The following is a 230686-nucleotide window of genomic DNA, read 5'->3' as shown; positions in this document are numbered from 1 at the left end:
GAGCGTCTCGTCACTGTTGAAGTAAGCGGAGTTTTCCTTCGGGAAGTACGCCTGGGTTGTCGTGACGCCCCAGCTGTATTCGCCGGAGTCGGCTTCGACTTCGCCCATCAGAATCTGGAACAGGGTCGACTTCGCAATGCCGTTCGGGCCGACCAGTGCGATCTTGTCGCCTTTGTTGACTGTAAACGAAATATTGTTGAGCAGCTTCTCGCCGTCCACCGTCTTCGTCAGTTTGTCTACCGTCAGAATCTGCTTGCCCGCTTCACGCTCCGGCTGGAACTTGATGAACGGGTATTTGCGCGTCGACGGCTTGATGTCCTCGAGCGTAAGCTTCTCGAGCTGCTTCTTCCGGGAGGTCGCCTGCTTCGACTTGGAAGCGTTGGCGCTGAAGCGGCGGATAAACTCCTCGAGCTCCTTGCGCTTCTCCTCGGTCTTCTTGTTGGCCTCGCGCTGCAGCTTCGTAGCGAGCTGGCTGGACTCGTACCAGAAATCGTAGTTGCCCACGTACATCTGGATTTTGCCGAAGTCGATATCCGCGATATGCGTACACACCTGGTTCAGGAAGTGACGGTCATGGGATACGACGATAACGGTGCCTTCGAAGCGGGAGAGGAAGTGCTCGAGCCAGTTGATCGATTCGATGTCCAAGTGGTTCGTCGGCTCGTCAAGCAGAAGAATATTCGGATTGCCGAAAAGCGCCTGCGCCAGGAGGACGCGGACCTTCTGGTTGCCGTCGAGCTCCTTCATCTTAAGATCGTGCAGATCCTTGCCGATGCCAAGACCGATCAGGAGCTCAGCCGCGTCGGATTCCGCCTGCCAGCCGTCGAGCTCCTGGAACTCGCCTTCCAGCTCGGCTGCACGCATGCCGTCTTCTTCGGAAAAGTCCGCTTTGGCGTACAGGGCGTCTTTCTCTTCCATGATTTCAAAAAGGCGCGCATGGCCCTTCACAACCGTCTTCAGCACTTCCATCTCGTCGTATTCGAAATGGTTCTGCTTCAGCACCGCCATCCGCTCGCCCGGCGTAATGCTCACTTCCCCTTTGTTGGCTTCCAGCTCGCCGGACAGGATCTTGAGGAAGGTGGACTTTCCCGCGCCGTTCGCGCCAATAAGACCGTAGCAGTTGCCCGGTGTAAATTTGATATTGACATCCTCAAACAAGGCGCGCTTGCCGTATCTCAGGGTAACACCCGTAACCGTAATCATGAACTATTGATACCCACTTTCTTCCATAGACTGAAGCTTTTCTTCCATCATGTGCTCTCAAACGTATATTATAGCACAGGAGGGGCACCATCCCCAAGCGGAAACGGTGCGGCTCCCCATATTTTTTTGCAGTTCCCGCTTTCTCTGAGGGTCCCCCCATAGCTCGCGTCTGCTTACTTGCCCGAAGCTATGCTCTCGACCAGCTCCGACAGCTCGGTCCAGCGGTCCATCGTCGCCTCGAGCTGGGCGCTCACTTCCTGCTCCTCGCGGAACAGATCCTGGACGCGCCCGTAGTCGCTTCCCGCCTTCTCGATCTCGGACTTGATCTTTGCGAGGCGCTCCTCGAGCCCGGCGATCTTGTCTTCGATCTCGTCCCATTCCTTCTGGTCCTTGAACGAGAGCTTCTTCGGCCGTCCCGCTTCACTTCGGGAAGCTTGAGGCGCCTCGGCCTTCGGGGCCGGCTTCTCCGCCTTCTTGGCTTCGGCCTCAGCCTGGCGCTCGCCTTTCACGGCCTCCATATATTCGGTGTAATTCCCGAAGAACCGGCGTACCCGGCCCTCTCCTTCGAAGACGAAGAGATGGTCCGCCGTCCGGTCGAGGAAGTACCGGTCATGGGATACCGTGATCACGACGCCCGGGTACTCTTCGAGATATTCCTCGAGCACGGTCAGCGTCTGGATATCCAGATCGTTGGTCGGCTCGTCGAGCAGCAGCACATTCGGCTCGCCCATCAGGGTGCGCAGCAGGTAGAGGCGCCGCTTCTCTCCGCCGGAGAGCTTGCCGATCGGCGTCCACTGCTGGGCCGGCGTGAAGAGGAACCGCTCCATCATCTGTGCTGCTGTGATCGCTTCCCCGTCGGAGGTGCGGATCACTTCCGCCGCTTCCTTGATGTAATCGATCGCCCGCTGCTTGTCGTCCATCTCCACGCTCTCCTGCGTGTAGTAGGCAAGCTTCACGGTTGAGCCCGTGTCGATCACACCGCCGTCTGGGCTCAGCCGCCCGGCGAGCAGGTTCAGGAAGGTCGACTTCCCTGTGCCGTTCGGGCCGATGATGCCTATTCGGTTCTCCGGTAGGACAATATAGCTGAAATCCTCGACGATGCGCCGGTCCTCGAATCGCTTCGACAGATGCTCGATCTCCATGATTTTCTTACCCAAACGGGTAGCGCCGAGCGATACCTCGAGCTGAGCCGCAGGGCCTGCCACCTTGCGGTCGCGCAGTTCCACCACGCGGTCGATCCGCGCCTTCTGCTTCGTCGTCCGCGCCTTGGCTCCCCGGCGCAGCCAGGCCAGCTCGCGGCGCAGCAGATTCTGCCGCTTGTCCTCCTCCGCCGCTTCGCGCTCCAGGCGGTCCGCCTTCTTCTCCAGGAACGCGGCATAATTGCCCTCATAACTGTACAGCTTGCCGCGGTCGAGCTCGAAGATCCGGTTCGTCACCCGGTCTAGGAAGTACCGGTCGTGGGTGACGAGCAGCAGGGCGCCCTTCCACTTCGAGAGAAACTCCTCGAGCCATTCGACCGTCTCATGGTCGATATGGTTCGTCGGCTCGTCGAGGATGAGCAGGTCCGCCGGCTGAATCAGCACGCGTGCCATCGCGACGCGCTTGCGCTGGCCGCCGGACAAGGTGCCGACCTTGCGCCCGAAGTCCGTGATGCCGAGCCGCGTAAGCACAGTCTTCGCCGTCGTGGCGGCGTCCCAGGCGCCCGTCGCGTCCATCCGCTGCTGGGCGGCGAACAGCTTCGCCTGACGCTTCTCATCCTCAGGCGCAAGCCCCAGCTCCGTCAATGCCCATTCGTATTCCCGCAGGGCCTGCATCAGCGGCGTATCGCCGTAGAACACCTGCTCGAGCACCGTGGATTCCGCGTCGAAAGCGGGATTTTGCGGCAGATACTCCACATGGAAGTGATTGGAGTGAAGAAGCTTGCCCTGCTCCAGCGGCTCCTCCCCTGCCATGATCTTCAGCAGCGTAGACTTGCCGGTGCCGTTGACCCCGACCAGCCCGATCCGCTCCCGCTCGTTGATCTGAAATTGAATGCCGTCGAACAGCACCTTTTCGCCGTAGCTTTTATATAAACCTTCTACTGTCAGTATGTTCATGAATGTCTTCCTGCTCCTTTCCGTGTCCGGGGAGATCGGGTCCATAGCCCGGCCTCCCCGGTGCGGATTTATATCGTATACGGCTCCGCCGGGTCCGCGGCATAGGCTGCGAGCAGAGAGGCCGTGCCGATGACAGCGTCGATATGCGTGCGCTCCATCGCATGGGATGCATGCACACCCGGCCCGATCAAGGCCGCACGGATATTGCTTCCTCCGCGGAGCGCCGCCGACGCATCCGAGCCGTACTGCGGATAAATATCCACCACATGGCGGATGCCGTCCCGCCGGGCCAGCTCCACAAGCTTCGTGGTCATCGCGTAATCATACGGACCGCTCGAATCCTTCGCACAGATCGATACGTCGAGCTCCGTGCACTGCAGATCCTCGCCCATGGCGCCCATGTCGACGGCGATCATCTCCGTGATGTCCTCCGGAATCCACGCCGCGCCGTGCCCCACTTCTTCATAGGTGGAAATCAGCAGCTTCATCGTATAGGCAGGCACGATCGATACCCGCTTCAGCAGCTCCAGCAGGCCGAACAGCGCTGCCACGCCGGCCTTGTCGTCCAGGTGCCGGGACTTCACGTACCCGCTAGGCATGACACGTGTCCGCGGATCGAACGAGACGAAGTCTCCGACTTCGATACCAAGTCGACGCACATCCTCTGCCGAGGATACCTGCTCATCCAGGCGGATTTCCATCACGGCCTCCTCCCGTTTGAGGTCTTTGGCATCCGGGTAGACATGCACGGACGGTTTGTCCGTCAGGATCGTCCCTTCGTAGACCCGGCCGCCTCGCGTATGCACGCGGCAATACTCGTTCTCCACCGCTCCCAGCATAAATCCGCCCACAAGGGTAAACCGCAGCATCCCGCTGCTCTTGACCGAACGGACCATCGCGCCGAGCGTATCGACATGGCCGGATAGTCCGATTACACGGCCGTCCGCAGCGCCCGGGACCGTAATGATCCCGCAGCCCTTCGGTGTCAGCGTCATCTCGTAACCGAGCCGGCGCGTTTCCTCGGCAAGCTTACGCATAACTTCCCCGCAATAGCCGCTTGGGCTTGGCGTCGCGAGCAGCATGTCCAGAATACGGAGCACGTATTCTTTGTCTATCGTTTGCGTCATAAGGATCCCTCTCTTTCACTCTGATTCTACTTCAGCTGCGTCTCTACTTCCCGGAAGGATACTTCTATTTGATTCTCATTCCCGATTCGTGTAAGCTACATTTGGAACAATATTCTAGGAGGTTGCCCCCCATGTCCGAAGCTTTGCCACCGAAAACATGTAGTATTGAACGTATGATCACCGTAGATGCCGACGTTGCCAAAGTGCTCAGCGGTGAGAAAACCGCTACCCGCCGCAACGGCCGTTACGCCGATATCGGCGAAATTATGGAGCTTCAGGGACGCAAGTTCGAAGTAACGAATGTGTACTCCCAAGCTCTCGGCGAGCTGACGGACGAGAACATCAAAGGCGAAGGCTACTCCTCCGTCGAAGAGTACAAGAACTACATCATGTCGATGCATGCCGGAATGCCATGGATGCCGCAGATGCGCGTTTGGGTTCACGAATTCCGCGAGGTATAATCCGGTCGGCTGCGGCCGGTTCGATATCGAAGCGAGTTACGCTTTCTGATATTTCAAGGAAAAACAGTGTAGCCAAGGCTCCTCTGCCCGCGGCTGCCCCGCCGTAAGACGGGACGCCAGCAGATGAGCCGGCTGCACTGTTTTTGTTTTACTCCAGAAGAAAAGCGGAGGTTCACCGCCCCATGTTTTGGTACGATTTGCTCGTCTTCATTCATGCTGTTTCGGCCATGGTGTCCATCGGTCCGTTCTTCGTCCTCATTCCCATGCTCCGTAAACTTCATACGGCGGAAGGCCCGCTCAAGGAATCGTTCCTGGACTCTTTCCACTTCGTGGTCCGCTTGTCGAAGCACACCGGCCATGTGCTCGTAGGCTCCGGCCTGCTGCTTATGTGGCTCGGCGGCTGGCCGTGGGATACCCCGTGGATCGCCGGCACGTTTGCGGTGCTCGTCGCCTCCCTGGTATTCATGGCCCGGGCATTCTCACCGACCATCCGGAAGCTGCGCCAGGAGGACAGCGACCGGGCCCCTTTGCTGCGCAAGCTGACACGGTCGCTGTATATTTACCTGACGGTGCTCTTCATCATGATGTGGATGATGATCACGAAGCCGCAGTTCGAATTCCTCACATCCTGAGCCAAAGAGAGTCGCCCCCCGAACATCGGAGGGACCGGAACGATTGGTGTGAGGCACCCAAGCGTCCTTTACAGGGCGCTTTTTGTTTTTGGCGCCGGTCGCTGCCGCACTCAGCTTACGATACGAAATCCACGCAAACACTTGTCCCGTCCAGCACCTGCTTCATATGGGCTAAGACTTCCACATGCACCGGGTGGTCAGCGTACACCTGCAGATCCTCGACCGAATCGAACTTCGTAATCAGGGCAATATCGTAGGAACGGTCCAGATGCAGCACGTCGATCCCCACTTCAATGTGGCGCAGCACGTCGATCTTGCCCTCCATATTGCGGAGTACGGCAGCTGTAGCCTCGACGGATTCGGGCTGGCGGTCCTTCAGTTTGAACAATACGATATGAGTCAGCATGGTGGCATTTCTCCTTTACGTGTCGGATATGGGATGGCGGCTGGTCCGCCTCAGGAAAGAGCGGCCTGCCTGGTGCAGGCACTCTTGATCTTCTAGCCATGTATGTATGTACCGGAAATGATCTGCGCTCATCTCCAAGTCCAGCTCCCATCATGATGGATACCGAGGATGGACGCTTCATTATACCATTTCTTCGGTGCCCTTTTCTACAAGAGCGGAAGGAAGTGCTTCCGCTTCTTCCCTTCACAGCCCGGCACGGCGTGGGGGCGAGTTTCGACACATAACCCTTTCTTGCTCCCGGCTCCAGACTGCCGCATAACGGCAAAACCCAGGGAGTCCCTGGGTCATGCGGTCATAAACGTATATTCTGTGGATACAATCCGGATGCGGTCACCTTCCTTCAGCGTGTGAAGCTTGTAGGGGACGAGCGCTTCCCCGTTCACCGTGGTTCCATTGCGCGAGCCAAGGTCCTTGATGCTCACGCTTCCGTCCGCTCCTCGTACGAGCTCGGCATGAAGACGTGAAACCCCAATCTCATCGTGCACCCAATCCGCTTCGCCGCCGGCCCGTCCAATGACGAAAGCCGCCTTCGTCAGACGGATGCGTTCACAGGATCCCGCACGGTCCCACTCGAGGCAGGGAACGGCTGCCTCCGCTTCGGTCGCAGTCTGCTTACCGCCTAGAAAGACCGTGGCATCCGCCGGACGGAGCAGCATGGTTCGTCCGGCAAGGTCATCCGCTCCGCCCTGCACGGGGGGCTGAGACAACGGCGAAGACGAAACGGGGGAACCGGCCGTGGGGGCGGGGCCAAAATAGGTGTCGAGGAGCGGACCGGCTCCTGCACGGCTCCCGCCTCCGGAAGTCGAACGAGGCTCGGACGGCTGCGCCGATCCAGCAAATCCGCCATTCTTCCATGCGGCGGAACGATCCCCGTCTGCCGCACCGGCTGCTGCCTCAGCCTCAGAGGCTTGTCTCTGCGTTTGGCCAAGCCCCAGTCCTTCAAGGAAAGCAGCCCCCGAATCCTTAGCTCTTGGTTGGCTGCCGAAGTCCGGCGGCTCTGGGTAGGGGTCACTGTACTCCCTCTCCGCCTCTTCCGCTTTCTTCATCCGCCCGATGATCAGCAGAGCGGCGGCGGCAATAAGCAGCGTGGCCCCCGTGCATAGATACAGCTTCGGTTCCCCGGGTGAATCCGCATAGAGCTTCCAGACCATGCCGCACGCCAAGACGGTCATCATCGCGACATAGAACGGCTTTTTGCTTCTCGGCTTCCCGTCGGATTCTGCAGCCGCAGCACCGCTGGAGGCCGCAGGGTTGGCGGCATCACCATGCAGACCGAGCCAATCCGGAACGTTGAATGTCCCCTCCTCCCCCCAAGGATGCGGGCCCGGCTCCGGTCCATGTGCTTCCGTGCGATCAGCTGCCGTCTGAGCAGCATAGGGAGTTGACGCCGCCGAATGGAACCCGTGCGACGGGTGGTCCCGATGCAGATCCATTCCCGGTTCGCGTCCCGTCCGGCCGGCTGCTGACCTGCTTGTTGAGGCGCTCCCGTATCCGGTTCCCGAAGCGGGCGCAGCTCCTCCCTGTGCCAAAGCTCCACCGGGTGCGGCCGGACCAAGGGAGGAAGGGGCTCCCTGTGCCAAAGCTCCACCGGGTGCGGCCGGACCAAGGGAGGAAGGGGCTCCCTCCAAATACCCTGCCTGCTGCAGCAGCAGCACCTTCAGCTCCGCCATCGAGAAGGTCTCCTCCCGCTCCAGATAGCGCATGAGCTCCTGGAATCCGCTGCCCTGCAGCTCCGTAACCCGGTGAATCCAGCGAGAGGCCAGCTCCCGGAGATCTCCGGCCACACTGCCCTTGCCCTCCAGCCGCTCCACCGGCACATAGGTAAGGTGGATGTCCTGCAGCCCGCTGCCGCAGTAGATGCAATCCTCCTGCAGCATATATCTGCCCGGCTGCAGCATGTAGACCATCGAATCGCCGAGCACCTCCACAATAGAGAGCAGCAGCTGATAGTATCCCCGGAGCGTCAGCTTTTCGGTACGCAGCCACTGGGTGAGCATGCGCTTGCCTGTTATCGTGTAATAGAGCAGCACGCTGCCGTTCCGGCTCTCCAGCTGAAGCGGGAGCAGCCCCGGAATCCGGTTGGCCGACAGCATGCTGAGCTGGAACGAGGACAACTCTTCCTGCCGCAGCCCCGCCTCCGAGCTCAGCACCATGAAGTGGCCCTGCTCGCTCACGTAATCGACCTGCAGTCCGTACAATACGGCTTTCATAACTTGTTGGCCCCTTTCTGCCTAAGATGTGATTTCATCGTTCTTGAGACCTCCCCCCTCGGGAGATCAGCCCATTCCCAGCAGCTCCGGCCACAGGGTGCAAACCGCCCCAGGCAGAACGGCCCACATGAACGGGAATTTGATCCGGTGCCTGCCGCTCCCCTCACTGCTCCGCAGCACGCCGGGATCCCGGAAGAAGGCGAGCTGGAACAGGCCGAAAAGCATTCCCTTGAGACGCTGCATGCCGTCGGAGCGTACAAGCAGAATCACAAAGCCGATGACGCCCGCACACAGAAGTGACGCCGCCATCACCTGCAGCACGAAGGCCGCTCCGGTAAGAGCGCCGAGCGCACCGAACAGCTTCACGTCGCCGGCTGCTACAGCCCCGATCACATACAGCAGCAGCATCGGGAGGAAGCCGGCGGCAAATCCCGCCAGCGACATGCCAAGTCCCCCTGCCCCGTCTGAAGCCAGGTGCAGCAGCAGTCCTGCCGCCGCTCCGGCGGCCGTCAGTGGATTCGGAATCCGGCTGCGGGTCACATCCGTACAGAAGGCAGCCAGGAGAAACAGGCCTGCAGCGAGCATCTCCATCATACGCCGCCTCCCACCCAGGCACGCTCCGTCGCTTTTTTTTTGAGGATGACCGTTTTCTTGAAGAAAGGCACCTGGAACGTGTAAGGATACTCGGCCTCAATGGTGAGGTAAGCCTCCTCGAGATTTTCCATATCGGGAAAATGCAGTGCCGTCACTTGAATCCGCGTCTTGTCCAGGCGCCCTTCATCGGCGAAGGAAGCGATGATAGGTGAGGCGCCTTCCGCGAACCGGCGCTGGGCGGCCTCCTTGGCTTCGCCTGTCTTTTCGCTGCCCCACGACTGCACCTGCTCCCGTTTCGACTTCTCCCAGGCCACCAGCTGTACGAGGGGCGCCGGGATCCACTGAGCGTAATTCTCCACGAACGCTTCCGTATCGGTAACCGTCTGAGCGGCCGAATTGGCCTGGGTCAGCACACCGTCCAGCCAGGCGCTGGCCGTGGAGTTCTGCCAGGCCGTCTGCCCCTGCAGATAAGCCTGGCGCATCGGGTACATGTTCGCCGCCATAACCTTGGCCGCCTCCGACACCGTCGATTGCAGCGCCATCTCGGCCAAGGAAAGGCGGATGAACCCTACGAGCAGCATGACAAAGGCCAGGAAGAAAGGCAGCGTAAGCGCCGCTTCCAGCACCATGCTCCCCTTGTCTCCCCGAACCAGCTTCCTCCAGCCTTTCATGGTCTCACCCTTTCCATAGCTAATAAGCAAAATCCGCGGTTTGTGTCAGCTCACACCGGCTTCCGCTCGGAACGCAGCCCCCGAACTCAGACCGGCCAAGTGTCCGCATAATGGAAGGCAGAAACCACAGACGAAGCGATGTGGCGGCCCTGCCCGAAATATAAGTGTTCGCCGAGGCGAGATCCAGCTCCGTATTCAGCTGGAGCAGCGCCTGAAGGCGGGACAGCAGTACCGGCTCCCGGCTGTGCATGAGCAGGAAGATGCGGAGATAATCCTTGTAATTCAGCGTAAGCAGGTTGTTCGTAAACTTGCGGGAGAGCGGTACGGCTTCCCCGTGAATCAGCTTCTCCAGATCCTCCTGGGCCCGCAGCGCCCCTTCCGTGACGGCCGCCAGGACGACAAGCATCGGCGAGCCGGCGGCCAGCGCCTCATTGCGCGGCTCGGTCAGCGCTTCGGCTGTCCCTACCGCCAGGCGGAAGGAGAACAGCTCGGCATAGGCCAGCGAGTAGTTGCCGGCACAGGAGCGGGCTCCATAGAGCAGGAACTCGACTTCCTGGTTCGTCAGCGGATGCTGCTCCGGCTGGGACAGCTCCTTGGATACGATCACCCGGCCGTGCGGATCCTTGTGCAGTCCGAGCGTCCGGTAGCTGAACTTGCTCACGGCAAACTCGTCGATGTAAAATTCGTCGCGTACCTCGCCGAGCAGATCGCCAAGCGACGAGACCAGCTTCAATGCACTGAGTCCGGCACCGTCGGCCGAGTCCAAATCCACTGACGGAACGGAGGTGTCCGGGCTGCCTGCCTGGTTGAGAGCCATGTAGGCGCCGTAGAAGCCGGCATCCTCTGCGGCTGCAGGGTTACCCAGCAGAGAGTGGTACAGGGCTTCGTGAGGATCCACGCCGGACATGATGCTGCAGCCGCCGATGCCCCTTTTGACCTTATCCAGCACCACACCGGTCTTCGTGCGCTCCTCCCGCTTCGCGGCATCCACGCGCTGATTGCGGCTGGTCCGCTCCTCCTGGGAAGCCTTATGCTTGGTGTACAGCGCCCCCACCTGCTGGTGGAAGCTGTCCAGCCCTGCCGTTGTGGTCGCATACTTCTGCTGCGTGAACATCAGGCCGTCGCCGATCTGGGCGTTCACACCGGAGAAAAGGGACACCGCAGCGCTGACGCCCGCTTCCCAAGTATCCAGCTCCTGCCGGTCGAACCGCTGCACACTGGCGTACACCGCCTCGCTGCCGGAGGCTGTCCCGCTGCCTGCGACGCTGCCCAGCTCGGCATTGAGCTGGTCGTTGGAGGCTTTGGCCGCTTTCATCGCCGCCAGGAACACATCCTTGCGCCCGGACAAATCCTCATAGTCCTTCTGCGCTTTGACCTTCAGAACGGCGATCAGCTGCGCATACCTGAGAATGTCCTGCATCAGGGCTTCCAGATCGGCCATCATGGCGGTAGCCTCCGTAACTTGGTCCTGCAGAGCCTGCTTTTCCTGGATCAATGCCGAGATGGATTGGGCGGCGGCGGGCCCCGCCATGGCAAGCGACGCAATCGAGCCGTTGATGGAGGAGATCTGGTTCTTCAGCGAGGCAATCTCCGTTTTTACGTTCTGCAGCGACTGGCGCACCTCTTCGATCGTATGGATCCCGATGCGCCCGCTGAGCTCATTGAGATCGCGGAGCTGAGCCGTATAAAACGGATGCGCATCAAGCGACATCTGCCGGATGCGCAGGAACTGGTCCCACGCTTCCCCGAGCTTAGCGTCCCGCTCGTTCAGCAGCTTCTCGATCTTCGCCGCATTCTCCGTGAACTGGGCAGCCTGGCCGAGACTTCCGGCCACACCCGTTTTCTTCAGCTTGTCGCTAAGCTCCAGCGAGTAGATGATCGGCGCCCGGTACTTCATTTCCTCCAAGATCTGACCTTTCAGCTGTTCGTGGTTCGCCAGCGAATACATCGGCGTCACTTTGGCGGAGCCTTCGACCATCTTCTGATCAATGAACCGGAACCCACCGGCTTCCTCCGGCGTGGATAGATTGCCCACCACGGTTTTTGCGAAAATATCCCCTGCCTTGCTCTCCTCAGGAAGACCGTACAAGCCGTACGCCTGCAGAGCCGGAGAGAAGGCCGACATGGAGGAGCGAACGCCCGCCTTGACCGCATTCTCGGCTTCCTTCTGCGCCGTCTTCCAGCGGACTACGTCGATCAGCAGGCCGCAGAGCAGAAAGACCGGGATGAGAATAAGGATCAGGTAGGTCGACACGGCACCGGTCTCTTCCTTCAGATGACCGATGAGGCGATCGGCATTCAACCGAGGGGCAAGCGTCATCGTCGTTACCGGTGCCTTCATCCTGCTCGCTGCCGTGCCCGGTACCCGCATCCTTCTCATGTTCCATTGACCGCCTTCCTTGGGGGCCATCCTGCGGTTTGACGCGGAATGCAGCGTAGGGCCCTCAGCTCCGAACCATGTCCATAATCGCTTCGCATGCCCGTTCAGTAACCGCTTGGACTTCCGATAAAGGCCCTGACGCCGCTGTCCTCTCATTTTCATCCTCCTCATGCCCGTTCTCCTCCTTTCCGGCTGTTCCGCTCCCCAGTCCTACTCATGCAGCACCACCACGATTCCCTGCCGTTCGAGCTCCGCCTTCAGGCCGCCCGACAGCTTCACTTTATCCGCCTTGGACAGCTTGAAAAAATGCCATACCACACCCTGCACCTGAGTGCCCTGCTTCAGCAGCTCGGCATCCTTCGGCATCTGGACCTCCCGCAGGTTCTTCTCGTTGAACGTATAGTAAGCCTGGTGCGCGACACCGCCGGCATCCAGCGCATCCACCGTTCGCTTGGTCTGCGGATCGACCTGGATCACCTGCTCCTGTCCTGTAACAAGCAGCCGCAAATAATTGGCGGCTTGGGCGTGGGACGTAATCCGTACAGGCTCCTTGGGCTCCCCCTTCGGTTCGACCATCGCGGCCAGCGCCGCCTTGGGCTTGATTCTCCCCTGTATCTCGCTGATGAACGTGCGGGTCAGATCCGTCAGCCGGATCGTCTCCACCGGGTCTACGACGTAGGACTGTGCACCGGCCTGGACTTCATCCTTGCCCCAGAGCCTGACCGCAAACGCCGGAAGGTGCGCCGGCTTCTGCAAAGCTGCGCCGACATAACGCAGCAGCCCCTGGTTGCTGTAGGAGAGTTCCCCGCTTACGCTTGACGGCAGCTCTCCCGCCGTCCGCTGCAGCTTGCTCTCGGGGGAGCTTCCGCCGCCCGCTCCCCCGCGTGACGGAAGACCGACCGAAGCGGGGCTGACCGGGAGCATGAAGCTGAACAGATTCGACAGGTGATCATCCGTCAGCCGCCAGTAAAGACTGTCCCGTTCCCCGTTCGTCACAGCGCCGGTCCGGTAGTCCTTCCTCGAGTTGTCCCAGTTATAGGCGGTCCGGTTCGCCGACACCGAGGCGGTCTGGTACAGATTCGCCTGGTGATACACGTACAGGGCCAGGAAAATCAGCAGTACGGTCGCCAGCAGAATGGCCGGCATCGTCAGTGAAGCCTCGATGCTGAACTGGCCGCGGACGTCATTCAAGAACCGCTGCGGCCGAAGCTTGATCCGATTCCGACTCCGCCTCCCCGGGGAGGTTCCGCCTGTGTCCAGCGGACCCGATGCTTCTCCCGGTTTTCTATGGGGCGGATCGTTCTTAGGTATATCCATACCTCACTTCGTCGGCGAGAGTTGGGTTGCATCCGAGCTGATGCTGCCTGTCTCGGCATTGATCTGAGTATCCGCAGCACCAAACAAGGAGGTCATCCATTTGATGATCCACTTTCTGAATGCCAATACTTCATAAGTATGAAAAAAAGACACTCTCTTTTTCAGGAGTGTCTTTTTTCGTAAATTATCGTTAACATGACTTCAATATAATAACTTTAAATTAAATATACTAATTGAAGCTAGATCTTTTGACTGTAATTTTATACTTAATTTATTAATATTCACAATGTTCAACTCTAAATCATCTGGTTCAGCTTCTTTATTTATCTCATAAGTATAAACAAGGTTATCATCGAGAAATAGCTCCATCTTTCCTTCTATTTCATACTTGAGAATTGATCTTGGTATTGCTACACGGCCTGTAAAAGTAATGTAATAGCCGTTGAGTGGATAATCTATCATACACCATCCAGCTCTTGTTTGCATGTTAACATAATTATTGAATGTATTCCCCAATAAATCAGTTTTATCCTCATCATTAATCAATAAAGACTTATTGGATTCAACTATCTCACCATCAACACTGGAATAATAAATTGTATTGAAACCACAATCTCTTAAACCCATGTTTTTTATATCCTTTCCAAGAAACGCAACTAATTCATTAAAATATTGTAAGTATAACCCCTCGGCTTTGACCTGATAATTACTTAGTTCAAATTCATTAACAAAAACATTTTCCCTATATTCTACTGTTGTTTGTAATGAATATACCTTTCTTATTAGTCGATCTAATTTAAGTTTTCCTCCAACTATATATCTATCCATTAAACTAAGTAACATATATGCAGTAATTATATGCATCTCATTAATATGCAGTTGCAGCCTCTTATCTAGCATCATATAATGTATCTCAACTTGTCCTGACAATTTTTTGACACGCTCATCCTCATCAAAAATATAATCGATGTTTTGGGGATTGCTAAGAAATTCTTTGTGAACCGCGAGTTGTTTACTATATCCATCTTTTAAAACACGATATGCTCTTGTGTAATTCAATAAAGGACTGTACAGATTGGCTTGCCATTTGCATTCGATTATCAATAAAACGTTTTTCTCAATATCATACAGTGCTAAATCGATATCACTTCCACTTAAATTTTGCTCATTTGCTACTTTATGATAATTCTTGTCCCACCTACAAACAATGTTGGGGATTTTTTTAACACGCTCTACTATAAGATTTACTATTGACTGGGACATCGTTTTTTTCTGATTCGGAATTGTAACTTTTTTAAAATAATGACCGTTTGGTATAGTAAAATGCCAGTCATTTATCCTAAATGAAGTTGGATTAAAAATAATTTTATCTTGAATTAATACCAGTGGAAATTCATGAAACGATGCACCTTCTAATTCTAATTGAGAAAAAGAAAAATACTCAATAAATTGTTCAATTTGGTTACGGGGAACTTTAATTGTTTTAACTACCTGGTCAATAAATTTCTTTTTTTCATACATTTTTACAAGATCAATATAGTCAATAGGAATTCGGTTATACCATTTTATATAGTTTATACAATATGAAACACTAAAGAGTAACCCAACAAACCTCACTAGATTATCATAATTTTCTATGTACATACTTGTAATGCTTCCACCGATTCTCTGAAAATCAAGATTGACTCTTTTTATACATAATTCTATAAAGTCCTTATTTTTGAACTCTGAAATATTCTTTAAATCTTCGGGCGATAATGAATGCAGATAAAAAATAAGGGTTCCAGCAAAGGCTGTTTCAACTTTTTTTTCTTCACTATCATAGATACCACTTTGATAAATACGCTTATCTAGTATTTCATTCTTTATAGTAGGTAATTTTATAAAAACATTACTTCCATCTATTTCCACCATTAACTTCCCATAAGAATTCATGTCCCTTAGTGCTTTTTTATATTCATAGTCAGACCAAACAACCCTTATAAGTTCATATAAGTTATTTTTGAAATATGTGTATGCTTCTATATCAAAATCATAATTCAAATTTCTTAAATCATATCGGTTCAATACATTTCCAATAAACCAACAAATTGCATTTCGTTCGTTATCTATATCAGGTAGCCTAGACGCTCTTTCAAGTTCAAAATATCTCTCCTCAAGCGCAAGCAACGGGTATATCAGCAAGATACCTATTTCGCCAGAATAAAACCTCTCATAATCAACAAAGAATGAATTAATTCTTTTATCTATTTCACTAATTAGAACTTGCCTAAACTCGTACTCTTCTTGTAATTGATTATGAGTATTTTCCAAAAAATTTCCCCCGTTCATGGAATACTTTTTATAAATATTACCATATGAAACAAGAGTTTTATACAATATTAATTCGCATTTGCTGCGACGTCTATAATAATTTGGTCAAATTACTGGTTATTGAGCATCCTAACAGCTCACGCAACAAAACCGGGTTCAGTTTCCACTTGACCTCAGTCCCCTGTCAGTCGTGAGTACTTCTAACACCTTGTAAATTCCTCTTTAGCCCTCCATCTCGAACTTGATTATTGAAGGCAATCAGCTGGCATCATATCGGTGTAACTTCCTTGTTTATGAGCACTTTCGAAAGGTTCTCTTTTCATTATTTATCATAGAATTTCATACATCACCGGACAAATAACGGACAAAAATAAAAAGCAAAAAAACATATGGCCTGAGTATGAATGCACCCAGGGAGCAGTAGCCGCGCGGTGGTCCGCTGCTCCCTGGGTGCTCAACTAACATTCTCCATTTTGCTCAATAATAAAACACTCCGTCCCCTGAAACATGATTGTTCGATTCACCCTCCTTCTCCGGCACACGCCTAATTGCATCATAAACACACGTTTAAGTAACATACTTTTGGGAACGAGTTTAGACACGATTTGACTACACAAATCAATGGGATACATGGCAGCTTAAAGATTGTCTCTTAAACGGCCGTTTTTGATACTTAAGGAATGACAAAGTGCCCCCACTCACTGGGGGCTCTCTGAAGCAACAACACGATAGGATTAGACGACAAGCTTAGAACAATGCCCAAAAATCGTAAGCTATCATTCGAACAAGTTCCCAGGTATTCGAAGGACCTGAATTGGGACCATCATTATATGGATAGGTATAGAATATCGGTATAGTAGCCAAAACAACAAATGTTAATCCAATAATTAGCGAGAAGAAAGCAACAATTCTCATTTACCGCATCACCCCTACATCCATTGGCATGAAACGAAATACAGCGGCCGCGCCTGAGTTGCAGACTACCTATGCTTTTACGGGCCAAGGGGTCCAAAATCGTTGCTATACATATCAATAATCCATTTCTCGTTCACTTTCTTAAAAAGAAAGGTGTCTATCACTGGTTTGCCCTCGCCAACAGGATATCGCGTTGATACCCTTACAGTAACTTTCTTCTTATTAGCGCTTAAGCCTGATATGTCAATTATTTCGTAATTTGTAATTTCCCCGTACCTCATTCTAAGATCAACAGTCGAGCTAGGCAGGTTGTTCGCGAGCAAACCTTCAACTATGGAATAGTCTCTTGTGATAAAGCCTTTATAGAAATTCTGTATAACCATTTGAACATCTGATTTACCTGATTGTTTCAAAAAATACAGATAACCAGTAAAAATCATCATTGCAAAGAATATAATATATAAAGACTTTCTTTTAAACAGTGGCCTTATTTCTCGATCTCTGGTAAAGTTCGAGATGTTTTTGACAGTTAAATCATTAAACGATGTACCAACAAAGTGATTTAAGGACTCATTCTTAAATTGGTTACGTTCAGTACTAACAATGACCCCACCTTTCATAACCACAACCTATAAATGCGATATCGGCCTTTTACATAATTACCTAATTACCAAACGCTATTAAGAAAGCGTATGTTGCATTTAACTGACCGACGACCTAATAAAGCTGCCCGACCGATAAGTGCGCCGGCAGCTTCATACTGTTTGTTGTTCAGCTAACGTTCTTCTTTACTTTAATGCCGCAGCTCTAACCAAAGCTATTTTCCACCCAATTTAAAACCCTTTCCTCGTTTTCATATGGAGTAGCAAAAGGTCATCTTGCTTAAGGAAGATGATCTTTCTTAGTGAAGATCATCTTCCTTAACGCTTTATTTATACTCTCAGGTATGATATAAGACTGCTCACTGGCTGCTGTATCAACTAGTAAGCCTTTTTGCCCATCTTCGTCTACGATGTTCAATATATATTTCTTCTCTGTACCATTTTCAAATGCTACAGTCATTAGAAACAAGCTAAGATAATCAAGATTTTCCACCACTTCGGTTGGTTGCGTTATAGCCCCTTGAAAAACTTTTATATCGTCAGGGCTATCGAATGTTTTTTCCTTAAATGCCGGCTTCTTCTCTGCTCTTTCCCAAACATCAGTACTTGTTAATTTAATCAATTTTATCTCTTCCTTCGAACCTTTCTCCGTACATCCAGTTAATCCACAAAACAATACGAATAGTAGCACATATATCATTAATTTACTCAAATTTCAACCAACTCCCTACACTTCGTTTAGTTCCGCGTGGCGATGTGTTTCTTAGTAAGTTAATTAGCGTCAATATAGCTGTCAGAGGTATTCACTACGTAAGTTTCCCTGAAGGCTACTGCCTTTTTCTTAAGGAATACAGCTCCATATTTAACGACCGAACCATGCAATTTACTTCATTGTTAATTGAATATCATTTGTTGTTCTAGCCAGGCCTATCTATCCCAGTAATGTCCTGTCGGCTCCATTACCGATAGACATCTGTGCAAGACCGATTAACCTTTTTTTCGATTAAGCATCCCAAATAATAGAATATTGCTCCTACAATTACACTTAGTACTAAATATTTGTTGATAAATGGTTGACAGAAAAAGGGGAGCTCTTCACATAAGAGACGAGTTCCCGCGGTTTGAGAGTCCCACAGCTTGGCAAGTAGACTTGCTATACCAACGTAAATAATTTTTTCTACAATGAAGGTCTCGGCAATTACATGAACAAACAATTTATTCTTATTAGCCCCCTTGAGATTGAACTTAGCCATAAAAAAACCTAACATCAGATAGGGTAAAATGCTGAAGACTAATCCATAATGAATCCAGGATACATTGCCAGACATATCCGCAGGAGTTCTCCATATTAAAGCATAAGTTATTGATGAAACCAGATAGCTTAGAAAATAAAAGAAAGTAAATGTCACTGCAACTCCAATAGTTATTTCCCTTGTAGGGTATTTTTTCAACAGAAATACCTCCCAAAATAATGAGCTTGAGCAACAAAGCCAGGGACATTGTATTTAACTAAATCCCAGCCTAATATAATAATTTATATTACCGCATATTGGATCTGCCCTGCCCGTTAGCGGAACGAAAAAGCAGCCGGTCTTCATGGCCAGCTGCTGCTGTCTGTATTGAGCTATCGTCTCCAGATAGCTTAATCGCTAATTGTACGCCGGGTCAGCTGCCGCGGCATCTGCTCCTTGGTTATGGCGTTAGAAGGAAACTTCTACGATAATTGGCTCTGATTCAATAACATAATGTTTACGTTCATCCTTTTTTGTATCAGTAATGTCGAATATCGATACACCGACAACTTGAAATTCCCTAGTTTATCTTAATGGGCCCAACGATAGAGCCCTTCGGGGCGATATCAGATTCCAACCCAATCAGATTTGTCACAAATGGTTGAAGGTCCACACCATCCATATCCCTTACAACAACAAAGTTTAACCCTGAGTGATAGAGTGTACAGCTACTGCTCTATTTGTCATTTATAGGTTACCTTATAACTTATATTTCCACATCTTCTATCTTGTATTGCTGGAGAATCTCTAACTTCAGTACCTCCGTTTATTGTATAAGTAATATTCTCAGGAGTAGACACTTTCACAATATAATTTCCAGGAGTGATTTCCTTACCATCTGATCCTATTTGATTCCAAGGGATTGTTAATTCATAACCGGAACTTAATGGTACTGCCCCAGATAAAACTGGAAGCTTATATTGATAAACTAGCGCTCCTTGTGTTCCATCCACTGTTTCTTTGTAAACATCAAATGTCAATTCTGTCGGATTGGCATTAAGATTAATCGTTGTACGGTTAATCAGATGGAAAACAAAATTATTCGATTGACTTATTTTTAACTCGGATTTTTGATAGTATTCATCGGGTACATTTAAAACCAGACTTAAAGGGGAGCAAACAGCATTTGCAGGAATAGTGTTTTCAAATTTTTTTAGTTCATATTTATTACTGGATATAGTTATTAAACTCATATTACCAGTTTCAGGTGAAGGATCCACATATTCAACTTTTGCGCCCATTGCTTCAGCAAATGACCGCAATGGAATATAGGTTTTATTGTTATAGTTGAGTACGGCATCCTGAGTTGAATCAAGTTGTGACGATATATTGTTAACTTTAAAGTCAATTTTACTTGGAAACAAGTAGGCTTGAATTGTATTTGCTGCAACAACTGCGGTGGACATAGATATTAAAACACCACAGAGAAGGCCCAATCCAAATTTCTTCAAAAAATCATCTCCTTACATTGATAATTATATTAAGAAACGTTTTGTTTCAGGATACGAAAAAAGAGTTCCAATAACGATAAGACGAGACAGAGATGAAAAGGTAACCTACTGGAGCCAAAATAATCGTAAATCCTACTGCGGGTCCGAGAAACAACCTTTTCATAATACTCCTCCCCGGAATAAAACGATCAGTTTAGAGTAGGTCACAATACAGCGCCATATTTAATGTCCAAACCTGTTAATTGGAGCAGCTGCCGCGCGGCGAACTGCTCCCTGGTTTTGTGCTATCGTCTCCCGATAGTTGAATCACAACCCCCAATGAGTATTCTCATTGAATATTAATTTGCAATTCTGTATTTAATTTTTTTTCAGTCCCATCATTAAAGGAAGCATTTATTCCAATTGTATATTTACCAGGTTTTAAAAATATCGAACTGTTTTCATATTCTTCTCGGCCGTTCCCGTTATTTTTTTGAAAGTTATATTCTCTTATAAGTGCCGGAGGAAGTTCGTATGTAATTTCACTATTTTTGTTTAACAATGATTTTTTTCCAACAGCTGATCTATATACCCCAGTTTCAAAACCGTCTTCATCTCTGATGTAAAAAACCAGTACAGAGCTCGCATGAGTAATCTCTTTGGATTGCTTACCTTTGTATACTAAGTTACCCCATATGTTTAGATGTTTTTTCTCACTGTACATAGAATTTGCTGAGTGCAACACTAATTCGTAGTCCATCTCTTTTTTTACTGAACTAAGGGTTGAGATTTTTTCAGATGAACTATCTGCAGTAAGGACCGAAACAGTTTTTTCTAGTGGGTCATATTCTATAGTCCCTCCCATATTCTCAACCAGAAATCTTGCTGGTAAATACGTATGACCATTGTAATTCAAAGTGCTATACCCCTTATCAAGATCCTTGAGCGTATCGTTAAAAAGTAATTTTACGGGGAACAAAAATACATTTTCTAAATAATTTGATGAATAAGAAATGGATGTTGCAGTTATTAGGGTAGATCCGATTATTAATGCACTGAGCAGGACTTTTTTCACAATATCACCCCTTAATATATCTCAACCAGATATACACGATAATCCAACTATTCTACAAGTCACCACAACGCGGCTAGAGGCGCTCCTGGGAGGAGCCTCTTTCACCCTTTCTTTATTTATTTTGTTGGCAAAGTGATAATAGCCAAATTAGAGTTATTACCTTTGATTTGTTGTTGCCTAACATCCTCAGATCCTAAAAGTGAGTAATCTATTGTTACGGGTTCAGAGAGAACCAAAGAGTAGTTACCAGGATCTACTTTTTGACCAGATGCATTCTTACCGTCCCAAATCACATACGGAGACTGAAGCCCCCAAAATAACTTTGTGTCTGCACCAGGAATTGTTAGTTGCTCGGACTTAATTTCACCACCCCAAATTGTTTCATTGGTGCCACTTTTGGATATAGAGACCTTTAATGTAAAGGGTTTATTGATAGTAATAATATCTTTACCTACATTATAAAGTGCAGCACCTATTTGAATCGATCCATCATCTCCACTGTTGTAATTAAGCTTTAATGATATTGGGGTGTCAACATGATTCCCTGGTGGAGCCAATCCAGTTAATGACCAGTTATTGCTTGCATTATTTAAATCAATTGTAATTTTTGTATCTGTATAGTTTTTTCCTTGTTGGTAACCAATTCTCGCTCCTAACTTTTCAGCAATAAAACGTAAAGGAACATAAGTTTGGTCATTGTAATTAATAATTTCTGAGCCGGTGGGGATATGTTGATCTGCGTCATTAACACTTACTTGTACAGGAAATAACACCGCTTTAACGTAGTTGACTGCGGCTGATACCGTAGTCGAAGCTGAAATTACTACTAAGCCACAGGCCAATCCCAAGAGCACTGCCTTTTTACTCAAAATTATTCCTCCTTACAGATTCAAGGGTAACTCCAACTCCAAGACGTAATTTATTAACTAATTGTTTCTTATTCCTTTCAGACAGGGGGTCCCCCCAGTAAAACGCAGATTTACAACGCTAAGGTAACCTTCTGGCTACCTTAAAGTAAAAAGGGCTGCCGCGGCAGCCTCTTTGCATTCAACTAACGTTTCCCGATAGCTTAAGTATTACTTTTCTACCCCAGACTAACAACTTACTGGGGCATCTTTTCGAGTTTGTCATCAATCTGGTGTTTGTGGCGCTTCCACGTGCTTTCTCTTCTCGACAGTTATTTCGTTCAGCTGATCGACAAGCCCGTTATTTCGTAAGTAGTGGTACTTGGTCCCTGGCTCGTCGTTAAACTCCACAACCACGCTGATTCCATAATCCCCACCGACGGAGTTTATGGCGGTGATCGACGCGATCTCAGCTTCCTTGTATCCCCTCTGACTAATCAAATAGTCCCTTACCTGCTTCTCGAAAATACCGTGCTGATAATTCAAAAACAGATGATAACCACCGTAAAGGAGAGTTACCGTCAAAATTGCATAAATGATCATCTTAACTGGAACTGCGCTCTCAGGTAAAGCAGACATTTCTTTTCTCCTCCCTGCCGGTCCTTGCTTTTCTCGGGGAGCGCACCTACTCAGGCAAAAACAGACTCTTAAGGCAGTTGAAGTATCATCAAAGCAAGGGTCACCACAAAAAAGAATCCTGCAAATGTAGCTGTCATAAGTGCCTTTATAGATAGGTAAGGCTTTAGGTTAAATCCCTTTTCCTCACTTAGCAGCTCATCTATTTGTCTTTTTAAAAATTCCCGAGCAAATGACTCTTCTCTATTTTCGAGTTCCTTCCATATTGACTGGTGCATTTTTTCAAGCTCCTTATGGCTTATGCTCTCCTTTAATAAGGCCAATCTTATTCCTCCTTCAATAACATACCTTTTCGTTAAGACAGATACATACGTAAAGAATGGCTCTCAACGTAGATTACACTAATAGTGAGTTTCCCTTACGACGGTATTCACGCATATCCCAATTTTAACATATTTCCCCACTATACTGCCCGTTACTTCAACGCGACCAGGGGGCAGCTGCCGCGCGGCGAACTGCTCCCTGGTTGTTGTGCTATCGTTCTCCGATAACGTAATCGACTAATAACCATGAAGGGCTAAAGGGCATGCCGGGTCATCTTTTTTCAATCGGTTGGCGTTCATTTTTTAATCGCAACCCGCTCAATAAACCGACGAATTGTTTTTTGGACGCTGCCTCTTTATCATGCTTTGAAAATTCCAGTACGTTAATAATTTTGTCTTGTATCGGGATGACGGCGAAATAGACGTCATGTGTGCCGGTCAGACCGGAGGCGGCTGTACCGTTGTCAGCGTCTAGCGTATATAGCTTACCGCTTCCGATGGGAGTATCGATTAATTCTTCATTTGTAATTTCGCTATGGTTAGGCTTATAAAATTTGAAGTCAAAATCCTCAGCATACGGGTACGTGATAATACTACCGAGATTCATTCCGTTCTCGTCAGTGAGGGATGCGTAAAAGCGGTCTCCGGTACTTAGGTTCCATCCCTTCGGCAGGATAAATCCCAGATTGGAGACGTCGTATTCAGAGTCCGTACTGACAGTGGTTTCAAGAGGCTGCTCAATGCCGGCGTTGGCAGTTTGGTTAACAGAAACGGTTAAAGTGACTGGGTTATTCAGGGCGGCGGGAACCCTATGGTTACCGGAACAACCGCCAAGAACCAGCAGCAAAACAAACAGTAGCACTTGTATTTTCATAGATCGTGCCATTCTTCGTCTCCTATTTGTTTTTGACCTCAAAACTGCATGCGCCCCCGTAGCCATCTGCTCATTTCGCTATCGTTCTCCGTTAGCTTAGTCTACTTAGGCAATTTAGCCTCAATGAAATTACCTAAAGCTTCACTTTCAATATAGAATTGTGTCTCATGATCTATATGCTTCGGACTGAGTTCAAAAATTGAACTGACACCTGCAGTACCTCGATAGTAACTCACAGAAATGCCAATATCCTTAAACTGCAACAATAAACTGCCGTCAGGTGTTGAGCCGTGTTTCATCCTATTACTACTTTCGAATTTGGCATCCCTTAATAACCGAAGCAATTCATTTTGTTCGTTCTTATCAAGTTGAATTTTTTGATCGGGAAGCAGATTAATCGTTAAATCTTTAACCTGATCTTGATTTAAACTTTTACGAAATTCATTCCAAACAAGCACATCTTTAATATTGTCGCTGTTCCATAAGGCCACAGCAGTAACAAGTGCGAGGCCTATAAGTGTAAATATATTTTTTCTTCTTACAATGTACTTCATTGAATGTGCTCCTCTAACCCGTTTGTCCATGTTATAGACGTGAATAGATAAGAGAAGTTCTGCAACCAATCGGATTAAACTAAAATGCCCCGATACTTCCATGAAGAAGGAGCAGCTACCGCGGCAAACTGCTCCTGGATTGTTTAACTAACGTTCCCAGATAGTTCAACGGGTGTTGTTCGCTCTAGATAAGAAAGAAATAAGCGCATTATCGTACTCTGCAGCGTGTTTTCCAATCCAAATAAGGTGTCCCCACGAGTCAAGAATAAATACTTCCGATAGGGGGACTAGCGCTTTTGCGTTTTCCGGATGACTTAAAGATACCGAGTTATCGTTTTTGCTGTGCATGATCAAGGTTGATGCTTGTATCGCTGCCAGTTCCTTAGAATAGTCTCGTTGAGTTTGTTCTAAATCAATAATGAAACCGCAGTATGAACGTTGACGGTTATTCATCTTACGAAATTCTTCAGCGAAATGGTCATCAATCTGCTTTTGTATTTCTGAAAATGGAAGTTTAGAGAAAGAAGATGCCATCATTCTAAATGTTAGTTTTGGCAATAGGTTATTCGTCGTTGCAAGCATCCCCCATGTTCTTTTTTCGGCCCCAGGTTTAAAAATACGTCTTGCCATCCTATACTCTTTATCCTCTTGAGAGAGCCATGGTTTTGTAACCGCACACTGAAGCGTGAAATTAATAACTCGCTCTGGAAACGTTGAGCAAAACACAATTCCTGTAGGCCCTCCTGCGGAAACGGCTATCACATGCACTTTTTCAATGGCTAGATGATCCAGTAACGATTTATAAATACGGCAGGATTGCCCTAAATCGGTAATCGCGGAAGTACGACCGTATCCTGCACGAGAAGGAGTGACGATGGAATATCCTGAAGCTAGCAATGGCTGATAACCGAATTCCTCATGACAGTTTGAATGTCCACCGTGGAAAACCAATATAGGGGTTCCTTTTCCTATTACGGAGTACTCCAACGTAACATCAGCGAAATTGAAAATGCTAATTTCACGATGCATTAGATCACACCTCTCTAATAATTGAAGCCAACAACGGAGGTTATTTTATAAGAAACCATCCACTTGGTACCTATATTATATTAACACATATTGGAAGTATCCTGCCCGTTAACGTAATGAAGCTACCAAATACATACTGGTAGCTTCATTCTGCTGGCTTTACGTGCTAATGTCCTAATAAGACGAGTAATGATAAAACGAGAAGGAATAAAAGAGCAAGCAAAATTATCACCTTACTAATCTTAGTTTGGCTTGCTGTGAATGATTTTCCGTATAAGTTTCGCTTGGGATGATTGATAAGGCCAAACAATAAAATAAACATCAGTATTCCAGTTAATACCCAGTACTCTGATAACATTTTCCTCCCCCCCATATAAATGAATTAACCCGATCAATGGTGTAATCACCACCCACTGTATTTCTCATTAATCTTCTTGAGAGACCTATCTCACCTTGTTGTTCAGTTTTCATAAGCCTGTCGTGTTCCATTTCATTAAGCATAACTGCCCTTTAGTTGAACGACCACGTCTCAAATACCGTCGTTTATGAAATTCCTATTTTGTCGTGTTCGAAACGCAGAGTTCGTAATTTTCATGAAGGGAATATGCGTTACCATGACAGCCTGTTGCGCAACGCAGTCAGAATAACGTAATGGCCGGCCCCCGCTGGTGTAATGTTTCGATCAGTCTCCGGGCATCCCAGTATGGATGGAGGAACTATAGGTTGGCTAAAAAGCGAGATGTGATGACAGTCGGAGTTCGGCAACTGAACTGGATACAGGATATACATTTGTAAATATTTGTAACACCCTTGCCCGGTGCGCTACAATGAGGGTGGGAGGTGGTTCTATTGAACCGAAGAGGAGCCGGCATCGCATTTATTTTCTTCGCAGTTGTTCTGACCGGGATCCGGTATCTGTCTGCTGCCCTGTTTGCAAACGGATTTGGCGCACAAATGTTTTCAACTTCTCTGGAGTACAGCAGCGGCCATCTCAAAGGATACTCCATTATTTGTTTGGTGATCGGGGTGCTGTTCCTCATCGTAGCTGAGATTGATGAGTTTGATAAGCAGTAAAGTGAAGATGCCTAGCTTACAAGCTGCTCTCTTTTCTTTGTGATTGTTAGCTAACAATCCCCCTTATTGCAATGACCTCATTTCTTCGATAACCAAATAAATTCGCTCATCTTTTTGGGAACCATCAGGAACATAATATAATAGTATATTCTCTACTAGATATCTACTATGAGGAACCACCCCTGCCGTAGATATTTTATTTTCAAAATCCTTTGCTCCATCTATAGCTCCTTGACTGGAAGAGTAGATATAAATACTGATTAACTGGCTTTCATTAATAGTAAATGCTTGTGGCGCAACACCATTTAAATTTCTTAGAAACACATTTTCAGGGTGCATTCCTTTTGGTTCTGACAACGGTATTCCATGTTTTTCGAATATTCTCGAAATTTCGGATAAATTAATCATTTTCTTGTTTTGACATCCCACGACAGTTAGGCTGATTGCCAAGATTAATATTATCAGCGATTTGTTCAGCTACTCCACCCCTTTCTTCTTTATTTACGACGATTTAAAATTGGAAATGTTACATTGATCCACTCCGGATATGCCATAGGGGCCGCAGCTACCGGATGCCTCACCATGTCTGTCTGTCAAAAAGCATGTTTTTGACAATCGTAGTTTGGAAAGAAACAAAATGAGGAGTACCCTCACCAATCGAGGTACTCCTACTAACTTCTTCATATTCTACACGAATAAATACTATGGCTGCCCTGTCTTCCGTAAATATTTGATATTCTACGAATCGGGCCTGTAGCTGCTTTTCGCCTTCTTCTTCCTCGTAATGAACCTCAATCCATTCACCTGGCTGAAGTGGATCTCTTGTACCTCCCCTTCGTATCTGCATCTGATATCCCCTCCTTGTCATTCATTACCCAGAGGGATCAAATATAAAGACAAATAACCTCCTGATAACCAGGAGGCTTCTTTATTCGTTAAAATATTTGTTATGTGTTCGTGTAGGCTGCCCCCATGCTTGGTACATATCTTTAAATTACGTCACTCTTCCTCAAAGCATAGTAACTAGCCCTGACACGAAATCCAAAATTTACGTACAAAGTTCTTTTCATTTGCCATTTCGAGTTCGGATACATGCTTATCATTCATTCCTTGTTGTTTCATCCGTTGAAGTAAAGCTATGTTTCTTTGTTCGAGACGCTGTATCACATCTTCGCTCGGTATCACGTTTGACTTACTACTGTTGCAAGATTGATGGGCATATACCAAGTTCCACAAATCATCTGAGTAGAGGTAAGACCAGGGAATAACGTGATCGATTGCAGGTGTCTCACCTTCAATTTTCAAACAACACAAGAAGCAGACACACTCAGGATTCTCAAATTCAAGATAGCTTGAAAACTTGCTTAGTGATTTACGCTGCACTTGATCTTCATCAATAATTCTTACCTTCTTCGAAAGCCTCGGTGAGTGATTAAAGTTCTCTAACATCTGCGTCCAACGATAGTTAATTGCGTCGAGTACGATTAGCTTATTTTGCTTCAGAGCGTTTAGATTTTCGGCTTGAATGTAAAGACTATCGGCTTTTCGCTCATATTGATATACCCCGTCCACTTCTTTACCTTCAATCCGCAAAAAACGATAACTAACATCTGATTTCAACGCTCTTATAGCCGCGCTAACAGCTTTCTTATAGTCCTCTGGACAGATTGATTCAATGTTTGATCTAAACCACTTAACGGGCTTCACAGAGCCTGAACGGGTTCTGTACGAAGCAATTAGTTCTTTAACTATCGTAACCATCATTGGTGGTTTATTTGGATTTGCGCTTTGTTGAAGATCAAAGAATATGGTTTGCTCGAAATAATACCTAAGTACGTTCTTTGCGATTTCTCGCAGTTGAATTTCGATTGTTACATCGGAATCGTAAATAGCTTCATGTTCAATTGCAATTTCAGTGATTGCCTTCGCCCAAGCCGTTTTATATGTATTGTCGAAGCTGCAATTTCTAATGATGTGTAGCCACTTTTCAATGAAGTTCATAATGTACCTCGAGTCATCGTTGATAACTGTCACTAACACAAAACTTTCGACATACGCGTTTCATTTCCTCCAAAAAACGTGGCTATGTTGTTATTGATCGTTATGTTGACTTCCTTAAACCTTTCCCACCTATACAAACGAAACATACAAAGGTCAACGTGCTTCTTTTCCCTGCCCAAGAATTCTTGATTAAGCTTGATATCCTCGATTAACTAGCTGCCGCACTTCATTTTACAATCAGTCAAATAATAAAAATGAATCAATTCGTCAAACAAGGACACGAAGCAATTCAAATGGAACTGCGATCATAATCTCTCTAATACTTCACATCCATTATCTAGCATCTTTTCTATGACCGCTTCATATATCTCATCATCTTCTATTATCAGAGCCATCTTGTCTGCCCTGTTAACTATTGCATATCCACCACCATTCACAATAACAAGAACGTGATCTTCTCTTTCATTTGTCCAAATATACTGATATTCTTCCAAGTTCATTAACTCCACTTCCTAATTTCAGTCTACCCGTCCTATCATGATAAAACCTATACTAAAAGAGATACCCTTCATCACTCTGGAGGTATTCCTTTTTCACGTTATATATTCGTGTATTCTTAAGTGTATCTCCACTATCGGCAAAGGGAGGCGATAAACAATGTACATTCACCCGGTTGCAGTGTAATTCCTCTACCTCCCCCATCGTATCGACTTCTGATTTCTCCTCCTATTCATTCATTACCCAGTGGGACTCAATGCGTTTATCAAAAAGTAGCATCACTACATGAGAAAGGATCCAAGGAAGGTGTTTAAGGGGATTGGTCCTGAAACGACAAGGAGGCCCCTTGATAACCAGGGGGGTCTCTTAGTCGTTAAAATATTGGGTTTGTGTTCGTGTAGGCTGCGCCCATCTAATCGGAGCATCTCTCTCGTATGGATCGATGACGAGCATCACCTGAGGCACCGTAGGCGACCATTCGATGTACTCCTCTTTTGCGAGCACCTCGAGCACCCTGTAAATACCTTTTTTACTGCGTCCTGTCTTAATCATTAGCTCATCGATCGAAGGACAGCGGTGCCGGCCGCTCCAATAATTCGCTATGATCCTAAGCACCTTACGCTCAATATCCTGCAGCATCCGTAAATCACCTCTGTTCGCATTATATGCGAACAGCTTGAGTTTTATCAAGCTGGAATAACATTTTTTACACACTCCAGATTAATACCCATGACACCCTCGTCTATGCCCTCAAGAATTATGAATGCAGACGAACACTCTTCGAGTATGTCGATGCTGATTTCTTTAAAATGCCCTACACTCGTTTCTTCTCCCTCTCCCAAATCGTAGTACACGATTATCAGTCTGCCAGGTTGGAGCGCATTTCGTTCTACTTTTATCATCCAGATCCACCTCCATAATTTATATCGGCAGATGGGTACACTTTCCAAAGTTCATTCGAGCAGAATGGTTGAAGAAGTAAGGTTCGCAATATAAACTAATATGTGTATCAATATTGAGGTATTGCTAGAAAAAAACCGTATCTGGTTCAATAATTAAGAGTTAAAGTAACATTTTGGGGAAGGGAATTAATATGAGTGACTCAATGCTGCGGATTAATCAATTTAGAGATGAGCGAAACTGGCGGCAATTTCATAATGAAAAAGATCTGGCCATTTCCATCTCTTTAGAGGCAAATGAATTATTGGAATTATTTCAATGGAAAACACCAGAGGAATCCAAGAAAAATCTTGAACGACTTAAAGAAGAACTGGCAGATGTGCTGATTTACTCTTATATGATGGCCGATAATCTAGGGTTTGATATTGATGAAATCATCGCTGAAAAATTAATAAAGAATGCCCAAAAATATCCTGTTCCCAATAGCTTTGGTCAAAAAAAGAAATATAATGAATTGGATGAGGTGGATTAGGTAATGGCTAAGTACCACTGTATAACATTGAAAGTGAAAAGTGGTGAATTGGAAGGTTTCGAAAAACTTCGCCAACCTGAACAAAATACACTTAGAACTGGAAATATCGTATATATCTACAAAAGTACGAAATCGAAAAAGATTTACATTGGACAAACAAAACAATTTATTGAGCGGAATAAGCAACACTATAATGGTAAAGAGGAAAAATTTAATGTAGCAGACTTCGACCAAGTAATTATTCTTATTTCATCCTATTTCAACGGTTCAGCCTTAGATGATGTCGAAAGCCAGTTGATAACCTACTTTATGGCCGACAATCCAAAATCTAAAAAGCAGTTGGTTCAATATGATAATGATGAGATAATAAATCGAACCAATGGCAACAGCGTCAATGACTACAGAGATCGAGAAAGGGTTGCTTCAGAAGTCATTTTGCCTTTTTGGGAAAAAGAGTTATACCCTAACGGATGGGTAAGCACACCCACTTTAGAGAAGTTGCGTAATAGAGCACTGGTGAAATATAGCCCAATTAAAGAATTAACAATTCAGCAAATGGACTTTCTTAAGGAGATTGAATCGAATCCTGATCAAAGCTTTGTGATTAATGGCGATGCAGGGACTGGCAAAACCGTATTGCTTACTCATTTGGTCGCTAAGTTATTGAAAGAAAAACCTAATCAACGAATAGCGGTCGTTTTGCAGCCAAATTGGATTGAAACGGCAAAGGATATCTTTAGAGTATATGGAATGAACAACAGTAACCTGACAATTGCTACCTCGACACAGCTGATTAGTGCTAATGAGAACTATGATGTTGTTATTGTTGACGAATCTCATAAACTTTCCAGAAAGTTTTCCAAGCAGATGGCATCTTTCAACAAAGTGTATAAGGGAAGATTTGCCCAGGATGAGAACCACTTGGAGGCTTTAATAAAAATAGGCCGTCAAATCGTGTTAATGTATGACGTATTGCAAGCTATTCGCCCTGCCAATATGACACGAGCGCAATTCAATGAGGCAACCAAAGGATTTGAAAAGAGATACTTAAGTACGCAATTTAGAATCCAAGCTCCAGCAGGAAAGAACTATTCATCAGAAGACTACGTAAATGGCATAAAATATCTTCTATATAAGGATACAGGTCTATTAGAACAAACGAATTTTAACCCGAACTTTGACAGAGCTGTGTTCCAAGATAGAAATGTTGATGCTTATTTTGGATATTTTGAAACAGAACCTTTACGGAATTTGATTGATTGGGTGGAAGAAGACAGAAATTTCAATCCTGAACATATTAATCGCGTGCTAGGTGGATTAGTTGAACCTTGGAAGCAAGCGGATGGTAAAGACCCATTAATCACTCATTGGCATGAAGGAAATATCAAACGAAGATGGAATTCCACGCAAGAAAATTGGGTTCATTCTGAAGATGCTGATGCCGAGGAACAAATTGGCTCCGTCTTTGCAGTTCAGGGAATCGACTTGAATAAAGTAGGCGTCTTAATCGGAAATGACCTTCAAGTCAACACACAGGGCCGGTTATTCGGCAATCCAGAGAATTTTCATAATGTAAACGGCAAGTTCTCCAAGGACGATGAAAGCCCGGAAAATGCACAAGAGTTTACCTTATTTGTGTTGAATATTTACTATATTCTAATGACTAGAGGAATTGATGGAATTCGGCTGGGTTTCTGGAAAAATGATGGATTTAAAGAGTATATGAAGAAAATACTTGAGATTAATTAAGAGACGATTGCTGAAAAAGTAAGAATGTCGCGAAAGCACTTATGTTTGTGTCGCCAGTTCCCTATCTGGAAACTTTAGTTCAATGAAGCATTCGGCTGCCGGTTATGGCAGCCTTTTTTCGCCAAAGGAGGATGAAGAATGGATTTAACGGCCAGAGGGAGAGCTACTGCCTTTTACTCGCCGTTAGGCTTATTTTCTTGACCTTCTGGACTTATTTTTAACTCTAGTTCTTCCGTGTTTCCATTCCATGTTATTTCCATTTTAATCACAGAATCTATTAGAGGAATGGCGCCATTACTTTCTGTGGAACCTAATGAATAAATGTCATCTTTAGGCTTTTCAATCACAAAAGAACCGCTCCCGGAATTACCTACAGTTTCATAAGTATAACTAATTTGACCAGTTGGTTTGGGTTTACCACCAATGTACTTGATAAAGTGTTTAATTTTGTGCTTTTCTTCCCCTTCTATCTTGTAGACTATATGAATGGCAGCCCAGTGATTACCGCTCCCTTTATATTCATGTACAAATTCAATGTTCTTGTTCTTTGATATTTCTTGTATATTATCTTTCTCAATACCAGAATATATATTTTTATCATTACAACCACTCAAAACAAGTAAACACAAAATGATACAAAAGCTTGATAATAACTTTCTCATTGTTTCATGGCCCCCCTTTATTGTATTTTATAGAGCAACAAAGCCATCCCCAATAGATACACTAACACTCTAACATTCTAACCTAAATCTATATCAATCAACAAATAATGGAAGTTATAATGTGTAGCATTAAACCTTTAAACAAAAAAAGAACTCCCACGCTTAGTGCGTGGGAGATTTGCATTATACTACTTTCTGATCACTACTGGTACCCGAATCAATTAGCTTTGTAGGCTTAACCTTCGCATTATGGTCCAACCACGCTTTATGGATCGATGCCTTAATTTCTTCGGACGTAAGTTTGAACCCAAACTCACCGAGTTTTTGGGAAGCGTAATCTAATGCAGCCGAAAGCTTGGCCTCACCGCCCATCCCTTTAAATAGAGTCTCTGCGTGGGCAAAAGCCTCTACACCCACCTTCTTCAATACTTCGCGCTGCTCATTCGTCGTCTGCGCATTGTACAGATCCACGGCCTTCTTCCTAACTTGCCGTAGTCCCGCGAGAACGAGTAAAGTTGCAATAGTCAACACCGTCTGAAAAATATCACTAATGTACGGCTGAATGACTTCAGAGATCATGATTAAATCGCCCCTTTTTCAAATAAATTTTTGAGCACGACAGCGAGTTCAGCGAATTCCACTGGCTCATTGGGGTCATGCGGACTTTCAATGCCACCGCGCTCCGTCAGCCAGGTGATAGCCTTTTGCTTCCACTCTTCATTAGGGGGGGATGCCGGCGGTGTAATCGGATCTGATCCTGCAATCCAAATCAGAAGAGCGTGGTTCACTACTCTCTCTCCCGCGCCTTGATTTTGCCCCAGGCTTCCCTTCCCTTTCTGAGCCAGCACACTGGATCCACCACCATCAAAATTCAGAGCCCAGGTACAACCCTTAGACTGCATGTAAAGCGCTGCCTCCTCCAAAGTCAAACCCTGATCGTACTGCGTCCGGCCATCCGCGACCGCTATATGCAGATCGCCTGAGGCGTCTATACCATACACCGTTCGCTGTGCCCGGCTTGTACCAATGTCATCGGGGACCTGTTGCTGTACTCTGTAGTAATCCCAACATATATTTCCGGCCTCGATAAGCAGAGGCGCCCCTTGCACAAGCACATCCCATTGTACCGTGGGATCGAGCTGGCCAATCTGCGGACGCCCCCCCTTGACTCCAAACTCATGCCAGTTGAGCATCTTGCCATAGGCCTGGGCGATTACCTGCCCTTCGGCTATTGCATCCCCGAGCACTTTGCCGTCCCAGAAATACGGAGCATTCGTCGCAAAGTCGGCGCCATATTCTGTAAGCAACTCCGATACCTTTGCCCCTGCACGAGCCACAAGCTTAAATCGCAGCCTCTTCCCATCCAGTTTCAGGTACCGAACATCAGTCGCCTTGATTTTGTAGTCCCCATCGCAGCGCTTAAGCACGCCGTTCATAGAATAAATCCGTTCCTTCACGACCGCAGGAAGCAATTTTATCCCCATCCTTTCAAACACATCTCTCTTGAATCTGTCATGATCAAATAACGTATGATGTGGGCAATCTTTGCCGTAAACCACTTTGTGGGGCTGCAACTGCTCCCATGATTCGAATCCCTGTTGCAGCATGATCTGGGCAACCACATCAACGGCATTGCGGTATGTTGGCAAGTCAAGCGGCTCACCAGGCTCTACGGCTTCACAAGCAATTTCTACCCCAATCCAGTAAGTGTTATAGACCCCGTTACCATCGCCGGCGTGGTAAGCATTCTCATCAAAGGGAATATGCTGAGTGGCACTGTCCTTATCTACCGTCACATGCCAGCTGACAACCCGGTCCTTAACCGTGGCCATGTACTCCCCATGCATTTCATCGCCCGCACCATCTTTCCAGTTATTTGTAGTATGAAAAAGGACGCCGCGCGCTTGGCGCCGACGTCCTGGACGGTTCGGACTCCCTACTGGGATGAATTTTTGCTTAATGGTTATCATCATGATCTCCTTACGGCTTATAAGTCTTCCACAGTCCCAAGCCACCTAAGATTACGCTGCCCAGGATCGATGTACCGAACCAAAATGCCAGCTTATCGTAGAAATCTAACCGCTTATTTGCTCGATCTGTTTCTTTTTCATTCTGAATTACGAGAGTGCTGACCGGCACCAATTCATCGATTCTTTTATGAGCAGATTTGGTGCTGGCCAGTGCTTCCTTGGCCGTATCATGGACTTCTTCGACTTTTTTGGTTAGGTCCTTTATACCGTCCATCTTGGTGTTCAGCTCCCTAATGTCGAGCCTGACGTTTACAATCTGGTCACTGAGCGCTTTCGTATCGTTGGTCATCCGTATCACCTCCTTTCATAGAGTACCCCGTCAGTCCTTCTGCTCTTTGCTTTCAATTAGTTTTTTTTCTTCTTCGGTAATGTACTTCCTCGTTACAGCAGTTTGAAGCTGAGCTGCTGTAACGGCCTTTTTAATCCAGCAAATCTCAAAATGCGGATAAAGTACACTCGGCATCCAAATTCACCTCCGTTCCGATTAGACTCCCAGGAGATAGTTGACTGTCGTGCGAAGAACAGAAATCTCATTCTTGAGTTCTTCGATTTCCTCTTGGGATGATCTCGGAGGTGTCGGTGTAGGTTCCGATCCTATTTCCTTTGTCTCCCAATTCACGACAAGGCGGTGACCCTGTGGGATTTCAGGAGGCTCACCATCGAACAATACATAGCCCCTCGGAAGCTGTTCTGCCACTTCGTCCGTGACATTGGGCAGGATTCCGTTGGGCCTTCCTCCATCGTTGTAAATGGCGTACATGCTTAGCCCTCCTTATAGAACGTCATAACGGAAGCGAACATTTTGAATCTTGAACGCCCCGAGGCTGTTACTCGCCAATACGTAAATCGGCAATTTTGACGAAACTTTTACCGTTGTCTCCATGGTTGTCCATGAGTTGGCTTGCATAGTACCTCCGCCAGCCGGGCCCGCCCCGGCCACTAAACTCTGGTTCATAAGGTTGTCCGTATCTGTGTCCCAATATGTCCCGTAACCATGCCACCATAACGGGCCGTACCCGGTGTATGCTTCCCGTGCAAAGTATCCGGACGTGTCGCTGCTGTAGTACATGTATTGCAACGGGGAGAATATGCTGATCCCTTGATATCCACCGCTCGAATTCGTGTTGTTGTAGAAGTCAAGGACAATGTTTACCTCACCCACGCCTTTTGGTATGTGCTTCGCTACGAGGTACTTTCGTTGGCCGTAAGTGCCGCCACCTGCAAAGTCGGCCCCTCCTGCATGAACCGTTTCCTGAACCGTACCGCTAACCACGATTGTACTCATGCCCGCCGCCCTCCATCTTTCTCCGTCCCAATATTCCATGACTCCCCCTCTAACTCTTGTAGGGGCCATGAGTTCACCGCGCTGCCACAGGTCTCCATTCTTGTACATTTCAAAACCTGAACCCGGCTCACCTACTGTCAGGGATTGGCTGCGGAACCGAGCTACCGTATCATTGCCAAACCTCAACCGAAAGAAATCCTCGATCCCCGGATCCGACCCTTGAGCATCATCGCCTACTGTTAAGGTGAGGATATCCTTGTTGGCTCCTTCGTCCACAAACTCCAGGCGGGCATAGTCCGAATCCCGATCCCACAACAATCGTGGGTTGTAGAGTGTCGAGTCGTTGATGGTGGAATTCTTGATGGTGGCCGAATCAATACTTCCTCCGGAGTCCGCCAGAATGACTCTCTTCCCATCAATAAAGGCCGTGCCATCACGCCAGATCTGCATCAGCGTTTTGTGGAATTGCCCATTATTCTTGTAGGCCCATACGGTGAAGGCGGATCCGACCTGATCGTCCCCATTTTCGTCGCCATCCAAGCCGATGCCAACCCGAAAAACATCATTTATGCTCCCAAGGTAATGATGCACACGCCCGCCGGAGGCGGATCCTACCGCTGACCGGAGTGCGCCAGTCATGGGCTGACTGCCGTCTTTAGGAAGACTTGCATTGGCTTTGGCTATGGCCTGATCCGCAAGGTTTTGCAGGTCGGTAAAATCGTGACCGACAGCCTTCCCACCTCCGCCACTGTACCGAATGTCGGTGATGTTGCTTGCATCGACCTTTGTCACACCGGCTGCCACATAAACATCAGCCAGGCCGATTTCCCAGTATTCCTCATTTTGCTCCAGCGCAGGAGCGACGGGGGTTGCCGATGGTTCGCCGGCTTTGGCAATGGCAAGGATATTTCGTTGATTCAATGTATCCAATCGAACCACGATACGGTGGATCCGTGGGAACTCCGGATGTGCCGGCGGCAGTTCAATCTCATAGATCTCGTCATTTCGATACCAGTAGCCCCGCAGCCATGCCTGGCCTGTGTTTACCCGGACGGCAAGCCGCTGGGGATCCGTCTCCAAAACCTTGAGCTCCTCACCAACCCGGGGGAAGATGCCTGTCTGGAAAAACCGATCAAAGACCTCGGCAAACTCAAGCTGATTGTATTCCCTCACATCCCCTTCGGTGCTGCCGAAAAAACGATACTGCTCCGTCATGCTACCTCCTCACCTCCGTCTCCAAATTTCTTCGATCTGCTTTCAACACGCTGACCAGGTCCGGCCACTCCTTACCGACAACCAGTCTGACCGCCTCTTTCTTATCCGGCGTGAGCTCTTCGACCACGCCCACAATCCGAGATTCTGTGCTCCCTACGCCCGGATAGCGTGCATGGACGATATCGCCCAGGTCGAAATCAACGCCGTATTTAAAAGGCCCCCAGGGCAGGTGCTGGAACTCCATGACGAGCTCCTCGCCATATTCAGCCAGGCGTTCATTTCCGCGCTGCAGCAGTTGCTCTGCTGTCTCCAGGTCGCGTGCATCGATGAACACTTCCCTTCGCTTCAAACCAATAGGAGAGCCGTTTGCTACCGAGACTACCAGCCGATCCTGCGCCTCCCCTTTACCGCCAACAATCGCCACGTTCTTGGAATCTAGAATGCTGTGGCGGAATGCCATGCTCTCAACATTATCGAACTCGGGGGAGAAGATAACCGGCGGATGCTCCGACTGGCCTGGCGTCAGGTTACGGCCCGAAAGGACGTTAAACGAAAACGAGGTGGACTCCAGGTCAAACAAGGTTTCGTATCCCAGCCCGGATGCAAAGGAAATGTTCTCGAGCAGCGCCGCCACTGTTTGAAACCGGGCACGCATCTCTACCGTTTGCCCCCGGGCATAGTTCAATCCAAGCTGCAGGAAGGGGATAACACGGTCTGGATTACTCGGCTCGATGCAGTTGACCTTCACGTAATGCCTCATGACCTGCTCCGCGATGCCTCGCTGCTCATCGTACCCACTGCCCTCATCCGTCATATGCAGTGCCAGACGTTCAAGAAACACCCCGGAGAAGTCCCGGCCTTTCACCGTCCAGGTTTCGGAGAGTTTCCCCTCCTGTGTGAGCGGCAGCTCCCTGTGCGCAATGATGCCGGCGCGCCACTTGCCCCCACGTTTTACGGCAATGAAGTTGTCAGCCTGCAGGTATTGGGCGTTTGTTTTGTTTCGGTTGATCTGAAGTTCCCAGGTGTGTGGGTTACGCCAGCGGCGTGTCCACTGCAGATATTCGTAATTATCGATCTGGGCAAGGTAGCGAAGCTCCGGATCAAAGATAAGGACAGGATATATGTTCACCCTACACCCCCAAGTAACGTGGCTGGTATTCCAAAGTCACAGCACCAAACTTCGATTCCTCTGTGGCCTGATAGGAAATCTCATTTTCTCCCGGTACCAGACCCCAAAATTCGGACTCCGGCGCCACCCAGTGAAACGCATTGGACCGGGTGCCATCCTCGGCAATCTTGGTCACCGTCTTCTGGCCGAATGCTGTATTGATCTCGAGCCGATGCCCTTCTGGGATCTCCTGCACCAGCTTGATCATCTGGCCCGTGGTCTTGTTCTCAAGCACAGGGTTCTTCAGAGGCCCGAGAAAGGTGATAAACACCGGGGCATCCAGGTCCCCGCGGTTGTTGAGCGTAATGAACTGTCCGACGCGCCCAAAGCTGATCGGGAAACTAAACGGAAAGGAGATGCCGCCAGTAAAGGAGGCCAGGTTTACCTTTTGGACTTTGGGATCATAAAAAGCTGGATCCGGGCACAGGAAGGAAATCAGAAACTTCTGATAGACCCCGTGCTGTTTATCAGGGAATACCGGTGATTCCTCCGCAATCGCCCGGATCTCCTTTGCCCCACCTGCATCTTCATACCGGACGATCCCCAGGCCAAGCTTGGGGTTGAGAACCCGCATCAAAGTCCGACGTCTCTCCTCTAACGTCACTGCTCCGGGCACGATGGAGCCTTCGATCGTTATCTCTCGAACATCCAGTGTATTTCCAAGGTAGGTCTGACCGTCTTGGAACGGTGATTTGTTGAGCTGCACCGTTGTTCGGACTGCAGCCACTCCTTCGAGCTTGGTCAGGAAATATGGTCCGGTACTCAGAAGCTCGATACGCTCTTTGTTCTCGTTGGTAAAGGTGATCTTACGCACCGTCTAACCCCCATCCCATCGCAAGCTGTCGGCTGGCCCGCGCATTCAGCCGAGCTGTTTCAGCCGGAGAGAGTGGCTGCGGAGAGTTGATGGTTAGGTTCTGCACAAAGCTGCTTGGCGCAGCCGCTGGCATTGCCGTTCTGCCCGCCGGCGCCGCCATATTCGGCAGCTCCACCTTAGGAAAAGCCGCGCTGGCGATCGTTCGTGCCGCACTGGCCACACGGCTCAGTCCGCCCTTCATCCCAAGCGCAAACCCCTCCGTTGTGAATCCGCCGTATTCCATCATCACCCGGGAAGGCGACCGGATGCCTAATGCGCCGGTAATGCTGCCCTTCACGGTGCTTGCTACACTGTCCATCGCGGCTTTAACGGACCCGATTGCCGATCGGATGCCTTTAATCAACCCCTCGATGATATCCTTGCCCCACTGCAGGGCCTCCTCCGGCAGCTTCTTAATAAAATCAAAGGCTCCGTCCAAGCCGGTTCTGACGGCGCTCGTTACCTCATTCACCGTGTTATTGAAGCCATCGCGCATGGAACGGAACATGCTTTCAGCGTAGCCTTTGAGCTTCTCGGGAAGCTCTCCAAACCAGGTCAGAAGTTCATCCCACTTCGTCCGGGTACTGCTGATCGTCTCCTCCACCAGCTTGGTTACTGACGTTTTGAAGTCCGTCCAGCCCGTACTCGCCTGGGAAGAGATATTGACCCACAGCGTGGAAAGATAAGCCTCCGCCTCGTTCCAACTCTGTATCAGGTCCGTTTTCATCAGTCCCCAGGAAGCAGTCAAGCCGCCTTTGAGTGTTTCCAGAGCGCCGGTAAAGACCTGCTGGATGCCGTCCCAAATCAGCCGAAAGGCCGTTCTGAGGTTCTCCCAAATCTGCCCGGCATGATTGGCCAGTTCGGTAAAATTGAAGGTGACCAGGTCCAGCAGCAAGAGGATGGAACCGAGTGTCACGTTTTTAATGACGGTCCAGCTACCGGAGATGATCGATTCAATGCCGCTGAACACCGTCGAAATGCAGCCGCTCATTCCCCCGAAAATCGTCATCACGTTACCGACGATCTCGGACACAACCAAATTAATGTGAGCAGAAATATTATTCCAGGTGCCAGTCACGCCCGTATGGATGCTATTGCTCACCGAGGTGGCGACGGACAAAAATGAGTTCCACGAGGATGTGAAGAAGCCGGTGATCCCTGACCACACCTGCTGTGCTTGGCCGGCGATGCCAGCCCATGTTTGTGCAAGATAGCCCGCGATCTGCCCCCACACATTACTTGAGCTGTTCATAACCCCGTTCCATGCCCCGCTTATACCCTCGACCGAGGGGATGAAATTCCCTGTGAGGTCCTGTTGCAGGGTAGTAGTGGTTTGCATGAGCCCCTCAAGCTTGGCCGAGGTGTTGTCCGCGGCCGCACCAAGACCGCCAATATCCCCACCGCCGCTGCCCGCAAAGCCTCCCGATTCAGAGAAGGGCGATTCTTCACCTGCTGCGCCGGCTTCCGCTTTGTCGGCCTGCTGCAGGCTGGCAATCTTCTTCTGCAGCTCGTCGAGCACACCCATCTGCTTCTGAACCATGGGCTGAAGATCGATGGTTTTACCGACTGCATCGGCTATGCTCTGCTTCTCGGAGTTGAGTCCGTTGATCAGGCTATCTGCAAAGGATTGGCCCGCGTTCTGCCAGCTCGGATTGTATTTCAGGAGCAAGTCGACGATTTCCTGATTGTTCTTATCGACCACCAGCTTGCGAGCTTCCATTTGCAGGTTTTCCTGTGTCGTCAGTTCGTCAAAGTGCTTTTTGACCGCATCCTTTTCCGCTTTCAGCGACTCTTCCACCTGCGAGGCTCGCAGCTTTTCCTGCTCCTTCTTGCTGTCCAGATCGGCCTTCAGCATCTCCTTATGCTCGGCGGATGCTTCCTTCAGCCCCTCGATCTGTTTCTTCAGGGATTCCTTCTGGTTGTTCCGCTGCTCGAGCAGCTGCTCCCGTTCATACTTCGCAATGGTGCTGCTCAGCTCTTCCTGCAGGCGAGCCCGTTCATCCGCGGTCTCGGCAGCCGCGATCTTTTTCTGAAGCTCAGCGAGCCGCGTCTGCTGTTCCTGGGCCTTTAAGGCCTTCTCCTCGTTGCTCGTCTGGCTGTCGATGCTGTCGATCTGGTCCTGCACGGCCTTGACCTTGTTATAGGTCTCTTCGTCAATGAGCTTCAGCTTCTCAGCGTACTCCTTGTCGTAGACCTTTTGCCGATCTTCCGAGGCTCTTTTCTCATGCTCGAGCTGCTTGTCCAGCGCCGCCGTTTGGATGCTCTCCATTTCCTCATACTGCTTGCGGAGAGCTCCGACGATCGCCTCACCGAGCTTGTTCAGCATGCCGATGTTCTTCTCCATCGTCTGTTTAATGCCATCGGCAATGCTTTGGGTTTGCTCGAGCACGGAATCCTGACCGGAGGCCATCCCCTGCACTAGCCCCTCATCAATGTACTGGCCGTATTCCTCCATCACCTTTGATGGGGAATGGATGCCCATGATCCGCCGGAAGACGCCCGTGATGCCGTTAGCCACCGCCGTGATCATGTTGATGGCCGGCTGCAGCTTGCTGTTGATGCCCGCCATCAGGCCGGCCATGATGAACTGGCCGTATGTGGTGACCGTGTTGACGAGATTACTGAAATACGATGAAAGCCAGGAGCCGAGACCTGAAAAGAACGATTTAATCTGATCCCAGTTATTCACGACCAGGTAGGCACCCGCGGCCAAGGCAGCTATGGCGGCAATCGTAATGCCGATCGGGCCGGTGAGTAACCCAATTACCCCGCCGGCGGCTGCGATCGCCCCCGAAGCCGCAGAGAAGGCACCGATGAGGGTGGTGACGGCCCCCACCATTTGAGCAACGAGCATCACGACAGGACCCGCTGCCGCTGCGATAGCCCCGAGCACCAGCGTGAGCTTCTGACCGCCTGGCGAAAGGTTGGAGAACCACTGCGTCAGAGACTGCACCGCAGCGCTGACCTGCGGAAGGATTTCCTCGACAAGGCTGATCAGCATCTCCCCGAGGGGCTGCAGGGCCGTCTGGAACTCCCTCCATACCTTGGTTGCCCTGACCCCGAGGTTATCCCTGAGGGCGTCCCCCGCTCGCTGGGTGGCCCCCTGGAACCCCGTTACGGATCCGATCCCTGTAGCCATGGATGTGACGACCTTTGCCTCGAGGTCCTCCCACTGCGCGCCAAATAGCGCAACACCGATCGCGTTGCGCGTTAAGGGGTCCTGTAGGCCGGCCAAAGCTACAGTGACAGCCTGAAATGCGGTCTTCCCTGTCTCCCCGCCTACGGCAAACTTGGCGCTCATTTCATCGGCATTAAATCCTAAGGCGGTGAATGCTTGGGAGGTCAACTCACTTCCATCCTTCGCTCGGATGTTGAATTCTTTGAGCGCGTCACCGACCTTATCGAGATTGAAAGCTCCGGTTTCTGCTCCTTTGATCAGGATACCGAGCATGTCTTCAGCACCGATGCCCATTGCCCTAAACTGCGGAGCATATTCGCGCATCGTATCTAGCAGCTCGTCGCTAAAGTTTCCGCCTTTTTGGAACCCAACAGTGATCAGGTCCATCGCCGTGGAACCATCGATCCCAAAGTTTTTCATCAGTACTGAGGCGGTGCGAGTGGTTTCATTGACCTCGGCGCCAAAGGCGTCCCTTAGGGTGAAGGCATCCCTTGTAACCTTTTGGAGGCTGCCATCATCAAGTCCCTGCATGTTCTGCTTTACGGTGATGAGACCCTGGGTCACATCCTCCATGCTCTCCCCAAAGGCATCCTTCCACAGTTTTTGGGCTGTCACACTGAGCTTATCGGCCTCTTCAGCCGTTAGTCCCAGGCTCGCCTGTATCTTTCCTGCGCTTTTATCTACATCGGACGCTGCGCCGATCGCCCCGATACCTATGCCGGCGAGGGCCATGGTCAGTGTGGCACTGAGCATGCTGCCAATGCTGGACAGTTGATCTCCGACTGTTTGGAACCGCCCCTTGATGTCATTAAGCGTACCCGCCAGCTTATTCCAACGGTTGTTCTGCTTTTCGATCTCCTCATTGACTGATTCGAGCTTTTTCTCGGTCTTAGCCAGTTCTTCCTTGGCCTTGTTGAGCTTGATCTCGAGCTCCTGGGTAGCTTTGGCGTCCTTGCCCTTGCTCTCGGCCGCTTTCTCATAGGCCTTCTGCAAGGCGTCGACCTTTTGCTGCTGCAAGCTCATCTGCTTGGATAATGCATCGGACTGCAGCTTCAGCCCTTCCGCGCTGTTCCCGAAGTCCCCGAGCTTGGCGCTGGCCGCGGCGAACTCACTCTGCACTAGCCTCAGCTGCCGGTTGATGTTGCTTATACCGTTTTGAAAACCTGTGCCGTCCATACCAACCTTGACGACCACACTGCCGGCTTCTTCCTCTGCCATGTTGTTTCCTCACCTCCCCTCGGCTAGAAGATGTGATCGATGTAAACCATCGGGGCTTCTTTCGGCCTCACCCTGTAAGCAAGCAGTTCGAAATAGTAAATGATGTCCATGTTGTCAATCGACTCAAGGGTCCATCCACTATCCAAGAGGGAGATGTAAACCTCTTTGATCGTATCGGTGGGGTCTGTGTCCCCTTCTATGCGTTTGGGTCACTCAGTGGCTCCAGTGCTTTTGCCGCTTGGCCGGTGACTTGATGGATGCAGTCCATCACGGTTTGAAGCAGCTTGCTCGCTTCGATCCCGTCATAGAACTCATCCACCGTGAATTGGTTTTTAAAGAGGTCGACGACGAACAGGACAAGCTCATCGAGCACTTCCACCGTAACGTTACTGAAGTTTGTGTTTTTGGATATTTCAAGTGTTTTCCGGAGCATCCGGCCACTCACAAAAGGGACCGTGAACGTCTTAGTCTCTTCGTCAACTCTCAGCTCAAGCTTCATATATGTGCCCCTCTCAATAAAAATAGGGGCGCCGGCGCGCCCCACTTATCGATGGATTAGTTCGAATATGATTTAAGGTACTCCCATGTAGAGGCGTTTTCACCGCCGGCATAAAGACCGATTCCCTTGTTATCGCCGTATTTCGCTTGTTCAGCCGCTGTCAGGGTATAGTTGATTGCCTGAGTACCATCTACAAACACTTTGACGTTGTTTCCTGCGCAGACAATCTTCACGATATTGGAGCCTGCCGTATTGATCGTCGCCGGACCCGCAGCGATCTGCGTATTGGCTGCCGTCGATTCATGCTTCTTAAACATCTTGATTTCTTCGCCTGCATTACCTGCCGGATCAAACCGGACCCACATATATTCCGTGCCATCATTCGCCCGGAATACAACACCCGCCTTACCGCCTGCAGGGTAGATCTGGGCTTCGGTTGTATAGTCCCCACCGGGGGCTGAAGTGGACATGATAATCCGGTCTCCGGTGGTACCTGAATATTTCATCCGATTGCTTTCGATGACCCAGTTTGCCGCAGTTACTGCGGTTGCGGTGTTGGTGGCCTGTCCGCTTTCTGCAACTTGCCCATTTGCGGATCCATCTGCTCCGGTAAAGGTGTTCTCATAGTAAGTCGTTACCGTTGTACCACCGCCGCCCGTTGGCGCCGCATCAGTGGTTACCGTCAGAGCCTCAGAAGCTGCAGATACATTGCCAGCCGCATCCTTAGCCTTGACGGAAAGCGTATAGTTCATTTCCGGATTCAGCCCTGGTATGGTCGCTGAAGTGCCTGTTACATTCACCGGACTTGGCCCGCCTGTTACGATGTAACCAGTAACACCCACCGTATCCGTAGAAGCTGCCCAAGAGATTGTCACACTGTTATGGGTTTTGCTCGTCAATGTCGGCTTTCCTGGCACTGTCGGCGCCGTTGTGTCAGCCGGCGGTGAAGCTATCGACAAATCGATGGTTTCAAAGAACCCGTACCCACACAACGCAACTTTAGCCGCTCCCTGAGCATTTAAATGAACCCCATCCGACTGCATGTATTTCGGAATGCTCGCATTATTGATGCCGCAGTTGTACAGATCCCAGACTGGAATATCGTGCTTTTGACCAATCGCCAAAATCATATTGTTGTAATCGATCAGGCTTAGCTTTAGATCGTTCAAGGTTGTGCCGGTGATGGGTTTGCCGGTTCCATCATCTCCACCATTGCGCTGAAGGGATGTAATCAGGACAATCTTCGCTCCGGGCATGTTCGTTTTAATATAAACGATACCCAGGTTAATCGCTCCAGCGAATGTAGTGTTTACCATGTCATCCACGTTGCCCCGCGGGATGTTTAACCGGTTGTCGTTGCCACCTCCGTACATCGCGTAGAGCTTTGCTGTTTTCGGAAGCAGCGCCCTGTTCGAGTAGATCGTATCGTCGACACCGGTTCCTTTATACCCCCACGGTTTACCTGGATACCCATAAATTCGATTCATCATGCCGTTCAATTTGGCAAGCTGCGTCTGAAACTTCTGCGGGTCAGTTAAGCCTTGGCCCTCGATGATGGAATTACCCCACCATACTACTTCGATTCCTTCATAACTTCGGGGAAGAGATCCTGTGCCTGTGCCTCCTCCCGGATTCGCGGTTGTCCCTGGCCAAGGCTTAAAGCGCGACATATGAGATCCCCTCTCCGGCTACGGAAGCATCAATCCAAAGCATACTCGCATTGCTCACCGGCAGCGTAATGGCATCTTTCTTATCCAGTTCGGCAGCGAAGGAGCTTGCAGATACAGTTTCGGAGCCGACATAGATGGTCCCCGTATTATTTTTCCGAGCAATGATTGTGATCTCCCGGCATGTAATGTTTGGCAGTTGAACTCTCGCCCCAGGAGCTGTGACCGAAAGAACCCCATCTTTAATCGCCGAGCTGCCTTTCACATTGACGTCCGAGGCTCCATTGGCTCCGTGAAGGGGCTCATACGAATCGGTCACAGGGTTGAAGTACTGCGGCGTAGGCAGCTGCGCCCCGTCACGATACAATGACTTGCTGTGTGCTGGCATGATTATTACACCATCCTTTTTTCTTATTGAAAGACTACCTGGTTGGCAGATACAAATACCGGCAACTCCGTACTGTTGGAATCTCCCGCTTCAAACACTTTATTGAACCAGGTATCGCCCAGCGTAAAGCCAGGCTCATCTTCATCACCGGTCACTTCCCACCACCCATCAAACTCCCGTTTGACGAATACGCCGCTGATCACCGGAGTCTGGAATTCAGGCTTGTCACCTTGCGTCTTATATTCCTCGGCCGGCAGGCTGAAGCGTCCTTTGAACAGCCATTTATATCGAAACTTCCCATTCGATTTGATCGAACGGAACCCGATGGCAACATACGGGGCCGTGTCCGTATCCTTACTTACCATGATGCCATTCACCACGGTCCGCCCAAGAAGATCCGCCAACTGCTGCAGTGTCAGATCCTTCACATTGAGCTCAACAGCGATTTCCCCGAGAGCTGTTGCCGTCTCTGCCGCGCCGTCATCAGCATAGAGTGTCTCGGTTGTGGAGCTCGGGGTGACTTTCGCGCTGATGGCGCCGGCAATCTTCTGCGGTGCCGCGTACATTGCCCCTGAACTGTTGTCACTGAGCAGTTTTGCATAATGCAGGTCCCTTAGACCTATGCGTACTCCAGCCATGGATTAAACCTCCTCCCTTCGTGTTGTGTATCTCATTGCTTTGTGAAAGATTCCTGTGTCATTCTCGTAGAGGTCAGCGGAGCCCGAGCGAGAAAAGCCAATATTCTTCATGACCGCATCTACCCGATCCGCTATGGCTGACGTATTGGTTTTATTCCAGACGTCAACTTGAATGACAATTTGGCTGGAAATGACGGAATCATCTGCATAACCATCATCTACGTTGCTGATCTCAAAAAACGTGATCCGCGGAAACTTGCCAGGCTCCGGTGCAACCATTTGGTATACCCGGGGGCCCCCGAGTAACAAAAGAAGCTCCTCGTCCTCTCGAAGAGCTTCCAATACTTCCGGTTTGACGTTGATCATAAGCCCAGTCCATCCTTGATCGCCTGCTTCATCTTTTCAATCACTTCTCCTTGCTTCTCGGCCGCAACCGGGCCCAAAAACGGACGTGCAGCCATCTTACTGGTTCCCCACTCGAGGAATTTGCCGTAGAAAAACTCGGAGTTATCCCCTTTTTGCGGACCGACCAGCACATATTTCATGCCCTGGCTGGTCTTGATCTTGCTGATCGTGATGTTATCCGCCAAATGGGGAGCATCATTACTCCGCGGAGCCCGCTCGCTTGCAGCACTCCGAATGACTTCGCCGCCAGCCTGCAGTGCTGCTCTTTCGATGGCTGCACCCTTCCGGCCCATCTCCTGCAGCCGTTTCACCAGCTCATCCATGCCCTCCAGCTTCATCTCCGCCATGTTCCTGCACCTCCAAACACATCAAGTGAAGCTCTCTATGGGCTTCATCGGGATCAAGGATCGCGTTGATGTTATAGAGCTTGCCGGCATATTGCACTCGCATCTCACTCGTTATGCCTGTACGGTACCGAATTTCCACCCTTAAGGTGTTCTCCTGGTTGATGGCTGCGGCCTGGAAATACTCCCGTCCTCTAAGGGGCTTTACCGCTGCCCAAAGACTGATATGCGGGCTCCAAGTCAGTACCGGTATCCCTTCGTTGTCTTCTCCCCGTAACGGCTGCAGGATGTGGATGCGCCGGTTATACCTGGCCGGATTCATCGCTCACCGTTGTTCCGGTCTGCCCCTCTGGCTGTGCCGGAGGATTGGGAGCAGCAGCCGGGGCTTCCAGGAATCCAAGCTCAATGAGATATCCCGACCGGTCCAGATCTTTCGTTTTGTATTCAGCATCAACCGGATAATATCGCTGATCACGGTCGATAAACTCCACTAAAACCCTATATACCATCTCCGCAGGTGCCTTCGAGGAGGTCTTCTGGCTTGATCCCGCCATGCTTCGGCTCACCTACCCTCAATTGAGTTATTAAGCTTTCGAGCGATTTTTCCAAAGCTGCATTCCCGTCACGGTCATAGTTCAAGGCCACCTGGATCATGACAGCAAGTTTGTACCTTGCACTTGATGACTCGGGAACCCCAGCATCCTTTAGGTATTCTTTGGCCGAGTGAACCAAAAGAGCGAGAAATCCATCATTCTCGCTCCCGTCTACCCGCAGGTACGTTTTCAGTTCATCAAGGTTCATGCTGAGCATAGAGCATCACCCTTATCTAAGGCGTTGCAACTACTTTAGCAATACGGAAGGCCGATTTCAGCAAGATTTGATGGTCCAGCCAGCCTGTAAGCACAAAGAGATACTCGCCTTTGTCCACATTTTTGTCTGTGTCGTAAACGGGATCTCCGTCATAGTTCAACTGGGCATACGAGAAGTCGCCAACAATCGGCATAGTGGCATCATCACTAAACTCAACCGGCTTCCCAAGAACCTGCTCTGGTGGTGCACTATACAACGTTGCGTTACCGTTAGCCAGCGTCTCCACAATGTCCAGATAATCGGAGTACTTCATGAGTACCTTAGCGTTCTCCCGGTAGTCCTCATGGAGATCAGCAATCGCTGCTTTAATGGCCTTGTACTTGTCCGCACCAGGCACCTGCTTGATTGCATTTTGCGTGGAGTAGAAGCTCATATGCTCCTCACCCGTCTTCGGAGTAGTCGCCAGCGCTACTTTCTTTTCCTTCGCAGCGAGGCCGGACCGCAGTGCGTTCTCTACGTATGTTGTGAGTTCAACGTCGGATCCATGAAGAACAGTGTCCGAGATCCGTGCCTTGACTTTGTACTTGTGACGCCCGAACGCGACCTTATCGCCGGTCAGCTCGATTTCCTTCGCCGTTTCCTCATCGCCAATAAAGCCGTCGTCATCCAGCTCATATGCGATTTTGGGAACTTCCAAACCCTTGATTTTGGTAGTAGGGCTCATGCTGCGCAGAGGATTTTTAGCTAATGGTTCCGTGATCAGCTGGTTGCTCATGTTCGTCGGGAGGAACTTTTCTCCGCCGGTTGCTGTAGGCTGCTTGATCGCTCCCAGCAGGTTACGGGACTCTTCAGATACCTGCCCCCTTAGAATTTCTGCACGGATGAGCTCCGCTTTGGCCGCGATCATCCGTTTTTCATCGTTATCGGCATGTAAAACAGGGTTTGCACGCTTCTGCTGCTCAAGGTTTCGCTGGCTTTCCTGCTCCCGTTCTTCAATGCGTGCTTTAATGGCATCAAAGCGTTTCTTGAGCTCCTTCTGCCGTACCTCCATCTGCTCAATTTCTTCGACTCGAGCCGCCGGATTCGTCAGTGCCTCATCAATTTTATTGGTGATAGAACGAAGCTCCGTTCCCATGTCATTCAAGGTTTCCTTGAGTTGAAAAATCGTTGTTTCTGCTGGCATGTTATGCCCTCCCATACCTTAAAGTGGTCTCAATATCAAGCAAAAGGGCCTCATTTTTGCGTTTAAGGGCCCGAATTTGCTCCTCTGATAAGCCTTTTGGCACCGAAATTCGCTGTGAATCCGGTACCTCAAAGGCAGTTCCATGCCGGCTTTGAAGATTCAAGCTCCGTACTTCCGCGGTAGTGGACGAGTACGCCGGAATAGGCGTAAGGGTGATCTCCTGAAGCTCCACTTTTTTGATGGTTCGAAACCAGTCGTCATCCCGCTGCCCCCACTCCTGGTCGACAATTCGAAACCCGAAGCTGCAGCCCTTGATCAGACCGCTCCGCACATCTTCCTTCATGTCCTGTCCGAGGCTCGAATTGTTCGGTAAGAGCTCAAAATACAGCCCATTTTCATGGCTTTCGAGGGTCAAATTAGCCCCTGAACGGCCCAAAATGAGGTTCCAATCGTGATTTTTCAGTGCGAAAATGTCGTGTCCGTCAGCCAGCGTATCATCAAAAGCTCCTTTGGCGATCCGCTCATAGAAGCGATCTCCCCACCAATCCCTCAGCTCGGTGAACTCTTCATAAACGGCCGCATAGCCTGTGATCTTCGTGCCCGTTCCGGCCTCGTCGCCCATTGCCCTTGTCTCCAGCTTGGTGAGTTTCAGCGTACGGACTTCATTCTGGCTCGGATCCGGTGTTGTTGTCGGCTTCTGATTCATCTTGCTCATTCACCTCCTTTCCAGGTGCGATGAACCGGTCTGGACTGTCTATCGGGGCCAAATCCTTGCTCATATACAGCTTGTCTCCCCCCTTTTCGGGCGGCAGCTCCTCATAAGCACGGACTTCATTAGGTGTAAACCACCCCGAACGGACCCCTTTAAAATAAAAATCTCCGCGCGTCTTAATGTCGCCACGGAGCAGTCCATTCATATTAAATTTGGTTACCGTCCCCGCGGCCCGCTCCTTTGAGGTGAGCAGCTTGCGGCTGAATTCCTGCTCGTACATCCGCACAATCGGGAGCAATGTGTTCTGAACGTATTCGAGGGCCTGCTGCTCCATACTGGAAAAGGAGGTTTGCGAGAAATCCCCGAGCATGTGAGGCGGCATGTTGTAGACCGCGGCTACCCGAGAGCGCGTGATGCGCTCCACTTCGAATACCTTCAGGTCAATGATGTCCTGCTTCAGTTCCTTTAGGTCCTGGCCCGAATCAATGACGATTACGCCGCTGCCGTTTTTGGAGTAAAATTCTGCGAAGTTCTGGAGCATCGCCTTCTTCTTCTCATCGCTCAATGAACCGTTTAGCTTCAGGATGAACGAAGCTTTGATCCCGCTCTCCATTTGACTGAGGCTGAATTGTTTAACCTGCGTGTCATAGTTGATCGTGTTGCGAAGTACATCCAGCGGAGATATTCCTTCATATCCCACGGTATGGAAGTGCTTGACGTGAATGATGTCCAGGTTATGGACGTAGTAGGTACCGTCATCCCCTTGAACCTCATACCAGAGCTCTTTCGTGCTGCTCTCCTGAACCGGCTTCACCTTCCTGGGATTAAGCAACCACAGTGCTTGAACTTGGTAGCTCACGTTTCTCTCGATTAAGGCATATCCGTTGCCGCTCGTGTCCCGGAACGCTTCCAGCGTCCGGATAAAATCAAAACTGGTCATGTTAGGATTCGGTCCATATTCGAGCAGCTGCGCAATTGGCGCTCCCGTAACCTGTTTGTAGCCGCGGTAGACCTTCAGCGGCAGGCTGGCCATGGAATTTGAGAGCCGCGATACCGCCGAAAAGATCGTCTCGTTTGAGGCATCGAGCTGACCGGACCGAGCGAACATGTTGTACGGGTCAAACCATTTTTGAAACCCACCCAGATTGCGATTCGCTCTGGTCTCCAGCTTTGCGCCTAGGCCGAACCATGATACGATCCGTTGAACAATGCCCATCGTTGCTCTCCTTTCCCCTATGGTTGCAATTACGTTGGCTTAGAACGTCCAGACTTCCACGTCCCCGCTTTCCGGAGGAGCTACCCTCGCGCGCACAAAGCCATTGATGACGGCTGCTATGGGGTCAATCCGATTGGTTGATTTTGCTTTGTCCAGCAGAAGATTCTCCTTGTCATCCGACTTGGTCACGGCGTTCCCGAGTGCCCAGGTAAGAACCGGATCATCCTCATGAATAATACGCATTTGCAGTATGAGCTCTCTGAAGTCCTTAATCGGCTCCGAGAGCGTCTGTACCCCCTGCCGGATCTCGACGATTTCATATCCATGTGCGGCCATATTCTGTGCAAACTGTGTTGCCGCATAACGGTCATAGCATATTTCTCTCATCACCCAGCCCCGACGCTCTTCTTCCTCCAGCAAATAGTTTTCGATCACCGACTGGTCCACCACAGCACCCGGGATAACGGTAAGCCAGCCTTTGCGGATCCAGAGATCATACGGGACCCGGTCTGTCTTCTTCTTCTGCTCGAGTGTCTCCTCCGGAATAAAGGAATGCTGGCCAACGTAAAAGCTCCCGGTCATCAGAGGAACCACAAAACCAACCGAGGATAGGTCAATTTTCATGGACATATCCACGCCGGCAAAACAGGTAAGGCCCTTAACGTCAGGCAGCTGCAGCTCGGAATCCGATTTTCTCCGCTTAAGAATACCGCAGGCAGCCCACTTCTCCATGTTCATGTATTGCTTCTTCGGATGACTCATCCAGACGTTCATGTTCTTCGTCATGAAGTCTTCCATCATCTCAGGCTTCTCGAGCGCTTCTTTCAGCCGCGACCGCATCTTCTGAATGCCCTCAGGATAGGAGCACGCAATGGGATTGGCCTTCAACCAAACGGACTCATCCTTGATGTCGTCGATCAGGTTCCCATCATCATCCTTATCCAGCTCGTTCACCATCGCGAAATAGGATTCTACCTCGGTCGGGTCATCAGGATTGAGCAGCCGTGAAACGAATTGGTATTCCGTCCGGTAACATGGGCTGTTGAGGTTCGTGCCGGCTGTGGTAATGATAAAGATCAATGGCTGCGCCCGGGCAATCATACCGGAGTCGATGACGTTCACCATTTCATCGGTCTCATGAGCATGGTACTCGTCGATGATTCCGCATTGCGGGTTAAGGCCGTCGCCTTTCTTCTTATCCTCCTGGCTCAGCGGCTTGATGATGGAGTTACTCTTCAGGTGCCGGATAATACCGTAGGTGGTTTTGAACTTGCCTTTCAGCTCCGGGCACTGCTGGATCATGTAGTCAGCTTCACTCCAGACGATCTTGGCTTGCTCCCGCTTCGTTGCAGCGCAGTAGACCTCGGCCATCGACTCTCCGAATGCAGATGCCTCATATGTGGCAACACAAGAATTGCTCTGGGACTTGGCGTTCTTGCGGGCTACCTGCCAATATCCCTTATTGAACCGCCGGTAACCGGCGTCCATGTGGATCCAACCGTAGATGTTTCCGAATATGAAGTACTGAATTTCATGGGGCTCAATGCGTTGCCCCTTCAATACGCCTTTCGTGTGGCGGAAGAGATTCATCCATAAAAAAAAGCGCATTGCGCGCTCTTCATCAAAGATATAGGGAAACTCCTCCGTGCCCTCTCGCTCGATATCCCGGAGGAATCGCATGCACGCCCACTTGTGCTTCTGGCATGCAATCACTTCGCCATTGATTACATCCTGGCTGTAATCAATTAGAAATTGCTTCAGCATTACACATCACCGAACGTCCTCGTAAACTCGTCTTCTTCATCTGGCTGTCCACGCGGAGGCATGGCAATCTTGGCTCTTGAGGCTGGCGTTAGTCCGAACTCCACAGCCAAGGACCGCATTTGCTCATGCATCTGCTTCTTTTTGGCCAGAAGGGGATGTGCCACTTCGTTAGTCACTCCTGATTTGTTGGTATGCTCGACCATAAACCCATCGTTCTTGATGATCCTCGTGATCTCAATGTAATCCGCATAGGCATCGCAATACAGGGCTAGAGCATTGACGTCCACATTCGTAAGCAGATCAATCTCTTTGAGCTCCTTTGCAATCCGGCGGAACTCCTTTTTGGCTGTGTCACATAACCAGGCCGGCGGATTGGTACGGTTTGTACTCGGCTGCAGCTTCTTCTCCCTCTCCTGCCGCAGCTCGATCTCTTCCTTGGTCAGGTGCTTCTTCCCTTTGATCAGCAGTAAATTAACGGGCATTGCCTTTCTTCCAGCCATACATAACTCACCTCCTTTCCCTACAATTTGGGTATCAGCGATGCGTCGTTCTTACGATTAACTGTTTTCCCCCCTTGTGCTCAAAAAGGGAATTTTTTTCACACGCGAGGTCCCGTCGGTCCCGAATGGCCCTTTGCACAGCTTTTTAGGTGGGGGGGAGTCTTTTGAGCGCTCATTTCCTCTCCAGCTTAATGCGGTCTCGACAAAGTTCCACAATCAAACTCCAAAATTATAAAGAAATCCTTATATTACATCTATTGTTTATTTATCCATATAATGGTAGAGTTGCATTGTAACTTACATATTAAGTCAGAACAAACTATAAAATGGGAAGAAGGAAAAGAAAATGAAATTTAAAAAATCTATCATCACGTTTACAACAGCAACGATGTTAATGTCGAGCGTTCCTTTAGCTGGCTTTGCCGCTGCAAACAACACTCCAGTTAATCAGTCCGTTACTGTAAGCGAGGAAGCAGGTAGCCATCACGTAACTCTTGATCAAAAAACGAAGGATTTTTTGAAAACCTTTACAGAAACAGGAGTTATGAAAGAGATCTCTGAAAAAAATGGCAAAATGATCATTCTAAATGATAATACAAATTACTTAAAATCAACGTATGGTCTGACTGATGAGTATATTTCTTTGTTAAGAAAGATCGTCTTTGATGCGAATCAAAAAAAAATACTTGCAAATTCTTCCACATTGTATCAAAATAAGGTAATCAATAGCGGTTACTCTACAAGTGCCATCACACCGAATCTTCATGTGAGTGACTGGAAGGTTTACTTTAACCAAAGCGATATCGATTTGTACTTGTTCACAGCTGCGTCCATAGGTGTGCCGGCCTTTGCAGCTGCATTGAATGGAATTTCACTAATATTGGGACCTGCTGGCCCAGTAATTAGTACTATCCTAACAATAGCCGGATATAGTGGTATGGCTAACCTTTGTTATTTAGTAATTCAATCTAAATACAGAAGTCAAAACGGCGTTTACTTTGGGATCAACTGGAATGGCCCGTGGCCAAATCTAACGCAAGGGACTTGGTAAAAATGGTAAGAGGTTATAGTGATCTGAATAATACAGAGCGCAAGCTACAACAAATATCTATAATCTCTTTCGGACTACAATATGGCCCATTGTTCGGCTATTCACTCAACAAAGAAATGTACTACATCTGGCTGCTACTTACCTTTATTGGTAGCTTATCCTTAATTGTGAAGTCAAGGTGGATTAGACCGGAGCTTCGGAATAGAACGATCACCTATGAGATAATCTTAACTGCTTTATTCATCTTTTGGTTTTTTTCAGAATCAATCAGTTTGCCGATAATCATTAAACAACTGGCCTTTTTTATTGTAATTGCTATGGCAGGTTATAGATATTTTAAATTGTTATATGAAGGCAAGCTCGCAAAGAACGATTTAAAATAACGTGAATGTTCTTTTGGGATATTAGTACTGACATTATGAAATAGGCTTTGTTCGCATCCATGCGGCAAAGCCTATTTTTATTTCTGTAGTCCAGCAGCAAGTCTTGGTTACTGATTGCTGGTCTTCTCAGCTAAACCCTTACATACCCCATCACTCCTTTTACTTGATCTAGAACCTTAGCCACCTCGTTGCACAGTGAGTTCATATCTTACAATTTCATTAACTTCATGCCTTTCCATTTTCGGAACCACCTTTCACTTTGTAGTGATACTTTTAACCTCTCCTTGTTACTCCTATTTCCTCACCATTCTTAAAAGTTTCTATATAAGCTCGTCTCGCCTCCTCCCATGAAATGCCCCCCATTCGTGCCTCTTTGTGCAGGACTTCCTGAAGCAGGATCAACAAATCTCTAAACCAAGGCTCAAATGTTAATCGCTCCATTAATCATCCACTCCTATGCACTTTATTGTGACAGGCATCGCATAGACTGATTAAGTTGTCGAGCTTCAATCGCATATCCCATGCCTCACGTACCTCTTGTATGTGGTGGACCATAACGGCCGATGTAAGACGCTGCTCCTTCAGGCAGTGTTGGCACAAGTGGTTGTCACGTACCAGGACAGCCCGCCTCGTAGATAACCAAGCCCAAGACTTATAAAAGGATACGAGCTTTGGATCCCTCGCCTGCTTATCGTACTGCCTAACGGTTTGTTTTTGATGGGTCTGGCAGTAACGGCCTTCAGTCAGCTCGGGACACAAAGGGTAACTACAAGGTCTCTTCGGCTTCACTCCTGTTATTCCTTTCTTCCCTATATAATAAAAAAAGCCTTACTTTATTTAGTAAGGCAAAGGGAAATCAGATGGTATGTATGCGTATTTTCTTGGATATTCAGAATCTAGGCCCCCAATTTCCTCAAGAATCTTGATGGGAAATTTGTTTTCAACTAGCTCAACTACAGCATTAAGCACCGGGTATATTAAGTCTCCTTTTTGTCTAGTTACTAACTGAGTCCAGTTAGTTGGGTAATACCTAACAAGAATCCCTAGGAAATAAGAAAGTAGATACAATCTGCTTAATGTAGATAGTTTAATACCATCATCGAACGGAAGTGTAACATAGCCGAGGTGTCCTTCAAAGATAGGAGGAAGGTTGGAACTCAACTCATCTTCACTAAAATGGGAGACTATACAACTAAGATAAAAATGGCCTTCTTCAAAGTTTTCAGTTGCCTTTATTGGCACCCTAAATTTTTCCTTTATGTTGGACGCATTTAGTGAGTCCTTGTCACAATAAATATCCATTACTGTCCCTATACTACCATGAGCTTTAATAGACAGTCCGTAGCAAAAAGTCCTTTCATGAAATGTCTTTTCAAATATCTCCCGAATCTCAGGCGATCTTTTGAGAATTTCTTTTAAATTGAATTTGGTTTTATGCGGATATTCCTTTGTCCCTAACCTTGACCACTGTCTTTGTTCATTTGAGTTGGGTAATAGCACTCTTTCAATATTATGTGTTACCCTTGCTAATTCTGAAAACGTGCCTTGGGTAACTTCTGCAGTTATGTCTCCCAGCCTGCTGTTACCACTGTGAAGTATTTGTCTCCAATCATTTTCCATTAGTCCATGTGAAGGTTTTAAAGAGTTTTCACGAAGTTCATGATTTAAAAATAAGATTAGTCCCCGACTAAGAGAAATCACACCATAATACAGCAATAGTGGCTTAACGAGATAAGAAGCATCTTTAGCACTCCTAAAAAATTCTCTGCCCTGTGCTAATTGTGATATTATTTCTTCTGCCTTCGCTGATTTAAGGCTTTTACTATGCCTTTTCTCATAATGACGGGTAATTGAATCTCTACTTTCATATATTGCCAGCTGATTCCAAACGTCCAATTTTCATCTCTCCCAGAGATAAGCCTTTTCTCCAAGGTTACACATCGGCCTCTTGTTCAGTCAATACCTAGAAATATTAGAGTGTGTTAGATAATTATTTTTCATTTATAAAATTAACTAGGATAAGCCTGTAACCACTTAACTAGCATGAATAGATAAATAAATGAAATTAGGGGCATTTCACCCATCCTCATATCACACCCTCGACGACCGGCGTCTAAGGATCGAAATCCCACAGCATGACCGAGTGCCTACGATAATAAGGGTACAGTAGACATCACCCGAGCCGTTCTTGGCTCTGTGGTTCTACTGTACCCTTGGTTTGCAGTCATCGTCTTGTCAGTGCTAGGACAGGAAATGGACATTCTTTTAAATAATATCTAGAAATTACTTTCCATAACTCGTTGTATCTCAATAAATTCAATATCCTGCAGTCCTCTTCTTATATCATTTCTATGTACGTTCCGATTAAGGGTGATATACAAAGTATTTTTTTCACCGCTCATATAGTTCAAACTTGTATTATCAATCCCCGTAATAATCTCTCGCAGGGAACTCTTATTAATTTCCTGTAGTAACTTTTCCAAATTGAAATCAATTATAGCTACAAATTCAACTTCATATTTATTTCTCACTAACGCAATCTCATATTTGTTATTTATAATATTCTTGAACCACTCTTCTGCGTACATTTTATCATCTATACTTATTGCACTATTTTTTAAAGACTTATAGTGCTTCATATCATGATAACTTATTATTTTATCAAACTCAGATATAGTTAAGTCTGAGGAAATTTGATTTCCAATTTCTTGAGTTTCCTTTATAGATTCTGAACGAACTTCGTGTTGAAACGTTTCCTTAGCAAACTGTAAAAATCTGTAGGTTTTGTACATATAAAACGACTTTTCAGTTTTTCGTCGAAATTCTTCAATTAGTTCAATACGAGGTCCCAACGTAACTCTTCTATTTACTATTTGCCACCAATCTTCTTTTTCATCTTCTGTAACAAATACAACATTTACCGAATCAGTTTTTGCTTTATCAATTATTTGATTCCAAACAACCAAATCACCGTATTCATCAGAAAAAATCAAATTATTCCAATATTTTTTTTTGCCCTTCTTGTCCTCTAAGTCCTTATACCCTGGTGGAATTTTTGCTTTGTATCTTTTATCACCTTCTTGATAGATCTGATCAAGCTTAGATTGGTCATATTGCTCACCAATACTATCTGAAAATAATTCAGATAATTCATTCAGAATTGGATCATTATCTAAGTAATCAGGGTGCTCTGACTCAGCTTGTTTAATTTGATTACTAACTTCCTCAATAGTTTTCGACACTTTACTAAGAAGATCCTCAATAATGATACCAGGATGCCTTTTCTTATACTCTTTCAAGTCTTCATTTAGATCATTAATAAAATCACTTGACTTTCTATTCAATGTAGACAGAATACTTCCATAAGAATCAGATTGATCTTGAATAACATTTGGGCGGTTAAAATGAAATTCCAAAGCAACTTGATGTGGAATCCAGATTTTATTCTGTTGATTCTTAAAGATTGACAGCAGATCTTCTTTGGTTTCTTTTGAATACCTATATAAATTCAAAAGAACATTCGCATCAAAAACAAAAATACACTCATTCCACATATCCTTAATCTCTTCTGGAGACTTTTTATAAAATGCTTCAAACCCTTTCATCTAGTTCTTTCCTTTCTCCTATCATTCTTAATTTTCATAGTACTTTATAAGTAATTGTATATCTACATTATAAAAAATGTTTTAGGTTCTTTCCTCTCACTAAACCATTAAAAGCTATTTAACAAGAGATGGCACAGCATTAACGACATTTGCTTTGTGTGCTGTACCTTCTCATGTTTTTAGTTGTATTTTACTCCATGTATAATAACGTATTTGCCACCGATTCGATCCCTTCATTGATTTTGCGGTCTATGGTTTTGTCAGAACACTCCCACGACTCAAATCGAAGGATTGTAGCAGCTCGGGAATTCCCCTTAAGGAATCGGTATTCGATCACCTTACGGACATCATCGTGGATGATTTGGGCAACTGCTCTTTCCAGAAGCCTGGTGAACTTAATCAGATTAGCTTCGATCTCCCTCAATTCATCTGTCTGAGGTGGATTCCGTTCAAACATTTCAACCCGGCGTTTCTTCTCTTTATATTGGCTGAGGTAAGCTTTTGTGCGTACAATATCAGTTTTAGACGCCTTGGGAAACAATTCCTCCATTTTAAACAATATCGACATCCCCGCACCCCTCACCGTATGGTATACTGTGGTCGTGCGTTATTACTCAGATCCTAGCCCCGCCGATCCTCCCAAGATCGACGGGGCCTTTTGTTAATCTAATCTGCAATGAATCCCAACTGCGACAGATCCTGCTTTTCTACCTCAGTCCAGCCGCTTACTGAATCTGGACTTACACCCGTGATCCTCCGAAATACTTTCTGCAGAACCATGATGGATTGGTTATCGAATTTGGCTATATAGTTACCCGTTGGGTGTTTCAAGTATGAAATGGTGAGCATGGTTGCCTCCTTTATCTCAGTTAACTCAGTTACGTTTTGCAACTTCAAAGCTAAAATTATCCTCGAAGAACTGGCTCATCAGGTATGCGCATCCTGCTTCTTTATGTTCATGTTTCGGGTCAAAGGACCTCAAGCAAGCTGACACATGTCTAAGTGCTTTTTCCCGATCAACGCCTTCCCTAGGGGTTACATCAAGCTGAATCAGACCCTTGAAAAACCATTTTCCTATAAGATCATTCCACTTAGTCAGGTCATCCTAGAACTCATAAGGGATTTCGTTCATAGGAGGCAGCAATTTCTTTCTGTCTCCTCCGAAAGCGAGGTCAAGCTCCGTAACATCTACCGGCATAATTCGATTTCTCATATTACCTCCATGATTTATGGGTACCATTACAAAGGAAGTGGGGGAGTTTAACCCCACTCACAAGCACGGATACTATCAAATCGAAGTCCTTGGAGATATTGTTTTTGAAACTGCACCACATGATGGGTTGGTTTGTATATTGTACCGAGACAAACAAGGTAATCGTTACGCCAAAACTCTCGAGGATTTTGAGTCTTATTATGAGTTGATAAATCCTGACCCATATCTCTAACGATGGGTCTCTTTCTTAACCATTCCCCTTATTTAATCATCATCTTGGCGGGTTATGAATCTGCTTAATGAATGTAAAAATTGGATATAGATGTGCCGGTGATACGGCATTCCCGAGCAGCTTAAGTCGTCCTGTGCGATTCTTTATACCGGAAGCCACCCGGGGCGGCTCCCATTCATATTGTGACTGCCCCATTGCTGCCGGCCATAGGACTTCTAATCCTCCATCCGATCTAAGTCTGATATTTCTTGGTCGATATCGGTCCAACCAATCGGAAATCCCATCAAGCATTCCACCCATTCCGGATTTAACTGCCCTGCGTGCCCTTCTCTCATCACAGCTCCTGCTATTGTATCCCGATATTTCTGGCTCGGAGGAAGAGTCGCGTTCTTGCCGTCTTGAGCCGCTGGAGTCGGCCACATCTTCACTGCAGCCGGCAGTCCGTTCCGTGCTTCCTCTACATTGATTTTCCCTCGCTTCTCCGCATCGTTTGCCCGTGGCGTCGGCCACATTTTGACCGAATCGTTCAAGTTCGAACTCCACCCTTGCTTCATTTTCCGTTGTGCCCGAAACGAGTCCGGTTCGTCTCCACTCCGATAGTCTCTTGATTGAGGAGTCGGCCATAAACCTGCCTTCATAGTCGCGATGTCTGTTCTCAAGCTGCGGCCCTGTCCTCCTCCATGACTCCCAATCGCATCCGCTGCATTCGGTGTGGCCCACAATAAGGACCCTGTATCGCCGGTGCGGGGCGCCGACACCTGCAACTGGAAGCACAATTGTGATGGTTTCATATCCTTCTTCCGCAAAGTCTCGCCGGATTGTTTCGAGTACCATTTCCGTTTCTTCGCATAGAGTTGTTTCGTCCTCCATGACAACATAACTATCGGATTGCTCCATTGAGAGGAGCCCATCAACATTTTCAGCAACGACCCAAGCGGGCCGGACTTCCGATATAATGCGAAACATCTGTGGCCAGAGGTAACGGTCATCTTCCGTGCCTCCTCGCTTCCCGGCGTTACTAAATGGCTGGCAAGGAAATCCTCCGTGAATAACGTCAATTGTTCGTCTTGGGCCAATGATTCCATCCTCCTTTAATCGTGTTGCTGTTAAGGTGCAAACATCATCGTAAATCGGAACATTCGGCCAATGCCTCTGAAGTACAGCTCGCGGGAATGGTTCACGTTCACACATCGCTACCGTACGTATTCCTGCCCATTCTGCTGCGAGATCGAGACCGCCCCCACCTGTAAACAAGCTTATCGCTCTCATGGCTCCCTCCTTTGTTTGAGCAATCAAAATAATCATTTTGTTGTCTCATATACAATTGCTTTTATCCTGCGGAGTTGGTCCAATGTAAGTTTCGGTCTACCGTACGACCCGAAGAGAATTCCAAGCTCGCGTCCAATATCCAACATTTCCTGCTCATCCTTGAGCTCTTGCTCATCAAGATAGACCATCCAATTGGGTCCGCACTCCGAAACCTCCAACTTATTTTCAATAAGGAATTTCAGACGTCCTACTTCGAAATATTTCCGTCCGACCCTTGTGATGACGGCATCCTTAGCGTCCCTAGTGCGTCCACCAATGGGTCTCAAGAAGACCTTCTGACCGACTTGCATAGGTCACCGTCCTATTTATTTTGTTGTGTAGGCTGCTATTTGACTTGGCACAAAGCTAACCCTTTTGAATTCTAAAATCCCTTAATCTCGTATCCGACATATTCGCAGGTCGATGTATCGAAAGAAAAAATGCATTCTTCGCACGAAAAGTTAATTACTTGTCCTGACTTTAAATAAACTGTAACTTTAAGCAAATAAATCGCCTCCAATTTAAGAAGCAGATCCTCTTATGCGGCACCTTTCCGCTTCAATTTCTCAGCCACCCGATTTTTATATTTGGCCCATGCCTTTTGAAGTTGATTGGAGCTAAGCCCATACTTCGAGGCTATATCCATCCAACTGCTTTGCGTCTCGACCTTTTCAACAAATAGAGCTGGGTCAAACTCAACATCATCGTACCGGGGTTGCTCTTTTAGAATGTGTTCTTCGACTTCCTCCTTGCTGGGCTCCGAGCCGGAGTCACCTACACCCTCAGCTTCGTCCTTACCCTCTACCTGACCATCATCCTCAGCAGCTTGTCCACCATCGGTCGGAACATTTCCGTCTTCAAAGCTCACTTCAAGATCAGGATTTGGCGCCGCTTGGTCTTCCTGTGCCCCCTGCTGCTGATCCTGTTGCTGATCAAAGAGTACTCCCTGCTCCTCATCTTCCAACGACTCTTTAACATCCGAACTGTCCACAGGCACCAGTGCTTTTGATGAAGCAGAAGATTCAAGGTAATCCGAGATGCTCATCTGCATGTCACCGAGCACAAAGTCTACCTCTTCCGGATCACTCTCGAAGAATTTAGCGTTCTTGAAGAAGTCACGCTTACTGACCTCAAGAACGATCTTCACGTTCTTAGAACCCACTGTAATCCCACCGATATTCGCTTTCCCCTTAGCAGCAACCATTTGGATCATCCTCTCAGTTTTTGTATGACTTCCTGCTGCACTTTCAGCAGCTTCACCGGCTCATCCATAGCTCGAACGATCTGAGCGAGCACAAAGGCGTCAGTGACGTTGTTGCTTTTGTGCTGGAATCCCCAGCGTTTGTATGTCTCTACGGCAACCACCTCTTTCGCAGCAGTTCCCCCGGCGCCGGTGAATTTCTTCAGCTGCGAAGGTGCTACCTCGATGTATCTGATATCCCTCGCATAAAGGTTCAGCCGGATTCCCCAGCCAATGCCGCCCAGCTCAAAGCCACGTTGACTGGCAAACCCGAAACCCTCTATCGCTACCCTGTCCTCTGGCTGAATTAGCTGGCCTACCTGGCAAATCAGGTCATGCATCCTTTCCGGGTTTTCGCCTATTCGTTCAAGCTCCCGGGCCTCCCAAACCTCGCCATCCTCATCCAGAACAACAAGCCCGGTCTTTGTGCTGGGATCTATCCCTACGTACCTAGGCATCCTCCAGCACCTTCTCAAGCTCCATGCTCGCTTGGAATAAGCCAACAGCCTTGCCTGTCTTAAATCCATCCACGTATTCTGATCCTGCCCCCGGAATGTTAGGCACCTGCAGCTCCCTTGCCTTCGTCTCCAGAACATCGATCACGCGCTTAATGATTGCTCTTGCTATCGGATCCATCAGTATCCCACCACCTTCACGCAGCGCAGGCCGCGGCGCGCTTTCTTCGGAGCAAAGATGAATCGTTCAGATAAGACGTACACTGCACCCAACTGCTCCTTGCCGTCGAAAATCACAAACCGGTGAATTGTCTGAAACAGAGGACCGTCTACATTTCGCATAAACCTGCCTCCTCCGTGCGATGCTCCCGGATAGCCGTGAGGAACTCATCGATTCCTTCCGTCAGCTCCTCCGGATCCACATGGCTTGAGAACTTCTGTTGAGCCTGCCCCATCGTGGGGACCGTTCCAGTAGCCATGTATGTTTGCTTTAGCCACTCGTAAACGTGCCAGCGATTCATGGCCCCTCACCTCACACTGTGATTTTTTGAGTGTCCTTATCGTATTTCAATTTCACGATACCCGTGGGGCCGTTCCGCTGCTTGGCCACGTTGACCTCGAGAATACCTTTGTCCGAAGTTTCCGGGTTATAATACTCATCCCGGTACAGGAGCAGAATGTCATCCGCGACAGCCGCGATCGCCGCACTGCCTGAAAGATCCGAAACCATGGGCCGCTTGTTTGCCCTGCTGTCCACATCTTGTTTTACCTGGGAGAGTCCGATGACTGCACAATCGCAATCTTTGGCTGCAGCGCGCAGTTTCTGGCATACCCGATGAAGTGCTGAGCCGCCGTTATCGTTCTGCTCGGCTGTCTCGTTGATCTCCTGTAGGTAATCAACAACTACAAGGTCGAGCCCCTCTTGCCTTTTCATCCGCCGCATCTCCGAGGTGATGTATTCCGTTGTCACACCCCTGGAGTCGTCGATTGGAATCTTAGCGAACTCGTCCAGCTTGTCTGCGATCAGGCCGATCTGGAAGTCTGTCAGATTTCCGATCCGTATAGCCTGCAAGGGGATGCCACACATCGTCGAGGCCATCCGGTTGTAGATTTGATCGATTGTCATCTCGAGGCTGAAATCGGCCACCTTGTTTCCAAGGGAGGATGCCCTGACCTTAATCTCGTTTGCGAATGCAGACTTCCCCATACTCGTTCTCGCGCCGATGACAATCAGGTTACTCCGTTGAAAACCGAGGGTCATACGGTCAAGCGGATCCCAGCCGGTAAGCACTCCGAACGCCAAGCTCGGGTTCTGTTTACGGAGCAACAGGTTCTCAAACCATGTCCGGATCCGGTCCCCCGATTTGTTTTCCTGGCTCACCTTAGGCCGAATCTCCAACGCCTTCTGCTCGAAGGTATCCAGAATCTCGTCGAACCTGCCGGCGGCCGGATCGTCAATGAGTGCCCTGGTCTGCTCGATCAGTTGGGAGAGCTTCCGGCGGGCATCGAGTTCTGCCAGCAGCTTCATGTTTTCGCGAATTTCACTCACGGAAACGACCGACCCGATGACTTTGAGCAGATACTCAACCCCGCCGATCTTGCCCATGTCTTTAGCGAAATAGGTGGAGATATTCGTGTAATTCACCGGGTGATCGTTTTTCTCCAGCCAGGCCATCATCCGGTACAAGTTGCGGTTCCAGGGCTGCCGGAACATGTCTATCGTCACCGTAGCCATAACTTCCCGGGCGAGGCTCGGATCCTCAAAGACCGATCCAAGGATGACCATTTCAAGAGCTTCCGTTTGCAGCATACGCCTGATACACCTCACGTAATTGCTGAGTTATGGGATCGTCTTCTGCCATTTGGTAAATGGGCTGTCCTCCGACCACCTGCAGCGGCTCCTCTTTCTGCGTGCCGCCCCGAGCCCTGAATCCCTTTAAGACCTTGGTAAGATAAGCAAGTGTGAAAACCTTGTACCTCGCTGCCTCTCGCATCGCCTCGTACACCCACTCGCCCCCATAGTCATCAAACAGGAATCCAAGGTCCTGGACCTCAAACTCGCTGACCTTGCCATCCACTGCGAAGTGCTTCTCGTAAATGGAGTAGATTCGGCCGAAAGAGAAGTCCTGGTGGCGGCCATGCCCTGTAACTTGATTCATCGGTATTACCTTAGTAGTACTACTACTGTCTTTATTACTGTCTTTAATAATGTCTTTACGGAGCTGAGATCCCGCGCCAGGACTGGGTTCATCGGGGGTCCCAGTTCCTGTTTTGGGAACTTTTTCGCCGGAAAAGTTCCTGTTTTGGGAACTCAGAAGTTCCTCTTTTGGGAACTTTTCGTTTTCACCGTCTTTAGAAAGTTCCTGTTTCGGGAACTTTTTTGTTCCTGTTTCAGGAACTTTTTCGTTCCCGTTTTGGGAACTTTCTTTCAGGTTCAGAGCGATTAATTCCTCGAATCGGAACTCATCCCACCCTTTTACCGGGGAGACTTGCCACTCATCGTAGTTCTTGTTGACCTCGAACAATTTAGCTTCTCGGTCCCAAAACAGCACCTTGCAGGACTCGAGATAAAGAAGCTCATCCTTGATATGATTTTTACCAACACCGCAGAGCTCAAAATGGACAAGTTTAGGGATGAATGCTGCTTTCTTGCGGCAGCCATATGAGAGCCGCCATATAAAGTGCATAATGTCTTTCTGCCGTTTGGAGAAGTCACGCCGGATGACTTCGTCCCAGATCTCGTTTGCTATGCGGATATATCCGTTTTCTGTCTGTGGATTCGCCATCCGGCGCACCTCCTAAACGTTATTCACGCGCTCATCTCGTAAATAGATCAGAGGATACTTCGCCCTCACAACAACGAAGCCGGGATATGTACGAGCGAAGTATGATTTGACCTCCTGCTTAAACCGATCCGGCTCGGATTCCATTAGAGTCCATAGGTCTTGGCTGATCATCGATTTCGTCAGCGGAGCACTTTCCATCATTCAAACGCAACCTCGTCTTCAGGCGGCCGGTTACTAGGAAAGCCGGTATCGGGGTCTCGCTGCACATCAGCCTCACCCGTATCATCGGCCTGAGCTTCGCTCCAGTCGGTCACATCGATCACCTCGGACATGTCGTCGGAGACCTCCCGTTTGGTCGTCTCATCCATGGATACGGCCTTCTGGAACTCCACCGAGATCGGCATGTACTTCATCAAGGCTTTGAGGACCGTCTTCTTTGCCATCTCATCAAAGTGATCTACCCAGGGGCCATACGTCTTTGCTTTGGAGAATTTATCGCGATGCAGTTCGATATCTCGTTTGCTCATCACCATGAAGGAATAACCGCCATCCTTGAATTTGGCGTAAGCATAATACTTGGTCACAGGGCCGCGGTCTCCATCAGCGGGTACATGACGGAGCTTCTCATCAATGCCGTATTCGTACTCGAACAGGTCCTTTTCATGTACAGCCTGTGCCACAATGCTGGAGACATGGCCCGTCCGGCGTGCGAGCTCGATATAGCCTTTATAACCGATCTGGAACTGTGCCTCGTCGAACCAGCCCAAGTCCTTGCCGGCTGCATCCTTCTTCTTGTTACGGTAGGGTACCAGGTATGCATGACCTAAAATGGAGGGCTCCAGGCCAAGCTGGGCGCACTGCATAACGGCGCCAAGTAGGGACTCAGGAGTGCAGACTTTCAGCTTGGGGTTGGTTCGGATCGAGGTTGTTGCGATACGGAGTAATCGCTCAGGTGTGAGGTGTTTGGGAATCGCTTGAGCGATTGCGGGCTTCATTTCATCGAAGAGCTGGGCAATGGTCTTTCCTTGGCCGTTGCCAGCCGCGGCCTTGTTGGCTAGTGCCTTACCGAGTTCCTTTTGATCTGTTGCTTTAGCAGGGGCTGCCATGGTTACTCATCACCTCCAACAATTTTGAAGCTTCGGACACCTTTCTTGTTAGACTTCCAGGTGAACACCGGCTCGCCCTGGAACCAAGCTGTCTCATGGTCGCCCATAACGGACTTCATGCGGTTCTTCGCTGTCTCGTGTGTTTCCTCAGCTCGCTTAAGTGCTTTCTTGCTGTCAAAGACCAGCCGCATGAGATCGGAATGCTCCTCGCCAAGTTCCATATTCGCCCCGGGCCGAGATTCCGGAAACCGATCTTTTAGGAGCCCTGTATCCTGGTGTCCATATGCCGGCGGCTGCTTGGTTAAAACGTGGTTATGCCAGAAGTTGTACTCGATTTCGATGAGGTTCCGGATCAAATCCTCATCCCTCTCGATAATGCGCCACTGGAAGTCCCAGCCGCCGATTAGAACGGCAACGTACCAGCGTTCAGCACCGGTGACAGCCATGTAATGATTGCACTGCAACATGTACTCCACCGGCACCTTGTCGCCCGCCCATTCATCACGGTTGTATTCGGAGGTGTTCTTGATCTCCAGGCCCTCGTTCTTCCCGATAACCCACCGGTCAATGTTGGCGAGCATGAAATCGTGCTCCCGATGTTGGAAGATCGAGTGCTGCTGCATGACACGGATCCCGGTCTCTTCGGTGAACCACTTGGCGATTAGCGGCTCGAGCATTCGGCCGGCTTTCATCTTGTCGTTATCCTCTAGCGGTGGCAACTCACCGATCTTATCCAGGTAGACTGCCATGGGCGATTTGTACTTCGAGAGCTCGCAGATGGGGGCGACATCACTGCCGCCGATGCCCTTTCTGCGGTACTCGAGCCAATCTTCCCTTGGCATGTCCTTAACGCTAACCAATTTAAGAGCCTGCATATTTCAGCGCCTCCAGTGCCGATTCAAGCTCATCGATTCGCTGTTGAGCTTCTTCAAGTTTGCTCTCGATCTCATCGGCCTCGTCATCAACACGTTCAAATGCTTCCTCTAACGCTTTCCAAACCGTACTCCCAATGTATTCTTCATTCTCATCGAGCGTGGTTTCGAGGCGATTCAAAAGGTCCGATTTGGATGCTCTTAATGGCACCGTCTTCCCCCCCTTGATGTAAAGTCCGCCAGCATGGTACACTGGCGGCAGATTGGTTTTTTCAGAGCCCGCTGGCAGGCGGGTTCTTTCCTTTTTTCCAAAAGAAATTAGTTGGCAGATGTCTCCGTGGACTTCTTCATGGCTTTGAGCATGTAGTAGACGGATTGGGCTTTGCGAATTGAAGTGTTGTTGTGGAATTTTTCATTCAGCTGCTCTGCAATCTTCGCCGCTGGAACCATTTCCTCATTGAGCTTCTCCACCATTTGCTTTTCTTCCGCAGTAAAACGAACTTGCATCTTACCCTTTGCCATTCACTAATCACTCCCGACAATGTTTTGATGAGGCTTGGCCGCATCTCTGAAGGACCGGCGTACCGGACCCTCACCAGATATGGTCAAGTTACTGTTCGGTTGAGCTTTGCCGCTTTTTCCGCGATTATCTTAATGCAGGTGGTGCAGATCTTCTTACCTGGATACACTGAGGTAATGGGATTATCTACCTGGCCGCAAAGTGAGCAGCCAGGAGAGTATTTCCGGAGAATGATTTCATCACCATCTATGAATATCTCCAATGGATCATGTAAATCGAGATCCATGTTCATTCGAAGTTCCTTTGGAATCACAATCCGTCCCAAACTATCAAGATTTCTCGTCATACCTGTGGCCTTTTTCATCTCACTGCTGCTCCTTCGCTCATTTTTATCTCACGGGAGATCACGTATCGAGCATTCGTTTCAGAGCAACTGGGGCAAGCCGGTTCCTCGAGTTGCTCTGATTCAACTGCGTAACCAAGGCAGCATTCTTGGCATTCGTAGAAGTCGTAAGTAATGGAGTCAGGCATCCGGGGACGCCCCCTTCCCACGAACGTTCGTTCTGTGGTAAAATAACAGCATGAGAAACTTTAACCGGCTTCTCAACGAGGCTCGCCCCGACCGGCGAGTCTTTTCCTTTTTAGCAGTTGCCAGTTCCATTTCGTGCTCGGACTCGGCGATAAGCTTATCGATAATGTCCATACCTTCAATCACCGTCCGGCTCTTCTTCCAGGCCACCAACTGGCCCCGCCATTCACTATCCGTCATCTGCTTACGCATGTTGATTATTCCTCCCGTCCAAATTGATTTCGAACCTTGCTATCGGTGGGTTCTCGCAAAACCAAAGCCACATTTTGTATGTAGCAGCATCGGGTATGCGGCCGCGCTCATACTTGCTGATTGTCGCCTGGGTAACGCCCAGATATCCTGCCATGTCTTCCTGCGAATACCCAGCGGCTCTGCGTTTCTTCCGCAACTCAGCGCTTACTTCTTTCGAGGTAATAATCACATCTCTCACCTCCTTTCAGTCCAGGTTGGAATTTATTCCAAGGTGGATTGGTGCCATTACCGAGTAGAGGTTATGATTGGCTTATCAGATCACATCCCCCTCACCTCCCCCCAACGCCCGTCGCCCTAGGAGACGGGCTTTTCCCCAACAACCTTCTGAAGATCTCTCGGCTTATTCTTGCGAACATCGAGCACAATTTTTACCAATAAATCTTGTGGGAGCTTGTAAAGCGGTAGTTCCCATCTCGCCACTTTCTTCTCATGTTTAGCCACGCTTATCACCTCCTTCCACCCGTGCCATATTCTCGATTCCATCCAAAATTTCCAGCAATTCCTTTAAGTCCATTAATAATTCTTCTTTCGTGTATGGCAACGTTGTTCGCTCAGACAATATAGAAACAATTACTTTAAGAATTAGTGATTTTGCTTCGATTACCGACCATGCAGTTTGAGCATCTCTCATTTGCTAACTCCTTAGAATCAGGCTGTTGCACCTTCATTCGAACACGATTCGTGTTCGAAATGATCAAAAAAAATAGATTGAACTGGAACACCATAATAATTAGCCAGCCTTACCTTGATGTGGTCACGGGGAATTCTATTGCCGTTTTCATACATTTGAAGTGCACTTAGACTTATGCCTATGGCATCTGCGACTTCTGAACGATCTCTTTCACCTCGCAATAAAACAAGTTTATCTCCGACTACTTTTGACATCTTGGTCACCCCTTCCGGATACGAATTGTGTCCACATGCATAATATAAACCACGAAATGTGTTTTGTAAACACTTTTCGTGTTCTTTTTCTTAAATTAGCACATTTTGTGTTATTCTTCTCTTAGGTGATGAATATGACATCGTTTGGTAAGCGAATGAGTGAGTTAAGAAGTGAAAAAAAACTCAGTCAAGACGAGCTCGCAACTAGGTTAAAGATAAGCAAAAGTGCTGTGGGTATGTACGAAAGAGATCAGCGTGAACCATCATTCGAATTAGTACGTGAGATAGCTGATTACTTCGATGTGTCGACTGATTATTTGTTAGGCAGAACCGATTTAAGAAAAGAAGACCCCCTTCTTGATCCACGACTCAATATACACTTTAAAGACTGGGATAAACTGTCCCACGAAGACCAAGAAGAGGTCAAAGCTTTTTTAAGAGCCAAGCTACTAATTCGGCAGGAAAAAGAACGTGGAAACTAGGTATCCTCGGATTAAAACAATCTCCCCCACTAAATGTTTCCACGGTAAACATCCCTCTCTAATCAACTATTCGCTTCCCGTATCGATTGTAATCTTGCATGCAATACTTCTAATCTGACTTGTATCAAAACACATTAGCCCAATTTTTTGGGCTTTTGTTTCACCCTTATCACGAACAAACATTCGTTTTTTTTGAGGTGTATTATGCTTCTTACCAAATATCAAACTACGCATTTAGAGGATTTTGTTGACAGTCTATACCTTAGGCTTAAAATAACTCGCCCCGAACAATTGAATGTTGAAGAAATCTCGGCAGCACTTGGGATACAAATCGAATTGTCCCCTTTTAGTTGCTCTGTGGTTTGTGATAAGTCCGTAACTATACATTTAAATTCCAAATTAACTCCCCTAGAACAATGGTTCGACTTCCTCCATGAACTCTGTCATTTCCTTCGCCATTCGGGAAACCAATTGAATATTCGGGCAGCAATGAGAGCTTGGCAAGAATGGGATGCAAAAAACTTCACACTTTACGCAGCAATGCCATTTATGATGCTTCGTGAATTGTACTTCCCAGTAGAACGCCAAGCAGCAATCGAACTCATTAGCACCACATTTCATGTGTCTTTTGAAATGGCACACTTGCGATATCAACAAATCTTGAGAAGAGTTTATTGTGCGTTATGGGGGTGAAAAGCTCATGAAGGCATGCATATATACAAGAGTTTCCACAGCAGGGCAAGTCGAAGAAGGCTTCTCAATGCAAGCTCAGTATGACAAGTTGATTGATTTCGTTAAACTACAAGGATGGGACCTTGTCCGTGTATATACTGATCCGGGTATTTCTGCTAAAGACCTGAATCGTCCTGGCGTGAAGGAATTGATCAACGATCTTAAGGTTGGCAAATTTGATGCTGTTATCGTACACAAGCTAGACCGGTTGACACGTAACATTTCAGATCTTTACGACCTAGTCGAACTCGTTAATAAATACGAAGTAAAGCTGCTCTCACTCAGCGAGAATATCGACACCTCAACTCCTATGGGTAGGATGTTTGTTTACCTCCTCGGGATCTTTGCTCAGATGTTCCGTGAGAACCTGAGTGAGGAAGTAAAGAAAGGACTTGCAAAGCGAGCTGATCAAGGGTTGCGAAATACATTTGCTCCGTATGGGTATAAGATGAATGAGGATGGGAACTTAGTTATTGTTCCGGAGCGTGCAGAACTGATCCGGGAAATTTTCAGCATTATGATCAACAAAAAATGGGGCTATCACACTATAGCCAAACACCTCAATAAACGTAATATACCGGGACTTCGCGGAGGACTATTTCATGGAAGTACTATAGAAACTATCCTGAAAAATCACACATACACAGGAAAAAACCATTGGAAATTAAAAGGTCGCCCGGAGTCCGAGCGACTGATCCGAGACGCCGAACATGAGCCTATCATTGATCAGGCAACATTCGATAAAGCACAAGAAATCATAAGACGCCGTTCACGTAAAGAAATGTCACGTTCATCATACCAATATCCCTTCTCAGCGATTATTCGGTGTGGTCGATGTGGAGGACCTTACCATGGCATCATGCATCCAACAAATAAGGGAATAAAATATTATTACTATCGTTGTTTCAATGTACTTAAGGGTAAGTGTAAACACAGCAGTATTTCAGAAATGAAGTTTGAGGCAATGTTTTTTGAGTATTTTAATCTGCAGCACCATGGAATCAGTTTCGAAGAAGTGGCAACGGCAAAAACAGACGTCATTGAAGAAAAGAGGAGAATCGAAAAAGAGCTCGAGAGGAGTGAGCAACGCCGAAAAAACTGGCAGTATGCTTTTGGAGATGGAAATCTTCCATATAGCGATTACGTTGCTTTGATTGACGAGGAAATGAAGAAGGTTGAGGAACTCCAACGGCAGCTTGCTGACCTCCCTGTCGATGAGCGTCCAGTTAAGATAACAATCAAAGAGGTAATCGAAACAGTTACCCATCTTAAGGATAATTGGGCCTATCTTGAACGTGAGACTCGGAAGGACTTGATCAACAGTTTATTCAAGTCAATTACTATCACAAAATTTGACTACGGCTGGGTAATCACAGACGTAGATTGGGTCTAACCTTTACTTAATACTTATGGAGTATTTGGTAATGCGATCGCAATAATGAGCAGCACAGCGATAATCATCAAAATTTCCAGCGTACCCAAACCTTCGTCTTCTTTCCAAAACCGATTCCATGCTGTTTTCATTGTCGTTGTCATTTCATTTCCTCCATTAATTATTAATGTTATTAACTTTTCATCATGAATAAGGCCGGAGCAGCTACGAGCACCATCACTACGAAAAAGATCAACACCATGGGAAACACCATCTTCGATGAGGCTTCCTCCCCGAGCGTGCGGGCCTGAGCCTTGCGCTTCTCCCAGAGGGTGACGGACAGCTCTTTGAGCGTCATCACCAGCTCATCGCCGCCGCGCTTGTAGTTGAGCAGAATCGTTGTTGTAAAAAGCGACACTTCCTGCATCCGGCACCGTTTGCTGAAGTCCTCCATCGCTTTGGCAAAAGGAGCGTTCATCTTCAAAGCCTGCACCGTCTGCCCGAGCTCCTCGTAGAGTGGGCTGTTCTTTGTCCGGTTGGCCTCTACCGTTCGGATCAGCGCCTGGGGCACGGTCTCGCCTGCGCCGACCAGGAGCATGATCCGGTTCAGCAGCTCCGGCAGCTCGATCAGCATCTGCCTCCGGCGAGCCTTCAGTTCCCCGGCAGATCCCCGGTACATCAGAAAAGGGACGAAAAGCATCAGCACGATGCCGTAAGCCAGCATCTCGGCATTGCCTCCGGCCGCCCAGCCGGCCAACGTGGAGAGGCACAGCATGCCGTATGAGAGCACGAGGGCTTTGGCGGCAAACCACTTGGTATGGGCGAGCGCCGGCTTTGCGCCGTGCAGCCCCACCATGATCTGAAACACCTTGCCGAGCGGCTCCGACAGCTTGTCGCTAAGACGGGCGCGGTCCATCAGCCACAGGGCGGCGAGGCTCCCCCAATACAGGAGATCCGAGGACTTCAGGGTCTGATGCTCACGGACCCATGCCCCGTACAGCGGGCGGCCTGCCCTGGCGGCCGCTGCGGCACCTCCCAGCAGCGCAAGCAAAAGCACTAACATCCACACGGCGCGTCACACCTTTATGTCCATAATTTTTTGGGTGATGAGATAGCAGGCATACAGAACCAGCAGCGCACCTCCCATAATGACCGTTCCGCCCCCGTGATACAAAGGTTCCATATACTCAGGTGTGGTCCATACCAGAAAGGCAATGAACAGCACCGGGGCGGCAGAAAGAACCCGCGACTCAAAGCGCTTCTGCGCCAGCATGACGCCGATTTCCTGCTCGATATCGAGCTTTTCCTGAATCACCAGCGCCGTTCGCCGGATGACCTGCACCAGATTGCCTCCCGTCCGCTTGCAGGTGACGAATACCTCTGCGAACTGGCTGATCTCGTCGATGTGGGCCCGGGCACTGAAGTTCAGCAGCGAGCTCTCGATCGTCTCCCCGTTCTCGAGACGCCGGAGGATCATCCGTACTTCACGGACGATCATCGTATCCGGGTCGGGATACAGCAGTCCGAGATCCTGCAGCGCTTCGGCGAACGCCGACTCCACCGAGCGTCCTGCGCCCAGCGAGGACGACAGGGCGGCGAGCATCTGCTTGAACTGCAGCTTGAGCTGGGCTTGACGGCCGCGGATCAGCTGCCGGTGCCGCAGCAGCGGGGCATACAAGCCCACCGCTCCCAGCAGGAGTACGGCAATAGGCGATTGAAAGAAGATCCAGCCGACAGCCCCCATGGTCCCTGCTCCAACTATTGCTGAGATCAGCACCTGGGCCATGCTCATGTCGTACTCCGCATAGTCAGGAAGCCTGGGAGTACCGCTGCCGGCAGTCCCCTTCCGAAAGGGGCTCAATACGATATCCGCCCGGCTTCTTAGGACGGGGGATTGAAGAATTTTGATCTGAAGCCGATTCGTTGTTATCACCTCCTTGCCAAGATGTGGCCCCTGCTCGGGGTCAAGTGCCGGTCAAGCCGGCCGCCTCAAGCTTCCATGTGCCCTGAAGCGCGTTCCCTGTTGGCACCAGCGAGCCGATGATCCGGCCTTCCGCCGTCTCCCCCGTCTCCTGGAACCGGTACAGCGGGTTGAGCACTACTTCCCCGTTCTCTACACCAATCACCTCGCAGATCTCGGTCACCCGCCTCGACCGGTCCCGCAGCCGCTGCAGATGGACCATGAGATCCAGCGCCGAAGCGATCTGTTTGCGGACGACCTCGATCGGAAGCGCGGCTCCGCTGAGTACCATCGTCTCCAGGCGGCTCAGCATGTCCGCGACCGAGTTACTGTGGCCCGTGGACAAAGACCCGTCATGACCGGTATTCATCGCCTGCAGCATATCGAGCGCCTCCGCTCCCCGCACCTCGCCGACAATGACCCGGTTCGGCCTCATCCGCAGCGAGGACCGGATCAGATCCCGGATGGTGATCTCGCCTTTGCCCTCGGTGTTCGCATTGCGCGTCTCGAGGCTGACCAAGTTCGGAATGCCGCGGATCTGCAGCTCGGCCGAGTCCTCGATCGTAAGAATCCGCTCGTCCGGCGGGACATACTGGGCCAGGGCATTCAGGAAGGTCGTTTTGCCGGAGCCCGTCCCGCCCGAGATAAAAATGTTGTACTTGGCCTTCACCCAGCTCACGAGCATCCCAGCCGTCTCGTCCGTCAGCGCTCCCCGCTCCACCAGATTTGCCAGAGTCATGGGGCTTTCCGGGAATTTCCGAATCGTCATGGCCGGCCCCTGCAGAGCGATCGGCGGCAGCACGATATTCACACGCGAACCGTCCGGAAGCCGGGCGTCCACGATCGGGCTCGATTCGTTGACGATCCGGTTGACCCGCCCGACAATGGCCTGAATCGCATCTTCAAGCTTTTCCCGGCTTTCAAACCGGATGTCGGTCTCAAGCACCCGGCCGTCCTTCTCGATAAAGATCCGGTCGTGGGCGTTGATCATGATCTCGGTAATGCTCTTATCGTCCACCAGCGGCTGCAGCACATCGAGACCGCGGAAGGAATGGAACAGCTCTTGAACCAGCAGCTGCTTCCGGCCCGAAGTCAAAAAGGTCTGCCGAGACAGAGAGAACACCTCTTCCTCGATCCTCTCCAAAAGCTCGGCAGCACTGAGCGCTTGGCCGTAGTCCAGATTTTCTTGTATGCGGCGCTTCAGCTGCTGTTTCAACTCGGGAAGGGAGATCCCGGCAGGAGAGCCTTCTTCCATGGGATTCATACGCCCGCCCCCGTCCCAACCGGCTCCAGCAGGTGACCTGCCGCATCCTCAAAGGCCGGCGCCTGGTGCAGCTGCCCGATCCGGCTGGCGGCTTTCCATTCAGGCACATAAGGCAGCCGGTGCCGAATCTTCAACCCATAGTCCTCAAAGGAGTTCAGCGCCGCCCCCGTGCTCCGGTTGAGCACGAACCGCACCTTGGACAACCAGGGAGCCTTCGGTGACTCCTGCTCCTGCATACTCCGCATAAGCGCGGAGCATTTGTGAAGGTGAACCAGATCATCCGTGACCAGCCACAGAATGTCATCCGCCTGTCTAAGCAGCGCTGACGAAAGCCCGGCAGCATACGAATCGGTATCGACCACCAGCGTATCGTACAGCCCCGAGGCGCGGATGGCTTCGATCAGCTTGGAGGCCTCCTCCGCCCCCAGCTCCTCTATCTCCCGGGGTTCAGCTGCCGGGGGCACATAATCGAACCGGCCGTAAGGATGACGCCGGACCAGCCCCTCCAGCTTGCCCGCCGCGGCCGCCGGGTTCGTTCTCGCATAGTACAAGAGCTGCGAGAAGCTCTCCCGGTCCCCGCCGGTTTCGTCAGGGAACCAAGGAAGGGACGCGAAGCGCTCGAGGCACAGCATCAGTACCCGCTCGCCGCGAAGGGCGAGCCGGCGTGCCATGTGCACCGCGGTCACCGTCTTGCCGGTCCCCCCGGCAGCCGAATGCAGGAGGGCGACCCGCGTGCCCCGAATCCCCCGAAGCGGCACGGCGGCGTTATATTCATTGTAATGAGAGGCAACCGCGCTCATGAGGCGGTCCAATGGCTGGTATCTGCATAGGACGGGATATTCCAGAATGCCGCCCGTCGCCGCCGATTCGCTTAAAATCACGATCGCGCCTGCCGGATGCACAAACACTTCCTCCGGCAGGGGAAGCCAGGACTCGTGGACGAGCACAATCCGCTCTTCCCTCTCCTCCAGCAGATAGCGGATGCCTTCCTCCCCTGCCGTAAACCGCTTCAGGCGGAACCGTTCGGCGAATGCCGAGCCCCGGATATAAGCGGAGAGCATCTCACCGAAGTAGGCATCCGAATCGAGCAGCGCCAAGGTCATGGGTCCCACGTTGTTTTCGACTCCTTTCGGCCACCCGCCAAACGCAAAAAAAGCACGCGCTGCCGGGACTTCCGTCCCGGACAGCGGTGCTTCCGCTTGTCAGATGGTTCGTTCATTTGCTGCCGTTCGTTAACCAGAACAGCTTTCACAATCCGTATTATAGCATGACTGTTAGATTTTGCAAGAATAAATTTTATGGGGCTGGGAATCTCTTGACTGCGGCGGCCGTCCATACCATTTTCGGTTTGTGATAGCGGTTCATCGGGCCCTCCGTCAGCTCCAGCAGGTCCCATTCCTGCAGCAATTCCTCCAGATGCCTGCGGTCAAAGAACCGCTTGCGCTTGCCTTCCCATTCGTAATACTCCGGCTCAAGGAGAACACCCTGCCCGGCACCGTATTCTGTGTTCCGGACTGAATTCACCCGGCACAGGAGCGCACCTCCCGGACGCAGCACCCGTGCGATCTCACGAACGATATCCACCGTAACCGCCCACGGAAAATAGTGCAGGCTGAGATCGGCGATCACCACCTGAGCCGCCCCCTCTGCAAACGGGAGCGGCTCGGTGAGATCCAGCTGCCTGGCCTCGGCCTCCGGTACCCGCTCCTTCAGCCGCCGCAGCGCTTCCGCGGAGGCATCGCAGGCAATCACATGAAATCCGCGCTCGCTGAGGTAAAGCGTATCATTGCCTGCCCCGCACCCGAGATCAATTACCGGCATATCCCGTGAGGCCTCCAACTGCGGCAGGAAAGCCTCCAGCCAGAGGTCATAGCGGACATCCTCGGGCCTCAAAGCCCCATAGATGTCATCCCAATAGGTTCGATCCGGCACGCGGAGTTCCTGCCTTTCTATTTCTTGATGAAGAACAGTGTAAGCTCTTCCCGGTTGTGGAACAGCTGCTTGGCACGCTGCAGATCAAGCTGCGGCGACAAGTCCTCTACCACTTCCCGGATCGTCTGAAACGCCTTCTTGTGCATGAGCTTCACCGTGATGATCGCCGTACCCCCGCTCTGCAGCGAATACAGCAGCCCGTTCACCAGACGCGCCATCTGGCGGTGGCTCCAGCTCATGTCGCACACGAGCAGGTCGAAGGCGCCTTCCCCGAATTTGACCTGATCGGCCTTCTTCGGCAGATAGGTCAAACGGGGATGGCGCAGCAGCGAAGCATCCAGCTTCGCCGGGTCGACGGCCGTCACCTCCAGGCCGCGTTCCAGAAGCAGCGACGTCCAACCGCCGGGGGCCGCGCCGATATCGAGCGCGCTGCGGTAAGCCGCCAGGTGGAGGCCGAAGGTCGCCTCAGCCTCAAGCAGCTTGAACTTCGCCCGGGAGATCTGCCCGTCCTCCCGGCGGAAGCGCACGGCGCCGCCCGGCCAATCGGACAGGTTCTCCTCGGGACGCGACAGCCCGAGATACAGCGCGTCGTCCGTGCCCAGCACGGAGAGCACAAGCTGCGCTCCGCGGACCACAGGCTCCGCCTGGTATTCACGGGTGAGCAGCTCCTCGGCGGCCGACTTCAGCTCGGGCAGAGAGAAGTCCGGCAGCGCCGAGCCTTCTCCTTTGCGCAGCTGTACCGCGACGGTCCGGCCGGAGATCTTCTCCGCCTGTTCCCCGGCAAGATACGAAGCCAGCTCCCGGACCGCCTCCTCGGTCGAGCCTCCCCAGACAAGGACCCGGTCGACCGGCTGCAGATGCCGCAGGAATACAGGCTCCTGCTCCTGCAGGCGCCCCACCGCCTCTTCGCGGGAGAGCTCCAAGCCGAAGATGAAGATCTCGTTTGGCACCACCCATTTGGTCTTTACGTCCTGCCCGAACAACCGACGGATCTCCTCGGACGCCTGCTGGGCGAAGCCTCTGTTCGCCGTACCCAAAAACTCGCTAGTCATTTCACTCATGGCTGCACCTTAATCCAAGGCCGGTCCCCCGACCACTCGATCGAGAGCGGCACGCGGAACGCCTTTTCCAAATGTGGTTCTGTCAATACTTCCTTCTTCGGTCCTGCTGCCAGCACACGTCCCTCCTCGATAAGAAGAACATGGGTGAACAGCGGGATAATCTCTTCAATATGATGCGTCACATAGATGACGGTCATGTTCTGGGCGGCCAGCTCGTTGATGTTCGCGAGCAAACGCTCTCTCTCGTAGAGATCCAGGCCGGCACACGGCTCGTCCATGATGAGAATCGACGGTCGGGTCATGAGCGCCCGGGCGAGCATGACTTTGCGGCGTTCCCCCTGCGAGAGGGTCGACATCGGCTGCATGTCCAGATGCCTAAGCCCGACGGAATCGAGCATGGCAAGTGCTTTTTCGCGTACGCCTTCGGGGATTTGTTCATAAAATCGGAGATACCCGTACTCGCCTGTGGCGACGATCTCCCACACCGGATCGGCCGGACTCAGCTTCTCGTACAGCGTCTGGGAGATGTAACCGATGCGTTTGCGCACTTCGCGGACGTCGCAATCGCCGTATGTATTGCCCAGCACCTCCACTCCTCCGGAGGTAGGGAATTGATAGCCGTTGATGAGCTCGAACAGGGTCGTCTTGCCCGAGCCGTTGCGCCCGAGGATGACCCAGTGCTCGCCTTCCTTCACTTGAAGGGTTACATTCGAGAGAATATGGCGCTGCTCGCGGATAAAAACAATATCGGATAAGGACATCACTTGTGACATATGAACCACCTATTCTTGTGCGGATTCGGCTGCTGCCTGAAGCAGCTCGGGAGGGACGGGGCCGGACGACAGCTCCACGCTCTCCGGCTTGGAGGCGTACAGTGCCTGGTACATGCTCTGCCGCCCGGCAATGGAGGACGAATGCAAGAAGATCCGCCGCGGGAAAAGCGCATCGTTGATCATCGCATGCACGAGATCGAGCCCGTTCGGCTGCCCCCAACCCAGATCAAAATCGAGAGAAAGGATGTCCACCTCGCACTCCTTGAGGAGCAGCAGGCACTCTTCGCCGCTGCGGGCCAGAACAAAACCCGGCGGGCAGGCGCGCCAATCGTCCATATACACATGGATCATGAATCTCTCAGCTCCTCCAGATAACGGATTTCGGGCGCGTGGGTGAGTCCCCGGGGCACTGGGGTTTCGAGCACCAGGGGCAGCGATTTCCTGCTGCGAAGTGCGGGCGAAGCCAGCAGCTCACGGAACCGTTCCTCCCCCATCTCGCCCCTGCCGATGATGGCATGCCGGTCTTTGCCGGCTCCCCAAGGGTAGACGGAGTCATTGAGATGGAGGGCATGCAGATGAGGCAGATACCCCGTCTGCACCGCATGCGCCTCGAGCCGGGACCATCCCTTCTCACCCGATGGCCATAGGCCTGAGGCAAACGCATGACACGTATCGAGACAAAAGCCGACTTTGTCCGGATAGGCGCACAGCGAACGGATCTGCACGAGCTCCTCGAAGGTCGTCCCCATGCGGGAGCCCTCTCCCGCCTGGTTCTCGATCAGGAACATGGCCTCTCCCTTGTAGCCGTGAAGCACTTCATTCACACATTGTATAATATTTTTGTAGCCTTGTAACGGGTCGGGCCCCTTATATTTACCAAAATGCACAATGATGCCGACAGACCCGCACGTGTCCGCGATCTCCAGGTCGTTGCGCAGAGAGGCCACCGTCGCTTCACGCAGCCCCGGATCGTCTACGGCCATATTGACCGGATACGGGGTATGAGCGATAGCGGACAAGCCGTGTTCCCTGCACAGCCGGGCGCAAGCTTCGGCATCCTGACGGTTGAAGCTCTTGACGGCAAGACTCCGTGGATTCTTCGGAAAATATTGATAGGACTCTGCGCCCAGCTTGAGTGCGGTCCGGGCCGCTTCGGTGTATCCTCCGCGGATACTGATATGACATCCGAGTCTCACGTAAGGTCATCTCCTTCCGCCGGGCGGTCAGTGCTGGCAGTTCTGACAGCAGAACGACTTCTTCGACGAAACCTCCTGCCTGACGATCGGCTGGCCGCACCGCTCGCACGGCTTGCCCTCCGCATCGTAAACCCGGCAGCGGTCATCGAATCCGCCGGTTAACGGATCGCCCGGGTACAGCGGCATTTCCATATAGCCGCCATAGCGGGTCGCTTCCGTCAGCACCTCCCGCATGGAGGTATGCAGCTTCCGGTACTCCTCCGCGGACAGCGTCGCCGGACGCCTTGCCGGCAGCAGCTCCGCGATGAAGCAGATCTCGTCGCTGTAGCAGTTGCCGATGCCGGCCAGCACGCTTTGGTCGACGAGATTGATCTTCAGCGTCCCTTTGCGCGTCCGCAGCCGCTCCTCGAACGCCTCCACGGTCAGCGACGGGTCGAACGGGTCGGGTCCGAGCTTCTTCATCAGCTCGGCGGTCTCCTCGGGCGTATGCAGGTGCAGGTAGCCGAGCCGCAGTCCAATAAAAAACAGATGCTCATCCCCAAACGAGATGCGCACCTGTACCGTACGGTCCGGCTGGTCCTCCAGCCTGCCGTAATATAAAATGCCGCCGATCATGAGGTGCAGCACGAGAACATTCCCTGTCGTCAGGTGAAACAGCAGGTGCTTTGCACGGCGCTCGATGACACGGACGGCCGAGCCGACCACATCTTCGCGGAACCGCTCCGGCGCCGTATTGATGGATTTCTCGCGGCCGATCTCTACGCCGGTGATCGTCCGGCCCGTAATGCGGCCGCTGAGCAGAATGCGGTAATTCTCCATTTCGGGAAGCTCGGGCATGGGGCAGGTCTCCTCTACAGACAGATCTTCCCTTGTATTGCCCAAATCGGGAACATTTATACGCTCCCGGCCTCTCCGGTATCTCCGAACAGGGAAAGCTGCTCGCCGTCTCCAGCTGCGGTTGCCCGCTTGCGCTGACGCCGGGACGTGACCGGACCGACGGCGGTTGAATCCGCTTCGGCCGCCGGGAGGGCCGGCCGCTGCTTCCGTGCGGCAGGTGAGGATCGGCGCACCGTCTCCGCCTGAAGCGCCTTGCGCTCAAGCCGCTCCACCCGCTTGGCCAGCGCAGCCTCTTCCCCCTCCCCTGCTCCCGCCCCACGCGAGGACTTTCGTTTGCTGCTGCGCGTCAGCGAGCCGCGCCGCCAGAGCAGATCCTGCGCCTGACGGGCGTAAGCCAAGGCGAGATCGTACTGCTTGGTCTTGTGCTCATGGTACATGGACAGCTCAATGAATGGTTCAAGAGAAGCGGTCCGGTGGCCCGCCTTCAGCCCGAGGTAGAGCTCCCACAGCGCGCAGGCTTCCCCATAGCGCCCCCGGCGCTTCATATACTGCGCGAGCGGGAGCAGCGGGGACGGAACACCGTCTGCGGCATCCTCTCCCGTAGGCGGCCGGATTGATTCCGGCGCCTCCGAACGGAGGGAGGAGCTGGAATTGCCGGAAGCTAAGGCGGACTCGTCGTCCTGGAGGGCCCCCGACGCTTCCTCTGCAGGGCTATCCGGACTGGCGTCCGTACCTGCCGTAGGGGTGCAGGAGGCAGCCCCTCCAGCCTGGCGGCCTGCCGGCTCCGCCGAGAGGTCTTCCGTTCCTGCGTCCGTACCCGTCACCGGAGCAGAGTCCACCCATTCCTCGGCCTCTGCCGCTGCATCCTCTGCCGAAGGCCCGCACGCCAGCAACTCCTCCGCCAGGGCGAGCAGCGCTTCATCCGCCTGCCCGGCCAGTCCGGCTTTCTCGAGCCACAGGCCGAGCCGGAACCACTCCTCGGTGCCGTAAGCGCGGATGTCCTTCCAGCTTAGACTGCCTTCGAGCAGCCGGGCGAACAGGACAGCCAGCCCGGCGAGGGAGAGCACGTCAAGCTCGTTGTGCAGGAAGACGCCCTGCAGCACGAGCGGGTCCTTCTCGGCGAGGTAGCGAAAATACAGGACGGGCGCCATCGCGCCGGGCACGTCCCCGTCCCGCCGCACGCCAAGCCGCAGCTCTTCGACCAGCCCGAGACGGCACGACGGCAGGGTATGCTTCCACAGCCGCCGCGACGGATACAGGAAGTCGAGATGCGCAGCAGGCTCTTGGTCCATCCGCAGCCGGTTCATGATGTACCGGTTGCGGACGATCGGCCAGTCAAACGACTTGCCGTTGTAGGAGATGAGGATCGGGCGGGCCTGCAGCTTCTCCTGCAGGTAGCCGAGCATCGCCGCCTCCTCGCCCGGATGGCGGATCAGCATCTGCTCCACGATGAAGGAATCCTCTTCGTAGAAGCCGATGCCGATCATGAACGGCACGTTGCCCGCTCCATGGCCGAGCCCCGTCGTCTCCGTATCGAGGAACAGGAACTGCCTGTGCCACCCGTCGGGCGTATTGCCATCCGGGAGACCGGCCGCCAAGAGATCCGACTCCCTTACGGAAGCTTCGCTAAACTTTCCAGGGATCTCTTCCCTTGCCTCTTCCCTTGCCTCTTCAGCTTGTAGTTCAGCCTGTAGTTCAGCCTGAAGTCCCGCCTCCACTACAGCCGGTCCGCTAACCGCCCTGCCGGATAGCCCGCTGCTCCATGGCCCTTCCGTCAGCAGCGCTTGGAGCGCATGCGCCCTTCCGGCCAGCGCCCCGAGCTCGGCCGTACCGTGCATGTCCTCGGCGCTGTACGTGCGCCGCCGGAGCACGAACTCGCCCCACTCGGTTACGGCCATCGCGGCGCCAACAACGTGCCATTCGTCCTGATCGGCAGCCGGCTCGCTGACGCCCATCCCCCCGGCCGTAACTCCGGCGGAAGACGGCGGCTCGCTGGCCCCCGCAGCTGCAGCATCCACGCTCCCTGCAACTGCCGGCTCTGTAGAAACAGCTCCGCCCCGCGGTCCATCGTCTGCCGCCTCGGATTCAGCGGCCGAGCCGGCCGGGCCTGCCCCTTCCTGCGGGTCTGCAGGCTGGGTCCCGCCGGCCAAAGAGCCCGGCTTCTTATGCCGCAGCAGCCTCTCCCGCAGCGAGCTCATCGCGAGCCTCCCAGCCGCTTCAGCAGGCCGAGCGAGAGCTGCTTGCCGGTCAGCCCGACCTCTTCGATCGGGCCGACGCAGGCCGGACAGCCGCTAAGGCAGCCGCACGAGGAGATGATCCGCTCCGCTTCGGCGAGCATCTGACCGTGCACCTCATACAGCCGCTCGCTGAGGCCTACGCCGCCCGGATAGCGGTCGTAGAAGAAGATCGTCGGCTGCTTGTTGTGCACTGCTTTGACCTGCGGTACGACACGGATGTCATGCGGGTCGCACATCAGGTACAGCGGGGCGATATGCACGAGCACGTTCGAGAGGCCGAGCAGCGCGAACTGCATGTCGTTCACCGACATCTGCGCCGCCACTTCCTCGTCGAACGTGAACCAGTAGGAGCTCGTATGCAGCTCCTCCTCCGGCAGGTGGATCGGTCCCGAGCCGATGTTTTCATGCGTGCGGAGTTTGATTTTTTTGAAGATGGTGGCCTTCGCATTCACCGTCACTTCGCCGAACTGGCGCTTCAGCCCGTGATCCACGGCCTCACGCTGCACATGCAGTACCTTAAGCTGGACAGCCAGCGATGCATCAGTGAAGTAATCGACGTCGACCTCGCGGATGTAGGCCTTTTTCTCTTCGTAATCGAGCTTCTCGACCTGATACTGCACACCCTCGTGGATATAGATCGCTTCCTCGTGGATCATCGTCGGCGCGCTGAAGCGGTCGACCTCGCCGATCACCTTGGCGCCGTTTGTCATGTCGATGATAATGAAGTTCTCCTGCGCCGCCGAGCGCAGCGAGATATCATGCGCCGGGAACGATTGCTCCATCCAGTGCCAGCGGTCCTTCACCCGGTGCAGGATGCGCTCCTCGGTAAGGAATTCGAGGATGTCCTTCAGCGACTCCCCACCGAATTTCTCCCCTGCCTCGAACGGCAGCTCATAGGCCGCGCACTTCACATGATCGACGAGAATGATCAGATTGTCCGGCTCGATCAGCGCCCGCTCCGGTGGACGCTCGATAAAGAAGCGCGGATTCTGGATCATGTATTGATCCAGCGGATTGGAGCTCGCCACGAGGAACGTGACGGAGCTCTCCTGCCGTCGCCCGGCCCGGCCGGACTGCTGCCAGGTCGAGGCGATCGTACCCGGATAGCCATTCAGCACACACGCCTGCAGCTGCCCGATATCGATGCCGAGCTCCAGCGCATTGGTCGACACGACCCCGCGGATCTCCCCGCTGCGCAGCCCCCGCTCGATCTCCCGCCGCAGCTTCGGCAGGTAGCCGCCCCGGTAGCCGCGGATCGACTTCGAGCCGAGCTCGTTCACGACAAGCTCCTGCAGATACGTCAGGAGGATCTCGACACGGACGCGGCTGCGTGCGAATACGATCGTCTGGATGCCCTGCTTCAGCAGCAGCCCTGCGATCCGCCGCGTCTCAAGCACGCTGCTCTTGCGGATGCCGAGCTGTTGGTTCACGACCGGCGGGTTATAGAACACAAAATGCTTTTCCCCCGCCGGCGCCCCGTTGTTGTCCACGAGAGAGACACTCTCCCCAATAAGCCGCTCCGCGTGCTCCTTCGGGTTGTCGATCGTCGCGGAGGCGCAGATAAACTGCGGATTCGAGCCATAGAAGCGGCAGATCCGCTTCAGCCGCCGGATGACGTTGGCGACATGGCTTCCGAATACGCCCCGGTAAGTATGCACCTCGTCGATGACGATGTACTTCACGTTCTCGAACAGCTTCACCCACTTCGTATGGTGGGGAAGAATCGCCGAGTGGAGCATGTCCGGGTTCGTCACTACGATGTGCCCCGCGTTGCGGATCGCCGTCCGCACGGCCGGCGGCGTGTCGCCGTCATACGTATGCGTCTTGATGTCCGCTCCCATAACGTTCGCAAGCTCCTGCAGCTCCGCCACCTGGTCCTGCGCGAGGGCTTTGGTCGGAAACAAATAGAGCGCCCGTGCGCTCTCGTCGGTCAGTATGCCCTGCACAACCGGCAGGTTATAGCATAAGGTCTTGCCCGAAGCCGTCGGCGTGACGGTCACGACATGGCGGCCCTTCGCCACCTCGCGGAACGACTGGACCTGGTGGGTGTACAGCTGCGAGACGCCCCGTGCAGCCAGCGCCTCCGCCAGCTGCGGATGCAGCCCGTCCGGGAACGGCTCGTAGGCTCCTTCCCGCGGGGGGATCGTATGCCAGTACGACACCTGGTTCATGATCTCGGGCGTGGCCCGGATGAGATCAAGCATTTCATCTATGGATGACACTTTGCCTGTTAGTGGATTCATGAGAGTTCCGCTCCTTTGCTCATGAGCATTACCTCCCATTATATCGAATGCATGTTCGCCGGACAATCCTTTTTTATATTACGAACCCCATCAAGCCTCGCGTCCCGCTTGCCGGTCGGCCCCTTGCAGGCTCCCCTGCCATTTCAGGCTGCTCCGGTCGATGAACGTTTCCCAAGCCCGGCCGCCCCGGGACCCCTTTCGTGCGTAATTCCTTCTCCTTTGTCCACTTTCTTGATATCCCCGTATCATTTGTCCACTTCCCTTATATACATAGAAGGAGAGCCCGGACAGCAGACGGCCGAACGGGCCCCATCACCGGCTTCCCATGAATCCGAACCATGCTGCGGCACAGGCTCTATATGGGTAGGGCTTGCCCCGGGGAGGCATACGAGCATCTTCCGGGTACTAGCATTAACGCGATGCAGGCGGGTTCTCCCGGCCGGCGGTCTCCGTCCCATCGACGGGCGCCGGTCTTGGAGCGTGCAGGTCTCATGTTCAGGTTCGATCCATCCTGATGACGCGATCGGCGGCGGGGGAAGTGTACGCAGAGAAGCAGTTGTATCGAAAAAGAAACAGGCAAGTATCATGCTCTCCCTGCCTGCCCGGTATGCCGGTGCAGACGCAGGGCAGCAGTGGCAGGTGAACGCCGGCTCACATGGTAAACCAATGGGTAATGCGGTTAACATTGCTCTACATGGTCTGGTTTTTATGCGGTTATCTTCTGATCAGCGCGAACCTCATCCCCGCCTGGTTCGAGTGGGCGAACAGCCTGTATCTCATTCTCGGCGGAACTACGGCGCTGCTCTGGTATGTCCGGCGGTATGGAGCCCGGCAGGCGCTCATGCTCTTCGTGATCTGCGGAAGCGTCTCTTATGCCGCGGAGTGGATCGGGGTGCATACCTTCAGGTGGTTCGGCGCCTACCCCTACGGGCTCTCGTTCGCCCCGCTGGTGCTGGGCGTGCCGCTGGCGATTCCGTTCGCGTGGTGCATGCTGCTCATCATCGCAAAAGCATTCGCGCCCGTACCGCCGTCGGCAGGCGCATGGAAGGGGCTGACGCTCGAGCAGTCGCTCTCCTCCGGCAAAAGGGCGTTGAAGCAGGCCCGGAAGGCGGCCAAGCGGCGCAGCTTCTGGCTCCCCGCGGTCTGGGCCGCCTCCATGGTAACCGCCATCGACCTGCTCCTCGGCCCCTTGGCGGCACAGCAGCGGTACTGGACCTGGGAGAGCGCGAAGAACGCCGCTTGGAACATCTCCTTTTACTCCGTACCGATCAGTAATTTTATCTGCTGGTGGATTACTTCGATGCTCATTCTGAATACGGTGAATTACCTGCACGACGAATATTTTGAAGAGAACCGCGGTGCGGAGCGCACCGGTACCTTCATCCCCATGCTGCTGCTGCTGACTCTCGAATCGCTCTTCCTGACGCTCGCCGTCAAGACCGGCCTCTGGTGGGCGGCCAGTCTCAATGTGGGGCTCCTTCTGCTCCTCTTCCTCTGGAGATCGAAGGAGGTGCCGGTGCGCCCTTGATATTTTGGCGGGATCAGTCCTCATGTAGAAAAGACCTGAATCGGCGGAATCCGCACGGTTCAGGTCTTTGTTATCAGGGCTGTTGGGGGCGCGGCTGCTGTGCCGGATATGGATCAACGGAGCTGCGTCGAAGCCCGGAAAAACCGATATCACACCTATTGTCGATTCCTGCGCTTTCCCGGGAAAAGATCCGGGCGCCGCAGCTTCAGCTCAAATCGGAAGAATCATCATAATCATAACGGAAACCGTCCATGGCCGCCGCTGGGGACGCACCCGCAGACATCGCCGCTTCGGCATTCATCCTCAGCTTGGCGAGCACCTCCTGAAAGTGCCTGGCTTTCGAGCTTTCCGAAGACCGCTGCGCAATCTGCAGCGCCTGTTCGATCACCGCAATATCCTGACTAGTGAAATCCATGCCGCACTCCCTCCCGTGGGTTGCAATTTTTTTACCCATCTATTCTATCCCAGAGGAGGAAGCTTCATACCGCCTGCATTCACAAAAGTACCGCTAGACAAATGGCGGGTCCCATGCTTTCTTGCGCCAACCGAGCGACTGGCTGACGACGTTCAGGTCGCGGTCCAGCCGGACATCCACCCCAAAGGGGAGCTGGTGATTATGCCAGAACCGGACGTCGCGCCACTGCACGAGGTAGCCGTCCCCGAGAGCCGCCGCCTGTACATGCACCCGCTGGGCAAAGCCCAGGAACGCACGAACGCCGTCCGTCGTCAGCGTCGCCTGGATGACCGGACCCTCGGCACCGATTCCCTTCGGATACACGTCCAGCACGCTGACCTTGGCGCCGCGCACGAGCCCCGTATAAAATTGGTCCTCCGTCTCCTTCACGAACTGCCAGCACAGCGGATGCAGCCCGGGGATCACATGCGTAGTTCCGGAAAGCCGCAGCCCGCTCTCCACAAGCCGCACCACTCGCCTCCGATACAGCAGTCTTCCTACGATATAAAGAAGGGTAAGCCCGTAAATCCACGCGAACACCCGGGCGGCTTCGCTCCCCCCCAGAATCCAGAACAGCAGTCCGGCACTGTGCAGAGCAAACAGGAACGGATCGAAGAGCGGCAGCGCATCCAGATGCCGCCATCTGCGGCAGAGCGGCCGGAAGCACTGCACCCCATACGCATTCATCCAGTCCAGGAAAACATGGAAGCTTACCGCAGCCAGCCCCACTCCATACAGAAATGCGAGATGGGGCCACAAACCGAACCCCCATGCGGCGGGAACAGCAAGCAGAAGCGGCCAGAGCAGCAGAGCCGGCAGGGAATGGCTCACCCCGCGGTGAATTCGGATATAGGCGGCATAGCCTTTGAGCCTGGCGAACGTATCTAGATCCGGCGCATGGGAACCGACCAGGCTTACCGTAAGCACGGCGGCGAACAGCGCACCGTCCTGGGCCGCAGGGGGATAGAGCGCCGCCAAGCCCGCAAGCGTCGCGCCGAACAGCAGATGGCTTCCCGTATCCATACTCTCGCTTCCTCTCTCAGTCATCTTTAAGCGCTGAACGTACTGCCCTGCGGCGGTCCGGCCGCCGGTGCTCCTTCCGCGGCCTCGACACCGGTCTTGACCCCGTTCTCTCCCACCGCACCTTCCCACCGTTCTTCCGCATTGAACCAGTAGAACCACTCCGCCGGCCTTTCCCGGATGACCCGTTCCATATAGGCATGGAGAACATTCGCCGCCTCTTCTCGGGTGCTTCGATTGTACGTGGAGGCGAGATGGAGCGGCGGTTCAAACCGCAGGCGGTGGACGAATCCCTTCTCCCGCCAGCCGCAGAAGGGAATCACGGGTACGTTTCCTTCGATCGAAAGCGCAGCCGCTCCGGCGGGAATACGCGTCATCCTTCCGAAGAAGCGTGCTGGAGGGAACGACGGCCGCCAGAAGTCACCCAGAAGGAACACTACCCCGCCCCGCTGCAGATGGCCGCGCAGCTTCCGGAACTGCTCGAGCGGAGGCGTGCTGTCATAATCCAACCCGGGACAGCCGAGCTCCGCGAACCGGAGATACAAGGGGCGCAGCTCCGGACTTCCGGCTGTAGCCACGGTCAGGCAGTCGTACCTTTGACACAGATACCAATAGTAATAAAAGAAATTACCGGTATGCGGCGTATAGACGATGGCCCCTCTGCCCAGCTTCAGGACATCCGTCAGATGCTCCTCGCCTTCCGAACGAAACCTCCAGCGCCCGGTGTCCGTCAGCCGCCTTGAATCCACAAGAATCTCATACAGCGCCATGAGCACATGGAACAAATATTGTCTGGCATGCACCCTAAGCTCCCCTTCCGGGCGGGGGCCGAGCAGATCGTCCATGTTGCGCTTCACTTTGACCGACAAGCCGGCGGCCGGCAGCGCAGTGAGAACCCAGGCCGTTATAACGCACAGCATCCGTACAACCGGCCTAGGGATCAGGGCGAACATCCGCAGCCAGCCGCTCTCGCCGGAGGTGATTTTCCGAATCCAATCGTACACGTGGACCTCCTCCCTCATCTCCCTCAGCTCATTCAGCCCGCTGCGGCGACCGGTTTATCCTTTTAGAAAGTGCTTCCGGTAGCGCCGCGTTACCCGGTCTTTCTGCAGCACAATGAAGAAATCAACCGTTCCGAATATCGAATCGTAAGCCGGATCCCCGCCGATCTCCGCACCGAGCCATTGGTAGCCCTTCATGAGCGGTGGGAGCATGCGGAAGATCTCCTTTTCTTCGAGGTCGGTTTCCACGCTTCGCAGACCGTCAATCCGGTGCGTCTCCAGCGGGCGGACCCCGAAGCGGTCCGTCAGGATGCCTCTGCGCTTCAGCATCGTGCAGATCAGATTGGTCTCTTCGATGGTGCGCAGATGCACACTGGCGCAGCCAATCAGATATTGAAGCTCATGTCTGGTAATATAGTCCGCGATGCCTTCCCAGAGGAGGCCGATCGTTCGTCCGCCGCGGTAATCGGGATGAATGCAGCTGCGTCCAAGCTCGAGGGTATGCAGCCGGTCTACCGTAAAGGCACTCAGATCAAATTCCGACTCGGAATAAAATCCGATCCCTCCGCTTGCCCGCCGGCCTGGGAGCAGGCGGTACGTTCCGACTACACGCTGCGCCTCTTCATCCACCACCACCAGATGATCGCAGTAATCGTCATAGTCATCCGTCTCCAGTCCCTGCTCCGAGCGCAGCTTCATGTTCTTTTCTTCTTCCACGAACACGCTGTACCGTAGCCGGTGCGCCTGCTCGATCTCCTGCTCCCCCTGCGCAAGCCTAACTGTGAGGGCTGCCGGCTCTCGGGCGGCCCCGCCTTCCGTTAAGATCATCGTCAACACACCTTTCCCGGGGTTTGTGATGATGCTTTGTACTCTTTCTCAAGGGTAGCAGAGGTTTATTAAGCGAAGGTTCGGCGGGTGTAAAGCTTTTGTAAGAAGTTGGTAAGCTTGTCCAGCCGTAGAGAGCATTGGAGCAGCATTTTTATTAAGGCAATGAAATGAATGAACCGGTTAGAAACGGGGCGGATGCCGGAAACGGGCATATGCGAGTCATCCCTTCGGCGCAGGACAAAAAAGCCGGCAATATGCCGGCTTGCTTCATGTTATGCTTCTCATCGCAAACTTGATCTGTGTACGGATAGCGTACTCACTGCAGCCACCCATACAGCGGAATGAACAGCAGCGACGTGATGATCGCCGCGGCCCCCATCGCGAAGCCGCTGACGCTTCCCGCCAGCTCCGAATCACGGATGATGCGGGCGGTGCCGATGCCATGGGCCGAAGTACCGATCGCGGTGCCGACGGCGATGTCGTCCCTTACGCCGCTGAGCCGCAAAAATGCCGGCCCGAATAGGGAGCCGGTTAATCCTGTCAGCACGGTGAGCACCGCCGTCAGTTCGTGAAAGCCTCCCGCCTGCCGCGAAATCTCGATCGCCACCGGAGAGGTGACGGACTTCGGCATCATCGACAGCAGCAGTTCGCGGCTGCCGCCCAGCGCCCAGACGAGCCCTGCTGCAAGGAGCAGGGCGGCTACCGAGCCGGCCGTCACGCCTGAGAGGATCGGCAGCATGCTCCGGCCGATGCGCTGGGCATTTTTATAGAGCGGCACTCCCAGAGCAACCGTTGCAGGTCCCAGCAGGAACACGATGTAATCTCCGCCCTTGCGGTATGCCTCATAGGGCAGCTGCAGCAGGTACAGCACCAGCATGATCATAACGGAGCAGCTCAGCAGCGGATGCAGCGCCTTCCATTTTCGCTGTAACCCGAGCGCAGCGGTATAGGACAAAATCGTTAGTGCGATCCCGAACAGCGGCTGATCGGCAAATTCACGGATGTTCATGCTTCTCCCCCCTTCCGTGCGGTACCGGTGCGTTACCGGCTTCCTCCTTCACGCCCGGCTTCAACAGACGTACCGTCCAACCGGTGATCCACAGGACGCCGAACGTGCTGCCGAATAAGGATAAAAGCAGCGGCAGTGCTTCCTGGCCGATCCGGTCGAAGAATACCATGGTTCCTACGACAAAGGGAGCGAACAGCAGGAGCATATGCTTGACCAGAAATCCGCTCGCCTCCTCCACCCACTCCAGCCGGATCCACCCGAAAAACAGGGAGGCCGTGAATAGGATCAATCCGGTTACATTCGCCGGGAGCGGAAGATGAAGCAGCTCGTGGAGCAGCGCGCCGATCAAATAAAAACCTAGCAGAATGGCAAAACCGCGCATCTTGCCCTCACTCCCCTCAGTATGGTGGTGAAGCCCCACGTATGTATAAACCTTTCTCCCCCGTGGCATCGTAAAGGAGGCGCTGCAGGATGATTGGCGCCAACCAACCTAAGCGAGGGAGCGATGACTTATGGCGAAACCGGATAATCGCGCGGATAATGTAGAAAGAATCCAATTCAACATCAACCACACGATCTCCAACTTCAATGAAGCGGAAGAATATCTCGCCGAGCATGCCGATGAGATCACTCCGCAGGACCGTCAGGCCATTGAAGCCAAAAACGAACGCCGCCTCCAGTCCCTGCAATCTTTCCGTGAAGAAATTCGCGACGAAGCGAAGCATCGGGAGCAATCGTAATCTCTCCTTAGGACCTTAGAATGAAACCTCCTCCCCAGCCGGGAAGGAGGTTTTTCTTTTCTTAATACCCTGAATCCTGGAAGTCCCTCTCCCGGCTCGGTGAAGCAGGAGCGATACCTTCTCCACCTGCTTGGCCCGGGTGTTATCTCGCCCGTCTGCTGCTGACTTCGAAGCGGAAATGGTCGTGGGCCAGCTGGGTGTCCTCATGAACCGTGCGGGCTTCATCCCGCAGCATATCCGCCTCTTCCCCTTGGTAGCGGGAAGAGATATGCGTCAAGATCAGCGTGCCTGCGCCTGCCTCTTGGGCCGTCTTCGCCGCGTCGATGGCCGTGGAGTGATCATACATGACGGCCAGCTCCTTGCGGTGCTCGGCGAATGTCGCCTCATGAACGAGTACATCGGCGTCCTTGGCGAGCGTTACCGCGTGAACACAGGGCTGCGTATCGCCGAGAATGGTGACAATACGTCCCGGGATCATCGGCCCGATGAACTCTTCCGCCTTGAGCTTCGTGCCGTCCGGCAGCTCGACGTCTTCGCCGTTCTTGATTTTGCCGAAGATCGGCCCCGAAGTAAGACCAAGCGACTTTAAGCGCTCGGCATCGAGACGACCCTTCTGCGGCTTCTCGACTATCCGGTAGCCGAAGCTCTCAACGCGGTGCACGAGCGGCGCCGCGGTGACCACGAACTGGTCATCTTCGAAGACGACCTGCTCTTCCGGCTCCAGCTCGATAATCGTCGTCTGGTAGCCCAGGTGCGAATCGCTGACCCGCAGCGACGTTTCGACGAACTCGCGGATGCCTTTCGGTCCGTATATCGTAAAGGGCGTGTCCCCGCCTTGGTAAGATCGGCTCGACATCAATCCCGGCAGACCGTATAAGTGATCGCCATGCAGATGTGTGATGAACAGCTTCTCCAGCTTGCCGATCTTGACCGGTGCGCGGAGCACCTGATGCTGAGTGCCTTCGCCGCAGTCGAACATCCAGTATACGCCGCGCTCGGCCAAGAGCCCCAGCATGATGGAGGTCACATTGCGCTCCTTGGAAGGCATGCCGGCCCCCGTTCCCAGAAAATACAGCTCCACCTTCATCTCTCCCGTTCCTATACATGCTTGGTCAGAGCGGCTCTTCCCGTCAAAGGAAAAGAGTGGGGCCGCTTAGCCCCACCCTACCATAGCATACCCCAAACCGGATCTATCTTAGGCGTTAAAATAGCGCGCCTGCGGGTGAGCGAACACGATGGCGGATACCGAAGCCTCCGGCTCCATCATGCTGCCTTCCGTCAGCGTGACCCCGATGTCTTCCGGCTGCATCAGCTCGAACAGCTGCTGCTGATCATCGAGGTTCGGACACGCCGGATAACCGAAGGAGAAGCGCTGTCCGCGGTACTTCGCGCCGAAGCGTTCGGCCATCGTCATCTCCGCCGGATCCGGGAAGCCCCACTGATCCCGCATCATCTGATGGACCCGCTCCGCGAAGCCTTCCGCCATCTCGAGCGCGGCGGCCTGCAGGGCGTGGGAGCGTAGGTAATCGCCCTTCTCGCGCCACTGGGCCGACAACTCGCTGACGCCGTGTCCGGCCGTCACGACCAGGAAGCCCACATAATCCATCTCGCCGCTGCTTACCGGCTTGAGATAATCGGCAAGGCAGAGATATGGTTCCTTCTCCTGCCGCGGGAACGTGAATTTCTGCAGCACGCGGCTCGGATCCTGCGGATCGTAGACCAGCACGTCGTTGCCGTCGGACTGGGCCGGGAAGAAGCGGTACATCCCCTGCGCCTTGATGATGCCCGCCTGCTGGGCTTCCGCCAGAATGCCATCCACCGTCTCCTTGAGCTGCAGCGCCTTCGGATCCTTCTCGGCAATCAGGTTCTCGACCTTGCCCTTCAGTCCAAGATGGTGTCCGAGCAGCATCTGCATGTTGACGTACGGCACCAGGTGCGAGATCGGATAGTCGCGCAGCACGCGGCGCTCGAGATCCGGCGGCACCTGAACCGGTACGGTACGGTCTACCGTGGACGTCATGACGCGGGTCAGTGCCGGCATGCTCTCATCCTTGCGGCCGGCTTCCTTAACATCCGACTCCATGCTCTCCCGCAGTTCGCGGATAAGAACCTGGCGCTGCTCGGGATCGCTAAGCTTGTTGGCGATGTCAAGGCCGTCCATCGCATCCTTGGCGTACAGCACCATACCGTCGTATTCCGGTGCGATTCGCGTCTTCGTGAACTTGCGGGTGAGCGCCGCGCCTCCTACGAGAATCGGCACGTCGATGCCGGCATTCTTCATATCCTGCGCCGTGACGACCATTTGCTGCGCCGATTTGACGAGCAGGCCGGAAAGGCCGATCGCATCAGGCTTCTCTTTGCGGTACGCTTCGATGAGCTGCTCCGGCGGGACCTTAATGCCGAGGTTCACGATCTTGTATCCGTTGTTGGAAAGGATGATCTCGACCAGGTTTTTGCCGATATCGTGAACATCGCCCTTCACAGTAGCGAGGATAATCTTGCCTTTGACGGCGCTGTCCGCCTTCTCCATGTACTGCTCCAGATGGGCAACGGAGGCTTTCATGACCTCGGCGCTCTGGAGCACCTCGGCGACGATCAGCTCGTTGTTGTTGAAGAGCCGGCCGACCTCTTCCATCCCCTTCATCAGCGGTCCGTTGATGATGTCGAGCGGCGCATACTTCTTCAGCGCTTCCTCCAGGTCCGGGATCAGGCCTTCCTTCGTTCCCTCGACAACATAGGAAGCAAGCCGCTCTTCCAGTGTCAGGTTCGAGATCTTCTCCTTCTTCTCGACCTTCTTCACACGGAAGTAGGCGACGAATTTCGCCAGCGTCTCGTCCGTCGTATTGAAAATGAGCTCTTCCGCGAGCGCGCGCTCTTCTTCCGGTATGGAAGCGTAGCGCTCCAGCTTCTCGGTGTTGACGATCGCATAATCGAGCCCGGCTTTGGTACAGTGGTAGAGGTACACCGAGTTCAGTACCTCACGGCCGGCATCCGGCAGACCGAAGGAGATATTGCTGAGGCCGAGAATCGTCATCGTCTCCGGATACTTCTCCTTGATCATCCGGATGCCCTCGATCGTCTCCACGGCGGAGCCGATGTACTGCGGATCTCCGGAACCGACAGGGAACATGTTCGGGTCAAAAATGATATCCTGCGGCTTCATGCCGTACTTCTTCGTGAGCAGCTCATACGCACGGTCGGCAACTTCCATCTTCGCCTGCCGGGAAACCGCCTGCCCGCGCTCGTCGATGAGAATCATGACGACCGCCGCACCGTACTTATGGAGCAGCGGCACAATCGCTTCGAACTTCGACTCGCCGTCCTCGAGGTTGATCGAGTTGACGATCGCCTTGCCCTGGGAGTATTTGAGCCCCAGCTCGATGATGTGGTCATAAGTGGAGTCGATCATCAGCGGCACTTTGACCTTCTTGACAACCTGAGGAAGGAATTGATTGATGGCATAAGCCTCGTCAATATCCGTGTCCTGCAGATTGATGTCGATGATATGGGCGCCGTTCTTCACCTGCGTCCGCGCAACCTCCGAGGCTTCTTCGAACTTCTCTTCCTTGATCAGCCGTTTGAACTTCCGCGAGCCGGAGATGTTCGTCCGCTCCCCGACCATAATCGGCCGGTTGTCCGGCTCTACATAGACGGTTTCGATCCCCGAGATGGCCGGCGGGTGAACCCCGTCCTGCTTGCGCGGCTCGTACTTGCCCAGTGTCTCCGCCATGGCCCGGATGTGATCCGGCGTCGTACCGCAGCAGCCGCCGGCAATGTTCAGCCAGCCCTGCTCGGCGAAGCCCGCGAGCTTCATGGCCAGCGATTCCGGTGACTCATGGTACTTGCCGTTCTCATCCGGCAATCCGGCGTTCGGGTAACAGGACACGGCAGTACCTGCAATCTCCGAGAGGGTACGGATATGATCGCGCATGAACTCCGGGCCGGTGGCACAGTTGAGACCGAACGAGATCGGGTTCAGGTGCTCCAGCGAGACATAGAACGATTCGATGTTCTGCCCCGCGAGCGTCGTTCCCATCGGTTCGATCGTGCCAGAGATCATGAGCGGGAGCTTCACGCCCAGCTTGTCGAACGCATTGCGGATCCCGATGGAGCCCGCCTTCACGTTCAGCGTATCCTGCGAGGTCTCGAGCAGCAGGGCATCCACGCCGGCTTCAATCAGGGCCTCGGCCTGTTCCTGGTACGATTCGACGAGCTCGTCGAATGTCACGCCTCCCGTAACGGACAGCGTCTTGGTCGTTGGGCCCATGGCTCCGACGACGTAGCGCGGCCACTCCGGCGTGCTGTATTTATGGGCTGCTTCGATCGCCAGCTTGGCCGCGGCCAAGTTCAGCTCCCGGGCGCGATCCTGCAGATCGTACTCCGCCAGAACAACGCTTGTGGCGCCGAACGTATTTGTTTCGACCATATCCGCACCGGCGGCAAAGTACGCTTCATGGATTTTCTGGATGACATCCGGACGGGTAACAACGAGAATTTCATTACAGCCGTCAAGGTCCTCGCTGCCGAAATCGGCCTCCGTCAGATTCTCCTGCTGGATCATGGTGCCCATCGCACCATCCAGGATCATAATTTTTTTCTTCAGCTGCTCCTGCAGTGATGGCTTGTTCATTACCGCTTGATCCCCTTCCCCTGCCGTCCTCTTCCTTCACGACTCGGAAGGACAGTCCTGCATTTCTCTGTAGTAATGCACCCGCTGAGGCCGCTTGTACGGCCTTCACGCATAGTTTAACCCATAGTTTATCAGAAAGCGTCCTTAATGAAAAGGAAGGAATGAACCGATTTCACGAACTTTTCATCATATCCTATCGGATTTATGCGGTTTTATCATCGACAGAAGCCCCCTATTCCACTATAATACAGGGAGAGAAGATTTCCTGATCTATACTTACATTAACTGAAGAAAGAGGGATGGACATGGCAGAAATCCGCATCCGCAACACGAACGAGCGCATCTCCGGCGAAGAGAATGTGAGAGCGTTCTTAGATAAGCAAGAGGTACTGTACGAACATTGGAATGCAGCGAAGCTTCCGGCCGAGCTCCAGGAGAAGTTCATTCTGAGCGACGAAGAAAAAGCACAGATTCTCTCCACCTTCGACGAAGAAATCCGTGATCTTGCAGGCCGCCGCGGTTACAAAACCTGGGATGTCATTGCACTCTCGGACGCCACACCCAACCTGGACGAACTGCTGAAGAAGTTTGAGTCCGTCCACACCCACACGGAAGATGAAGTACGTGCCATTACGGCTGGCCGGGGCATCTTCATCATCAAGGGCACCGACGATGTAGGCTACTTCGATGTGGAACTCGAAGCCGGCGACGTCATCTCCGTACCGGAGCATAAAGCCCATTTCTTCACTTTGATGGAGAACCGCAAGATCGTAGCCGTACGCCTCTTCATCGAGACGGAAGGCTGGATTGCTCATCCTTACGACGATCCTTCGTTCCAAAAGGCTTAATAAGCCGATTTTGCACCACTGAGTAACAGATCAGCCTCTGCTTCGGCAGAGGCTTTTTGATTTGCTCTGCAGCCGAACGACAGGAAAAAAGCCTCGCCCGAGTGGACGAAGCTTTGGATAGGACGATGAATAAGTGCACTGCTACTCGATCGAATCGATAATCGGCTGGATGTCTCGCAGGGAACGGATCTCATGCACAGGAATAATCTCGTCGGTGCGTGTAAGTTCATGGCGGTTGATCCACAAGCTGCGCATGCCGATCGCATTCGAGCCCATGATATCGGTCGTAAGCTTATCGCCCACCATCAGTCCTTCATCCGGTTTAATCCCAAGCAAGCTGACCGCATGCTCAAAGATCGCCGGATTCGGCTTGCCCCGGCCGAACTCGCCGGAGATGATGATATGATCGAAATAAGGAGCCAGCTGCGGCACCCCGGCCAGCTTCTCCTTCTGGAGATCGGGCGATCCGTTGGTCAGCAGCAGAAGCTGGTAGCGGCCCTTGAGGGAATCGAGCACCTCGAAGGTTTCTTCGTAGACGATCGGACGGCTGCGCCGTTCCGCAGGGAACAGCTCGCCAAGACGGTATCCGAGCTCCGCGTCATCGATCCCGAGTGCGAGAAGTCCACGGGTCCAGGAAGCTGTCCGGTAGCCGGGGGCAAGAGCCTCGAGCTTACGGAACTCTTCCTGCTCCCCGCTCGTGAAGTTTGCCCAGAGTCCCTCGAACGGATTGATCCCGATCATCTTGGTGAACGGGAAGGTCTCGTACGACTCATATAAAGCTCTGGCTTCTTTGCGTACCGCTTCCTCGAGCTTCACCGGATCGACACCGGTCACTCGCGCTGCTTCTTCGCAGGTAGCCCGGAAGGCCTCCTGCACGCTGCGATCATCCCACAGCAGCGTATCGTCCAAGTCAAACAGAACAGCCTTGATTCCCATGTCTACAGTCCTCTTTCCCCCATAAAGTTAACTCTTCTGTATCCAATCAATTTATCGTTGCCTCTATTGAAAAAGGCACAAAACGCTAAGCCTGGAAGACAAATGCGTCATCCCGGACTTAGGCTTCCTGCTGCAGAGCAATGCCATGACGCTGGGCAAATGCAACCAAGTGCGGCCGGGTCTCCTCAACAGGGAATTGATGGTAGATCCGTGAGAATGCCCAGCGGGCGGATTTGCCCTTCATGGAGATGACGATCGAATCCTTGTTCACGGCAATCTCTTGAATATCATCCGCCTTCAGGCTGCGGTCTCCCCCAAAGCGGCGGGATGTGATCGCATGTTCTCCGATGCGCAGGAACGGTCTCCGTGCCCAAAACATCAGGAAGGCAAGAAAGATATAGCTCGCCCCGGTTACCCAATACAAGTTATCCGTGGCTGCCTGGCCCCGGAACGCAATAAAGCAAAAAACACCGGTAGCCACAAGCAGCATAGGCAGTACCCAGCTGCGGCCCCGGAATGTCTTAGCTTGATCGGCGGATGAACTGTCCGACGAGATAAGCCCCTGTCCGCTCTTCTTACGCTGAACATTTGTTACCTTGGTGTTCTTTCGAACCATTCGTGACCACTTACGCGACATATCCGAACCCCTTATCTCTCATCTATACTCTTCCGGCGGAACTTCTCGATAAAGCGCTGCGGATACTCTTCATCCAAGGCACTGACCTCGTCCAGCCGTGTCCACTGTTCCGAAGACAGCTGCCAGCCAAATGCTCCCATATTGTCCTCGAACTGCTCAAGAGTACTCGCTCCGAAGATCGGAGAAGTAATGCCCGGCTTATGGATCAGCCAGTTCAAGGCAACCTGAGCGGGTGTCTTCTCCGCTTCTCCGGCTACGGAAACCACCTCGTCAAGAATGCGGAAGTTCTTCTCGGTATTCCGAAGCTCCCAGCGGCTCTCCCCCGCCTTGGCCGACAGCCTTCCTTCCGTTGGTTCTTGACCGCGGACATACCGGCCGGTCAGGAATCCGCCCCCCAGCGGCGCCCAAGGGATGATCCCGACGTTCTCTTCCAGGCATAAAGGAATCATCTCTCTGTCCATGGTCCTGCAGACCAGGCTGTACTGCGGCTGAATGGAAATAAACCGCGCATACCGGTTAAAGTCACTGATCGACAGAGACTTCATCAGCTGATAAGCCAAGAAATTGGAGCAGCCGATATACCGTACCTTACCTGCGGACACGAGGTCGTCGAGGGTACGAAGCGTCTCCTCGATCGGCGTGACCTGATCCCACACATGCAGCTGGTACAGATCGATATAGTCCGTATTCAACCGGCGTAGACTTGCTTCCACTCCATCGAGAATATGCTTACGGGAGAGGCCTACGTGGTTAATGTTCTGACTGGTCGGGAAACGAACCTTGGTTGCCAGAATCACTTCGCTGCGCTTCTCGCGGATCGCCTTGCCGACAATCTCTTCGGACTTCCCGCCAACGTAAACGTTCGCCGTATCGATGAAGTTCCCCCCACGTTCCAAGAACCGATGGATCATTTCGATCGAATCCTGCTCATTCGTGGCATTCCCGAACGTCATCGTACCCAGACAAAGTTCGGATACCAGGATGCCGCTTCTGCCAAGCACACGATATTCCATGAACGAGCTTCCCCCTCTCAGTTCTTTCCTTCGCCTTCTTCTTCGTCGACAAACTTGATATTCTCAAGCTGCGTACGCAGGTTGGATTTGAAAGAGTCGATATACTTACGGCGAAGCTCGTTGCGTTCGTCCATCTCTTCATCCGTGAGACCTTCCGCTTTCGCTTTGCGGGCCAGTTCGTTAATGCGCTTCACCCTTACATCATGTTCCGATTCGCTCATGCCGTTCCTCCCGAAATTGGTAAGCCGAGGCACCACTTGCAGCTCCGGATCCCGACTGCAGCGGGCAGGCTTGTATCATTAATACTTTGACATTCCAAGTAGGGATTGTCAAGAGTTCGGAAGGAAACCAAAGGGCTCCAGGAGCCGGTTAGGGAAGCAGCAGCTTCTGCCCTGTCTGGAGGGAAGAAGACTTCAATCCGTTAAGCTTCTTCATCTTATCTATGTAATCGCGGATATCGTCATCCGGTGCAAATTCAGACGCAATCGCCCAAAGTGTATCTCCCTGGTGCACATACACGAATTCGTGCTCTTCCGGAGAGGTGCCGGCTGCGTGAGCATCCTGACCGGACAGGGAGGCTGAAAGCCCCCCAAGAAGGGCGAGCAGCATAACCAGAATGAATCCCATCGTTGCATAGCGTACGTATGTTCGCTTATTATTATGTTGAGACCGGGCTGCATGCTCCCGTCTGCGATATGTACTCTCATTAGAAGCCCGTCCGATCAGTGCAGTGTTCTGTACCATAACCGACATCCTCTCCCAAACATTTGTTCTCTTTTCGTTCTGGATTCAATTTATCACGAACAAACGTTTGTGTCAACGGGTTTTCTCGAACTAATGTTTGTACGAACTCCGGTTCTGTGTTATAATTCTACTAATCGATTACCAACAATTGGAGTGATATGGCATGAGCAAGATCTCCTCCCGGCAGCAGGCAATCTTGGAGTTTATTAAGAATGAAGTCAAAGATAAGGGCTATCCCCCTTCCGTCAGGGAGATCGGAGAAGCGGTCGGACTCGCCTCCAGCTCTACTGTACACGGCCATCTGGAACGCCTTGAGAAGAAGGGACTGATCCGCCGCGACCCGACCAAGCCCCGCGCCATCGAGATTCTCGACGGTTCTCTCGGTGACGGCGCCTATGCCGTATCGGTCGCCCATGTACCTCTGATCGGGCGGGTTACCGCTGGCGTACCGATCACAGCAACGGAGAACATTGAGGATTACTTCCCTCTACCGAGCCATTATGTCGGCGACAACAACGTGTTCATGCTCAGTGTTATCGGTGAGAGTATGATCGAAGCGGGCATTCACAACGGCGATTTCGTAATCGTCCGCCAGCAGCAGACTGCATCGAACGGCGAGATTGTCGTGGCCATGACTGAGGATGACGAAGCCACGGTGAAGACATTCTATAAGGAGCGCGATCACATCCGTCTCCAGCCCGAGAATCCCACCATGGAGCCTCTCCGGCTTAAGAATGTAACGATCCTCGGCAAAGTTATCGGCGTATTCCGCAACATTCACTGATCGCCCCCCTTCCGGAACGGCACCCTGCCGTGTCCGGATTTTTTTTGCCCTGTGTTCGAACGCAGCGGCCCTCAACATCTTACCTGCTAAGAAATCCAATAGGGGACCCTTTCCTCAAAACAACAACAAAAAGGCCGTTCATCCTTCGGGAATTCCCGGAGGACAAACGGCCTGTCTTAGTTCTAGTACAGTGTCAGATACTGCTCGCGCTCCCAAGCGTGAACTTGGGTGCGGTAGATGTCCCACTCGATCTCTTTGAGCTCGTAGAAGTGAGCCAGCGCGTGATCGCCGAGCGCATCGCAGATGACATCATCACGAAGCATTTCATCAAGCGCCTGCTTCAGGTTCAGCGGCAGGCTTGGAATGCCCTGCTCTTCGCGCTCATCTTCGGTCATCACATAGATGTTGCGGTCTGTCGGAGGCGGCAGCTGCATCTTGTGCTTGATGCCGTCGAGGCCCGCTTTGAGCATGACCGCCAGCGCGAGATAAGGGTTCGCAGCCGGATCGGGGTTGCGCACTTCAACACGCGTACTGAGGCCGCGGGAAGCCGGTATACGGATCATCGGGGAGCGGTTGCTCGCCGACCAGGCCACATAACAAGGTGCCTCGTAACCAGGTACCAAACGCTTATACGAGTTCACGGTCGGGTTCGTGATCGCCGCGAAGGAGCGCGCATGCTTCAGAATGCCGGCCATGTACTGGCGGGCCACCGTGCTCAGACCGAGCTTGTCGCTCTCGTCGTAGAACGCGTTCTCATTACCGCGGAACAGCGACTGGTGGCAGTGCATGCCGGATCCGTTCACGCCGAACAGCGGCTTCGGCATGAACGTCGCATGCAGCCCATGCTGGCGGGCCACCGTCTTGACCACGAGCTTGAAGGTCTGGATCTGGTCGGCCGCTTTGATCGCATCGGCGTATTTGAAGTCGATCTCATGCTGGCCCGGAGCCACTTCGTGGTGGGACGCTTCGATCTCGAAGCCCATCTCCTCGAGCGTCAGCACGATCTCGCGTCGGCAGTTCTCGCCGAGGTCCGTAGGCGCCAGGTCGAAGTAACCGCCCTGGTCGTTAAGTTCCATCGTCGGGTTGCCCTTCTCGTCGGTCTTGAACAGGAAGAACTCCGGCTCAGGCCCTACGTTCATGGACGTGTAACCCATCTCTTCGGCTTCCTTCAGCGCCGCTTTCAGAATGCCGCGCGGGTCACCCGGGAACGGGCGGCCGTCCGGCAGGTAGATATCACAGATCAAACGGGCTACACGGTCTGTCGTAACCCATGGGAACACGACCCAAGTACTAAGATCGGGATATAAGTACATATCGGATTCTTCAATCCGCACATAACCTTCGATGGACGAACCGTCGAACATCATTTTGTTGTCCAGCGCCTTCTCCAGTTGGCTTACAGGAATCTCCACGTTCTTGATCGTACCGAGCAAATCCGTGAATTGGAGACGAATAAAGCGGACGTTCTGTTCCTTGGCGATGCGCAGAATGTCTTCTTTGGTAAAGTTCTTGTCCGACACTGTGTAATCTCCTCCTTAGACTTATGTATCAGGGAATGCATATTAACGGAGTAACCGGGCACCCCTTGCGGCCGAAGCCGAAAAAGAAAGCGGTACCGCGGCTGCCCCGGCCGAACGTTTTACTTGCGGAAAAAGCGCGAGAGTTCGCCTTGAATCAATGATACCTGGTTCGGACGCTTGCCCCCGCCGAGCAGCTGCTGCTTCAGCATTTTGTGAAGCTGAGAGTCGGTGAGCTCCCGACGCTTGACTTCCGTTTGCTCATTGAGAATGGTTGCATCCTCCGAATCCTTGTCAACCGGAAGGAGAACCTGCTTGATCCCGGCAATGTTGACGCCTTTCTCGATCAAGTCTTTAATTTCCAGCAAACGCTCGACGTCATTGAAGGAATAAAGCCGCTGGTTGCCGCCGGTGCGTGCCGGGATAATCAATTCGTGCTGCTCATAATAGCGAATCTGTCTGGCGGTGAGATCGGTCAGCTTCATTACAATGCCAATCGGAAAAAGCGCCATATTTCTGCGTATTTCATCAGTCATGCCTATCACTCCTAAACGCTGAAGGAACCTTACCGCTATTGTAACCTTAGGAGTGAAACGTGTCAAGTTGTGTTAGGTTTATGCCATATGTCAGCATAAATTACAGAAAACGCTTTTTTGACCGATTGTCAAATTTCCGGCAGTAAGCCCCGGTCGATCATGTTCTGCAGGGCCGTCAGCACGCCCATCTTGCAGTGGGAATAGGTAAGCCCGCCCTGCATATAGGCGATATACGGCTCACGAATCGGCGCATCCGCCGAAAGCTCCAGCGAACCGCCCGAGATAAAGGTGCCTGCGGCCATGATTACCGGGTGTTCATAACCCGGCATGTCCCACGGCTCCGGCACTACGTGCGAATCCACCGCAGCGGCCTGCTGGATGCCTTGCACGAAAGCGATCAGGTGCTCAGGACCGGAGAAACGGATGGCCTGAATGAGATCCGTGCGCGGGTCCTGCCAGCGGGGATGCGTGACAAAGCCAAGCTGTTCGAAGACCGAAGCGGCGAACACCGAACCCTTAACGGCTTGTCCGACAAGATGCGGTGCCAGGAACAGCCCCTGGTAGATCGAGCGGGTGGTCCCCAGCATCGCCCCCACTTCCCCGCCAATGCCTGGAGCGGTCAGGCGGTAGGAAGCAAGCTCGACATACTTGGACTTCCCTGCTATGTATCCGCCGGATGCCGCAAGACCCCCACCGGGGTTCTTGATCAGCGAGCCTGCAATAAGGTCCGCACCCACCTGGGTCGGCTCCTGCAGCTCAGTAAACTCACCGTAACAGTTGTCCACAAACACGATAAGGTCCGAACGGATTTCCTTCACGAAATGGACCATCTCGCCAATTTGTTCCACCGTGAATGAGGGTCTCCAGGAGTAACCGCGCGAGCGCTGGATACCGATCACCTTCGTTTGCGGTGTAATGCGGCGGGCAATCTCGCTGTAGTCCGGCCTCCCGCCCTCCAGCAGGGGCACCTCATCATACCCGATGCCGAAATCCTGCAGCGAGCCAAGCCCATCACCCGGCTTGCCAATAACTTTGTGCAGGGTGTCATACGGCCGTCCCGTAATCATGAGCAGCCCGTCAGCCGGCCTCAGCACCCCGAAGAGCGCCGTTGAGATGGTGTGTGTGCCCGAAACGAAGTGCGGCCGCACCAGTGCCGCCTCGGCGCCGAACACGTCAGCATACACGAGATCCAGCACTTCGCGGCCCCTGTCATTATAACCGTACCCTGTCGACCCGGCAAAATGAAAATCACTGACCTTGTGTTTTTGAAAAGCGGAGATCACCTTCCACTGGTTGCGGTCGATGATCCCGTCAATCTCTTTCAGCTTCCCCTGTATCTGCTCCTCCGCCCGGTCCATCAGGCGGAGCACCTGCTCCTTAAACATGCTCCGTATTCTCTCCTCTGTCTCCCTGCGCCTGCTGCGACTGGTCGTATGCAGCAAGCATGTAGCCAATTTTGTCGTATTCCTTACTGTTCACACGGACGGTCATCAGCATATCATCACCGTCCACGTCGTTCTCAAGCACCTCGCCGACACGGTAGACCAGCGAGATCATCTCCCCTTTGTCCGCCGGAATGCGGTAGGTCTTGCTGTCCCCGGCCAAATGGGCTTCCAGCGTATCCACCAGCCGCTTCAAATCCCCTTCATTGTAGGCCGAAACCCGCAGGAACTCCCCTTCCGTCGTCAGCATGTCCGCTTGGGACGGGGACAGGAGATCGATTTTGTTGAATATCGTTACGCGGTCCTTGCCGTGCGCTCCGAGCTCCTCGAGCACCTGATCCACGACCCGCATCTGGATCGGCATCATTTCGGTCGAGCTGTCCACCACGTGCAGGATGAGATCCGCTTCGTTCGCTTCCTCAAGGGTCGCGCGGAAAGCTGCAACGAGATCATGCGGCAGATTCTGGATAAAACCGACCGTGTCCGTCAGCACAATCTCTACACCGTTTGGCAGCTTGAGCTGGCGGGAAGTCGGGTCCAGCGTGGCGAACAGCTGGTTCTCGACGTAGACGTCCGCCGCGGTCAGCTGGCGGAGAAGCGTCGATTTGCCGGCGTTCGTGTAGCCGACCAGCGCGACCTGGAACACGCCGGACTTCTTGCGGCGCTCGCGGTGCAGCGTGCGGTGGCGTACGGTCTCGGCCAGCTGGCGCTTCAGCTCCGCAATGCGGTCGCGGATATGCCGGCGGTCCGTCTCGAGCTTCGTCTCACCCGGACCCCGGGTACCGATTCCGCCCCCGAGACGGGACAGGTTCTTGCCGTGGCCGGAGAGCCGCGGCAGCAGGTAGCTCAGCTGGGCGAGCTCGACCTGGATAATCCCCTCGCGCGTGCGTGCGCGCTGTGCAAAGATATCCAGAATAAGCTGTGTGCGGTCGATGATTTTGACGTCGAGATACGTCTCCAGGTTGCGCACCTGTGCGCCGGAGAGCTCCTGATCGAAGATCGCCGTATTGGCGCCGGTCTCCAGAAGCATCTCCTTCAGCTCTTCCGCCTTACCTTTGCCGATAAACCACTTGGAGTCGGCATACTCCTTATTTTGCGTCAGCGTGCCGAGCACCTCCACCTGAGCCGTTTCGGCCAGGGCGATGAGCTCTGCAAGCGAGTATTCCGGATCGTAGGCATCCTGCCTTTTTTGCTCCTGCGTGACAAGGGAAACGAGGATCGCACGATCATCCAATTCCGTTGTTACTTCATGCGTCGTTTGTCTCATGGAAATCTCATACTCTCCTTTGCTGTCCTGCGCTCCGTTTTCACATCTTCCGGGCGGATGACCATCAGATCCTGCTTCGACGGCTGCATGTTCGTCTGGTTGAGCAGCCGCACGGCATGGCTGCGCAGCGCCTTCTCGATCAGGTTGCGGACGTAGCGCGCATTGCTGAAGGCGATGTCCATCTGCCCCTTCTCGAACATGATCTGCTGCCGGATCCGCGCCTCCGTGGCCGGGGTCAGCGAATATTCCCGTTCCTTGATCATCCCTTCGGCGATCTCCATCAGCTGGTCCACCGTATAATCCGGAAAATCGAGCTGGATCGGAAACCGGGAAGGCAGTCCGGGATTGGTTTGCAGGAAAAGTTCCATCTCTTCTGAATACCCGGCTAAGATTAGGATAAATCCGTTTTTGTGATCTTCCATCGCCTTGACGAGCGTATCGATGGCTTCTTTGCCGAAATCTTTCTCACCGCCGCGGGCCAGGCTGTACGCTTCGTCGATGAACAGGATGCCGCCCATCGCCTTCTTGACGAGCTCCCTCGTCTTCAGTGCCGTATGGCCGATATATTCGCCCACAAGGTCCGCCCTTTCCACTTCAATCAGGTGTCCCTTGGTGAGCACCCCCATCGTCTGCATCAGCTTGGCAATCAGGCGGGCGACCGTCGTCTTGCCCGTCCCCGGGTTCCCGCGGAATACCATATGATAGACCTGCGTGTTTGCCGTCAAGCCTGCTTCCGCCCGCATGCTGGCCACACGTAACAGCGCATAAATTTCGAATACCAGCTCTTTGACGTGGTCGAGGCCCACCATCTTGTCGAGCTCCTTCATAATCTCGCCGAACTGGCCCTGCTGGGTCAGCGGCTTGCCTTGAAACCTCGGCGCGGCGGCCGCCAGCGCGGCAGCCGGCTCCGGGCTGCGCAGAACGACCGAGATCTGCCGCGCATTCTTCGTAATCTGAATTCCGTCCGATCCTGGCTGCGTTGGGCCGCTCATGTGCTTCACTCTCCATTCTCGTCATGGTTCAAGTGTTAATGTATACGCACATGAGGGACGGATTGTGACTTAATTCTTTGTGTCCATTGTAATCGGCCCCGCCGCCAAAATCAAAAAGCGCCTCAACCCGTTCATCTCAGCCAATCTTCGTACTGCCGCCCTGTCCGCTCTGAGCCTCCAGTCGCGCGATAACCTCCATTAGAGACATATCCGCCATCGAAGTGAGACGAAGGTCATGCGCGCCGAATGGCAGCGCCCTTGTAGTCTCATTCGGAACCGTGACGCAGAACAAGCCGGCCCGCTTAGCCGCAAGCGCCCCATTGGGCGAGTCCTCAAAAGCAACGGCAGCGCCTGCAGGCACACCGAGTCCCTCAAGAGCCAGCAGGTACAGCGCCGGATCCGGCTTTACCTTCGCCACGTCCTCGGCCGTGCGGATCACCTCGAAGGCATCCAGTATGCCATGAGCAGCCAGATGGCCTGTAACCCAGGGTCTGTGCGAGCTGGAGGCCAGCCCCACCCGAAGTCCAAGCTCATGAGCGGACTGCAGGTACTCGAGCACCCCGGGCCGCAGCACTGCGGAAGCTAGCCGCTCCTCGTACAGCCGGCGCCGCCAGCTCCGGGCTTCCTCCTTGTCATACGGCGAACCGTACAGCTCCTCCAGATGCATGTAAGGATCAAAGGCTCCGGGTCCCGTTCCTATGCATGCGCCCCAGACATCAAGGGTAAGCTCGCAGGCATAGCGGCGGAACAGCGCCTGGAACGATTCGAATTCCGGCGTCTCCGTATCCAGGATCAGCCCGTCAAAATCAAATATAATGCCCTGAATCAGAATCATCACACGTCCGCCTCCTTCCTGTACTGTATGGTACACCAGCGAGGAAGGAATTGGATAGTGATTTTTTCATTATAAATGGCTTACACAGAGGCTGTAATCTCCAAAAAGACAGCCGACCCTCCTGCGGAAAGCCGGCCCCCTGCCCAGCGTTACGGACTTCGCTGGCCTACCTTATCATAACGTCCGTCCACTTCCTTGGCCATCTTCCGGTACTGCTTCGTCTCCTCCGCCACCGGATCGACGTCCGACTGCACCCGGATCTCCGTCTTGACCGGCAGCTTGCGGCGGGCTGCTTCATCCTTGTCTTCTTTCTTGAACTCGCCGTTGAACAATTTCTGGGCCAGCTCGAGTTCGACTTCTTTCTGATTCATGACGCATCACCCTCCTGATAGTAGCTTGGTTCGCTCTCCATCGGATTATGTACCTTCTCCGCCCGCCCTAGCACTCAGCCAAGAACTCCCATGGCAAGCCGGGGGACATCTGCAGCATCCTAGAAGAGAGCCTTACCCTACCCTCCCAGGCAGGACCCGGAAAGGAGAACAGCCGAGTATGACCAGCACAACGACATTTCCCCCCCAGCATCAGGATACGCAGCCGGGGATCGAGTCTCGCATGAATCCAAGGCCCATCTTCGAAGATGATCGGTACAAACCTGCGGGCAAGCTCAAAGACAAAACGGCGATCATCACCGGCGGCGACAGCGGCATCGGCCGGGCCGTGGCCGTCACCTACGCCAAAGAAGGGGCGGATGTGCTCATCGTCTATCTGAACGAGCACGAGGACGCCCAGGAGACAAAGAAGCAGGTGGAAGCCGAAGGCCGCCGGTGTGAGCTCCTCGCCGGGGACATCGGGGACGAAGCCTTCTGCAAGACCATCGTCGAAGAGACCATCCGGCGGTTGGGCAAGCTTGATCTGCTCGTCAACAATGCCGCCGAGCAGCATCCCCAGCAGAAGCTGGAGGACATCACATCCGAGCAGCTCGAGCGGACATTCCGCACGAACATCTTCTCCATTTTTTACTTGACGAAGGCTGCGCTTGCGCACCTGAAGGATGGCTCGGCCATCATCAATACGGCCTCCATCACAGCTTATGAAGGGAACCCGACACTGCTCGACTACTCGGCAACCAAGGGTGCGATTGTCACCTTCACCCGCTCGCTGTCCCAGCAGCTCGTCTCCCTCGGCATCCGGGTGAACGCTGTGGCACCGGGGCCGATATGGACGCCGCTCATTCCGTCCACCTTCGACGAGCAGAAGGTCGCCTCCTTCGGCGCGAACACGCCGATGAAGCGGGCCGGCCAGCCGGAAGAGCTGGCTCCGAGCTATGTTTTCCTCGCATGCGGCGATTCGTCCTACATGACGGGCCAGGTACTGCACGTCAACGGCGGGACGATCGTGAACGGTTGATCCGAAGCGTCCCCTGGAGCAGCTGGAACGGACACCAAAAACCTCCCTTTCCTCCGGAAAAGAAACTTGCCGGACAACGGGAGGTTTTAGCCTTGTGGCGGGTACGAACAGTGGCGGTAGATCATCAGGACTTCTTAGTGTCCTCCGGCTTGCTTTCCGCATCCTTGTCATCAGACATGAGTCCGCGGGTGGAACTCTTGAACTCGCTGAGTGTCCGGCCGAACGCTCTGCCGAGCTCGGGAAGCTTGGACGGTCCAAACATGATGAGTACGACGACAAGAATCAGCAGCAGTCCGCCGATCCCGATATTGCCAAATGGCAAAGCACTCTCCTCCTTGTGTCGGTAGGTGTGGTAGATACTCATATTATACCAGCAACGACGTCAAAAAGATACGAGCTTCAGCTCTTGGGAGCGACACCGAACACGAGGGCCACCTTGTCCCACTGCCACTTGGTGAGCGCTAGCGTCTCCCGGCCCCGGTGCCATGCCATCATCAGCACCCGGGAATCCATCGGGGAGACCGCCGGGCTCTCATACTTCAGATACTTCGCAATATCCAGCGCCCGCACGCTGTGGTAGCGGTGGGTAATAATGACCGCTGAGGTCCATTGATGCTCCTCCATGATCTGTTTGCTGAAGAGCAGGTTTTCGTAGGTGCTTCTCGCGCGGTTCTCAAGGAGGATGCGTTTCGAAGGAATCCCCTTCGAGACGAGATAATTGCGCATGCCTTCCGCCTCGGTCATCTTCGATGTCGGCACATCGTACCCTCCGCTGACAATAAGATACGGTACCCTGCCGGATTCATAGAGCTCAACGGCACGGTCGAGCCGCTCCCTGAGCGCGGGACTCGGCGCATCCTTCCACAGCGACGCGCCAAGCACGATGCCCACCTGCCTCGGCTCCTGGTCCGTATCCGCCTGCGTCTCAATCCGGTACTGGATCCACCCGACCCACAGCAGCGCCGCCAGCAGCACGATGAGCAGCATCCGGAACACTCGCTTCAGGTATGCCGTGAACGATACCCTGGTCTTTTTCCTGTACCGGCCTGCTGCCGCCTGTCTCAACTCCATGTCTTCATCCGCTCCTGGAGGCTTCCCGTGAACAGCTCGAGCTCCGTCCCGTCCGGATCCAGGAAATTCACGCTGTTCCCTCCCCCGCGCTCTATAGGACCGCGCACGAATCGGACGCCTGCCTGCCGGAGCACCTCCACAGCCTGCGGGAAGTCTTTCTCTCCGATGGAAAACGCCGCATGGTCGATGCCCGGCATACCGGCGCAAGCCCCCTCGCCTTCCGGCTCTCGCTCGAGCAGGCAGATCCAGGCACTCCCCCACTCCAAATAGGCATCCGTCCGCCCCCGGTGAACAAGCTTCATCCCGAGAATCCCTTCGTAGAATGCCAGCGACCGGGGCAGAGACCGCACCCGGATCGTCAAATGATTGAATCCTTTCACCTGCATTGCTTCTGCCTCCATCATCCGGTTGTCAACTTCCTGACGTGCCCTGGCCCTCTAGTGTAATGCCCAAAAAACGCCGCACCTCAGCGAACAAGTCCGGCGCATCCTCTTCCAGACAGATCAAATGACGCGACCGGTCAAAAAAGTGCAGCTCCCTCTCCCCCTGCAGCCGCCTATAAATATAATCGGCACTGCGTGGGTGCACGATCTGGTCCCTTCTTCCCTGAGCAATCAGGGTGGGTACCGTCACCTTTGGCAGCTCCTCCCGCTTCGCATAGCGGGCGAGTTTCATGAACTCGACTGCGGCCCTCAGCGGCGTTTTCTTGCCCCGCTTGAGGTAGTCCCAGTCCTTCTGCCGCGCACGCAGAGCCAGATCCTTCAGAAAGCGCACCGGACTCACGTAAATCGCAGCCGCACTGAGCAGTACGAGCCGCCGGACGGGATACCGGTTCGCGAGATAGGCCGAGATCAGGCCGCCCATCGAAAAGCCGATGAGATCCACCGGTTCGCCGTCTCCGGTGAGTCGCGCTATCTCCGCTTCGGCTCCCTTCAGCCAGTCCTGCCAGACGGCCGTCCGCAAGCCCGCGAGCTCATCGTCATGGCCAGGCAGTCTGAGCACATGGCATTCATAACCGCAGGCCGTCAGATCTTCCGCGAGCGGCTGCACTTCATACGGGCCTCCCGTGAAGCCGTGAATCAGCAGACACCGACGGTGCTGCCAGGCTCTTCCCGTCTCGCATTCCATGACCTTACTCCTCTCTGCCCCTAATAGACGATCCGGGAGCCTCTCCGGTTCCCTTTCAAATGTATGATCAAGAAATCAACAGCGCGGGAGGCTCGCCCCCCGCGCTGTGCAGCTTACTTCTCCGTAATGTCGATCTTGGTAATCGTGACTTTCTCCGTCGGCTTGCTCGGTTTGCTCTCTCCGCCGGCAGCCACCGGCGTAGCGGCAATTTTCTGCACAGTGTCCATCCCATCGACCACCCGGCCGAAGATCGTATAGTTCGGCTGCGAGTTGAGACCCTTGCTGTCCTCGCCGGTGCAGATGAAGAACTGGCTGCCGTTCGTGTTCTTGCCGGAGTTGGCCATCGCCACGATGCCGGGCTCGTATTTGTAAGGGCTCTTGAGCTCGTCCTCGAACTTGTAGCCGGGGCCTCCCATTCCGTTGCCGAGCGGATCACCGGTCTGCACCATAAACGACTGGATGATCCGGTGGAAGGTGATATCGTTATAGAAGCCTTCCCGTGCCAGGAACACAAAGTTATTCACGGTTTTCGGCGCTTCCTTAGCGAACAGCTCGATCGTGAACGACCCCTTGGACGTCGTAACGGCCGCCGTATACTTCTTGGACGCATCGATGGTCATCGGCGGTGCAGAAGTGTACGTCTTCCGTGTGGTCCCTTCCTTCTGGGTGTCCGTCCCGGCTGCCGCCTGGGTCCCGCCGGCTGCGCCGCCCTGCGCATTGTCGGCAGGCTTGGTTCCGCAGCCCGCAGCTAGCGCGGCCGCCAGAGCCGCCGTGCAGAGAACCTTCGCGATCCTGCTTGCATGTGTCACGTTCATCACAATCCATTCAACTCCATTGCGTTCTGTTATTGGTGTGGAAGACTGTCCCAATTCCTTCACCTATTATACTACGTCTGCAAGCAAAAACAAAAAAAGAAAGAGGCGCAGACCGCCTCTTTCTTTGGAATGCTCTGCTTGTACGTACTAGGTCCCGTCCGGCATAACGCTGATCGACGACCCGCTCTGTTTTCCGGAAGAGGGTTCCGCCGGCTGGGTTCCGCTGCCGGACGTGCCGCTTGGGGCAGGCGACGTACCGGTACCCGTCTGGGTCTTCGTGCTGCCCGGCGTCTTCGTGCCGGAGGCGGGATCGGTACCCGACGTGGTTCCGGTCCCACTGCTGCCCGTGCCGCCCGAGGTGCCCGAATCCGTATCTGTCCCGCCGGTTGTCTCACCGCTCGGATCCGTTCCCTGCGTGGTCCCCGTGCCCGGCTTGCCCGTGCCTGGCTTGGTAGTCGTCTCAGGCTGTTTCGTACTTCCCGTCCCGGGCTTGGCGGTCGTTCCGGGCTCTGTCGTGCCCTGACCGTCCGTTCCCGGCTTGGTTGTGCCTTTTTTATCCGGATCGGCGGGATCCTTACCGCTGCCCTCTTTCCCGGTTTCACCATCCTTGCCCGGCTCTTCCTTGCCGGTCTCTGCTTTGTTCGGGATGGTTACGGAAGCTTCGTTGGACTTCGCCCCTTCCGCCCCGTTCTCCGGCTTGAGCGCGACAATCACATATTGATACGTCATGCCCGGTGTGTAAGCCGACTGATCCTTATACGAAGTAGACTGCGTAGAGAACAGCGGCTCGGACGAATACTCCGCCATCGTGCTGTCCTTGCGGAACGCCTGGTAGGTAACCCCCTCGCCGACACTGCTCCAGCTCAGATTGACAAAGCCCGTCTCCGGATTGATCTCTGCCTTGAGATCCGTCACCCCCTTCGGAGGGAGCTCCTCCTGAAGATCCGGGACGCCCGACGGCTTCTTGAACTGAGTCACCGGACGGCCGGCGAGCGCCTTCTGCATGACTTCCTTGAAGATGACGCCCGCGCTGCCGCTGCTCATCGACACGTAGTGCTTCGTGTCCGTTTTGTCAAAGCCCATCCAGACGGCTCCCGTCCACTCCGGCGTGTAGCCGACGAACCAGAGGTCGCGGTTGTACTTCTCCAGCCCCTTAAGCTCAAGCTGCGTGGAACCGGTCTTGCCTGCCACAGGGCGCTCGAACTTCGCCGCCACCCCCGTGCCTCCCGGCTCGACGACCGACCGCATCATCTCGGTCATATACCAGGCAGTCTTGGCGCTCATGACCGTCTTGGTCTGATCTTTGTACGCCAGGACCGTGCCGTCGCTCTCTTCGATCTTCGTAATAGCGTGAGCTGTATGCAGCGTCCCCGCATTGGCAAACGCGCTGTACGCCTGAGCCATCTGCAGAGGAGTGGTCCCCTTGGTCAAACCCCCGAGGGCGATGGCCAGGTTGCGGTCCTGATCATCCAGCGTAATGCCGAGCTTCTCGACAAACTTGGAAGCATTCGACACACCGATCTCCTTCAGCGTGTTGATCGCCGGCATGTTGATCGACTTCTTCACCGCTTCGGTCATCGATACCTGTCCCCGGTACACGCCGTCATAGTTGCGCGGGCTGTAGCCGCCTGGATAGGTCTCCTTCTCGTCCTTGAGCATGCTGTATGGCGTGTACTTGCCCGTCTCGATGGCCGGAGCATACGCGATCAGCGGCTTGAAAGACGAACCCGGCTGTCTTGGCGCCGACGTCGCACGGTTAAGGCCTCCCCGCATATAATCCCGGCCGCCGACCATGGCCACGATGCCCCCGTCCTTATTGTCGAGGATGACCATCGAGCTCTGCATGATCTGGTCGTCCGGACTCTTCTGAAAGAACTTCGCGTTCGCATAGGTCTGGTCCATGATCTGCTGCGCATTCTGATCCAGCGTCGTGTAGATCTTGAGTCCGCCCCGGTTGATCTCATCCTCCGACAGGTTGAAGTTCACCTGGGCCTCCTTCATCACATAATCGATGAATGCCTGGTTGCGCCCGCTGGTACCCTGAGCCTTGGGAGGTGCTGTATAATCCACCGCAGCCGCTTCCGCGCGCTGGGCTTCCGTAATGTACCCCTGCTCCTGCATCAGCTTCAAGACGACGCCCCGGCGCTCCTTCGATTTCTCGGGGTCCTTCAGCGGGTTGTACCGACTCGGTGCCTTGGGGATAGCCGCCAGGGTGGCGATTTCCCAAAGCTTCAGATCCTCAAGCTTATCCTTACCGAAATACACCTTCGATGCCGCTTTAACGCCGTAAGCCTGATTACCGAATAGAATGTAGTTCAAATACTTTGTCAAAATTTCATCTTTGGTCATCTGCTGCTCCATCGCCACGGCAATGGACATTTCAGTGGCTTTGCGGAAGAATGTTTTGTCCGCGTTGAGGAACACGTTCTTCGCAAGCTGCTGGGTAATCGTGCTCCCGCCCTCAACCATGCTCCGGGCCACGACGTCCTTCACGAGCGCCCGCCCGATGCCAAGGAAATCCACGCCCGTATGATCCTCGAAGCGTTTGTCCTCCGTCGCGATGAAGGCCTGCTTCATGAGCGGGGGCACCTCGCTCGGCTCGACATTGATCCGGTTCTCTACCTTGAGTACGCCGGCTTCCTTGCCGCCCGCATCATAAATAATGGAGGCTTCGCTGAAATCCAGCTTATCGATGTTCTGTTTCAGAATTTTATTTCCGTTCAGGATGACGAAAATATAGACGCCCATCGCACTGATGGCTGCCAGAGCAGCGGCTGCGAGCATCCAAAAGATGACTTTTCCGACGGAAAAGCCCTGCTTCTTTTTCTTCTTCGCCGCTCCTGCCGCCGGCTTCTTCTCCGTCGAGGGTTTTCTTGGTGTCTTGCTGCCTAGATCCGCCATGCACCGACTTCCTTTCTGTGAAACAAAGAACAACCCGAGACAGGCAGGGGTTGCTCATTTAGGATTTGTATGATGTTAGACGTTCGGGAGGACCAAAATGTTGCTGCTGCTGTCTTTCGGCTGTTCACCCCACCGTTAACCAGGCCCTTCCGGGTGTTATTCGGCCGTGTTCTCCGTCTGCTGCATCAGCGATACGGAGCGCTGCGGCGTGAAGGTCGAGATGGCATGCTTATAAACCATCTGCTGGCGGCCCTCACTGTCGATGATAATCGTGAAATTGTCAAATGCGCGAATCACCCCGCGGATCTGAAACCCATTGGTCAGATAGACGGTGACCGGGATGTTTTCCTTGCGCAGTTGATTTAGAAACGTGTCCTGAATATTGATCGACTTGTTCATCAGTGGGCCCCCTCAAGAAAATAGTTAACGGTCTAGTGTTAGCTTAGCTGAAATTATACCACGAATCTTGTCCAGGTGGGTAGAAAATTCTGCCAGATTGCTCACGTCCACCCATGCAATATCCTTCATATGTCGGAACCAGGACAGCTGGCGTTTGGCGAAGCGGCGCGTATCCCGCTTCAGCAGTTCGACGGCTTCCTCGAGGGAATAATGGCCTTGGAGATGGCCGACGATTTCCTTGTAGCCCAGGGCCTGCATGGAAACAACGGCTTCATCGTAGCCCCTCTCCATCAATCCGCGCACCTCTTCGAGCAAACCCTGCCGCATCATGATATCGATTCGCTCTTCAATACGTTTATATAGTAAAGCTCTATCCATTGTCAACCCGACGATACACAATTCGTAAGGCGATTCCTTCCTCGTCTGGGCCTCCAGCTGCTCGGACTGCCGCTCGCCGGTCACATGATAAATCTCCAAAGCGCGGATGACGCGCCGAACGTCGTTCGGGTGAAGCCGCTCCGCCGATGAAGGGTCGACTGCGCGCAGCCGCTCATGAAGCGCCTCAGGTCCGTATGTATCCGCATAGGACTGCTGTTCATTCCGGAACGCCTCATCGGAGCCGCTCTCGCTGAACTTGAAATCGTAGCATACCGACTCCACATAGAGACCCGTGCCCCCTACGATAAAAGGCAGCCGGCCCCGCCCGCCGATCTCTTCGATCAGCGCACGGCTCCGCTCCTGAAATTCAGCTACGGAGAACGGATGATCCGGGTCGTGAATGTCGATCATGTGGTGCGGCACCTCGGCGAGCTCGCCCGGAGAGGCTTTGGCCGTGCCTATATCCATCCCTCGGTACACCTGCATGGAGTCGCCCGAGATGATCTCTGCGTTGTATTCCTTGGCAAGCGTCAGGCTGAGCTTCGTCTTGCCGACGGCCGTCGGGCCGACGAGGACGAGCAGCTTCGGCTTGCGTTGTGGCGATGGGCTCACGTGCGAATCACTCCATAAGCAATTTTGGTGGACGAGCGGTGAACCTCGGCGAAGCCGAGGCGGTCGAACTCGCCGGAATCCCGGTGCTCCTTGAGCACCACGGCACGGCGGGCCGCCGAGACGGCAAGGCCAACCGCTTCCTCAGTCAGCGCCCGGTCGTCGGCAAGCCCGCGGATCGCCCGGATGGAGTTCGATTCGGTAATGGGTTTGCGGAACATCGGATCGAAGTAGATGATGTCTACGCTCTTCGGCGGGAGCCCGTGCAGATAGGTCAGATGATCCTCTCCGCGAACCTCGATACGCCGCATGCTTTCATTAATACCAGGCACATCGGAATGGTAGGTCTTCAGCCCCTGCTTCAGCAGGAAGCAGGGAATCAGTGCACTCTCCAGCGCCGTGACTTGTCCCTGAGGACCCGACGCATATGAGAAGACGAGCGAGTCGGAGCCAAGCCCCGCGGTGCAGTCGACGATCCGGTCACCCGGTCTCACGCCCGCGATCTCCAGCAGACTGTCCGGCTCCCCTTTGATCAGGCGCTTGATCCGTACCGCAGCCGTGCTCGGATGAAAGAACAGCGGCTGGCGCAGTTCATGATGATACTCGATGCGCTCCTTCGAGATCAGGAGAATATCCTCGTCCCCGTAGCGGGCCCGCAGCTGGGCGAGCGTCATCCGGCGCCGGTCGACCGGCCGGCCGCCAAGCTCCGCCGCCAGCCGCCGCGCTTCCTCGCGCTGGGCCGGGTTCGGGTCGTAGGAGGTTGTGACGAACAATTACATCACCCTTTTGAACATTTTCTCTAATTCGTATGTCGAGAAGCTGACCACGATGGGCCGCCCGTGTGGACAGGTGTACGGATTGCGGCAGGCGGCCAGCCGGTCGAGCAGCACCTCGATCTCAAGCGTGCCCATGCTCTGGTTCGCCTTGATCGACGCCTTGCATGAACACATGATCGCCGCCTTCTCCCTGAACTTCGCGATGTCGATGCCCTTCTTGTCCTGCAGCAGCAGATCGATCATCTCTTCGACGATCGCCTGCTCCTCGCCCTTCGGCAGCCAGTGCGGATAAGCCCGAACGAGGAACGACGTGCCGCCGAACGGCTCCAGGTACACCCCTGCCTGCTCGAGCTGGGGCAGCTTCTCCGTCAGCCGGAGCGCCTCGACCGAGGTGTACTCGAGCGTCATCGGCACGAGCAGCTCCTGGCTGGCTTCGGCCGGACGGCCGAACAGGTCGAAGTAATGCTCGTAGTTGATCCGCTCATGCGCCGCATGCTGGTCAACGAGGAAGAGCCCCTCCTCGTTCTGCGCAACGATATACGTACCGTGCAGCTGGCCGATCGGCGTGAGCTTCGGGAACGCCGGCAGCGCCGGAGGCGCAGAGGCTTCCGTCTGCGCCAGCGCGCGCAGCAGCGCCCCGCTGGCCGCGGCAGCCTCGCGGGCGTCGCCCGGTCCCCGCGGCTGAGCGGGCCGCTCGGCGTAAGCCGCCGGCGCCTCGCGCAGCCGCGGCGCGGACGCCGCCGGGCCGTCCGCCCGTGCAGGCGGCGCCCAAGGCGCCTGCTGCTGCGGCTGGGCAGCCGCAGCGGGTGTGCCTGCGCTGCGCGGGACGCCGCCGATGGCGCTGGCGCTGGGCGCGGCGGCCGGCGCTTCGCTGCGCACGGCGGCCTGCGGGGCGGCCGCAGGCTCCGCAGCGGCGGCCGCCTGCGGCCGGTACAGCTCGAGCTGCTCCTGCACGAGCTGCTCGCGTACGCGTGCCGGCGCCGCTGGCGCTGCGCCCTGCGGAATCAGCCGCTGGCGGCCGAGCGTCTCGCGCACCGCGTTCTCGATGAGCGCGATGAGCTCGGGCTCTTTGCTGAAGCGGACCTCCAGCTTCGCGGGATGTACGTTGACATCGACCAGCGTGGGGTCCATCGTCAGGTGCAGCACCGCCACCGGGAAGCGCCCGATCGGCAGCAGGGTATGATACCCCTGCAGCAGCGCCTGGTTGACCGGGAAGCTGCGGATGTAGCGTCCGTTGATCACCGTTGTGATGCCGCCTCGGTTCGCCCGCGTCAGCTCGGGCTTCGAGATCAGCCCCTCGAGCTTGTAATCAAGCGTCTCTCCCTCGATCTTCAGCATGCTCTTCGCAAGCGATGAGCCGTACACCGCCGCCACGGCCTGCAGCAGGTCGCCGCTGCCCAGCGTCTGGAGCAGCACATGGCCGTTATGCTTCAGCGTAAACGCAATGTTCGGGTATGCCAGGGCGAGGCGGTACATGTAGTCCGTCACATGGCCGAGCTCCGTCTGGACCGTCTTCATATATTTTAGACGCGCCGGCGTGTTATAAAACAGCTCGCGCACCGACAAATCGGTTCCTCGGGGCGCCGCCGCATCTTCCTTGAGGCGGACGGTCCCCCCCTCGATGCGCAGGCGTACGCCAAGGCCCGTGCTGCCGTGTGAGGTAAGGCACTCCACCTTGCTCACGGCCGCGATACTCGGCAGCGCCTCACCCCGAAAGCCGAGCGTGCGGATGCTGAACAGATCCTGGGTCGTGGCGATCTTGCTTGTCGCATGGCGGAAGAAAGCCGCCTCGACGTCGTCTTCTTCGATGCCGCCGCCATTGTCCGTGACCCGGATGAGCTGCAGCCCTCCTTCTTCGATGGAGACATCGATCCGCGTGCTGCCCGCATCGACCGCATTCTCCACAAGCTCCTTGACGACGGAGGATGGCCGCTCGACCACTTCGCCCGCCGCGATCTGGTTCGCGATATGTTCATCCAAGATTGTTATTTTTCCCATAAGGGCGAAGGCCCTCCTTACCTGTATTTGCGGACGCGGTCCCCCGGAGACAGGACAACGGGGCGCCGCAGGACGTTCTCCCCGCAGCGCCCGGTTTACTTACTGTGCTCCCCCGGTACGGATCGTGAGCTTCCGACCGTCGTCGATCCACTGAAGCGCGCTTCCGAAGGCATCCTTCGATACCCCGTTCAGTGAAATAAATCCGGTGCCTTCCTTGAGCAGGAAGCCGCCTTCCGCCGGTGTATGCACGGTCTTACCGTCAGCCGAGACAAGCACGGCGGAACGGGACGCCTCGTTCCATTGGACCGTACCGCCAAGGTAAGCGGCAAGGGCCCGGGCCGGAACATAAATCTGTCCCCCCTCGCGGACGACCGGCAGCGTATCCTGTACCATCACACCGCCGACCGTCGTGATACGCGGATCGGCAGTAAGCTCAGGCTCCTTGCCGCCGGCTAGCCGCAGTGCGGTCAGCAATTGGGCAAGTCCCCCCTCCACCGCGAGATCCGGGTCAAGGCCGACATGGTTTACCTTGCGGCTCTTCGGTGTGAGATACTCCTCGATCGTAACCTTGAGCGCTCCCCCGCCTTCGAGCTCGTACAAGCTCTGGACGCTTCCCTTGCCGTACGTATGGGCGCCGACCACCTTCGCCGCACCGTAATCCTGCAGGGCGCCGGTCAGCACCTCGGAAGCCGAAGCGCTGTTCTCATTGACAAGCACGTACAGCGGGAACGGCTGCGTCGTGCCGCCCGAGAATTCAACAGGCTTGTCCACACGGCCGCTGTCCAACGTGTGAATCAGCGTACCTTCCTTGACGAACTGGCGGATCATGCCCTTAGCCGATTCGAGCAGCCCGCCCGGATTGTCGCGCAGGTCCAGAATCAGGGACTGGATGCCCTGCCCCTTCAACGCGGAGAGCTCCTTCTCAAGCAGTTCATCGGCATCGCTGGAGAAGCTTGCAACCTCCAGGTAGCCGACCTTTGATGGAAATACGCGGGATACGACCGTCGGAATTTGCACCTTCTTCCGGGTGACATTGAATTCCTTCGCTTCGCTTCCCCGGCGCACCTCCACCACCACGGCCGTTCCCGGCTCCCCGGCGATCAGTTCGGCGACCTCACCGGTTTTCTTGCCGGCCACAGAGGTTCCTCCGACGGAAACGACCAGATCGCCGGCGGCCAGTCCCGCTTCCTTGGCGGGCGAACCTTCGAACACATCGGCGATATACACGCCCTCCGGTTCGAGTCCAATCCGCACGCCGATACCAACATACTGGTTTTCCACCGCATCCTCAAACTGCTGGAGCTCTTCCGGGGTGAAGTACTGGGTATACGGATCCTCCAGCGATTCCACCATGGCTTTGACCGCCGCATCCGAAAGGGTGTCTTTGGACGGGGCGCTGACATGCTTGCTCTGCAGCAGCTCCATAACTTCCTGCACCCGGCTTCCGGCGGAGCTTGCAGCACCTGCGGCCTGCAGAGGCTGCGCCGCCGGAAGCAGCAGGGTCATCGACAGTACGGCGGCAGCCGAACGGCGTACGATATTCAACCTTTTTTTGCGTTTCATCTGCTGCCCTCCTCACGCTCGATATTTCATTTTGCGTTCCGTTGAACTTCGTTCAAAGGTCACTACCAAAATGAAACATCTCGCTTGGTATTTTAAGTTCAAGTCAAATCTTGGCGGATAAACGCTCTCCAAGGCTCTGTCTCTAAAGACTTTCCCGCCGGCCGTGAAACACACTTCGGCAGCTCTCTCTGTTCTCTCATCTCTCCAGGCTTGCTTACACAAGCTTCTTTAATTCATATAAAAAGTTCATCGCCGACATCGGCGTCATATTCATCAAATCCAGCGTGCGAAGCTGATCCAGCACCTTTTCCTGCTTCGGATCCTTCTTCGCGCCCCGGCTCGGCTTCTCCTCCACGGCGAACAGGCTGAGCTGTTCGATGCCCTGCGGCTCATAGGTCGGGGCAGCTGCCTCCATTACCGTGACCGCCGCCTTAGCTCCGGCCGCCAATGAGGCGGCGGCTTCCGCAGCGGACGTCTCGGCTCCCGCAGCAGCCAGGGCCTCGGCCCCAAAAAGCGTCGCCGGCTGTGCGGCGCTCTCGCCGGGCTCAGGCCGGTCAAAAGGAGCGGTCAGAACACGCTCCTGAAGACCTTCCGAGCGCTCCTCGAATGCATGCAGCAGCTCGTAGGAACGGTCGATAATGCTCTCCGGCAGCCCGGCGATCTGCGCGCAGTAGATCCCGTAGGACGTGCTCGCCGCGCCCCGAACCAGCTTGCGCAGGAACGTCACCTGCTGGCCGCTCTCCTTGACGGCCATGCAGTAGTTGCGCAGATCCTTCAGACTCTCCTCGAGATGGGCCAGCTCATGGAAGTGCGTCGAGACGAGCGTCTTGCAGCCGATCCGGTCGTGCAGGTACTCGATGACCGCCTGGGCGATCGCCATCCCTTCCCCGGTGGACGTGCCCCGTCCGAGCTCGTCGATGATGACGAGTGACTTCGCCGTCGCCTTCTCCGTCATGACCTGGATATCCATCATCTCGACCATGAAGGTACTCTGTCCGCCGATGAGGTCGTCCGCCGCCCCGATCCGGGTGAAGATCCGGTCGGTCACCGGCACCTTGGCCCGCTTCGCCGGAACGAAGCAGCCGATCTGCGCCATAAGACAGATCATCGCCACCTGGCGCATGTACGTACTCTTACCGGCCATGTTCGGACCGGTGATCAGCATCGTGCTGCCCGCGTCCTTCGACAGCACGGTGTCGTTCATGATGAACACGCCGTCCTCGAGCACCGCTTCCACCACGGGGTGGCGCCCTTCCTCAATCTCCAGCGGGTAGAAGTCACCCACCTCCGGACGCACATAGCGGTTCGATGCGCTGACCTGGGCGATAGACTGGAACACGTCCGCCGTTGCAATAAGCTCGGCCAGCGCCTGCAGCCTCGGGATGTGGGCGGCCACCTTGTCGCGCAGCTCCAGGAAGAGACCGTATTCGAGATCGACCATGCCTTCCTGGGCTTCCAGGATCAGCGCTTCCTTCTCCTTCAGCTCCGGCGTCACGAAGCGCTCCGCATTCGCCAGCGTCTGCTTGCGCTCGTAGCGCCCTTCCTCCAGCGAACCGAGGTTGGCCTTGGAGATTTCGATAAAGTAGCCGAACACCTTGTTGTATCCGATCTTCAGCGAACGGATACCGGTGCGCTCCCGCTCCTGCCGCTCGAGTTCGGCCAGCCACTGCTTGCCGTTCGTGCTCGCTTCGCGCAGCTCGTCCAGGCGCGGGCTGAGGCCCGGCCGGATCATGCCGCCGTCGCGGATCGATACCGGCGGCTCGTCCACGACCGCCTCTGCGATCAGGCTCATGACGTCCGGGCACGGGTCCATCCGCTCGCCGAGCTCCTGAAGCGCCGGCGAACCGCTGTCTGCCAGCAGCTCGCGCAGCTGCGGGACCTGCTGAAGCGACTGCTTCAGCGCCACGAGATCCCGGGCATTCGCGCTCCCATAGGCGATGCGGGCGGTAAGCCGCTCAAGGTCGTACACCTCACGCAGCGCGCCTTTCAGCTCGTCCCGCAGGATGAGCTGATGGTAGAGCCGCTCTACGGCTTCCAGGCGGCTCTCGATGGCCGCCGCATTCATCAGCGGCTTCTCGATCCAGCGGCGGAGCAGCCGTCCGCCCATGGCGGTGACGGTCTTGTCCAGCAGCCAGAGCAGCGTTCCCTTCTTGCTGCGGTCGCGGACCGTTTCCACGAGCTCCAGGTTCCGGCGCGTGAACGGGTCCATGACCATGTACTGGCTCGGCTCGTAGATCCGGATATGCTTGATGTGTCCGAGCGAACGCTTCTGGGTCTCCTGCAGATAGCCCATGAGCAGCGCCACGGCTTCTCTCCCGCCCTGAGGCAGAGCGGCTAACTGCGATTCGCTGAAATGCCCCTCGGGCGAGAGGCCCGCGCTCTTCGGCTGGGACTCCCGCGGCGTCAGCACGGAGGAAGTCAGCCAGGCCGCAGCGGCTCCCCGGATGCGCTCCAGCAGTGGGCCGGCACCAAGCAGCTCCGACGGGCTGTACGCGTTGAGCTCGTCAAGCAGCAGCTCGAATGAGCCGTCCGTGCGTGTCACGTAGAACTCGCCCGTCGAGATATCGCACGCCGCCAAAGCGTGGCCGCCGCCGGAGGCCGTCACAGAGACGATGTAGTTGTTCGCCGTCTCCGTGAGGGACCGGGCGTCCATTACGGTGCCCGGTGTCACAATGCGTACGATCTCCCGCCGTACGACGCCCTTGGCTTCCGCCGGATCCTCCACCTGCTCGCAGATTGCGACCTTGAAGCCCTTTTCGATCAGCCTCGCTATATAGTTCTCGGCGGAATGGTAAGGCACCCCGCACATCGGGATGCGCTCGGCCCCGCCGCCTTCCCGCCCGGTGAGCGTAATCTCCAGCTCCCGGGCGGCATTCACCGCATCTTCGAAAAACATTTCATAGAAATCGCCCAAACGGAAAAACAAAAAAGCGTCCGGCACCTCCGCCTTCACGGCGAGGTACTGTTCGATCATCGGCGTATATTTGGCCATGCCTTCCTAACCCCCAAGCCCTGCTCACAGCATGGCGGCCGCGCTGCACGGGCAGCGGGGGCACATCCGCGCCCCCTTCCCATGCGAATGGGGAAAGGTTCTCCGCGGATGCCCGTCCGCCGCTTCGTACGCGCGGCCCTGACATGCCTCTTTTGTATCTCTCATTATAGCATGAATCACGAGAGAACACTCAAGCTCACGAGTACGGTCGTATTTTCCACTTCGAGCGGATGTCCTCGCGTTCGTTCCAGGGGCGCATCTGCACCATCAACCGGCGCAGCGGAAGCAGGTAGCCTTCCAGCGCCGCGTAGCCCGGCAGCCGCTCCAGATCCCGCCACAGTGCGGGCAGCAGGGGACGGATTCTCGCCTTGTCCCCCCGGTAGTAGGCCTTCGCCACCTCCAGATCGGACAGCGGGCGCTGACGCAGCTGCGGATAATGCTCAGCCGACAGCTTGGCCAAGGCGAGCACCCCCTTGGCGACCGTCGGCGACACCATCCAGCTGGGGAGCACCCGGTACTCGAAGCCCCCGTGCCGCTGCCTGCGAAAATCACCCAGGAACCCGTACTGGGGCCGTCGCAGCCCGGTAGTCCCGTCTTCGATCAGGGTCAGGGGCAACGCCAGGTAATTGTCCAGCACACGCAGCAGCCGGCTCTCGAGGTCGACGCGGGAGAAGTGGATATGCCCGCCGAGCGGAAAGCCCTTCACCGGCATGCCGCCCGCCACCCAGACGAGCTCCTCGTCCGTGATGCGCCTGGCCGCCAGCTGCAGCGTCCGGTGGAGCTGGACGATCAGCTCCCGCACCTCCGTGCTCGGCCGGGGCCGCAGCTCCGCCAGCGGATAAATTTTGCGCCGGCTCGGAAGCACGATCGCATCGCACCCGACCGGCCCATCCTTGTCCATGAAAGCGGAGGCGAACCGCACCTTTCCCCGATCGTTGAGCAGGAGAAACTCCGGATCTGCGCCGAGCATCACATCCAGACGCGGCGCCCCCCTGCGCTCCTCCAGGCGGGTGCCGTACTTGTTCATGGCCGCGGCGAACAGCTCCGCGAGCCGCGGGGTCAGCTCGGGCACGGCTTCGACACGCCGCACGGCAAGCGTCCCCCCGGTCCGTACGCCAATGCGGACCACGCCGTAGTCAAGCCCAAGGGCATACAGCGCCTTAACGGCTTCGCGCAGCGCCTTGGAGCCGTAATAGGTGGGCTGCTCGAGGCTGACCTCCTCATAGCCGCGGTCCGGCAGCCCTTCCGGCAGCCGGACGCCGGCCGGGACGCGGTCCCCGTAGAACACGCCCGGCCTCCGGTACAGCAGGGTCAGCGCTTCCAGGTGAAAGACAGGAACGAGGAAGTCATGGACCCATCCGCCTTCTTCCTCCGGTGTCTCCCCGTTCGGCTTCCCTCGTCTGCTTCTACTCCTGCCCGCATCTTCCTCTTCGCCAAGCGCACTGACCATGCCATGCAGCTCCAGCGTCTCACCTGCCCGCTGCCGGCTCCCGGCCAGCAGCACCGCCTTCACCGGCTGAAGCACATCGGCTCCCCCGCGGTCCGGATGGTAGGCCCCCCAGTGGATGAGGAGGTGCCCGCCTTCCTCTGCGGGAGAAAACCCGGTGCCATGCGGGATCGTCAGCCGCTCCAGGAGCGGCCGCAGCTTCTCTTCACCCGAATGCAGCAGGAATGCCCGCATTCTCCGCCCCTCCTCCGGGCCTGGGACCACGGGGCAGGACGCAGATTGCTCCCGGCTTCCCGCAGTAGGGCCCATTTTGTTCCAGGACAACCCCACGCAAGATAAACGGCTTCGCCGTCCCTTACGGACGATGCGCGTTTATAAGAAATACAAGATGACGGGAGCGAGCCCTGGCGGGATAAAAATTCTTTGATTTGAACAAAAAAGAGGGCGAACGCCCTCTGCCAAAACAAGGCCGCCAGGCATATACTGGCAGCAAAGAGAAAAGAGAAAAAGGAATCCAATCAGTTCAGCTCTTCGTCCAGCAGATCCGGATCGAGGTCTTCGTAGTCCCCGTCGTCACCGCCGAAATCGACGTGTTTGTCTTCGTAATCGTCGCAGCCATTGCCGCAGACCACCACGCACACCTTCGTCTCCGCCAGCATTTCCACCTTGTACTCCCGCTCTACGCGAATCAGCACCGACGAGCCGCTGGAGGAGATGCTCGCTTCCACGCAGTTGGGTTCCTGGGTAGCGACGGCCGACACTTCGGCAGTGCCCGGCTTATGTTTCTTGTCGAGGTAGTGAAGCGGAACGACCTCGGCGTAAGAAACCGTTTCTTTCGCAACATCGGTCTTGGTATTCCGGTCATAGGAATACCAAATGTTGATGTCGTAAGTACCTACCACTTCCACGTTCTCCCCCGATTTGACCGCATCGTATTGGTTGTTGATGATCCAAGCACCCAAAATACTTGTCGGAGCATGAGGCGGAGTGACCGTGTTCGTTACCTGCGAGAATTTGCGACCTTTGCCACAGACAGCCTTCGTATAGATCTCTCTGCACTGCAAATCTTTATCTAATGACATCCTTCTAACCTCCTCCATACAATCATTCATTACATTTGTATGCAGGACATTCGTCTAGTGTGAACACTTTTTTTCTATAACGAGCACATTTTGATATTTAAAGAATTAAGCCCCCGGCCCGGCCTTCTCCACGGGACGCTTCTCCCGCTTCGCCACGTCGAGATAAGCTTTGAGCTCCTCCACAAGCTGCAGCAGCGCAGCCCGGATCTCGAACTCCTCGCGCGTTACCGGAAGCGGCATATGCCGGTACTGCTCCTGCAGCTCCTCCAGCCGTTTCTCTCCGCGGCCCGTATAGTGGTCTACCTTCACGTCTTCCTTCAGCTCATCAAATACCGCAGCAACTAGCTCCCCGTGCGGCAGCGTCTGATAGACGCGGGCCACGAGCTGTGTCATCCGCGAGATCGAGAGCAGCTGCCGGTCGCGCATATGGAAGTAGACGCTCCAAGCCGGCCCCCCGCTGACAATGCTGTTCTGCTCCGTCCGCTCCGCCGTCCGGATCGCATCGCGAAGCGTATCTTCGGCCTGCAGCAGCTCGGCCCCGCTCCATACATAGGCGTTATTTCGGAGATGCCGCGAGATCTCCATGAAAATTTGGGAGAAGAGCTCCTCCACCTTCCTCCGGTAATGCTGCAAATTCTTGTGCTCCCTCGGCATGTAGACCATGTTGATCACCGTCGCCGTACCGAGACCGATCACCAGCAGAGCGATCTCATTGAGCAGCAGGTCGGTGCTGAGCTTGCCGGCCCCGTACACATGAAACATCACGACGGAGCAGGTGATGATGCCCTCGCGCAGCTGCAGCTGGGCGAGCACCGGGTACAGGACGAGCACGAAGACACCGATGACCCATACATGAAAGCCCAGAGCCCAGAACAGCCCAGAGGCGAAAAACAGCCCGATCACCGACGCAGCGATGCGCTGGAACGAGGTGCTGAGCCCTTTTTTGATCGTCACATCCACCCCCATGATGGCGAGCAGTCCTGCGGAGAGCGGGGAGGTCAGGCCTACGGCTAATGAAATATAAATGGCGGCGATCACCGCGAAAGCGGATTTCAGCACACGGATGCCCATCAGGCCCTGCCTCCTTTCTGAGATGAATTTGGATAAAACAGACAGGAATTATCCGTACTCTCATCTTACTGTTCTTCTCCGCCGACTACAAATCCGCCAAGAAAAAAAGAAGAGCCTCTCAGCTCTTCTAGCTCTCCTCTTCACGATGTCCCTTCCTCTTCGCGCTCATCCTTCCTCCGTTGTACTCTGCGGTGTCTGCGATGCCAGCCGGGCAACCCCCAGTGCCATATGCTCCCACAGCAGCTTCTCTACAGCCTCGGATTTCTGCTCCGGACAATCGATCAGAAGAACGACCTCGGAGGTAATGCCGCGTGTTCCAAAGCCGATCTTTTTCAGGTAGAGCCATTTGAGGGCAAAGCCGATGAGGATGCCGGAGACGGCCCCGATAATCCCCCAGATGATCGGTCCCCATGCCATCATATACCCGTAAATGGATCCGATCAGCATCAGACACGTTCCGAGAATCGCGGAAGCGTCCATCATGGCGAGGCCGTCGGACTGGTGAAGCGAATCGAAAAGAGGTCTTGCCTCTCTTCGCTGGTCGAGAGGAACGGCCATCACCCGCTGCCGCGGCACCCCCTCTATCTCAAGGGCCGTCAGCACAAGTTCCGTCTGGATGCAGAGCTCGAAGGTGGCGAAGATATACACGGGGTTCTATCCCTCCTGGGAACGGGGCATTCGGAAGCCGGGATCCTGGTAGTTCGTCCGCAGATGCTTGGACAGTTCTTTTTCGAACAGCTTGTTGTACTCCACGGCGGAGACATAGGCGTCATAGAAAACAAAGCAGTAGATCGAAGGAAGGTACAGCGTCCACTGCATGTCCAGCACCTCTTTGGCCTGCAGGAATTCTCCTGAGGCCGTATAGATCATGGCCAGCGGAATATGGGAGAAATACATGATCGCGATCGTCCAGCCGAACAGAAAAAAGCCGGGAAGCACTTTATGCAAATATAAATGACCGAGCCCGGGAGCAAGCAAAGACCAGGCTGCGGCAACCCAAGGCACACGTTTGTTCAGAAAGTTGATATCCCACACCGACATGGCCATCGGCTTGATCGGGGCATCCTCCCGGTCGGCCAGCGTATATAGCTTGTTGATCTCCACCGTGGACCGGTAGCTGTCCCAGATGCCGAACATGTAGATCGACACGTAGATCATCAGCCAGTTCGGGTTCAGCGTTTCTTTCGCCCGGGCGAACTGGCCCTGAAGGGAGTACATGATCCCGGTATTGATCTTGGCATGCGAATTGATGAAGATCTCCCAGGAGATCAGGGTGAACGCCTTGGCGTACCGGTGCTGAAGCAGATTGCCGAACCCCGGGAAGGAAAAAGAGAAGAAGGCAGAAATCCAGGGGTTCTTCCGGTGAATCTGCGACGTGTTGAAGGGGGAGAGCAGGGCGCGGTATCGTCGGTGTAGTTGAGAGCGGTTCATAGGGATTTCCCCCTGTCAGGATTGACCGAAGCAGCACGTATAGTGTTCACCACATATTCCCTTTCCTATGCGCGGAGCGGCACTCCGGATGTCCCTGCCCGTAACGGTGGCAGAGATCCGAGTGAAGGAAGCCGATCTAACGCCCGCGTCCGATCAGCCGGCCCTCGATATAGGCAACGATCTGGTACATGAGGGCGGCCGCTGCGGCGATGACGAATAGGGCGCCGATCACCAGGGTGAAATTGAACACCTGGAACCCGTATATGATAAGGTAGCCGAGCCCCGCCTTGCTCACGAGAAACTCCCCGACGATGACGCCGACCCAGGCGAGGCCCACGTTCACTTTCAGCGTGGAGATGATCGCAGGGTAAGAGGCGGGAAGAATGACTTTGCGGAAAACGGTCCCCGTCGACCCTCCGAAGATGCGCACCACCTTCACCAAATTCGGGTCGACTTCACGGAAAGCGTTGTAGACGACCAGAATCGTGATGATGACGGTCAGCGACAGCGTGGTCGCGATGATGGACAGCACCCCCGGACCCAGGGCTACGATGAACAGCGGCCCGAGCGCCACCTTCGGCAGGGAATTCAGCACGACGATATAGGGATCGAGCACCCGCGACAGGAAGGGGGAAAACCAGATCAGGGCTGCCCCGGCCGCCCCGAGCAGCGTACCCAGCACGAAGCCGACGACCGTCTCCCATACCGTAACCCAGGTGTGTCCAAGCAGAGAGCCGTCGAGCAGCTTCTCATAAAGCAGCTGCACAATGCGGCTTGGCGAGCTGAACAGGAGCCCGTCAATCCACTTGAAGGCTGCCGCCGTCTCCCACAAGCCGAAGAACAAGATCAGCAGCGCAAGCTGGGTCAGGCGCACGGACAGGGCCAGCCTGCGTTCGGACCGGCGGAAGGCCGTGTAGACTTCGTCCGCCAGCTTTGCCGACCTCAGCCGTCCTTCTTCCGCTTGAGCACGCTTCGCTTCATCCATGACTGCGCCCCCCTCCTTTCTCCATGCCATCGAACAGACCCCACAGCCGGTGGAACAGCTCATGGAAACCCTCCGTCTCCCTTGCCTTCAGGGGGGATGCCCCCCGGATCCTCTCCGGCACCTCCAAGTCTGCGAGCAGACGGCCCGGGTTCGGCTGAAGCACGATGACCCGGTCGCTCATGGCAACCGCTTCGGTGATATCGTGCGTGACGAGCACTGCGGTCTTGCCGCGCGCCTTAAGCGTCCCGGCGACGAGCTCCTCGAGCTGCAGCTTCGTCTGGTAATCGAGCGCCGAGAACGGTTCGTCCAGGAGCAGCACATCCGGCTCGGTCGCCAAGGTCCGTACGAGCGCCACCCGCTGGCGCATGCCGCCGGACAGCTGGTGGGGGTAGCGCTGCGAGTGCCCTCCGAGGCCCATCTCGTTCATAAGCCCGTCAACCCGCTCCTGCGCGGCTTCATCCAGCCGGCCCAGCAGCTCCAGCCCGAGGGAGGCATTGGCGCCGATGGTCCGCCAGGGGAACAGGTAATCCTGCTGAAGCATATAACCGATCCGCTGTACGCCCTCCTCCACTCGCTCCCCGTAGACCCGGATGCTGCCTGCCGTCGGCTTCAGCAGACCGCTGATCAGCGACAGCAACGTGGTCTTGCCGCAGCCGCTCGGGCCGATCAGCGAGACGAACTCGCCCTGCCGCACCGTCAGGCTGATCTCCTGCAGCGCCGGATAGGCGCCTCTGCCGTTCACATACACATGCGACACTTTCTCGAGCTCCACTGCGCTCTCCACCGTTAGTCCCTCCTCCTATCGCATCCGTTTGGACGGGACCGCCCCTGCGGGAGACCTTCTCCCTGGGGCAAGGCCCGCCTTCTCCGATGCCGCCCTTACTTGACAGCCGCTTTCGCTTTCTCCGCGAACCGGTTGTCTACAAGGCTGCCGTGGTCCGCACGCGTCTTGAGCTCGCCTGCAGCCTCCATCACATCCTGCAGGTTGTTCCATTCCTCGGTGTCCACGATTCCATCGGCTGCAAAGGAGCCTTGGTCCTTATAGCGCTTTACGACGCCCGTGATGATCTCTTTGTCGGTATCCGGGAAGAACGACGCGATACTGTCGGCAATCGCTTCGACCGAACTGGCCGCAACCCAGTTCTGCGCCTTCTGTACGGCGTTGGTGAATTTCTGAAGCGTGTCCGGGTTCTTGTCGATATAGCTTTTCTTCGCCATAAAGACCGTGTATGGGAGCCTGCCGCTCTCCACGCCGAATGAAGCGATGACGTACCCCTTGCCCTGCTTCTCGAACATCGTTGCCTGGGGCTCGAAGAGCTGCACGTAATCCCCGGTTCCCGAGGCGAACGCCGTCGGAATGTTCGCGAACTCCACATTCTGGAGGAGGTTCAGATCCTTCTGGGGGTTGATCCCATGCTTCTTCAGCGTGAACTCGCCCGCCATCTGCGGCATCCCGCCCTTGCGCTGACCGAGGAAGGTGCTGCCCTTCAGCGTATTCCAATCGAAGGCCCCCCCGGTGGGTTTGCGCGACACGAGGAATGTGCCGTCCGTCTGGGTCAGCTGGGCGAAGTTCATCACAGGGTCCCCGCTGCCCTGCTGCGCCACATAGATGGAGGTCTCGGAGCCCACAAGCGCGACATCGATCCCTCCCGTGAGCAGCGTCGTCATCGTTTTGTCGCCGCCGAATGTCGTCGTCAGCTCTACATCCAGACCTTCCGCTTTAAAGAATCCTTGATTGACCGCCACATACTGGGGCGCATAGAAGATCGACCGGGTGACTTCCCCGATCCGTACCTTCACGCTCTCCTCCGTCCGGTCCGCTGTGCAGCCGGTCAGCACCGCCGCCAGACCGAGACCCAGCGCCAGCACCGCCGCCGCACCCTGCTTCCACCTTTTGTTCATAGCCAGTCCCTTCCCGCCTGCTCCGTGAGCATGTTGTTGTGATACCAGCATATGCATCCGCCCAGAAGGTGGTGACACGACTCACGGGTCATAACGAAAGCTATGCGAACCTCAGCAAGCTTACAAATCCCAAAAGCCTGAGAAAGGCCTCGTTAACCGGCGGTGATCCGGCATCTCCTTCAGGCGCCACGCACATGGAGATGAAACGCGCTGTCCATGCACTCCTTGCAGACGGAGAGGACCACCGGAGGCGCCGAAGCCCGCTAATGCGAAGCCTGCCGCGCCCAACCACAAAAAGCCCGCTTCCCCGGAAGGAAAGCAGGCTGGTTCATTCTGTGGACTATCAGGTCAGACGGCCTTGATCTTACAGCTGGTAAATGTCCGAATATTTCGTTCGAAGGTACTCCACCAGATACTGCGGATTGAGCTCTTCACCGGTCACCTCAAGCACCAGCTCGTTCGGCGTCCGGCTCTTGCCGTACTTGTAGATCTTGTCGGTGAGCCAATTCTTAATCGGCAGGAGATTGCCCTCCTTCACCAGCAAGTCGAGGCTGCCGAGGTCTTTCTCGAGCGCGCGCGTGAACTGAGCGGCGTACATGTTGCCGAGCGCGTAGGACGGGAAGTAGCCGAAAGCGCCGCCCGACCAGTGAACGTCCTGCAGCACCCCTTCACCGTTGTTCGCCGGCTCGATGCCGAGGTATTCACGGTACTTGTCGTTCCACAGCTGCGGCAGGTCCGCCACTTTTGCTTCTCCACTGAATAAGGCCTTTTCGATCTCATAACGGATCATGATATGCAGGTTGTAGGTCAGTTCGTCGGCTTCGATCCGGATCAGGGACGCCTTCACCTCGTTGGTCGCCCGGTAGAACGCTTCGGCCGTCACGCCGTCGAACTGTCCCGGGTACGTCTTCTGGACCTCACCGAAATAGCGGCTCCAGAACGGGCGGCTGCGGCCGATGACGTTCTCCCAGAACCGCGACTGCGACTCATGGATCCCCATGGACGTGCCGGTGCACAGCGGGGTGCCGACCAGCTCCTCCGATATATTCTGCTCGTAGAGCGCATGACCGCCTTCGTGAATCGTGCCGAAGAGAGCGCTGTTCACGTCATCCTTGAGGTAGCGCGTCGTAATGCGCACATCACCGGGATTGAGGCCTGTGGCGAACGGATGTACCGTCTCATCCAGACGGCCTGCCTCGAAGTCATAGCCCATCTGCTCCAGTATGTATAAGCTGAACTTCTTCTGCTTGTCGATATCGAACGTCTGCTTCAGGAACGACGTGTCAGGCCCGTTGGCCGATTTCTGGATCTCGGCGAGCAGCGGCACGACCTGGGCGCGAAGCGCACCGAATACCTCGTCGAGCTTCTCCACCGTCATTCCCGGCTCGTACATGTCCAGCAGCGTATTGTACTTGTGTCCCTCATAGCCCCAGAGCTCCACGAACTCCAGGTTCGTCTGTACGATCCGCTCCAGATAAGGCTGGAACGATTCCCAGTCCGAGCTGTGTTTGGCGTCTTCCCAGGCCGATTCAGCTTGCGAAGTCAGCACCACGTACGCCTGGTATTTGTCAGGAGGAATTTTCTTGCTGCGGTCATACTCTCTCCGGCATTCCCGGACGATCCTAAGATCCGTATCGCTGAGCCCGCTGCTTCCTTCCGGCGTGGAAAAGTGCTCCAGATAAGCGCCCATCTCTTCCGACACGGACATCTTGAACAGTTCTCCGGACAGCTCCCCCACCACCTCGGAGCGGTTCGCAATCCCCTTCTTGGGCGCTCCGGTCCGCATGTCCCAATAAATCAGGCCAATGGCTTCCTCATAGCTTTTCATTTTTTTCAGGTACTGTTTGAACTGCTCCCATCGGGTCGGCTCGCTCAAGGTTGTCATGCGGTCACTCTCCTCTCATCGGTATACCCTGATGATACTCCGACGGAATGGGGGAAGCAAATTCTCGAGGAATAAGGTAAAATGGATGGTGCACCACGGAAATCACGAGTGTAATAGAGATAGAGGAGGGATTCCCATGAGCATTCAATTTACGGAAGCGGCGCAGTCCGCCATCGGGAAGGTGCGCGGCGGCCAGGGATATATCAAGCTTGCCTACGATTCGGAAGGCTGCGGCTGCTCGGTCAGCGGCGTGCCTACGCTGTGGATCGTGGACGAAGCCGGACCGTTCGATCTCGTCAAACAGGGCGAGCCGTTCGATGTGCTGATGGAGCAGAAGCATGAGGTGTTCTTTGAGGATGCGATGAAGGTCGACTATCAGGAGATCGGACACATCTTCTCCCTGAAGAGCAGCGGCCAGATCTATAACGCAAGAATGCAGCTCGTCGACAAGCGGAAGCAGCCGGCGGGTAGGCAGGCTGACTAAAGTCTGGCGGCGAGCCCGCCTGGCTTAAGCAGTCGAACGCGGCAGCAGTATGGCTTCACGCCCCGCGATCCCTTGGGGGGCCAAGGAGACGCAAAAAAGACGCCTTCGGACCACATGGTGGCCGGAGGCGTCTTTGTCTTGTGAGCTTGATCGGGGATCTGCTCTCGAACACGGAATACCCGTGTTAGCTGTGGCGCTGCGCCGATACTGCGTCTCCGAAGACGGAAAGTCTGTGTTCGCGGTCCAGCGGCGGGCCTGTGCGGCCGCTTCGGCTGCTCGCAGCACGGAAAATCCGTTTTAGCTGAAGCGCTGCGCCGATGCTCCGTCTCCGAACACGGAAAATCCGTGTTCGCGGTCCAGCAGGGGCCTGTGCGGCCGCTTCAGCTGCTCGCAGCACGGAGAATCCGTGTTAGCTGTGGCGTTGCGCCGATACTCCGTCTCCGAACACAGAAAATCCGTGTCCGGAGGCGGTAAGCATCTTACTCGCCGGCAGCGGCATTGCTGTCCGCATTTTTGGCATATCCATCCACAACCAGATCGAGGCGTCCGGTCACCGGATCGATGACCAGGCCGTGCACCGGAATATCCGGCACAAGCGGATGATGGTTAATCAGGCTTACGCTGCCCTTTACGCTGTCCGTGACATCGTTGAACCCTTTGAGCCAGCCGTTGATGTCAAAGCCGGAGTATTCCAGGGTCTGAAGCGTTTCGTTCTTGACCCCGCGAGCCACGAACTTGTCTTTCAACTTCTCCGGGTTGACGCTGCTCATGCCGCAGTCGTAGTGGCCTACGACGAACACTTCCTCGGCACCGAGCTCATAGATGGCGACGATGATACTTCGCATGATCCCGCCGAACGGGGTCGAGACGAAGCCGCCGGCCGCCTTGATCATTTTTACGTCACCGTTCTTAATATTCATACACGCCGGCAGCAGTTCGACAAGACGCGTATCCATGCACGTCAGGACGACGATTTTCTTCTCCGGAAACTTTGACGTCAAATAAGGTTCGTATTTCTTCTGTTCTACAAAAGTGCGATTAAACTCCAGAATATCTCCAAGCAGACCGGACATGTGTGATTCTACCTCCCGAATGAAATCTCTATGTAGTCTATGCAGGTTTGTCCGTCATGAACAGTTCCCTGATAGGATTAGAGAGATTGTACCTTGTTTGCGTGCCTACGGGCAAGACCCAATTTGCCGGGTCCGCCGATGCTGCCTCACCAGCACCGGGCCGACTCACAGCTCGGGGCCGGCTCCCGCTCCGTGCTCACCGTCTTGGTGAAGCGGAAACGCCACCCGGAATGCGGTCCCCTCTCCCGGCGCGCTCTCCGCCGTAATCTGGCCGTTCATCGCGCTGACCAGATGCTTGACGATCGTTAGGCCGAGTCCCGTTCCTTCCTGTCCGCCGGAACGGGAGGGATCCGCCTTATAGAAACGGTCCCACACCCGCGAGAGCTCCTCCTCCGTCATGCCGATGCCGGTATCCCGGACATAGACGGCGGCTTCCCCGTCTTCGGCTTGAAGCTGGAGCGTGATCGCCCCGCCCTGCGGCGTAAACCGGATCGCATTGTAGAGCAGATTGAGCAGGATCTGGGAGAAGCGATCGGGATCAAGATCGCACTGCAGGTCCCTCGCGGATCGCGAAGACGCCTCCATGCGGACGGTGATCCCTTTCTCCTCCGCCGCGGGTCGGACCAGCTCAAGGGTCTGCCGCACATGGCCTGAGACGGTCACCGGACGCAGACGGAACACATCCGTTCCGTTCTGAATCCGGGCCAGGTCCAGCAGATCGTTCACAAGCCGCTGCAGCCGCTGCACTTCCCCGTCGCAGATGCGCAGATAATGAGACACTTTATCCGCGGGGATGATCCCGTCATTCATCGCAACGATCAGGCCGCGCAGGGAGGTCAGCGGCGAGCGGAGCTCATGAGACACATGGGCCAGGAACTCCTGGCGCGTGTCCTCCCACTGCTGGAGCTGGCCGACCATGAAATTGAAGGAGTGGGCCAGCTCGCCGACCTCATCCTGCGAGGTGACGGGCACCCGGGTCGTGAAGTTGCCTTCGGCCACTTCCAGCGACGCGCGGCTCATCCGCTGCAGCGGTCCGGCCAGCTTGCGGGAGAGAATGAAGAGAATTGCGCCTACCGCGATCATAGAGAACAGCAGCGGCACGAGGATGTTGAGCCTCACCGCGGAGAGCGCCTCGCTCACCTCCAGTGCCGGCATCAGCATCAGGATGACGATGGGCTCTCCGTGCAGCTCGGCCGGCGTATAGTACACGAGCAGGCTCTCGTCCGCCGGCCCCCCGAGGCCGAGGCGACCTGGCAGCAGCGGCACCGGGTTGGCCGGTGCGGCCCCTTCCGCCGCGCCGGCCGCCGCCCCTGTGTTCTCCGGGGCAGGGGCCCCGCTTCGGCCGGCATCCTGCCCGTCGGCCGGCGTGCCTGGCCCCTCGCCCTGAGCATCCGGGAAGGTCCGGCCCCCGAAGCCCCCTCCGCCCTGTCCGAACGGCGGGATGGCCGATCCGGTGCCGGCCGGGATGGCCAGCGTGGCGGCATAGAAGCCGCTGCCGCCCTTCAGCCCGTCCGCGAAGAGGCCGCTGAGCTCTTCGGGCAGCGGCGAGCCTTCCCGCTCCGAGGAGCCGTTCAATACGGTTCCCTTCGCATCGACAAGCCAGATCATGCCGTTGAAGCCGCGGGCAATGATCCGGGTGCCGAAGCGCATCTCCCGATTGGATACGGTTCCGTCTTCATAAGAAGGCAGCAGCTTCACCACTTCAGATGAACGCGAGCGGAGCAGCTCTTTTTTATCCTTATAGAAGAAATCGGTGAAGTACGAATTCCAGAACAGCGCAAGCCCCCCGAAGAACAGGATGCAGGTAGCCAGAAACGAAAGGAAAATCTGGATGTACAGGCTGCGCATCCACCGGCCCAGGAAGCGCCCTCTCATGCTTCCCGCACCTCGAAAGAGTACCCGATTCCCCACAATGTCTGGATGCTCCACCTATAGCCCGTTCCGAGCTTTTTGCGCAGGTTCTTCACATGGGCGTCCACCGTGCGGGTCCCTCCGTTAAAATCAAAGCTCCAGACGAACCCCAGCAGATCCTCCCGGGTATAAACCCGGCCGGGGCTGGAGGCAAGAAAATACAGCAGCTCCATCTCCTTCGCCGTCAGCTCCACGCGGCTGCCGTTCACGGTCACCTTGTACTGCTCGAGATCGACGGTCAGATTGTCGACACGCAGCGTCTTCTGCCCCGTGTCCGCTCCCGCGGTCTGGCGGGGGGCCTGCGCCCGCCGGAGCACCGCCTTGATCCGCGCCACGAGCTCGTTCGGGTCGAAGGGCTTGACGATGTAATCGTCCACGCCCAGCTGGAATCCCCGCAGCTTGTCGATCGACTCGCCCTTCGCGGTCAGGAAGATGACGGGCGTGGAGCCGGCCGGCTCCGGCAGCTCCCGGATGCGGGCGCAGATCTCGAAGCCCGAGAGACCGGGGAGCATCACATCAAGCAGGATGAGATCCGGGGCCAGCGACGGCACCGCTTCGGCTGCGCCGTCCCCGCGCTCGCGCAGGATCGGCTCATAGCCCGCATGCTCGAGATACAGTCGGATCACTTCCGCAATATGCTGCTCATCTTCGACGACAAGAATGATGGGAGTCCGCCCGCCGGTTTCCCCGCTCATGCGCCCTCCCCCCGCTTCTGCAGGCGCTGCTGGCGCTGCCTCTCCCGCTCCTCAATCACTCCGCTGCGGTCACGCAGCGTATGCTTGTCGATCAGGTAGCGGTCCGACAGGTCGCTCGGCTGCGCCCACCGCTCCCATGAACTGCCGCTCGCTTCTCTGCAGGACTGCACTAGATCCGCGTCGGCCAGCGGAATATCGAGATCGCGGTACACGAACGATGCCGGGTCCTCAAGCGCCCGGAGCCTCCCCTCCATCTCCCGGAGAAGCTCCGCCTCCCGGATCCCGAGCTTCTCCGCGGCTCCGCCGCCAAGACGCCGGATCGCGCCGCTGAGCATTTTGACGGCGCCCGCAAGATTGCCGCGCCGCTGGTGATATAAAGATACGGCCAGCTGGATCAGGCCCACGTACGCCTCTCCGTCCGCATCCTCGGGATGCTCCTTCCAATATTCCTCGAGCACCTCGTGGCACTCGAAATAATCGCGCTCCGCATGAAAATGAACGAGATAGCGCACGTATGCTTCCGGATAGCGGCCCGTGCCGTCTCCTGGAAGTCCGCGGCCTTCCGCCGCTTCCTTAGGGATGTCTGTCATAACGATCCGTCCTCTTCCCAAGCCATGATTAATCGGTTACCCTCTTTTGCTTTCCCCTTTATTGTAGCAAGTTCAGACCCATTTCGAAACTTTAGCAAACAAATGGTTTTCCTCCGTATGCTTCCGCAGGCTATATCTTCGCTACATTTTTTTTAAAAAACGGATTATCTTTTGAAACCAGGGCCTACATTAATACGTAGTACATGACGTAGACCAAAAAACGGACTAGATGGAGGAAACACCATGTGGAAAAAATTATCGATGATTCTGATGGCATGCACGATCGCCTTTTCCTTCTCGGCTGCGGGCACGGCGGATGCGGCGAAATACAAATCCCCGAAGAAGAGCTACAGCCCGAGCAACGGCGCTACGACAACAACGCCTAATGCCGGCGTGAATAAAGCCGACCCGGCCGCTTCCAAATCCCCGGCCGCCGGAACGGCAGCCACTCCGCAGAAGCGGGGCTTCTTCAGCGGCGGGGGCCTGATGAAGGGCCTGATGATCGGCGGCCTCGCCGGCCTGCTCTTCGGCGGATTGTTCGGCGGTCTGGGCATCCTCGGGAACATTCTCGGCTTCCTGGTGAATATGGTCGCCATCGTCGCCTTGATCGCCATCGCCGCCCGCGTCTTCATCTACTTCCGCGACCGCAAGAAATTCAAGGAAGAGCCGCGGCGCTATTAATCCGGGGAAGCGGGAGCTGACGAGATGAGACTGAACGAACAGGATATCATTAACGCAATCTGTCTGCATACAGCAGAGCGCAAAGGCATTCAGCCGACCCAGGTTGAAGTCCAGCTGGAGTACGACGATGACCTCGGCTTCTCCGCCGAGGTGATGGCAGAGGGCCGCAGCCAGATTCTCATTGCAGCCAATATGCTCGAGGCCATCGAGCGCTATCTGTTCCAGCACCAGGGGGTCCGCGTCTTCCGCGACCAGATCCACCTGCGGCTCGAGGATGAGATCGTAGCCGATATTTCGCATTGATGGACCTAACGCAACCTGCACAAGCCCGTTCCAAGTTTTCTTGGAACGGGCTTTTTTTCATATCGGAGCTCAACGCGCACTGTCCTGGTATGGTCGATGTAGGCGGCTATCTCAAAATCTGCGATTTCAATATCTACTTGCATGCCCGGGTTTATTTTACCTTGGCTGCGTCTCTAGGATTTACCGTGCAACTTCCGCGCCTCTCTCTGCGTTTAATAGAATAGACTTACTAGAGAAAGAGGCGATTCCCACTTGAAGCGCAAGACCCTGATCTCCATGTCTCTCTTCGCACTGCTATTCTCGTCCGCCGGCTCCGTTCACGCTGCCGACAAGACGACCAAATACCGTGTTTATCAAGACCAGCACCTGCTGATGGAGACCGCCTCTTACGCCGAAGCCGAATCCTATGCCCGGTGGTTCGCGGACAGCCGCGTGGAAGAAATCGGCTCCCGCAAATGGCTGTGGCACAATTATCCGAAGTACCGGGTATACCAGAACGGCACCTCCCTGCCCCAGTGGAAGTTCGCATCCCTGGAGGCCGCCGTCGCCGAAGCCTCGAAGTGGGGTCACGCCAGTGTGCGCGATCTGGAATCCGGCGGCTGGGTATGGAACAATTACCCTAAATACCGCCTGTACCAAGGCGAGATCACGCTTGACAAGTGGACGTTCCCGACGCTGGAGGCGGCCGTCGCCGAAGCTCGGCGCTGGGGCAATGCACACATCATCGACCTGTCGGACCACAGCTGGGTGTGGGACAACATTCCTGAAGCCCGCAAAGCCGAGCTCCGTCAGGGACCCAAGGAATATCAGATCTACCAGGGCACCTATACCAGCGAGTCCTGGACGTACGCTTCCTTGGAAGATGCGGTGAAGGCCTCCCTCTACTGGAGCAATTCGGAGGTTCGCCGGACGGACAATGGAACGGTCGTCCACTCTAATGTCAAGCCATACAAGGTATACCAGTTCGACAAGGAGATCGGCTCCTTCCTCGGCCTGGAGCAAGCGATCGCTTATGCGCAGGGATTTGATCATACCCGCATTACCGAGAGCAGCGATAGCCCGTCATCCGCGGCCCGTACCATTTGGAATAATTATCCTTACTACCAGGTCTACCAGAACGACAAGTGGATCGCGGACTTCCAGAACATCGGCAGCGCCCTGGCCTACGCCTCCGGCTACAGCAATGCCTCTATCCGGCTGTACGATGACGGCTCCGTCATCTGGGACAACCTGAAGGAGCTGCAATTCTGGGGCTGGAACGGCAGCTCGAGCGACAGCACGATCCGCAGCCATGTGGCCGGAACACAGGGACTCGACGTCGTCTCCCCTACGTACTTCCAGCTCAAGGATACGACGGGCGAATTGGCTGATACCTCCAACGCCGAGACCGTAGCCTGGCTCAAATCACAGGGCTACTCGGTGCATCCGCTCGTCGCCAATCAGTTCGACAGCAAGCTGACGACCGGCTTCCTGGCCTCGGCCGAAGCCCGCGCGAAGTTCATTGATGCCCTGGTCACCCGGGCAGTGAAGCTTGGCGTGGACGGTCTCAATATCGACTTCGAGAGCGTCTCGGGCAGTGACCGGGCAGCGTTCACGAAGTTCATGGAGGAGCTTGTCTCCAAAGCACATGCCCAGAAGCTGACGATCTCGGTCGACCTGCCGCGAGGCAGCGCGAAGTGGAATGCGAAGACGGCGTTCGACCATGAGAAGCTGGCCGGCATCGTCGACTATGTCATCACCATGACCTATGACCAGCACTGGAAGGGCAGCACCGAAGCGGGTTCAGTCGCCGGTCTGCCGTGGGTAGAGGAAGGCATCCAGGAATTCCTGGCCTACGGCATTCCGCGGGACAAGCTCATCATCGGCATTCCCTTCTATGTGAGGGAGTGGAAGATGGATTCAGCCGGCAAGCTCGAGAGCAACCGGGCCTTGTTGATGAAGGACCTTCCTGCGCTGATCGAATCCAAAAAAGCGGTGCGCACCTATGACGCCCGGTTCGGACAAGATAAGGTGGAATATACGGAGAACGGCTCCCGTTATGTGTTCTGGATGGAAGACGAAGCTACCGTAAAGGCCCGCATCGATCTCGCGAAGAAGTACGACCTCGCTGGTGTCGCAGCCTGGCGCCTTGGCTATGATCCGTCCAGCCTGTGGAGCATGATGCTGCAGCAGAAATAAATCTCATACTCAAACCGGTCACGCCCTTAGGCGGAGACCGGTTTTTTTGTCTCCCGCCGATGCGCTCGAAGGGTTGGCGAAGCATGCTTTTTCACTTTCAGCAAATGTTCAGCGGGCTCTCAGGATGCCTTGCGGCTCCCGATGCTAGGATAGTACCAACCTAACAAGAACACGCTGATGGGAGACAACAACAATGAATAACAAAAAACCTTATGTCAAGCTCGCCCTTGATGCCGCTATGGGCATTACGTTTGCCCTGCTGTTTAACAAAACGGTGCTGGGAGGAATGGCTTTTCATGAAATTGCCGGCGCAGCCATCGGCTTCGCTATTCTCGTACACATTCTGCTCAATGCGACCTTCGTCAAAAAAATTACGCTGCGGCTGTTCGACAAGACGCTGCCGGGGAAAACCCGCTTCAGCTATCTGCTGAATGTACTGCTGCTCCTCTCCATGATCTTTGTGATTCTCAGCGGACTGCTGATCTCCAGAGTCCTGCTTCCAAACTTCCGGTTCGGCAGCGAAAACTGGTTCAAAATCTCCCATATGGGCGTTTCCTTCTTCACCCTGATCCTGATCGGGGTCCATGTCGGCCTTCACTGGCATTGGGTAATGAAGGTGACCCAAAGGCTGTTGGACCTTAAACTGCCGAAAGCCGTGTCGCGTGTCCTGCTGACCTCCGCGGCGGCTGTCGTCCTGGTTTTCGGAGCCTATCAGGTCTATGCAACCAATTATATCTCCAAGTTTGGCATGCTGGAGGCCGCCCTAGGCGTATCGTCCGCCGCCTCCGCACAAGGAGCGATGCATCGGCCGCAGGCAGGCGGCGGGGCGCCGGCCCCAACCGCTACCGCAGCCGGTGAACGCTCCGGTGACGGTTCAGCTTCCGTGAGCCAAGCCGCTGCACCTCCAGCCAAAGCGCAAGGAAGAAGCCAGCAGAGCACGAGCTTCCTTAAGGTGATTGCCACCTATTTCGGCATCATGGCCCTCTTCGGCGGGATCACTTATTATGCGGATCAATGGATCGGCCGCAGAAAGCGCACGGCAGCAGCTAAGCTGTAACGCAGCAGCTATCGCCGGCCGCTCCTCTGACCAGCTTCCCCAAAAAGAAACAGCCGCTCCGGTTCCGGGCGGCTGTTTCTTTTTGGGAGCTTTTGCGTTCATTCGTTCACCTGACGAATCAAGCGGTCAGAATCAGCGGTTCCCCCCGGGTGATGACAATCGTGTGCTCGAACTGGGCAATATAGCTGCTGCGGTCCGGGGGAACCAGTCCCCAGCCGTCTTTATCCTCGATCACGATCTCGGCTCCGGTGGAAACGAAGGTTTCGACCGCCAAAACCATGCCGCTCGTGAGCAGCCGTCCATCGGAGGGATCGTAATAATTCAGAATCCCTTCCGGCTCCTCATGCAGCCTGCGGCCAATGCCGTGGCCTCCCAGGTTGCGGATAACGGTGAATCCGTCCCGGCGGGCAGACTGGTGAACCGCCCGGCCGATGCCGCTGAGCTTTGCCCCGGCTTTCGCTTTCCTGAGGCCCGCCTCGAGCGCCCGGAGAGAGCTTCGGCACAGCTCATGCTGCTGGCTGTCCGCGCTCTGGCCCACCACCAAGGTTTCGCCCGTATCGGCATAATACCCACCCAGCTCAGCGGACACATCGATGTTCACCAGATCCCCGTCGCGAAGAACCGTATCATCCGGAATGCCGTGGGCGGCTACATGATTGACACTGATGCAGGTCGTCCCGGGAAAATCATATTCCCTGCTTGGTGCGGAGACCGCTCCGTACCGGTCCAGGACCGCCTTCCCAATGGCGTCCAGCTCCCTTGTCTTGATCCCGGGAACGGCACATCGCGCCATTTCTTTGCGGGCTTCCGCCACGATCCGGCCGATCCGCTGCAGCGCGGCCAGCTCCTCTTCCGTTTCTATCGACATTGTCACACCTCCTCAACAGATTGATTCTATAAAGTATGGCCTACCATGATCCTACGATTGATCCTATCACTTTCGGCCGCAAGATGCCAAGCGCCTTGCCGGCAAAGCCAAAAACCCGCTGCCGAAAGGGCAGCGGGTAAAGCAGAGGCTTACTCTGCCGAGTTATAGGCCTCGACGTGATTGCGCTGCCTTTTTGCGTGGTACAGCGCACGGTCAGCCTGTTCGATCAGCTCCGTCGGCTCATAAGGCAGCGGCGGTATCAGCGATGCCACGCCGAGGGAGATCGTCACATACTCGCCGATCCGGGACCTTGGATGCGGCAGGCAGGCCGCCTCTACGGCATTGCGGAGATGCTCGGCCACAACGAGCGCCCCGTCGAGATCCGTATGCGGCAGGAGGATGGCAAACTCTTCGCCCCCGAAGCGTGCGGCAAGATCGGTCTCCCTCAGGAGATTGTCGCGCAGAATGGCCGCGACCCTCTTCAGGCACTCATCTCCGCTGAGATGCCCGAACGTATCGTTGTACGCCTTGAAGTAATCGATATCGATCAGAATCATGGAGAGCGGGCTGTCCGTGCGGGCGGCCCTTCTCCACTCGCTCCGGAGCGTCTTGTCGAAGAGACGGCGGTTCGGAATCTGGGTGAGTCCATCCTGCTCCGCCTGATGCTGCAGCTTCTTGTTCACTTCAGTCAAGGCAAGCTCCGTCTGCTTCCGTTCGGAAATATCCCTGGTGACGACGACCACCGTCTCCCCTTCCGATTCGGAGTGCACTTTTCGGCTCTTCGATTCGACCCAGAGGTAGCTGCTATCTTTCCGGCGAATCCGGTAAGCCACGGATTCCACCTCAGCGCTCTCCCAGACTTTCTTATGGGTGAGAATGACGTGCTGGCTGTCCTCCGGATGAATGAGATCATAGGCCGAACGCCCGATAAGTTCTTCTGGCTCATACCCGAACAGCGGGCCGCAGGCCGGTGTTACCATCTTATACGCTCCCCCCTTGTCATGGACGGAGATCATATCCGATGAACTCTCCGTCAGGAAGCGGTATTTCTCCTCACTGGCCCTGAGCTTCTCCTGGGACTGGAGCTGTTCGGTCATATCCTTGGCCACGCAAAAAGCACCTGTGACATCATCACCGGTATAGATGGGGATGACAGCACTGAACAGCCGTCGCAGCTGGCCGTCTTTGGTGATCATTGTCACTTCAAATTCATCGCCTCCCCCGTTCTTCAGGCGCCTCAAGGCGATTTCGAGCCTTCCCCAGCAGCTTGGATGCAGCAGCTGATCATACCGCAGGCTCGTAAATTCTTCCAGGCTGTACCCCGATTCCCGGAGGCAGATGGTGTTCGCCGAGGTATAATTGCCCTGGAGATCGAAGGTGCATACGGCATGCAGATGATGGTCGAAGAGGGATTTGAACTTCTGCTCGCTGGCCTTAAGAAGATCCATCTTTAAGCGGACCGTCTCGGACATCTCGTTCATGGCCTCCATCAGGATGCGGTATTCTCCTGGCGCCTTCTGGAACTCGGGGTCCCGGGGAGGCATCGCATAAAACCCGCCGCGTATGGCCTGTGCCCGCTCCACAAGCATTCTAAGCGTGTCCGCAAACCGGTGTTCCACCAGTTTGACGAAGAACAGCGCGGCGACCAGGATGATAATAAAACCCATCAGCGCCTGATTCATCAGATCACTGAGCATGCCGCGCAGCAGCATGCTCTTCTCGAGCTCACTGATCAGCAGCCACCTGCCGCCGTTCACCCAGACATAGCTTCCATACACTTCCTGGCCTCTATAGTCTCGGTAAGCCCCTTCCGCAGGCTGGCCTTTGAGCGCATCCTGGTAGATTTCGGTATCAATGGTGAGACGCGTTTCCTCCTTCGCCCGCCCGAGCCGCTGCAGCTCCTGCGAATGCCGGAAGTCGGACAGCATCCGCCCCTCCAGATCGACGAGATACGTGTCCGTACCGGGCGAAGGGATTTCCAGCTTGGCGAGCATCCGGTCGATGACCTCCAGCTTGACCGACCCGACCAAGACGCCGGATATGGCCGATTTCTCATCGCGCACCGGCACCGCAATGAAGACCACGGGTTCGCGAGTCGTTTTGGAGATGGTCAGATCACTTACATACTCATGGCCAAGCATGGCTTCCTGGAAGTATACTCTGTCTTTCACGGAAGCCCAGTCTTGGATGCCTTGATAGGTACTGGCGATCAGTTCACCGTTCAGGCCGATGAAGTGGATTTTATCGAATTCTTGTTCGGTGTCCTGGCACATCAGCAGAAGCTCTGCCGCGGTTTCTTTGCCGGCGCTCTGGAATTCAGGCATACGGCTCAGGAAACGGAGATCATTCAGCCGGCCGTCGAGCCAACGTTCGATGTACTGACTTTTGATTGTGAGATTCGACTCCAAGCTTTTTTGACCCTGCTGAGCCAAGCGCTGCCCTTCCGTAAATACGGTAATTGACGAATAACACAGGGCGACCAGCACGATGGTAAGAAGCCCTCCGAGCCGGAGTTGATTTTTCATGGATGCCTGCAGGTTCATCGGACACCTTCCTGTGTTGGACGTTTACATTACATAGCCCAATTATTCGACACAATACGACAAAAATCCTTCTTCTTCAATAAAAAACCAAGGAGTTCCCTCCCCGGTTTTGGTTCACACTATGTCTGTCCGCATGCCTCAGCCCTGCAGCTCGCCCGGCTTCGTCTTGGTCCCGTAGAGCAGACTGAATACCATCGAGGGATGCAGCTTCCGTCCGAAATTGATGAGACAGATAAGCTGCAGGATCAGCAGTGGAAGAATCCCGCCCTGGTAGGCCAAGTATTTGGGAACCCACTCTGGATGAAATTTGCTCTTGAATTCACGCAGACCCTTAAATTTATAAAAAGCATTGCCGTACTCGTACATATGCTTGGCCATCTTCTCGCTCGAGGTGGCGCATGGCGTTACTCCAACGCCGGCCAGCGGAGCCATACCCATACTGCACCTCGCATATCCCTGTTCCTTCGCCCAGAAGAAAATGGAGAGAAACAGCATATCCATCGTGCCGTGCGGCGAATCGGACGTATGCCGCATGAGATCGATCACAACGGTACGGGCCGCCGCCTCCCCGCCTCCGCCTATCGTGGCGAACGCGACCATGGTGCCGTCCGGCGCATATAGGGCTGCCACCGGATGAGCCATGACATAATCTCGGGTGAAGAAACCTACCGAGTAGTTCTTCTCCTGGCGGCCTCCAAGCCACGAGGCGGACACCTGCTCGAGCTGCGACAGGAAGGAGCCGGAGAACGGAGGATGCTCCACCTCGAACCGGTACCCGCTTCGCTCGAACTTGCTTCTGCGGGTGCGCAGTTTGCTTCCCTTTTTGCCGGAGAGATCGAAGGAGCCGAGGTCGAGAACCGCCTCTTCCCCCAGCTTGAAGAAACGGTAGCCCTCCCCTTCATACATGCTTTTATACTGCGGAGAAACCTGGTAGAACACTGCTTTGCCGCCGCGGTCCGCACAGTATGCCTTGAATTCCCGGAGGGCTTCCTCCAGATGTCCTTCCGGGCCGACCGGGTCGCCGAGCACGAAATAATGACTGCCTATTTTTTTGAAAGCAATCAACGCGTGCTTATCTTGGGACCAGTAAATTTCTTTATCCTGCAAAAGGATCAGATGGGAGAGCGTGCTGCCTCCATGACGGGCAAGAAAATCCCGAATCTCCTGATAATCTACCCGCGGTTCCGAAGGTGCGGTCATTGCTGGATGCAGTGCTTGCATGCCATCCTCCTTAACATTTACGTTAGTGGTTTGAATTCATACGGAAAACTTCCTATCCTCGCAAGTACAAACCTATCATATCCGGAGAGACACGGTCGATAGAAGCCTTGTGGTAAATCGTTAAGGATGTACCAATGCTTCTGACAGCACCGCGGCCGGCATATACATAGGCTGTCCCCCTCCCTTGTCCGGGCCGGGGATCAAGCTGACGGAAGGAAGGTAATCGGCGTGATGTCCCTGTCCATGTCCCTATTCTCCCCGCTTACGCTTGCGGCCGGTGCGGTCTGCATGGGCATCTGCCTTGCCGGAACGGCGGCTGGAGGACTGCTCGCTTATGCGCTCGGCCGGACACAGGCCCGGCTGTTCCCCCTGCTGATTGCCATGTCGGCAGGCATGATCTTCGCCATGCTGGTCCTGGATGTCCTGCCGGAGAGCGTCCGGCTGGGCGGGTGGCTGCCCACCCTGGGCGGACTTCTGGCCGGATGGGCCCTGGCCCGGCTGCTCGACAGCTGGGTGCACCGCCGCTATCCTCATGCCAGGGCCGAAGGACAGGAGAGCTTCCTGCATTCTTCCGGCCTTCTGGCCCTGGCGCTCGCCCTGCATAATTTTCCTGCGGGCTTCGCACTGGGCAGTGCCTTGGGCAGCGCACCCGAGATCACTCGTTCGATCTCGTGGGCGCTCGGGCTCCATTCCGTGCCGGAAGGGATAGCGCTCGGGCTGCCCTTCGCCGCGGCCGGTCGTTCTCGGCTGGAGCTCGCCCGGCTGATGGTATGGATCTCGCTGCCGACGCTGCTCGGTGCCGCAGCCGGACGGTCGCTGGAGAGCCTGGAGCCCGCCGGTCTGTCCCTGATGCTCGGAATTGCCGGAGGTACGATCCTGTACGTGGTGATCGTCGAATTCACGCTACCCGTGCTGTCCCGGATCTCCCCGGTCACCGGCCTGACCGCCTGGTCGGCCGGCGCCTGCATTGGGGTGCTGTGCCTTCTTGCCGCTTAAGCTTCGGGGACACTGCCGGTTCATTACCGCTTTTCGTGCATTCTATCATGGACTGAGCCCTCGCACAGTGACCAAAAGCACTCCCTTTCGGCAACGGGCTGCCCGGGATGACACCGCAAAAAGACGCATGCTGTACGCATGCGCCTAACCGGTCGGTCCTTAAGGGGGTCCATTCCACGTTCCCAAAAAAAAAAAGGCATACTCCGCTTCCTTCGGACATACAATGGAAATCACGTCCCTCTTCGGGGACGCCATCACGCTAAGGAAGCGACAGGTGACAGACATGACCATGTGGGAAAGCGAATTAAAGCAAGGCCAGCTCCGAATTGCCATGAATCCGACGAACGAAAGCCTCCTCGTTCAGATCTCCCCCCCTTCCGGAGAGGCCTCGCCTCTCTCCCTGGAACTGAATCAATCCGAGATGTTCGAACTGCTTCATGTCTTTCTTCAGCTCAACCGGTCGTTTAACCGGGAAACCATGTACTTCGACGATCCGGAGGCACCGCCTTCCCCCATGCCTTCTGCCGCGGGAGAGTGAGCTCCCGTCCGCCAACTCCCGATCTTATAGCTCGGAATCAAGCCCCTGAAGGGCTTCCAGCCTCAGAAGGAACACCGTCCCGCAGCCCGGTCCCGGCTCGAATTCCACCGTTCCTCCATGAGCCGTCATAATCTCGCGGACGATCGCCAGGCCAAGTCCCGTACCGCCGATCTTGCGGCGGTCGGAATTGTCCACCCGGTAGAACTTCGAGAACAACTTCTCCCGGGCTTCCTGCGGAATGCCGAGCCCCTCGTCCCTCACCCGGATGCAGGCCATGCCGTCCTGCTCTTCGAGCGATACCTCCACAAGCTCTTTGCCCGGCGAATACTTGAATGCATTGGATACCAGATTGTGCAGGGCCTGCTTCATCCGGTCGCTGTCGGCCAGAGCGTACACCGTCTTCTCCGGACAGCGCACCACGAACCGGTGCGTAGGATGATCACGCCAGGAGTCCGCCACCTCTTCTAGGAGCTGGTTCAGGTTCACCGGCTCGAACAGATACTGCTGCTTGCCCGATTCCATCTTCTGCAGGTCCAGCAGATCGTTCAGCAGTTGGGTCAGCCGCTCGGCTTCCCGGTGGATCGTCTCCAGATAGCGCATCCGCTTCTCTTCCGTCGGACGGCGGTCCAGCAGAATCTCGACGAAGCCCATAATGCTCGTCAGCGGCGTCCGCAGCTCATGGGAGATCACGGAGATGAACTCGCTCTTCATCCGGTCGATGCGCTCCTCCTCCGTTCTCTCGCGGATACTGAGATACACGAGCCGCTCACCGGGCCGCTCCCCCTCGGCGAGGATGCCCGATACCTGGAAATCCTTGCGCTCTTCCCCCGGCATCCGGCTCGTGAACCGCTCGAGGAACGACGATTCCCTGCCTTCAAGCAGGGCTTTGATCTTGGCCGGCAGCGCACTGCTGGTCACCTGTCCGGCCTGGAGCAGCCCCTCAACGAAGGAGTGTACATCGCTGTACAGCTCGGGATTCACGAGAAAGGACTCGAGCAGCCGCTTGTTGTGGAGCAGGATGCGCCCGCTGTTGTCGCACAGCAGCTTGCCCTCAAAGGGCTCGTCGAAGGCGCTGCGGATCAGATCCCTCTGGGCTTCGATCGTCTGTTTCTCCTTCAGAAGCTCCCGGGCGAGCTCTTCTTTGCCGCGCAGGTCCCGGCGAAGCTCCATCTCGGTCATGACCCATACGGCAAAATCACACAGCTGCCCTACCTGCACATTGCTGAATTCGCGGGGCTTGACGTCCGTAATGCACAGCGTGCCAAGCACGTTTCCTTTGGACGAAACGAGCGGCGCCCCGGCGTAGAACCGGACGCTGCCGTCCATTACCAGCGGAAAGTCCTTGAACCGGGGGTCATTCTCCGTATCCCCGACGACCAATGCCTGCTTCTGCGCTACGACATATTGGCAGATCGAGTGCTCCCGCTCGGTCCACCGGGCCTCCCCTAGTCCCTCCGGCAGGCCGATGCAGGACTTGAACCACTGTTTGTCTTCCGTAATCAAGGTAATGAGGCTTGCCGGCACACCGAACACCTGAGCAACCAGCTTCGTAATCCGGTCGAATGAAGCTTCCGGTCCGGTACCGACGATATCAAGTTCCCTCAGCTCCTGTAATCTCTGCTGTTCGTCTTCCCAAGAGGAATAGATGATGGTAGGTTTCATGAGGTTGGTTCTCCCGCTCTCCCTAGGATACGTTACGTTATATTGAATATTCGACGCTTCGGGTGTATTTCCCTTTAATTTGCCAAAAACAGCAAACCGGCATCCATCCGGATACCGGTTTAAGCCGTACCATGAAGTTGACCTGAGCGCAATTCCCCTACGTTACCGGGTAAGTGACCCGTACAAGGCCCCATACTGCTTGGCGGATTTGCCCCAGGAGAAATCCTTCTTCTTGATGTTCGCCATGAGATTCGACCAGACAGCGGGATCACGGTACAGATTCACGGCGCGTTCAATCGTGTACAGCATGTCATGGGCATTGTAGTTCGTGAAGGAGAAGCCCGTCCCTTCCCCGGTCTCCTCATTGTACGAGAGGACGGTATCCTTCAAGCCGCCCGTCTCGCGGACGATCGGCACGGAGCGGTACCTCATCGCGACAAGCTGGCCGATGCCGCACGGCTCGAAGAGCGAAGGCATCAGGAACAGGTCCGAGCCCGCGTACACCTGCCGGGCCAGCCCTTCGTCGAAAAGGATCTGCGCGGACAGCTTGTCCGGGTACGTGTCAGCAGCCCAGCGGAACAAGCTCTCGTACCGGTGCTCCCCGGTGCCCACAATGACGAACTGGGCATCCAGCGCGAGCAGCTCGTGGATAACGCGCTCGATAAGAGCCAGTCCCTTCTGGTCGACAAGACGCGTGACCAGAGCGATCAGCGGGATATCCTTGTCGACCGGCAGGCCAAGCCAGGCCTGCAGCTTCATTTTGTTAAGCAGCTTCTTCGGTAAGGAGTCCCGGTAATTGATCTCCAGGCTCGGATCGGTCATCGGATCGAACTCTTCGTAATCAATGCCGTTCAGGATGCCCTGCAGCCGGTGGCTTTGACTGCGGAGCAGGGAGTCCAGATTCTCCCCGTAATAAGGGGTCTGAATCTCTTCCGCGTATGTAGGAGAAACCGTGGTGATATAATCCGAGTACAAGAGCCCACCCTTCAGGAACGAGGCGCCTCCGTGCAGCTCCAGCGCGTTGCCGTGGAAGTGCTCATCGCCAAGGGTGAAGTAATCCCGGAACTCATTCTGTCCGAAGACGCCCTGGTACTTTAGATTGTGAATCGTAATAACCGTCTTGATACCTGCATAGTGCTCCTGATACTCGAAGTGCGCGCGGTAGAGCACAGGAATCATCCCCGCCTGCCAGTCATGGCAGTGGATGATCGCCGGCATGAAGTCGATGCGCGGCAGCGCGTCGAGCACGGCCCGGCAGAAGTAAGCGAAGCGTTCGGCGTCATCGCCGTATCCGTAGCAGCCCTGACGTCTGAAGTAGTACTCGTTGTCGACGAAATAGAAGACGATTCCCTCGTGGACGAGCTGGTAGATGCCGCAGTACAGGCTTCTCCACCCCATCTGCAGGTGAAACGAAGTGACCAGCTCCATGGCGGCCGTATACTTCTCGGGAATTCCCTCATACTTCGGCAGAATGACGCGTACGTCGAGTCCCTGCTTGACCAATTCCTTCGGCAGGGAGCCGATGACATCAGCCAGTCCCCCCGTTTTGATAAAAGGCACGGCTTCCGATGCGGCAAATAACACTTTCATAAGCTTCCTCCTTGGGAGCGACGCCATGCCGCAGTTCGAAGATTAGCTTTGGTCCTGCATGGTCCTACTCACGGATGCGCTTCGCAGGCGGTTGAAACCCGTTTTCAATCCCGGGCAGGCCAAAAGGGGCTTGCGAAGCATGCGGCGCGGCAGGCGCTGAATTCACTACCACTAATACCCTAAACGCTGCGGAATGAATCGCAGGAAAGCGAAATCCGTACTGCCTTCTCCCATCCATCTTCCTCACCCGATGAGAATGAACAGGATGCCGGGCGTGCTGTTTACGGGCTTGCCCTACTCTTTGATGCGTATATCAAAAGCCGGCTTGACGGCATGAGCAGTCAAGCGCGGCGGGTAGCTCAGATCACTTTGGTTTTGGATGCGATGAACGGAGCCTGCTTGTCCCCGGTAAGGACACGCCCTCTCGAGATGAACACATCCTTGTCGAGAATCGCATTCTCGATAATGACGTTCTCCTCGATCTCGCAGTTCTGGAGGATGATGGAGTTCTTGACGTACGCGCCCTTACGGATCTTGACGCCGCGGAACAGGATGGAGTTCTCCACCTTGCCTTCGATCACGCAGCCGTTGGCGATCAGCGAATTGCGCGCGTGCGCATGCTCGGTGTAGCGCGCCGGAGGTTCGTCTTTGACCTTCGTGTAGATGAGATTCGTCTGTTGAAAGAACAGCTCGCGCCAAATCTTCGGGTTGAGCAGCTGCATGCTGTGCTTGTAATAGCTCTGGATCGTATTGACGATGCCCGTGTGGCCGTCATGGCGGTACCCATAGACACTGAGCTTGTCGATGTTCTTCATGATCCCGTCGCGGACCAGGTGGTCATAGCCCTGCGCCAGGCAGGATTCCACCATATCCAGGAGGAGCTCCTTGCTCATGACGTACATCTCGAGGGACACGTTGTCGGTCCGCAGCCGGCCCGAATGATCTTCGATCACGGTCACCTGGCCGTCTTCCTTGACAGCCATCCGGCGGTACTTCGCATATTCCTGCTCGTCCGCTTTCTTGTAGACGACCGTAATATCCGCATTGCGCTCCAGATGGGAATCGAGCACGGCATTGTAATCGATATTGCAGACCATGTGGCTGCGCGTGATGATCACATACTCCTCGCGTCCCCGGTAGAAGTAGTCTCGGTGAGCGTAGAACTGGTAGAGGTCGCCGCGGGACACGCCGCTCGTATCGTGAAGCATGGCCGGCAGGATGAAGAGTCCGCCGCGCTTGCGGTCCAGGTCCCACTCCTTGCCGGACCCGAGGTGGTCCATCAGGGAGCGGTACTTGTGCTGGGTGAACACCGCCACGTTCTCAATGCCGGAATTCACCATGTTCGACAGGGTGAAATCGATCAAACGGTATCTGGAGCCGAACGGAACGGAAGCCAGATTACGGGAGTAGGTCAACTCTTCCAGATCATCCGGCTCGTTCACCAGATTCACAACGCCCATCATTCGCTTCATGCCTGCTCACCCTTTCCCGGTTGTTGTCACGTTCTTGCCGATTCGCTCGTTGCTGCCGATGAGGACGATGTCCCCGCCGCCTTCTTCCTCCGGCGTGCCAATCACGGCGCCGTCTTCCACCACCGTGCCTTCGCCGATAATCGCTTTGTAGATCTTCACGTTATCGCCGATCGTGACATTCGGCATGATGACCGAGTCCTTGATGTAGCTGCCTTCGCCCACCTGGACGCCGTAGAAAAGCACCGAATGATCCACCTCGCCGAAGACGCAGCAGCCTTCGTTGACGAGGGAGCGCCGGACCTGGGCCGTGCCGGCGATGTACTGGCCCGGCTGCAGCGGATTAACGGAGTAGATGCGCCACTCGCGGTCGTTGAGTTTGAACGCAGGCTCCTTCTCGAGCAGGTCCATGTTGGCTTCCCACAGGCTCTGAATCGTACCGACATCCTTCCAGTAGCCTTCGAACGGATAGGCGACGACATTCAGGTTCTCGCGGAGCATCCGGGGGATCATGTCCTTGCCGAAGTCCTTGCTCGACTCCTCGTCCTCCTCATCCTTGATCAGCTGCTCCTTCAGCGCTTTCCACGTGAAGATGTAGATGCCCATCGAAGCCAGGTTGCTCTTCGGCTCCTTCGGCTTCTCGGCGAATTCCGTGATTCGCCCTTCTTCGTCGGTCGCCATGATGCCGAAGCGGCTCGCTTCCTCCCATTTCACGCCGATGACGGCGATCGTGGCGTCCGCGCCTCTTTGTTTATGATATTCGAGCATCCGGTCGTAATCCATCTTGTAGATATGGTCGCCCGAGATGACAAGCACGTATTCCGGATCGTACTGCTCGATGAAGGAAATATTCCGGTAGATCGCGTTCGCGGTTCCTTTGTACCAATCGCCTCCGCCCTGCTCCATATAAGGGGGAAGTACGGTGACGCCGCCATGTTTGCGGTCGAGGTCCCACGGGGCCCCGATCCCTATGTATGTATTGAGCACCAGCGGCTGGTACTGCGTCAGCACGCCTACCGTGTCGATACCGGAGTTCGTGCAGTTGCTCAGCGTAAAATCGATGATCCGGTACTTTCCTCCGAAGTGGACGGCCGGCTTCGCCAGCTTGCTCGTCAGCACTCCGAGTCGTCTTCCTTCGCCACCTGCAAGCAGCATGGCCACGCATTCTTTTTTACGCATCGGCTTTACCCCTTCCTCGTTTGGGTGCGGCTGGTTTGGCGGTCACAATCTTGACCGGCTTGAAGATGACGGTCGAGAGCGGCGGCAGCGAGATATGCAGACTGTCCGGCTGGTAATGCCAGGAGAGGCCGTCGGTCTTCAGCCTGCCGGCGTTCAGCTTGCCGCTTCCCCCGTATTCCCCTGCATCGCTGTTGAAGCGTTCGACATACTCCCCGGAGAAGGGAACGCCGATCCGGTACCGTTCATGATACACCGGTGTAAAATTATTGACGATGATGAGCGTATCCTCCGGTTTTTTCGACTTCCGCATGAACGTGGTCACGCTCTGCTTCTGGTCGTTCGGGTCGATCCAGGAGAAGCCTTCGGGACTGTGGTCGAGCTCCCAAAGGGAGGCCTCCGCCAGGTACAGATGATTGAGATCCTTCACATAGCGGTGCATGGAGTTGTGGCTCTCATAGCCGAGCATCTCCCAGTCGAGATCCTCGAGGTCCTTCCACTCGTCGAACTGGCCGAATTCGCCGCCCATGAAGAGCAGCTTCTTGCCCGGATGGGACATCATGTACCCGTAGAGCACCCGCAGGTTCGCGAACTTCTGCCAGTAATCCCCCGGCATCTTGTTCAGCAGCGAGCGCTTGCCGTGCACGACCTCGTCGTGAGAGAGCGGCAGCACGTAGTTCTCAGCGTGGGTGTACATGAACGAGAAGGTCAGGAGCTGGTGGTTGCCTCCCCGGAAGAAGGGATCCATCTCCATATATTTCAGCATATCATTCATCCAGCCCATATTCCATTTATAGTTGAAACCGAGCCCTCCGGCATGCACCGGCGCCGTAACGAGCGGCCAGGCGGAGGAATCCTCAGCCATCATGAGCGCATCGGGATAGGCGCTGAAAACGGTGTGGTTGAGCTTTTTGAGGAATGCGATCGCTTCGGTATTCTCGTCTCCCCCATGCTCGTTCTTCACCCACTGCTCGCGCGGCTTGCCGAAGTTGAGATAGAGCAGGGAGGCGACGGCATCGACCCGCAGACCGTCAATGTGATACATATCAAACCAGAACAAGGCGTTGGATATGAGGAAAGACACGACTTCCGGTTTTGTAAAATCAAAAGAAAGCGTTCCCCATTCCGGCTTCTCCGCCCGCGCCTCGTCGAGGTATTCGTACAAGGGTTCCCCGTCGAACTGCCTCAGCCCATGCTCGTCCTTCACGAAATGGCCCGGCACCCAGTCCATGATGACCCCGATGCCCGCCGCATGGCAGCAGTCCACAAAATACATAAAATCCTTCGGCGTGCCGAAGCGGCTCGTCACCGAATAATAACCCGTAGCCTGGTAGCCCCAGGAACGGTCGTACGGGTGCTCGGCCAGCGGCATCAGCTCGATATGGGTGTACCCCATCTCCGCCACGTAGGAGACCAGCTCGTCCGCCAGCTCACGATACGTATAATACGATCCGTCCTCCCGCTTCTTCCAGGTGCCCAGATGCACTTCATAGATGTTCATGGGCGCATGGTACACCGGGGTATTCCGCTTCTTCTCCTGCCAGGCGTCGTCGGACCATTTGAATCCGTCCAGGTTGTAAATCCGGGATGCCGTACCGGGCTTGAGCTCCGCCCAGAAGCCGTACGGATCCGCTTTGTAGATCAGGGTTCCCTGCGATGTCAGAATTTCGTACTTGTAATACTCCCCTTCACTTACCTCCGGAATGAACAGCGTCCACACGCCCCAGGTGCTGACCCTGCGCATGATGTGGGCTGAGCCGTCCCAATTGTTGAAATCCCCCACTACCCGGACTTCCCGGGCATGCGGGGCCCATACCGTAAAGCGGACTCCGTCCACCCCGTCCCATGTTCCGGTGTGCGCTCCCAGCATACGGTAGCTTCGGAACAGGTTCCCTTCGTGGAACAAATACAAGTCATCCGGTTCGGGGATTAGACTCGACATAGGTACATTCATCCCCCTCAAGTGATTAGGTAGTGTAATCGTTTCTGACTCTACTTACACAAATACTACGCAAGTGAATAAATTCCTTTCCGCTTTATCCAAAATGTTCATGAATTCCTTGAATTTACGGGATTCGGGAGCCTTCGGGCAGGTGCCGGACCCCGATGCAGAAGCCTCATCTTTTGTCAACCATCTCTTCTCGACAAAAGCCTCCAAGGTCCGCTTTCCTTTGCAGCCCAAAAGAAGGATTTCACAAGAAGCCGTGGAATATGTGAGAGGACCCACCATGGAGAGGATGAATTCATAATGAATGACAAGTTCAAAGGCCTGGTTCTCGGGCTGACGCTCGGAACCCTGCTGGCGGGTACGGCCGTCTATGCGGCGGGGAGCTCCCAGATTGAAGTCGCATTCCGCGAGATCAAATATCTGTTCGACGGGGTGGAGAAGCAGCCGACGGCCGAACAGGGACAAAGCTTCATCTACAACGGAACGACGTACGTTCCGCTGCGGTTCGTCAGTGAAGCCCTCGGCCAGAAGGTCGAATGGGACGGCGAGAACAACCGGATCTGGATCGGCAAGAAGCTGGACTTCAGCGCGGTTATCGCCACCTATAAGGGCGGGCAGCTGACCTACGGCGAGCTGGACCGGTACATGAACGTTGAAGCACTGCTGAACCCCGGCAGCGAGTCGTATAAAGAGCAGCCGGAGTATCAGGAGAATATCGCCAAGCGGGTCATCGCCTTCCGCATCCTGTCGGCCCGTCTGAGCGATGCCGAGCGCGCCGCGCTGCAGCCGAAGATCGACGAGCAGCTTGCCAGCTTTAAGGCGGGATACGCCTCGCAGTCCGGCCAGGAGCTCGCCGCTCAGCTCGCCGCCAAAGGCCTCGAAGAGAAGGACATCCGCGAGTATTTCGCTTCCATGAAGAGCGTGGAGGCTGCGCTGAAGTCCGGCATTACGGACGAATCGCTGAAGGCCGCGTACGACGAGAAGCTGAAGGCCGATCCGTATGCGTTTACAACGGCGTCCGTGCGGCACATCCTGATCGGGTTCACCGATGAGAAAGGGAACACCCGCACGAAAGAAGAAGCGAAGAAGAAAGCCGACGAGCTTACCGCCAAGCTCCGGGCCGGCGAGGACTTTGCGAAGCTGGCGAAGGAGAACACCGAAGACCCGGGCTCCAAGGAGTCCGGCGGCCTGTATGAGAACGCGCCGGTGAGCTCCTGGGTCGAAGCCTTCAAGAAAGCGGCCGCCGAGCTCGAGCTGAACAAGATCAGCGATCCGGTCGAGACCGAGTACGGCTATCATATCATGCGGGTGGAAGCCCGGACGGCAGGCACGTTCGAGCAGGTGAAAGACGAGCTGGCCGGCGAACAGCTTAATCCGGCCTACGGCAAATTCCTCGAAGAGGAGCTGCCGGGCATCCTGGAGAAGCTCGAGCTGCCGAAGGGGGAAGACCAAGGCGCTGAGGCGGGAGCGCAGGGCTAAGCTCTGCCGCTGATCCGCGCTCCAATCGGACGCGCGGCTACTATTCAAATCAGCAGGAACCACCGGGCCTAGAGCATTCGATGGATCCGATGGATTCGAATCCATCGATGGGTGCCTTCCCGGTGTTCCGCCAACGCATCCGATACAGCAAAGGGGCTGTCCCCCCGAATCCGGTATCCACGGATTCAGGGAGACAGCCCCTTTTGCGTATGCCTTTTGCTTATGATGAGAACATACGCTGCTGCTGCTTATTTCGTGTAGAAGCTCTCCAGGCGGCGGACGATCTCCCCTACCGAGGAATCGACGACTTCCTGGTGCTGCGGCTTCTCGAACAGGTCCTGGATCGGCTGCGGGTAGGTCTGCTCGATGCCGACGAGCTCGATCGACTCGTTGAACTTCGCCGGATGGGCCGTTGCCAGCGTCACGCACACTTCCTCCGCCGGGCTGCACTTCTCATAAGCCGCTACGCCGCAGGCCGTGTGCGGATCCAGCAGGTACCCGCGCTCGCGGTAGTAGCTGCCGATGGTCGCCAGGCACTCCTCGCCTCCCACGCCGTGAGCGGCAAAATCGGCCTGTACCTGGCTGAGCAGCTCCGGAGCGATGGTAATCACGCCATCCGTCTTGAAGCCTTCCATGTAGGCGGCAACCTGCTGCGGGTTCTCCCCGAGCAGATAGTACAAATACCGCTCGAAGTTGCTCGCCACCTGGATGTCCATCGACGGGCTGTGTGTGCTCTTGAACTCGCCCGGACGGTACACGCCTTCGAGGACGAAGCGCTCGAGGATGTTGTTCTCGTTGGTCGCAAGGATCAGCTTGTTCACCGGCAGCCCCATGCGCTTCGCGAGGTAGCCGGCGAAGATGTCGCCGAAGTTGCCTGTCGGCACGCTGAAGTTCACCTTCGCGCCTGGCGTATCCTTCTGCACGCGGAAGTAAGCGTAGAAGTAGTACACGGTCTGAGCCAGGATGCGCACGAAGTTAATTGAGTTGATCGCGCGCAGGTGGTACTTCGTCTTAAACGGCACGTCGGCGAACAGATCCTTGATGATGCGTTGGCAGTCGTCGAAGGTGCCTTCCACCGAGAGGTTCAACACGTTCTCGTCGGCGACGGTCGTCATCTGCAGCTCCTGCACCCGGCTGACCTTCTGGTGCGGATGCAGAATGCAGATGCGGATGCCTTCCTTGCCCCGGACGCCTTCGATAGCCGAAGCGCCAGTATCGCCGGAAGTGGCCCCGAGAATGTGAATAATCTCGTTCTGTTTCTTCGACACATAAGCGTACAGGTTGCCGAGGAACTGCAGGGCCACGTCCTTGAAGGCGAAGGTCGGTCCGTGGAAGAGCTCCATGACGTACATGTTGTCCGTGACCTTCTTCACCGGCGTCACTTCCGGATCCCGGAAGGTCGCATAGCTCCGCTGGATAAGATCCTTCAGATCTTCCGCCGGAATTTCGTTATTCGTATAGTAGGAGAACACCTCATAAGCCAGATCCTGGTAGCTGAGATGCTCCATCTCTTTCAGCCTGGCTGCCGTGATGTGCGGAATTTCGTTTGGAATGAGCAAGCCGCCGTCATCAGCGAGCCCCATCAATACCGTATCGATAAATCCGATTCCTGCTGTCTTGCCCCTAGTGCTAATAAAGTTCATAGTCATCCCCTCATGCGCATAATGACCCTATTATACCAAAAGATGCGGCATTTCGACGCTTTTATGCAAAAAGTTTCGGCAAAAGCTTGAAGAGATATTCTGCAATCGCATACATAAGCCAGAATAGCTCCACGTCCCGCAAAAGACCGTTTCCGGTTCTGACTTCAAGAAAGCCGGCACCGTGGAGGCTGCTCTGAATCCGGCCGGCGCCCGGAGTTCGATCAACAGCGCCATTTTTCCCTCTCAACGCCCCCTATATCCTCCCTTGTTCCGTCTCGGAATCCTCGGGGGGACGGCCCTCCTCCCTTATGGCATCCGCTGCGCGAATCGTGTAGAATGTGTAAGAATGCCGCCCTTCCGGCGGCGATGCCGAAATGATAACAAAAAGGATGGTCACAGCCCATGTTTGCAGCACAGGATTGGAAAGATTACGAACTCATCGATACCGGCGGCGGTGAAAAACTCGAACGCTGGGGCAGCATTGTTCTGCGGCGCCCGGATCCGCAGATTATCTGGCCTCTGGTCAAAGAAACGGCCCCTTGGAAGAAGGCCGACGCGCACTATCACCGCAGCTCCAGCGGCGGAGGCAGCTGGGAGTACAAGAAGGAGCTGCCTGAACGCTGGACGATCTCATATAACGGCCTGCAGTTCCACATCAAGCCGACAAGCTTCAAGCATACGGGGCTGTTCCCCGAGCAGGCCGTAAACTGGAGCTGGATGCGCGAGAAGATCGCCTCGGCGGGCCGGCCGATCCGCGTGCTGAATCTCTTCGCCTACACGGGTGGAGCCTCCGTGGCCTGCGCCTCCGCCGGAGCGAACGTCTGCCACGTCGACGCTTCCAAAGGCGTGGTGCAGTGGGCGAAGGAGAACCTGCAGCTGTCGGGCCTCGGCGACCGTCCGGTGCGCTTCATTACCGATGACGTCTTCAAGTTCGTCCAGCGCGAGCAGCGCCGCGGCAGCAGGTACGACGCGATCATCATGGATCCCCCGTCCTATGGGCGCGGACCGAACGGTGAGACCTGGAAGCTGGAGACGGACCTCTACCCGTTCGTGGAGTCCTGCATGAGCATCCTGTCCGATCAGCCGCTGTTCTTCCTGATCAACTCGTATACGACCGGCCTCTCGGCCTCCGTGCTCAAGAACATCCTGGCCCTCTCGCTCGGCTCGAAATTCGGCGGAGACATCACCTGCGGCGAGATCGGACTGCCGATCACCGCCTCCGGGCTGCATCTGCCATGCGGCATTCTCGGCCGCTGGGAGGCGTAAGGATGGCCGGTTCTTCCTCACCCGTCATCCCGGTCCTCTATGAGGACAATCATGTCATCGTGGTCGTCAAGCCTCCCAATGTGCCGACACAGGAGGACGACTCGCGCGACCCCGATCTGCTCACGATGATCAAGGCGGACCTGAAGCACCGTCACGGCAAGCCCGGCAACGTCTACCTCGGGCTTGTCCACCGGCTGGACCGTCCTGTAGGCGGCGTGATGGTGTTCGCCAAGACGTCGAAGGCGGCCTCCCGCCTCTCCGACGCGGTGCGTACGCGGACGATTCGCAAGGTGTACACCGCCGTACTGCACGGCCGGCCGAAGCAGCCGCAGGGCACCCTCCGGCATCACCTGCTGAAGAACGAGCGGACGAACATGGTGTCCGTTGTCCCACCCTCCAAGGCTGGCGCCAAGGAGGCGGTGCTCGACTACCGGGTGCTGGGCAGCCAGGACGGGCTTTCCCTGGTACAAGTCGAGCTGCATACCGGGCGCCCGCACCAGATCCGTGTGCAGTTCTCCACGACCGGCACGCCTTTGGTAGGAGATCAGCGGTACGGCGGCAGCTTGGCCCAGCCGGGCCAGCAGATCGCCCTGTGGTCCAGCATCCTGGAGTTCACCCATCCGGTGACCAAGGAAGCGCTGAAGTTCACCTCCCGGCCGCCGAAGTCGTTCCCCTGGCTCTTATGGGAAGAAAGTTCATACGGGCTGTAGCTTTCGCAGCTGAAACCAATGCGATAAGAATCCACCCAGGAACCCGCAGCTCGTTAGCTTCGGGTTCCGGGGTTCTTTGTGTGTTCGTTTCTAACCCGATACCGCCGCTCATTTCCCGCACTTTGTTCGCATGTTACAACGGATTTCCAATTGTGCCCTTCCCATGGGATCCTCGGCTGTTACAGGCCTCACCGCCTTGTCTCCCGGCATCCGGCCGCGGCTCTGTTCGTCTTTTGTCTTTTCAATGAGAGGTAAATTATGTTATGATATTCCTACGCTGAATACAAAAAAGACCGCAGATGTTCCCGCATCTGCAGTCCGGCTTCACAATAGATTGCCCTCAAGGGCGGTCGACGATCGAATATAATCAGAAGTAGACCTCTCGGCTGACAAGGCTCAAGGGAGGTCTACTTTTTTTTCAAATAGGACAGCAGGGCCAGGATGAACATGCCGAACATGAACATCAAGGAAACCGCATCCTTCACTTCCATGGCATCACCTCCTTCCGGCAGAAGCTGCCATCAGGGAAAGCGAGAGTGAGCCGGGCCGCCCTTGAGTGCCGCCCCTATTGTCTCCACATTATACCATATGCGAACAAGAATGAGAACATATTTTCGTATTTTGGCTTTGACAGCGTTTACGCATTCGCCACTTTTCCCAGCAAATACACGAGAAGCTGCTGATTGTGAGAAGAAATTCGCCCAAGATAGTTCTGCAGGAACTGTTCGCGGACCGCGATGCCGCGTTCGCATTCCGTCCGGCCCTTGTCCGTGAGAAGCACCCAGACAATACGCCGGTCCCTCTCATCCCGTTCGCGGGAGATCAGGCCGCCTTTCTCCATCCGGTCGAGCAGCGTGGTGATGGCCGCCGGTGTCGTCGTCAGAAAATCGATAAAGTCCGAAGGCTTCATTCTCTGTGGTTCATTGATCACCAGCAGTTCCAGTACGGTTAGTTGTCCCTCCGTGAGTGTTGGGGCCAGTTGCGCTTCCATATGGCTGCGAAGATCTTTGGAGAGCTTCCACCACAGCTTGGCAAATTCGCTAGTTACCACGATTCATATCACTCCCGAAGCACCAATTCTCGTAACGCTTACCTGCCTAATTATAGCATTGTCCCCTTCCCTTGCAAAGGTTAATCCCCTAAATACTTTAGGACATAAACCGAGGCAATCGGTTACCATTCTACCCTCTTCAACATATACTGCACATGGGATAGACGCCTATCTGCGCAGCTTGTCAGAACATGTAAGACAAGGAGTGATGAACATGGAAACGTGGAAAAAGCAAATCGGTGAGAGAGCGCTTCAGAGCGGAATTATCGATAACCCGGCCTGGCTGGAGCGGCTGGATGAGCCTCTGCCCGCCTGGGCCGTGCTTCAAATGATGCTTGAGCTTATGGAGAAGCTGGAGCCGAATTACAGCTCCTACGATTGAAAGTCGCGTTTAGGGAGATCCCTTCCTTGGCCAGCTGACGAAACCTCACGAGAGGAATGCCCTCCGGGTCTACAACTGCCCTTCCTCTCAAAGAAAAAGACTGCAGATTTACTGCAGTCTCAAAATATCGAGCACGGTCTCGCCCTTATTCAGCGGCAGGATCGCTTTGCCAACCGACTTGCGGTCCTCGATCGGCGCCTGTTCGGTCGAGAAGGTCACACGCTCACCCGTGCTGAGCACGGCGGTCAGGTCGAACGGTTCCTTCACCACGTAAGCACTGCGCAGCACGCTGCCGTTCGGCTTCACCCGCTTGCCTTCCTTGAATTCAAAGGTGAATACCCCTTTGCCTCCCCGGCCCTGAAGAGCATAATCCGCCACAAGCGAGCGCTTTGCATACCCGAGATCGGTAACCACAACCACTTCGCCTTCGTCCCCGTCGATCCAGCGGGCGGCAACGAGCTCGTCATCCTCTTTGAGCTGCATGCCGCGCACACCGGCCGCCGCGCGGCCCATCGGATTCACTTCGTCTTCCTTGAACCGGATGGCCTGGCCCTGCTTCGAAACAAGAAGCAGATCAAGTCCGCCGGTGCTCATCAGCACGTCCAGCAGGGCATCGCCCTCGCCGATCTTGACCGCCACGATACCGGTCGACCGCGTCGTCGCATAATCCTTCAGCTCCGTCCGTTTGACCTGCCCCTTGCGCGTAACGAAGAGGAGCGACTTGCCCGGCTGCTCGAAGTCCTTCAGCGCCATGACATGCACAATCCGGTCATCCTTCGTCAGCGGAATGACGTTGACGATCGCCGTTCCGTTCTCCTTCCACTTGTACTCCGGAATCGCATGGACAGGCAGCAGGAAGTACTGGCCCTTCTGGGTGAAGATGAGCAGGTTCTCAAGCGTATTGACATCGAATAGATGGCGCAGGTAATCGCCTTCCTTGAGGCCCGTCTTGTCGATCTCCCCGCCGGAGCGGATAAAGCTCAGCTTGCCCGTCCGCTTGACATAGCCATCGTTGGAAACGGTAACGAAGACGTCTTCGGCCGTCACGATCGCCTGCAGGTTAACCTTCAGCTCTTCGATCTCATCCTGGATGTCGGAGCGGCGTGCGATCGCGTATTTGTCACGGATCTCGCTCATCTCTTTCTTGATGACGGCGAGCAGCTTCTTCTCGCTGCCGAGTATGCCACGAAGCATATCGATGAGCTTCTGCACTTCCTTCAGTTCCTTCTCGAGCGAGTGAATCTCGAGATTCGTCAGGCGGTAGAGCTGGAGGGTCAGGATCGCATCGGCCTGGCGCTCGGTGAAAGCGAACTTCTCCACGAGGTTGTTCTGCGCATCCTGCCGGTTCTTGGACGAGCGGATCGCCGCGATGACCTCATCCAGGATATTCAGTGCCTTCACGAGTCCTTCGAGCACGTGGGCACGATCCTCCGCCTTCTCGAGCTCGTAGCGCGTGCGGTGTGTGACGACTTCCTTCTGGTGCTCGATATAAGCAGCCAGCATCTCGATCAGGCCGAGCTGCTTCGGCGTCTTGTTAACGATGGCCACCATGTTGAAGCTGTAGGCCACCTGCAGGTCGGTCTTCTTCAGAAGATACGCCAGGATGCTCTGCGCATCGGCGTCCTTCTTAAGCTCTACGACGATCCGCAGGCCTTCGCGGCCGCTCTCGTCACGGACCTCAGAGATGCCCTCGATCTTCTTCTCCAGACGGATGTTCTCCATTGCCGTAACCAGACGGCTCTTCACGACCTGGTAAGGAATCTCGGTGATCACGATCGTCTGGCGTCCGCCGCGCTGCTCTTCAATGCTCGTGCGGGCCCGGTGATAGATCCGGCCGCGTCCGGTGCGGTACGCTTCGCGGATGCCTTCGGAGCCCATGATGATGCCGCCGGTCGGGAAATCCGGACCCTTGACGATTGTCATCAGCTCTTCGAGTGTAGAATCCGGCTTATCGATCAGCGCGATACAGGCATCCACGATCTCCCGAAGATTGTGCGTCGGAATCTCCGTCGCAAAACCGGACGAGATCCCGCTGACCCCGTTGACCAGAAGGTTCGGGTACCGGGAAGGAAGCACGACCGGCTCCTTCGTCGTATTGTCGAAGTTGTCCTTGAAGAGCACGGTGCGCTTCTCGATATCGCGCAGCAGCTCCAGGGCGATCTCGGACAGGCGCGCTTCGGTATAGCGCATGGCCGCCGCCGGGTCATCGTCCATCGAGCCCCAGTTCCCGTGCCCGTCGATGAGCACATGGCCCATCTTCCACGGCTGGGCCATCCGCACCATGCCCTCGTAGATCGAGGAGTCGCCGTGCGGGTGGTAGTTGCCCATGACGTCCCCGACCGTCTTGGCAGACTTGCGGTACGGCTTGTCGGGCGTATTGCCCGCATCGTACATGGCGTACAGAATCCGCCGCTGCACGGGCTTCAGCCCGTCACGCACATCCGGGATCGCCCGGTCTTGAATGATATATTTGGAATACCGGCCGAACCGGTCGCCTACAACCTCTTCGAGAAAGGCCGGCAGGAAATTTTCGAGTATACTCACGAGAGGCCCCCCGTTTATTCTTCAAATTCCGTAAAGTCCACGTTCTCGATGATCCAGCGTTTGCGGGGATCGACCTTGTCACCCATGAGCGTGGATACCCGGCGCTCGGCCTTCGCCGCATCTTCGATCTGCACCTGAAGGAGCGTCCGCGTGGCCGGGTCCATGGTAGTTTCCCACAGCTGGTCCGGGTTCATCTCGCCGAGTCCCTTGTAGCGCTGCAGCTCCAGGTTCTTGCCGAGCTCCTTCGTCAGCTTCGCAAGCTGCTCGTCGGTCCAGGCATAGCGCACTGCGCTGTTCTTACCCGCCTTCTTCGTCACCTTAAACAAAGGCGGCTGGGCGATATACACCTTGCCCGCATCGATCAGCGGCTTCATGTAGCGATAGAAGAACGTCAGCAGCAGCACCTGAATATGGGCGCCGTCGGTATCGGCATCGGTCATGATAATGATTTTGGCATAATTGCTCTCCGTGACATCGAATTCCGGGCCGACGCCTGCGCCGATCGCTGCGATGATCGCCTTGTATTCCTCGTTCTTCATGATATCGAGCAGCTTGGCTTTCTCGGGATTCATCGGCTTGCCCTTCAGCGGCAGTATCGCCTGGTGGCGCGAATCGCGCCCCTGCTTGGCGGAACCGCCCGCCGAATCGCCCTCCACGATGAAGAGCTCGTTGCGGGTATAGTCCTTCGACTGCGCCGGCGTCAGCTTGCCGCCCAGGTTCGAGCTCTCGCTCTTGCCCTTCTTGCCGCTGCGCACTTCTTCGCGCGCCTTGCGTGCCGCTTCACGGGCCTTCGCCGATTGGATCGCCTTCTTCATCACCATCTGGGCGACCTGCGGATTCTCTTCGAGGAACACCGACATCTTGTCGGATACGACGGAATCCACCGCGCTGCGCGCCGAGGCGCTGCCGAGCTGGTCCTTCGTCTGGCCGACGAATTCGACCTCACCCATCTTGATGTTGATGACCGCCATCATGCCTTCGCGAAGATCCTGGCCGTCGAGGTTCTTCTCTTTCTCCTTGAGCATGCCGGTCTTGCGGGCGTATTCGTTCATCACCCGGGTATAGGCCGTCTTAAAGCCGGTCTCATGCGTACCACCGCCACGTGTAGGAATCGAGTTGACAAAAGAGGCGAGCGTCTCCGTATAACCGTCGTTGTACTGGAGTGCGACCTCAACCTCGATGTCGTCCTTCTCCGCCGAGAAGTGGATGACGTCGTGCAGCACCGCCTTCTCCTCGTTCAGGAACTGGACGAACTGCGCGGCGCCGCCTTCATACTGGAACGTCTCTTCCTTGTCGGCGCGCAGGTCGGTCAGTGTGACCTTCAGTCCCGAGTTCAGGAACGCGATCTCTTGTAAGCGTTCATACAGCGTATCGTAGCTCATCGCCGTTCCGCCCTGGAAGACGCGCTTGTCAGGCTTGAACGTGACCTTGGTCCCCGTCTTGCGGGTGTTGCCGATGACTTCCAGGCCCGATACCGGTTCCCCGACATGCTCGGTCCCCTTGTCATCCACCCAGTATTCGAAGCGCTGCCGGTGAATCTTGCCCTCACGGAAGATCTCGACCTCGAGCCACTCCGACAGCGCGTTCGTTACGGATGCGCCGACGCCGTGAAGACCGCCGGACTTCTTATATCCCCCGCCGCCGAATTTGCCGCCGGCGTGAAGTATCGTAAACACCACCTGGGGTGTCGGAATGCCTGTTTTGTGCATACCGGTCGGAATGCCCCGCCCGTTGTCCTGCACGGTGACCGACTGATCCTTATGGATCGTGACGTCGATCTGCGAACAATGCTTGGCGAGATGCTCGTCCACGGCATTGTCCACGATTTCCCAAACGAGATGGTGCAGGCCCGATGTGCTTGTCGAGCCGATATACATGCCCGGCCGTTTGCGCACGGCCACGAGGCCTTCGAGCACCTGGATATCATCGGCGCCGTAATCGGCCGGCGACCCCGCCCCATTTCCTTTCAAATCGAGTTGATCCGTCATTGCAGCCTCCTACCAACCTGTTGTCAATCCGCCTTCTGTCCGGCCTCCGGCCGTCTTCACTGCCGGTTCGCCCGATCCCCTATACAGTACCATGGGAACAGGTGTGCGGACAAGTCGCCGCTTGAGAATTGCTACCAAGCATTATAACACTAAGGCGAATTAGTTCAACACATCTTTTTTCGTGAATACTGCGAACGAGACGATGACCGACAGCAGTCCCCAGACCGTCAGAACCCCCAGAGAGAACGGGAGCGTCATGCCTTTGATGGGTGGGAGCGCCCCGCTCAGGTACATCGTCAGGTTGAGATTCACCATGAAGAGGTACCTCGCCGTCTCCCAGGACGAGACCATGTTCGTCAGGATGGTGCCCGAGATCAGCACGGCCAGCATGATCCCCATGCCGGCCGCCGTGCTCCTCACCAGCACCGACACCATGAGCGTCATCAGGGCGACCACGAGGGCGGAGTACCAGACGAGCCCGAATTCCATGATGAGATACAGCCACTGCTCCACCGGGCGGACGAACGAGAAGTCGACCTCCGTGCCCACCACCTGGAAGCCGAAGAAGATCGGCATGTCCCACCCGCCGTATCCGAAGACCACCCCGGAGATGAGATAGCAGAGCACGCCTGTCGCTATCACGACAAACGAGGTGAACAGGACCAGGGCCAGCAGCTTGCTGAGCAGAATCCTCCAGCGCTGCACAGGACGGGTCAGCAGCAGCTTGATCGTTCCTCCCGTATGTTCGCCGGACACCATGTCCGCGGCGATGACCATCACCATCAGCGGAATGAACAGGCCGACCGCGTTCTTGACGAACTCTCTTGTAAAGGTTACCCCGTTCGGCTCGGCGGGATTCACATCTTTATCCAAGTAGTACTGCGCCAGCTTGACCTCGACGCGTCTCCACTGCTTCCACTCCTCGGGAACACGCCCCGAGCTGAGGCTCTGGGTGTAGTCGCGGATCTTCTGCCGCTGCTCCACCCGCCAGTCGGTGGTGCCGAACTGCTTGAGGTTATTTTGGGCGACTTTCAGCTGAGCATACGTGAACATCGGAATCAATGCGGCCAGAATGAGCAGCACGACCAGCAGCCTTTTTTTCTTGATGATCTTGATGCACTCGTTCTTGATCAGGGGATACAGGCTAACCAATGCGCTCACCCTCCGTCAGCTTCAGGAATAAATCCTCCAGGGTCGGATGCTTGATCTCGATCCCGTAGATCGCAGTGCCCGCTTCCACCATCCGCCGCGTGATCTGCGGAATGCTCTCCGGCGGCAGCTGCGTGACGATCTTCGGGACCTGAGGCGCCGGATCCGCGGCAGGCGCATCGGCTTCCAGCCCGCTGGACAGAATGCTGACTTCCGGCTGCATCTTCAGCACCTGAAGCGCCAACTCCGCAGGCTCGGCGCTCCAGACGGCGGTGGTGACGCTCTCGTCGACCAGCGCCGACACCTCGCCTACCGTAATCACCTCGCCATGGGAGATGATCGCGACGCGGTCGCACATCTGCTGGATCTCGCTGAGCAAATGGCTCGAGATGAACAGGCTGAGCCCCTGCTCGGCGAGGGAGCGGATGAACTCACGCAGCTCCTTGATCCCCTGGGGATCAAGCCCGTTTGTGGGCTCGTCGAGGATGAGCAGCTTCGGAGCGTTCAGCAGCGCCTGGGCAATCCCAAGCCGCTGCCGCATGCCGAGCGAATAGGTCTTCACCGTATCGTGAATCCGGTGGTCCATGCCCACAATCTCGGCAACCTTGCGGATCCGCGCTTCATCGACCCCCGGAAGCATGCGGCCAAAATGCTCCAGGTTCTCCCAGCCCGTCAAATAGGGGTACAGCTCGGGGTTTTCCACGATGCAGCCCACAAACTGCAGCGCTTCGTTATGCTCCCGGTTCACGTCATAGCCGCAGATCTCGATCGAGCCCTCCGTCGGCTTGATCAGGTCGACGAGCATCCGGATCGTCGTCGTTTTGCCGGAGCCGTTCGGCCCGAGGAAGCCGAAGATCTCGCCGGCGCGAACATCGAAAGAGATCCCCTTGATGATCAGCCGCTTGCCGATCCGTTTTTTTACGTTTTTTACGGAGAGAACGAGGTCCGCATCTCTTCCCCGGCCTCCGGTGCTGTTGTTCTCCGCCGCTCCTGTCCTCAGTGCCATGCCCGTCTCCCCCATCTAGTCCAGAATATCGACAATCCGTCCGGCAATGCGTTCATAGCCCGCCGCATTCGGATGAAAATGATCCGTGTAAAGATACTTGTTCAGGTTCAGCTCAAATAGGTCGTACGTCGGCACGACGGTTATGTTCGGATAGCGGGAGGCTGCCTCGAACGCCGCGGCGTTCCAGCGCTGGACGACCGGCGCGCCGGCTTTTTCGGGATCAAGGTCAAGGAACGGATGGTACAGCCCCACATAGAGAATCCGGGCGTTAGGCGCCGCCTTGGAGGTGCGCTCCATTATCTGTCCAAGCCGCTTCGAGGCCTCGGGAATCCGGTCTGCCGCCGCCTGGGGATTGAAGCCTTCGCCGGTCTCGCCGAAGATGCCGGTTCCTCCCTCGAACAGGTCGTTGCCCCCGATGGTCATGAGCACCAGATCCGCTTCCGCAAGCGACTTCGTGATATCCTGCTTCGCGTCCCAATCCTTCAGGAGATCATACGTTCGGAATCCGGGTATGGCAAAATTGTTATACACAAAGACCGGCTTGCCGAGCTGCTGCTCAAGCTTCTCCTTCACGTGGCCGACATACCCTTTGCCCGCCAGATCACCCGTGCCCGCAGTCAGGGAATCGCCGATCGCCACGATGCGGATCTGATTCTTGGCCTCCCACGCCTCCTCCTTCTTCACCGCCGGCTGGGGAGCAGCATCACCCGGAAGAGCCGCGGGAGCGGGCTCGGGATACATGATCTGGTTCACGGCGTAAGCAAAGCCGAAGACGCACAGCAAGGTGGACAGCAGCGCGGCCGAGCCGGCCGTCCGCCACAGCCATTTGGTCGAGAACATCGTTTTTCCCCCATCTCTTAGGAGCTTCGGGCCCGCGCATACCGGCAGGCCTCATGTATGTTTTTAGAGTAGCGGTTCTCGCACCGATTTGCAAACTTGCCCCCTGGAAGAAGGAGATGGCCCTGGGCGGATCAAGCCGCCGGAACGCTGATATACTGCAGCGGATTGAGCTGTTTGCCGTTGCGGCGGATCTCGAAGTGCAGGTGCACCCCCGTCGACTGTCCCGAGCTGCCCATGACACCGATCTTCTCCCCTTTTTCGACTCCCTCCCCCTTCTTGACGCTGATCCGGCTTAAATGTCCATAGAGCGTCTCGTATCCGTTCCCGTGATCGATCACGATGGTATTCCCATACCCCGACTTCCACCCGCTAAAAGAGACCTTCCCCCCGTCGGAGGCCAGGATCTCCCGCCTGTCCGAGATCAAGTCGGTTCCGTTGTGCGCCCGGCCCCAGCGGCGGCCGAATACGCTCGTTACCTTAGCCTCCAGCACCGGGGAGGCAAAGCTCCCGCTGCCCTGTCCCGGGACCTTCTTCGTCCCGCGCACGACAACGGAGGGCACGGGGTCCGCCAGCACAGTCTCCCCGAGAGGACGCACCTCGGCTTCCGTGCCGTTCAGCGTTACCGTGCGGTAGGTCACCTGCTTCAATCCGGGTTTCCCCTGGGACGCAACGCGGACTTCCCCCATCTTCATCTCCCCGTCGCTCACGTACTGGATTCCCATTGGAACGGGCTGCTGCTGTGTATGTACGGCTTCGACCCTGACCGTGAGCAGCGGCTTAGGACGGCTTAAGATCAGCTCGTCTCCAACCCGGATGGCATCGCCCTTCACCTGCGGATTCAGCCGGCGGATCTCCTCCTGTAAGACCCCGTGCCGGACAGCGATCAGAGAGAGGCAGTCCCCCCGTACCACCTTGTACACGAAGGGCCGCTCTTCCCCAGCGAGCAGCTTGGCCAGCAGGGTGTCCGCCCCTTCTGCCGCCTGCGGCGTTCCTGCTTCCTCCGTGCGCTCGAACGGCACTTCTCTGAGTTCAACCTGCTCCTCAAATTCCGCCGTAATCCTGGCGCCGGGATCGGCGGCCGCCGCCTCGGCCAGATAGGGCGCTTTCACTTTCTCCAAAATAGAAAAAGCGGTATCCATATCGCTGACGGTGCCGGCAATCCGGCCGTCTACGCGAATTTCCACCGCATGTACGACGATCTGCAGTTTTCGGCCGAGGGCCGTCAATACCTTGCCGTCTTCCGCTCCTTCGAAGAAGGCTTCCTTCTCCACGAAGAGGAGCCGCTCCAGATTGGAGTGCATCCCCTGTGCCATAGCGGCGCTTCCCAGCTCCCCGTACCGCTCGTCCCTCCAGGCCCGAATCACCTGGGGACTCGACACGATACCCATCCGTTCCCCATCCAGAAATACATCGTATACGGGTTCGGTGCCTGCAGACACAAGCCACCTTCCCGAGAGGATCACCGTCACGATCACAGTCAAGGCCGCGGCCCATTGAAGCAGTACCCGTGGCCCCTTGCCCGCATATCCACGCTGGTTCAACGTCCATCCCTCCTTATCTGTTCTGGTTCCCGCCGCTAGCGCAGCAGGAGGCCGGGCGGAGCGACCCGTGCGCTCAGCCCCTCCCATGTATATGCCCGTGAGGAGGAGATAGGACAATATTTGCGCAAAAAGGCCGATCGGCGACAGGCAGAGAGGCGGCTTCGGAGGCGGAGAGACGTGCCGGATCACCGGGGAGGGACGGCTCAAAGATGCAGCCGGAATGCGGGCGGAGGCCGGCAGGATCGGCCCTAGTTCCGCCGAGTTGGAGTGCTGAGCGGCGCACGAAAAAAAAGCCCTGCCCGGCGTCATTCTTCCTGCCGGGAGGGGTTCGAGTGCAGCTTGTGCTGGGGATGAGAAAAGGTACCGTCGGTATCGCTACTTTGGGATCAGCCTTAGACCGATCCCAGGTGTGCTTCGCGGAGTATTTGGACGCTTACGCCGTTTGCTGGCTGTCCAACACGGATTTACCGTGTTCGAGTCGCGTGCAAGCCGGCCCACGGCTGCGCATCAGTCCGCTAACACGGATTCTCCGTGCTATTCGGACGAATTCGCCGTTTGCTGGCTGTCCAACACGCATTTTCCGTGTTCGAACCGCGTGCAAGCCGCCCGGCCAGCCATGCAGCGGCAGAGCTGCCTGTGCGGACCAGCCCTGCCGCCCCTTTGCCGGTGTACCGCCGATCTAGCCCGCTTCTTGCAGCAGACGATACTGGGCCTGGATCAGGCCGTGGTATATGCCCTGGTGCTTCATCAGCGCGTCGTGATCGCCCTCCTCCATCACCCGGCCGTGATCGAGCACGAGGATGTGATCGGCATGCCGGATCGTTGACAGCCGGTGCGCGATGATAAACGAGGTCCGGCCGGCGAGCAGTGTTTTCAAAGCCTCCTGGATCTTCAGCTCCGTCTCCGTATCGATGCTCGCCGTCGCCTCGTCGAGGATGAGCACCTGCGGGTCGGCCAGCAGCGCACGAGCAAAGGACAGCAGCTGCCGCTGTCCCATCGACAGCACGTTGCCCCGCTCCTGCACCTCGGTGTCGTAGCCCTGCGGCAGCGAAACGATGAAGTCGTGTGCGCGCACCGCTTTCGCCGCCGCTTCGACCTCCTCGTCCGTGGCATCAAGCCGCCCGAAACGGATGTTATCGCGGATCGTGCCCGAGAAGATGAAGGTGTCCTGCAGCACGATGCCTACCTGCGAGCGCAGGCTCTGGATCGTTACATCACGGATATCCGTTCCGTCAATCCGGATGCTGCCCGAGGTAACGTCATAGAACCGGCACAGCAGGTTGATTATCGTGCTTTTGCCGGAGCCCGTATGCCCGACAAGTGCGATCGACTGGCCGGCCTTCACCTGCAGATCAATGCCCTTCAGCGCGTGGCGGCCGGGCTCATATTCGAACTCGACTCCTTGGAAGTCGATATCCCCCCGGATCGGAGGCAGATCCTTCGCGGCCGGCCGTTCGGCGACATTCGGCTGCTCGTCGATGAACTCGAAGATCCGCTCCGAGGAAGCCATGGCAATCAGCATCTGCGAGTACATCTGCCCGAGGCGGTTGATCGGCTCCCAGAAGTGGCCGATGTAGGTGGCGAACGCGACGAGCACCCCGACCGTAATCTCCCCGGACTGAATCAGGGAAGCTCCGAACCAGAACAGAATACAGTAGCCGATCGCCCCGGTGACCTCGATGATCGGGTTGAACGCCTGATTGAGATTGGAGGCACGGGTCCATGCCTTATGGTTGTCCTTGTTCATGAGCTCGAAGAAAGCCATATTCGGCTTCTCCTGCGTATAAGCCTGGGTCACCTTGATGCCCTGGATGCACTCGTTGAGGTGGGCGTTGATCCGGGACGTCTTCGTCGACACGACCTGCCAGGACCGGCGGATTTTCACCCGCAGCTTAGTCGAGATCAGGAACATGATCGGTACCGTCAGGATAATGGCCGCGCCCAGCTTCACATTATAGATGAGCAGGATCACAATAATGCCGACGAGCTGCACGCAGTCGATCATCAGGTTTACTGCCCCGTTGGTGAGCAGGTCCTGCAGCGAATTGACATAGTTCGTAATCCGCACAAGGATGGAACCGGCCGGACGCTTGTCAAAAAAGCGGAACGACAGCTGCTGGATATGGCTGAACAAGTCATGCCGCAGATCGTAGATGATGCGCTGGCCGATCATGTTCGTATAGCGGATGCGATAAGCGTTTGCCGCCCACTGGATGATATAAAGGCTGAGCATGCCGAGCACGCAGTATAACAGGGTCGTGCCGTCCTTCTCCTTCAGCGCATGGTCGATCGCATAAGCGATGAGGAGCGGATTGAGCAGCTTCGTGATGCCGCCGACACACATCATGACGATCATAATCGGCACGAGCTGCTTGGCGTAAGGCTTCATGTATTTGCTGAGACGTTTGACCTGCACCCAGTCAAAGCCCTTATCGAGTTCTTCGTCGTCCTGATAGACGAACCGGTTCATCGTCTCTTCGGCACCCTTTTCACCTGCAGGACCGCGTCCTGACTGCTCTGACTGTCCGCTCAATGGATGAGCCCCCTTCCTTTGACCTCGCCCTGCACCGATGCCGCTACTTCCCGGCCTGCCGCATCCCCGGGAACCCCTTCGCGCAGCAGGACGCCAGGCACCGGTTCGGATGAAGGACAAGCGGAAGACCGCGCGTTCATTTCCTCTCCTCCGCCCTCTTCCTCTGCCGGTCCGTCCGCGAACTGGATGCGGTATGTATCGAGATACGGCCCTTCCTGCGCCATCAGCTCGGTATGTGTGCCCCGCTGGACGATCCGGCCTTTGTCAAGCACAATAATCTCGTCGGCATGCTTCAGTGAGGAGATCCGGTGTGCAATGATGAATGTCGTCCGCCCCTTCATGACCTCCTGGAAGCCGCGCTGGATCTCGTGCTCCGTCTCCATATCCACGGCGCTGGTCGCATCGTCCAGAATAAGGATTTTCGGATTCTTCAGCAGTGCTCTTGCAATCGCGATCCGCTGCTTCTGCCCGCCCGAGAGTCCCAGCCCCCGTTCGCCGACAATAGTGTCGTACCCGAGCGGCAGCTCCATGATAAAGTCATGCGCCTTGGCCAGCTTGGCAGCCTTGATGATCTCGCTCATCGACACTTCCTTGACGCCGTAAGCAATGTTACCGCGAATGGTGGACGAGAACAGGAATGTCTCCTGAAACACGATGGCCGTCTGATTCCGCAGACTCTCCAGCGTCACATCGCGGATATCCCGTCCGTCGAGCGTAATGCGTCCGTCTTTGACATTATAGGCCCGCAGGAGCAGCTGAATCACGGTCGATTTGCCGGAGCCCGTACCCCCGAGCAGCCCGATTACTTTTCCCTCCGGAGCATCCAGATTGAAATCCTTCAGCGCCGGCTGATTCTCCGTATAGGCAAAATTGACATTCTCGAAGCGCACATGTCCCCGGACTTCCTCATCTCGAAGTGAAAGCGCATTCTCCTTGTCCTTGACATGCACGTAATGATGCAGAATTTCGAGCAGCCGCTCACCGGCCGCCTTGGATTGGGTGAAGTTGTTGATATGGAACCCGATCCCCCACATTGGACCGATGATATACCAGATCAGGCTGAAGAAAGCGACAAGCTCCCCAAGCGACAGCTCTCCCCGGATGACCATCCATCCGCCCAGTCCCAGCAGAATGACTACACTGAGGTTGGCGAAGAGCTCCATCAGCGGAAAATATTTGGCCCAAATGCCGGCCGTCGCCATATTGTTGATTTTGTACTCATCGTTGCGCTGGGAGAACTTCTCGATCTCATGAGGCTCCCTGGCGAACGACTTGACCGTGCGCACCCCGGTGATGTTCTCCTGCACGGAGGTCGTCAGTGTACTCATCGACTGCCTAAGCGTTCGGAAGGCCGGGTGAATCCTGCCCTCGAAGCGGATGGCGGTGAAGACGAGAAACGGCATGGTGGCCATCGTATAGACCGCCAGCTCCCAGTTGATTGTGAACATCATGATCACACCGAACAGGAGCATCGTGACCACATTGAGAATCTGCACGAAGCCAAAGCCGACAAAATCCCGTACCGCCTGCAGATCCGCCGTCAGCCTGGACATCAAATCCCCTGTGCGCGCCTTGTCGTAGTACGGAAAGGACAGGTACTGCAGTTTCCGGTACAGGGCCCCCCGCAGATTGTACGCGGTCATGTTGCCGAGCCGTGCGCTTGACGTACCGTGAAGATACTGGAACCCCGCCTTGACCGCCATGACGCCGAAAACCGCCAAGGCCAGCAGAGGCACCATGTCATACTGCTTCTCTCCGATCACATCATCGATGAGATACCGGAGCAGGTTCGGATACACGAGCCCCAGCGCCGTTGCCGTCATGAGGCTGAGCACCGAGATCAACAGAAACCTTCGTTCCGACCAGTAATACTCCTTCAGCTGCTTAAATACATTCATGGAGACCCTCCTTCTCCCGGGATTTCCCCTGTCCGGCAGCCCATCACCGGAGGGATCAAACCCCTTCCGCATACCGTATGTCTGTGAATCGGCGGCCCCTACATCTTGCCGCGGAGCTTACGTGCCGTACGTACGGTTTCCGTCGCTCCCCTAAGCGCCGACAGGCATGGAAAAGGACGCCCGGACTCCAGAGAACCGTGCCGATTGAAGCGTTTCAGCTATGAGTTGAAGTGTAGCACCATAGCTTGGGAGCGGCAACAGAGAGCGCCTCCATAATTGAGTTCTATTCCAGATATTTCTTCATATCTTCTCATCTGAAGGACTGAGCCCCTCTTTTTCGCCCAAATCATGCGGAATTGTCTGAATGTAAACCCTTTCACAAAAACTTAGTCGATTTTGTGTCCGACAGAAAAAAGCGCCAGGGCATCTCGTAGATTCGTCTGCACCTCCACCCTTTCATAAGGGGCGGGAAACGGGTACTTGCCGGGCCACTTTCACCAAAAAAGCACATCAATTTAGATCATACAGTGCGCTGAGATCGTCGCACTGGAGCAGCCGGCTTTCGCCGGGAGGTGGGGATCCCCGCACCGTTCCGTAACAGCGCGAGACACCAAACACACCAACTGTGATCCCTTTTCGAAGGCTTGATGACGATAGAGGCGTATGGCTTCCTGTTCGAACTGCTGCTCAACGGTATAATCCTGAGATCTCCATCCCGCCGGTCTGTCGAAAGGCAGCCCGGGCATCACCCGGCAACCCTCATTGGCTGCTCTCGGACCTGCTGAAGGGTCGGCTGGGCGGCATCCCAGTTCTGTCTATACCGTTCTGCGGTCGGTGCACTCCCTGCTGGCTTATGACTAGGTTGAGGAAAACTGCAGGCCTTCGGCGCTGGCGCCGCTTCCCGGATCCGCATGCCTCCGGCCGTCGGAATCCGGTTCCCCGGCGACCGTCTGAACCGATAGGCCTCGCTGGTTTTCCGATAGACAACCAGAAAAGCCGGCGGATCCCTCCGCCGGCTTCATCCGGTTACATGTTTGATTTCTGCGGCTCAAGACACTCCAGAAGCCGCGTATGCTTCGTACGCAGCGCCGGCAGGTCGACTTTCGCTTCGAGCGCTTCGAGCAGGCCGCCCGCATGCTCCTGCAGCGCCTGCCGCATCGCTTCGGCACGCTCCGCTGCGCCATCCTGCAGCTGTGCGGCGTATACGGCCTGCAGAGTCTGCGTCTGCTCCTCCGCAAAGGCAGTCATCGGCGCGATGAGCAGCGCCTCAAGCTCCTTGCGCAGCTGCGCCTTGCCTTCGCCTTCGAAGAACTGCTTCGCGTTCTTGAAGAAGCCCCCGAGCCACTTGGCAGTGAGGTCAACCCTCAGCTGGGCGGTAAGCTCCGGCGTCTTCAGCTCCATCGCCCGGAACTCCGGAGCTTCGAAGGAATCGATCCCGCCCCGGCGCACCTCTTCCGCCCAAGCCTGCTCCGTCCCCCGCAGCAGCGCATTGACTTTGTTGCCGATACGCAGCGTGGTGGCGAGCACCTCCTGGGTCAGGTCGAAGGTGATCATCCGGCGCAGGTCTTCCCAGGCGGACACAAGGATCGCCTTCGGATCCCGGTTGTCCTCCCGGAAGACCGCCGGGTTGATCGCATGATTGAACAGCTCCCCGAACCGGTAGGTCGTTCGCTGCTTCACATAGTACAGCAGCTCCGCCACGTCCTTGGAGAGCTCGCGCTGCTCCGCATCCAAGCCCGGCGATTCGAGCCGCCGCAGGGCGCCGCTGAGCGATTCCCTCAGCTGGGCCGCTTCCCGCTCTCTCTCGGAAGCATCCGCCGTAGCCCGCTCCATGAAGTAGCTCAGCACGTCGGCGGCCCGCTTCACTTCCGCATCGCCGGCACGCACCGCCATTTCGGTCAGCTCGCCGAACGTGAAGCGCACGAACTCCCGCTCGAAGCGGAGAATGCCCGTCTCTTCCACGGCTTCCGCATCGCCTGCGAGTTTGCCCTGCAGCGCATAATAGCTCGACAGCGGGTAGATCCGGGGGTGCCGGATGCCGTGCTGCAGCAGGTTGCTCTCCACGTGGGAGACAACCCCCTCGAGCTCCTCGGGAGAAGAAGCCAGGTCAGCCGCATTGACGATGAAGAACATTTTGTCAAGCTCGAAGCTGTCCTTCACCCGGCCGAGCTGGAGCAGGAACTCCCTGTCGGCATGCGAAAAGGCGTGGTTATAGTAGGTTACGAACAGAATCGCGTCCGCATTCTTGATATACTCAAAGGCCACGCCGGTATGACGTGCGTTGATGGAGTCCGCTCCCGGCGTATCGACGAGCACAACCCCCTGCTCAGTGAGCGGGTTGTTGTAGTACAGCTCGATCTCCTCGACGAAGCACGAGCGGGCCTCTTCCGCCGCGTAGGCGCCGAATTCCTCGGAGGAGACCTTGAGCTCCTCCCCCAGCTTCGGGCTCATCTCCGCCCAGCCCTTTTCCACCGCCTTCAGAAAAGCGTAGTGGGGCTTGCCTTTGCCCGGAATCTGGGCCGGCTGCAGCCCCTTGGCTGCCTCTAGCGCCGCCTTCTCTCCTTCGGCATGGATCCCGAGCACGCCGAGCGAATACAGCACATCGTCGAGCAGCCGCTCGCGGCTCTTCATCCGCACCTTGGCCGTGCCGTGCGGCCAGCCCGCTTCAGGCGCCGGCGGCAGGATCTTGTTGATCGCCGCCGTCGTCGGATTCGGCGACACCGGCAGCACACGCTGCCCGATCAGCGCGTTGGCGAAGGACGACTTGCCCGCCGAGAACGCGCCGAACAGCGCGATCGTGAACCGGCTCTGCCCGAGGCGCTCCGCCTTATCGAGCAGCGAGCGCCGGATGCTCGCGAGCGCGGCCGTGCCGTCCAGCTCGCCGGCGGCCGCCCGCAGGCGCTCCGCCGCCTGGCACAGCTTCGCGCGGTGCGCCTCCGCGCCCAGCGCGGCTCCGCCGGCAGGCGCCGCCCCGCGGCCCGCCCGCTGCAGCCCCAAAGCGAGTCCCTCGCTATGGGGCTGCCCGGCGGGCGCCGCGGCCGGCGGCGCCGTGCCGTCCGCTGCGCCCGGCGCGCTGGCCGGCGCTGGCAGCGCGGGCGCCGGCGCGGCCGGCAGGGGCGCGAGCAGCGCAGCGCCGTAGGCCGCCTCGGCGGCGGCGAGCGCGTCGAGCTCGCGCAGGCCGCCAAGGCGCGCCTCGAGCTCCGCGAGCTGCCCGCGCAGGGCGGCGCGCTGCGCCTCTAGCGCGGCATCCAGCTGTGCGAGCAGCGCTTCGCCGGCGGTAAGCGCCGCCTGGCGGTAGAGCGCCTTCGCCTCAGCCGAAATACCCTTCGAGTACGTCAGCGTGTACTCGCCGCCGAATGAGGCGGCCTCGTTGACCTGAGCCGCTAGCCACGCCGGCGTCACTTCCGCACCAATGCGGTCGGCCGCCTCCGTCACCTGGGCCAAGGGCAGCCCCTGCCCCTCCAGCCTCGACTTCACCGCCTGCTGCACATGCCGCTCCACCTGCGTCTCCAGCTGCGACGCGAAGTCTTTGTGCAGCGCAGAGAGCCGTGCATCCCGTTCGGCCTTCGTCTTCGCGGCGCTGCCGAACCAGCCGACCTTGAAGCCCGGCCGGCGGCTCTCGAGATACGCATGCGCGAGGTCCCGCGTTACCGCCGGGGTGATGTTGGCGTTGTCAAGCACCGCCCCCACGTCCTTGCGCAGGGCGGCGTCGAGCGTACGCGGCAGCTCATCCAGCCTGGCGAGCTCCGCAGCCAGCCGTTCCTGCTCCGCCTGCGCGGCGGCAATATCCACGCCGCCCTCCTCCAGCTTCGCGCGGATGGCTTCTTTCGCCGGCTCGTTCGCCTCCGCCATCTTGGCGGCATGGGCGCCGGCCAGCGCTTTGGCCGACTTCTCCAGGCTGAGATGGACCAACGGCTCCCGCAGGGAGATCAGCTCGCGAAGCAGCCAATCGAGCCGGCTCCATTGGCTGGCCGGGTGATCCGGCACCTTCACCGAGGTGTATACGATACCGTCCGGCCTCACGCCCCAGGAAGCAAAAGCTTCCCGTACACCCTCGCGGTAGGCTTCCAGAGATACCTCCTGCTCCCGATGCTTGTCGACCATGTTAATGATAAGATAGAGCGGCTTGCCCCACTCCGTCATCTTCTTGGTGAAGGAGAGGTTGATCTCCGATTGCACATGGTTGTAGTCCATGACATAGAACACCACGTCGGCCAAATGCAGCGCCGACTCCGTGGCCAGATGATGCGCATCGTCCGTGGAATCGATCCCCGGCGTGTCCAGCAGCGCCGCTTCTTCCCCGAGAAGCGGGATCGGATAGGCGATCTCCACCGTTTCGATGTCCACGCCGTTGCGGCAGTGCTCCGCCAGATCCTCGAGCGCCACCCGGTCCACCCTAGGGGAACCATCCGCAGCCTGCTCCCGGTAAATCACCCGCGCTCCAGCCTCACCCGAAACAATAGACACAATGTTCGCGCTTGTCGGGATGGGTGAAGACGGCAGCAGCGGATGCCCGCACAACCGGTTGATCAGGCTCGATTTGCCCGCGGAGAAGTGTCCGCAGAATGCCAAATAGAGCCGTCCGCTCTCCGCCTTGGCCAGCAGCTGCTTCAGCTTTCGTGCGTTTTCGTCATCCCCAGCCTGCTCTACCTTAACCAGCAGGGAACGGACAGCCTCCCGCATCGCCGGATCGCCCGCCGTGCCTCTCGCCTCTGTGTTCCCCAGCTCTTCGTTCTTGTCCTTCACTGCGGTTTCGCCCGCCGTTCTGCCAGTCGTCATCGTCTCTCCTACCCCTGCCTAAGTCTCTGTCAACCCTTGTATTCAGGGTCTTCTATGGTTCGATTCCCGGAATCGATTTTCCTTATAAACAAAAAAACCGAATCGCTTCGGTTTTAGTGTACCATATTTTCCGTTTCCGGGATAAAAATTTCGAACACGTCACGGTGCTGCAGGATCGTAATGTCACGGTCCTTCACCTTCATCACAACCACCTCTGGACGCTGCTTCATCCGGATCAGATAGTTCTCCGGCACACTGCCCGACTCCGATACCGTAATGCCCTCTACCTGCTTCTCTTCGTTCTCCTCCAGAGGGGTTTGAAGCACCTTCTCATAAATGTCGGAGAATACCTCAAAATCGCTGGTGTACACAGAAATACATTTCATTGCTTATCCTGTCCTTTCTTTTTTCAAACTGTCGCCGTTTTGCTTGGTTTCGCTTTTGGTATAGGTTTCCTAGTCGGGTTCGTTTTCATACGTTTTTTCCCTTCGCGGCACAAATCGAGCAGGGGGCATTCCCCGCAGTTGGGATTCTGCGCCTTGCAGTGGTAGCGTCCGAAGAAGATCAGGCGGTGGTGCGTATCCGTCCATTCTTCGCGGGGAACCCGCTTCATCAGCTTCTTCTCCACTTCCAGCACGGAGTCCTTATGAGCCGCAAAGCCAAGACGCTTGGACACCCGTTCTACGTGCGTATCCACAGCAATGGCCGGCACGCCGAATGCGTTCGATACGACCACATTGGCGGTCTTGCGGCCTACGCCGGGAAGCTCTACGAGCTTCTCATGCTCCTGTGGCACTTCACCATCGTACTTGTCCAACAAGATGGCACAGAGCGCCTGGATATTCTTCGCCTTGTTGCGGTACAGTCCAATCCGTCGGATATCCTGCTCCAGCTCCTCAAGAGGAACGGCAAGATAATCCTCCGGCTTCCGGTATTTGCTGAATAACGTAGCGGTCACCTTATTCACCGTCTCGTCCGTGCACTGCGCGGACAGCAGTACGGCGATTGTAAGCTCAAACGGATTGGAGTGGTTCAGCTCACAGTGAGCGTCAGGGAACATGCCGGCGATGGTGTCTAGTATAACTCTGGCTTGAGTATTGTTCAATCGTTCCCTCTCCTGTTCCGTTTGTTTCTTTCAGTTTACCGAATCGTTCCTGTGTAATCAATGACTAATGCCGACAAAATACGAACTTTTTACGAAAAACAAAGTTTTATTTTTTTTGGAGAACCCCACTGGCATTACAAGTCGGATCCTGCTCATAAGAAAAGACCGCCTGGCATCCGGAGCTACCTCCTTTTACACAGACGATCTCTGGCTAAAAAAGTTTCATACCTTAAAAAGTTTTAAGGAAGAAAATAAGGACGCTTTTACTTCTCAAGCTCGTAGATCTTATCGTCGATCACGTACACGTTCACTTCTTCATCCGCCTTGAAGGAACCCGCCGCCACCGTTTCGCTGCCCTTGTGCAGATATGCCTTGGTGAGCAGATTATAGTTCGTCTTCTCGTTATTCGCACCGGCCTTGAAGATCATCTGCTTCAGAACGCTGTCATAGCCGCTCACCGTGCGTTTGCTGACAGACGCCAGCTCGATGACGTACTTGCCGTTCTCGTCCTTGCGAATTTCCACCCGGTCGTTCGGCTTCAGGGAGCTGATCGTTCCGATCACCGCTGTCCCCTGCTTCACGCTCGCGCCTGTTCCGGCATTAACAACCTGCACGGCGCCGCCGGATGCCTGCAGTGTCACGGTTCCCGCCGCAGCATCCACACCGGTTACTTTGCCCCGCTGTACGTTCTGGATCGTAACCGTGTCCACCTTGGTGCCGACAATGGTAGCCGTGATGAACTCGTCAATGCCGATTTGGCTGAAGGTATGGGTGGCTTGACCCGGGTTGTAGATCTTGTCGTCGTTCTCGACCGTGAACTTTACGGTTTTGCCGCTTGCATCCTTCGCTTGGACTTCACGAGAAGTCGCATTGGTTAGGAGCACCTTATAGACGCCGGATTTCAGCGTTGAGATCTTCGTAACGTAGTCTTGGGCAAATGTCGGCGTAACCCGCACGAGATCGCCTACCTTCAAGTCGGTCAGAGCAGCGGTCGCTTTGCCCTCCACTTCAACCGGTGTTCCGTTATTGACCTTAAAGGTCAAGTTTTGTCCGCCGGCGGTACGGATCGTGAGATCATTGGCAATATTGCTGTTGTTCGTCAGCTGGGTGATCGTCCCGTCCACATACTGCGTATTCTCAATCTGGACAATCTTATCTTTTGACACTTTCAGATCCACTCTGGATTTCCGCGTATTCGTGCTGGTGGAGCTGCCGATGAATACGGTCTGGAATTGGCTCAGGTCAATCTTCGACCCTTGGTAGCGAATCACTGTATTCTCTGAAAGCTTGAACGCTCCTCCGCCAGTATCAGAATTAATGGTCACTAACTTCGTTTCAGAATCATAACCAATGAGGCTAGCGTAAATATACTGCTTGATCGAACGCGAAGTGACGGTAATCCCCACCACTTTATCGTTAAGCAGCTCCAGCTTCAGTTCATCGCCGGATTCGAGATCATAGAGGGACGCGTTCTGCAGTCCGTCGATCGTGACGGCCACATTGTCCGCTATGTAGTAGGCGCCAAGACCCTCACCGCTTTTGCTCACGGTAAGAATGGTCTTGTCCTCGTTCAGGCTGGTCATGGTCGCCTGCACGGACTGTCCGTAATCCGCCTGCTTGCGGATCGTAATATTCTGCAGCACGTTGTCTTTGATTTCGTAGGTGACATTATCGCCTACCCGCAGCTTGGTGATATCCGATGCGGTTCCCTCCGCCGTCTTCACCGAGGTCTGGAGCGAGATGCCATAGTTCTCCGGAAGCCCGGTGGTGCTTTCCTGGAACGAAATCTGCCCTTTGTCCGCCTCTATGCTCAGGATGGTGCCCTCTGCGGTCTTGCTGATCGGAAGCTGCTTCACTACGATTAGAGATATTTTCTCTTCCTTAAGCAGCGTATTGCGCTTAAGCTCGACGATCGTACCCGGTACGACGGAGCTCAGGCTGAGCCCTCTACCCTCATGGTCCGTTACCGACACATTCGCTGACAAAGGATATAAGGTATCCTGATTGCCCTGCTGGAGCGAAACCATCATCTGGTCAAGGTACATCTTGCTCAGCGTGCCTTCGAAGGTTTCAAGCTTCTGTTCTTCGTTCGTCAGCTCGAGGTAAGACACCGCACTGCCCTTCACCACCAAATACACTTCATTGGTCAGCTTAATGTTGGACAGAGCAATCCGCGAATCGTCTTTCGCATTGTACACGGCCGTATCCGAAGACACCGTATATTCCACCGTCTCTTCATTCGAGTTCAGGAGCTTCAGCTTCCGGTCGGTCAGCTCCAGGACATAGCCCGTTACGATATTCTTCGGACGGCTGACCATCTCCTTGTCCGCCCGGCTCAGGAACGTAGCCATCTGTGCCCGGGTCACTTTGCCCTGCGGCTTGAAACCTCCGTCTTCGAAGCCCTGCACGATCTTGAGCGATACGGCCGCGTTAATATACCCGCCGGCCCACTCGGAGTTGTCCTTCGAATCGTTGAAGGAAGAGTTTTCCCCTTCCAGCTCTTCGGCAAGCTGCTCTTTGCCGATGGCACGGATCACAAGCTTGGCGACCCACTCCCGGCTTGCCTCCTTCGTGCCCCAGTTCACCTTGGCTGCAGTTTCTTCCACCTCTTCAGCCGGAATAATTAACCCTTTGTCAAACGCATACGCAATATACGGCTTGGCATAATCGCTGACGGATACCGGCAGCACCGTCTCCGCCTTATTCTTCTGTACCTCCGATTCCAGTCCCATCATGCGGAGGGCCATCACGACCACTTCCTGCTGGGTCACGGAATTCTCCGGACGGTATTCCTTCCGCTCGTACCCTTCGATAATACCAAGGGCTGCCAGCTTCGTTATATGCTTGATCGCCCAGTGCTCGGCGCTCACATCCGAGAACCGCTGAGAGGCCGTATCGGCCGCTGCCGCGGAGCTTCCTCCCGTGGAAGTTTCCGCTGCATAGGCCGGACTGCCCACCGCCAGCGTCAAAGCCAGTACGGCGGCCGCCAGCCTGCGCGCTTGGTTATGTTTCTTGCTCATCATGTATGGCTCCTCTCAGTCTAATGCAGCTTGCACTTTCATTTGTTCTACTGCCGTTTGATCGGGTGCGGAAGGTCCATATGCCCCATGAGGCTGTCGACCGGCTGGCCGTCCAGGAGCACATCGATGCTCCCCACTTCCTCGAATTGGAACAAGGTCTTCTGGAGCGCTTGAAGCAGCAGCTCTTCCCCACCGGAACCCAGCCGGCTCTCCTCAGCCATCGATAGATCGACGGTCAGCTGACCCTCTTTCAGATCGGCTTTCTTAAAGGTGAACCCTTTGAACAAGGTCATCGTATCGGCATCCGGCGCCTTCTTCAGGCTGTTCAGCGCGGCCAGATACTTGTCCTTGTCCGCTTTGTAAGTCACTTTGACGCTTTTCTCCACGAGCTTCTCCAGCTGTGCATCGCTGAAGTAAGCTTTGATCGTCAGCTGCTTCTCGTCCGTCTTCGGCTCCTGCTTTACAGGCGTCTCCTTGGCGGGCTCTGACGTGCCGGTGCCCGGTTTCGGCTCCGCGGCGGGAGCCGGTACAGCTGCATTCTGGGATGGAGGTGCCGGCGCTTCACCCGAAAGCGGCGCCTTCTGGCCGCAGCCTGCAGCCAGGAGTACGGCAATAGCTGCCGCTGCCGTCACTTTCAGCCATGATTGTTGCATCGTTACCCACTCCTTACTCGAGATTCAACTGCTTCTTGATGGCAGCAACGATGGACGCAGCGACCCGGTTCTGGAATTCGTCCTGATACAGCTGCCCTTCATCTGCGGCGTTCGAAAGAAACCCGACTTCAAGCAGCACGGAAGGCATCATCGTATTACGGATCACATAGAAGCGCTCCTGCTTCACTTTCCGGTCCGGAAACCCGGTCGCCTCCAGCAAGTACTTGTGGATCAGGGCGGCAAATTCGCGGCTCTGCTCGGTGTAATAATAGGTCTCGGTCCCCCGGATACTTTCTTTGCCGGCGGTATTGGCGTGAATGGAAACAAACAGGTCTGCCTGCGCGTTGTTCGCCATATCGGTCCGTCCCCCGAGTTCAATGAACGTATCGTCGGAGCGGGTCATGATCACCTCAAGCCGGGAGTCGGTTTTGAGCAGGTCCGCGACTTTGCGCGCCTGCTGTAATACGTAATCCTTCTCCTTGCGTTTCTGCAACGAGATGGCCCCGCTGTCCTTGCCTCCGTGCCCCGCATCGATGACGACACGGAAACGGGTCTTGCCCGGCACGATTTTACCGGTAAGCTCGCCAGGTTTGCTTCCGGCCGCGAGAGATAGATCGGAACGCTGGGACAAATCTACTACTATTCTAACGATAGAATCTTCTTTTGAAAATAGAGAATACCGAATTCCGGTAACGGTCCCGCCGGTCAGCGGGAGCTTGCCTTCCTTCAATCCCTTCAGGTTGGCGGTCAGTGCTTCACCAAGCACCGCGCCCGGAAGGTCGATGATCAGCCGCTCGGGATTGGCCAGACGGAACACGCCCGGCTTCAACTGCGCCCCCTTATCACTCTGGATACTGAGCACATCGCCGGTCAGCGTGATGGATTGGACGGTGGCGAGCTGACCCGAGGCTTCCTTCTCGCCCGTCGACTCCGCATTGTCCGATGTCACGGTCTTCTCGCCTGTCGACTGCGTTCCTTCCGGCGTGACGGTCTTCTCGCCAGTGAGGACGCCGCTGCTCGTCTCCGGCGCGCTTGGCGCCGTTCCATTATCGGACGCCTGGCCCTCGGACGGCTTCACGGATTCCTCGGTCCCGGTTTTCGGCTCCTCCGCCTTCCCGGTGTCTCCCGCTTTGACCGGCTCACCGGCAGCCGGCTGTCCTGCAGGGATATCTTGTGCATCGCCGGCTGCAGGAGTTCCCGCAGGGGCTTGTCCGCCTGCGACTGTGCCTGTCTCAGGCTCCTCCGGCTTCGTCAGGTAGACGGATCTCGCTGCGTTATCCCATTTCACTTCCACGCCAAACTGCTCGCTGACGAAACGGACCGGCAGCATCGTGCTGCCCTCCACGATGACGGGGGCCGCCTCCAGGGCAAAAGCCTTGCCGTTGACGGTCGCCGCTTTCTTGTCGATCACCAGTTCAATGGTCGTCCCGTTTTTGCTCAGCGTCACCTTGCGTGCCTTCTCGTTCCATGCCACTTTGGAGCCTAGGGATTCGGCGATGACGCGGATCGGGACGATCGTGCTTTCGTTCACAATGCGCGGAGCCACCTCAGGCTTCAGCGCCACACCGTCCATGAACAGCTGAATGGCGGGAGCCGCGGCGCCGGCAGCCGCCGGCAGCATCAAGAGCGACAGGATCAACAGAGTGAACCAAGCAGTTAAAGCTTTCATTATGCACCTCTTATTTCCTGTAATTTTACAATTCTTATGTAGAATGCCGGGACACCCTGGGGCTTCCGGCAGAACGAAGGGTATATGTGGCGAAATCTACCATTATATTAGACTACCAAACCTCATAAAAGTTGCACTTTCTCCAAATTTCCTCTCTTTCAGCCGTTTTCAAGGCGCAGCACAAAGAAACCGCAGGCGTGAGCCTGCGGTTTACGGGTTTGCTTCAATTATCTGCAAAATCAGGCAATCTGAGGAGTCACCGATTTCGTAAGAAGGCTGCGGAACTGGTCACCGGAGAGTACTTCCTCGGCAATCAGAATATCGAGGGACTGCTCGAATACGATGCGGTGGCGTTCGAGCATCGCCCGTGTCGTGGAGGTCAGCTCTTGGAGAATCGCCGCATTCTCCTTCATCAGCTCTTCCTTGGTCACCATCTCGCGGTCGATGATACCAAGACGGGTAAGCCCGGAATCCATCATTGTGCGGACCATGTTAAGCGCCTGCTCGAAGTCGTTGCGCGAACCTGTGCTGCGGCCGCCGTAGAACATTTCTTCGGCAACCGAACCTGCCAGCGCCACGATGATCTGGTTCTCGATATGCTGCTTCGTATAGAGATACTGGTCAGCCTGCGGGTTATGGCGGACAAAGCCCAATGCCTTGCCGCGCGGGCTGAGCGATACTTGAGATACCGAGCCCGGACGCACAAGCTCCGCCGCTATAGCATGTCCGAGTTCGTGCATCGCCACGCGCTCCCGTTCTTCCTTCGTGGATTCACGGTCCGTCTTCTCACCGAGCATCACTTTGTCGACCGCCAGCGAGAGATGCTGCTGGCCGATCACTTCGGATTCTTCACGCATTGCGTAGATCGCAGCTTCGTTCATCAGGCTCTCCAGCTGGGCACCGGAGAAGTGGAACGTTTCCTGTGCGATAGCTTCCAAATTTACATTGTCGGCAAGTGGTTTATTTTTTGCGTGGATGTTTAATATATGGAGACGGCCCTTTTTGTCAGGGAGGTCCACTTCGATATGACGGTCAAAACGACCCGGACGCAGAAGTGCGCTGTCCAGCATTTCCTTCCGGTTGGTTGCCCCCATGATCAGAATCCGGGGAGCGTCGGCCGTATGGATCCCGTCGAGCTCTGTCAGCAGCTGGTTCAGCGTCTGGTCATACTCTTTATGCTGGCCGCCATCCCGCTTGCCGCCGATGACGTCAATCTCATCGATGAAAATAATGGCGCTCTCCTTGTTCTCTTTCGCCGCACGAGTGCGCGCTTCCTTGAACAGGTCGCGGATCCGGGAGGCACCGACACCTACATACATCTCAACAAATTCACTGCCCGAAGCGGCCAGGAACACCGAATTGGTGTAATGGGCGGAGGCTTTCGCCATCAGCGTTTTCCCTGTTCCCGGAGGGCCTGTCAGCAGAATGCCCTTCAGCGGACGGATGCCGAGGCGCTGAATATCTTCAGCACGGATCAGAAAATCGAGCGCTTCTTTGAGCTCGCGCTTCGCACGCTCCTGACCGCCGATATCTTCGAACGACATCGGCTTAGGCGCCTGGGCACGCGTCTTGCGCTCAGCCGTACCTACGCCCATGCCGTTGCGGGCGCGGGCCATATAAAGGAACGTTCCGAGAATAACTGACATGAAGATGATCGGAACCACATTCACATTAAGGAAGAAAAGAAACACAATGAGGACCGGGACAAAGCCGATCAGGATCTCTTTGCCGTATTTACTCATTAGGCCACACCCCCATTTTGGCAGCAGCGCGAGGCAGCATGATGTACTTGCTCGCATCTCCGTCCATCAGCGTGATGTACACATAGTTGTCGTCCATCTCGGTGGTGGCTGTAATGGCGGCACCTCCGGTCTGATCCGCTTGGGCTGCTTTCTGCTTCAGTGTTGCAGGAATTTGCGCGTACTGCTTCGTCTCCATGGCTTGGGCTATATCGAACAGCGCAGTAGACCACCACTGTTCCAAACGGGCAGAGCCCGGATTGGTCACTTTCAGTTTCAGATCTTTACGGGCAAGCGCCGTACCGCCTTGGCTTTGAATCTGGTGATAGACTTCGCGAAGCGAGGTTCCCTTCTCGATCTTAATCTCCATAGTTGCTGCCGTACTGCTCAAATCCATGGATACCAGCTCGACTCCCTTGATTCCCGACACGGTCTTCTGCAGCGGACTTTCCATTGCAAAGCTTTGGTAAGCAAAATAGCCACCGAACAACAACGACGACGACACAAGGACACTAAGAATGACTGGTAAGAGACGTAACTTCATGAGCTAGCGTCCCCCTTTCATAGAATATATCGTCTTAGGCATATAGAGAGTATATCACAGGATATATACGATTGGCGATGTAATGTGTGGAAAAATCGTGAAATCCCTAAATTTTTCTTTAGAGTTACAGAAATAGCCGCGGTGGGATGCTGAATCAGCTTCGTCCTTCGCGGCTTTGATCTGTTGCGCAGGTGCTGTCACGGCCGAATCCGGACTTGCCAATCTGCTGCTTGCCGGATCACGCCTCCCTCGCCTGGACCTCCATGCTTCAGCGCAAGGTAAGATTCCAGGTATCGATCGGCTGTCCGTCTGTGAATGTGTAATAATCGTAGAAATACTGCTTCGGTTTATCCTCAGGCTCTATTTTATAGAACACTTCCCATACGGGTGCTCCATTCTGTATGCCGGGCATGGCCCGGAGCACCTCCGCTCCAGGCACCTTCCCGGTTACCTTGGCTGCGGCGGCTTCCGCGTTCATGGCGGCCGGGGCCGGTTCGGTCCGAATCTTATCTCCGGCTGCAAAAACAAAGATGCCTTGGCCGATCTTATCCTCGCCGGTAATGACTGTATAAGTTTCATCACCCACGAACTGCTCGACCTTGTTCACCTTCGCCAGCACCGTCTTCTCATATGCAGCCTGAACCGCCTGGCGCTGACCCGACCATACCGGTTCCATGACCGATTGAAAAACTAAGCCGCCCCCGGCAAATACAGCGGTTACCGCAGCGCCCGTCAGGAGAAGGACCTTCCATCGTTTGCGCAATGCTTATCCCCTCCTTAGCAAAAGCGTCTTATGCGGATGTCAGCCGTTCGAAGGCGGACTGGGCCTCATACATGATTTTCTCTTCATCGAGGGTCAGGCATTCCCTGCCGCGAATGAGCCACTGCCCGTCCACACACACATCGGTAACGTCTCTGGAAGTCGCGGAATAGACCACATGAGAGATCAGGTTCGTGCGCGGGTAGAAGTGGGGCTGGTCTATATCCATTGCAATAAAGTCGGCTTTCATGCCCGGCTGCAGAGTACCTACGTCTTTCAACCAGATGGAGCGCGCTCCGTCCAAGGTTCCCAGCTTCAGCGCATCCCAAGCCGGTACGGCTACCGGATCGCCCGAGACCCCTTTATGAATCAAAGCCGCCAAGCGAATCTCTTCGAGCATATCCAGATTGTTGTTGCTCGCCGCCCCATCGGTTCCCAGCGAGACCAGGACGCCTGCTTTCAGCAATTCAGGTACGCGCGCCACCCCGCTGGCCAGCTTGAGGTTGCTGTTCGGGTTGTGGGATACTCTAACATCGTACTGCTTCAGGATGCCGATCTCTTCATCTGTGAGATGAACGCCGTGAGCTACGAGCGTCGGCCGCGAGAACACGCCAAGCTTCTCGAGATGGGCCACGGGACGCGCACCGTACTGCTCCACATTCTCCTGTACTTCCCGGGCCGTTTCGGACATATGGGTATGTATCGGAAGATTCAGCTCATGTGCCGCGGCCACGATCCGTTCGATATAGTCCGGCGGACAAGTATACGGCGCATGCGGGGACATCATCGCCGTGATCCGTCCGTCCGCTCCGCCATGCCAGTCCTTCGCGAAGCGGACCGCTTCTTCGAGTTTTGCGTCCTGCACATCCCTCGGGCAGAGACCGATGACGCCGCGCGTCAGGCAGGCACGCAGACCGCTCTCCTGCACGGCTTTGGCCACTTCGTTCATATGATCGTACATATCTACGAACGTCGTGGTTCCGCCCTTCACCATCTCAAGGATCGAGAGAAGCGTGCCGCTGCGGACATCCGCCGCCGTAAACTTCGCTTCCATGGGCCACATCTTCTCCTGCAGCCACAGCTGGAGGGCCATATCGTCCCCGTAGCCCCGCAGCAGAGACATAGCGGCATGCCCGTGTGTGTTAACAAAGCCCGGGAGGAAAAGCTTGCCCTTTCCGTCCACACGTTCGTCACATTCACCAAGCTCGCCCTGAGGCGCTTCTCCTATGTACACAATCCGGCTGCCTTCCACGATCATCGTACCGGTGATCACCGGATTTTCCTCGTTCATGGTAATAAAAATGCCGTTATCTATTCTCGTTTTTTTCACTTTTATACTCCTCTCGCAGCCTTTACCGCCTTGATTTCAATGTACAACATTAGAAGAAGAGAAATCAAGCTGACCAGAGCACGCCCCTCTTGCTGGCACCCCTTAACATTCATTAGAATGAAGCTTGAAGGACAAACTAAGATTGCAAATCATTACATGAGTATGTTATTTTTAATTTTGTGTGAATTTGGGCTGTTTTTCTACATAAAACCCGAAAAAAATATGTTTTTATTGTAAATTTCACAATCTTTCACAATCTTGGGAGGCCAAAAACAATGCTTTTTACCAAAAAAAACGACACCGACTTTTTGCTGCTCTTGATCAAAGCGTCGGAAAACACACTGGATGCTGCGCAGAAATTCCGCGATGCGGTGATGGGTACCGAGCCGCCGGCCAACTTCTACCCGCAGCTGAAGGATCTCGAACATAAAGGGGACCAAATCACACACCAGATCTACAAAGGGCTGAACAAGGTTTTTATCACGCCGCTCGACCGTGAGGACATCATGACCCTGGCCACCAAGCTCGACGACGTGCTCGACGGCATCGAAGCCACCATCGCCCGTTTCGATTACTTAAACATTACGGTTTCCGATAATTATATGAAGGAATTCTCCGCAGTCATCGTGGCCAGCTGTCAGCACATTCTCGATGCCTTCAAGCTTCTGGCCAAGAAAAAATACATGCAGCTCTCCGAGCACACGGTACAGATCAACTCCCTTGAGAACGAAGCTGACCGTCTGATGCGCGAAGGGATTCGTGAGATCTTCATGAATCCGAAAGACCCGTATCACGACTTTAAGCTTAAAGAGCTGTACGAGCGTCTGGAAGAAACAACGGATGCCTGCGAGGACGTGGCCGACATCTTAGACAGCGTAGTCCTGCGTTACTCCTAACGGGACCTGTTTGCTAATCCAACCCACCACTTGATCCAGCGGCAGCTTTAGGGAGGAACCCATGTTAACAACCATTATCATCATTGTAGCTTTGGCGCTGCTCTTTGACTTCATTAACGGCTTTCATGATACGGCCAACGCCATTGCCACTTCCATCTCGACCCGTGCTTTGAGCCCGAGAGTCGCGGTGATCGGTGCAGCGACTTTGAATTTTGTCGGAGCCATCTTCTCCTCGGAGGTTGCGAAGACGGTCGGTGGTTCGGTAGCCAACCCGGCCACCATTGAGAACGGCATGCATATAGTTATGGCGGCCCTGATCTCTGCGATTATCTGGAACCTGCTTACCTGGTACTACGGAATCCCTTCCTCCTCTTCGCATACGCTGATCGGTTCCCTTGCGGGAGCGGTTATCGCCGGCGCCGGAATGGGGGCTCTGAACTGGGCCGGCTTCAAATCCATCGTTCTTATTCTCGTCCTATCGCCTATCGTGGCCTTTGCTACCGGGTTCATTATTATGTGGATTATCCGGCAGCTTATTGTCGTGAGCGGAAACAGCTCCCGGACGAAGCTCAACCGTACGTTCCGGAGCTTCCAGGTGATTTCGGCCGCTCTGCTCTCCTTCTCCCACGGCGGGAATGACGCCCAGAAGGCTATGGGAATTATCGTCTTCGGTCTCGTCTCGATGGGATACCAGGACACGCTGGATGTCCCTCTCTGGGTGAAGCTTTCCGCAGCAACCGCGATGGGTCTCGGCACATCGATCGGCGGCTGGCGCATCATTAAGACGATGAGCAAGAAGCTTCTGAAGATCGAGCCGGTCAACGGCTTCGCGTCGGATCTGAACTCTTCCATTGTCATTCAGATCTCTACGCATCTTGGCATGCCGCTCTCCACCACGCATGTCATCTCGTCCTCCATCATCGGTACGGGTTCGGTCCTGCGGTTTCATGATGTGAAGTGGGCGACGGTTACCCGCATGGTGATGACCTGGGTCATTACGATTCCCATCTCCATGCTTCTTGCTTACCTTATTTACAAAATTATTTTCAGCCTTTAATTGAGATTAGTGCAAGAAAAGCCCGGAGCTTGGCTCCAGGCTTTTTTATGTTCACTATATTTACATGGTGTGGTTCAAATTAGTCCAAATAGTAGGCCAGGCTTTGAAGCTCGGTAGTAAAGTCGGCATGGTGCACCCGAACCTCGGTGGGAACCTTTATGATCAGAGGAGCAAAATTTAGAATCGCTTCCACGCCTGCTTCTACGAACCGATCCGCTACCTCCTGGGCTTCTGCCGCCGGCACCGTGATGATCCCGATGCGAACCTTCGCGTCCTGAATGACCTGGTTCAGCTCCGACATCGGTTTCACCTTTAGGTTATTGATCGATTCGCCGATTTTCGCTTCCTGTGCATCGAATACGGCGACAATCTTCATGTTATCCTTCAAGTAAGCGTTATAATTGCAAAGCGCCCTTCCCAGATTCCCCGCGCCCACCAGGGCGACGGGGATCACTTTGTCCAGTTTGAGGATCTGGCGGATCTTCTCGATGAGGTAATCTACATCATAACCGATCCCTTTTTTGCCGAACTCCCCGAAATAAGCGAGATCCTTGCGGATTTGGGCGGGGTTAAGATCCAGCTTTACGCCAAGATCCTGGGAGGAGACAGTCTGTACATTTTTTTTACTGAGCTCACTGAGGAACCTGAGATAGATCGGCAGCCTGCGGACAACCGCTTCCGATATTTTTATCGTCTTCATGCTTCGTTCTCACCCATCCACTGCTTTATTCTTGGCACGAGCTGACCCGAGTTCATATGCTCGATTCTGGGACCCGGGAGCGAGTACAGAAAATACTTGCCGTACTGCGTATCAATCACTCTCGTGTCGTAGATGATCACGATGCCTTTATCGGCCGCGGTCCGCACAAGCCGGCCGAAGCCCTGCTTAAAGCGGATGACCGCCTGGGGTACCGACAGCTTCATGAACGGGTTCATGCCCCGCTGCTTCAGCTTCTCTGTCTTGGCTTCCACGAGAGGGTGATTGGGCGGCTGGAAAGGAAGCCGTACAATCGCCAGGCAGGTCAGGGCATCTCCAGGAATATCGACACCCTCCCAGAAGGAACTCGTACCGAGCAGCACACAGGCTTTGCTGTTTTGAAACAACCGCGTCAGCTTGCTCCGGTTGCTGCTGTCAACGCCCTGTCCGAGCACCGTAATCCCGAAGGAAGCGAGCATATCCTTGAGTCCGGCATGAGCCAGCTTCAGCATCCGGTTGGAAGTGAAGAGCACCAGCATGCGGCCGCGTGTCTGTAGAGCTACTTCCGCCAGCGACGGAATCAGCCGGTCCATGAACTCCTTCTCTCCCGCCGCTCCCTTGAGCGTAGGAAAGTCTCTCGGGATGACAACCAGCGCCTGCTCCCTGTAATTGAATGGAGATGGCAGCAGCACCGTATGAAGCTTCCCATTCTCTTCGGCCTTCTTCAGCCCCAGCTGCTCGCAGGTATAGTCGAAGGACTTACCGACTGACAAGGTGGCCGAAGTGAGAATCACGCTGTCCTTCACGCCGAAGAACTGCGTCTGGAGCATTGAACTCACGTCAATCGGCACAGAAGACAGCTGGAGCGAGCGGTTCTTGTTGTATAATCCGGCTTCCATCCAATACACATAGTTCTCATCCGGCATGGTCATGAAGAAGTGCAGGGCATCTCTCTGCCGGTGCAGCTCTTTGACCGAGCCGCTGAGATCGGTAAGAACACCCTGCACGTCGTAATCGTCCTGTACTTCTTTGATGTCCGAGACCAGGCGTTCCACTTTTTTCAGCGTATCGTTGAACAGAAGCATGATATTTTCTTCCGTCACCATCAGCTTCTCCCAGCCCGACGGCAGACTTTCTTTGCGCAGACGGAACACCAGTGCATTCCCTTCGCTCTGCTGAGATGGATCGCTGCGGGAGACTAGTAACTGGTAAAGAAGCTCGGAGAGGTTCTCCCACTCTTCCTTCAGAAGCAGCAGCTTCTCTACTGCCTCGTCAATCAGCGTGCACCAGGCCTTCGCCTTCTCGTCTTCATGACGCTGAAGTCTGAATCGCAGTGAGGAAAGCTGTCCGGCCCGGCTGTCCTTGTAGAGCCAGAAGATGGCGTTAGCAAGCCCATGATAATGCAGCTCAATGCCCAGATGCTTCCCTGCGACATCCTCAAAATGGTGGGCCTCGTCTATTACAAGATGCTTGTATGCCGGCAGCAGACGATTCTCCGCCTTGGTATCTGTGAACAAGAGAGAGTGGTTCGTTATAATTACATCAGCCGAGCTCGCCTCATGTCTAGCCCGGTGATAGAAGCATCGCTTAAACCAGGGGCATGCGCGGTTCAGGCAGGATTCTGTATCGCTTTCGACCGAATGCCAGAATTGGCGTCCCCGCCCAACAAAATGCAGCTCTTCCTCATCTCCGTGCTTCGTCTCTCCAAGCCACACCAGCATTTGCCCTGCGGTCACGCGGTCTTCTTTGCCGTGCTCGAAATCCATCAAATTCATCTTCTGTTCGAATTTGCGGAGACAGAGATAGTGGCTTCTTCCCTTTAGAACGGAAGCTTCGAAGCCGATTGGAAAGAGCTCATGCAGCAGCGGAACATCCCGTTCCCTCAGCTGCTCCTGCAGGTTAATCGTGTGGGTGGAGATCACCACCTTCTCGTCGTGCTTGATCCCGTAATAGAGGGATGGGATCAAATACCCCAGCGACTTGCCTGTACCGGTCCCCGCTTCAATGATAAGGTGGCGCTCCTGCTCGAACGCCTGCTCCACTTCATTGATCATCTGAACCTGCGCCTCGCGTTCCTCATAGGCCGCGAACTTCGTCTTCAGCGCCGTGCGGAGACCTTCATAGAAATCCCCGAAGTCATCGGGCAGCTGCCGGACTTCCTCCGGTGTGCGAACCGGCTCTTCATCGCCCCACTCCTGCACGTTCAGCGCAAATTGCCTGAAATAGCGGTCAGCATCGGGATCAAGCGGCGAATGAAGCTCTTTGTACTGCAGCATCTCCTGGACAAACCATCCGAAATCGCTTGCGGAATCGGCGAACACCATCTCCATGCGCTGAAGCGTCATCAGAGGAAGCCCTTGAAATCGATCGATGCAGCGGCTCCACAGGGCTGCGGTCACTTCGGCATCGCTGTCGGCCTGGTGCGGACGTTCGTGGACAATCCCCAGCGCCTGGCAGGCCATCGAGAGCTGAAGCGATCCAAGTCCGGGGAAGAGAACGCGAAGGGCATCCATCGTGTCCAGTACACGGCCATCGAACGGAAAGTACCCCGTTTCGTCAAGTGCCCGCTGCAGGAATGCCAGGTCAAAAGCAATATTATGTCCGACAAGGACCGATTCTTCGAGTAAAGGCACCATCTCCGCCATTACGGTATCCAGCGAAGGCGCTTCCTTCACCATCTCATCCGTAATACCGGTAAGTGCCGTTATAGCAGAAGGTATACTTACGCCCGGGTTGACGAGAGAAGTATACCTGTCCGTGATGTCTTGATCATTTATAATAAAGAGCCCGACTTGGATTATGCGATCCGCAGTCGTGCTCCCGGTCGTTTCAAAATCCAGAACTGCAAATTTCATACGTGCTGTGTCAATCCCTTCATTCCACTACTCTCCCCTTAAGCATACCAATCTTGCGTTCAAAAGGGAATAGCAATCTTGGCCATGCTCTTATGAAAGCGGTTCGCGGGATGGGGAAATCTCAAACTGCAGGCCGCCGTTTCCTTCACTGCAAACGCCCAGCTCAAGCAGAGGCTGAACGCTTGACGGATCGGTGCGGTAAGCCAAATTGAAAAACTCACAGGCCTTATCCAAATTTTGCTGCTGCGCCTGGATGCAGCCCATCGCATTGTAAGAAATCGCCTTAATTTGCAGATTCTCGGTAAGCTGGGATAAAAAATGAAACTGGGTGTAGCTCTCGGTCATTTCCCCTTTGCGGAGATGCGACATCGCAAGATAGATACGGGCCAGAGTAAAATCAGGCTGCAGGCGGACCAGTTCACGAAATTCAGCAATGGCCTCATCGAACATATGCAGCTTGTAAAAACCCTGCCCGCGGATGAACAGCTCGGTTCGTTTGCCGGCCACCTCCGGATCCGAGGGGTCGCTGCCGCTGAGCGTCATGCCGGCCGCGCGCATCCCCTGACCCATCGTCTCTTCGAACTGCAGCCACTCTTCAATGCATGCGTCGCTCATGGCTTTCAGCGCGCGGAGCTTTTCCTGCAGCTCTCTGCGTTTGACACCGGTAGAGGACGGGTAGTCCGCCAAGACTTCGCCCAGCATCTCGTTCATAGAAGCAAAAAGATGTTTGAACACGGCTGATCCCACCTTACGCTTCGTCTACTGTAGTTACATTGTGCGTCTACCCGTCACGTTTCATGCAGGACTACAAAACCGTGGAATGAATTTCTTCCTTAAGCACGCTGACTACGCGGTTGTTCTCGCCCATGATGGCAATCTGAGGCACGTGTTTGCGCGCTTCCTCATCGGAGAGCATGACATACGAGAGAATAATGACCGTGTCGCCGGGATGCACGAGGCGGGCAGCCGCCCCGTTCAGACAGACGACGCCGGAGCCGCGGGGGCCCGGAATGATATAGGTTTCGAAGCGTGCTCCGTTGTTATTATTGACAATCTGCACCTTCTCGTTCGGAAGCATGTCAATCAGGTCCAGCAGATCGGAATCAATGGTGATGCTGCCGACATAATTCAGATTGGCTTCCGTTACCGTAGCGCGGTGGATTTTGGACTTCAGCATAGTACGAAACATGGATGAATCGCCTCCTGGAATGTATGGCTTCCGATCTTACCGGATGTTCAATATCCGGTTGTCAATCAGGCGCGTGCGGCCGAACCGCACGGCGAGAGCCGTAATAATGCGCTGCCCCGCTTCAAGGGTCGCAAAAGGCTCGAGTGCAGGGTACGTAAGCACTTCCGCATAGTCGATGTCGGCCAGCGCGGATTTCCCGATCTCCTGGCGTATGACTCGGGTAAGCTCAGCCGCAGTGGCCTCTCTGCCCCGCTCCTCGATGAACCGCTCCGCGGCGTTCAGCGCGGCTGACAGAACAAGTGCCTGCCGGCGCTCTTCTTCGTTCAGATACACGTTACGGGAGCTAAGCGCCAGCCCGTCCGCTTCCCTGACGATCGGACAAGGAACAATCGTTACGGGCATGTTGAGATCGTGCACCATTTGCTCGATGACCGCGACCTGCTGCGCATCCTTCAGCCCGAAGTAAGCACGGTCCGGCTGCACGATGTTGAATAGCTTCGTTACCACGGTAGACACGCCGTCAAAATGGCCGGGACGCGAGGCGCCGCAGAGGCCCTCGGAGACGCCGGAGACCGAGACGATGGTCTTGGTCGGCGACGGATACATCTCCTCTACCTGCGGGAAGAAGACCAAGTCCACCCCAGCTTTCCCTGCGATCTCCAAATCCCGCTGCTCATCCCGCGGATAGCGCTCGAAATCCTCATTGGGGCCGAACTGCAACGGATTAACGAAGATGCTCAGCACCACGAGATCGCATTCTCTGCGGGCGGCTTCCATCAGGGAAGCATGCCCCCGGTGAAGAAAGCCCATTGTTGGTACGAACCCGACCGTCAGGCCCGGGTTCTCTGCCTTTTTATCCTTTAGAAGCTGGCGCAGCTGATGTATCTGATTAACGGTTTCCATATGCAGCCTGCTCCGTTCCTGGGTTTTATCGGAGCTGCCTCCTGCCGGGTATGGGCGGGAAGCAGCGTCCATTTGCATTGAACCGGCGCTCTTTACTTGACAGGGACCTTTTCCGGTTCCCTCAAGGTCTTCTGCTCTACCGCCGGACGGAAGTCCGGGCCGGGGTTCCCGCTGCTCCCATAGAGGGAAGCCGCCGCTTCGTCGTCCATATGGAACGAATGCTCCGGACCCGGGAAGCTGCGGTCCTTCACCTCTTCCACATACTGGCGGATGCTCGAGCGGATGATCTCTCCGATATTCGCGTAAGGCTTGACAAAGCGCTTGGGATGCGATTCCTCCCCATAGCCGAGTACATCGTGGAAGACAAGCACCTGCCCGTCACAGGCTGCACCCGCCCCAATCCCGATGGTCGGAATCGCAAGCTTCTCCGTCACCAGAGCGGCCAGCTGATCGGTTACCAGCTCAAGTACAATCGAGAAGGCACCGGCCTCCTGCAGCGCAAGCGCATCGTCGATCAGCTTCTGGGCCTGGGACGAGGTCTTCCCCTGCACCTTGAAGCCGCCGATCTGATGGATGGACTGCGGCGTAAGCCCGATATGTCCCATCACCGGGATGCCGGCCTGCACAAGCGCGCGCACGGCAGGGGCGATCTCCGCGCCTCCCTCAAGCTTGACGGCTTTGGCCAGCCCCTCCTGCATGAGTCTGGCCGCGTGGGCCAGTGTGGCATCCAGACTGCCGTGGTACGTCATGAAGGGCAGATCCGCAACCACGAAGCTGGAGCGGGCCGCACGGGTTACCGCTTTGGTGTGGTACACCATGTCGTCGAGTGTCACGGGAATCGTCGATTCGTAACCGAGAACAACATTCCCGAGCGAATCGCCGACCAGGATGACGTCCACTCCCGCCTGATCCGCCAGCAGAGCCGAAGGGTAGTCATAAGCGGTAATGACGCTGATCGGCGTTCCGTCACTCTTCATCTTCTGCAGCTTGGCTGTTGTTACCGGTTTGCGGTTGGACAAGGTAAGCACCTCCGAGGTTGACGGGCCTGAACGTTCCGGAGAACCAGATCCGGCCTCCTTACCGTCCCTGCCTGTCTGATAAAAGTAGTATGGCACAAAGCAAAAAAACCTTCCGGCCGGGTATCGAAAAGAAGATACCGAGGCGAAAGGTTCACATGTTGAACTTGTCATATGATCCTTCTGTCTCGGTCCCCGCAGGGCTCAGAGCAGAATCCGACATATTGCTGGCTGATGCTATGAAGTTTAGGAATTAAGGAACATAAGCTCCAACATGCGTGAAGTGCAGCTCCTTACGGATACCGCCTTCATTACCTTAATTATACCAAAACGGACGCTGGATGTCACCTAAATTCGACATCGCCGGAGATCAGTCTCCGCTGGGTGCCGTCGGGAAGCCGCAGGAGCAGCGCCCCAAAGTCATCGATCCCTTCGCCATAGCCTTCTACGAAGCCCTGTGGCGTACGGCAGCGGATCGTCCGGTGCAGCGAGACGGTCAGCGCCTCCCACAGCAGCTTGACCGGGCCGAAGCCCTGCTCGAGATACAGCTTGTACAGCTGCTCCCACTCCAGGAGGAACCGGCACAGCAGCTGGGTCCGGTCGATGGTTCGGCCCGCCTCCAGTGCAAGCGAGGTGGCCGCTGCCCGGAGCTCTTCCGGATAATCCTCTTCCATGAGATTCACGCTGATGCCCACACCCGCAATAATGTGCTGCAGGCTTGCATCCTCTGCACGGGATTCCAGGAGAATTCCGGAAATTTTGCGTCCTCCGACGAGCAGGTCATTAGGCCACTTGATACCGGCTTCAACGCCGGTCTCGGCACGGACCGCCCGGCACAGGGCCACGGCGACCAGCAGCGTCAGCTGCGGAGTGCAGGAGATCGGCAGGCCCGCAGGCTTTAGCACAAGGCTCATCCACAGCCCCTTGCCTTTTGGCGAGATCCAGGGCCTGCCCTGCCTGCCCCGGCCGGCCGTCTGCTGCTCAGCCAGAATCAAGGTCCCTTCAGGCGCTCCTTCGGCGAGGAGGGCCAAAGCGGTCGTCTGCGTCGATTCCACCTCCTGGTGGTAGTGAATGCGCCGGCCGAACAGCCCGGTCTGCAGACGCGACACCAATGCGGCGGGATCCAGCCTGTCCGGTTTGCCGATCAGGCGGTACCCTTTGCGGGGTACGGCTTCAAACGTATAGCCCTCCTCGCGCAGCTTCTCAATTCGCTTCCACACGGCGGTACGGGAGATCCCCAGCTTCTCGCTGAGCTCCTCGCCCGACAAAAAAGCCCCCTGGGATGCTTCAAACAGCTCCACCAATCGCTCTGTCATGCGTGTTCCTTCTTCTGTACAGTTTCGTATAGCTCCATTGCAGCGGTCAGCAGGGTGTCTCTATCGTTGGACAGACGTCCAAGGGCCGTCTCCTCCAGGAGCCGGCTCAGCAGCAGGCCCGTCCAGGGACCCGGCTTATCGCCCAGATGACGAACGAGATCCTGCCCGCTTACCTGGAGCTCCTTCAGGCTTCCCGCCGGCACGGCTTCCAGCCAGGCGGGGCCGCTCAAGATCCAGGCATCGAGCGCGGCTTCCCCAGCCGCCCGGGCTTCATCCATGATCTCAAGGGAGCGCAGCCCCAGCAGCCGGTGCCCATCCAGGGCATACAAGCGCCTCAGCCGCAGAAGTGCATCCGCTCCGTACCGGAGCAGGGCGCGGATCCATGCCTCCCTGGCATTCCCGCCTGATGCGCCGCCCGCCGCTGAAGCGGACAGTTCCCGGTGGGCCCCTGCTGTCCTGGAAGCCGCATCCTGCTGCGCATTCGAGAACGTAAGCCGCTTCAGATCCTCTGTGATCGCAGACGCCTCCAGTCCCAGGCGGAGGTACAAGTATACCAGGCGTTCATCCGCCGAGGGAATCGCGAGCAGATCGGGCCATGACTCCGACGGAATACCGTCGAGCTTCGCGAGTTCAATATCGGTCTTCGTATGCCGGAGCGCACTGCTTCCTGCAAGCAGCTCGAGCGCCCGGTTCGGATCGGCGCCGCCCAGCATCCGCTCGAGCTCCGCACGGCAGCGCTCCATCGCAATATGCTGCAGCAGTCCGACGCATGCCTGAAGGGCGGCCCATGTCTTCTCCTCGATCCGCAGGCCGTACTCCGACGCGAAGCGGAGACAGCGCAGCATCCGCAGCGCATCCTCGCGGAACCGCTCTTCCGCTGCACCCACACACCGAAGCAGCCTTTCGTTCATGTCCGTCATGCCGCCGAAGGGATCGACCAGCCCGCCCTCGGCATTCAGTGCCATGGCATTCATCGTAAAGTCACGGCGCTTCAGATCCTCCAGGAGCGAATCGATGTATTCCACCTCCGCAGGCCGCCGGAACCCCTCGTAGTCCCCTTCCCTGCGGAAGGTGGTCACTTCGTAAGGCACGCGGTTCACGACAACGGTCACCGTGCCGTGCTGCAGCCCGGTCGGGACCGTCCGTTCGAACAGAGCTTGGACTTGCTCCGGCCGAGCGGAGGTTGCTATGTCATAGTCCTTCACCGTCCGTCCCAGCATCTCGTCACGGACACAGCCGCCGACCAGATACGCCTGGAAGCCGTGCTCGTTCAGCCTTCTTACGATCGCCAGGGCAGCAGATTTCATTTGTGTGCTCATCGGTGTGCACGCTTTCTCAGCATTCGAGCGGCTTCTTCCGGATGTCCTCCGTCAGCGGCCGTCCGAGCACCCGGTAGTAGATCTCTTCGTACTGACGGGTTATGACGTCGTTACAGAACGTATACCGGGCCCGGTGAAGGCAAGCTTCCCGAAGCTGTGCGGCGTGGGCATCATCCGTCAGGACCTTCCGGGCATACTCCGCCATGGCATCCACGTCACCGATCTCGGCCAGATAGCCGGTTTCCCCATGCGTGATCAACTCGGGAATCCCGCCCGCATTGGATGCCACGGTAGGCACGCCGCAAGCCATGGCTTCGAGTGCTACGAGCCCGAAGCTTTCCTTCTCCGACGGCAGCAGCATGAGATCCGCCAGGGAGAGCAGCTGCGCCACGTCATCCTGTTTGCCGCAGAAGGTCACGCGGTCGAGCAGGCCTTTTTCCTTCACTTTGCACAGCACCTTGGAGAGCTCCGGCCCTTCGCCGACGAACAGCAGCCGGGCCGGCACGTCCTTCCTCACGCGGTCGAAGATCTCTACCACGTCCGTTACCCGCTTCACCGGACGGAAATTCGAGATGTGAATCAGAATCTTTTCGTCCGGATGAGCAAACTCCTTGCGCAGGGACGCCACTTCGCGCGGATAGTACACCCGCTTGTCCACAAAATTGTAGGCAAGGTCGATCTCCTTCGTGATGCCCAGCAGGCTGCGCGTCTCGTTGATGAGATCCTTGGAGACGGCCGTAACCGCATCGCTGCCGTTAATGGCATAGCCGATGAGATCGCTAAGCGATTCATCCTGCGCAAGAACCGTAATGTCCGTTCCATGCAGGGTTGTGACCACCTTGAGCTGGTCGCCGACCATCTGCTTGGCCAGCAGGGCGCAGACGGCATGGGGAATCGCATAATGCACATGGAGCAGATCGAGCCCCTGCAGCTTGACCACCTGGGCCAGCTTGCTGGCCAGGGAGAGGTCGTACGGCGGATATTTGAACACGTAATAGTCGTTGACTTCGACTTCGTGATAGAAGATATTGCGGTCGAATTTCCCCAGGCGGAAAGGCATGCTGTGCGTTATAAAATGAACCTCATGCCCCTTCTCTGCGAGCAGCTTGCCGAGTTCCGTCGCTACGACGCCAGAGCCCCCCAGAGTAGGATAACAGGTAATTCCGATTTTCAGCCGGTCCTTCACGGCATACGCCCCCCTCTGTAATCGCTGAGTTCGTGTTTACAACAAGTCCGCCAGATAAGGCAGCCTGCTCATGAACCCTTCCGCAAAAGCGACCGATCGCTTCTGCCCAAGAAGAGCGTCTCTGGCCTCCACCCGCTCCAGATAGTTCTGGTTAAGCGGAGTCGCCACATAATCATTGCCCGCCCCTGCCGCTTCAAACTGGGAGCGGTAGGCACGCAGCGATTCGCGTTTGCTCTCGTAGACGCTGGTGATATCCACCATCACATCCGGATTCACCACGTCGTTGATAAAATAAAAATAACAGTCCTTCACGGCATGCGCCTCGGTCTCCGGTAAATACCGGCGGAGCTTGGCGTTGAACACCGCCTCCTGCACGAGCCGGGAACAGGCGATATGATCCGGGTGCCGGTCCTCCCAGTAAGGCGCGAAGACGACGCGGGGCTTCCAGCGGCGGATTTCCTGCACGATCGGGTTCACGAGCTCCGCCCGCAGCTCCAGCCCGCGGTCCGGCAGCCCGAGATTGCTCCGGACCACGATACCGAGACTCTGTGAAGCCGCCTCAGCCTCCGCCTGCCGGATCTCGACCGTACCGTTGGAGGACATCTCGGCCCGGGTCAGATCGCAGATCCCGACACGTTGACCCTCCTTCGTGTGCTTGGCAATCGTGCCACCCATCCCGATCTCCGCATCGTCCGGATGCGCACCGAAGATCAACAAGTCCAGCGTGTCGTTCATGGTGCTCATTCTTCGATCCCCGGCTTGTACTTATGTACCAGCTCTCTCCAGCCGAAGTCGCCCCGGTCGAGCGCCTTCACCAGAATTTCGGCTGTAGCGATATTCGTGGCGCACGGAATACCCTGAACGTCGCACAGACGGAGCAGCGCGATGATATCCGGCTCGTGCGGCTGAGCCATCAGGGGATCGCGCAGGAAGATGATGAGATCCATTTCATTGGTGGCCACAAGCGCCCCGATCTGCTGGTCCCCGCCGAGCGGGCCCGACATAAACCGGTGGATATTCAGCTGGGTTCTCTCCATGATGCGGGTGCCCGTCGTTCCCGTGGCGTACAGCTCATGGTTCTGGAATACCGTCTCATAGGCGGTTACAAAATTCACCATCTCATCTTTCTTGCGGTCATGCGCGATCAATGCAATTTTCATACTCATTTTCTTGTCGTGCTCCTCTCCGAGTTCGCAGCCTGCTTCTCATCTGCTCCATATGCCTGCACTTCCTGCCTACAAAACGAGGACACCGGAGAGAAAGCCTGTTTGGGCCCCTCCCATGTCCTCCTGCAGGCTAGTCCATGTAATGCTCAAAACCGTACACCAGCCCGGTATGGGTCATGACCTTCTTGACAGCCGCGTTCACGCCGGGCATGTAGCCTGCCCGGTCATAGGAGTCGTGCCTGATCTTCAGCGTTTGGCCGAAGGCGCCGAACACGACTTCCTGCTGGGCGAAGACCCCCGGAAGCCTTACACTATGTATGCGAAACCCGTTGTAATAACCGCCGCGGGAGCCTTCGATGGTTTCTTCCTCGTCCGGGTTGCCCTGACGGAGCTCCTGTCTGGCTTCAGAGATGAGCTCCGCCGTCTTGATGGCCGTCCCCGATGGGGCGTCGAGCTTTTGGTCTCCGTGATACTCGATAATTTCAAGGTGAGGCATATACTTTGCCGCCTCGGCGGCAAATTTCATCATAAGGATGGCACCGATCGAGAAGTTCGGGGCGATCAGTCCGCCGATGCCCTTCTCCCTGCACAGCTTATCCAGCTCCGCGATCTCTTCCGGGGTGAATCCCGTCGTGCCCATGACAGGACGGACGCCGTATTCAATCGCAAGCCTTGTATTCCCCGCAGCCAAATGAGGTGTCGTAAAGTCGACGAGCACATCAGGCCGGGTCTCGGCAAGCACGGCTTCCAGATTACCCTTTACTTCCACACCGCAGGTGTCAAGCCCTACCATGCGGCCTGCATCCTGCCCTGCCGCAGACCGGGCGACAGCCGCCGCCAGCTTCAGAGAAGGGTCGCCCAGCACCATCTTGACCACTTCGCGACCCATCCGTCCGCTGGCTCCGGCTACCGCTACCGTTATGATTTCATTCATGAGAGTTCTCGTTCCTTTCGGCCTGCCCCCCTCACGGGGATGCGTTCTTCATATATTGTTTCCATTTTTGCTCATAGTCTGCGTACAGCCTCCGGCCGATTGCATGCTGGGGATCCAGCTTCAGCAGCTCCTTCAAACTCCGGAGTGCCTGTGCGAATTCGCCCAGCCGGTGATAAGCCATGCCGAGCAGCAGAAACCCTTCCAAGGACAGCGGATCCAGCTCCACCGCCTGCTTCAGCAGCTCCACCGCCAGCCAAAGACGCTCCTCCGGCTCATCAAACAGCTTCTCTGCGGTGAAGAGCAGCCTTTTGGCCTGCAGGTGCTGCAGATGGAAGGTATAGTGCTCGTCACGGCCGTCCAGGTCCACCGCCTGCTGCGCGTGCTCAATCGCTTTCTCCAGCTTGTTGCTTCTGGCATACGTAATCGACAGCTTATAATGATAAGCGGCATTATCGGGATCCAGCGTGATGGCCTGTTCGAACCATGCGACCGCCTGCTCGAAGTCATGCCTCAGAATCGATTCGTATGCCTTACGAATCGCCGTTTCGCCGTCCATCCGCCCTCTCCTCTCACAAGGGGTACCCGCCTCGTCCGAATCTGCCCGGAGCTTCGGGTCAAGGGGGGATGGTACAGCATATGATCAGGCTTCAGGTTCGGTGTTGATTTTCGTCCAGCGATTGGCATCCCGGGTGCGGAATTTGTGCATCACCTTGTCGTGCGCTTCGCTGAGGTCAATCCCAAGGGAGTTGGCAAAGCAGATCGTAATGAATAGGATGTCGCCGAGCTCCAATTCGATGGAGTTGTCCTCCTCATCCGGCTTCTTCGGCTTCTCTCCGAACCGGTGATTGACCTCACGGGCTAGCTCCCCGACTTCTTCCGACATACGTGCCAGCATGGTAAGGGGCTGGAAGTACCCTTCTTTAAACTGTGATATGTATTCGTGGACCTCGCCCTGGAGGTCTTTCAGTGTCTTCTCGGACATGTGGAGAACCGTCACCAGCCTTATTCCGTTGTCGCTGCCCGCTTCTGGCGGACATCAGTACCATGTTAACGCAAAAGAAGGGCGGATGACAAATGATTTTTGCTATAATAGGGTAATCTCTATGTAGGTCCGGTATCCGTACCGGCCATTCTTTGGGAGGTTCGTTATGGCACAAGTCCAATCGCTGCTCAAATCCATCGTTCCCATTTTATTCGGAACGGCCATCTATGCCTTCGGTCTTCATTATTTCGTCATCTCCAACGAGCTGATGGAAGGCGGCGTTACCGGCATCGCGCTGCTGCTCAACTACATCTTCGGCCTTAAGCCTTCGGTTTCTACCCTGCTCCTCAATGTCCCGCTCTTCTTCATTGGCTGGAGGTTTCTCGGCCGTGCTCCGATGCTCTTTACGATCGTCGGCACGATGGCGGTCTCGTTCTTTCTTTGGGTGATGGAAGTGCTGATCTCCGCCGGCTGGCTCGTCCCGTTCAAGACGGAGCATGATCTCTTCCTTGTGTCCGCTTATGCTGGAGTCACCCTTGGGACGGGTCTCGGCATCGTGTTCCGCTATGGAGGAACCACCGGGGGAGCCGATATCGCAGCACGGATCGCCAACAAATGGAAAGGTGTGAGTATCGGCCGGACCATCCTTATGATCGATGTGGTGGTCATCGGTCTCTCCGTCTTCTTTTTGCCTGTCGAGAAGATCCTCTATACCTTCGTAGCCGTCTTCATCGCATCCAAACTGATCGACGTGCTCATTGAAGGTTCGTATGCGACCCAGGCGTTCACCATCATCTCCAATCGGTCTGAAGAAGTGGCCGCTGTGATCACGAAGGAGCTTGACCGGGGGGCTACCATTTTCCCCGCCTTCGGCGCTTACTCGAACCAGCCGAAGAACGTGATCTACTGTGTGGTATCCAGAATCGAAATGAAAAGGCTTAAAGACCTTGTCCACTCGATCGATCCCCTCGCGTTTCTGATCATCACGAAGGTCCACGACGTTGTGGGCGAAGGCTTTAAGCCTAACGGATAACGCTCCATGTTCAAGCTGCCGGGAAGGGAGCTAGAAGGTTTCCTCCCCGCCCCGGCGGATAGTCGTCAGGCCGCCGTCCTTCTTCGAGAGCCTCCACCCGGCGAAAGCAAGGGCCGCGAGAATCACCGATCCGAACGTCATCGTCCACAGAATCGGATGCGGCGGCTCGGGATACGGGAGATAGGCGGTGGTCTCCTTCTTCATAAACAGCTTGTCGATCGTCTGCCTCAGCGGAGCGATCGCATTCTGCACATTACGGTAGTGCTCAGCACTGCCGTCCGTTTGTGTGCCGACGAACGTGACGAGAGAGTCAAGCTTGGCCACATCCGCCGCAACCCGGGAGATGAGCAGCGACGGATGAATAATCGCAACGTGTTCCCTCAGGTCTGCGGCGCTCCGGCGCAGGGCTTCGCGGCTGCCTTCGGCGGAAGCCTTCTCCAGTGCGCCCGCATCCTCTTGAAGTGTTTTATAATGCTGCAGCCAGAGCGGCTGGTTCTTATGAATCAACGCATCCGCGGCCAGTCTCAGCTTCACCGCCGCCGCCTGTCCCTCGGCCGGATTGTAGCGAACCGCCTGGAACACCTTCTTCGCTTCGGTAATCGTCTGCGTCAAGGCATTCATCCCCTCGACGGTGGTTAATCCCTCGAACCGCATTTGGGTCGCGAGATCACCGACCTGGCCGAGCGCAGTCCGGCTGCCGGTCACATCCCCCTGCAGCACCTTCTGGTACAAGTTCTCCGCCGATTGATTGAGCAGTTCTGCCTGCTGCATTTGTGCTTCCGTCCGCTGCGGCTGCGGTTGTGCAGACGGCTCCTGACTGCTGGCGGACGTACAGCCTGAACCCAGCAGGCAGACTGCAGCCAGCAGGAACAGGAGTCCGACCCTTCTTCCTCTCCGGTCACCGAACACCGTCATCCCCTCCTAGCACATCTTATGGAGGTTTGTCCGGGTTTAGACCCCTTTTCTCCCCCCGGCCGGAGGCAATCTCTTCACTCTAAGCATGAACAGCAGCACGGCAATGGCAATACCGATCAGGCTGAGCCCGAGGGTAAACGAGGCGATCTCCACCAAGTTATCTTCCAGCACTTCAGGGAGCCAGGGGTAGACACCGAACCCATAATCAATGACTTCATTCATGACCACCCAGCAGGCCACCGGGACAATGGAAATCCAACGGTATCGGTAAAGTCCGGCATACAGCAGCGCTTCCGCGGCCATGCCCAGATGGGAGAAGGTCAGCATCCAATCCTGCCACAGCGGCGGATCTCCCTGATAGGCGGCCGCCCAGATCATCGCCACAGCCCATATCCCATACTTGAATGAAGTCACCAGCGCGAAAACCTCAACCAAGCCCCTCCATGGGCTTACGGGCATCGGGGCCGCCGCATTCAGCCCTCTTCTCCGGTCACGGATCAGAAACCAGAGGAACAGCGTAAAGAACAGGCTGGCTGTCGGACTATCCGGTACAAAGGGCAGCAGGAAGCCAAGCTTCATTTCGCCCGCCGTATAAGCAAGCTGTTTGGCATACCATTCATAACCGTAGAGGGTCCCAAGCAGGTTGGTCCACAACAATCCCCACAGCATTAGTCTGCTCGTCAAAAACTCTCTTGAAAACCAATAGGTCCATCGAAACCCAAACAAATGAATATCCTCCCAAAGGGCAGCTGTGCTCCTGAGGTTTGCACTAATCTGCCGGCATTCTCAGATGGCTTCCCTAGCTTCCCAAAACTGCCTTTTAAAAAAACCTGGCCGCGAAAACGGCCAGGTTTTAGTCAAATGCTTATTGTGCTGCTTTTTGCTTTGAGAGCCAATCCGCCAGCTTGTCGAGGTCAGCCTCGCTCAAGCCTTTGCTGACATTGGCATCATACTGGGCAGGCATGTTGCCTACACCATTCTTCATGATGCCGAGGATCGCCGCCTTATCATGCTTGTCGCCTACGCCGCGAAGCGCAGGGATCTTAGCCGAAGGCATCCCCTTCATATCCCCGCCGTGGCAGGAAATGCAAGTGGATTTCTGGTATATCGCTGCCGCCGGATCATCCGGAGCCACGATGGCCGCTGCGGATGCAGCCGGTTTCTTGGTGGCGCCTTCGCCGCCGGCCGTGCCCTTGCTTGCGTGCATTTCCTCTTCCCGCTTGATGTGCTCCGGAATGATGTTCTTTTCCTTGAGCTCATGCTGATAGTGGGACCAGGAAGTGACCGTAAGATACGTTACTGCAATCAGGCCGAGGAACATCAGCGTGGATGCAATCGGACGCTTGTAGAAACGTCTGTCCGGGCCGGTGTCCAGGAAAGGAGCGAGCAGCAGGCCGCCGAAGAGGACCCCTGGAACCCCGAGGGTACCAAGTACGATAAATTGATCTGAAGTATACGGATATTTCAGCAGCTGGTACATGAACAGGAAGTACCAGTCCGGCATCGGAATAAACGATGTATTCGTCGGGTCGGCAGGGTAGCCGAGCGGAGCCGCTTCGGACATAACCAGAGCCAGGATCCCGCAAAGCACCACAACGCCGACCATCCACTCTTTCAGCAGGAAGTTCGGAATGAAGACTTCCGATTTTCCGGGGTATGCCGAAAAGTCTTGAGGAATCAGCTTGGACGCTTTCACACGTACACGCGAATCCCCGACAAACACGATTTTTTCATCTTTATTAGGACCGTGAGCCACGAATCGCCCCTCCTTCTCGTTATTCATGAGAACCGTTTACATCAAGCAGGCTTCGCCGCTTCTTAGAGCGGGCCGGAGATCCCTTGCTTGCGGATCATGAAGAAGTGTCCGGCGAGCAGGGCAAGCAGCGCTCCCGGCAGGAAGAACACGTGCAGTGCGAAGAATCTCGTCAGTGTCTGTGCGCCGACGATCTCGCCGCCCTGCAGGAACGTCTTCGCGTAAGGACCGATGTAAGGTGCGGACTCCACGATCTTCAGCGTAACGCTGGTAGCGAAGTATGCCTTGTTGTCCCAAGGAAGCAGGTAGCCTGTAAGACCCAGACCCAGCATGACAAAGAAAATAAGCATACCTACGACCCAGTTCATCTCGCGGGGAGCTTTGTAAGAACCCGTGAAGAATACGCGGAGGGTATGTAAGAACATCATGACGATAACCAAGCTGGCACCCCAGTGATGCATGCCGCGCACGATTACGCCGAAAGCAACCTTATGCTGCAGGTAGTCTACGCTGGCATAAGCGTTGATTATGTCCGGAACGTAATACATGGTGAGGAACATACCGGACAAGATTTGAATAACCGTGATAAAGAACGTCAATCCACCGAAACAATAAACGAAAGCGGAGAAGTGATGAGCCGGGTTAACGTGCTCAGGAACTTCGTGGTCCGCAACGTCTCTCCATATCGGCGTGATATCCAGACGTTCGTCGATCCAGTTATAGACGTTTTTAAACATCTGATGCTACGCCTCCTTATTACACCCGTTTGTTCGGACCGAGCTGACCGAGGTATACAAAGCCCTGTTCGATTTTCACTTCATACTCATCGAGCGGCAGCGGTGCGACAGCCAGGTTTTTCCCGTCGGCCGTGTAGTGTGCGCCGTGACAAGGGCAGTAATACTGATCCTTGTATTCCGGATTACCATTCCAGTTCACTGTGCAGCCAAGGTGTTTACAGGTCGGATTCAAAGCGAAGACTTTGCCGTCCTTGCCTTTTGCAATCCACGCTTCAAGCTCAGGATCGTTCTCGTACCAGCCGTCGACCTGATGCACTTTGAATTTGAAGGATTTCGGTACTTCGGTAACTTGGGCTTCTTCCACAACCTTCACCCAATCCGCTTTGGACTTAGGCTGAAGGACCGGATCCACTGCGAACCGAACCATCGGAACAATCATGCCTGCACCCATGAAAGCTCCCGCTCCACCGAGGGTGTAGGAAAGAAACTGGCGTCTGGACATTTCGCGACGCTTAACCGGTTTCTCGCCATGACGCTGCGATTCTTGATTCGTGCGATCGTTCATTCTCGTTCTACCCCCTTTTGCCACATATATCAGTCGTTCGACATAACTTTACACCATTTACTAGGACATAACTATAATAGCTTACGTCATAGGGTGCGTCAAGAATGGAGACGAGCCATTGAGGCATGGAACATGGAAGCGCTACGCAACTTTTAACGAAATTGTCACAACTGAAATTTGACAATTCGTTAAACAGGTTCTTCCATAGAATTCGCATTTTTCCCACAGTTCATACATCTATCACAAGGTTTGGGCCGGATGCCAGAGATCTGTCAGCATACCCGCTGCCTCTCGTTTCGCTTCCGCCCCCTTCTGCTCCAGCTGCTGCTGTGGACAGCGCAGAATCCGGTCCGCTCCTCCCGCCTCCAGCACCTCGGTGGAGAGTACCTCCTCCGGCTGTGCGGTAACCAGAACCACATACCGGAAGCCCTCGCTCCGCAGGCCCGTACATACCTGCTGCAGCAGGCTGCGGAGCGTCACCGTGTCCCCGGCCGGTGTAAAGTGAAGAGCCGGGTACGTAACAGTCCGGCCCTTAAACGGGATCTCGAGCAGGTCCAGCGCATCGCGTAGATGCTCCAGCTCCCTGGCGGCCTGCCAAGGAGACTCGGCGCCGGTAAGACCTGTCACCGGCAGGAGGCAGGTATCCAGATAAGGGCGCAGCTCCTCCCACTGCCCTTCATTGATTTCGCTGAACTTCATTGCATTCGCCTCCGTGTGTTATTCGTGCCGCTACCTAATGTAACACAGAAAAAAAGGCATATGAACAGCGTTCACATGCCTTTCATGAAAATGTCACCCTTTCACTTGCTAGCGGCACCCGATCAGCGGTCATTGCCCCAAAGCGCGCAGTGAATTCAGTTCGGTTGTCAGGGCAATGAAGGAGGCTTCGTCTCCCATCGCCAGTGCTTGATCGATCTCCTGCGTCAGCGTCTTTTCCTTGTAGCTGCGGACCGCCTCGTCCAGTACCATCTCGGCGAACAAACTCAGCATCATATCGCCAGTCACATTCATTTTGCCCATAGAACCTACCTCCAAACCCCGTTCATAGTTTGTGAACGATCAAGGAGCGGTTTATGTCTATCCTCTACGGTACTCCTCGCCCTTGACACAATAACTTTCCATCGTCCGCTTCATCCGTGCAAGATCAGCCTCCGCGAGCTCACGGACTGTCCGGGCCGGAGAACCCAGGGAGAGCGTAAACGGCGGGACCGTCTTGTTCTCGGTGATGAGCGAACCCGCTCCTAGTAAAGCATATTCACCGATATCGGCGCCGTTAAGGACAATCGCCCCCATCCCGATTAATGTGCCTTTACCTATACGGCACCCATGAATGATCGCCCCATGCCCTACCGATACTTCATCTTCAATGATCAGCGGCTGATCCGTATTGACATGACCGATGCAGCCGTCCTGGATGTTCGTTCGCCTGCCGATCCGAATGGGCGCCAGGTCTCCTCGCAGCACCGCATTGTACCAGATGCTGGCCCCCTCTCCGATTTCGACATCTCCGATAATCTGTACCCCCGGAGCCAGGAATACCGACGGGTGAACCCTCGGAAAAATTCCGTTGTAACTATGCAGCATCATCGCTATCACTCCTAATTCCTATTTGAAATGGAGTGATTGTAGCAGGAGCCCTCAAGCTTTGTCAAACGGGATATCGATCTTATCCTCTTCCGCAACATAGGTGCCTTCCACAATGCTGGTGCCGAGCTTCGTCATCTTGATCACGGTGCCCTGTTCGGGGTCTTCCCCAATCCGCAGCAGTCCCAGGTGCATCATCATCTGCAGCACCCGCTGCTCAAGAATCGACTCCGCCGAATCATAATAGAAAGGGCGGATCAAGGGGCCGAGCACCTCCTGCAGTGAAGCGTATGTCACCCACTCCGGGCAGAGCCGGCCGAGCCACTGGACCAGCGATTGCAGCGGGGGAATCGGACCTTTATAGAGCCTTAACCAGAATCGGTATACTTGAACCGGGTCCTCGCGCCGTCCTTCCTGCAGCCGGTTGCGTCCGTGTTCTGTCAGTGTCAGGCGTCCGCCGTGCTCCGAGATCAGATCACTGTAGTAACAGTAATCATAGATGAAGGAGAACCGGTTCGGATAGTCGCGGAACATCCGGCCGTAGCCGAACCGCCATGCCGTCCTGCCGGGAGGCTCTTCTCTCACGGCGAATCGGTCAAGAATGCCCGTCAGGCTTCGCTTATACATCACGCCCTCCGCCGTCAGCGTTACATCCTGATCCCGCAGCACCTGCAGGAAAGCCAGGATGTCGTCCAGCAGCAGCCTCTGCTCGTCGCGGTACACCGGCGGCTCCTCCGCCGGGACCAGCCGCTGCCCGAATTGCTTGGCCAGAACGCCGATAAAGCGTCGCTTCAGATCGGCCGGCACCTGGAACAAATACCGCGTCTGCTGCGAATATCCGCTGAACAGCCAGCCGCGCTGTTTGAAGCGCACGATGGCTTCGCGGGGGCTGCCCGGGTTTTCATCACCCTCCTTTGTAAACCGGCTTTGCTGAACCCTCGCCGTCAGCTCTTCCAGGGAGAAGGTATCCCGCGTATCGAAGAGCAGCGAGTTCAAGAAGCGGATATCTTCTATGGACAAACTGCCCACCTGATGCTCGAAGACGTCCCTGCGGCCAACCGTGGACAGGATCGACTGGATCAGCTCATTCTTGGAATGCCCGTTGCACTCGCACTTGTATGTGCCGGCAATGCGGCTCAGCTCATGAATATCCGCGTAACACAACATGTCGGCAAGATTCATGCTTTGTCCCTCCAGCACTTCGGGTGCCACACTTTCTTAGTACCCATTATGGGAATTTATGCCGGATTTAAACGTGCGCAACGTAAAAAAAGCGGAGAGCTGTATGCGCTCTCCGCCATTCTTATATGAAGCGATAGGCTGCCCTACGCTCCTTCCTCCAGTTCCTTCAAATGCAGCGTGCAGTTCAGAAGACTGCAGTGCCACTGCGTCTCGAGGCGTTCCATCACCGTCAGCGACGTGTTCTTCAAGTGTTCCTCGATCGTCCGTCCGAGATAGTGGGCCAGCACCGGGGCAATATAACCGCCGTGGCTCACAATCAGCAGCCGTTTCCCCGCAAAAGCGTCTTCGGTGTCCAGCAGGAAGGCGTTCCAGCGGGCGAGCAGTTCTTCGTCCTTCTCCATCCCAAGGTCCTGCTCCCGCCAGCCTTCTCCCCACCGGGCCACCCGATCCGCAAGCGTCGTCCCCTCCAGCTCGCCGAACGCCCGTTCCCTCAACCGTTTGTCGGTTCCGAGGAGTGGAACGCCGGTCAGCAGCGAGATCGTCTCGGCGGTTTCCCTGGCCCGGATCAAATCGCTGCAGAGTATGCCGTCCCAGCTCTTTGCCTGCAGCCGCTTGGCCAGCAGTCTGGCCTGCAGCCGTCCCACCTCGGCAAGCGGCGTATCCATCTGGCCCTGCATCCGCCCTTCGAGATTCCATTCCGTTGTACCGTGCCGGATCAAGCCTAACATCGTCATTGCAGTCACTCCCGTGCTTCGTTCAATGTTATTTTCTCGTACGGAACAGCCAGTTCATGGTCAGCAGCGTGGCCGTCAATCCCAACAGGGAGATGAACAGAAGGTAGTCCCGTACGGTATGAATCGGTCCGACCGAATACATAAACGGTTCGTTAAAGCCCTTCAACGAAGCTACCGCGGTCGGCATCGAGCGCACATTCATCGACTCCTGTCCGGAGGCGGCTGCGATCGGATCTCCAATCCGGCCGAAGATCGATGCTTGCTCAACCAGCCCCGGTTTCGGTGCCGGCTCCCCGTTCAACGAAATGAAGAAAGTGAACAGGAACGCGGCGATACTAAGGCCGATCAGCGCGGTCAGGTTGCGGCGCAGCTTGCTGGAGAAGTCGTACAGCTTCACCCCTACAGGCACACGCCAGGACTCGTCCGCATAAATGCGGCTCATGACATTCGAGGATACGGATACTGCCGGACCGGGCAGTTCTTCCCGCCCTGCCGCCGAGCGGATCAGCTCCGTACTTTCCTGCCAAATCTCAAATTCCTCCGCGCAGTCCGGGCAGTCGAGAATGTGCCGGTCTACGCTCTCACGGTTCGGATCGTTCTCGGGGAGGTCCCAGTATACGCCGAGCCATTCATGGATGTCTTCACACTTCATCTGCCATTCATCCCCTCATACTCCTCAAAGATAGGTTCAAGAAAGTATGGTTCCAACTGAAGCTTCACGCTGGCCCGGGCCCGGAACAACAAAGATTTCACCGAACTGACCGTCTGGCCGAGTATGTTCGCAATCTCCTGGTAGTCGAGCTGGTCGTATTCCCGCAGAATCAGCGCAGAGCGCTGCTTCTCCGGCAGGTTGTTGATCGCATCCCGGACGAGAGAGACTTTCTCGTTGCGCAGCACCGTCTGCTCCGGCAGCGTTTCAATAGACGTGGTAGGCGTATAGCCGCTTTGCTCCAAAGAAACCTTCGTATTCTTATGCTTGCGCAGCTCGCTGAGCACGGTATTGCGCGCAATGGTGTAGAGCCAGGTGGAGAAGGTAGCCTCCACTTCACGGAACGAATGCAGGCTGCGGTACGCCTTGTAGAACGTCTCGTTGCACAGGTCCTCCGCCAGAGATTCCATCTGGGAGCTCTTCAGCATATGAAATATAAAAGCAAGAATCTTGCGCTCGTAACGGCGCATGAGTTCATCGTATAGTTGGACGTTGCCGTCTTTGATCTCACGAATCAACTGGGAATCGGTCATGCTGAAGCGACCCTCCTTGACAATCCTGCACACTCCCAGCGATGCTACCTCATTGTACTGTCCTGGGAGCACAAAAGTTGCGCTTATTCTTAAAATAAAATGAAGAAAACGGTACCGCGGCAAAAAAAGAAAGATCTGGCTGCAGTAGTCGCCCCCCCTATAGATTCGATGCAAAGAACGAAAAATCCTGCTTTCTCGACAAGTTTCTTGTAATTCCCAGTCCGGGCCTAAAACTCACAATCATTCGCCGTTTTCAAACTATGCCCCGAATACAAAAAAAAGACCGCCTGAGAGAATCAGGCGGCTGCACATAGTGCCATTATTCGGATAGGAGTGGAGAGAAACCATACTGTACTTTTATTATATGTATACGGTTTCAATATGTCAACACTTTTTTTGAAAACGTTTCCCCCTCTTTGAAGATTTTTTCCCGATCCCGTTATGCCTGCTGCCTTCCGTATTTGCTTCCAAGAAAAAAGACTACACGTGAACCGCGTAGTCTTCTTTCAGGAGCTCCAGGGCCATATCCATATGCTCTTCCTCCCGGAAGGAGAGCCGGAGTACGCCCGGGACGTCTTCTCTGCTTTCGATGATTTGGACATTGCTGAGATTTACCCGGTGGCTGCCCAGCAGTGTGGTGATCTGTCCGATGATGCCCGGATGGTCGGGAACTTCGATATAGATGTCATAAAACGAATGGATGACGCCTTTACGGCGTTCCGGCAGCTCGCTGCGGAACGTATTGGCGAGCTGGAATTCGCGCTCGATGCCTTCCCCGTCCTCAGCCTCCAGCAGGCGGATAAACGAACCGATCTCCTCATTCCAATCCTGCAGCAGCTGCAGAACCACCCGCTTGTTATTGATGAGAATATCCCGCCAGATGATTGGGTCGCTTGAGGCGATCCGTGTGATGTCACGGAAGCCCCCGGCCGCCAGATCGCGGTACAGCGGATTGGCTTCATTATACTTCGCGATCTGGTTCACGAGCGCTACAGCGATAATATGCGGCAGATGAGAGATGGCACCGACAATCTCGTCATGCAGCCCCGCTTCCACTTTCACCAGCTGGGCCTTCGTATGCAGCAGCAGCGCCGAGAGGCGCTCGTACGCTTCCGCCGGTGTATCCTGATCCGGCGTCAGTACGTAGAACGCATTCTCGAAGAGAAGCGAGGATGCCGCCTCCACCCCGGATTTCTCCTTGCCGGCCATCGGATGACCGCCTATGAAGCAGGCACCAGAGAGACGCAGCTGCGAGGCGTAGGCGGATACCGATGCCTTGGTGCTGCCGACATCGGTAATAATGCAGCCCGGCTTGAGCGGCAGGGAAGCGAGCTTCGCCAGATACTCGTTCAGGTTCCCCACCGGGACGCACAGGAAAATAAAATCCGCGTCGGCGGCCGCTTCTTCAAACGATGTGGTCGCATGGTCGACCACCCCGCGTTTGAGATATTTGGCCACCGAAGCGGGATTGCCGGAGTGGCCTACGACCGTCAAGCCCGGCTTGCCTTTGAAGCACAGGGCCAGGGAGCCTCCGATGAGACCCACTCCGTAGATTGCGATTTTCGTCATGAAACCGCCACTTCGCTAAGGACCTCTTCCAGCGCCTTCAGGAACTTCTCATTCTGCTCCGTGCTTCCTACCGTCACACGGATTCTCGTCGGGTACCCCCAGCTTGGATCATGACGGACAATAATGCCTTTACGCAGCAGAGCCTGGAACACTTCTCCACCCGGGCGTGCGACATCCACCATGACGAAGTTGCCGTGTGCATCAAAATAGCTTAATCCAAGCTTATCGAAGGCCGCATCCAGCTGCCGGATACCGGATGCATTCGCCTCACGGCAGCTATCGATGAACGCCTGATCGTTGACGGCAGCCAAGGCAGCCTTCTGTGCGAAGCCTGTCGTATTGAATGGCTCGCGCACCTGGTTGACTGAACGGATCACATCCGGATGTCCTACGCCGAAACCGATACGCAGTGAAGCCAAGCCATAGATCTTCGAGAAGGTGCGCAGCACGACGATATTATTGTATTTCTGCAGCAGCGCAATGCTGTCCGGGTATTCGCCCGTTACGTTGTACTCAGCATAAGCTTCGTCGAGGATTACCATTACCCGGGAAGGCACCGCGTCGAGGAATGCCGTGATTTCGGCTTCGGTCAGCATCGTTCCCGTCGGGTTATTCGGATTGCAGATCCAGACGATCTTTGTCTTCTCGTTGATCTTGGCGAGCATCGCATTCAGATCATGCTTGCCTGCCTCGTCCACCGGCACCTCGATCACTGCCGCTCCTTCGACTTCCGCATTGTGCTTGTACTGCGGGAACGTCGGGAAAGCGGTGATCGTCTCGTCTTCCGGCGTCAGGAACGCACGCGCAATCATCAGGATGACTTCGTCGGAGCCCGCCCCGAAAATCACCTGGTTCGGCTGCACGCCCAGATGGCCGGCAACGACCGCCGTCAAATCGACCGCTCCGCCGTCCGGATAAATGCTGGTATTATCCACAGCCGCAATAATCGCTTCTTTCGCCTTCGGCGAGCACCCGAACGGGTTCTCGTTGGAAGCGAGCTTGATGACTTCCGTCAGGCCAAGCTCCCGCTTGACTTCTTCCATAGGTTTGCCGGGCTGGTATACCGGCAGATGCACGATATTCTTCTTAGGCTGCACTACTGTCACCTCGTCCTACATATTCAGGTCCGCACGATGCCGGATCCGTTTCCCACTAATGTACGCACAAATTCATGAATTTGCAAGAGCCCTTCCCTGCGGGTGCTCGGCTCGGACAGCTGAGGCAGCGCCTCTTCGACTGTCCGCACCAGGGCGCTGCCGACGACGATGCCGTCGCAGACCCCCGAGAAACGGGCAACCTGCTCCGGCGTCGAGATACCGAAGCCGATAGCGATCGGCAGCGAGGTCGCTCCCTTCACGGTACTCAGGAACTCGTCGATGCCCGTATGGAACTCGGTCCGGGTGCCGGTCACGCCTAGCGAGGATACGCAGTAGACGAACCCGCTCGCTCTGGAGGCGATCTTCTCCACCCGTTCCCGGGAAGTCGGCGCCACCAGCGGGATCAGGTGGATGCCGTGCTGCTCCGCCAGACGGCGCACTTCCTCATCCTCTTCCATCGGCAGGTCCGGAATGATCAGGCCGCTGATGCTGCTCTCTTGGAGCAGAGGGAAAATGCGGTCCAGACCGGTCTGAAGCACCGGATTATAGTAGGTGAAGAGAATGAACGGCAGCTCGCTACCTTCCTCACGTGCCGTCTTTGCCGCCCCGATCACATCCAGGATCGTAATCCTGTTCGCCTTGAGCGCCCGCATGGAGGAGCGCTGGATGACGGGACCGTCGGCCAGCGGATCCGAGTAAGGCACGCCGAGCTCTACCATGGAAGCGCCGGATTTCTCGAGCTCATGAATAATGTCGATCGATGTGCGGATATCCGGGTCACCGATGGTCAGGAAAGGAATAAATGCGGTAAGCTCCTGCTCCTTCAGAGCAGCGAATTTCGCGTCGATCCGATTCATTTCGCCTCAGCTCCTTCCATATGGCTCATGATCGTATGCACATCTTTGTCCCCACGGCCCGACAGGCTGACGACGATAATCTGGTCCTTGCCCATCTTCGGCGCCCGCTTGACCGTCTCGGCAATGGCATGAGCACTCTCGAGCGCCGGGATGATGCCTTCCGTCCGGCACAGCAGCTTCAACGCTTCCATGGCCTCATGATCCGTAATCGGTACATATTCCGCACGTTCGGTATCCTTCAGGTGGGAATGCTCCGGCCCGATGCCGGGATAATCGAGACCTGCGGAGATCGAATGGGCTTCCTGCACCTGTCCGTGCTCATCCTGCAGCAGGTAGCTGTACGATCCCTGGAACACGCCCTTGCTGCCCATCGTCATTGTGGCCGCATGCTTCTCCGTGTTGATGCCGTGGCCTGCCGCTTCCACCCCGACCAGCTTCACGTCCGCATCGCCGATGAACGGGTAGAACATCCCGATGGCGTTGCTCCCTCCGCCGACTGCGGCAATCACCGTATCCGGCAGACGTCCTTCCTGCTCGAGAATCTGGCGGCGCGACTCGTCGCCGATGATGCGCTGGAAGTCGCGGACCATCAGCGGATAAGGATGCGGGCCCGTCGCAGAACCGAGAATATAGAACGTATCTTCAACGTGGGAGACCCAGTAACGAAGCGTTTCATTGCAGGCATCCTTCAGCGTACGGGTTCCCGAGGTTACCGGAACCACCTCCGTACCGAGCAGGTTCATGCGGAATACGTTGAGCTGCTGGCGTCTCATGTCCTCTTCTCCCATGAACACCTTGCATTCAAAGCCAAGCAGCGCCGCTACCGTAGCTGTTGCCACGCCATGCTGTCCGGCTCCCGTTTCGGCGATGATCTTCGTTTTGCCCATATATTTGGCCAACAGGCCCTGTCCAAGCGCGTTATTGATCTTGTGCGCTCCGGTATGATTCAAATCCTCGCGCTTCAGGTACACCTTGGCGCCGCCCAAGTGCTCGGTGAGACGCCCTGCGTAATACAGGGAGGTCGGACGTCCGGAATAGCGGTGCAGCCAGTAGGTCAGCTCCTCCTGGAACTTGTCAGTCTTGGAGATCGATTTGAACGCATCCTCCAGCTCGATCAGCGCATTCATCAGCGTTTCGGGAACATAGCGCCCGCCGAACTTGCCGAAGCGCCCGAACTCATCCGGTCCATTAAACATAGTCTCTCACCCTTTCGACAAAGCTTGTGATTTTGACGAGATCCTTGACTCCATCGGTCTCTACACCGCTCGATACATCTACGCCGTCGGGCGCAAAAGCACCAAGGAGTTCCCCCACGTTATCCGGCTGCAGCCCGCCTGCGACAAGCAGCGGAATGCCGGCACCACGACACCATTCGAGATAAGGAGGGATCGCGTCCCAGGCAAACGTCTTGCCGGAACCCCCTCCATACACGGGATCGAACGTATCGATCAGCAGACCGTCCACAGCGCCGCGGTAAGGCTCCAAGCGGGCGGCTGCGCCTGTCCCGGCTTGCACTGTCCCATCAGCCTCATCAACGGCTCCCCCGCTTACGGAGAACACCTTGAAGATCTTGACCTCCGGCCACCGCTCCTTCACCTCGCGGCAGAACACCGGAGACTCCTGGCCGTGGAGCTGTACCACGTCCAGCGGCGCTTCCTCCAGCACGGATGCCAGATCTTCGTGCGATGGATTCACGAACACGCCTACGACCCCCGGGCTAGGAGCCCTGCCGGCCGAGGCATCCCGCATGGCACGGATGAGCTCCCCGGCTGTCCGGGGAGCTACCTGACGCTTGCTGCGTGCGAAGACAAAGCCTATGTAATCCACCGGCAGCTTGGCCACCGCCTCCACATGAGAGAGCGTTTGAAGACCGCAGATTTTGACTAAGGCCATGATTACAGCTCCCTGGAAGCCGAAGCTTCCGGCCGGATCCCCAGCAGGTCGTCGACCGCACGGCCTACGCTCTCCTGCCTCATGAAGTGCTCTCCGACAAGCACGGCCCTGGCGCCGATCGACTCCAGGTATGCGATCTCTTCGCTGCGTGAAATGCCGCTCTCACTGACTACAGTTACATCTTTAGGTATATATTGAATGAGTTCTTCGGTCGTATGTAGATCCGTCACGAAAGTGCGCAGATTGCGGTTGTTGATGCCCACCATCGTAGGGGACAGCTCCAGCACGCGGTCCAGCTCTTCCTTGTCATGCACCTCGATCAGCACGTCAAGTCCGATGCTGCGGGCCGTCTGCTGGTAGTCGCGCATCTGCTCGGTCGTCAGAATCGCCGCGATCAGCAGGATGGCATCCGCACCGATACAGCGGGCTTCATAGATCTGGAACGGATCAATGGTGAAATCCTTGCGCAGCAGCGGAACGTTCACCGCTTCCCGTATACGGGTCAGATACTCGTTCGCCCCCTGGAAATACTGCACGTCGGTCAGCACCGAGATGCAGTCGGCACCGGCCTGTTCATAAGCGCGGGCCAAAGATACGGGCTCGAAGTCTTCCCGGATGAGGCCTTTGGAAGGCGAGGCTTTCTTCACCTCGGCGATCAGCCCCATGCTCCGCTGACGGCCTGCCCCGAGTGCCCGCTCAAAGCCAAGCGTTGCCGGCAGGGTGCCGATAATCTTCTCCATCTCGGCGATGGTGGTGCGCTCCTTGAGCAGGGCAACTTCCTCTTGTTTCGTCGTTACGATTCGATCAAGAAACATGGCTCACTTCTCCCGTACACTGGATTAGTTGCTGAAGCTTCTCCTGCGCCCGGCCGGAGTCGATCACGGCCGCAGCCAATTTGACCCCTTCCTGCAGCGTGCCGGAGAGCCCGGTCACATAGAAGCATGCACCGGCGTTGGCCAGCACGATGTCCCGCGGTGCTCCTGCCGCACCATCGAAGATGCTGCGAAGGATCCGCGCATTCTCAGTTGCGTCCCCGCCTACCACCGCTTCCTGGGGATAGGTGCGCAGGCCCAGATCGTCAGGCGATATTTCGAAGGTGCGAATCGAACCGTCCCGCAGTTCCGTCACCTGCGTCGCGTCGGAGATCGAGATCTCATCGAGTCCGTCGAAGCTCGCCACGACCAGCGACCGCTTCACGCCCAGCGCCTCCATAACATGCGCGATCGTCTCGGTCTTGCCGCGGTCGAAGACCCCAAGCACCTGACGATCCGCTCCTGCCGGATTGGTCAGCGGACCGAGCAGGTTGAACACGGTCCGGAAGCCCAGCTCCCTGCGGGAGGGGGCTACATACTTCATCGACTGGTGGTAGTTCTGGGCGAACATGAAGCAGATTCCCACTTCCTCGAGGCACCTCGCCGCCTGAGCCTCACCGAGCTGGATGTTCACTCCCAGGGCTTCGAGCACATCCGCACTCCCGCTCTTGCTCGACATCGCGCGGTTGCCGTGCTTCGCCACACGGATGCCGCCGGCTGCCGCCACGATCGCGGCCGCTGTCGAGATATTGAACGTATCCGCCCCGTCGCCGCCCGTCCCGCACGTATCGAGCAGGTTCTCCTGCGAGGTCCGGACCCGGCCGGATTTCGAACGCATCCCTTCCGCGAAGCCCGTAATCTCTTCGATCGTCTCGCCTTTCATCCGCAGTCCGGTCAGCAGGGAACCGATCTGCGTCGGCGTCGCCTCGCCTTCCATAATCACGGACATAACATCCCGCGCTTCCGCCCGGGACAAATGCTGGCCTGCGATAATCTGCTGCAGAGCCCCCTGTACACTCAGCTTCACATGTTCCATCGTCCTTCTGCCTCCCCGGTCATTTTCGCTTCCCCTCTGTCTGCTCACATCCGGATTTATTGATAATAATCCTGATTGATCATGGCAAACGCGTTTGGCCTGGAGGCGAAGACCTGCTCGGCCATGCGGATCGACTTCAGCATCCCTTTTGCCTTGTTCACCGTCTCCTCGTACTCGCTCTCCGGCACCGAATCCCATACGATCCCTGCTCCGGCCTGCACATAGGCCTTGCCGTTCTTGAAGATAATGGTGCGAATCGTAATGCAGGTGTCCAGGTTGCCAGAGAACCCGAGGTAGCCGATGGCACCGGCATAGGCACCGCGCGCTTCATGCTCCAGCTCGGCGATGATTTCCATAGCCCGCAGCTTCGGCGCGCCCGAGACCGTCCCTGCAGGAAGGCAGGAGATGAAGGCATCGTAGAAATCCTTGTCTTTGGCCAGCGTGCCGGAGACGTTGGAGACGATATGCATGACGTGCGAGTAGCGCTCGATCTGCATGAAGGTATCGCACTTCACGGAGCCGAACTCCGAGACGCGGCCGATGTCATTGCGGCCAAGATCGACAAGCATCAGGTGCTCCGCACGCTCTTTCTCATCGGCAAGCAGCTCCTGCTCGAGCCTCAGATCCTCTTCCGGCGTACGCCCGCGGGGGCGGGTTCCGGCAATCGGCCGGGTCTGCACCTTCTCATCTTCCACCCGCACCAGTGCCTCGGGCGACGTGCCCACGATCACCTCATCCCCCATCTTGAGACAGTACATGTATGGGGACGGGTTCATCGTGCGCAGAATCCGATACACCTGCAGGGGCGATACGTCCGTCTCGATCTCGAAGCGCTGCGAGAGCACCACCTGGAAGATGTCGCCGGCCCGAATGTATTCCTTGGCTTTCTCCACATTCGAGATAAACTGCTCCTTCGTTACGTTGGAGCGCACTTCCCCAAGCTCCACATCGTCCGGGATGGCCTGGTGCGGCACGGCCAAGGTCGGAAGCGGCCGCTTCAGCCGTTCGACGGTCGCTTCGATCTTCGCGCAGGTCGCATCGTAGGCACGTGCAATCTGCGCGTCCGTCGCGTGCGGGGGAACATGTACGTTGGCGATCACCTTCAGCTGCTGCTTGAAGTGATCGAACACGATGACCTGGTCGCAGAACATGAACTGGACGTCGTTCATCTTGAGATCATCATGCTTGTGCGCGGGAAGCTTCTCATAATACTGCAGCAGGTCGTATCCGAAGAATCCGACCGCACCGCCCGTGAACCTTGGCAGCCCGGGGAGGGAAGGGCTGCGGTACCCGCGCAGGTAAGCTTTCAGCACATCCACCGGTTTCTCTTCCGAAGTGCTGGTTCCCTGAAGTCCGTCTACGGTCGTCACGCCATTCTTCGAACGGATCATCATGAACGGATCCGTCCCGATGAACGAGTAGCGAGCCCATTTCACTCCGCCTTCCACACTTTCCAGCAGGAAAGCCATGTTCTCTTCATAAAAGTGCTGAAATACGCGGATGGGGGTTTCCGTATCGGCCATCAGGTTGCGCACGACTGGAATCAAATTATACTCTTTCGACAGGCGGATCACTTCCTGCAGTTCCGGTGAATACATGCTGCATCTCTCCTCTTCTCGGGCTCTTCTATACTGCTCTTCTAGGCTCGTGTACAAATAAAAAACGCCTCTACGCATACGTAGAGGCGGCTGACAGTCGAATGGATGAACATCTAGAATGGGCGCAGTTCGGCCTGCATTAAGACAGGAAGAATTAAGCATGAGAAATAAAATGCCTCTTCCGCTACACCTGTCCTGCTTCCGTCCCTGCTCTCGGTACTCCACTCATCTCATCTCAACTGGATCTCAAACTCGGCTCTACTCTGCTCTTCCGTAATTCACTCAATCGAATTACAGCTGTTTCAACTATACTACCTCTATTATGATTTTGTCAAATCGGGACGCAGTCTCATCGCTTCCCGAAGATACACGTGAACAATCTCGTCCTGCTTCTTCTCCGTATTCACCATAACCATGAAGCGGATGCATCTCGGCAGTGCGCCTTCCACCGGAATCTCCAGGGAACACATCAGCGGAACCAGCTCCCAATCCTTCATCTGGCGGATGGTCTTCGCCGGGAAGGTCGCCGTCAAATCCGGTGTTACCGTGATGAAGACACTTGCGATTTCTTCCGGAACAATCCCGTTCTCGAGGACGATCTGGTGCAGAAGTTCCGTCGTGGCGCTCAAAATTTCATTCTCATCATTACGTTCTACGGTGATGGCACCGCGAATTCCCCGTACCCACATGTTCAGTCCCCCTGTTTCAGCTCATCCACGATCTCTCTTACCAGCTTCGGATCCATCTGCTTGTTGATTTCCACTTTGCCAATGGCTACCGGCACGATATACACCATCCGGCCTTCGCCGAACTTCTTGTCATGCATCATCGCGCGCATAATCGCGTCCGTATCCAGATGCGCAGGAATCCGGACGGGCAGCCCGAACTTCTCGAAGATCCGCTTCGTTATCGAGTGGATCTCTTCGGGATATCCCAGCCTGACGGACAAGCGTGCCGCGCCCACCATGCCGATCGCGATGGCTTCCCCGTGGGTCAGCTCGCCGTAACCGGCCACCGCTTCGAGCGCGTGCCCGATCGTATGGCCCAGGTTCAGGATGGCCCGCAGATCATTCTCCCGCTCATCCTGGGAGACGACAGCGGCCTTAACGCTGCAGCCCTTATATAGGCCGTACTGCAGCGCTTCCGGGTCCAGTCCGACGAGACGGTCGGCGTTCTCTTCACACCAGTAGGCGAAGTCGGCATCCCAGATCAGGCCGTGCTTGATCATCTCCGAAAGCCCGCCGCGTACATCCCGCTCCGGCAGCGACTGCAGGGTCGACGTATCATAGAGGACCATCTCCGGCTGGTGGAAGGCGCCGATAATGTTCTTCGCTAGCGGATGATTCACAGCCACCTTCCCTCCGACGGAGCTGTCATGGGCAAGAATCGTCGTCGGGATTTGGACGAACCGGACGCCCCTCATGTAGGACGCCGCTACGAAGCCCGCCAGGTCACCGACGACGCCGCCGCCAAGGGCTACGACCGTTGATTTACGGTCCAGCCCGGCCTCCAGCGCAGCACCAATCACGTCCTCGAGCACCGCAAGCGATTTGGACTTCTCCCCCGCCGCAACCGTATAGGAAGCCGCCTGATATCCGGCTGCCCCGAGACGCTCCAGCATGCCATCCAGATAATGGGGTCCCACATGCCCGTCCGTTACGATTAGAAGCGGAGAACCTTTGCTGATGCCGTGCTTCTCAAAATACGAAGCGATATTCTCCAACAAGCCTTCCCCGATGTAGATCGGGTAAGACCTTTCTCCCAGATCCACCGTAAGTTCCTTGATCATAGCCGCTCTCCCCGCTTCCCGAAGTTAGGTTATATGCCGCACCCTCGTGCTAGTACGCCTTGACCTGCTCCAGGTAGCTCTCGTAGTTGCGGCGGATCTCTTCGATCGAATCCCCGCCGAACTTCTCCATGAAGGCGCGCGCCACTTCCCAGGCAATAACATTCTCCATAATAACGCCGGCGGCAGGGACCGCACACGTATCGGAACGCTCCACCTGCGCGGTGAAGGCTTCTTTCGTGTCGATATCCACGCTCTGCAGCGCTTTGTACAGCGTCGAGATCGGCTTCATGACGCCGCGTACCACGATCGGCTCGCCGGTCGTCATGCCACCCTCGAAGCCGCCCGCCCGGTTCGTCGCGCGATAGAAACCGCGCTCTTCGTCGTGCATGATCTCGTCGTGGACGGAAGAGCCGCGGCGCTCGGCCGCTTCAAAGCCGACTCCGAATTCCACGCCTTTGAACGCTTGGATGGACAGAACCGCCTGCGCGATCCGTCCGTCCAGCTTGCGGTCCCACTGCACGTGCGAACCGAGACCCGTAGGTACGCCTTCAATAATACATTCGACGATGCCGCCAAGCGTGTCGCCGTCATCCTTCGCCGCGTCGATTGCCGCGATCATGCGTGCTTCGGCATCCTTGTCCGTTACACGGACCGGAGATTCTTCCGTGATGGCGATGAGCTCGTCGATCGGCAGTTCCTGCCGCTGCACTTCCACCTCGCCGATGCGGATCACCTGCCCGGCTACCTTAATGCCTAACTCCTTCAGCAGTTCGCGGGCCATGCCGCCAACCGCTACGCGCAGCGTCGTCTCCCTTGCGCTCGAACGCTCCAGGATGTTGCGCAGATCGCGCTGATTGTACTTCAGTCCACCGTTCAGATCGGCATGTCCAGGACGAGGACGATTCACGCGGCGCTTGCTCTCATCACTGCCTTCGATCGGCTCGATGTTCATCACCGACGTCCAGTGCTTCCAGTCGTTGTTCTCTACAACCAGGGCGATCGGTGCACCGGTCGTCTTGCCGTGGCGCACGCCGCCTACGATGTTCGCCGTATCCTTCTCGATCTGCATTCTGCGGCCGCGGCCGTATCCCTTCTGGCGGCGGGCCAGCTGAAAGTTAACCGCTTCGAAATCAATAGTAAGATTGCTCGGAAATCCTTCGATAATGGCCGTCAGTTGAGGGCCGTGCGTTTCACCTGCTGTTAAGTATCTCATGCTATTGTGTTTTCCCCTTTCGTCCTGCACAGCAGCTGAAAGCTTCGCGCCTGTCCCGAACGCTTTAGCGCTTTTATGTACTCATGTGCTCATTATAGTATACGACCCACGCTTTGACAAGAAAATGCAAGAATCGCCTTGTTTAAAATAGAACAAAGCTGGGTATGCTTCCCAAGCTCCCGGCATAAAAATACGCTGCCAAGGGGTTAGCCCTGACAGCGTATGGGG

226 protein-coding genes (1 of these 226 only partly in view) are annotated in these 230686 nt (G+C 55.2%); 28 read left to right on the top strand and 198 right to left on the bottom strand.

The window, feature by feature from the left end; genetic code table 11:
* From ACP26L_RS15920 to ACP26L_RS15910, 3 genes are all read right to left on the bottom strand, one after another.
* Positions 1 to 1203 carry the 5' portion of an ABC-F family ATP-binding cassette domain-containing protein gene (locus tag ACP26L_RS15920; protein WP_426453929.1) on the bottom strand. It extends 411 nt beyond the left edge of the window, so 1203 of the gene's 1614 nt are visible here — the first part of the coding sequence; its start codon is at positions 1201 to 1203; its stop codon lies off the left edge, out of view.
* A gap of 173 nt (positions 1204 to 1376) precedes the next feature.
* Positions 1377 to 3299 (bottom strand): ABC-F family ATP-binding cassette domain-containing protein, encoded by a 1923-nt coding sequence (locus ACP26L_RS15915; protein WP_426453927.1) that lies wholly within the window; start codon positions 3297 to 3299, stop codon positions 1377 to 1379.
* A gap of 68 nt (positions 3300 to 3367) precedes the next feature.
* Positions 3368 to 4426, bottom strand: coding sequence for a M42 family metallopeptidase (locus ACP26L_RS15910; RefSeq protein WP_426453925.1), 1059 nt, complete (start codon positions 4424 to 4426; stop codon positions 3368 to 3370).
* A 131-nt stretch (positions 4427 to 4557) separates the two neighbouring features.
* On the opposite strand from ACP26L_RS15910, the gene ACP26L_RS15905 reads away from it, so the two are divergent.
* Both ACP26L_RS15905 and ACP26L_RS15900 read left to right on the top strand, forming a co-directional pair.
* Complete coding sequence (locus tag ACP26L_RS15905; protein ID WP_426453924.1) at positions 4558 to 4887, top strand: ASCH domain-containing protein; 330 nt, start codon at positions 4558 to 4560, stop codon at positions 4885 to 4887.
* 182 nt (positions 4888 to 5069) lie between these two features.
* A complete protein-coding gene (locus ACP26L_RS15900; RefSeq protein WP_426453922.1) occupies positions 5070 to 5519 on the top strand; it encodes a hypothetical protein in 450 nt (149 codons plus the stop codon).
* A 115-nt stretch (positions 5520 to 5634) separates the two neighbouring features.
* Here ACP26L_RS15900 and ACP26L_RS15895 read toward each other — a convergent pair whose 3' ends face one another.
* The 18 genes from ACP26L_RS15895 to ACP26L_RS15810 all read right to left on the bottom strand — a co-directional run bounded on the left by ACP26L_RS15895 (position 5635) and on the right by ACP26L_RS15810 (position 25045).
* Entirely contained in the window at positions 5635 to 5925 is a 291-nt protein-coding gene (locus tag ACP26L_RS15895) for a Dabb family protein (protein WP_426453920.1), read from the bottom strand.
* A 344-nt stretch (positions 5926 to 6269) separates the two neighbouring features.
* Positions 6270 to 8195 carry a DUF6382 domain-containing protein gene (locus ACP26L_RS15890; protein ID WP_426453918.1) on the bottom strand — a complete coding sequence of 642 codons (1926 nt, stop codon included), beginning with the start codon at positions 8193 to 8195 and terminating at the stop codon, positions 6270 to 6272.
* Positions 8196 to 8261: 66 nt separating this feature from the next.
* Positions 8262 to 8789 (bottom strand): prepilin peptidase, encoded by a 528-nt coding sequence (locus ACP26L_RS15885; RefSeq protein WP_426453916.1) that lies wholly within the window; start codon positions 8787 to 8789, stop codon positions 8262 to 8264.
* Positions 8786 to 9460, bottom strand: a complete 675-nt coding sequence (locus ACP26L_RS15880) for a TadE/TadG family type IV pilus assembly protein (RefSeq protein WP_426453915.1) — start codon at positions 9458 to 9460, stop codon at positions 8786 to 8788. Before ACP26L_RS15880 ends, ACP26L_RS15885 begins: the two co-directional genes overlap by 4 nt.
* Before the next feature lie 19 nt (positions 9461 to 9479).
* Complete coding sequence (locus ACP26L_RS15875; protein ID WP_426453913.1) at positions 9480 to 11840, bottom strand: hypothetical protein; 2361 nt, start codon at positions 11838 to 11840, stop codon at positions 9480 to 9482.
* A gap of 210 nt (positions 11841 to 12050) precedes the next feature.
* Positions 12051 to 13031, bottom strand: coding sequence for a hypothetical protein (locus ACP26L_RS15870; protein ID WP_426453911.1), 981 nt, complete (start codon positions 13029 to 13031; stop codon positions 12051 to 12053).
* A 327-nt stretch (positions 13032 to 13358) separates the two neighbouring features.
* Entirely contained in the window at positions 13359 to 15470 is a 2112-nt protein-coding gene (locus ACP26L_RS15865) for a hypothetical protein (RefSeq protein WP_426453909.1), read from the bottom strand.
* A 992-nt stretch (positions 15471 to 16462) separates the two neighbouring features.
* Positions 16463 to 17005 carry a hypothetical protein gene (locus ACP26L_RS15860; RefSeq protein ID WP_426453908.1) on the bottom strand — a complete coding sequence of 181 codons (543 nt, stop codon included), beginning with the start codon at positions 17003 to 17005 and terminating at the stop codon, positions 16463 to 16465.
* A gap of 262 nt (positions 17006 to 17267) precedes the next feature.
* On the bottom strand, positions 17268 to 17699 hold the full coding sequence (locus ACP26L_RS15855) for a hypothetical protein (protein WP_426453906.1): 432 nt from the start codon (positions 17697 to 17699) through the stop codon (positions 17268 to 17270).
* Between the two features lie 247 nt (positions 17700 to 17946).
* On the bottom strand, positions 17947 to 18438 hold the full coding sequence (locus ACP26L_RS15850; protein WP_426453904.1) for a hypothetical protein: 492 nt from the start codon (positions 18436 to 18438) through the stop codon (positions 17947 to 17949).
* Between the two features lie 524 nt (positions 18439 to 18962).
* A complete protein-coding gene (locus tag ACP26L_RS15845) occupies positions 18963 to 19730 on the bottom strand; it encodes a stalk domain-containing protein (RefSeq protein WP_426453903.1) in 768 nt (255 codons plus the stop codon).
* A 328-nt stretch (positions 19731 to 20058) separates the two neighbouring features.
* Complete coding sequence (locus tag ACP26L_RS15840; protein ID WP_426453902.1) at positions 20059 to 20784, bottom strand: stalk domain-containing protein; 726 nt, start codon at positions 20782 to 20784, stop codon at positions 20059 to 20061.
* 116 nt (positions 20785 to 20900) lie between these two features.
* Complete coding sequence (locus ACP26L_RS15835) at positions 20901 to 21653, bottom strand: stalk domain-containing protein (protein ID WP_426453900.1); 753 nt, start codon at positions 21651 to 21653, stop codon at positions 20901 to 20903.
* A gap of 261 nt (positions 21654 to 21914) precedes the next feature.
* Positions 21915 to 22268: a DUF3139 domain-containing protein gene (locus ACP26L_RS15830; protein ID WP_426453898.1), complete on the bottom strand. Its 354-nt coding sequence runs from the start codon at positions 22266 to 22268 to the stop codon at positions 21915 to 21917.
* A gap of 68 nt (positions 22269 to 22336) precedes the next feature.
* Positions 22337 to 22588 carry a hypothetical protein gene (locus ACP26L_RS15825; RefSeq protein ID WP_426453897.1) on the bottom strand — a complete coding sequence of 84 codons (252 nt, stop codon included), beginning with the start codon at positions 22586 to 22588 and terminating at the stop codon, positions 22337 to 22339.
* A gap of 271 nt (positions 22589 to 22859) precedes the next feature.
* A complete protein-coding gene (locus ACP26L_RS15820; protein WP_426453895.1) occupies positions 22860 to 23474 on the bottom strand; it encodes a hypothetical protein in 615 nt (204 codons plus the stop codon).
* Between the two features lie 89 nt (positions 23475 to 23563).
* Positions 23564 to 24016, bottom strand: coding sequence for a hypothetical protein (locus ACP26L_RS15815; RefSeq protein ID WP_426453893.1), 453 nt, complete (start codon positions 24014 to 24016; stop codon positions 23564 to 23566).
* Between the two features lie 165 nt (positions 24017 to 24181).
* On the bottom strand, positions 24182 to 25045 hold the full coding sequence (locus ACP26L_RS15810; protein WP_426453892.1) for an alpha/beta fold hydrolase: 864 nt from the start codon (positions 25043 to 25045) through the stop codon (positions 24182 to 24184).
* 849 nt (positions 25046 to 25894) lie between these two features.
* Between ACP26L_RS15810 and ACP26L_RS15805 the strand changes: the two genes are divergently transcribed.
* Positions 25895 to 26119 carry a hypothetical protein gene (locus ACP26L_RS15805; RefSeq protein WP_426453890.1) on the top strand — a complete coding sequence of 75 codons (225 nt, stop codon included), beginning with the start codon at positions 25895 to 25897 and terminating at the stop codon, positions 26117 to 26119.
* Between the two features lie 63 nt (positions 26120 to 26182).
* Here ACP26L_RS15805 and ACP26L_RS15800 read toward each other — a convergent pair whose 3' ends face one another.
* From ACP26L_RS15800 to ACP26L_RS15775, 6 genes are all read right to left on the bottom strand, one after another.
* Positions 26183 to 26569 (bottom strand): hypothetical protein, encoded by a 387-nt coding sequence (locus tag ACP26L_RS15800; protein WP_426453888.1) that lies wholly within the window; start codon positions 26567 to 26569, stop codon positions 26183 to 26185.
* Between the two features lie 127 nt (positions 26570 to 26696).
* Positions 26697 to 26966: a hypothetical protein gene (locus ACP26L_RS15795; protein WP_426453886.1), complete on the bottom strand. Its 270-nt coding sequence runs from the start codon at positions 26964 to 26966 to the stop codon at positions 26697 to 26699.
* Between the two features lie 176 nt (positions 26967 to 27142).
* The gene (locus ACP26L_RS15790; RefSeq protein WP_426453884.1) at positions 27143 to 28120 is read right to left on the bottom strand and encodes an HNH endonuclease; all 978 of its coding nucleotides are present in this window, start codon (positions 28118 to 28120) and stop codon (positions 27143 to 27145) included.
* Between the two features lie 305 nt (positions 28121 to 28425).
* Entirely contained in the window at positions 28426 to 28620 is a 195-nt protein-coding gene (locus ACP26L_RS15785; protein WP_426453882.1) for a hypothetical protein, read from the bottom strand.
* A gap of 364 nt (positions 28621 to 28984) precedes the next feature.
* Positions 28985 to 29233, bottom strand: a complete 249-nt coding sequence (locus tag ACP26L_RS15780) for a hypothetical protein (RefSeq protein ID WP_426453880.1) — start codon at positions 29231 to 29233, stop codon at positions 28985 to 28987.
* A 71-nt stretch (positions 29234 to 29304) separates the two neighbouring features.
* Positions 29305 to 29520, bottom strand: coding sequence for a hypothetical protein (locus ACP26L_RS15775; RefSeq protein WP_426453878.1), 216 nt, complete (start codon positions 29518 to 29520; stop codon positions 29305 to 29307).
* A 191-nt stretch (positions 29521 to 29711) separates the two neighbouring features.
* On the opposite strand from ACP26L_RS15775, the gene ACP26L_RS15770 reads away from it, so the two are divergent.
* Both ACP26L_RS15770 and ACP26L_RS15765 read left to right on the top strand, forming a co-directional pair.
* Positions 29712 to 30050: a nucleotide pyrophosphohydrolase gene (locus ACP26L_RS15770; RefSeq protein WP_426453877.1), complete on the top strand. Its 339-nt coding sequence runs from the start codon at positions 29712 to 29714 to the stop codon at positions 30048 to 30050.
* Positions 30051 to 30053: 3 nt separating this feature from the next.
* Complete coding sequence (locus tag ACP26L_RS15765) at positions 30054 to 31799, top strand: DNA/RNA helicase domain-containing protein (RefSeq protein WP_426453875.1); 1746 nt, start codon at positions 30054 to 30056, stop codon at positions 31797 to 31799.
* A 173-nt stretch (positions 31800 to 31972) separates the two neighbouring features.
* On the opposite strand, the gene ACP26L_RS15760 is transcribed toward ACP26L_RS15765, so the two are convergent.
* From ACP26L_RS15760 to ACP26L_RS15645, 24 genes are all read right to left on the bottom strand, one after another.
* A complete protein-coding gene (locus ACP26L_RS15760; RefSeq protein WP_426453873.1) occupies positions 31973 to 32461 on the bottom strand; it encodes a hypothetical protein in 489 nt (162 codons plus the stop codon).
* 183 nt (positions 32462 to 32644) lie between these two features.
* On the bottom strand, positions 32645 to 33040 hold the full coding sequence (locus tag ACP26L_RS15755; RefSeq protein WP_426453871.1) for a phage holin, LLH family: 396 nt from the start codon (positions 33038 to 33040) through the stop codon (positions 32645 to 32647).
* 2 nt (positions 33041 to 33042) lie between these two features.
* On the bottom strand, positions 33043 to 34434 hold the full coding sequence (locus ACP26L_RS15750) for a phosphodiester glycosidase family protein (RefSeq protein WP_426453869.1): 1392 nt from the start codon (positions 34432 to 34434) through the stop codon (positions 33043 to 33045).
* A 7-nt stretch (positions 34435 to 34441) separates the two neighbouring features.
* Entirely contained in the window at positions 34442 to 34780 is a 339-nt protein-coding gene (locus tag ACP26L_RS15745; protein WP_014369008.1) for a hypothetical protein, read from the bottom strand.
* Between the two features lie 30 nt (positions 34781 to 34810).
* A complete protein-coding gene (locus ACP26L_RS15740; protein WP_426453867.1) occupies positions 34811 to 34954 on the bottom strand; it encodes a hypothetical protein in 144 nt (47 codons plus the stop codon).
* Positions 34955 to 34975: 21 nt separating this feature from the next.
* On the bottom strand, positions 34976 to 35251 hold the full coding sequence (locus ACP26L_RS15735; protein WP_426453865.1) for a hypothetical protein: 276 nt from the start codon (positions 35249 to 35251) through the stop codon (positions 34976 to 34978).
* Positions 35252 to 35263: 12 nt separating this feature from the next.
* Complete coding sequence (locus ACP26L_RS15730; RefSeq protein ID WP_426453863.1) at positions 35264 to 36991, bottom strand: hypothetical protein; 1728 nt, start codon at positions 36989 to 36991, stop codon at positions 35264 to 35266.
* Position 36992: 1 nt separating this feature from the next.
* Positions 36993 to 38120, bottom strand: a complete 1128-nt coding sequence (locus ACP26L_RS15725; protein WP_426453862.1) for a siphovirus ReqiPepy6 Gp37-like family protein — start codon at positions 38118 to 38120, stop codon at positions 36993 to 36995.
* A gap of 1 nt (position 38121) precedes the next feature.
* The gene (locus ACP26L_RS15720) at positions 38122 to 38973 is read right to left on the bottom strand and encodes a phage tail family protein (RefSeq protein ID WP_426453860.1); all 852 of its coding nucleotides are present in this window, start codon (positions 38971 to 38973) and stop codon (positions 38122 to 38124) included.
* Positions 38966 to 43408, bottom strand: coding sequence for a phage tail tape measure protein (locus ACP26L_RS15715; protein WP_426453858.1), 4443 nt, complete (start codon positions 43406 to 43408; stop codon positions 38966 to 38968). Before ACP26L_RS15715 ends, ACP26L_RS15720 begins: the two co-directional genes overlap by 8 nt.
* Before the next feature lie 196 nt (positions 43409 to 43604).
* On the bottom strand, positions 43605 to 43907 hold the full coding sequence (gene gpG / locus ACP26L_RS15710) for a phage tail assembly chaperone G (protein ID WP_426453856.1): 303 nt from the start codon (positions 43905 to 43907) through the stop codon (positions 43605 to 43607).
* Positions 43908 to 43963: 56 nt separating this feature from the next.
* Entirely contained in the window at positions 43964 to 45577 is a 1614-nt protein-coding gene (locus ACP26L_RS15705) for a fibronectin type III domain-containing protein (RefSeq protein WP_426453854.1), read from the bottom strand.
* Complete coding sequence (locus ACP26L_RS15700; protein ID WP_426453852.1) at positions 45564 to 45893, bottom strand: hypothetical protein; 330 nt, start codon at positions 45891 to 45893, stop codon at positions 45564 to 45566. Before ACP26L_RS15700 ends, ACP26L_RS15705 begins: the two co-directional genes overlap by 14 nt.
* 92 nt (positions 45894 to 45985) lie before the next feature.
* Positions 45986 to 46600, bottom strand: a complete 615-nt coding sequence (locus ACP26L_RS15695) for a major tail protein (RefSeq protein ID WP_426453850.1) — start codon at positions 46598 to 46600, stop codon at positions 45986 to 45988.
* Positions 46601 to 46603: 3 nt separating this feature from the next.
* Complete coding sequence (gene gp17, locus ACP26L_RS15690) at positions 46604 to 46966, bottom strand: tail completion protein gp17 (RefSeq protein ID WP_014650881.1); 363 nt, start codon at positions 46964 to 46966, stop codon at positions 46604 to 46606.
* Positions 46963 to 47352, bottom strand: coding sequence for an HK97-gp10 family putative phage morphogenesis protein (locus ACP26L_RS15685; protein ID WP_426453848.1), 390 nt, complete (start codon positions 47350 to 47352; stop codon positions 46963 to 46965). Before ACP26L_RS15685 ends, gp17 begins: the two co-directional genes overlap by 4 nt.
* Positions 47321 to 47671, bottom strand: coding sequence for a phage head closure protein (locus ACP26L_RS15680; RefSeq protein WP_426453846.1), 351 nt, complete (start codon positions 47669 to 47671; stop codon positions 47321 to 47323). Before ACP26L_RS15680 ends, ACP26L_RS15685 begins: the two co-directional genes overlap by 32 nt.
* Entirely contained in the window at positions 47652 to 47840 is a 189-nt protein-coding gene (locus ACP26L_RS15675) for a hypothetical protein (RefSeq protein WP_426453844.1), read from the bottom strand. The genes ACP26L_RS15680 and ACP26L_RS15675 overlap by 20 nt, the downstream gene beginning before the upstream one ends.
* Positions 47841 to 47847: 7 nt before the next feature.
* Positions 47848 to 48159 carry a head-tail connector protein gene (locus tag ACP26L_RS15670; RefSeq protein ID WP_426453843.1) on the bottom strand — a complete coding sequence of 104 codons (312 nt, stop codon included), beginning with the start codon at positions 48157 to 48159 and terminating at the stop codon, positions 47848 to 47850.
* Positions 48160 to 48175: 16 nt separating this feature from the next.
* Complete coding sequence (locus tag ACP26L_RS15665) at positions 48176 to 49342, bottom strand: phage major capsid protein (RefSeq protein ID WP_426453841.1); 1167 nt, start codon at positions 49340 to 49342, stop codon at positions 48176 to 48178.
* Between the two features lies 1 nt (position 49343).
* Positions 49344 to 50048 carry an HK97 family phage prohead protease gene (locus ACP26L_RS15660; RefSeq protein ID WP_426453839.1) on the bottom strand — a complete coding sequence of 235 codons (705 nt, stop codon included), beginning with the start codon at positions 50046 to 50048 and terminating at the stop codon, positions 49344 to 49346.
* The gene (locus tag ACP26L_RS15655) at positions 50005 to 51270 is read right to left on the bottom strand and encodes a phage portal protein (protein WP_426453837.1); all 1266 of its coding nucleotides are present in this window, start codon (positions 51268 to 51270) and stop codon (positions 50005 to 50007) included. Before ACP26L_RS15655 ends, ACP26L_RS15660 begins: the two co-directional genes overlap by 44 nt.
* Positions 51271 to 51309: 39 nt before the next feature.
* Entirely contained in the window at positions 51310 to 53034 is a 1725-nt protein-coding gene (locus tag ACP26L_RS15650; RefSeq protein WP_426453835.1) for a terminase large subunit, read from the bottom strand.
* Positions 53034 to 53534 (bottom strand): phage terminase small subunit P27 family, encoded by a 501-nt coding sequence (locus ACP26L_RS15645; RefSeq protein WP_426453833.1) that lies wholly within the window; start codon positions 53532 to 53534, stop codon positions 53034 to 53036. The genes ACP26L_RS15650 and ACP26L_RS15645 overlap by 1 nt, the downstream gene beginning before the upstream one ends.
* Positions 53535 to 53880: 346 nt before the next feature.
* Between ACP26L_RS15645 and ACP26L_RS15640 the strand changes: the two genes are divergently transcribed.
* On the top strand, positions 53881 to 54585 hold the full coding sequence (locus ACP26L_RS15640; protein WP_426453831.1) for a hypothetical protein: 705 nt from the start codon (positions 53881 to 53883) through the stop codon (positions 54583 to 54585).
* A gap of 827 nt (positions 54586 to 55412) precedes the next feature.
* Here ACP26L_RS15640 and ACP26L_RS15635 read toward each other — a convergent pair.
* From ACP26L_RS15635 to ACP26L_RS15525, 23 genes are all read right to left on the bottom strand, one after another.
* Positions 55413 to 55757, bottom strand: a complete 345-nt coding sequence (locus ACP26L_RS15635) for an HNH endonuclease (RefSeq protein ID WP_426453829.1) — start codon at positions 55755 to 55757, stop codon at positions 55413 to 55415.
* Between the two features lie 48 nt (positions 55758 to 55805).
* A complete protein-coding gene (locus tag ACP26L_RS15630) occupies positions 55806 to 56864 on the bottom strand; it encodes a YaaC family protein (RefSeq protein ID WP_426453828.1) in 1059 nt (352 codons plus the stop codon).
* Between the two features lie 380 nt (positions 56865 to 57244).
* Positions 57245 to 58573 (bottom strand): PIN-like domain-containing protein, encoded by a 1329-nt coding sequence (locus ACP26L_RS15625; RefSeq protein ID WP_426453826.1) that lies wholly within the window; start codon positions 58571 to 58573, stop codon positions 57245 to 57247.
* A 190-nt stretch (positions 58574 to 58763) separates the two neighbouring features.
* Positions 58764 to 59141, bottom strand: a complete 378-nt coding sequence (locus ACP26L_RS15620) for a hypothetical protein (protein ID WP_426453824.1) — start codon at positions 59139 to 59141, stop codon at positions 58764 to 58766.
* Between the two features lie 916 nt (positions 59142 to 60057).
* Positions 60058 to 61287 carry a DNA cytosine methyltransferase gene (locus ACP26L_RS15615; RefSeq protein ID WP_426454971.1) on the bottom strand — a complete coding sequence of 410 codons (1230 nt, stop codon included), beginning with the start codon at positions 61285 to 61287 and terminating at the stop codon, positions 60058 to 60060.
* 32 nt (positions 61288 to 61319) lie between these two features.
* Positions 61320 to 61637 (bottom strand): hypothetical protein, encoded by a 318-nt coding sequence (locus ACP26L_RS15610; protein ID WP_426453822.1) that lies wholly within the window; start codon positions 61635 to 61637, stop codon positions 61320 to 61322.
* A 227-nt stretch (positions 61638 to 61864) separates the two neighbouring features.
* Entirely contained in the window at positions 61865 to 62539 is a 675-nt protein-coding gene (locus ACP26L_RS15605; protein ID WP_426453820.1) for a hypothetical protein, read from the bottom strand.
* The gene (locus tag ACP26L_RS15600) at positions 62536 to 63024 is read right to left on the bottom strand and encodes a hypothetical protein (protein WP_426453818.1); all 489 of its coding nucleotides are present in this window, start codon (positions 63022 to 63024) and stop codon (positions 62536 to 62538) included. The genes ACP26L_RS15605 and ACP26L_RS15600 overlap by 4 nt, the downstream gene beginning before the upstream one ends.
* Entirely contained in the window at positions 63017 to 63169 is a 153-nt protein-coding gene (locus ACP26L_RS15595; protein WP_426453816.1) for a hypothetical protein, read from the bottom strand. Before ACP26L_RS15595 ends, ACP26L_RS15600 begins: the two co-directional genes overlap by 8 nt.
* A 32-nt stretch (positions 63170 to 63201) precedes the next feature.
* A complete protein-coding gene (locus tag ACP26L_RS15590) occupies positions 63202 to 63363 on the bottom strand; it encodes a hypothetical protein (RefSeq protein WP_426453815.1) in 162 nt (53 codons plus the stop codon).
* Entirely contained in the window at positions 63351 to 63500 is a 150-nt protein-coding gene (locus ACP26L_RS15585; RefSeq protein ID WP_426453813.1) for a hypothetical protein, read from the bottom strand. Before ACP26L_RS15585 ends, ACP26L_RS15590 begins: the two co-directional genes overlap by 13 nt.
* Before the next feature lie 53 nt (positions 63501 to 63553).
* Positions 63554 to 64831 (bottom strand): replicative DNA helicase, encoded by a 1278-nt coding sequence (locus tag ACP26L_RS15580; RefSeq protein WP_426453811.1) that lies wholly within the window; start codon positions 64829 to 64831, stop codon positions 63554 to 63556.
* Positions 64809 to 65807, bottom strand: a complete 999-nt coding sequence (locus ACP26L_RS15575; protein ID WP_426453809.1) for a replication protein — start codon at positions 65805 to 65807, stop codon at positions 64809 to 64811. The genes ACP26L_RS15580 and ACP26L_RS15575 overlap by 23 nt, the downstream gene beginning before the upstream one ends.
* A 197-nt stretch (positions 65808 to 66004) precedes the next feature.
* Complete coding sequence (gene recT / locus ACP26L_RS15570; RefSeq protein WP_426453808.1) at positions 66005 to 66913, bottom strand: recombination protein RecT; 909 nt, start codon at positions 66911 to 66913, stop codon at positions 66005 to 66007.
* Between the two features lie 2 nt (positions 66914 to 66915).
* A complete protein-coding gene (locus ACP26L_RS15565) occupies positions 66916 to 67788 on the bottom strand; it encodes a YqaJ viral recombinase family protein (RefSeq protein WP_426453806.1) in 873 nt (290 codons plus the stop codon).
* Entirely contained in the window at positions 67775 to 67966 is a 192-nt protein-coding gene (locus tag ACP26L_RS15560) for a hypothetical protein (protein ID WP_426453805.1), read from the bottom strand. The genes ACP26L_RS15565 and ACP26L_RS15560 overlap by 14 nt, the downstream gene beginning before the upstream one ends.
* Before the next feature lie 137 nt (positions 67967 to 68103).
* Entirely contained in the window at positions 68104 to 68307 is a 204-nt protein-coding gene (locus ACP26L_RS15555; protein WP_426453803.1) for a hypothetical protein, read from the bottom strand.
* Between the two features lie 83 nt (positions 68308 to 68390).
* Positions 68391 to 68669 carry an AbrB/MazE/SpoVT family DNA-binding domain-containing protein gene (locus tag ACP26L_RS15550; protein WP_426453801.1) on the bottom strand — a complete coding sequence of 93 codons (279 nt, stop codon included), beginning with the start codon at positions 68667 to 68669 and terminating at the stop codon, positions 68391 to 68393.
* 159 nt (positions 68670 to 68828) lie between these two features.
* A complete protein-coding gene (locus ACP26L_RS15545) occupies positions 68829 to 69086 on the bottom strand; it encodes a hypothetical protein (protein ID WP_426453799.1) in 258 nt (85 codons plus the stop codon).
* A complete protein-coding gene (locus tag ACP26L_RS15540; protein WP_014368965.1) occupies positions 69079 to 69315 on the bottom strand; it encodes a helix-turn-helix domain-containing protein in 237 nt (78 codons plus the stop codon). Before ACP26L_RS15540 ends, ACP26L_RS15545 begins: the two co-directional genes overlap by 8 nt.
* A 125-nt stretch (positions 69316 to 69440) precedes the next feature.
* On the bottom strand, positions 69441 to 69587 hold the full coding sequence (locus ACP26L_RS15535; protein ID WP_426453797.1) for a hypothetical protein: 147 nt from the start codon (positions 69585 to 69587) through the stop codon (positions 69441 to 69443).
* Entirely contained in the window at positions 69580 to 69777 is a 198-nt protein-coding gene (locus tag ACP26L_RS15530) for a hypothetical protein (RefSeq protein WP_426453796.1), read from the bottom strand. The genes ACP26L_RS15535 and ACP26L_RS15530 overlap by 8 nt, the downstream gene beginning before the upstream one ends.
* 17 nt (positions 69778 to 69794) lie before the next feature.
* Positions 69795 to 70031, bottom strand: coding sequence for a helix-turn-helix transcriptional regulator (locus tag ACP26L_RS15525; RefSeq protein WP_426453794.1), 237 nt, complete (start codon positions 70029 to 70031; stop codon positions 69795 to 69797).
* Positions 70032 to 70186: 155 nt separating this feature from the next.
* On the opposite strand from ACP26L_RS15525, the gene ACP26L_RS15520 reads away from it, so the two are divergent.
* The 3 genes from ACP26L_RS15520 to ACP26L_RS15510 all read left to right on the top strand — a co-directional run bounded on the left by ACP26L_RS15520 (position 70187) and on the right by ACP26L_RS15510 (position 72638).
* Complete coding sequence (locus ACP26L_RS15520) at positions 70187 to 70513, top strand: helix-turn-helix domain-containing protein (RefSeq protein ID WP_426453793.1); 327 nt, start codon at positions 70187 to 70189, stop codon at positions 70511 to 70513.
* 204 nt (positions 70514 to 70717) lie between these two features.
* On the top strand, positions 70718 to 71206 hold the full coding sequence (locus ACP26L_RS15515; protein WP_426453791.1) for an ImmA/IrrE family metallo-endopeptidase: 489 nt from the start codon (positions 70718 to 70720) through the stop codon (positions 71204 to 71206).
* Between the two features lie 7 nt (positions 71207 to 71213).
* Complete coding sequence (locus tag ACP26L_RS15510; RefSeq protein ID WP_426453789.1) at positions 71214 to 72638, top strand: recombinase family protein; 1425 nt, start codon at positions 71214 to 71216, stop codon at positions 72636 to 72638.
* Positions 72639 to 72652: 14 nt separating this feature from the next.
* Here the strand turns inward: ACP26L_RS15510 and ACP26L_RS15505 are convergent, their stop codons facing one another.
* The 13 genes from ACP26L_RS15505 to ACP26L_RS15445 form a co-directional block, all read right to left on the bottom strand.
* On the bottom strand, positions 72653 to 72781 hold the full coding sequence (locus tag ACP26L_RS15505; RefSeq protein ID WP_426453786.1) for a hypothetical protein: 129 nt from the start codon (positions 72779 to 72781) through the stop codon (positions 72653 to 72655).
* A gap of 29 nt (positions 72782 to 72810) precedes the next feature.
* The gene (locus ACP26L_RS15500; protein WP_426454969.1) at positions 72811 to 73680 is read right to left on the bottom strand and encodes a type II secretion system F family protein; all 870 of its coding nucleotides are present in this window, start codon (positions 73678 to 73680) and stop codon (positions 72811 to 72813) included.
* 12 nt (positions 73681 to 73692) lie between these two features.
* Entirely contained in the window at positions 73693 to 74550 is an 858-nt protein-coding gene (locus ACP26L_RS15495; RefSeq protein ID WP_426453783.1) for a type II secretion system F family protein, read from the bottom strand.
* 31 nt (positions 74551 to 74581) lie between these two features.
* Positions 74582 to 75841 (bottom strand): CpaF family protein, encoded by a 1260-nt coding sequence (locus ACP26L_RS15490; protein ID WP_426453781.1) that lies wholly within the window; start codon positions 75839 to 75841, stop codon positions 74582 to 74584.
* A complete protein-coding gene (locus tag ACP26L_RS15485) occupies positions 75838 to 76944 on the bottom strand; it encodes an AAA family ATPase (RefSeq protein WP_426454967.1) in 1107 nt (368 codons plus the stop codon). Before ACP26L_RS15485 ends, ACP26L_RS15490 begins: the two co-directional genes overlap by 4 nt.
* Before the next feature lie 193 nt (positions 76945 to 77137).
* Positions 77138 to 77773 carry a methyltransferase domain-containing protein gene (locus ACP26L_RS15480; RefSeq protein WP_426453779.1) on the bottom strand — a complete coding sequence of 212 codons (636 nt, stop codon included), beginning with the start codon at positions 77771 to 77773 and terminating at the stop codon, positions 77138 to 77140.
* 17 nt (positions 77774 to 77790) lie between these two features.
* Positions 77791 to 78825: an SAM-dependent methyltransferase gene (locus ACP26L_RS15475; protein WP_426454965.1), complete on the bottom strand. Its 1035-nt coding sequence runs from the start codon at positions 78823 to 78825 to the stop codon at positions 77791 to 77793.
* 5 nt (positions 78826 to 78830) lie between these two features.
* Complete coding sequence (locus tag ACP26L_RS15470) at positions 78831 to 79607, bottom strand: ABC transporter ATP-binding protein (RefSeq protein WP_426453777.1); 777 nt, start codon at positions 79605 to 79607, stop codon at positions 78831 to 78833.
* A gap of 9 nt (positions 79608 to 79616) precedes the next feature.
* The gene (locus ACP26L_RS15465) at positions 79617 to 79958 is read right to left on the bottom strand and encodes a cyclic-phosphate processing receiver domain-containing protein (protein WP_426453775.1); all 342 of its coding nucleotides are present in this window, start codon (positions 79956 to 79958) and stop codon (positions 79617 to 79619) included.
* Complete coding sequence (locus ACP26L_RS15460; RefSeq protein ID WP_426453773.1) at positions 79955 to 80803, bottom strand: deoxyribonuclease IV; 849 nt, start codon at positions 80801 to 80803, stop codon at positions 79955 to 79957. Before ACP26L_RS15460 ends, ACP26L_RS15465 begins: the two co-directional genes overlap by 4 nt.
* Before the next feature lie 27 nt (positions 80804 to 80830).
* Positions 80831 to 81640, bottom strand: a complete 810-nt coding sequence (locus ACP26L_RS15455) for an Fpg/Nei family DNA glycosylase (protein ID WP_426453771.1) — start codon at positions 81638 to 81640, stop codon at positions 80831 to 80833.
* Between the two features lie 56 nt (positions 81641 to 81696).
* On the bottom strand, positions 81697 to 83838 hold the full coding sequence (locus ACP26L_RS15450; protein WP_426453770.1) for a ribonuclease H-like domain-containing protein: 2142 nt from the start codon (positions 83836 to 83838) through the stop codon (positions 81697 to 81699).
* Positions 83835 to 86120, bottom strand: a complete 2286-nt coding sequence (locus ACP26L_RS15445) for a DEAD/DEAH box helicase (RefSeq protein WP_426453768.1) — start codon at positions 86118 to 86120, stop codon at positions 83835 to 83837. Before ACP26L_RS15445 ends, ACP26L_RS15450 begins: the two co-directional genes overlap by 4 nt.
* Before the next feature lie 673 nt (positions 86121 to 86793).
* On the opposite strand from ACP26L_RS15445, the gene ACP26L_RS15440 reads away from it, so the two are divergent.
* Complete coding sequence (locus ACP26L_RS15440; protein WP_426453766.1) at positions 86794 to 87648, top strand: carotenoid biosynthesis protein; 855 nt, start codon at positions 86794 to 86796, stop codon at positions 87646 to 87648.
* 205 nt (positions 87649 to 87853) lie between these two features.
* Here the strand turns inward: ACP26L_RS15440 and ACP26L_RS15435 are convergent, their stop codons facing one another.
* The 6 genes from ACP26L_RS15435 to ACP26L_RS15410 all read right to left on the bottom strand — a co-directional run bounded on the left by ACP26L_RS15435 (position 87854) and on the right by ACP26L_RS15410 (position 92342).
* The gene (locus ACP26L_RS15435) at positions 87854 to 88063 is read right to left on the bottom strand and encodes a hypothetical protein (protein WP_426453764.1); all 210 of its coding nucleotides are present in this window, start codon (positions 88061 to 88063) and stop codon (positions 87854 to 87856) included.
* 93 nt (positions 88064 to 88156) lie between these two features.
* Positions 88157 to 89149, bottom strand: a complete 993-nt coding sequence (locus ACP26L_RS15430; protein WP_426453762.1) for a metal-dependent hydrolase — start codon at positions 89147 to 89149, stop codon at positions 88157 to 88159.
* 2 nt (positions 89150 to 89151) lie between these two features.
* Positions 89152 to 90126, bottom strand: coding sequence for a lysophospholipid acyltransferase family protein (locus ACP26L_RS15425; RefSeq protein WP_426453761.1), 975 nt, complete (start codon positions 90124 to 90126; stop codon positions 89152 to 89154).
* Positions 90127 to 90180: 54 nt separating this feature from the next.
* Positions 90181 to 90951, bottom strand: a complete 771-nt coding sequence (locus tag ACP26L_RS15420; RefSeq protein WP_426453759.1) for a GNAT family N-acetyltransferase — start codon at positions 90949 to 90951, stop codon at positions 90181 to 90183.
* A gap of 316 nt (positions 90952 to 91267) precedes the next feature.
* Positions 91268 to 91960 (bottom strand): LrgB family protein, encoded by a 693-nt coding sequence (locus ACP26L_RS15415; protein ID WP_426453757.1) that lies wholly within the window; start codon positions 91958 to 91960, stop codon positions 91268 to 91270.
* Positions 91947 to 92342 carry a CidA/LrgA family protein gene (locus tag ACP26L_RS15410; RefSeq protein ID WP_426453756.1) on the bottom strand — a complete coding sequence of 132 codons (396 nt, stop codon included), beginning with the start codon at positions 92340 to 92342 and terminating at the stop codon, positions 91947 to 91949. Before ACP26L_RS15410 ends, ACP26L_RS15415 begins: the two co-directional genes overlap by 14 nt.
* A 130-nt stretch (positions 92343 to 92472) precedes the next feature.
* On the opposite strand from ACP26L_RS15410, the gene tlp reads away from it, so the two are divergent.
* A complete protein-coding gene (gene tlp, locus ACP26L_RS15405; RefSeq protein WP_426453754.1) occupies positions 92473 to 92700 on the top strand; it encodes a small acid-soluble spore protein Tlp in 228 nt (75 codons plus the stop codon).
* A 142-nt stretch (positions 92701 to 92842) separates the two neighbouring features.
* On the opposite strand, the gene rnz is transcribed toward tlp, so the two are convergent.
* Together rnz and metH are read right to left on the bottom strand one after the other, a co-directional pair.
* Positions 92843 to 93787 (bottom strand): ribonuclease Z, encoded by a 945-nt coding sequence (rnz, locus tag ACP26L_RS15400; protein ID WP_426453752.1) that lies wholly within the window; start codon positions 93785 to 93787, stop codon positions 92843 to 92845.
* A gap of 108 nt (positions 93788 to 93895) precedes the next feature.
* Positions 93896 to 97330: a methionine synthase gene (gene metH, locus ACP26L_RS15395; protein ID WP_426453751.1), complete on the bottom strand. Its 3435-nt coding sequence runs from the start codon at positions 97328 to 97330 to the stop codon at positions 93896 to 93898.
* A 305-nt stretch (positions 97331 to 97635) separates the two neighbouring features.
* On the opposite strand from metH, the gene ACP26L_RS15390 reads away from it, so the two are divergent.
* Complete coding sequence (locus ACP26L_RS15390; protein WP_426453749.1) at positions 97636 to 98178, top strand: 1,2-dihydroxy-3-keto-5-methylthiopentene dioxygenase; 543 nt, start codon at positions 97636 to 97638, stop codon at positions 98176 to 98178.
* A 141-nt stretch (positions 98179 to 98319) separates the two neighbouring features.
* Here ACP26L_RS15390 and ACP26L_RS15385 read toward each other — a convergent pair whose 3' ends face one another.
* The 5 genes from ACP26L_RS15385 to ACP26L_RS15365 all read right to left on the bottom strand — a co-directional run bounded on the left by ACP26L_RS15385 (position 98320) and on the right by ACP26L_RS15365 (position 101391).
* Positions 98320 to 99114, bottom strand: a complete 795-nt coding sequence (locus ACP26L_RS15385; RefSeq protein WP_426453747.1) for an HAD family hydrolase — start codon at positions 99112 to 99114, stop codon at positions 98320 to 98322.
* Positions 99115 to 99232: 118 nt separating this feature from the next.
* On the bottom strand, positions 99233 to 99730 hold the full coding sequence (locus ACP26L_RS15380; protein ID WP_426453745.1) for a hypothetical protein: 498 nt from the start codon (positions 99728 to 99730) through the stop codon (positions 99233 to 99235).
* A gap of 32 nt (positions 99731 to 99762) precedes the next feature.
* A complete protein-coding gene (locus ACP26L_RS15375) occupies positions 99763 to 100764 on the bottom strand; it encodes an aldo/keto reductase (RefSeq protein ID WP_426453744.1) in 1002 nt (333 codons plus the stop codon).
* 17 nt (positions 100765 to 100781) lie between these two features.
* Positions 100782 to 100985, bottom strand: a complete 204-nt coding sequence (locus tag ACP26L_RS15370; protein WP_013916635.1) for a DUF896 domain-containing protein — start codon at positions 100983 to 100985, stop codon at positions 100782 to 100784.
* 148 nt (positions 100986 to 101133) lie between these two features.
* Positions 101134 to 101391 carry a LysM peptidoglycan-binding domain-containing protein gene (locus tag ACP26L_RS15365; RefSeq protein ID WP_426453742.1) on the bottom strand — a complete coding sequence of 86 codons (258 nt, stop codon included), beginning with the start codon at positions 101389 to 101391 and terminating at the stop codon, positions 101134 to 101136.
* A gap of 280 nt (positions 101392 to 101671) precedes the next feature.
* Here ACP26L_RS15365 and lexA point away from each other — a divergent pair, with 280 nt between their 5' ends.
* Positions 101672 to 102292: a transcriptional repressor LexA gene (lexA, locus tag ACP26L_RS15360; protein WP_426453741.1), complete on the top strand. Its 621-nt coding sequence runs from the start codon at positions 101672 to 101674 to the stop codon at positions 102290 to 102292.
* A gap of 182 nt (positions 102293 to 102474) precedes the next feature.
* On the opposite strand, the gene glnA is transcribed toward lexA, so the two are convergent.
* From glnA to ACP26L_RS15325, 7 genes are all read right to left on the bottom strand, one after another.
* Positions 102475 to 103812 (bottom strand): type I glutamate--ammonia ligase, encoded by a 1338-nt coding sequence (gene glnA / locus ACP26L_RS15355; protein WP_426453740.1) that lies wholly within the window; start codon positions 103810 to 103812, stop codon positions 102475 to 102477.
* Between the two features lie 119 nt (positions 103813 to 103931).
* Positions 103932 to 104345 carry a MerR family transcriptional regulator gene (locus ACP26L_RS15350; protein WP_013916631.1) on the bottom strand — a complete coding sequence of 138 codons (414 nt, stop codon included), beginning with the start codon at positions 104343 to 104345 and terminating at the stop codon, positions 103932 to 103934.
* 128 nt (positions 104346 to 104473) lie between these two features.
* Positions 104474 to 105730 (bottom strand): aminotransferase class I/II-fold pyridoxal phosphate-dependent enzyme, encoded by a 1257-nt coding sequence (locus ACP26L_RS15345; RefSeq protein WP_426453738.1) that lies wholly within the window; start codon positions 105728 to 105730, stop codon positions 104474 to 104476.
* Complete coding sequence (hflX, locus tag ACP26L_RS15340; RefSeq protein ID WP_426453736.1) at positions 105723 to 107054, bottom strand: GTPase HflX; 1332 nt, start codon at positions 107052 to 107054, stop codon at positions 105723 to 105725. The genes ACP26L_RS15345 and hflX overlap by 8 nt, the downstream gene beginning before the upstream one ends.
* Positions 107051 to 108046 carry an AAA family ATPase gene (locus ACP26L_RS15335; protein ID WP_426453735.1) on the bottom strand — a complete coding sequence of 332 codons (996 nt, stop codon included), beginning with the start codon at positions 108044 to 108046 and terminating at the stop codon, positions 107051 to 107053. Before ACP26L_RS15335 ends, hflX begins: the two co-directional genes overlap by 4 nt.
* Before the next feature lie 136 nt (positions 108047 to 108182).
* Positions 108183 to 108875, bottom strand: coding sequence for an HAD family hydrolase (locus tag ACP26L_RS15330; protein WP_426454963.1), 693 nt, complete (start codon positions 108873 to 108875; stop codon positions 108183 to 108185).
* Between the two features lie 155 nt (positions 108876 to 109030).
* Positions 109031 to 109252: a hypothetical protein gene (locus ACP26L_RS15325; RefSeq protein ID WP_426453733.1), complete on the bottom strand. Its 222-nt coding sequence runs from the start codon at positions 109250 to 109252 to the stop codon at positions 109031 to 109033.
* Positions 109253 to 109430: 178 nt separating this feature from the next.
* Here ACP26L_RS15325 and ACP26L_RS15320 point away from each other — a divergent pair, with 178 nt between their 5' ends.
* On the top strand, positions 109431 to 110288 hold the full coding sequence (locus ACP26L_RS15320; RefSeq protein WP_426453731.1) for an SDR family oxidoreductase: 858 nt from the start codon (positions 109431 to 109433) through the stop codon (positions 110286 to 110288).
* A gap of 124 nt (positions 110289 to 110412) precedes the next feature.
* Here ACP26L_RS15320 and ACP26L_RS15315 read toward each other — a convergent pair whose 3' ends face one another.
* The 21 genes from ACP26L_RS15315 to ACP26L_RS15215 all read right to left on the bottom strand — a co-directional run bounded on the left by ACP26L_RS15315 (position 110413) and on the right by ACP26L_RS15215 (position 134721).
* Complete coding sequence (locus ACP26L_RS15315; protein ID WP_426453729.1) at positions 110413 to 110610, bottom strand: twin-arginine translocase TatA/TatE family subunit; 198 nt, start codon at positions 110608 to 110610, stop codon at positions 110413 to 110415.
* Positions 110611 to 110687: 77 nt separating this feature from the next.
* Positions 110688 to 111359 carry a YdcF family protein gene (locus tag ACP26L_RS15310; protein ID WP_426453727.1) on the bottom strand — a complete coding sequence of 224 codons (672 nt, stop codon included), beginning with the start codon at positions 111357 to 111359 and terminating at the stop codon, positions 110688 to 110690.
* Complete coding sequence (locus ACP26L_RS15305; protein WP_426453726.1) at positions 111350 to 111745, bottom strand: VOC family protein; 396 nt, start codon at positions 111743 to 111745, stop codon at positions 111350 to 111352. Before ACP26L_RS15305 ends, ACP26L_RS15310 begins: the two co-directional genes overlap by 10 nt.
* Before the next feature lie 25 nt (positions 111746 to 111770).
* The gene (locus tag ACP26L_RS15300; protein WP_426453724.1) at positions 111771 to 112487 is read right to left on the bottom strand and encodes an alpha/beta hydrolase; all 717 of its coding nucleotides are present in this window, start codon (positions 112485 to 112487) and stop codon (positions 111771 to 111773) included.
* Between the two features lie 113 nt (positions 112488 to 112600).
* Positions 112601 to 113302, bottom strand: coding sequence for a peptidylprolyl isomerase (locus ACP26L_RS15295; RefSeq protein ID WP_426454961.1), 702 nt, complete (start codon positions 113300 to 113302; stop codon positions 112601 to 112603).
* Positions 113303 to 113449: 147 nt separating this feature from the next.
* Positions 113450 to 116203 (bottom strand): PBP1A family penicillin-binding protein, encoded by a 2754-nt coding sequence (locus tag ACP26L_RS15290; RefSeq protein WP_426453722.1) that lies wholly within the window; start codon positions 116201 to 116203, stop codon positions 113450 to 113452.
* Between the two features lie 156 nt (positions 116204 to 116359).
* Complete coding sequence (gene hfq / locus ACP26L_RS15285) at positions 116360 to 116602, bottom strand: RNA chaperone Hfq (RefSeq protein WP_013916618.1); 243 nt, start codon at positions 116600 to 116602, stop codon at positions 116360 to 116362.
* 24 nt (positions 116603 to 116626) lie between these two features.
* Positions 116627 to 117592: a tRNA (adenosine(37)-N6)-dimethylallyltransferase MiaA gene (gene miaA / locus ACP26L_RS15280; protein ID WP_426453720.1), complete on the bottom strand. Its 966-nt coding sequence runs from the start codon at positions 117590 to 117592 to the stop codon at positions 116627 to 116629.
* Positions 117589 to 118362, bottom strand: a complete 774-nt coding sequence (locus ACP26L_RS15275) for a class I SAM-dependent methyltransferase (protein WP_426453718.1) — start codon at positions 118360 to 118362, stop codon at positions 117589 to 117591. Before ACP26L_RS15275 ends, miaA begins: the two co-directional genes overlap by 4 nt.
* Positions 118363 to 120363 (bottom strand): DNA mismatch repair endonuclease MutL, encoded by a 2001-nt coding sequence (mutL, locus tag ACP26L_RS15270; RefSeq protein WP_426453716.1) that lies wholly within the window; start codon positions 120361 to 120363, stop codon positions 118363 to 118365. It abuts the gene before it with no gap.
* Positions 120364 to 120462: 99 nt separating this feature from the next.
* Positions 120463 to 121926 carry a S41 family peptidase gene (locus ACP26L_RS15265; RefSeq protein ID WP_426453715.1) on the bottom strand — a complete coding sequence of 488 codons (1464 nt, stop codon included), beginning with the start codon at positions 121924 to 121926 and terminating at the stop codon, positions 120463 to 120465.
* 214 nt (positions 121927 to 122140) lie between these two features.
* Entirely contained in the window at positions 122141 to 124918 is a 2778-nt protein-coding gene (gene mutS, locus ACP26L_RS15260; protein ID WP_426453713.1) for a DNA mismatch repair protein MutS, read from the bottom strand.
* 196 nt (positions 124919 to 125114) lie between these two features.
* Complete coding sequence (locus tag ACP26L_RS15255; RefSeq protein ID WP_426453712.1) at positions 125115 to 126599, bottom strand: putative amidoligase domain-containing protein; 1485 nt, start codon at positions 126597 to 126599, stop codon at positions 125115 to 125117.
* 284 nt (positions 126600 to 126883) lie between these two features.
* Positions 126884 to 127447: an outer spore coat protein CotE gene (locus tag ACP26L_RS15250; RefSeq protein WP_426453710.1), complete on the bottom strand. Its 564-nt coding sequence runs from the start codon at positions 127445 to 127447 to the stop codon at positions 126884 to 126886.
* A gap of 105 nt (positions 127448 to 127552) precedes the next feature.
* A complete protein-coding gene (locus ACP26L_RS15245; protein ID WP_426453708.1) occupies positions 127553 to 128518 on the bottom strand; it encodes an aromatic acid exporter family protein in 966 nt (321 codons plus the stop codon).
* 165 nt (positions 128519 to 128683) lie between these two features.
* Entirely contained in the window at positions 128684 to 129166 is a 483-nt protein-coding gene (locus tag ACP26L_RS15240; protein WP_426453707.1) for a hypothetical protein, read from the bottom strand.
* Positions 129167 to 129172: 6 nt separating this feature from the next.
* Complete coding sequence (locus ACP26L_RS15235) at positions 129173 to 129949, bottom strand: hypothetical protein (protein ID WP_426453705.1); 777 nt, start codon at positions 129947 to 129949, stop codon at positions 129173 to 129175.
* Between the two features lie 136 nt (positions 129950 to 130085).
* On the bottom strand, positions 130086 to 130934 hold the full coding sequence (locus ACP26L_RS15230) for an ABC transporter permease (RefSeq protein ID WP_426453704.1): 849 nt from the start codon (positions 130932 to 130934) through the stop codon (positions 130086 to 130088).
* Positions 130927 to 131718, bottom strand: coding sequence for an ABC transporter ATP-binding protein (locus tag ACP26L_RS15225; RefSeq protein ID WP_426453702.1), 792 nt, complete (start codon positions 131716 to 131718; stop codon positions 130927 to 130929). The genes ACP26L_RS15230 and ACP26L_RS15225 overlap by 8 nt, the downstream gene beginning before the upstream one ends.
* A 95-nt stretch (positions 131719 to 131813) precedes the next feature.
* Entirely contained in the window at positions 131814 to 132836 is a 1023-nt protein-coding gene (locus tag ACP26L_RS15220; protein WP_426453701.1) for an ABC transporter substrate-binding protein, read from the bottom strand.
* 364 nt (positions 132837 to 133200) lie between these two features.
* Complete coding sequence (locus ACP26L_RS15215; protein WP_426453700.1) at positions 133201 to 134721, bottom strand: carboxypeptidase M32; 1521 nt, start codon at positions 134719 to 134721, stop codon at positions 133201 to 133203.
* Between the two features lie 136 nt (positions 134722 to 134857).
* On the opposite strand from ACP26L_RS15215, the gene ACP26L_RS15210 reads away from it, so the two are divergent.
* Positions 134858 to 135205: an iron-sulfur cluster biosynthesis family protein gene (locus ACP26L_RS15210; RefSeq protein ID WP_426453698.1), complete on the top strand. Its 348-nt coding sequence runs from the start codon at positions 134858 to 134860 to the stop codon at positions 135203 to 135205.
* A 479-nt stretch (positions 135206 to 135684) separates the two neighbouring features.
* Here the strand turns inward: ACP26L_RS15210 and ACP26L_RS15205 are convergent, their stop codons facing one another.
* The 4 genes from ACP26L_RS15205 to ACP26L_RS15190 all read right to left on the bottom strand — a co-directional run bounded on the left by ACP26L_RS15205 (position 135685) and on the right by ACP26L_RS15190 (position 139474).
* On the bottom strand, positions 135685 to 136278 hold the full coding sequence (locus ACP26L_RS15205) for a beta-class carbonic anhydrase (protein WP_426453696.1): 594 nt from the start codon (positions 136276 to 136278) through the stop codon (positions 135685 to 135687).
* A 165-nt stretch (positions 136279 to 136443) separates the two neighbouring features.
* Positions 136444 to 138153, bottom strand: a complete 1710-nt coding sequence (locus ACP26L_RS15200) for a sensor histidine kinase (RefSeq protein WP_426453694.1) — start codon at positions 138151 to 138153, stop codon at positions 136444 to 136446.
* A complete protein-coding gene (locus ACP26L_RS15195; protein ID WP_426453693.1) occupies positions 138150 to 138884 on the bottom strand; it encodes a response regulator transcription factor in 735 nt (244 codons plus the stop codon). Before ACP26L_RS15195 ends, ACP26L_RS15200 begins: the two co-directional genes overlap by 4 nt.
* Positions 138881 to 139474 carry a DUF309 domain-containing protein gene (locus ACP26L_RS15190; protein WP_426453692.1) on the bottom strand — a complete coding sequence of 198 codons (594 nt, stop codon included), beginning with the start codon at positions 139472 to 139474 and terminating at the stop codon, positions 138881 to 138883. Before ACP26L_RS15190 ends, ACP26L_RS15195 begins: the two co-directional genes overlap by 4 nt.
* A 243-nt stretch (positions 139475 to 139717) precedes the next feature.
* Here ACP26L_RS15190 and ACP26L_RS15185 point away from each other — a divergent pair, with 243 nt between their 5' ends.
* From ACP26L_RS15185 to ACP26L_RS15170, 4 genes are all read left to right on the top strand, one after another.
* Positions 139718 to 140155 carry a hypothetical protein gene (locus ACP26L_RS15185; RefSeq protein ID WP_426453690.1) on the top strand — a complete coding sequence of 146 codons (438 nt, stop codon included), beginning with the start codon at positions 139718 to 139720 and terminating at the stop codon, positions 140153 to 140155.
* Positions 140156 to 140179: 24 nt separating this feature from the next.
* Positions 140180 to 140458: a YxcD family protein gene (locus tag ACP26L_RS15180; RefSeq protein WP_426453688.1), complete on the top strand. Its 279-nt coding sequence runs from the start codon at positions 140180 to 140182 to the stop codon at positions 140456 to 140458.
* A gap of 252 nt (positions 140459 to 140710) precedes the next feature.
* Positions 140711 to 142636: a glycosyl hydrolase family 18 protein gene (locus tag ACP26L_RS15175; RefSeq protein WP_426453687.1), complete on the top strand. Its 1926-nt coding sequence runs from the start codon at positions 140711 to 140713 to the stop codon at positions 142634 to 142636.
* Between the two features lie 193 nt (positions 142637 to 142829).
* Positions 142830 to 143693, top strand: coding sequence for a DUF4405 domain-containing protein (locus tag ACP26L_RS15170; RefSeq protein ID WP_426453685.1), 864 nt, complete (start codon positions 142830 to 142832; stop codon positions 143691 to 143693).
* Positions 143694 to 143811: 118 nt separating this feature from the next.
* Here the strand turns inward: ACP26L_RS15170 and map are convergent, their stop codons facing one another.
* The 3 genes from map to ACP26L_RS15155 form a co-directional block, all read right to left on the bottom strand.
* Positions 143812 to 144561 (bottom strand): type I methionyl aminopeptidase, encoded by a 750-nt coding sequence (map, locus tag ACP26L_RS15165; protein WP_426453683.1) that lies wholly within the window; start codon positions 144559 to 144561, stop codon positions 143812 to 143814.
* Between the two features lie 149 nt (positions 144562 to 144710).
* On the bottom strand, positions 144711 to 147086 hold the full coding sequence (locus ACP26L_RS15160) for a sensor domain-containing diguanylate cyclase (RefSeq protein WP_426453681.1): 2376 nt from the start codon (positions 147084 to 147086) through the stop codon (positions 144711 to 144713).
* Positions 147087 to 147242: 156 nt separating this feature from the next.
* On the bottom strand, positions 147243 to 148304 hold the full coding sequence (locus tag ACP26L_RS15155; protein WP_426453679.1) for a phosphatidylglycerol lysyltransferase domain-containing protein: 1062 nt from the start codon (positions 148302 to 148304) through the stop codon (positions 147243 to 147245).
* A gap of 252 nt (positions 148305 to 148556) precedes the next feature.
* On the opposite strand from ACP26L_RS15155, the gene ACP26L_RS15150 reads away from it, so the two are divergent.
* Together ACP26L_RS15150 and ACP26L_RS15145 are read left to right on the top strand one after the other, a co-directional pair.
* The gene (locus ACP26L_RS15150; protein ID WP_426453677.1) at positions 148557 to 149321 is read left to right on the top strand and encodes a ZIP family metal transporter; all 765 of its coding nucleotides are present in this window, start codon (positions 148557 to 148559) and stop codon (positions 149319 to 149321) included.
* A gap of 283 nt (positions 149322 to 149604) precedes the next feature.
* Positions 149605 to 149859, top strand: coding sequence for a hypothetical protein (locus ACP26L_RS15145; protein WP_426453675.1), 255 nt, complete (start codon positions 149605 to 149607; stop codon positions 149857 to 149859).
* Between the two features lie 24 nt (positions 149860 to 149883).
* Here ACP26L_RS15145 and ACP26L_RS15140 read toward each other — a convergent pair whose 3' ends face one another.
* The 5 genes from ACP26L_RS15140 to glgB all read right to left on the bottom strand — a co-directional run bounded on the left by ACP26L_RS15140 (position 149884) and on the right by glgB (position 157698).
* Complete coding sequence (locus ACP26L_RS15140) at positions 149884 to 151521, bottom strand: ATP-binding protein (RefSeq protein ID WP_426453674.1); 1638 nt, start codon at positions 151519 to 151521, stop codon at positions 149884 to 149886.
* 162 nt (positions 151522 to 151683) lie between these two features.
* Entirely contained in the window at positions 151684 to 153111 is a 1428-nt protein-coding gene (glgA, locus tag ACP26L_RS15135) for a glycogen synthase GlgA (protein ID WP_426453672.1), read from the bottom strand.
* Positions 153112 to 153470: 359 nt separating this feature from the next.
* On the bottom strand, positions 153471 to 154574 hold the full coding sequence (glgD, locus tag ACP26L_RS15130) for a glucose-1-phosphate adenylyltransferase subunit GlgD (protein WP_426454960.1): 1104 nt from the start codon (positions 154572 to 154574) through the stop codon (positions 153471 to 153473).
* Between the two features lie 15 nt (positions 154575 to 154589).
* Positions 154590 to 155759: a glucose-1-phosphate adenylyltransferase gene (locus ACP26L_RS15125; protein ID WP_426453670.1), complete on the bottom strand. Its 1170-nt coding sequence runs from the start codon at positions 155757 to 155759 to the stop codon at positions 154590 to 154592.
* The gene (glgB, locus tag ACP26L_RS15120; RefSeq protein WP_426453668.1) at positions 155752 to 157698 is read right to left on the bottom strand and encodes a 1,4-alpha-glucan branching protein GlgB; all 1947 of its coding nucleotides are present in this window, start codon (positions 157696 to 157698) and stop codon (positions 155752 to 155754) included. The genes ACP26L_RS15125 and glgB overlap by 8 nt, the downstream gene beginning before the upstream one ends.
* Positions 157699 to 158004: 306 nt before the next feature.
* Between glgB and ACP26L_RS15115 the strand changes: the two genes are divergently transcribed.
* The gene (locus ACP26L_RS15115; RefSeq protein WP_426453666.1) at positions 158005 to 159183 is read left to right on the top strand and encodes a peptidylprolyl isomerase; all 1179 of its coding nucleotides are present in this window, start codon (positions 158005 to 158007) and stop codon (positions 159181 to 159183) included.
* Positions 159184 to 159431: 248 nt separating this feature from the next.
* Here the strand turns inward: ACP26L_RS15115 and thrC are convergent, their stop codons facing one another.
* Positions 159432 to 160826: a threonine synthase gene (gene thrC, locus ACP26L_RS15110; protein ID WP_426453665.1), complete on the bottom strand. Its 1395-nt coding sequence runs from the start codon at positions 160824 to 160826 to the stop codon at positions 159432 to 159434.
* Positions 160827 to 161228: 402 nt separating this feature from the next.
* Between thrC and ACP26L_RS15105 the strand changes: the two genes are divergently transcribed.
* Together ACP26L_RS15105 and ACP26L_RS15100 are read left to right on the top strand one after the other, a co-directional pair.
* Entirely contained in the window at positions 161229 to 162092 is an 864-nt protein-coding gene (locus ACP26L_RS15105; RefSeq protein WP_426453663.1) for a class I SAM-dependent methyltransferase, read from the top strand.
* A 2-nt stretch (positions 162093 to 162094) separates the two neighbouring features.
* Positions 162095 to 162802, top strand: coding sequence for an RluA family pseudouridine synthase (locus ACP26L_RS15100; protein WP_426453661.1), 708 nt, complete (start codon positions 162095 to 162097; stop codon positions 162800 to 162802).
* A gap of 407 nt (positions 162803 to 163209) precedes the next feature.
* Here the strand turns inward: ACP26L_RS15100 and ACP26L_RS15095 are convergent, their stop codons facing one another.
* Complete coding sequence (locus tag ACP26L_RS15095; RefSeq protein WP_016362586.1) at positions 163210 to 163293, bottom strand: putative holin-like toxin; 84 nt, start codon at positions 163291 to 163293, stop codon at positions 163210 to 163212.
* Between the two features lie 146 nt (positions 163294 to 163439).
* Entirely contained in the window at positions 163440 to 163853 is a 414-nt protein-coding gene (locus ACP26L_RS15090) for a MarR family winged helix-turn-helix transcriptional regulator (RefSeq protein ID WP_426453659.1), read from the bottom strand.
* Positions 163854 to 164067: 214 nt separating this feature from the next.
* Between ACP26L_RS15090 and ACP26L_RS15085 the strand changes: the two genes are divergently transcribed.
* The gene (locus ACP26L_RS15085) at positions 164068 to 164235 is read left to right on the top strand and encodes a hypothetical protein (RefSeq protein ID WP_426453657.1); all 168 of its coding nucleotides are present in this window, start codon (positions 164068 to 164070) and stop codon (positions 164233 to 164235) included.
* Positions 164236 to 164343: 108 nt separating this feature from the next.
* Here the strand turns inward: ACP26L_RS15085 and gyrA are convergent, their stop codons facing one another.
* The 18 genes from gyrA to ACP26L_RS14995 all read right to left on the bottom strand — a co-directional run bounded on the left by gyrA (position 164344) and on the right by ACP26L_RS14995 (position 193333).
* Positions 164344 to 166779: a DNA gyrase subunit A gene (gyrA, locus tag ACP26L_RS15080; RefSeq protein WP_426453655.1), complete on the bottom strand. Its 2436-nt coding sequence runs from the start codon at positions 166777 to 166779 to the stop codon at positions 164344 to 164346.
* A 14-nt stretch (positions 166780 to 166793) separates the two neighbouring features.
* Positions 166794 to 168767 carry a DNA topoisomerase IV subunit B gene (parE, locus tag ACP26L_RS15075; RefSeq protein WP_426453653.1) on the bottom strand — a complete coding sequence of 658 codons (1974 nt, stop codon included), beginning with the start codon at positions 168765 to 168767 and terminating at the stop codon, positions 166794 to 166796.
* A gap of 159 nt (positions 168768 to 168926) precedes the next feature.
* A complete protein-coding gene (locus tag ACP26L_RS15070) occupies positions 168927 to 169919 on the bottom strand; it encodes an ABC transporter permease subunit (protein ID WP_426454958.1) in 993 nt (330 codons plus the stop codon).
* Complete coding sequence (locus ACP26L_RS15065; protein WP_426453651.1) at positions 169912 to 170922, bottom strand: ABC transporter ATP-binding protein; 1011 nt, start codon at positions 170920 to 170922, stop codon at positions 169912 to 169914. The genes ACP26L_RS15070 and ACP26L_RS15065 overlap by 8 nt, the downstream gene beginning before the upstream one ends.
* A 15-nt stretch (positions 170923 to 170937) precedes the next feature.
* On the bottom strand, positions 170938 to 171762 hold the full coding sequence (locus tag ACP26L_RS15060) for a GDSL-type esterase/lipase family protein (protein ID WP_426453649.1): 825 nt from the start codon (positions 171760 to 171762) through the stop codon (positions 170938 to 170940).
* 131 nt (positions 171763 to 171893) lie between these two features.
* Positions 171894 to 173303, bottom strand: coding sequence for a LysM peptidoglycan-binding domain-containing M23 family metallopeptidase (locus tag ACP26L_RS15055; protein WP_426453648.1), 1410 nt, complete (start codon positions 173301 to 173303; stop codon positions 171894 to 171896).
* Between the two features lie 679 nt (positions 173304 to 173982).
* Positions 173983 to 175773 (bottom strand): ABC transporter ATP-binding protein, encoded by a 1791-nt coding sequence (locus ACP26L_RS15050; protein ID WP_426454956.1) that lies wholly within the window; start codon positions 175771 to 175773, stop codon positions 173983 to 173985.
* A gap of 59 nt (positions 175774 to 175832) precedes the next feature.
* The gene (locus ACP26L_RS15045; RefSeq protein WP_426453646.1) at positions 175833 to 177734 is read right to left on the bottom strand and encodes an ABC transporter ATP-binding protein; all 1902 of its coding nucleotides are present in this window, start codon (positions 177732 to 177734) and stop codon (positions 175833 to 175835) included.
* A 1026-nt stretch (positions 177735 to 178760) separates the two neighbouring features.
* Positions 178761 to 182513, bottom strand: a complete 3753-nt coding sequence (locus tag ACP26L_RS15040; protein WP_426453645.1) for a dynamin family protein — start codon at positions 182511 to 182513, stop codon at positions 178761 to 178763.
* Positions 182514 to 182626: 113 nt separating this feature from the next.
* Complete coding sequence (locus ACP26L_RS15035; RefSeq protein WP_013916561.1) at positions 182627 to 182899, bottom strand: hypothetical protein; 273 nt, start codon at positions 182897 to 182899, stop codon at positions 182627 to 182629.
* A gap of 23 nt (positions 182900 to 182922) precedes the next feature.
* On the bottom strand, positions 182923 to 183618 hold the full coding sequence (gene nth / locus ACP26L_RS15030; RefSeq protein WP_426453643.1) for an endonuclease III: 696 nt from the start codon (positions 183616 to 183618) through the stop codon (positions 182923 to 182925).
* Positions 183619 to 183881: 263 nt separating this feature from the next.
* Positions 183882 to 186638 carry an S-layer homology domain-containing protein gene (locus tag ACP26L_RS15025; RefSeq protein WP_426453642.1) on the bottom strand — a complete coding sequence of 919 codons (2757 nt, stop codon included), beginning with the start codon at positions 186636 to 186638 and terminating at the stop codon, positions 183882 to 183884.
* Positions 186639 to 186685: 47 nt separating this feature from the next.
* The gene (locus ACP26L_RS15020; RefSeq protein ID WP_426453640.1) at positions 186686 to 187291 is read right to left on the bottom strand and encodes a GerMN domain-containing protein; all 606 of its coding nucleotides are present in this window, start codon (positions 187289 to 187291) and stop codon (positions 186686 to 186688) included.
* Between the two features lie 13 nt (positions 187292 to 187304).
* Complete coding sequence (locus ACP26L_RS15015; protein WP_426453639.1) at positions 187305 to 188960, bottom strand: N-acetylmuramoyl-L-alanine amidase; 1656 nt, start codon at positions 188958 to 188960, stop codon at positions 187305 to 187307.
* A gap of 239 nt (positions 188961 to 189199) precedes the next feature.
* Positions 189200 to 190702: an AAA family ATPase gene (locus tag ACP26L_RS15010; RefSeq protein ID WP_426453637.1), complete on the bottom strand. Its 1503-nt coding sequence runs from the start codon at positions 190700 to 190702 to the stop codon at positions 189200 to 189202.
* Entirely contained in the window at positions 190695 to 191243 is a 549-nt protein-coding gene (locus tag ACP26L_RS15005; RefSeq protein WP_426453636.1) for a hypothetical protein, read from the bottom strand. Before ACP26L_RS15005 ends, ACP26L_RS15010 begins: the two co-directional genes overlap by 8 nt.
* 268 nt (positions 191244 to 191511) lie before the next feature.
* Positions 191512 to 192006 (bottom strand): DUF5590 domain-containing protein, encoded by a 495-nt coding sequence (locus tag ACP26L_RS15000; protein ID WP_426453634.1) that lies wholly within the window; start codon positions 192004 to 192006, stop codon positions 191512 to 191514.
* Between the two features lie 28 nt (positions 192007 to 192034).
* Positions 192035 to 193333 carry an amidohydrolase gene (locus ACP26L_RS14995; protein WP_426453632.1) on the bottom strand — a complete coding sequence of 433 codons (1299 nt, stop codon included), beginning with the start codon at positions 193331 to 193333 and terminating at the stop codon, positions 192035 to 192037.
* A gap of 275 nt (positions 193334 to 193608) precedes the next feature.
* On the opposite strand from ACP26L_RS14995, the gene ACP26L_RS14990 reads away from it, so the two are divergent.
* Together ACP26L_RS14990 and ACP26L_RS14985 are read left to right on the top strand one after the other, a co-directional pair.
* Positions 193609 to 194229 carry a DUF47 domain-containing protein gene (locus tag ACP26L_RS14990; protein ID WP_426453630.1) on the top strand — a complete coding sequence of 207 codons (621 nt, stop codon included), beginning with the start codon at positions 193609 to 193611 and terminating at the stop codon, positions 194227 to 194229.
* Between the two features lie 61 nt (positions 194230 to 194290).
* Complete coding sequence (locus tag ACP26L_RS14985) at positions 194291 to 195286, top strand: anion permease (protein ID WP_426453628.1); 996 nt, start codon at positions 194291 to 194293, stop codon at positions 195284 to 195286.
* Between the two features lie 79 nt (positions 195287 to 195365).
* Here the strand turns inward: ACP26L_RS14985 and ACP26L_RS14980 are convergent, their stop codons facing one another.
* From ACP26L_RS14980 to ACP26L_RS14915, 14 genes are all read right to left on the bottom strand, one after another.
* Positions 195366 to 195986 (bottom strand): redox-sensing transcriptional repressor Rex, encoded by a 621-nt coding sequence (locus ACP26L_RS14980; RefSeq protein ID WP_426453627.1) that lies wholly within the window; start codon positions 195984 to 195986, stop codon positions 195366 to 195368.
* A complete protein-coding gene (gene dinG, locus ACP26L_RS14975) occupies positions 195983 to 198838 on the bottom strand; it encodes an ATP-dependent DNA helicase DinG (protein WP_426453625.1) in 2856 nt (951 codons plus the stop codon). The genes ACP26L_RS14980 and dinG overlap by 4 nt, the downstream gene beginning before the upstream one ends.
* A 90-nt stretch (positions 198839 to 198928) precedes the next feature.
* Entirely contained in the window at positions 198929 to 199573 is a 645-nt protein-coding gene (locus ACP26L_RS14970; protein ID WP_426453623.1) for a tetratricopeptide repeat protein, read from the bottom strand.
* A gap of 70 nt (positions 199574 to 199643) precedes the next feature.
* Positions 199644 to 200027, bottom strand: a complete 384-nt coding sequence (panD, locus tag ACP26L_RS14965; RefSeq protein ID WP_269866632.1) for an aspartate 1-decarboxylase — start codon at positions 200025 to 200027, stop codon at positions 199644 to 199646.
* Between the two features lie 36 nt (positions 200028 to 200063).
* Positions 200064 to 200930, bottom strand: a complete 867-nt coding sequence (panC, locus tag ACP26L_RS14960) for a pantoate--beta-alanine ligase (RefSeq protein WP_426453621.1) — start codon at positions 200928 to 200930, stop codon at positions 200064 to 200066.
* A gap of 92 nt (positions 200931 to 201022) precedes the next feature.
* Positions 201023 to 201949 (bottom strand): 3-methyl-2-oxobutanoate hydroxymethyltransferase, encoded by a 927-nt coding sequence (gene panB / locus ACP26L_RS14955; RefSeq protein WP_426453620.1) that lies wholly within the window; start codon positions 201947 to 201949, stop codon positions 201023 to 201025.
* Between the two features lie 341 nt (positions 201950 to 202290).
* Positions 202291 to 203262, bottom strand: a complete 972-nt coding sequence (locus ACP26L_RS14950) for a biotin--[acetyl-CoA-carboxylase] ligase (RefSeq protein ID WP_426453618.1) — start codon at positions 203260 to 203262, stop codon at positions 202291 to 202293.
* Entirely contained in the window at positions 203259 to 204581 is a 1323-nt protein-coding gene (locus ACP26L_RS14945; RefSeq protein WP_426453616.1) for a CCA tRNA nucleotidyltransferase, read from the bottom strand. The genes ACP26L_RS14950 and ACP26L_RS14945 overlap by 4 nt, the downstream gene beginning before the upstream one ends.
* A 16-nt stretch (positions 204582 to 204597) precedes the next feature.
* Positions 204598 to 205767: an N-acetyl-alpha-D-glucosaminyl L-malate synthase BshA gene (gene bshA / locus ACP26L_RS14940; RefSeq protein ID WP_426453614.1), complete on the bottom strand. Its 1170-nt coding sequence runs from the start codon at positions 205765 to 205767 to the stop codon at positions 204598 to 204600.
* A 36-nt stretch (positions 205768 to 205803) separates the two neighbouring features.
* The gene (gene bshB1, locus ACP26L_RS14935; RefSeq protein ID WP_426454954.1) at positions 205804 to 206502 is read right to left on the bottom strand and encodes a bacillithiol biosynthesis deacetylase BshB1; all 699 of its coding nucleotides are present in this window, start codon (positions 206500 to 206502) and stop codon (positions 205804 to 205806) included.
* 5 nt (positions 206503 to 206507) lie between these two features.
* Positions 206508 to 206927, bottom strand: a complete 420-nt coding sequence (gene mgsA / locus ACP26L_RS14930; protein ID WP_426454953.1) for a methylglyoxal synthase — start codon at positions 206925 to 206927, stop codon at positions 206508 to 206510.
* A gap of 136 nt (positions 206928 to 207063) precedes the next feature.
* Complete coding sequence (gene dapB / locus ACP26L_RS14925) at positions 207064 to 207867, bottom strand: 4-hydroxy-tetrahydrodipicolinate reductase (protein ID WP_426453612.1); 804 nt, start codon at positions 207865 to 207867, stop codon at positions 207064 to 207066.
* A gap of 31 nt (positions 207868 to 207898) precedes the next feature.
* Positions 207899 to 208423: a tetratricopeptide repeat protein gene (locus ACP26L_RS14920; protein ID WP_426453611.1), complete on the bottom strand. Its 525-nt coding sequence runs from the start codon at positions 208421 to 208423 to the stop codon at positions 207899 to 207901.
* Positions 208424 to 208507: 84 nt separating this feature from the next.
* On the bottom strand, positions 208508 to 208849 hold the full coding sequence (locus ACP26L_RS14915) for a nucleotide pyrophosphohydrolase (protein ID WP_426453609.1): 342 nt from the start codon (positions 208847 to 208849) through the stop codon (positions 208508 to 208510).
* A gap of 166 nt (positions 208850 to 209015) precedes the next feature.
* On the opposite strand from ACP26L_RS14915, the gene ACP26L_RS14910 reads away from it, so the two are divergent.
* Complete coding sequence (locus ACP26L_RS14910; RefSeq protein ID WP_426453607.1) at positions 209016 to 209882, top strand: YitT family protein; 867 nt, start codon at positions 209016 to 209018, stop codon at positions 209880 to 209882.
* Between the two features lie 30 nt (positions 209883 to 209912).
* Here ACP26L_RS14910 and ACP26L_RS14905 read toward each other — a convergent pair whose 3' ends face one another.
* The 23 genes from ACP26L_RS14905 to aroC form a co-directional block, all read right to left on the bottom strand.
* Positions 209913 to 210797, bottom strand: coding sequence for a sporulation protein YpjB (locus ACP26L_RS14905; RefSeq protein WP_426453606.1), 885 nt, complete (start codon positions 210795 to 210797; stop codon positions 209913 to 209915).
* A gap of 36 nt (positions 210798 to 210833) precedes the next feature.
* Entirely contained in the window at positions 210834 to 211466 is a 633-nt protein-coding gene (locus tag ACP26L_RS14900; RefSeq protein ID WP_426453604.1) for a DUF1405 domain-containing protein, read from the bottom strand.
* Between the two features lie 196 nt (positions 211467 to 211662).
* On the bottom strand, positions 211663 to 212553 hold the full coding sequence (locus ACP26L_RS14895) for a c-type cytochrome (RefSeq protein ID WP_426453602.1): 891 nt from the start codon (positions 212551 to 212553) through the stop codon (positions 211663 to 211665).
* A gap of 62 nt (positions 212554 to 212615) precedes the next feature.
* On the bottom strand, positions 212616 to 213287 hold the full coding sequence (gene qcrB, locus ACP26L_RS14890; RefSeq protein ID WP_013916530.1) for a menaquinol-cytochrome c reductase cytochrome b subunit: 672 nt from the start codon (positions 213285 to 213287) through the stop codon (positions 212616 to 212618).
* Positions 213288 to 213306: 19 nt separating this feature from the next.
* Positions 213307 to 213852: a ubiquinol-cytochrome c reductase iron-sulfur subunit gene (locus tag ACP26L_RS14885; protein ID WP_426453601.1), complete on the bottom strand. Its 546-nt coding sequence runs from the start codon at positions 213850 to 213852 to the stop codon at positions 213307 to 213309.
* 240 nt (positions 213853 to 214092) lie between these two features.
* On the bottom strand, positions 214093 to 214551 hold the full coding sequence (locus ACP26L_RS14880) for a DUF2487 family protein (protein WP_426453600.1): 459 nt from the start codon (positions 214549 to 214551) through the stop codon (positions 214093 to 214095).
* A 129-nt stretch (positions 214552 to 214680) separates the two neighbouring features.
* Complete coding sequence (locus ACP26L_RS14875) at positions 214681 to 214872, bottom strand: IDEAL domain-containing protein (RefSeq protein ID WP_013916527.1); 192 nt, start codon at positions 214870 to 214872, stop codon at positions 214681 to 214683.
* A gap of 57 nt (positions 214873 to 214929) precedes the next feature.
* Positions 214930 to 215436, bottom strand: a complete 507-nt coding sequence (locus tag ACP26L_RS14870) for a gamma carbonic anhydrase family protein (RefSeq protein WP_426454952.1) — start codon at positions 215434 to 215436, stop codon at positions 214930 to 214932.
* 54 nt (positions 215437 to 215490) lie between these two features.
* Positions 215491 to 216618, bottom strand: a complete 1128-nt coding sequence (locus ACP26L_RS14865; RefSeq protein ID WP_426453599.1) for a hypothetical protein — start codon at positions 216616 to 216618, stop codon at positions 215491 to 215493.
* A gap of 143 nt (positions 216619 to 216761) precedes the next feature.
* Positions 216762 to 217352 carry a histidine phosphatase family protein gene (locus ACP26L_RS14860; protein WP_426453597.1) on the bottom strand — a complete coding sequence of 197 codons (591 nt, stop codon included), beginning with the start codon at positions 217350 to 217352 and terminating at the stop codon, positions 216762 to 216764.
* Positions 217353 to 217380: 28 nt separating this feature from the next.
* Positions 217381 to 218004 (bottom strand): anti-sigma factor family protein, encoded by a 624-nt coding sequence (locus ACP26L_RS14855; protein ID WP_426453595.1) that lies wholly within the window; start codon positions 218002 to 218004, stop codon positions 217381 to 217383.
* The gene (locus tag ACP26L_RS14850; protein ID WP_013916522.1) at positions 218001 to 218594 is read right to left on the bottom strand and encodes an RNA polymerase sigma factor; all 594 of its coding nucleotides are present in this window, start codon (positions 218592 to 218594) and stop codon (positions 218001 to 218003) included. Before ACP26L_RS14850 ends, ACP26L_RS14855 begins: the two co-directional genes overlap by 4 nt.
* Before the next feature lie 480 nt (positions 218595 to 219074).
* Positions 219075 to 220163: a prephenate dehydrogenase gene (locus tag ACP26L_RS14845; RefSeq protein ID WP_426453594.1), complete on the bottom strand. Its 1089-nt coding sequence runs from the start codon at positions 220161 to 220163 to the stop codon at positions 219075 to 219077.
* Positions 220160 to 221260, bottom strand: a complete 1101-nt coding sequence (gene hisC, locus ACP26L_RS14840) for a histidinol-phosphate transaminase (protein ID WP_426454951.1) — start codon at positions 221258 to 221260, stop codon at positions 220160 to 220162. Before hisC ends, ACP26L_RS14845 begins: the two co-directional genes overlap by 4 nt.
* 23 nt (positions 221261 to 221283) lie before the next feature.
* Complete coding sequence (trpA, locus tag ACP26L_RS14835; protein ID WP_426453593.1) at positions 221284 to 222117, bottom strand: tryptophan synthase subunit alpha; 834 nt, start codon at positions 222115 to 222117, stop codon at positions 221284 to 221286.
* The gene (gene trpB / locus ACP26L_RS14830) at positions 222114 to 223313 is read right to left on the bottom strand and encodes a tryptophan synthase subunit beta (RefSeq protein ID WP_426453591.1); all 1200 of its coding nucleotides are present in this window, start codon (positions 223311 to 223313) and stop codon (positions 222114 to 222116) included. The genes trpA and trpB overlap by 4 nt, the downstream gene beginning before the upstream one ends.
* Positions 223306 to 224010, bottom strand: a complete 705-nt coding sequence (locus ACP26L_RS14825) for a phosphoribosylanthranilate isomerase (RefSeq protein ID WP_426453589.1) — start codon at positions 224008 to 224010, stop codon at positions 223306 to 223308. Before ACP26L_RS14825 ends, trpB begins: the two co-directional genes overlap by 8 nt.
* A gap of 2 nt (positions 224011 to 224012) precedes the next feature.
* The gene (gene trpC / locus ACP26L_RS14820) at positions 224013 to 224825 is read right to left on the bottom strand and encodes an indole-3-glycerol phosphate synthase TrpC (RefSeq protein WP_426453587.1); all 813 of its coding nucleotides are present in this window, start codon (positions 224823 to 224825) and stop codon (positions 224013 to 224015) included.
* Positions 224815 to 225858: an anthranilate phosphoribosyltransferase gene (gene trpD, locus ACP26L_RS14815; RefSeq protein ID WP_426453585.1), complete on the bottom strand. Its 1044-nt coding sequence runs from the start codon at positions 225856 to 225858 to the stop codon at positions 224815 to 224817. The genes trpC and trpD overlap by 11 nt, the downstream gene beginning before the upstream one ends.
* Positions 225859 to 225914: 56 nt before the next feature.
* Entirely contained in the window at positions 225915 to 227456 is a 1542-nt protein-coding gene (gene trpE, locus ACP26L_RS14810) for an anthranilate synthase component I (protein ID WP_426453583.1), read from the bottom strand.
* A 320-nt stretch (positions 227457 to 227776) separates the two neighbouring features.
* Positions 227777 to 228145: a chorismate mutase gene (aroH, locus tag ACP26L_RS14805; protein WP_426453582.1), complete on the bottom strand. Its 369-nt coding sequence runs from the start codon at positions 228143 to 228145 to the stop codon at positions 227777 to 227779.
* A gap of 2 nt (positions 228146 to 228147) precedes the next feature.
* Positions 228148 to 229245 carry a 3-dehydroquinate synthase gene (gene aroB, locus ACP26L_RS14800; protein WP_426453580.1) on the bottom strand — a complete coding sequence of 366 codons (1098 nt, stop codon included), beginning with the start codon at positions 229243 to 229245 and terminating at the stop codon, positions 228148 to 228150.
* 49 nt (positions 229246 to 229294) lie between these two features.
* A complete protein-coding gene (gene aroC / locus ACP26L_RS14795) occupies positions 229295 to 230458 on the bottom strand; it encodes a chorismate synthase (RefSeq protein WP_426453578.1) in 1164 nt (387 codons plus the stop codon).
* Positions 230459 to 230686 lie beyond the last annotated feature (228 nt).

Origin of the sequence: Paenibacillus sp. S-38, assembly GCF_049942825.1 — a bacterium.
Classification (GTDB): Bacteria; Bacillota; Bacilli; order Paenibacillales; family NBRC-103111; genus Paenibacillus_G.
This window is presented reverse-complemented; position numbering and strand designations above follow the sequence as displayed.

Bases quoted from the DNA above. Each gene is read 5' to 3' on its own strand.
- ACP26L_RS14850 (WP_013916522.1), bottom strand. From the start codon at position 218,594: ATGACCGATTCCCAGTTGATTCGTGAGATCAAAGACGGCAACGTCCAA.
- ACP26L_RS15525 (WP_426453794.1), bottom strand. From the start codon at position 70,031: ATGTCAAAAGTAGTCGGAGATAAACTTGTTTTATTGCGAGGTGAAAGA.
- ACP26L_RS15035 (WP_013916561.1), bottom strand. From the start codon at position 182,899: ATGAAATGTATTTCTGTGTACACCAGCGATTTTGAGGTATTCTCCGAC.
- ACP26L_RS15150 (WP_426453677.1), top strand. From the start codon at position 148,557: ATGTCCCTGTCCATGTCCCTATTCTCCCCGCTTACGCTTGCGGCCGGT.
- ACP26L_RS14825 (WP_426453589.1), bottom strand. From the start codon at position 224,010: ATGGCCTTAGTCAAAATCTGCGGTCTTCAAACGCTCTCTCATGTGGAG.
- mutL (WP_426453716.1), bottom strand. From the start codon at position 120,363: ATGGGAAAAATAACAATCTTGGATGAACATATCGCGAACCAGATCGCG.
- ACP26L_RS15880 (WP_426453915.1), bottom strand. From the start codon at position 9,460: ATGAAAGGCTGGAGGAAGCTGGTTCGGGGAGACAAGGGGAGCATGGTG.
- gp17 (WP_014650881.1), bottom strand. From the start codon at position 46,966: ATGATCAACGTCAAACCGGAAGTATTGGAAGCTCTTCGAGAGGACGAG.
- ACP26L_RS15305 (WP_426453726.1), bottom strand. From the start codon at position 111,745: ATGCAGGTGAAAGGATTCAATCATTTGACGATCCGGGTGCGGTCTCTG.
- ACP26L_RS15740 (WP_426453867.1), bottom strand. From the start codon at position 34,954: ATGCCGAGTGTACTTTATCCGCATTTTGAGATTTGCTGGATTAAAAAG.
- ACP26L_RS15620 (WP_426453824.1), bottom strand. From the start codon at position 59,141: ATGTCGATATTGTTTAAAATGGAGGAATTGTTTCCCAAGGCGTCTAAA.
- ACP26L_RS15185 (WP_426453690.1), top strand. From the start codon at position 139,718: ATGTGGAAAAAATTATCGATGATTCTGATGGCATGCACGATCGCCTTT.
- ACP26L_RS14910 (WP_426453607.1), top strand. From the start codon at position 209,016: ATGGCACAAGTCCAATCGCTGCTCAAATCCATCGTTCCCATTTTATTC.
- ACP26L_RS15765 (WP_426453875.1), top strand. From the start codon at position 30,054: ATGGCTAAGTACCACTGTATAACATTGAAAGTGAAAAGTGGTGAATTG.
- ACP26L_RS15755 (WP_426453871.1), bottom strand. From the start codon at position 33,040: ATGATCTCTGAAGTCATTCAGCCGTACATTAGTGATATTTTTCAGACG.
- ACP26L_RS15190 (WP_426453692.1), bottom strand. From the start codon at position 139,474: ATGACAGACATCCCTAAGGAAGCGGCGGAAGGCCGCGGACTTCCAGGA.
- ACP26L_RS15660 (WP_426453839.1), bottom strand. From the start codon at position 50,048: ATGAATCAGAAGCCGACAACAACACCGGATCCGAGCCAGAATGAAGTC.
- ACP26L_RS15670 (WP_426453843.1), bottom strand. From the start codon at position 48,159: ATGCTCAGCATGAACCTTGATGAACTGAAAACGTACCTGCGGGTAGAC.
- ACP26L_RS15475 (WP_426454965.1), bottom strand. From the start codon at position 78,825: ATGACTAGCGAGTTTTTGGGTACGGCGAACAGAGGCTTCGCCCAGCAG.
- ACP26L_RS15815 (WP_426453893.1), bottom strand. From the start codon at position 24,016: ATGAAGTACATTGTAAGAAGAAAAAATATATTTACACTTATAGGCCTC.
- ACP26L_RS15550 (WP_426453801.1), bottom strand. From the start codon at position 68,669: ATGAAAAAGGCCACAGGTATGACGAGAAATCTTGATAGTTTGGGACGG.
- ACP26L_RS14870 (WP_426454952.1), bottom strand. From the start codon at position 215,436: ATGCTGCATAGTTACAACGGAATTTTTCCGAGGGTTCACCCGTCGGTA.
- ACP26L_RS15095 (WP_016362586.1), bottom strand. From the start codon at position 163,293: ATGGAAGTGAAGGATGCGGTTTCCTTGATGTTCATGTTCGGCATGTTC.
- dapB (WP_426453612.1), bottom strand. From the start codon at position 207,867: ATGAATGAAATCATAACGGTAGCGGTAGCCGGAGCCAGCGGACGGATG.
- ACP26L_RS15255 (WP_426453712.1), bottom strand. From the start codon at position 126,599: ATGCGGGCATTCCTGCTGCATTCGGGTGAAGAGAAGCTGCGGCCGCTC.
- ACP26L_RS15580 (WP_426453811.1), bottom strand. From the start codon at position 64,831: ATGCTGCAAACGGAAGCTCTTGAAATGGTCATCCTTGGATCGGTCTTT.
- ACP26L_RS15820 (WP_426453895.1), bottom strand. From the start codon at position 23,474: ATGGCACGATCTATGAAAATACAAGTGCTACTGTTTGTTTTGCTGCTG.
- ACP26L_RS15655 (WP_426453837.1), bottom strand. From the start codon at position 51,270: ATGGGCATTGTTCAACGGATCGTATCATGGTTCGGCCTAGGCGCAAAG.
- ACP26L_RS15730 (WP_426453863.1), bottom strand. From the start codon at position 36,991: ATGACGGAGCAGTATCGTTTTTTCGGCAGCACCGAAGGGGATGTGAGG.
- ACP26L_RS15245 (WP_426453708.1), bottom strand. From the start codon at position 128,518: ATGGGCATCCGTGTGCTGAAATCCGCTTTCGCGGTGATCGCCGCCATT.
- ACP26L_RS15350 (WP_013916631.1), bottom strand. From the start codon at position 104,345: ATGACTGATGAAATACGCAGAAATATGGCGCTTTTTCCGATTGGCATT.
- ACP26L_RS14865 (WP_426453599.1), bottom strand. From the start codon at position 216,618: ATGAATCTTGCCGACATGTTGTGTTACGCGGATATTCATGAGCTGAGC.
- ACP26L_RS15875 (WP_426453913.1), bottom strand. From the start codon at position 11,840: ATGAGAAGGATGCGGGTACCGGGCACGGCAGCGAGCAGGATGAAGGCA.
- ACP26L_RS15370 (WP_013916635.1), bottom strand. From the start codon at position 100,985: ATGAGCGAATCGGAACATGATGTAAGGGTGAAGCGCATTAACGAACTG.
- ACP26L_RS15300 (WP_426453724.1), bottom strand. From the start codon at position 112,487: ATGGAATGCGAGACGGGAAGAGCCTGGCAGCACCGTCGGTGTCTGCTG.
- rnz (WP_426453752.1), bottom strand. From the start codon at position 93,787: ATGAAGGTGGAGCTGTATTTTCTGGGAACGGGGGCCGGCATGCCTTCC.
- parE (WP_426453653.1), bottom strand. From the start codon at position 168,767: ATGACGGATCAACTCGATTTGAAAGGAAATGGGGCGGGGTCGCCGGCC.
- ACP26L_RS15125 (WP_426453670.1), bottom strand. From the start codon at position 155,759: ATGCGTAAAAAAGAATGCGTGGCCATGCTGCTTGCAGGTGGCGAAGGA.
- thrC (WP_426453665.1), bottom strand. From the start codon at position 160,826: ATGAACTTTATTAGCACTAGGGGCAAGACAGCAGGAATCGGATTTATC.
- ACP26L_RS15325 (WP_426453733.1), bottom strand. From the start codon at position 109,252: ATGAATCAGAAAGAAGTCGAACTCGAGCTGGCCCAGAAATTGTTCAAC.
- ACP26L_RS15830 (WP_426453898.1), bottom strand. From the start codon at position 22,268: ATGTCTGCTTTACCTGAGAGCGCAGTTCCAGTTAAGATGATCATTTAT.
- ACP26L_RS15170 (WP_426453685.1), top strand. From the start codon at position 142,830: ATGAATAACAAAAAACCTTATGTCAAGCTCGCCCTTGATGCCGCTATG.
- ACP26L_RS15115 (WP_426453666.1), top strand. From the start codon at position 158,005: ATGAATGACAAGTTCAAAGGCCTGGTTCTCGGGCTGACGCTCGGAACC.
- ACP26L_RS15905 (WP_426453924.1), top strand. From the start codon at position 4,558: ATGTCCGAAGCTTTGCCACCGAAAACATGTAGTATTGAACGTATGATC.
- ACP26L_RS15025 (WP_426453642.1), bottom strand. From the start codon at position 186,638: ATGAGCAAGAAACATAACCAAGCGCGCAGGCTGGCGGCCGCCGTACTG.
- ACP26L_RS15365 (WP_426453742.1), bottom strand. From the start codon at position 101,391: ATGGGATTCATTCTGGTTATGCTGCTCGCCCTTCTTGGGGGGCTTTCA.
- ACP26L_RS15785 (WP_426453882.1), bottom strand. From the start codon at position 28,620: ATGAACTTGGAAGAATATCAGTATATTTGGACAAATGAAAGAGAAGAT.
- ACP26L_RS15860 (WP_426453908.1), bottom strand. From the start codon at position 17,005: ATGAAAGGTGGGGTCATTGTTAGTACTGAACGTAACCAATTTAAGAAT.
- ACP26L_RS15140 (WP_426453674.1), bottom strand. From the start codon at position 151,521: ATGAAACCTACCATCATCTATTCCTCTTGGGAAGACGAACAGCAGAGA.
- ACP26L_RS15575 (WP_426453809.1), bottom strand. From the start codon at position 65,807: ATGGCGAATCCACAGACAGAAAACGGATATATCCGCATAGCAAACGAG.
- ACP26L_RS15775 (WP_426453878.1), bottom strand. From the start codon at position 29,520: ATGATAAAAGTAGAACGAAATGCGCTCCAACCTGGCAGACTGATAATC.
- ACP26L_RS15640 (WP_426453831.1), top strand. From the start codon at position 53,881: ATGAAATTTAAAAAATCTATCATCACGTTTACAACAGCAACGATGTTA.
- ACP26L_RS15585 (WP_426453813.1), bottom strand. From the start codon at position 63,500: ATGGCTACTGGAACGGTCCCCACGATGGGGCAGGCTCAACAGAAGTTC.
- ACP26L_RS15440 (WP_426453766.1), top strand. From the start codon at position 86,794: ATGCGGTTAACATTGCTCTACATGGTCTGGTTTTTATGCGGTTATCTT.
- ACP26L_RS15105 (WP_426453663.1), top strand. From the start codon at position 161,229: ATGTTTGCAGCACAGGATTGGAAAGATTACGAACTCATCGATACCGGC.
- ACP26L_RS15410 (WP_426453756.1), bottom strand. From the start codon at position 92,342: ATGCGCGGTTTTGCCATTCTGCTAGGTTTTTATTTGATCGGCGCGCTG.
- ACP26L_RS15605 (WP_426453820.1), bottom strand. From the start codon at position 62,539: ATGATCCAAATGGTTGCTGCTAAGGGGAAAGCGAATATCGGTGGGATT.
- ACP26L_RS15810 (WP_426453892.1), bottom strand. From the start codon at position 25,045: ATGCATCGTGAAATTAGCATTTTCAATTTCGCTGATGTTACGTTGGAG.
- hflX (WP_426453736.1), bottom strand. From the start codon at position 107,054: ATGAGACAAACGACGCATGAAGTAACAACGGAATTGGATGATCGTGCG.
- ACP26L_RS14945 (WP_426453616.1), bottom strand. From the start codon at position 204,581: ATGAGCACACAAATGAAATCTGCTGCCCTGGCGATCGTAAGAAGGCTG.
- ACP26L_RS15665 (WP_426453841.1), bottom strand. From the start codon at position 49,342: ATGCCAGCAGAAACAACGATTTTTCAACTCAAGGAAACCTTGAATGAC.
- ACP26L_RS15625 (WP_426453826.1), bottom strand. From the start codon at position 58,573: ATGAAAGGGTTTGAAGCATTTTATAAAAAGTCTCCAGAAGAGATTAAG.
- ACP26L_RS15735 (WP_426453865.1), bottom strand. From the start codon at position 35,251: ATGTACGCCATTTACAACGATGGAGGAAGGCCCAACGGAATCCTGCCC.
- glgD (WP_426454960.1), bottom strand. From the start codon at position 154,574: ATGATGGGCGTTGTGAATCTGGTGAACGAGCCGGATGATCTGGAAGAG.
- ACP26L_RS15470 (WP_426453777.1), bottom strand. From the start codon at position 79,607: ATGTCACAAGTGATGTCCTTATCCGATATTGTTTTTATCCGCGAGCAG.
- ACP26L_RS15020 (WP_426453640.1), bottom strand. From the start codon at position 187,291: ATGCAACAATCATGGCTGAAAGTGACGGCAGCGGCAGCTATTGCCGTA.
- ACP26L_RS15565 (WP_426453806.1), bottom strand. From the start codon at position 67,788: ATGCAGGCTCTTAAATTGGTTAGCGTTAAGGACATGCCAAGGGAAGAT.
- panC (WP_426453621.1), bottom strand. From the start codon at position 200,930: ATGGAAACCGTTAATCAGATACATCAGCTGCGCCAGCTTCTAAAGGAT.
- ACP26L_RS15430 (WP_426453762.1), bottom strand. From the start codon at position 89,149: ATGACTGAGAGAGGAAGCGAGAGTATGGATACGGGAAGCCATCTGCTG.
- ACP26L_RS14920 (WP_426453611.1), bottom strand. From the start codon at position 208,423: ATGGACGGCGAAACGGCGATTCGTAAGGCATACGAATCGATTCTGAGG.
- glgA (WP_426453672.1), bottom strand. From the start codon at position 153,111: ATGAAAGTGTTATTTGCCGCATCGGAAGCCGTGCCTTTTATCAAAACG.
- ACP26L_RS15100 (WP_426453661.1), top strand. From the start codon at position 162,095: ATGGCCGGTTCTTCCTCACCCGTCATCCCGGTCCTCTATGAGGACAAT.
- ACP26L_RS15680 (WP_426453846.1), bottom strand. From the start codon at position 47,671: ATGAATCCGGCCAGGTATAACCGGCGCATCCACATCCTGCAGCCGTTA.
- bshB1 (WP_426454954.1), bottom strand. From the start codon at position 206,502: ATGAACGACACGCTGGACTTGTTGATCTTCGGTGCGCATCCGGACGAT.
- ACP26L_RS15335 (WP_426453735.1), bottom strand. From the start codon at position 108,046: ATGAGCGGCCCAACGCAGCCAGGATCGGACGGAATTCAGATTACGAAG.
- metH (WP_426453751.1), bottom strand. From the start codon at position 97,330: ATGAACAAGCCATCACTGCAGGAGCAGCTGAAGAAAAAAATTATGATC.
- ACP26L_RS15530 (WP_426453796.1), bottom strand. From the start codon at position 69,777: ATGAGAGATGCTCAAACTGCATGGTCGGTAATCGAAGCAAAATCACTA.
- ACP26L_RS15610 (WP_426453822.1), bottom strand. From the start codon at position 61,637: ATGCAAGTCGGTCAGAAGGTCTTCTTGAGACCCATTGGTGGACGCACT.
- ACP26L_RS14980 (WP_426453627.1), bottom strand. From the start codon at position 195,986: ATGAAGACGATAAAAATATCGGAAGCGGTTGTCCGCAGGCTGCCGATC.
- trpE (WP_426453583.1), bottom strand. From the start codon at position 227,456: ATGTATTCACCGGAACTGCAGGAAGTGATCCGCCTGTCGAAAGAGTAT.
- ACP26L_RS15900 (WP_426453922.1), top strand. From the start codon at position 5,070: ATGTTTTGGTACGATTTGCTCGTCTTCATTCATGCTGTTTCGGCCATG.
- ACP26L_RS15295 (WP_426454961.1), bottom strand. From the start codon at position 113,302: ATGAACGTGACACATGCAAGCAGGATCGCGAAGGTTCTCTGCACGGCG.
- ACP26L_RS15485 (WP_426454967.1), bottom strand. From the start codon at position 76,944: ATGACCTTGGCGCTGCTCGATTCGGATGCCTACTTCGGTGAGATGCTC.
- ACP26L_RS15345 (WP_426453738.1), bottom strand. From the start codon at position 105,730: ATGTTTAAGGAGCAGGTGCTCCGCCTGATGGACCGGGCGGAGGAGCAG.
- ACP26L_RS15045 (WP_426453646.1), bottom strand. From the start codon at position 177,734: ATGAATGTATTTAAGCAGCTGAAGGAGTATTACTGGTCGGAACGAAGG.
- ACP26L_RS14875 (WP_013916527.1), bottom strand. From the start codon at position 214,872: ATGGGCAAAATGAATGTGACTGGCGATATGATGCTGAGTTTGTTCGCC.
- ACP26L_RS15415 (WP_426453757.1), bottom strand. From the start codon at position 91,960: ATGAACATCCGTGAATTTGCCGATCAGCCGCTGTTCGGGATCGCACTA.
- ACP26L_RS15065 (WP_426453651.1), bottom strand. From the start codon at position 170,922: ATGGCACTGAGGACAGGAGCGGCGGAGAACAACAGCACCGGAGGCCGG.
- hfq (WP_013916618.1), bottom strand. From the start codon at position 116,602: ATGAACAAGTCGATCAATATTCAGGACACGTTTCTAAATCAACTGCGC.
- trpD (WP_426453585.1), bottom strand. From the start codon at position 225,858: ATGGAACATGTGAAGCTGAGTGTACAGGGGGCTCTGCAGCAGATTATC.
- ACP26L_RS15645 (WP_426453833.1), bottom strand. From the start codon at position 53,534: ATGGCTGGAAGAAAGGCAATGCCCGTTAATTTACTGCTGATCAAAGGG.
- ACP26L_RS15705 (WP_426453854.1), bottom strand. From the start codon at position 45,577: ATGTCGCGCTTTAAGCCTTGGCCAGGGACAACCGCGAATCCGGGAGGA.
- ACP26L_RS14915 (WP_426453609.1), bottom strand. From the start codon at position 208,849: ATGTCCGAGAAGACACTGAAAGACCTCCAGGGCGAGGTCCACGAATAC.
- lexA (WP_426453741.1), top strand. From the start codon at position 101,672: ATGAGCAAGATCTCCTCCCGGCAGCAGGCAATCTTGGAGTTTATTAAG.
- ACP26L_RS15435 (WP_426453764.1), bottom strand. From the start codon at position 88,063: ATGGATTTCACTAGTCAGGATATTGCGGTGATCGAACAGGCGCTGCAG.
- mgsA (WP_426454953.1), bottom strand. From the start codon at position 206,927: ATGAAAATTGCATTGATCGCGCATGACCGCAAGAAAGATGAGATGGTG.
- ACP26L_RS15510 (WP_426453789.1), top strand. From the start codon at position 71,214: ATGAAGGCATGCATATATACAAGAGTTTCCACAGCAGGGCAAGTCGAA.
- ACP26L_RS14885 (WP_426453601.1), bottom strand. From the start codon at position 213,852: ATGAACGATCGCACGAATCAAGAATCGCAGCGTCATGGCGAGAAACCG.
- ACP26L_RS14880 (WP_426453600.1), bottom strand. From the start codon at position 214,551: ATGAAGTTCAGCGAAATCAATGAAGGGCAGTGGGAGGAGCTGCGCCCT.
- ACP26L_RS15500 (WP_426454969.1), bottom strand. From the start codon at position 73,680: ATGTTAGTGCTTTTGCTTGCGCTGCTGGGAGGTGCCGCAGCGGCCGCC.
- ACP26L_RS15910 (WP_426453925.1), bottom strand. From the start codon at position 4,426: ATGACGCAAACGATAGACAAAGAATACGTGCTCCGTATTCTGGACATG.
- ACP26L_RS14900 (WP_426453604.1), bottom strand. From the start codon at position 211,466: ATGCTGTGGGGATTGTTGTGGACCAACCTGCTTGGGACCCTCTACGGT.
- ACP26L_RS15010 (WP_426453637.1), bottom strand. From the start codon at position 190,702: ATGAGTAAATACGGCAAAGAGATCCTGATCGGCTTTGTCCCGGTCCTC.
- trpA (WP_426453593.1), bottom strand. From the start codon at position 222,117: ATGAATCGGATCGACGCGAAATTCGCTGCTCTGAAGGAGCAGGAGCTT.
- mutS (WP_426453713.1), bottom strand. From the start codon at position 124,918: ATGGCCAAATATACGCCGATGATCGAACAGTACCTCGCCGTGAAGGCG.
- ACP26L_RS15715 (WP_426453858.1), bottom strand. From the start codon at position 43,408: ATGGCAGAGGAAGAAGCCGGCAGTGTGGTCGTCAAGGTTGGTATGGAC.
- ACP26L_RS15050 (WP_426454956.1), bottom strand. From the start codon at position 175,773: ATGAACCGGTTCGTCTATCAGGACGACGAAGAACTCGATAAGGGCTTT.
- ACP26L_RS15060 (WP_426453649.1), bottom strand. From the start codon at position 171,762: ATGTTCTCGACCAAATGGCTGTGGCGGACGGCCGGCTCGGCCGCGCTG.
- map (WP_426453683.1), bottom strand. From the start codon at position 144,561: ATGTCGATAGAAACGGAAGAGGAGCTGGCCGCGCTGCAGCGGATCGGC.
- tlp (WP_426453754.1), top strand. From the start codon at position 92,473: ATGGCGAAACCGGATAATCGCGCGGATAATGTAGAAAGAATCCAATTC.
- ACP26L_RS14905 (WP_426453606.1), bottom strand. From the start codon at position 210,797: ATGACGGTGTTCGGTGACCGGAGAGGAAGAAGGGTCGGACTCCTGTTC.
- ACP26L_RS15695 (WP_426453850.1), bottom strand. From the start codon at position 46,600: ATGGCTGGAGTACGCATAGGTCTAAGGGACCTGCATTATGCAAAACTG.
- ACP26L_RS15545 (WP_426453799.1), bottom strand. From the start codon at position 69,086: ATGCGTAAGCAGATGACGGATAGTGAATGGCGGGGCCAGTTGGTGGCC.
- ACP26L_RS15215 (WP_426453700.1), bottom strand. From the start codon at position 134,721: ATGACAACCTTGAGCGAGCCGACCCGATGGGAGCAGTTCAAACAGTAC.
- ACP26L_RS15160 (WP_426453681.1), bottom strand. From the start codon at position 147,086: ATGAAAAATCAACTCCGGCTCGGAGGGCTTCTTACCATCGTGCTGGTC.
- ACP26L_RS15615 (WP_426454971.1), bottom strand. From the start codon at position 61,287: ATGAGAGCGATAAGCTTGTTTACAGGTGGGGGCGGTCTCGATCTCGCA.
- ACP26L_RS15290 (WP_426453722.1), bottom strand. From the start codon at position 116,203: ATGGCGGATCTAGGCAGCAAGACACCAAGAAAACCCTCGACGGAGAAG.
- ACP26L_RS15210 (WP_426453698.1), top strand. From the start codon at position 134,858: ATGAGCATTCAATTTACGGAAGCGGCGCAGTCCGCCATCGGGAAGGTG.
- ACP26L_RS15005 (WP_426453636.1), bottom strand. From the start codon at position 191,243: ATGAAGTTACGTCTCTTACCAGTCATTCTTAGTGTCCTTGTGTCGTCG.
- ACP26L_RS15770 (WP_426453877.1), top strand. From the start codon at position 29,712: ATGAGTGACTCAATGCTGCGGATTAATCAATTTAGAGATGAGCGAAAC.
- recT (WP_426453808.1), bottom strand. From the start codon at position 66,913: ATGGCAGCCCCTGCTAAAGCAACAGATCAAAAGGAACTCGGTAAGGCA.
- ACP26L_RS15200 (WP_426453694.1), bottom strand. From the start codon at position 138,153: ATGAGAGGGCGCTTCCTGGGCCGGTGGATGCGCAGCCTGTACATCCAG.
- ACP26L_RS15180 (WP_426453688.1), top strand. From the start codon at position 140,180: ATGAGACTGAACGAACAGGATATCATTAACGCAATCTGTCTGCATACA.
- ACP26L_RS15145 (WP_426453675.1), top strand. From the start codon at position 149,605: ATGACCATGTGGGAAAGCGAATTAAAGCAAGGCCAGCTCCGAATTGCC.
- trpC (WP_426453587.1), bottom strand. From the start codon at position 224,825: ATGTTTCTTGATCGAATCGTAACGACGAAACAAGAGGAAGTTGCCCTG.
- aroC (WP_426453578.1), bottom strand. From the start codon at position 230,458: ATGAGATACTTAACAGCAGGTGAAACGCACGGCCCTCAACTGACGGCC.
- ACP26L_RS15750 (WP_426453869.1), bottom strand. From the start codon at position 34,434: ATGATGATAACCATTAAGCAAAAATTCATCCCAGTAGGGAGTCCGAAC.
- ACP26L_RS15220 (WP_426453701.1), bottom strand. From the start codon at position 132,836: ATGAACAAAAGGTGGAAGCAGGGTGCGGCGGCGGTGCTGGCGCTGGGT.
- aroB (WP_426453580.1), bottom strand. From the start codon at position 229,245: ATGATCAAGGAACTTACGGTGGATCTGGGAGAAAGGTCTTACCCGATC.
- ACP26L_RS15515 (WP_426453791.1), top strand. From the start codon at position 70,718: ATGCTTCTTACCAAATATCAAACTACGCATTTAGAGGATTTTGTTGAC.
- qcrB (WP_013916530.1), bottom strand. From the start codon at position 213,287: ATGTTTAAAAACGTCTATAACTGGATCGACGAACGTCTGGATATCACG.
- panD (WP_269866632.1), bottom strand. From the start codon at position 200,027: ATGTTTCGTACTATGCTGAAGTCCAAAATCCACCGCGCTACGGTAACG.
- ACP26L_RS15445 (WP_426453768.1), bottom strand. From the start codon at position 86,120: ATGAATCCACTAACAGGCAAAGTGTCATCCATAGATGAAATGCTTGAT.
- gpG (WP_426453856.1), bottom strand. From the start codon at position 43,907: ATGAAGCTTGAGCTGAGAGTTGACGAAGAGACTAAGACGTTCACGGTC.
- ACP26L_RS14950 (WP_426453618.1), bottom strand. From the start codon at position 203,262: ATGACAGAGCGATTGGTGGAGCTGTTTGAAGCATCCCAGGGGGCTTTT.
- ACP26L_RS15790 (WP_426453884.1), bottom strand. From the start codon at position 28,120: ATGAACTTCATTGAAAAGTGGCTACACATCATTAGAAATTGCAGCTTC.
- ACP26L_RS15235 (WP_426453705.1), bottom strand. From the start codon at position 129,949: ATGAACCGCTCTCAACTACACCGACGATACCGCGCCCTGCTCTCCCCC.
- ACP26L_RS15885 (WP_426453916.1), bottom strand. From the start codon at position 8,789: ATGATGGAGATGCTCGCTGCAGGCCTGTTTCTCCTGGCTGCCTTCTGT.
- ACP26L_RS15265 (WP_426453715.1), bottom strand. From the start codon at position 121,926: ATGAAACGCAAAAAAAGGTTGAATATCGTACGCCGTTCGGCTGCCGCC.
- aroH (WP_426453582.1), bottom strand. From the start codon at position 228,145: ATGTGGGTACGGGGAATTCGCGGTGCCATCACCGTAGAACGTAATGAT.
- ACP26L_RS15390 (WP_426453749.1), top strand. From the start codon at position 97,636: ATGGCAGAAATCCGCATCCGCAACACGAACGAGCGCATCTCCGGCGAA.
- ACP26L_RS15375 (WP_426453744.1), bottom strand. From the start codon at position 100,764: ATGGAATATCGTGTGCTTGGCAGAAGCGGCATCCTGGTATCCGAACTT.
- ACP26L_RS14855 (WP_426453595.1), bottom strand. From the start codon at position 218,004: ATGAAGTGTGAAGACATCCATGAATGGCTCGGCGTATACTGGGACCTC.
- ACP26L_RS15450 (WP_426453770.1), bottom strand. From the start codon at position 83,838: ATGAGCTCGCTGCGGGAGAGGCTGCTGCGGCATAAGAAGCCGGGCTCT.
- ACP26L_RS15590 (WP_426453815.1), bottom strand. From the start codon at position 63,363: ATGCGAAATGTAGACGGTCCTCTGTTTCAGACAATTCACCGGTTTGTG.
- ACP26L_RS15385 (WP_426453747.1), bottom strand. From the start codon at position 99,114: ATGGGAATCAAGGCTGTTCTGTTTGACTTGGACGATACGCTGCTGTGG.
- ACP26L_RS15745 (WP_014369008.1), bottom strand. From the start codon at position 34,780: ATGACCAACGATACGAAAGCGCTCAGTGACCAGATTGTAAACGTCAGG.
- ACP26L_RS15230 (WP_426453704.1), bottom strand. From the start codon at position 130,934: ATGGATGAAGCGAAGCGTGCTCAAGCGGAAGAAGGACGGCTGAGGTCG.
- ACP26L_RS14845 (WP_426453594.1), bottom strand. From the start codon at position 220,163: ATGACGAAAATCGCAATCTACGGAGTGGGTCTCATCGGAGGCTCCCTG.
- ACP26L_RS15320 (WP_426453731.1), top strand. From the start codon at position 109,431: ATGACCAGCACAACGACATTTCCCCCCCAGCATCAGGATACGCAGCCG.
- ACP26L_RS15455 (WP_426453771.1), bottom strand. From the start codon at position 81,640: ATGCCCGAGCTTCCCGAAATGGAGAATTACCGCATTCTGCTCAGCGGC.
- ACP26L_RS15310 (WP_426453727.1), bottom strand. From the start codon at position 111,359: ATGGAGTTGAGACAGGCGGCAGCAGGCCGGTACAGGAAAAAGACCAGG.
- ACP26L_RS15085 (WP_426453657.1), top strand. From the start codon at position 164,068: ATGGAAACGTGGAAAAAGCAAATCGGTGAGAGAGCGCTTCAGAGCGGA.
- ACP26L_RS15685 (WP_426453848.1), bottom strand. From the start codon at position 47,352: ATGGCGGAGATGAAGCTGGAGGGCATGGATGAGCTGGTGAAACGGCTG.
- ACP26L_RS15915 (WP_426453927.1), bottom strand. From the start codon at position 3,299: ATGAACATACTGACAGTAGAAGGTTTATATAAAAGCTACGGCGAAAAG.
- ACP26L_RS15465 (WP_426453775.1), bottom strand. From the start codon at position 79,958: ATGATCCATGTGTATATGGACGATTGGCGCGCCTGCCCGCCGGGTTTT.
- ACP26L_RS15015 (WP_426453639.1), bottom strand. From the start codon at position 188,960: ATGAAAGCTTTAACTGCTTGGTTCACTCTGTTGATCCTGTCGCTCTTG.
- ACP26L_RS15250 (WP_426453710.1), bottom strand. From the start codon at position 127,447: ATGTCATTAGATAAAGATTTGCAGTGCAGAGAGATCTATACGAAGGCT.
- ACP26L_RS14860 (WP_426453597.1), bottom strand. From the start codon at position 217,352: ATGACGATGTTAGGCTTGATCCGGCACGGTACAACGGAATGGAATCTC.
- ACP26L_RS15650 (WP_426453835.1), bottom strand. From the start codon at position 53,034: ATGCTGAAGCAATTTCTAATTGATTACAGCCAGGATGTAATCAATGGC.
- ACP26L_RS15895 (WP_426453920.1), bottom strand. From the start codon at position 5,925: ATGCTGACTCATATCGTATTGTTCAAACTGAAGGACCGCCAGCCCGAA.
- ACP26L_RS14985 (WP_426453628.1), top strand. From the start codon at position 194,291: ATGTTAACAACCATTATCATCATTGTAGCTTTGGCGCTGCTCTTTGAC.
- trpB (WP_426453591.1), bottom strand. From the start codon at position 223,313: ATGTTTAATGGACCGGATGAGTTCGGGCGCTTCGGCAAGTTCGGCGGG.
- ACP26L_RS15380 (WP_426453745.1), bottom strand. From the start codon at position 99,730: ATGGTTCGAAAGAACACCAAGGTAACAAATGTTCAGCGTAAGAAGAGC.
- ACP26L_RS15520 (WP_426453793.1), top strand. From the start codon at position 70,187: ATGAGTGAGTTAAGAAGTGAAAAAAAACTCAGTCAAGACGAGCTCGCA.
- ACP26L_RS15505 (WP_426453786.1), bottom strand. From the start codon at position 72,781: ATGACAACGACAATGAAAACAGCATGGAATCGGTTTTGGAAAGAAGAC.
- ACP26L_RS15600 (WP_426453818.1), bottom strand. From the start codon at position 63,024: ATGCCTAGGTACGTAGGGATAGATCCCAGCACAAAGACCGGGCTTGTT.
- glgB (WP_426453668.1), bottom strand. From the start codon at position 157,698: ATGTCGAGTCTAATCCCCGAACCGGATGACTTGTATTTGTTCCACGAA.
- ACP26L_RS15760 (WP_426453873.1), bottom strand. From the start codon at position 32,461: ATGAGAAAGTTATTATCAAGCTTTTGTATCATTTTGTGTTTACTTGTT.
- ACP26L_RS15555 (WP_426453803.1), bottom strand. From the start codon at position 68,307: ATGGCAAAGGGTAAGATGCAAGTTCGTTTTACTGCGGAAGAAAAGCAA.
- ACP26L_RS15195 (WP_426453693.1), bottom strand. From the start codon at position 138,884: ATGAGCGGGGAAACCGGCGGGCGGACTCCCATCATTCTTGTCGTCGAA.
- ACP26L_RS15795 (WP_426453886.1), bottom strand. From the start codon at position 26,966: ATGCAGATACGAAGGGGAGGTACAAGAGATCCACTTCAGCCAGGTGAA.
- ACP26L_RS14990 (WP_426453630.1), top strand. From the start codon at position 193,609: ATGCTTTTTACCAAAAAAAACGACACCGACTTTTTGCTGCTCTTGATC.
- ACP26L_RS15155 (WP_426453679.1), bottom strand. From the start codon at position 148,304: ATGACCGCACCTTCGGAACCGCGGGTAGATTATCAGGAGATTCGGGAT.
- ACP26L_RS15205 (WP_426453696.1), bottom strand. From the start codon at position 136,278: ATGTCCGGTCTGCTTGGAGATATTCTGGAGTTTAATCGCACTTTTGTA.
- dinG (WP_426453625.1), bottom strand. From the start codon at position 198,838: ATGAAATTTGCAGTTCTGGATTTTGAAACGACCGGGAGCACGACTGCG.
- ACP26L_RS15420 (WP_426453759.1), bottom strand. From the start codon at position 90,951: ATGATCTTAACGGAAGGCGGGGCCGCCCGAGAGCCGGCAGCCCTCACA.
- ACP26L_RS15890 (WP_426453918.1), bottom strand. From the start codon at position 8,195: ATGAAAGCCGTATTGTACGGACTGCAGGTCGATTACGTGAGCGAGCAG.
- ACP26L_RS15040 (WP_426453645.1), bottom strand. From the start codon at position 182,513: ATGACGACTGGCAGAACGGCGGGCGAAACCGCAGTGAAGGACAAGAAC.
- ACP26L_RS15490 (WP_426453781.1), bottom strand. From the start codon at position 75,841: ATGAATCCCATGGAAGAAGGCTCTCCTGCCGGGATCTCCCTTCCCGAG.